General features: G+C 72.1%; 212 protein-coding genes, 5 tRNA genes, 2 pseudogenes and 3 riboswitches (2 of these 222 running past the window's edge). Of the genes and pseudogenes, 115 read left to right on the top strand and 104 right to left on the bottom strand.

The window, feature by feature from the left end; genetic code table 11:
* The 4 genes from CFI00_RS22040 to CFI00_RS22025 form a co-directional block, all read right to left on the bottom strand.
* Positions 1-157: the start of a hypothetical protein gene (locus CFI00_RS22040; RefSeq protein WP_207083079.1), read on the bottom strand. It extends 956 nt beyond the left edge of the window; the window shows 157 of its 1113 coding nt (coding positions 1-157); it begins with the start codon at positions 155-157; its stop codon lies beyond the left edge, outside the window.
* Position 158: 1 nt separating this feature from the next.
* A complete protein-coding gene (locus tag CFI00_RS22035; RefSeq protein WP_207083078.1) occupies positions 159-1400 on the bottom strand; it encodes a C39 family peptidase in 1242 nt (413 codons plus the stop codon).
* A gap of 230 nt (positions 1401-1630) precedes the next feature.
* Positions 1631-1706, bottom strand: a tRNA-Gly gene (locus CFI00_RS22030).
* 42 nt (positions 1707-1748) lie between these two features.
* Entirely contained in the window at positions 1749-2510 is a 762-nt protein-coding gene (locus CFI00_RS22025; protein ID WP_207083077.1) for an SGNH/GDSL hydrolase family protein, read from the bottom strand.
* A gap of 56 nt (positions 2511-2566) precedes the next feature.
* On the opposite strand from CFI00_RS22025, the gene dcd reads away from it, so the two are divergent.
* The 6 genes from dcd (at position 2567) to CFI00_RS21995 (ending at position 8289) form a co-directional block, all read left to right on the top strand.
* The gene (gene dcd / locus CFI00_RS22020; protein WP_207083076.1) at positions 2567-3142 is read left to right on the top strand and encodes a dCTP deaminase; all 576 of its coding nucleotides are present in this window, start codon (positions 2567-2569) and stop codon (positions 3140-3142) included.
* 227 nt (positions 3143-3369) lie between these two features.
* The gene (locus tag CFI00_RS22015; RefSeq protein ID WP_207083075.1) at positions 3370-4407 is read left to right on the top strand and encodes an iron-siderophore ABC transporter substrate-binding protein; all 1038 of its coding nucleotides are present in this window, start codon (positions 3370-3372) and stop codon (positions 4405-4407) included.
* Positions 4408-5442: an iron ABC transporter permease gene (locus CFI00_RS22010; RefSeq protein WP_242532570.1), complete on the top strand. Its 1035-nt coding sequence runs from the start codon at positions 4408-4410 to the stop codon at positions 5440-5442.
* Positions 5439-6509 (top strand): iron ABC transporter permease, encoded by a 1071-nt coding sequence (locus tag CFI00_RS22005; RefSeq protein ID WP_207083074.1) that lies wholly within the window; start codon positions 5439-5441, stop codon positions 6507-6509. The genes CFI00_RS22010 and CFI00_RS22005 overlap by 4 nt, the downstream gene beginning before the upstream one ends.
* Positions 6506-7354, top strand: coding sequence for an ABC transporter ATP-binding protein (locus CFI00_RS22000; protein WP_207083073.1), 849 nt, complete (start codon positions 6506-6508; stop codon positions 7352-7354). The genes CFI00_RS22005 and CFI00_RS22000 overlap by 4 nt, the downstream gene beginning before the upstream one ends.
* On the top strand, positions 7351-8289 hold the full coding sequence (locus CFI00_RS21995; RefSeq protein WP_242532569.1) for a siderophore-interacting protein: 939 nt from the start codon (positions 7351-7353) through the stop codon (positions 8287-8289). The genes CFI00_RS22000 and CFI00_RS21995 overlap by 4 nt, the downstream gene beginning before the upstream one ends.
* A 149-nt stretch (positions 8290-8438) precedes the next feature.
* On the opposite strand, the gene CFI00_RS21990 is transcribed toward CFI00_RS21995, so the two are convergent.
* The 5 genes from CFI00_RS21990 to CFI00_RS21970 all read right to left on the bottom strand — a co-directional run bounded on the left by CFI00_RS21990 (position 8439) and on the right by CFI00_RS21970 (position 14391).
* Positions 8439-9287, bottom strand: coding sequence for a DUF4097 family beta strand repeat-containing protein (locus CFI00_RS21990; protein WP_207083072.1), 849 nt, complete (start codon positions 9285-9287; stop codon positions 8439-8441).
* A gap of 100 nt (positions 9288-9387) precedes the next feature.
* Positions 9388-9933, bottom strand: coding sequence for a toxin-antitoxin system HicB family antitoxin (locus tag CFI00_RS21985; protein ID WP_242532568.1), 546 nt, complete (start codon positions 9931-9933; stop codon positions 9388-9390).
* A gap of 150 nt (positions 9934-10083) precedes the next feature.
* On the bottom strand, positions 10084-13647 hold the full coding sequence (locus CFI00_RS21980; RefSeq protein ID WP_207083070.1) for a (Fe-S)-binding protein: 3564 nt from the start codon (positions 13645-13647) through the stop codon (positions 10084-10086).
* A gap of 130 nt (positions 13648-13777) precedes the next feature.
* Positions 13778-14074, bottom strand: coding sequence for a hypothetical protein (locus CFI00_RS21975; protein ID WP_207083069.1), 297 nt, complete (start codon positions 14072-14074; stop codon positions 13778-13780).
* Positions 14071-14391 carry a WXG100 family type VII secretion target gene (locus tag CFI00_RS21970; RefSeq protein ID WP_129453012.1) on the bottom strand — a complete coding sequence of 107 codons (321 nt, stop codon included), beginning with the start codon at positions 14389-14391 and terminating at the stop codon, positions 14071-14073. The genes CFI00_RS21975 and CFI00_RS21970 overlap by 4 nt, the downstream gene beginning before the upstream one ends.
* Positions 14392-14510: 119 nt before the next feature.
* Between CFI00_RS21970 and CFI00_RS21965 the strand changes: the two genes are divergently transcribed.
* From CFI00_RS21965 to CFI00_RS21945, 5 genes are read left to right on the top strand one after another with little or no spacing between them, the layout of a single operon-like run.
* Positions 14511-14834: a hypothetical protein gene (locus CFI00_RS21965; RefSeq protein ID WP_207083068.1), complete on the top strand. Its 324-nt coding sequence runs from the start codon at positions 14511-14513 to the stop codon at positions 14832-14834.
* Between the two features lies 1 nt (position 14835).
* The gene (locus tag CFI00_RS21960; protein WP_207083067.1) at positions 14836-16548 is read left to right on the top strand and encodes a putative T7SS-secreted protein; all 1713 of its coding nucleotides are present in this window, start codon (positions 14836-14838) and stop codon (positions 16546-16548) included.
* Positions 16548-16946 (top strand): hypothetical protein, encoded by a 399-nt coding sequence (locus CFI00_RS21955; RefSeq protein WP_207083066.1) that lies wholly within the window; start codon positions 16548-16550, stop codon positions 16944-16946. The genes CFI00_RS21960 and CFI00_RS21955 overlap by 1 nt, the downstream gene beginning before the upstream one ends.
* Positions 16939-17781, top strand: coding sequence for a hypothetical protein (locus tag CFI00_RS21950; protein WP_207083065.1), 843 nt, complete (start codon positions 16939-16941; stop codon positions 17779-17781). The genes CFI00_RS21955 and CFI00_RS21950 overlap by 8 nt, the downstream gene beginning before the upstream one ends.
* Entirely contained in the window at positions 17778-18113 is a 336-nt protein-coding gene (locus CFI00_RS21945; RefSeq protein WP_207083064.1) for a hypothetical protein, read from the top strand. The genes CFI00_RS21950 and CFI00_RS21945 overlap by 4 nt, the downstream gene beginning before the upstream one ends.
* A 27-nt stretch (positions 18114-18140) precedes the next feature.
* On the opposite strand, the gene CFI00_RS21940 is transcribed toward CFI00_RS21945, so the two are convergent.
* From CFI00_RS21940 to CFI00_RS21925, 4 genes are all read right to left on the bottom strand, one after another.
* A complete protein-coding gene (locus tag CFI00_RS21940) occupies positions 18141-20708 on the bottom strand; it encodes a hypothetical protein (RefSeq protein WP_207083063.1) in 2568 nt (855 codons plus the stop codon).
* Positions 20709-20760: 52 nt separating this feature from the next.
* Positions 20761-21528, bottom strand: coding sequence for an IclR family transcriptional regulator (locus tag CFI00_RS21935; protein ID WP_207083062.1), 768 nt, complete (start codon positions 21526-21528; stop codon positions 20761-20763).
* Positions 21529-21556: 28 nt separating this feature from the next.
* Complete coding sequence (locus tag CFI00_RS21930; RefSeq protein WP_207083061.1) at positions 21557-22156, bottom strand: hypothetical protein; 600 nt, start codon at positions 22154-22156, stop codon at positions 21557-21559.
* 137 nt (positions 22157-22293) lie between these two features.
* A complete protein-coding gene (locus CFI00_RS21925; RefSeq protein WP_207083060.1) occupies positions 22294-22728 on the bottom strand; it encodes a hypothetical protein in 435 nt (144 codons plus the stop codon).
* 184 nt (positions 22729-22912) lie between these two features.
* Here CFI00_RS21925 and hutH point away from each other — a divergent pair, with 184 nt between their 5' ends.
* Both hutH and hutU read left to right on the top strand, forming a co-directional pair.
* A complete protein-coding gene (hutH, locus tag CFI00_RS21920) occupies positions 22913-24487 on the top strand; it encodes a histidine ammonia-lyase (protein ID WP_207083059.1) in 1575 nt (524 codons plus the stop codon).
* Complete coding sequence (gene hutU, locus CFI00_RS21915) at positions 24484-26181, top strand: urocanate hydratase (protein ID WP_207083058.1); 1698 nt, start codon at positions 24484-24486, stop codon at positions 26179-26181. Before hutH ends, hutU begins: the two co-directional genes overlap by 4 nt.
* Before the next feature lie 6 nt (positions 26182-26187).
* Here the strand turns inward: hutU and CFI00_RS21910 are convergent, their stop codons facing one another.
* A complete protein-coding gene (locus tag CFI00_RS21910; RefSeq protein ID WP_207083057.1) occupies positions 26188-28854 on the bottom strand; it encodes a fibronectin type III domain-containing protein in 2667 nt (888 codons plus the stop codon).
* A 103-nt stretch (positions 28855-28957) separates the two neighbouring features.
* Between CFI00_RS21910 and CFI00_RS21905 the strand changes: the two genes are divergently transcribed.
* On the top strand, positions 28958-29536 hold the full coding sequence (locus tag CFI00_RS21905) for a DinB family protein (protein WP_207083056.1): 579 nt from the start codon (positions 28958-28960) through the stop codon (positions 29534-29536).
* Between the two features lie 10 nt (positions 29537-29546).
* Here the strand turns inward: CFI00_RS21905 and CFI00_RS21900 are convergent, their stop codons facing one another.
* Positions 29547-30848 (bottom strand): aminoglycoside phosphotransferase family protein, encoded by a 1302-nt coding sequence (locus CFI00_RS21900; RefSeq protein ID WP_207083055.1) that lies wholly within the window; start codon positions 30846-30848, stop codon positions 29547-29549.
* 100 nt (positions 30849-30948) lie between these two features.
* Between CFI00_RS21900 and CFI00_RS21895 the strand changes: the two genes are divergently transcribed.
* A complete protein-coding gene (locus CFI00_RS21895) occupies positions 30949-31974 on the top strand; it encodes a M48 family metallopeptidase (RefSeq protein WP_207083054.1) in 1026 nt (341 codons plus the stop codon).
* Positions 31975-32011: 37 nt separating this feature from the next.
* Here the strand turns inward: CFI00_RS21895 and CFI00_RS21890 are convergent.
* The 5 genes and pseudogenes from CFI00_RS21890 to CFI00_RS21870 form a co-directional block, all read right to left on the bottom strand.
* Positions 32012-32647 (bottom strand): annotated as a pseudogene (locus CFI00_RS21890) (SGNH/GDSL hydrolase family protein); the annotation flags it as partial.
* Positions 32648-32670: 23 nt separating this feature from the next.
* Positions 32671-32808, bottom strand: a complete 138-nt coding sequence (locus CFI00_RS21885; protein WP_207083052.1) for a hypothetical protein — start codon at positions 32806-32808, stop codon at positions 32671-32673.
* 106 nt (positions 32809-32914) lie between these two features.
* Positions 32915-33058 (bottom strand): hypothetical protein, encoded by a 144-nt coding sequence (locus CFI00_RS21880; protein ID WP_175507317.1) that lies wholly within the window; start codon positions 33056-33058, stop codon positions 32915-32917.
* 122 nt (positions 33059-33180) lie between these two features.
* Complete coding sequence (locus CFI00_RS21875) at positions 33181-34050, bottom strand: CoA ester lyase (protein WP_207083051.1); 870 nt, start codon at positions 34048-34050, stop codon at positions 33181-33183.
* Between the two features lies 1 nt (position 34051).
* Complete coding sequence (locus CFI00_RS21870) at positions 34052-35134, bottom strand: CoA ester lyase (protein ID WP_207083050.1); 1083 nt, start codon at positions 35132-35134, stop codon at positions 34052-34054.
* A gap of 113 nt (positions 35135-35247) precedes the next feature.
* Here CFI00_RS21870 and CFI00_RS21865 point away from each other — a divergent pair, with 113 nt between their 5' ends.
* Positions 35248-35610, top strand: coding sequence for an NADH-quinone oxidoreductase subunit A (locus CFI00_RS21865; RefSeq protein ID WP_207083049.1), 363 nt, complete (start codon positions 35248-35250; stop codon positions 35608-35610).
* A gap of 27 nt (positions 35611-35637) precedes the next feature.
* Here the strand turns inward: CFI00_RS21865 and CFI00_RS21860 are convergent, their stop codons facing one another.
* From CFI00_RS21860 to CFI00_RS21835, 6 genes are all read right to left on the bottom strand, one after another.
* Positions 35638-40854: an Ig-like domain repeat protein gene (locus CFI00_RS21860; protein WP_207083048.1), complete on the bottom strand. Its 5217-nt coding sequence runs from the start codon at positions 40852-40854 to the stop codon at positions 35638-35640.
* 116 nt (positions 40855-40970) lie between these two features.
* Entirely contained in the window at positions 40971-41537 is a 567-nt protein-coding gene (locus tag CFI00_RS21855; RefSeq protein ID WP_207083047.1) for a DUF1992 domain-containing protein, read from the bottom strand.
* Between the two features lie 66 nt (positions 41538-41603).
* Positions 41604-42545 carry a hypothetical protein gene (locus CFI00_RS21850; protein WP_207083046.1) on the bottom strand — a complete coding sequence of 314 codons (942 nt, stop codon included), beginning with the start codon at positions 42543-42545 and terminating at the stop codon, positions 41604-41606.
* Between the two features lie 129 nt (positions 42546-42674).
* On the bottom strand, positions 42675-44126 hold the full coding sequence (locus CFI00_RS21845; RefSeq protein ID WP_207083045.1) for an MFS transporter: 1452 nt from the start codon (positions 44124-44126) through the stop codon (positions 42675-42677).
* Positions 44123-45472, bottom strand: coding sequence for a M20/M25/M40 family metallo-hydrolase (locus tag CFI00_RS21840; protein WP_242532567.1), 1350 nt, complete (start codon positions 45470-45472; stop codon positions 44123-44125). Before CFI00_RS21840 ends, CFI00_RS21845 begins: the two co-directional genes overlap by 4 nt.
* Positions 45469-46083, bottom strand: coding sequence for a nitroreductase family protein (locus CFI00_RS21835; protein ID WP_207083044.1), 615 nt, complete (start codon positions 46081-46083; stop codon positions 45469-45471). Before CFI00_RS21835 ends, CFI00_RS21840 begins: the two co-directional genes overlap by 4 nt.
* A gap of 209 nt (positions 46084-46292) precedes the next feature.
* Here CFI00_RS21835 and CFI00_RS21830 point away from each other — a divergent pair, with 209 nt between their 5' ends.
* Genes CFI00_RS21830 through hutI form a run of 3 tightly spaced genes read left to right on the top strand, consistent with a single transcriptional unit; the run spans position 46293 to position 49959 of the window.
* Positions 46293-47486 carry an allantoate amidohydrolase gene (locus tag CFI00_RS21830; RefSeq protein ID WP_207083043.1) on the top strand — a complete coding sequence of 398 codons (1194 nt, stop codon included), beginning with the start codon at positions 46293-46295 and terminating at the stop codon, positions 47484-47486.
* The gene (locus CFI00_RS21825) at positions 47483-48787 is read left to right on the top strand and encodes a formimidoylglutamate deiminase (protein WP_207083042.1); all 1305 of its coding nucleotides are present in this window, start codon (positions 47483-47485) and stop codon (positions 48785-48787) included. Before CFI00_RS21830 ends, CFI00_RS21825 begins: the two co-directional genes overlap by 4 nt.
* A complete protein-coding gene (gene hutI / locus CFI00_RS21820) occupies positions 48787-49959 on the top strand; it encodes an imidazolonepropionase (protein WP_207085676.1) in 1173 nt (390 codons plus the stop codon). The genes CFI00_RS21825 and hutI overlap by 1 nt, the downstream gene beginning before the upstream one ends.
* Positions 49960-49994: 35 nt before the next feature.
* Here hutI and CFI00_RS21815 read toward each other — a convergent pair.
* Positions 49995-50995 (bottom strand): annotated as a pseudogene (locus CFI00_RS21815) (IS30 family transposase); the annotation flags it as partial.
* A gap of 636 nt (positions 50996-51631) precedes the next feature.
* On the opposite strand from CFI00_RS21815, the gene CFI00_RS21810 reads away from it, so the two are divergent.
* The 7 genes from CFI00_RS21810 (at position 51632) to CFI00_RS21780 (ending at position 60230) form a co-directional block, all read left to right on the top strand.
* Positions 51632-54550, top strand: coding sequence for a helix-turn-helix transcriptional regulator (locus CFI00_RS21810; RefSeq protein ID WP_207083040.1), 2919 nt, complete (start codon positions 51632-51634; stop codon positions 54548-54550).
* Between the two features lie 91 nt (positions 54551-54641).
* Positions 54642-55718 (top strand): hypothetical protein, encoded by a 1077-nt coding sequence (locus tag CFI00_RS21805; RefSeq protein ID WP_207083039.1) that lies wholly within the window; start codon positions 54642-54644, stop codon positions 55716-55718.
* Between the two features lie 39 nt (positions 55719-55757).
* Positions 55758-56513 carry a sucrase ferredoxin gene (locus CFI00_RS21800; protein ID WP_207083038.1) on the top strand — a complete coding sequence of 252 codons (756 nt, stop codon included), beginning with the start codon at positions 55758-55760 and terminating at the stop codon, positions 56511-56513.
* Between the two features lie 104 nt (positions 56514-56617).
* Positions 56618-56878, top strand: coding sequence for a hypothetical protein (locus tag CFI00_RS21795; RefSeq protein ID WP_207083037.1), 261 nt, complete (start codon positions 56618-56620; stop codon positions 56876-56878).
* A gap of 68 nt (positions 56879-56946) precedes the next feature.
* The gene (locus tag CFI00_RS21790) at positions 56947-57996 is read left to right on the top strand and encodes a cupin domain-containing protein (protein ID WP_242532566.1); all 1050 of its coding nucleotides are present in this window, start codon (positions 56947-56949) and stop codon (positions 57994-57996) included.
* Positions 57993-58883, top strand: coding sequence for a sucrase ferredoxin (locus CFI00_RS21785; protein ID WP_207083036.1), 891 nt, complete (start codon positions 57993-57995; stop codon positions 58881-58883). The genes CFI00_RS21790 and CFI00_RS21785 overlap by 4 nt, the downstream gene beginning before the upstream one ends.
* A gap of 45 nt (positions 58884-58928) precedes the next feature.
* Positions 58929-60230, top strand: a complete 1302-nt coding sequence (locus tag CFI00_RS21780) for an MFS transporter (protein WP_242532565.1) — start codon at positions 58929-58931, stop codon at positions 60228-60230.
* Positions 60231-60233: 3 nt separating this feature from the next.
* Here the strand turns inward: CFI00_RS21780 and CFI00_RS21775 are convergent, their stop codons facing one another.
* From CFI00_RS21775 to CFI00_RS21765, 3 genes are all read right to left on the bottom strand, one after another.
* Complete coding sequence (locus CFI00_RS21775; protein WP_207083035.1) at positions 60234-61217, bottom strand: hypothetical protein; 984 nt, start codon at positions 61215-61217, stop codon at positions 60234-60236.
* Positions 61214-61510, bottom strand: coding sequence for a hypothetical protein (locus CFI00_RS21770; RefSeq protein WP_207083034.1), 297 nt, complete (start codon positions 61508-61510; stop codon positions 61214-61216). Before CFI00_RS21770 ends, CFI00_RS21775 begins: the two co-directional genes overlap by 4 nt.
* Before the next feature lie 76 nt (positions 61511-61586).
* Complete coding sequence (locus CFI00_RS21765; RefSeq protein WP_207083033.1) at positions 61587-62369, bottom strand: hypothetical protein; 783 nt, start codon at positions 62367-62369, stop codon at positions 61587-61589.
* A 116-nt stretch (positions 62370-62485) separates the two neighbouring features.
* On the opposite strand from CFI00_RS21765, the gene CFI00_RS21760 reads away from it, so the two are divergent.
* On the top strand, positions 62486-63016 hold the full coding sequence (locus tag CFI00_RS21760; protein ID WP_207083032.1) for a hypothetical protein: 531 nt from the start codon (positions 62486-62488) through the stop codon (positions 63014-63016).
* Here the strand turns inward: CFI00_RS21760 and CFI00_RS21755 are convergent.
* Together CFI00_RS21755 and CFI00_RS21750 are read right to left on the bottom strand one after the other, a co-directional pair.
* Entirely contained in the window at positions 63003-64220 is a 1218-nt protein-coding gene (locus CFI00_RS21755; protein ID WP_207083031.1) for an MFS transporter, read from the bottom strand. The two genes, CFI00_RS21760 and CFI00_RS21755, sit on opposite strands and share 14 nt — an antisense overlap.
* Positions 64221-64313: 93 nt before the next feature.
* Positions 64314-65156: an aldo/keto reductase gene (locus CFI00_RS21750; protein ID WP_207083030.1), complete on the bottom strand. Its 843-nt coding sequence runs from the start codon at positions 65154-65156 to the stop codon at positions 64314-64316.
* Between the two features lie 73 nt (positions 65157-65229).
* Between CFI00_RS21750 and CFI00_RS21745 the strand changes: the two genes are divergently transcribed.
* The gene (locus CFI00_RS21745) at positions 65230-67170 is read left to right on the top strand and encodes a M3 family metallopeptidase (protein ID WP_242532564.1); all 1941 of its coding nucleotides are present in this window, start codon (positions 65230-65232) and stop codon (positions 67168-67170) included.
* Between the two features lie 18 nt (positions 67171-67188).
* On the opposite strand, the gene CFI00_RS21740 is transcribed toward CFI00_RS21745, so the two are convergent.
* Entirely contained in the window at positions 67189-67899 is a 711-nt protein-coding gene (locus CFI00_RS21740; protein WP_207083029.1) for an SGNH/GDSL hydrolase family protein, read from the bottom strand.
* A 126-nt stretch (positions 67900-68025) separates the two neighbouring features.
* On the opposite strand from CFI00_RS21740, the gene CFI00_RS21735 reads away from it, so the two are divergent.
* The 7 genes from CFI00_RS21735 (at position 68026) to CFI00_RS21705 (ending at position 75075) form a co-directional block, all read left to right on the top strand.
* The gene (locus CFI00_RS21735; protein WP_207083028.1) at positions 68026-68826 is read left to right on the top strand and encodes a GNAT family N-acetyltransferase; all 801 of its coding nucleotides are present in this window, start codon (positions 68026-68028) and stop codon (positions 68824-68826) included.
* Positions 68827-69012: 186 nt separating this feature from the next.
* Positions 69013-70881 (top strand): molecular chaperone DnaK, encoded by a 1869-nt coding sequence (gene dnaK / locus CFI00_RS21730; protein ID WP_207083027.1) that lies wholly within the window; start codon positions 69013-69015, stop codon positions 70879-70881.
* The gene (grpE, locus tag CFI00_RS21725; RefSeq protein ID WP_242532563.1) at positions 70878-71555 is read left to right on the top strand and encodes a nucleotide exchange factor GrpE; all 678 of its coding nucleotides are present in this window, start codon (positions 70878-70880) and stop codon (positions 71553-71555) included. Before dnaK ends, grpE begins: the two co-directional genes overlap by 4 nt.
* 43 nt (positions 71556-71598) lie before the next feature.
* Entirely contained in the window at positions 71599-72771 is a 1173-nt protein-coding gene (gene dnaJ, locus CFI00_RS21720; protein ID WP_207083026.1) for a molecular chaperone DnaJ, read from the top strand.
* Between the two features lie 70 nt (positions 72772-72841).
* The gene (locus CFI00_RS21715) at positions 72842-73258 is read left to right on the top strand and encodes a MerR family transcriptional regulator (protein ID WP_207083025.1); all 417 of its coding nucleotides are present in this window, start codon (positions 72842-72844) and stop codon (positions 73256-73258) included.
* 220 nt (positions 73259-73478) lie between these two features.
* Positions 73479-74789, top strand: coding sequence for a reverse transcriptase family protein (locus CFI00_RS21710; protein WP_207083024.1), 1311 nt, complete (start codon positions 73479-73481; stop codon positions 74787-74789).
* A gap of 46 nt (positions 74790-74835) precedes the next feature.
* Positions 74836-75075: a hypothetical protein gene (locus CFI00_RS21705; protein WP_207083023.1), complete on the top strand. Its 240-nt coding sequence runs from the start codon at positions 74836-74838 to the stop codon at positions 75073-75075.
* A gap of 18 nt (positions 75076-75093) precedes the next feature.
* On the opposite strand, the gene CFI00_RS21700 is transcribed toward CFI00_RS21705, so the two are convergent.
* Positions 75094-75873, bottom strand: coding sequence for a lysophospholipid acyltransferase family protein (locus CFI00_RS21700; RefSeq protein ID WP_207083022.1), 780 nt, complete (start codon positions 75871-75873; stop codon positions 75094-75096).
* 73 nt (positions 75874-75946) lie between these two features.
* A complete protein-coding gene (locus CFI00_RS21695) occupies positions 75947-76732 on the bottom strand; it encodes a pentapeptide repeat-containing protein (RefSeq protein ID WP_207083021.1) in 786 nt (261 codons plus the stop codon).
* 215 nt (positions 76733-76947) lie between these two features.
* On the opposite strand from CFI00_RS21695, the gene CFI00_RS21690 reads away from it, so the two are divergent.
* Genes CFI00_RS21690 through CFI00_RS21680 form a run of 3 tightly spaced genes read left to right on the top strand, consistent with a single transcriptional unit; the run spans position 76948 to position 79695 of the window.
* Positions 76948-78444 (top strand): cobyric acid synthase, encoded by a 1497-nt coding sequence (locus tag CFI00_RS21690; RefSeq protein WP_207083020.1) that lies wholly within the window; start codon positions 76948-76950, stop codon positions 78442-78444.
* The gene (locus CFI00_RS21685) at positions 78441-79190 is read left to right on the top strand and encodes a cobalt-precorrin-6A reductase (RefSeq protein ID WP_207083019.1); all 750 of its coding nucleotides are present in this window, start codon (positions 78441-78443) and stop codon (positions 79188-79190) included. Before CFI00_RS21690 ends, CFI00_RS21685 begins: the two co-directional genes overlap by 4 nt.
* Positions 79191-79194: 4 nt before the next feature.
* Positions 79195-79695 (top strand): general stress protein, encoded by a 501-nt coding sequence (locus tag CFI00_RS21680; protein WP_207083018.1) that lies wholly within the window; start codon positions 79195-79197, stop codon positions 79693-79695.
* A 99-nt stretch (positions 79696-79794) separates the two neighbouring features.
* On the opposite strand, the gene CFI00_RS21675 is transcribed toward CFI00_RS21680, so the two are convergent.
* The 7 genes from CFI00_RS21675 to CFI00_RS21645 all read right to left on the bottom strand — a co-directional run bounded on the left by CFI00_RS21675 (position 79795) and on the right by CFI00_RS21645 (position 87585).
* Positions 79795-80727 (bottom strand): cobalamin biosynthesis protein, encoded by a 933-nt coding sequence (locus CFI00_RS21675; protein WP_242532562.1) that lies wholly within the window; start codon positions 80725-80727, stop codon positions 79795-79797.
* A gap of 13 nt (positions 80728-80740) precedes the next feature.
* Entirely contained in the window at positions 80741-81529 is a 789-nt protein-coding gene (locus CFI00_RS21670) for a CbtA family protein (protein ID WP_207083016.1), read from the bottom strand.
* A gap of 7 nt (positions 81530-81536) precedes the next feature.
* Positions 81537-81761, bottom strand: a complete 225-nt coding sequence (locus CFI00_RS21665; protein ID WP_207083015.1) for a CbtB-domain containing protein — start codon at positions 81759-81761, stop codon at positions 81537-81539.
* Positions 81762-81829: 68 nt separating this feature from the next.
* Positions 81830-84334 carry a cobyrinate a,c-diamide synthase gene (locus CFI00_RS21660; RefSeq protein ID WP_242532561.1) on the bottom strand — a complete coding sequence of 835 codons (2505 nt, stop codon included), beginning with the start codon at positions 84332-84334 and terminating at the stop codon, positions 81830-81832.
* 7 nt (positions 84335-84341) lie between these two features.
* Entirely contained in the window at positions 84342-84956 is a 615-nt protein-coding gene (gene cobO, locus CFI00_RS21655; RefSeq protein ID WP_207083014.1) for a cob(I)yrinic acid a,c-diamide adenosyltransferase, read from the bottom strand.
* The gene (gene bluB / locus CFI00_RS21650) at positions 84956-85597 is read right to left on the bottom strand and encodes a 5,6-dimethylbenzimidazole synthase (RefSeq protein WP_207083013.1); all 642 of its coding nucleotides are present in this window, start codon (positions 85595-85597) and stop codon (positions 84956-84958) included. The genes cobO and bluB overlap by 1 nt, the downstream gene beginning before the upstream one ends.
* Positions 85594-87585: a magnesium chelatase subunit D family protein gene (locus CFI00_RS21645; protein ID WP_242532560.1), complete on the bottom strand. Its 1992-nt coding sequence runs from the start codon at positions 87583-87585 to the stop codon at positions 85594-85596. Before CFI00_RS21645 ends, bluB begins: the two co-directional genes overlap by 4 nt.
* 25 nt (positions 87586-87610) lie before the next feature.
* A riboswitch (cobalamin riboswitch) is annotated at positions 87611-87757 on the bottom strand.
* An 18-nt stretch (positions 87758-87775) separates the two neighbouring features.
* Here CFI00_RS21645 and cbiE point away from each other — a divergent pair.
* Positions 87776-88990 (top strand): precorrin-6y C5,15-methyltransferase (decarboxylating) subunit CbiE, encoded by a 1215-nt coding sequence (gene cbiE, locus CFI00_RS21640; protein WP_207083012.1) that lies wholly within the window; start codon positions 87776-87778, stop codon positions 88988-88990.
* Between the two features lie 240 nt (positions 88991-89230).
* Here cbiE and CFI00_RS21635 read toward each other — a convergent pair whose 3' ends face one another.
* The 4 genes from CFI00_RS21635 to CFI00_RS21620 all read right to left on the bottom strand — a co-directional run bounded on the left by CFI00_RS21635 (position 89231) and on the right by CFI00_RS21620 (position 93497).
* Entirely contained in the window at positions 89231-89908 is a 678-nt protein-coding gene (locus CFI00_RS21635) for an RES family NAD+ phosphorylase (protein WP_207083011.1), read from the bottom strand.
* Entirely contained in the window at positions 89905-90420 is a 516-nt protein-coding gene (locus tag CFI00_RS21630) for a hypothetical protein (RefSeq protein ID WP_207083010.1), read from the bottom strand. The genes CFI00_RS21635 and CFI00_RS21630 overlap by 4 nt, the downstream gene beginning before the upstream one ends.
* Before the next feature lie 242 nt (positions 90421-90662).
* Positions 90663-91382 carry a hypothetical protein gene (locus CFI00_RS21625; RefSeq protein ID WP_207083009.1) on the bottom strand — a complete coding sequence of 240 codons (720 nt, stop codon included), beginning with the start codon at positions 91380-91382 and terminating at the stop codon, positions 90663-90665.
* A gap of 300 nt (positions 91383-91682) precedes the next feature.
* Positions 91683-93497 carry a glycerophosphodiester phosphodiesterase family protein gene (locus tag CFI00_RS21620; protein WP_207083008.1) on the bottom strand — a complete coding sequence of 605 codons (1815 nt, stop codon included), beginning with the start codon at positions 93495-93497 and terminating at the stop codon, positions 91683-91685.
* Positions 93498-93688: 191 nt separating this feature from the next.
* On the opposite strand from CFI00_RS21620, the gene CFI00_RS21615 reads away from it, so the two are divergent.
* The 3 genes from CFI00_RS21615 to CFI00_RS21605 all read left to right on the top strand — a co-directional run bounded on the left by CFI00_RS21615 (position 93689) and on the right by CFI00_RS21605 (position 96900).
* On the top strand, positions 93689-94738 hold the full coding sequence (locus CFI00_RS21615) for a metallophosphoesterase (protein WP_207083007.1): 1050 nt from the start codon (positions 93689-93691) through the stop codon (positions 94736-94738).
* A gap of 368 nt (positions 94739-95106) precedes the next feature.
* Positions 95107-95790 (top strand): GAF and ANTAR domain-containing protein, encoded by a 684-nt coding sequence (locus CFI00_RS21610; protein WP_207083006.1) that lies wholly within the window; start codon positions 95107-95109, stop codon positions 95788-95790.
* Between the two features lie 57 nt (positions 95791-95847).
* Entirely contained in the window at positions 95848-96900 is a 1053-nt protein-coding gene (locus CFI00_RS21605; RefSeq protein ID WP_207083005.1) for a hypothetical protein, read from the top strand.
* 4 nt (positions 96901-96904) lie between these two features.
* Here the strand turns inward: CFI00_RS21605 and CFI00_RS21600 are convergent, their stop codons facing one another.
* The 4 genes from CFI00_RS21600 to CFI00_RS21585 form a co-directional block, all read right to left on the bottom strand.
* The gene (locus tag CFI00_RS21600) at positions 96905-97645 is read right to left on the bottom strand and encodes an SAM-dependent methyltransferase (RefSeq protein WP_207083004.1); all 741 of its coding nucleotides are present in this window, start codon (positions 97643-97645) and stop codon (positions 96905-96907) included.
* Positions 97642-99216, bottom strand: coding sequence for a precorrin-2 C(20)-methyltransferase (locus CFI00_RS21595; protein WP_207083003.1), 1575 nt, complete (start codon positions 99214-99216; stop codon positions 97642-97644). Before CFI00_RS21595 ends, CFI00_RS21600 begins: the two co-directional genes overlap by 4 nt.
* Positions 99213-99875, bottom strand: a complete 663-nt coding sequence (locus CFI00_RS21590) for a precorrin-8X methylmutase (protein WP_207083002.1) — start codon at positions 99873-99875, stop codon at positions 99213-99215. Before CFI00_RS21590 ends, CFI00_RS21595 begins: the two co-directional genes overlap by 4 nt.
* A 51-nt stretch (positions 99876-99926) precedes the next feature.
* Positions 99927-100002, bottom strand: a riboswitch (cobalamin riboswitch).
* A gap of 69 nt (positions 100003-100071) precedes the next feature.
* Positions 100072-100908: a nitrite reductase gene (locus tag CFI00_RS21585; RefSeq protein ID WP_207083001.1), complete on the bottom strand. Its 837-nt coding sequence runs from the start codon at positions 100906-100908 to the stop codon at positions 100072-100074.
* A 62-nt stretch (positions 100909-100970) separates the two neighbouring features.
* Positions 100971-101110, top strand: a riboswitch (cobalamin riboswitch).
* Positions 101111-101135: 25 nt separating this feature from the next.
* On the opposite strand from CFI00_RS21585, the gene cobN reads away from it, so the two are divergent.
* The 4 genes from cobN to CFI00_RS21565 all read left to right on the top strand — a co-directional run bounded on the left by cobN (position 101136) and on the right by CFI00_RS21565 (position 109178).
* On the top strand, positions 101136-104783 hold the full coding sequence (cobN, locus tag CFI00_RS21580; RefSeq protein ID WP_207083000.1) for a cobaltochelatase subunit CobN: 3648 nt from the start codon (positions 101136-101138) through the stop codon (positions 104781-104783).
* The gene (gene cobF, locus CFI00_RS21575) at positions 104780-105550 is read left to right on the top strand and encodes a precorrin-6A synthase (deacetylating) (protein ID WP_207082999.1); all 771 of its coding nucleotides are present in this window, start codon (positions 104780-104782) and stop codon (positions 105548-105550) included. Before cobN ends, cobF begins: the two co-directional genes overlap by 4 nt.
* A 79-nt stretch (positions 105551-105629) precedes the next feature.
* On the top strand, positions 105630-108212 hold the full coding sequence (gene clpB, locus CFI00_RS21570; protein WP_207082998.1) for an ATP-dependent chaperone ClpB: 2583 nt from the start codon (positions 105630-105632) through the stop codon (positions 108210-108212).
* A 132-nt stretch (positions 108213-108344) separates the two neighbouring features.
* Positions 108345-109178, top strand: coding sequence for a CPBP family intramembrane glutamic endopeptidase (locus CFI00_RS21565; protein WP_242532559.1), 834 nt, complete (start codon positions 108345-108347; stop codon positions 109176-109178).
* Between the two features lie 19 nt (positions 109179-109197).
* Here CFI00_RS21565 and CFI00_RS21560 read toward each other — a convergent pair whose 3' ends face one another.
* From CFI00_RS21560 to CFI00_RS21545, 4 genes are all read right to left on the bottom strand, one after another.
* Positions 109198-111027 carry a reprolysin-like metallopeptidase gene (locus CFI00_RS21560; protein WP_207082997.1) on the bottom strand — a complete coding sequence of 610 codons (1830 nt, stop codon included), beginning with the start codon at positions 111025-111027 and terminating at the stop codon, positions 109198-109200.
* A 75-nt stretch (positions 111028-111102) separates the two neighbouring features.
* Entirely contained in the window at positions 111103-111525 is a 423-nt protein-coding gene (locus CFI00_RS21555; RefSeq protein ID WP_207082996.1) for a hypothetical protein, read from the bottom strand.
* A gap of 10 nt (positions 111526-111535) precedes the next feature.
* Positions 111536-112948 carry an FAD-binding oxidoreductase gene (locus tag CFI00_RS21550; protein WP_207082995.1) on the bottom strand — a complete coding sequence of 471 codons (1413 nt, stop codon included), beginning with the start codon at positions 112946-112948 and terminating at the stop codon, positions 111536-111538.
* A 20-nt stretch (positions 112949-112968) separates the two neighbouring features.
* Positions 112969-113880 carry an AEC family transporter gene (locus CFI00_RS21545; protein WP_207082994.1) on the bottom strand — a complete coding sequence of 304 codons (912 nt, stop codon included), beginning with the start codon at positions 113878-113880 and terminating at the stop codon, positions 112969-112971.
* 89 nt (positions 113881-113969) lie between these two features.
* Here CFI00_RS21545 and CFI00_RS21540 point away from each other — a divergent pair, with 89 nt between their 5' ends.
* From CFI00_RS21540 to CFI00_RS21530, 3 genes are all read left to right on the top strand, one after another.
* A complete protein-coding gene (locus CFI00_RS21540; protein WP_207082993.1) occupies positions 113970-114902 on the top strand; it encodes a 2-hydroxyacid dehydrogenase in 933 nt (310 codons plus the stop codon).
* A gap of 85 nt (positions 114903-114987) precedes the next feature.
* Positions 114988-116145: a mandelate racemase/muconate lactonizing enzyme family protein gene (locus CFI00_RS21535; RefSeq protein ID WP_207082992.1), complete on the top strand. Its 1158-nt coding sequence runs from the start codon at positions 114988-114990 to the stop codon at positions 116143-116145.
* Entirely contained in the window at positions 116142-116816 is a 675-nt protein-coding gene (locus tag CFI00_RS21530) for a FadR/GntR family transcriptional regulator (protein WP_207082991.1), read from the top strand. The genes CFI00_RS21535 and CFI00_RS21530 overlap by 4 nt, the downstream gene beginning before the upstream one ends.
* A 111-nt stretch (positions 116817-116927) precedes the next feature.
* On the opposite strand, the gene CFI00_RS21525 is transcribed toward CFI00_RS21530, so the two are convergent.
* The 5 genes from CFI00_RS21525 to CFI00_RS21505 are packed head-to-tail and all read right to left on the bottom strand — an operon-like array spanning position 116928 to position 121721.
* Positions 116928-118193, bottom strand: a complete 1266-nt coding sequence (locus CFI00_RS21525) for a glucarate dehydratase family protein (protein WP_207082990.1) — start codon at positions 118191-118193, stop codon at positions 116928-116930.
* Entirely contained in the window at positions 118190-118585 is a 396-nt protein-coding gene (locus tag CFI00_RS21520; RefSeq protein ID WP_207082989.1) for a universal stress protein, read from the bottom strand. The genes CFI00_RS21525 and CFI00_RS21520 overlap by 4 nt, the downstream gene beginning before the upstream one ends.
* A complete protein-coding gene (locus CFI00_RS21515; RefSeq protein WP_207082988.1) occupies positions 118582-120114 on the bottom strand; it encodes a tripartite tricarboxylate transporter permease in 1533 nt (510 codons plus the stop codon). Before CFI00_RS21515 ends, CFI00_RS21520 begins: the two co-directional genes overlap by 4 nt.
* A gap of 18 nt (positions 120115-120132) precedes the next feature.
* Complete coding sequence (locus CFI00_RS21510; protein WP_207082987.1) at positions 120133-120672, bottom strand: tripartite tricarboxylate transporter TctB family protein; 540 nt, start codon at positions 120670-120672, stop codon at positions 120133-120135.
* A gap of 47 nt (positions 120673-120719) precedes the next feature.
* A complete protein-coding gene (locus CFI00_RS21505) occupies positions 120720-121721 on the bottom strand; it encodes a tripartite tricarboxylate transporter substrate binding protein (RefSeq protein ID WP_207082986.1) in 1002 nt (333 codons plus the stop codon).
* A gap of 112 nt (positions 121722-121833) precedes the next feature.
* On the opposite strand from CFI00_RS21505, the gene CFI00_RS21500 reads away from it, so the two are divergent.
* Both CFI00_RS21500 and CFI00_RS21495 read left to right on the top strand, forming a co-directional pair.
* The gene (locus tag CFI00_RS21500; RefSeq protein WP_207082985.1) at positions 121834-122736 is read left to right on the top strand and encodes a LysR family transcriptional regulator; all 903 of its coding nucleotides are present in this window, start codon (positions 121834-121836) and stop codon (positions 122734-122736) included.
* An 85-nt stretch (positions 122737-122821) separates the two neighbouring features.
* A complete protein-coding gene (locus CFI00_RS21495) occupies positions 122822-124630 on the top strand; it encodes a GAF domain-containing sensor histidine kinase (protein WP_207082984.1) in 1809 nt (602 codons plus the stop codon).
* On the opposite strand, the gene CFI00_RS23995 is transcribed toward CFI00_RS21495, so the two are convergent.
* The gene (locus tag CFI00_RS23995) at positions 124614-125081 is read right to left on the bottom strand and encodes a GNAT family N-acetyltransferase (protein WP_207082983.1); all 468 of its coding nucleotides are present in this window, start codon (positions 125079-125081) and stop codon (positions 124614-124616) included. The genes CFI00_RS21495 and CFI00_RS23995 overlap by 17 nt on opposite strands.
* A gap of 91 nt (positions 125082-125172) precedes the next feature.
* Between CFI00_RS23995 and CFI00_RS21485 the strand changes: the two genes are divergently transcribed.
* Both CFI00_RS21485 and CFI00_RS21480 read left to right on the top strand, forming a co-directional pair.
* A complete protein-coding gene (locus CFI00_RS21485) occupies positions 125173-126084 on the top strand; it encodes an SDR family oxidoreductase (protein WP_242532558.1) in 912 nt (303 codons plus the stop codon).
* An 88-nt stretch (positions 126085-126172) separates the two neighbouring features.
* The gene (locus CFI00_RS21480; protein ID WP_207082982.1) at positions 126173-126673 is read left to right on the top strand and encodes a hemerythrin domain-containing protein; all 501 of its coding nucleotides are present in this window, start codon (positions 126173-126175) and stop codon (positions 126671-126673) included.
* Positions 126674-126680: 7 nt separating this feature from the next.
* On the opposite strand, the gene CFI00_RS21475 is transcribed toward CFI00_RS21480, so the two are convergent.
* Positions 126681-127499, bottom strand: a complete 819-nt coding sequence (locus CFI00_RS21475; protein ID WP_207082981.1) for an NAD-dependent epimerase/dehydratase family protein — start codon at positions 127497-127499, stop codon at positions 126681-126683.
* A 124-nt stretch (positions 127500-127623) separates the two neighbouring features.
* Here CFI00_RS21475 and kdgD point away from each other — a divergent pair, with 124 nt between their 5' ends.
* The 3 genes from kdgD to CFI00_RS21460 are packed head-to-tail and all read left to right on the top strand — an operon-like array spanning position 127624 to position 131404.
* Positions 127624-128550: a 5-dehydro-4-deoxyglucarate dehydratase gene (gene kdgD / locus CFI00_RS21470; protein WP_207082980.1), complete on the top strand. Its 927-nt coding sequence runs from the start codon at positions 127624-127626 to the stop codon at positions 128548-128550.
* Positions 128551-128600: 50 nt separating this feature from the next.
* Complete coding sequence (locus tag CFI00_RS21465) at positions 128601-130088, top strand: aldehyde dehydrogenase (NADP(+)) (protein WP_207082979.1); 1488 nt, start codon at positions 128601-128603, stop codon at positions 130086-130088.
* Positions 130085-131404, top strand: coding sequence for an enolase C-terminal domain-like protein (locus CFI00_RS21460; protein ID WP_242532557.1), 1320 nt, complete (start codon positions 130085-130087; stop codon positions 131402-131404). Before CFI00_RS21465 ends, CFI00_RS21460 begins: the two co-directional genes overlap by 4 nt.
* 106 nt (positions 131405-131510) lie before the next feature.
* Here CFI00_RS21460 and CFI00_RS21455 read toward each other — a convergent pair whose 3' ends face one another.
* Genes CFI00_RS21455 through CFI00_RS21440 form a run of 4 tightly spaced genes read right to left on the bottom strand, consistent with a single transcriptional unit; the run spans position 131511 to position 134720 of the window.
* Positions 131511-132449: a PfkB family carbohydrate kinase gene (locus CFI00_RS21455; protein WP_207082978.1), complete on the bottom strand. Its 939-nt coding sequence runs from the start codon at positions 132447-132449 to the stop codon at positions 131511-131513.
* Positions 132446-132988: an isochorismatase family protein gene (locus CFI00_RS21450; protein WP_207082977.1), complete on the bottom strand. Its 543-nt coding sequence runs from the start codon at positions 132986-132988 to the stop codon at positions 132446-132448. The genes CFI00_RS21455 and CFI00_RS21450 overlap by 4 nt, the downstream gene beginning before the upstream one ends.
* Before the next feature lie 23 nt (positions 132989-133011).
* Complete coding sequence (locus CFI00_RS21445) at positions 133012-133827, bottom strand: ABC transporter permease subunit (protein ID WP_207082976.1); 816 nt, start codon at positions 133825-133827, stop codon at positions 133012-133014.
* On the bottom strand, positions 133824-134720 hold the full coding sequence (locus CFI00_RS21440; RefSeq protein WP_207082975.1) for an ATP-binding cassette domain-containing protein: 897 nt from the start codon (positions 134718-134720) through the stop codon (positions 133824-133826). The genes CFI00_RS21445 and CFI00_RS21440 overlap by 4 nt, the downstream gene beginning before the upstream one ends.
* Positions 134721-134930: 210 nt before the next feature.
* Here CFI00_RS21440 and CFI00_RS21435 point away from each other — a divergent pair, with 210 nt between their 5' ends.
* Positions 134931-136070, top strand: coding sequence for a hypothetical protein (locus CFI00_RS21435; RefSeq protein WP_207082974.1), 1140 nt, complete (start codon positions 134931-134933; stop codon positions 136068-136070).
* Positions 136071-136116: 46 nt separating this feature from the next.
* Positions 136117-136917, top strand: a complete 801-nt coding sequence (locus CFI00_RS21430) for a hypothetical protein (RefSeq protein WP_207082973.1) — start codon at positions 136117-136119, stop codon at positions 136915-136917.
* 16 nt (positions 136918-136933) lie between these two features.
* On the opposite strand, the gene CFI00_RS21425 is transcribed toward CFI00_RS21430, so the two are convergent.
* Positions 136934-138118, bottom strand: a complete 1185-nt coding sequence (locus CFI00_RS21425; RefSeq protein ID WP_277988328.1) for a pyridoxal phosphate-dependent aminotransferase — start codon at positions 138116-138118, stop codon at positions 136934-136936.
* 39 nt (positions 138119-138157) lie between these two features.
* Between CFI00_RS21425 and pyrE the strand changes: the two genes are divergently transcribed.
* Genes pyrE through CFI00_RS21410 form a run of 3 tightly spaced genes read left to right on the top strand, consistent with a single transcriptional unit; the run spans position 138158 to position 140079 of the window.
* Complete coding sequence (pyrE, locus tag CFI00_RS21420) at positions 138158-138694, top strand: orotate phosphoribosyltransferase (protein WP_207082972.1); 537 nt, start codon at positions 138158-138160, stop codon at positions 138692-138694.
* A gap of 30 nt (positions 138695-138724) precedes the next feature.
* A complete protein-coding gene (locus CFI00_RS21415) occupies positions 138725-139390 on the top strand; it encodes a DedA family protein (protein WP_242532556.1) in 666 nt (221 codons plus the stop codon).
* A 44-nt stretch (positions 139391-139434) separates the two neighbouring features.
* Positions 139435-140079: a TrmH family RNA methyltransferase gene (locus tag CFI00_RS21410; protein ID WP_207085665.1), complete on the top strand. Its 645-nt coding sequence runs from the start codon at positions 139435-139437 to the stop codon at positions 140077-140079.
* 78 nt (positions 140080-140157) lie between these two features.
* On the opposite strand, the gene CFI00_RS21405 is transcribed toward CFI00_RS21410, so the two are convergent.
* The 3 genes from CFI00_RS21405 to CFI00_RS21395 all read right to left on the bottom strand — a co-directional run bounded on the left by CFI00_RS21405 (position 140158) and on the right by CFI00_RS21395 (position 142599).
* Positions 140158-140892 carry a septum formation family protein gene (locus CFI00_RS21405; RefSeq protein WP_207082971.1) on the bottom strand — a complete coding sequence of 245 codons (735 nt, stop codon included), beginning with the start codon at positions 140890-140892 and terminating at the stop codon, positions 140158-140160.
* Positions 140893-140968: 76 nt separating this feature from the next.
* Positions 140969-141457, bottom strand: coding sequence for a SigE family RNA polymerase sigma factor (locus CFI00_RS21400; protein ID WP_207082970.1), 489 nt, complete (start codon positions 141455-141457; stop codon positions 140969-140971).
* Positions 141454-142599 (bottom strand): hypothetical protein, encoded by a 1146-nt coding sequence (locus CFI00_RS21395; RefSeq protein ID WP_207082969.1) that lies wholly within the window; start codon positions 142597-142599, stop codon positions 141454-141456. The genes CFI00_RS21400 and CFI00_RS21395 overlap by 4 nt, the downstream gene beginning before the upstream one ends.
* Before the next feature lie 160 nt (positions 142600-142759).
* Here CFI00_RS21395 and fbaA point away from each other — a divergent pair, with 160 nt between their 5' ends.
* On the top strand, positions 142760-143794 hold the full coding sequence (gene fbaA, locus CFI00_RS21390) for a class II fructose-bisphosphate aldolase (protein WP_207082968.1): 1035 nt from the start codon (positions 142760-142762) through the stop codon (positions 143792-143794).
* A gap of 69 nt (positions 143795-143863) precedes the next feature.
* Here fbaA and CFI00_RS21385 read toward each other — a convergent pair whose 3' ends face one another.
* The 5 genes from CFI00_RS21385 to CFI00_RS21365 form a co-directional block, all read right to left on the bottom strand.
* Positions 143864-145990: a M14 family zinc carboxypeptidase gene (locus CFI00_RS21385; RefSeq protein WP_207082967.1), complete on the bottom strand. Its 2127-nt coding sequence runs from the start codon at positions 145988-145990 to the stop codon at positions 143864-143866.
* 99 nt (positions 145991-146089) lie between these two features.
* Positions 146090-147808 carry a sodium:solute symporter gene (locus CFI00_RS21380; protein WP_242532555.1) on the bottom strand — a complete coding sequence of 573 codons (1719 nt, stop codon included), beginning with the start codon at positions 147806-147808 and terminating at the stop codon, positions 146090-146092.
* A complete protein-coding gene (locus CFI00_RS21375) occupies positions 147805-148092 on the bottom strand; it encodes a DUF3311 domain-containing protein (RefSeq protein WP_242532554.1) in 288 nt (95 codons plus the stop codon). The genes CFI00_RS21380 and CFI00_RS21375 overlap by 4 nt, the downstream gene beginning before the upstream one ends.
* Before the next feature lie 84 nt (positions 148093-148176).
* Positions 148177-148938, bottom strand: a complete 762-nt coding sequence (locus CFI00_RS21370) for a YoaK family protein (RefSeq protein WP_207082966.1) — start codon at positions 148936-148938, stop codon at positions 148177-148179.
* Positions 148939-148963: 25 nt separating this feature from the next.
* Positions 148964-149386: a DUF3151 domain-containing protein gene (locus CFI00_RS21365; RefSeq protein ID WP_207082965.1), complete on the bottom strand. Its 423-nt coding sequence runs from the start codon at positions 149384-149386 to the stop codon at positions 148964-148966.
* A gap of 37 nt (positions 149387-149423) precedes the next feature.
* On the opposite strand from CFI00_RS21365, the gene CFI00_RS21360 reads away from it, so the two are divergent.
* Positions 149424-149888 (top strand): thioesterase family protein, encoded by a 465-nt coding sequence (locus CFI00_RS21360; RefSeq protein WP_207082964.1) that lies wholly within the window; start codon positions 149424-149426, stop codon positions 149886-149888.
* 125 nt (positions 149889-150013) lie between these two features.
* Here the strand turns inward: CFI00_RS21360 and CFI00_RS21355 are convergent, their stop codons facing one another.
* The gene (locus CFI00_RS21355) at positions 150014-150940 is read right to left on the bottom strand and encodes a hypothetical protein (RefSeq protein WP_207082963.1); all 927 of its coding nucleotides are present in this window, start codon (positions 150938-150940) and stop codon (positions 150014-150016) included.
* Between the two features lie 357 nt (positions 150941-151297).
* Complete coding sequence (gene lysS, locus CFI00_RS21350) at positions 151298-153025, bottom strand: lysine--tRNA ligase (protein WP_207082962.1); 1728 nt, start codon at positions 153023-153025, stop codon at positions 151298-151300.
* A gap of 180 nt (positions 153026-153205) precedes the next feature.
* Between lysS and CFI00_RS21345 the strand changes: the two genes are divergently transcribed.
* Positions 153206-154195 (top strand): helix-turn-helix domain-containing protein, encoded by a 990-nt coding sequence (locus tag CFI00_RS21345; RefSeq protein WP_207082961.1) that lies wholly within the window; start codon positions 153206-153208, stop codon positions 154193-154195.
* 15 nt (positions 154196-154210) lie between these two features.
* On the opposite strand, the gene CFI00_RS21340 is transcribed toward CFI00_RS21345, so the two are convergent.
* Entirely contained in the window at positions 154211-155125 is a 915-nt protein-coding gene (locus tag CFI00_RS21340) for a YegS/Rv2252/BmrU family lipid kinase (protein WP_207082960.1), read from the bottom strand.
* Between the two features lie 103 nt (positions 155126-155228).
* Here CFI00_RS21340 and CFI00_RS21335 point away from each other — a divergent pair, with 103 nt between their 5' ends.
* From CFI00_RS21335 to purB, 4 genes are read left to right on the top strand one after another with little or no spacing between them, the layout of a single operon-like run.
* On the top strand, positions 155229-156512 hold the full coding sequence (locus CFI00_RS21335; RefSeq protein ID WP_207082959.1) for an adenylosuccinate synthase: 1284 nt from the start codon (positions 155229-155231) through the stop codon (positions 156510-156512).
* Entirely contained in the window at positions 156509-157777 is a 1269-nt protein-coding gene (gene purD, locus CFI00_RS21330; RefSeq protein WP_207082958.1) for a phosphoribosylamine--glycine ligase, read from the top strand. Before CFI00_RS21335 ends, purD begins: the two co-directional genes overlap by 4 nt.
* Complete coding sequence (locus tag CFI00_RS21325) at positions 157770-158315, top strand: DUF402 domain-containing protein (protein ID WP_207082957.1); 546 nt, start codon at positions 157770-157772, stop codon at positions 158313-158315. The genes purD and CFI00_RS21325 overlap by 8 nt, the downstream gene beginning before the upstream one ends.
* A 3-nt stretch (positions 158316-158318) precedes the next feature.
* On the top strand, positions 158319-159737 hold the full coding sequence (gene purB / locus CFI00_RS21320; RefSeq protein ID WP_207082956.1) for an adenylosuccinate lyase: 1419 nt from the start codon (positions 158319-158321) through the stop codon (positions 159735-159737).
* Positions 159738-159860: 123 nt separating this feature from the next.
* On the opposite strand, the gene CFI00_RS21315 is transcribed toward purB, so the two are convergent.
* Complete coding sequence (locus tag CFI00_RS21315; protein ID WP_242532553.1) at positions 159861-161312, bottom strand: MFS transporter; 1452 nt, start codon at positions 161310-161312, stop codon at positions 159861-159863.
* A gap of 40 nt (positions 161313-161352) precedes the next feature.
* On the opposite strand from CFI00_RS21315, the gene CFI00_RS21310 reads away from it, so the two are divergent.
* The 6 genes from CFI00_RS21310 to CFI00_RS21285 all read left to right on the top strand — a co-directional run bounded on the left by CFI00_RS21310 (position 161353) and on the right by CFI00_RS21285 (position 165394).
* The gene (locus CFI00_RS21310; RefSeq protein WP_207082955.1) at positions 161353-161631 is read left to right on the top strand and encodes an acylphosphatase; all 279 of its coding nucleotides are present in this window, start codon (positions 161353-161355) and stop codon (positions 161629-161631) included.
* A gap of 77 nt (positions 161632-161708) precedes the next feature.
* Positions 161709-162257: an antibiotic biosynthesis monooxygenase gene (locus CFI00_RS21305; protein ID WP_207082954.1), complete on the top strand. Its 549-nt coding sequence runs from the start codon at positions 161709-161711 to the stop codon at positions 162255-162257.
* 20 nt (positions 162258-162277) lie between these two features.
* The gene (locus CFI00_RS21300) at positions 162278-163171 is read left to right on the top strand and encodes a phosphoribosylaminoimidazolesuccinocarboxamide synthase (RefSeq protein ID WP_207082953.1); all 894 of its coding nucleotides are present in this window, start codon (positions 162278-162280) and stop codon (positions 163169-163171) included.
* Positions 163060-163611: an SRPBCC family protein gene (locus CFI00_RS21295; protein WP_277988386.1), complete on the top strand. Its 552-nt coding sequence runs from the start codon at positions 163060-163062 to the stop codon at positions 163609-163611. The genes CFI00_RS21300 and CFI00_RS21295 overlap by 112 nt, the downstream gene beginning before the upstream one ends.
* A 32-nt stretch (positions 163612-163643) precedes the next feature.
* A complete protein-coding gene (locus tag CFI00_RS21290; RefSeq protein ID WP_207082951.1) occupies positions 163644-165209 on the top strand; it encodes a long-chain fatty acid--CoA ligase in 1566 nt (521 codons plus the stop codon).
* On the top strand, positions 165209-165394 hold the full coding sequence (locus CFI00_RS21285) for a hypothetical protein (RefSeq protein ID WP_242532552.1): 186 nt from the start codon (positions 165209-165211) through the stop codon (positions 165392-165394). Before CFI00_RS21290 ends, CFI00_RS21285 begins: the two co-directional genes overlap by 1 nt.
* A 395-nt stretch (positions 165395-165789) precedes the next feature.
* On the opposite strand, the gene CFI00_RS21280 is transcribed toward CFI00_RS21285, so the two are convergent.
* Positions 165790-166623: a DUF72 domain-containing protein gene (locus CFI00_RS21280; protein ID WP_242532551.1), complete on the bottom strand. Its 834-nt coding sequence runs from the start codon at positions 166621-166623 to the stop codon at positions 165790-165792.
* Between the two features lie 149 nt (positions 166624-166772).
* Here CFI00_RS21280 and purS point away from each other — a divergent pair, with 149 nt between their 5' ends.
* Genes purS through CFI00_RS21265 form a run of 3 tightly spaced genes read left to right on the top strand, consistent with a single transcriptional unit; the run spans position 166773 to position 168165 of the window.
* Positions 166773-167057, top strand: a complete 285-nt coding sequence (gene purS / locus CFI00_RS21275; RefSeq protein WP_207082949.1) for a phosphoribosylformylglycinamidine synthase subunit PurS — start codon at positions 166773-166775, stop codon at positions 167055-167057.
* Positions 167054-167722, top strand: a complete 669-nt coding sequence (gene purQ, locus CFI00_RS21270) for a phosphoribosylformylglycinamidine synthase subunit PurQ (RefSeq protein ID WP_207082948.1) — start codon at positions 167054-167056, stop codon at positions 167720-167722. Before purS ends, purQ begins: the two co-directional genes overlap by 4 nt.
* On the top strand, positions 167719-168165 hold the full coding sequence (locus CFI00_RS21265) for a DUF3817 domain-containing protein (protein WP_207082947.1): 447 nt from the start codon (positions 167719-167721) through the stop codon (positions 168163-168165). Before purQ ends, CFI00_RS21265 begins: the two co-directional genes overlap by 4 nt.
* A gap of 6 nt (positions 168166-168171) precedes the next feature.
* Here CFI00_RS21265 and CFI00_RS21260 read toward each other — a convergent pair whose 3' ends face one another.
* From CFI00_RS21260 to CFI00_RS21250, 3 genes are all read right to left on the bottom strand, one after another.
* Positions 168172-169524 (bottom strand): glycoside hydrolase domain-containing protein, encoded by a 1353-nt coding sequence (locus CFI00_RS21260; RefSeq protein ID WP_207082946.1) that lies wholly within the window; start codon positions 169522-169524, stop codon positions 168172-168174.
* Between the two features lie 100 nt (positions 169525-169624).
* Positions 169625-170026: a hypothetical protein gene (locus CFI00_RS21255; protein ID WP_207082945.1), complete on the bottom strand. Its 402-nt coding sequence runs from the start codon at positions 170024-170026 to the stop codon at positions 169625-169627.
* Positions 170023-171093, bottom strand: a complete 1071-nt coding sequence (locus tag CFI00_RS21250) for a type VII secretion target (RefSeq protein WP_207082944.1) — start codon at positions 171091-171093, stop codon at positions 170023-170025. Before CFI00_RS21250 ends, CFI00_RS21255 begins: the two co-directional genes overlap by 4 nt.
* 160 nt (positions 171094-171253) lie before the next feature.
* Between CFI00_RS21250 and CFI00_RS21245 the strand changes: the two genes are divergently transcribed.
* Genes CFI00_RS21245 through purL form a run of 3 tightly spaced genes read left to right on the top strand, consistent with a single transcriptional unit; the run spans position 171254 to position 175158 of the window.
* Positions 171254-171637, top strand: a complete 384-nt coding sequence (locus CFI00_RS21245) for a hypothetical protein (RefSeq protein ID WP_207082943.1) — start codon at positions 171254-171256, stop codon at positions 171635-171637.
* Position 171638: 1 nt separating this feature from the next.
* Positions 171639-172835 carry a hypothetical protein gene (locus CFI00_RS21240; RefSeq protein ID WP_207082942.1) on the top strand — a complete coding sequence of 399 codons (1197 nt, stop codon included), beginning with the start codon at positions 171639-171641 and terminating at the stop codon, positions 172833-172835.
* A 10-nt stretch (positions 172836-172845) separates the two neighbouring features.
* Entirely contained in the window at positions 172846-175158 is a 2313-nt protein-coding gene (gene purL, locus CFI00_RS21235) for a phosphoribosylformylglycinamidine synthase subunit PurL (protein WP_242532550.1), read from the top strand.
* A 212-nt stretch (positions 175159-175370) separates the two neighbouring features.
* On the opposite strand, the gene CFI00_RS21230 is transcribed toward purL, so the two are convergent.
* Entirely contained in the window at positions 175371-176954 is a 1584-nt protein-coding gene (locus CFI00_RS21230) for a M28 family peptidase (protein WP_207082940.1), read from the bottom strand.
* 115 nt (positions 176955-177069) lie between these two features.
* On the opposite strand from CFI00_RS21230, the gene CFI00_RS21225 reads away from it, so the two are divergent.
* The 12 genes from CFI00_RS21225 to CFI00_RS21170 all read left to right on the top strand — a co-directional run bounded on the left by CFI00_RS21225 (position 177070) and on the right by CFI00_RS21170 (position 189026).
* Positions 177070-177897, top strand: coding sequence for an alpha/beta hydrolase (locus CFI00_RS21225; RefSeq protein WP_242532549.1), 828 nt, complete (start codon positions 177070-177072; stop codon positions 177895-177897).
* Positions 177898-177931: 34 nt separating this feature from the next.
* The gene (locus CFI00_RS21220; RefSeq protein WP_207082939.1) at positions 177932-178273 is read left to right on the top strand and encodes a sterol carrier family protein; all 342 of its coding nucleotides are present in this window, start codon (positions 177932-177934) and stop codon (positions 178271-178273) included.
* Positions 178270-179172, top strand: a complete 903-nt coding sequence (locus CFI00_RS21215) for a 2-hydroxyacid dehydrogenase (protein WP_207082938.1) — start codon at positions 178270-178272, stop codon at positions 179170-179172. The genes CFI00_RS21220 and CFI00_RS21215 overlap by 4 nt, the downstream gene beginning before the upstream one ends.
* 10 nt (positions 179173-179182) lie before the next feature.
* A complete protein-coding gene (locus tag CFI00_RS21210) occupies positions 179183-180001 on the top strand; it encodes a GNAT family N-acetyltransferase (RefSeq protein WP_207082937.1) in 819 nt (272 codons plus the stop codon).
* Between the two features lie 23 nt (positions 180002-180024).
* Positions 180025-181368, top strand: coding sequence for a dipeptidase (locus tag CFI00_RS21205; protein WP_207082936.1), 1344 nt, complete (start codon positions 180025-180027; stop codon positions 181366-181368).
* A gap of 101 nt (positions 181369-181469) precedes the next feature.
* A complete protein-coding gene (locus CFI00_RS21200) occupies positions 181470-181937 on the top strand; it encodes an SRPBCC domain-containing protein (RefSeq protein WP_207082935.1) in 468 nt (155 codons plus the stop codon).
* A complete protein-coding gene (locus tag CFI00_RS21195) occupies positions 181934-182974 on the top strand; it encodes an NAD-dependent epimerase/dehydratase family protein (protein WP_207082934.1) in 1041 nt (346 codons plus the stop codon). The genes CFI00_RS21200 and CFI00_RS21195 overlap by 4 nt, the downstream gene beginning before the upstream one ends.
* A 120-nt stretch (positions 182975-183094) precedes the next feature.
* On the top strand, positions 183095-185443 hold the full coding sequence (locus CFI00_RS21190; protein ID WP_207082933.1) for a molybdopterin cofactor-binding domain-containing protein: 2349 nt from the start codon (positions 183095-183097) through the stop codon (positions 185441-185443).
* 10 nt (positions 185444-185453) lie between these two features.
* Positions 185454-185948, top strand: a complete 495-nt coding sequence (locus CFI00_RS21185; RefSeq protein WP_207082932.1) for a (2Fe-2S)-binding protein — start codon at positions 185454-185456, stop codon at positions 185946-185948.
* A 33-nt stretch (positions 185949-185981) separates the two neighbouring features.
* Positions 185982-187526 (top strand): amidophosphoribosyltransferase, encoded by a 1545-nt coding sequence (gene purF / locus CFI00_RS21180; RefSeq protein WP_207082931.1) that lies wholly within the window; start codon positions 185982-185984, stop codon positions 187524-187526.
* Between the two features lie 28 nt (positions 187527-187554).
* Positions 187555-188679: a phosphoribosylformylglycinamidine cyclo-ligase gene (gene purM / locus CFI00_RS21175; RefSeq protein WP_207082930.1), complete on the top strand. Its 1125-nt coding sequence runs from the start codon at positions 187555-187557 to the stop codon at positions 188677-188679.
* 158 nt (positions 188680-188837) lie between these two features.
* A complete protein-coding gene (locus tag CFI00_RS21170; RefSeq protein WP_207082929.1) occupies positions 188838-189026 on the top strand; it encodes a DUF3073 domain-containing protein in 189 nt (62 codons plus the stop codon).
* Positions 189027-189195: 169 nt separating this feature from the next.
* Here CFI00_RS21170 and CFI00_RS21165 read toward each other — a convergent pair whose 3' ends face one another.
* The 6 genes from CFI00_RS21165 to CFI00_RS21140 all read right to left on the bottom strand — a co-directional run bounded on the left by CFI00_RS21165 (position 189196) and on the right by CFI00_RS21140 (position 194949).
* Positions 189196-190293: a Glu/Leu/Phe/Val dehydrogenase dimerization domain-containing protein gene (locus CFI00_RS21165; RefSeq protein WP_242532548.1), complete on the bottom strand. Its 1098-nt coding sequence runs from the start codon at positions 190291-190293 to the stop codon at positions 189196-189198.
* 98 nt (positions 190294-190391) lie between these two features.
* Complete coding sequence (locus tag CFI00_RS21160; RefSeq protein ID WP_242532547.1) at positions 190392-191720, bottom strand: hypothetical protein; 1329 nt, start codon at positions 191718-191720, stop codon at positions 190392-190394.
* 69 nt (positions 191721-191789) lie between these two features.
* Positions 191790-191863, bottom strand: a tRNA-Phe gene (locus CFI00_RS21155).
* 51 nt (positions 191864-191914) lie between these two features.
* Positions 191915-193240 (bottom strand): HAMP domain-containing sensor histidine kinase, encoded by a 1326-nt coding sequence (locus tag CFI00_RS21150; protein WP_207082928.1) that lies wholly within the window; start codon positions 193238-193240, stop codon positions 191915-191917.
* Positions 193237-194331, bottom strand: coding sequence for a cytochrome P450 (locus CFI00_RS21145; protein ID WP_207082927.1), 1095 nt, complete (start codon positions 194329-194331; stop codon positions 193237-193239). Before CFI00_RS21145 ends, CFI00_RS21150 begins: the two co-directional genes overlap by 4 nt.
* Before the next feature lie 213 nt (positions 194332-194544).
* Complete coding sequence (locus CFI00_RS21140) at positions 194545-194949, bottom strand: response regulator (protein WP_207082926.1); 405 nt, start codon at positions 194947-194949, stop codon at positions 194545-194547.
* Between the two features lie 174 nt (positions 194950-195123).
* Here CFI00_RS21140 and CFI00_RS21135 point away from each other — a divergent pair.
* The 3 genes from CFI00_RS21135 (at position 195124) to CFI00_RS21125 (ending at position 195800) form a co-directional block, all read left to right on the top strand.
* A tRNA-Glu gene (locus CFI00_RS21135) sits at positions 195124-195196 on the top strand.
* A gap of 83 nt (positions 195197-195279) precedes the next feature.
* Positions 195280-195356, top strand: a tRNA-Asp gene (locus CFI00_RS21130).
* 90 nt (positions 195357-195446) lie between these two features.
* Positions 195447-195800, top strand: a complete 354-nt coding sequence (locus tag CFI00_RS21125; RefSeq protein WP_207082925.1) for a metallopeptidase family protein — start codon at positions 195447-195449, stop codon at positions 195798-195800.
* A 14-nt stretch (positions 195801-195814) separates the two neighbouring features.
* Here CFI00_RS21125 and CFI00_RS21120 read toward each other — a convergent pair whose 3' ends face one another.
* From CFI00_RS21120 to CFI00_RS21110, 3 genes are read right to left on the bottom strand one after another with little or no spacing between them, the layout of a single operon-like run.
* Positions 195815-196147, bottom strand: a complete 333-nt coding sequence (locus CFI00_RS21120; protein ID WP_207082924.1) for a CrcB family protein — start codon at positions 196145-196147, stop codon at positions 195815-195817.
* Entirely contained in the window at positions 196144-196545 is a 402-nt protein-coding gene (locus tag CFI00_RS21115; RefSeq protein ID WP_207082923.1) for a CrcB family protein, read from the bottom strand. Before CFI00_RS21115 ends, CFI00_RS21120 begins: the two co-directional genes overlap by 4 nt.
* Positions 196542-197474 carry an ATP-binding protein gene (locus CFI00_RS21110; protein WP_207082922.1) on the bottom strand — a complete coding sequence of 311 codons (933 nt, stop codon included), beginning with the start codon at positions 197472-197474 and terminating at the stop codon, positions 196542-196544. Before CFI00_RS21110 ends, CFI00_RS21115 begins: the two co-directional genes overlap by 4 nt.
* 206 nt (positions 197475-197680) lie before the next feature.
* On the opposite strand from CFI00_RS21110, the gene CFI00_RS21105 reads away from it, so the two are divergent.
* Positions 197681-199150, top strand: coding sequence for an NAD(P)/FAD-dependent oxidoreductase (locus CFI00_RS21105; protein ID WP_207082921.1), 1470 nt, complete (start codon positions 197681-197683; stop codon positions 199148-199150).
* Positions 199151-199269: 119 nt separating this feature from the next.
* Complete coding sequence (locus tag CFI00_RS21100; protein WP_207082920.1) at positions 199270-200607, top strand: DUF4832 domain-containing protein; 1338 nt, start codon at positions 199270-199272, stop codon at positions 200605-200607.
* Positions 200608-200610: 3 nt separating this feature from the next.
* Here CFI00_RS21100 and CFI00_RS21095 read toward each other — a convergent pair whose 3' ends face one another.
* The 3 genes from CFI00_RS21095 to CFI00_RS21085 form a co-directional block, all read right to left on the bottom strand.
* Positions 200611-202314, bottom strand: a complete 1704-nt coding sequence (locus CFI00_RS21095) for a SulP family inorganic anion transporter (RefSeq protein ID WP_207082919.1) — start codon at positions 202312-202314, stop codon at positions 200611-200613.
* Between the two features lie 27 nt (positions 202315-202341).
* Positions 202342-202944: a TetR/AcrR family transcriptional regulator gene (locus CFI00_RS21090; protein WP_277988327.1), complete on the bottom strand. Its 603-nt coding sequence runs from the start codon at positions 202942-202944 to the stop codon at positions 202342-202344.
* A gap of 233 nt (positions 202945-203177) precedes the next feature.
* Entirely contained in the window at positions 203178-203339 is a 162-nt protein-coding gene (locus CFI00_RS21085) for a hypothetical protein (RefSeq protein ID WP_207082918.1), read from the bottom strand.
* A 279-nt stretch (positions 203340-203618) separates the two neighbouring features.
* Between CFI00_RS21085 and CFI00_RS21080 the strand changes: the two genes are divergently transcribed.
* The gene (locus CFI00_RS21080; protein ID WP_242532921.1) at positions 203619-204308 is read left to right on the top strand and encodes a DUF981 family protein; all 690 of its coding nucleotides are present in this window, start codon (positions 203619-203621) and stop codon (positions 204306-204308) included.
* Positions 204309-204423: 115 nt separating this feature from the next.
* Here the strand turns inward: CFI00_RS21080 and CFI00_RS21075 are convergent.
* Positions 204424-204496: transfer RNA gene (locus tag CFI00_RS21075), tRNA-Lys, on the bottom strand.
* 350 nt (positions 204497-204846) lie between these two features.
* Here CFI00_RS21075 and CFI00_RS21070 point away from each other — a divergent pair.
* Both CFI00_RS21070 and CFI00_RS21065 read left to right on the top strand, forming a co-directional pair.
* A complete protein-coding gene (locus tag CFI00_RS21070; RefSeq protein WP_056598399.1) occupies positions 204847-205050 on the top strand; it encodes a cold-shock protein in 204 nt (67 codons plus the stop codon).
* Positions 205051-205220: 170 nt separating this feature from the next.
* Positions 205221-205382, top strand: coding sequence for a hypothetical protein (locus CFI00_RS21065; protein ID WP_207082916.1), 162 nt, complete (start codon positions 205221-205223; stop codon positions 205380-205382).
* 15 nt (positions 205383-205397) lie between these two features.
* Here the strand turns inward: CFI00_RS21065 and CFI00_RS21060 are convergent, their stop codons facing one another.
* The gene (locus CFI00_RS21060) at positions 205398-206447 is read right to left on the bottom strand and encodes a hypothetical protein (protein ID WP_207082915.1); all 1050 of its coding nucleotides are present in this window, start codon (positions 206445-206447) and stop codon (positions 205398-205400) included.
* A gap of 41 nt (positions 206448-206488) precedes the next feature.
* Here CFI00_RS21060 and CFI00_RS21055 point away from each other — a divergent pair, with 41 nt between their 5' ends.
* From CFI00_RS21055 to CFI00_RS21030, 6 genes are all read left to right on the top strand, one after another.
* Complete coding sequence (locus CFI00_RS21055) at positions 206489-207358, top strand: NUDIX hydrolase (RefSeq protein ID WP_207082914.1); 870 nt, start codon at positions 206489-206491, stop codon at positions 207356-207358.
* Positions 207359-207558: 200 nt separating this feature from the next.
* On the top strand, positions 207559-208515 hold the full coding sequence (locus CFI00_RS21050) for a PstS family phosphate ABC transporter substrate-binding protein (RefSeq protein ID WP_207082913.1): 957 nt from the start codon (positions 207559-207561) through the stop codon (positions 208513-208515).
* A gap of 22 nt (positions 208516-208537) precedes the next feature.
* The gene (gene pstC, locus CFI00_RS21045; protein ID WP_207082912.1) at positions 208538-209476 is read left to right on the top strand and encodes a phosphate ABC transporter permease subunit PstC; all 939 of its coding nucleotides are present in this window, start codon (positions 208538-208540) and stop codon (positions 209474-209476) included.
* The gene (pstA, locus tag CFI00_RS21040) at positions 209476-210381 is read left to right on the top strand and encodes a phosphate ABC transporter permease PstA (RefSeq protein ID WP_207082911.1); all 906 of its coding nucleotides are present in this window, start codon (positions 209476-209478) and stop codon (positions 210379-210381) included. The genes pstC and pstA overlap by 1 nt, the downstream gene beginning before the upstream one ends.
* A gap of 74 nt (positions 210382-210455) precedes the next feature.
* Positions 210456-211271: a phosphate ABC transporter ATP-binding protein PstB gene (gene pstB / locus CFI00_RS21035; protein ID WP_347401905.1), complete on the top strand. Its 816-nt coding sequence runs from the start codon at positions 210456-210458 to the stop codon at positions 211269-211271.
* Positions 211272-211495: 224 nt separating this feature from the next.
* On the top strand, positions 211496-212587 hold the full coding sequence (locus tag CFI00_RS21030) for a hypothetical protein (RefSeq protein ID WP_207082910.1): 1092 nt from the start codon (positions 211496-211498) through the stop codon (positions 212585-212587).
* A gap of 194 nt (positions 212588-212781) precedes the next feature.
* Here CFI00_RS21030 and CFI00_RS21025 read toward each other — a convergent pair whose 3' ends face one another.
* From CFI00_RS21025 to CFI00_RS21010, 4 genes are all read right to left on the bottom strand, one after another.
* Positions 212782-213777, bottom strand: a complete 996-nt coding sequence (locus tag CFI00_RS21025; RefSeq protein WP_207082909.1) for an inorganic phosphate transporter — start codon at positions 213775-213777, stop codon at positions 212782-212784.
* 5 nt (positions 213778-213782) lie between these two features.
* Positions 213783-214400 (bottom strand): DUF47 family protein, encoded by a 618-nt coding sequence (locus CFI00_RS21020; RefSeq protein ID WP_207082908.1) that lies wholly within the window; start codon positions 214398-214400, stop codon positions 213783-213785.
* Between the two features lie 106 nt (positions 214401-214506).
* On the bottom strand, positions 214507-216684 hold the full coding sequence (locus CFI00_RS21015; protein ID WP_207082907.1) for an RNA degradosome polyphosphate kinase: 2178 nt from the start codon (positions 216682-216684) through the stop codon (positions 214507-214509).
* A gap of 45 nt (positions 216685-216729) precedes the next feature.
* Positions 216730-217092, bottom strand: a complete 363-nt coding sequence (locus CFI00_RS21010; protein WP_207082906.1) for a DsrE family protein — start codon at positions 217090-217092, stop codon at positions 216730-216732.
* A gap of 23 nt (positions 217093-217115) precedes the next feature.
* Here CFI00_RS21010 and CFI00_RS21005 point away from each other — a divergent pair, with 23 nt between their 5' ends.
* From CFI00_RS21005 to CFI00_RS20995, 3 genes are all read left to right on the top strand, one after another.
* On the top strand, positions 217116-217610 hold the full coding sequence (locus CFI00_RS21005) for an FABP family protein (RefSeq protein WP_207082905.1): 495 nt from the start codon (positions 217116-217118) through the stop codon (positions 217608-217610).
* Positions 217611-217618: 8 nt separating this feature from the next.
* Complete coding sequence (locus CFI00_RS21000; protein WP_207082904.1) at positions 217619-218083, top strand: Fur family transcriptional regulator; 465 nt, start codon at positions 217619-217621, stop codon at positions 218081-218083.
* Positions 218084-218148: 65 nt separating this feature from the next.
* Positions 218149-219084 (top strand): folate-binding protein YgfZ, encoded by a 936-nt coding sequence (locus CFI00_RS20995; RefSeq protein ID WP_207082903.1) that lies wholly within the window; start codon positions 218149-218151, stop codon positions 219082-219084.
* Here CFI00_RS20995 and mshD read toward each other — a convergent pair whose 3' ends face one another.
* Together mshD and CFI00_RS20985 are read right to left on the bottom strand one after the other, a co-directional pair.
* A complete protein-coding gene (gene mshD / locus CFI00_RS20990; protein ID WP_207082902.1) occupies positions 219085-219897 on the bottom strand; it encodes a mycothiol synthase in 813 nt (270 codons plus the stop codon).
* A 34-nt stretch (positions 219898-219931) separates the two neighbouring features.
* Positions 219932-220663: a response regulator transcription factor gene (locus tag CFI00_RS20985; protein WP_207082901.1), complete on the bottom strand. Its 732-nt coding sequence runs from the start codon at positions 220661-220663 to the stop codon at positions 219932-219934.
* A gap of 43 nt (positions 220664-220706) precedes the next feature.
* On the opposite strand from CFI00_RS20985, the gene CFI00_RS20980 reads away from it, so the two are divergent.
* Together CFI00_RS20980 and CFI00_RS20975 are read left to right on the top strand one after the other, a co-directional pair.
* Complete coding sequence (locus tag CFI00_RS20980) at positions 220707-221003, top strand: MoaD/ThiS family protein (RefSeq protein ID WP_207082900.1); 297 nt, start codon at positions 220707-220709, stop codon at positions 221001-221003.
* Between the two features lie 110 nt (positions 221004-221113).
* A complete protein-coding gene (locus CFI00_RS20975; protein WP_207082899.1) occupies positions 221114-223309 on the top strand; it encodes a carboxypeptidase-like regulatory domain-containing protein in 2196 nt (731 codons plus the stop codon).
* A 75-nt stretch (positions 223310-223384) separates the two neighbouring features.
* On the opposite strand, the gene CFI00_RS20970 is transcribed toward CFI00_RS20975, so the two are convergent.
* Positions 223385-223813: an Hsp20 family protein gene (locus CFI00_RS20970; protein WP_207082898.1), complete on the bottom strand. Its 429-nt coding sequence runs from the start codon at positions 223811-223813 to the stop codon at positions 223385-223387.
* Positions 223814-223951: 138 nt separating this feature from the next.
* Here CFI00_RS20970 and CFI00_RS20965 point away from each other — a divergent pair, with 138 nt between their 5' ends.
* The 4 genes from CFI00_RS20965 to CFI00_RS20950 all read left to right on the top strand — a co-directional run.
* Entirely contained in the window at positions 223952-224236 is a 285-nt protein-coding gene (locus CFI00_RS20965) for a MerR family transcriptional regulator (protein WP_242532546.1), read from the top strand.
* A 42-nt stretch (positions 224237-224278) separates the two neighbouring features.
* Complete coding sequence (locus CFI00_RS20960; RefSeq protein ID WP_207082897.1) at positions 224279-224743, top strand: thioredoxin family protein; 465 nt, start codon at positions 224279-224281, stop codon at positions 224741-224743.
* Positions 224744-225020: 277 nt separating this feature from the next.
* Complete coding sequence (locus CFI00_RS20955) at positions 225021-225497, top strand: DUF4395 domain-containing protein (protein WP_207082896.1); 477 nt, start codon at positions 225021-225023, stop codon at positions 225495-225497.
* 35 nt (positions 225498-225532) lie between these two features.
* On the top strand, positions 225533-225719 hold the 5' portion of the coding sequence (locus tag CFI00_RS20950) for a sulfurtransferase (RefSeq protein ID WP_207082895.1). 662 nt of this gene lie beyond the right edge of the window; only the first 187 of its 849 coding nucleotides appear in the window; the start codon lies at positions 225533-225535; its stop codon lies off the right edge, out of view.

Here is a 225719-nt window from a genome sequence, read left to right as displayed (position 1 = left end):
TGCCGCCGGTGGGCGCTGCGGGCGCCTTGCTCGGGGCTGCGCTCGTGCTGCCGGTCGGGTCCGCGGGCGCGGGCGCGGGGCCGCCGGCCGGCGCGTCGGTGCCGCACCCGGAGAGGGCGACGAGCAGCGCCAGCGCGATCGTCGTACGGACTGTCACGTCAGACGCCGACGTTGTGCTGGAAGTGGTCCAGGTTGGCCCGGTAGGACTTGTAGGCGTTGCGCCACTGGACGCGGCCGATGGCCGGCTCGCTGGGGTCGAAGCGCGACTGGTCCCACGGCTCGAAGTAGCCGATCTTGCGGTTGCCCCCCGCGTTCTGGTCGAAGCCGCGGCCGACCTGGAAGTGCCCGGACGCGTCGTCGTCGAGGTAGGGGTAGTACTGCTTCCGCAGCACCGGGTGCAGCACGACGGGGGCCTGGTAGTCGTGGACGTGGCGCATCATCAGGCGGTACCACTGCTTGAAGGTGAAGTCGCTGATGTCGAGCGTGACGTAGGGGCCGGCGTGCGCCTCGTCGTCGTACGACGTCTTGTTGTTGACCACGCGCACCATGTCGGTGATGGCCGTGCCGGCGGTGGTGGTGCCGAGGCGGCGCGCCCAGTAGGTCTGGTTCTTGCGCTTCTGGTCGTTGCCCCAGCCGATGGCCTGCATCGCGGCCGGGCCGCACCAGTAGGTCGTGTTCTGCGACTGCACCTGCGACTCGTCCATGATCGCGTACTTCTCGGGGTACTTCCCGCCGAAGCCGCCCCGGGCGCTGGCGGTGGCCGCGAGCTCGGGATACTTCGCCGCGAAGTCGGCCGGGAGCTCGACGCCCTGGATCTCGTGACGCAGCAGCCAGACCTTGCCGACGGAGCGGGCCGCCATCGTCAGCTCGGTGCGCTCGACCTCGGTGCGCGCGCTCGACGTACGCGTGCTGGCGCGGCTCAGCAGGCCGTCGGCGTCCAGGCCGCCGGTGCGCTCGGCACGGCGGGCCCGTGGCTGCGTCTCGAGGCGGGCGGCGAGGGCCGCGCGGCTCTGGTTGGTCCAGCCGAAGCCGAGGCAGTAGCGCTGGCCCTCGAAGGTGGCGCACCGCACGGACGCGCGCGCCAGCGCCGTACGCCCCCGCGCGCGGTCGAGCGCGGTGCCCTCGGCCAGGACGCGGTCGATCTCACGGCGCATCTCCGGCGTCAGCTCGCCGCGGCCGACGGCTCGGGGTGCCTGGGTGGTCTCGGCGCTCGGGGCGATCCCGTCGCGGCCCGAGTCGTCGTCGGGCAGGAGGGGGACGGCGCCGAGGGTGAGCGCGAGCGCGGCCGTCGCGATCGCGACGGGGTGGCGCCAGAGCGGACGGCGTACGTCGTCGGTGGCGATGCGGTGGGCCAGGACGCGGGCGAGGAAACGAGGGAGGGGGCGGGGGAGATCAGGCATGAGATCAGGCATGGGGGAAGGACCTTCGATCCGAGAACGCGGACGACCCACTGTCCTCTCTGGCCCCAGAAGGCGCAAGTTCCCCATCTGTCCCATGTCGCGATCCCCGGGTACCCGGGGAAAGTTGAGGTTCCGGTGCGAAGTTTCGGGGGTGAGGCTCCAGATTCCCCGGGTACCCGGGGAACGCAACGAGCGAGGGCATGACGCCCGACGAGGGAAAGAGGAAGGACTGGAGCGGATGACGAGATTCGAACTCGCGACATCGACCTTGGGAAGGTCGCGCTCTACCAGCTGAGCTACATCCGCATGCCGTCCGAGGACAGCGGGCCAGATGCTACCCGAGCCGGGCTACGTCAGCCTCGACAGGTGGGGATGCTTCGCGGAGACGGTGTCGCCCGAGGACCGGCCGGTCACCCGGCGGTGCACCCACGGCACGAGGAACTCGCGGGTCCACTGCGCGTTGGCGCGCCACTGCTGGCGCCGCCCGAGGACGGGAAGCGGTCCGACGGTGACGGGCTCGAGCCCGTGCTCGACGCCGATGGCCTCGAGGACGGCGTGGGCCATGTGGGTGTGCCCGTGGTGGTTGAGGTGCATCCGGTCGGTGTCCATCACGCCGGCGATCTCGATGTCGCGCATGCGCCACATGTCGACGACGGTGGCGCCGTGCCGGTCGGCGATCTCGCGCACCCACTCGTTGAAGATCGCCATCCGTCCGCGCACGGGGCCGTAGATCCCGCGCCCGCCCGGGTCGAAGATGGTGAACATGACCACGCGTGCCCCGGTGGCGGACAAGCGCGCGATGGCGTCGTCGTACGTCCGGGCGAGGGCGTCGATGTCGACGCGGGGGCGCAGCACGTCGTTGCCGCCGCCGTGGATGGTCACCAGGTCCGGCTCGAGGGCGATCGCGGCGTCGAGCTGCTCGGCGACGATCGGGCCGAGCTTGCGCCCGCGCACGGCGAGGTTGGCGTAGCCGAAGTCGTCGGTCTGCCCGGCGAGGACCTCGGCGACGCGGTCGGCCCAGCCGCGCAGGCCGTTGGGGCGCGTGGGGTCGGGGTCGCCGACGCCCTCGGTGAAGGAGTCGCCCAGGGCGACGTAGCGGTGGAAGCTCACCGCACCATTGTGATCAGCCCTCCCCGCGCGGCCGAACGAGGGCTAGGGTCGGCCGCGTGCTGCTCTCCGACCGCGACATCACCGCAGAGATCGACGCCGGCCGGATCGCGCTGGATCCCTGGGACCTCGCGATGCTGCAGCCCTCCAGCGTCGATGTACGCCTCGACCGGTTCTTCCGCGTCTTCGAGAACCACCGCTACCCCCACATCGACCCCGCCGCCGACCAGTCCGAGCTGACCCGCGAGGTCGAGCCGGAGGGCGACGAGCCGTTCATCCTGCACCCGGGCGAGTTCGTCCTCGGGTCGACGTACGAGGTCGTGTCGCTGCCCGCCGACATCGCCGCGCGGGTCGAGGGGAAGTCCTCGCTGGGCCGGCTCGGGCTGCTCACCCACGCGACCGCGGGGTTCGTGGACCCGGGGTTCTCCGGCCACGTGACGCTCGAGCTCGCCAACGTCGCGACGCTGCCCATCAAGCTCTACCCCGGGATGAAGATCGGGCAGTTCTGCTTCTTCCGGCTCTCCTCGCCGAGCGAGCACCCCTACGGTTCGGAGAAGTACGGCTCGCGCTACCAGGGCCAGCGCGGCCCGACCCCGAGCCGCTCCTTCCAGAACTTCCACCGCACGTCCGTCTGAGGCGTACGCCGTCTCCCTCCTCCCAACCTCGGGGTAGTCCACCGGGAAACGGTCGTCTGGGCGCGCCCCCAGCCGTTCCCCGGTGGACTACCAGGGCTCGACAGCCATGTCCGGTGGACTACCGCGGCGCGTCCACCGGCGATTACGGCACACCCGCGTTGCCTAATTGCCACGAGATGTGGTTAGGCTGTCCTTACTTAGGTCACCCTCACTGCACGGAGCAACTGATGAAGCGAACCCTCGCCGCGCCGCTGGCCGCCGCGACCCTCCTGGTCGCGGCCCTCACCGGCTGCAGCACCGGACCCACCGACGCCGCCGCCGACGCGGCCGACCCGACCACGACGACGAGCGTCGACCCCGACGCCTTCCCGGTGACCATCGAGCACGCGCTCGGCGAGACGACGATCGAGGCCGAGCCCACCCGCGTGGCCACCCTCGGCTGGACCGACCAGGACAGCGCGGTCGCCCTCGGCGTCGTGCCGGTCGGTGCCACCAAGATCACCTGGGGCGGCAACGAGGCCGGCTCGACGTCGTGGTTCGACGCCGCGCTCGAGGAGGCCGGCGCCGAGGCGCCGGTGAGGTACGACGACGCCGACGGCGCCCCGATCGACGAGATCGCCGAGCTCGCGCCCGACCTGATCCTGGCGACCAACTCCGGCATCACCGAGGCGGAGTACGCCAAGCTCTCCAAGATCGCGCCGGTCGTGGCCTACCCCGAGGCGCCGTGGACGACCAACTGGCAGACCTCGCTCGAGATGATCGGCCAGGCGCTGGGCCGCACCGCGCTCGCCGAGGAGGTGACTGCCGAGACCGAGGCCACCATCGAGGAGGCGAGCGCCGCCAACCCCGAGCTCGACGGCGCCGAGCTGATCTACGGCTACCTGACTCCCGCCGACCTCTCCACGGTCGGCATCTACGCCCCGGCCGACCCGCGCGTGTCCTTCATGCGTGACCTCGGCATGGTCGACGCCCCCGCGGTCGCAGACGCGATCAAGCCGGGCGAGTTCTACGGCACGGTCTCCGCCGAGCAGGCCAGCGAGCTGGGCTCGGACGTCTTCATCACGTGGGTCGAGTCGCAGGACGACGTGGCGGAGATCGAGAAGGACCGCCTCGTGGGTGCGATCCCGGCGATCGCCGAGGGCCGCTTCTACGCCGAGGCCGACAAGGCGACGGCGATGGCGTCGACCAACCCGACGCCCCTGTCGATCCCGGTCATCATCAGCGACTTCGTGCCCCACGTCGTCGAGGCCATCGAGGGCGCCTGAGTGAGCACCCTTCCCCTGGCGCGGGATGTCGCCGCCGGTCCTCTGGGGGGAGACCGGCGGCGGCGCCCCGCACTGCCCGCCAGCGTCGCGATCGCGGTCGCGGCGCTGGTGGGCGCCGCGGTGCTGTCGCTCCTCGTGGGGGCGCGGGCGGTGCCGCTGGACGCGGTCTGGGACGGCAGCCACCCGCTCCACCCGGTCGTGCAGGCACGCCTGGACCGCACCCTCCTGGGTCTGGCCGTCGGCGCCGCCCTCGGGCTGGCGGGCGCGCTCATGCAGGGCCTGACCCGCAACCCGCTGGCCGACCCCGGCATCCTCGGCGTCAACGCCGGCGCCACCTTCGCGATGGTCGTGGCCCTCACGCTCACCGGCACGAGCGGCCTGGCCGAGCTGCTGCCGGTGGCCTTCGTGGGTGCCGCCGTCGCCGCCTTCGTGGTGCACGCGATCGCCTCCATCGGGCGTGACGGCGCGACCCCGATGAAGCTCGCGATCACCGGCGCCGCGCTCACCGCGGGGCTGAGCAGCTGGACCACCGGCCTGCTCCTCGCGGACCGCAAGACGATGGAGTCCTTCCGCTTCTGGCAGGTCGGCACCATCGGGGGCCGCGGCCTCGACGTGTTGCTGACCGGCCTCCCGTTCCTCCTCCTCGGCGCGGTGCTCGCGCTCGCCGGCGCCCGCCTGCTCAACACCCTCGCGCTCGGCGAGGACCTCGCCCGCGGGCTGGGCCGCCGCACGACCCGTGACCGCATCGTCGTCGGCCTCGCCGTCGTCCTGCTCGCCGGCACCGCAACCGCGCTCGCGGGCCCCATCGCCTTCGTCGGCCTCGTCGTCCCGCACGTCGTGCGCAGCCTCGTCGGTCCCGACCACGTGCGCGTGCTGCCCTTCTCCATGCTGGCCGGCGCGGCCCTCGTGGTCGTCGCCGACACCGTCGGTCGCGTCGTGCTGCCTCCGTCGGAGGTGCAGGTCGGGATCATGGCCGCGGCCGTCGGCGTACCCGTCTTCATCGCCCTCGTCCGCCGCACCGGGAGGGCCCTGTGAGCCTCACCCTCGAGCGCCGCCGGACGCCGACCGCTCCCGACGCCGTCGAGGTCGTACGTCGTGCGCGTCGCGCACCGCGGGTCCACCACCGCCGCCTGCTGGCGGGCCTCGTGCTCGCCCTGGTCGGCGCCTTCGCCGTGCGCGTCCTGCTCGGCGACTACACCGTGACGATCCCCGACCTCGTGCGGATCCTCGGCGGCGAGCAGATCCCCGGCGCGACCTACATCGTGATGGAGTCCAAGCTGCCCCGCGCGGTGCTGGCGGTGCTCGTCGGCGTCGCCTTCGGCGTGGGCGGCGCGATCTTCCAGACCACCCTGCGCAACCCGCTCGCCAGCCCCGACATCGTCGGGGTCAGCCTCGGCGCGAGCGCCGCCGCGGTCTCCGCGATCGCCCTCGCCGGCTGGTCGGGCTGGCCGGTCTCGGCCGCCGCGGTACTCGGCGCGCTCGGGGTCGCACTCGTGGTCCGCGCCGTCGCCGGCGACCACGGCGGCTTCCGCCTCGTGCTCGCGGGCATCGGCCTCGCCGCCGCCATGCAGTCGGTCATCCAGTACGTCTTCACCCGCGTCGACGAGTACGACGTCCAGCTGGTCCTGCGCTGGCTCACCGGCAGCGTCAACGGTGTCGCCTGGACGGGCATCGGCCTGCTCGCCGGCGCCCTCGCGGTCCTGCTCCCCGCCACGGCGTGCGCCGCGCGCTCGCTCCCGGTCAGCGAGCTCGGCGACGACGCCGCAGCAGGGCTCGGCGTGGGTCGTGCGCGCACCGAGCTCTTGATGCTGCTCGGCGTGCTCCTCGTCGCCGTCGGTGTCGCGGCGGCCGGCCCGGTCGCCTTCGTGGCCTTCCTGTCCGGGCCGATCGCCCGCGCGCTCAACCGCGGACGTACGACGCTGCCCGCCGCCGGGCTCGTCGGCGCCGTGATCGTGCTGGTCGGCGACCACGTCGGCGCCTACGCCGTCCCGGACCTCAACCTGCCCGTCGGCGTGGTCACCGGCGCCTTCGGCGCACCGTTCCTGCTCTGGCTGCTCGCCCGCGGCCCCCGTCACGGACTCCGTGGAAGGAGGGCGGCATGAACACCGCCGACCCCACCAGCAGCGCGCGCCTCGCGGCGAGCGGACTGACGCTCGGCTACGCCGACACCGACGTCGTACGCGACCTGGACCTGCGGGTGCCGCACGGCAAGGTCACCGTCGTCGTCGGGGCCAACGCGTGCGGCAAGTCCACGCTGCTGCGCGGGCTCGCCCGCCTGCTGCGACCGCGGTCGGGGGCCGTGCTGCTCGACGGCGAGGCGATCCACCGGCTGCCCACCAAGCAGGTCGCTCGCACCCTCGGGCTGCTCCCGCAGAACCCCATCACGCCGGAGGGCGTCACGGTCGCCGACCTCGTCGGCCGCGGACGCCACCCGCACCACGGCCCCTTCGGTCGCTGGACCGCCGAGGACGAGCAGGCGGTGGCCGAGGCGCTCGTGCTCACCGACACCCTCGAGCTCGCCGACCGCATGGTCGACGAGCTCAGCGGCGGCCAGCGCCAGCGCGTCTGGATCGCGATGGCGCTCGCCCAGGGCACCGACCTGCTGCTGCTCGACGAGCCGACCACCTACCTCGACGTGGCCCACCAGGTCGAGATGCTCGACCTGCTCGCCGAGCTCAACGCCCGTCGCGGAACCACGATCGTGATGGTGCTTCACGACCTCAACCTGTCCGCGCGCTACGCCGACCACCTCGTGGCCCTGCTCCACGGCCGCATCGTGGCCGAGGGCACGCCGCGCGAGGTGGTCACCGAAGAGGTCGTGCGCACCGTGTTCGGCCTCGACAACCGCGTGATCGACGACCCGGTGTCGCACACCCCGCTCGTCGTACCCGTGGGACGGCACACCCCCGTGCCCGTCCCCGCCAGCCCCGTCAAGGAGACCCGATGACCGTGACCACCTCCGTGCTCCCCATGCTGCTCGCCGACGTCGAGGTGGTCTCGGTCGAACGGATCAGCCCGACCTTCGCCCGCGTCGAGCTCGGCGGTCCCGAGCTGGCGCACTTCGGCGTCGACGGCCCGCGCTACGACCAGCGCATCAAGCTGGTCTTCCCTGACCCGGAGACGGGTGGGATGACCTCGACCGAGGGCGCGGACGAGACGTGGCTGGCCACCTGGCTTGACCGCCCCGCCGCCGAGCGCGGCCACATGCGGACCTACACGATCCGCGACGTGCGCGGCTCGGGCGAGCAGACCACCTTCGTCGTGGACATGGTGCTGCACCTCGAGGGCGACCTCGTCGGACCCGGGTCGCTCTGGGCCTCCACGGCCGCTCCGGGCGACCGGATCGTGGTGCTCGCGCCGCGCCGCGGGTTCCCCTACGGCGGCATCGAGTTCGACCCGACCCCGGGCTCGGACCTGCTGCTGGTGGGCGACGAGACGGCGGTGCCGGCCGTCTGCTCGGTGCTCGAGCAGCTGCCCGACGACGCCCGCGGCACGGCGTTCCTCGAGGTGCCCGTGGCCGCCGACGTCCAAGACGTACGCCGTCCGGCGGGCGTCGAGGTCGTGTGGCTGGCGCGCGATGGCGCGGAGCTCGGCCTCGGCCTGCACGACGCGGTCGTGGCTCACCTCGGCATCCCCGGCGCGACGGTCGACGTCGCCCCGGACGAGGTCGACCCCGACCTGTGGGAGACGCCGTCCTACTCGTCCTCGGGCGAGGAGGTCGCGGACGACGCCAGCGGTGTCGGCGGGACCTACGCCTGGATCGCGGGGGAGTCCAAGGTCGTGACCGGCCTGCGGCGGCACCTGGTCAACGAGCTCGGCTTCGACCGCAGCCGCGTGGCCTTCATGGGCTACTGGCGCCGCGGCGTCGCGATGCGGTCCTGAACCGCGACGCCTGCGCGAGGATCAGCGGCGCTTCGGGGCGCGCGGCGAGAAGCGCACGCGCTCGGCGATGCGGTGCCGGGCGATCAGCTCGATGTCGGTGAAGGACTCGTACATGGTCGTGCTCCTTTCTGCTCGGTGGTGGGAGTGCGTCAGCACTGGTGGAGGGTGACGTCGCCCGAGGCGGTGGTGGCCCGCACCTCGAGGTAGGGCTGGTCGGCGGCGGGCTCGCCCGTGGGCGGCAGGCTGGACGAGAGCCGTCCGCTCGCGGTGCGGACGTCGGTCCACACCGGCGTCCCGGCGCGTACGCCGATGCGGACGTCGCCGCTGGCGGTCCGGGCGGTCACCCGACCCGACGCCGTCTCGCCCACGACGAGGTCGCCCGACCCGGTGGTGAAGACGGCCTCGCCGCCCAGCGTGCCCACCTGGGCGTCGCCGGAGCCGGTCTTGATGGCCACCTCGTCGCCGACCACGCCGACGCGCACGTCCCCGCTCCCGGTCGTGACGACCAGGCTGGAGTCGGCGCGCCGCACGAGGACGTCGCCGGAGCCGGTCTTGACCCGCGCCTCGCCGGCGAGGTGCTCGGCGACGAGGTCGCCGGAGCCCGACTGGACGACGGTGTCGCCGTCGACGACGTCGAGCGAGATGTCGCCCGACCCGGCGTCGACGCGGGTGTCGTCGAAGCGCCCGTGCAGGCGTACGTCGCTGCTGCCGACCTTGGCGTCGACGCGGCTGGCGACCGGCAGCTCGACGACGACCTCGGCGCGGGGGTCCTTGCCGAAGAAGCCGCCGCTGCGCTGCGGCGCGATGATCGCGATGCGGCGCGGTCCGTGGCCCTCGGACAGGTCACGGACGTCGTACTCCTCCGCGCGCTCGCCGGTGATCCGGACGGTCGTCTCGGTGGTGGAGGTGGCAGTGACGTCGACGAGGCCGCGGCCGTTCTCGACGTAGAGGTCGATCGGCTCGGGGGTGTCGAAGCTGAGGTCGAGGTGCTGGCTCATCGGTGTCTCCGGTCGGTGTGAGGGTGTGCTCGTCCGACGGGCCGGCCGGTGCCGGTCCGCTGTGGTGCGGTGTGGTGGTGGGCTGCGGTGCGGCTGGCCGTCAGAGCCAGCCGGTCATCCGCCTGGCGTTGCCCTGCTTCCGGGTGGCCGCGAACGGGTCGTAGCCGACGAACGGGATGCTGCTGAGGTCGACGTCGATGTTGATCGCGTGGTCGTTGGAGGCGGCGCGCACGACGCCGACCAGCCAAGTGTTGAGGCTCTGCCCGGCGGCCGCGGCCCGCTCCTCGGCGCGGGCCTTGACGGCCTCGGGGATGCGGAGGGTGATCCGGGCCAGGTCGCCGTCCTCGTCCTCCGGCGGTGCCGGGGCCGCGGGCGGGGGAGGCGGTGCCGGGACGGCGCTCGGCGGCGCGACCTCGACGACGAAGTCGAGCTGGCGACCCACCAGGCGTACGTCGACGCTGCCGTCGGGCAGCTCGGCGGTGATCTCGGCCGCGGCGTGGGAGATGGCCTCCATCAGGGCGAGGCGTGCGCTCGGGTCGAGGGCGTAGGCCAGGCGCTCCGCGGCCTGCTTGAGCTCCTCGCCACCGGCCTCGGCCGCGGCGAGGAGGTCGCGGCGGAGGGAGTCGACGTACGGCGTGATGTCCATGCGCACCATGATGACACCATCATGACGTCACGTCAACGGAAAGATGATGTCATCTGACATCGGCGTGACGTCACCTGCGCGTGCTGGCCGGCCCGGACGTCATACGGACCCGCACCGATGGGTGCGGGTCCGCATGACGCTGGGCCGGGATCAGAGGTCGAAGAGCGAGCCCGAACCGCTGATGTCGACGTCCGTACGCGGCGTGTGGGCCGGGCCGTCGGTGGACGGGGCCGGCTTGGTCGCCGGCTTGGTCGCCGGCTCCTCGGGCTCCTCGGCCGCCGGCTCGTCCGCTGGGACGTCGTCCGCGTCGAGCACCGTCTCCGGGTCGTCCACGGTGGGCGCCTCGGCGATGGGCTCCGCGGCAGGCTCGGCCTCGGGAGCGGGGTCCTCGGGGTCGGCGAAGGTCGCTGCCCGGCTGAGGTCCGCGCCGCTCGGCGGTGAGCTGGGAGTCGATGCCGCTGGCTCGGCCTCGACCTGGGCCTCCGGCTCCGCAGCAGGTGCGGGTGCGCTGGCGGCGGGCGCCGCCGTCGTGGCCGGTGCCTCTAGGTCGAACAGCGAGCCGAGGCCGGAGATGTCGACGTCGGTGGTCGGGGTCGAGGTCGCACCGCTGGACGCCGGCGCGCTCGGCGCGGCAGCTGCCGGCTCCTCGGAGGCGACCGACTCGGGCTCGGCCTCGACCGGCTCGGGCTCGGGCTGCGCCTCCGCCTCCGCCTCCGCCTCTGCCTCGGGCGTCGCCTCCACCTCGGGCTCCGCGGCCGGCGCGGGTGCACTCGCAGCAGGGGCGGCTGTCGTGGCCGGCGCCTCGAGGTCGAACAGCGAGCCGAGGCTCGACAGGTCGGCATCGGTGGTCGGCGTGGACGTCGTACCGCTCGGCGCCGGGGCAGCCTCCGCGACCGGCTCGGGCGCAGCCGCGACCGACTGCTCCGGCCCGGCCTCGGGCTCCGGCGCGGCCTTCGCCTCGGGCTCGGGCGTGGCCTCGGGCGTCGGCTCCGCGGCCCTGGGTGCAGGCGCCTCGGGCGCGGCGATGTCGAAGAGCGATCCGCCGCCGCCGAGGTCAGCCGGGGCGGGGGTCTCGGCGGGCGCACTGGGGGTTGAGTCGCTGGGAGACTCAACGGCGACGGCGGGCTCTGCGGCCGCGGTCTCCGGCTCGCTGGGGGTGCCGAGGTCGAAGAGCGATCCGCCCGCGCCGAGGTCGGTGGCCGGCGTCTCGGCGGGCACACTCCCGGTTGAGTCGCTGGGAGACTCAGCCTCGACGGTGGGCTCAGGGGTGGGCTCGGGCGCGGGGGTGTCGAAGAGCGAGCCGGACTCGGCGGGCTTCGCGGCCGACGCCGGCTCCGCGGGAGCGGGCTCCTCGGGGGCGGGCGTGTCGAAGAGCGACGAGCCGCCCGACGCCTTGGCGGCGGGGCCGACGTCGGCGGTCTCGGTGACGGTGTCCTCGGTGACGGTGACGTCACCGGCCTCCGGCTCGTCCTTGGTGGCGACGTCGGTGTCGGCGACGGCGGCGGCGGGAGCCGCAGCAGCAGAGGACCCGGGCGCGGCCTTGGTCGCCTGCTCGCCCTTCACCGATGCCAGCAGCATCTGCGCGACGTCGAGGACCTCGACCTCCTCGCGCGCCTCGCCCTTGCTCTGCTGCATGGTGAGGCCGTCGGAGAGCATCACGCGGCAGAAGGGGCAGCCGACGGCGATCTGGTCGGCGCCGGTGCCGACGGCCTCCTTCGTGCGGTTCATGTTGATCCGCTCGCCGATGTTCTCCTCCATCCACATGCGCGCGCCGCCGGCGCCGCAGCAGAAGGACTTCTCGGAGTTGCGCTCCATCTCGATGACCTCGGCTCCGGGCAGCACCTGGAGCAGCTCGCGCGGCGGCGAGTAGACCTCGTTGTGGCGACCGAGGTAGCACGGGTCGTGGTAGGTGATCGAGCGCTTCGCCGCACCCGCGCCGTCGGTGACGGGCGTCAGCCTGCCCTCGCGCACGAGGCGGTTGAGCAGCTGGGTGTGGTGGACGACCTCGAGCTCGATGCCGAAGTCCTTGTACTCGTTCTTGAGCGTGTTGAAGCAGTGGGCGCAGGTCGAGACGACCTTCTTGACCTTGTACTCCTTGAACGTCTCGACGTTCTGCTGGGCCAGGCCCTGGAAGACGAACTCGTTGCCGGCGCGACGGGCCGGGTCACCGGTGCAGGTCTCGCCGTTGCCGAGCACGCCGAAGGAGATGCCGGCCATGTCGAGCAGCTCGGCCACCGCACGCGTGGTCTTCTTCGCGCGGTCCTCGTACGCCCCGGCGCAGCCGACCCAGAACAGCCAGTCCACCGACTCGAGGGACTCCAGGTCCTCGCCGACGACCGGCACCTCGAAGTCGAGGCCCTTGGCCCAGTCCATGCGAGCCGTGCTCGACATGTTCCACGGGTTGCCCTTGTTCTCCAGGCCCTTGAAGAGCTGGTTGAGCTCGGCGGGGAAGTTCGACTCCACCAGCAGCTGGTAGCGCCGCATGTCCATGATGTGGTCGACGTGCTCGATGTCGACGGGACACTGCTGGACGCAGGCGCCGCACGAGGTGCAGCTCCACAGCACGTCCTCGTCGATGACGAACGGCGCGTCCTCGGGGTTGTAGAAGTAGTCGAGGACGTCCGCGCCGGCGGTGCCGCCGCTCTCGCCCTTGGCGCCGACACCGACGAGCTCGCGCTCGGCGTGGGCAGGGTCACCGTCGTGCTTGGCGTACGCGTGGTCGCGCAGCGCGGTGATGAGCAGCTTGGGCGACAGCGGCTTCTCGGTGTTCCACGCGGGGCACTGCGACTGGCAGCGACCGCACTCGGTGCAGGTGGTGAAGTCGAGGATCCCCTTCCAGGCGAAGTCCTCGACCTTGCCGACGCCGAGCACCGAGTCCTCGTCGAGGTCGTCGATATCGTCGAGCGTGACCGCCTTGCCGTCCGACATCAGCGGCTTCATCGCACCGAGAGCGGTGCTGCCGTCGGACTCGCGCTTGAACCAGATGTTGAACCACGCGGTGAAGCGGTGCCACGCGACGCCCATGGTGATGTTGCGGGCGATCACCATCAGCCAGATCATCGCCAGCGAGATCTTGAAGGCGGCGATGCCGTAGATGAGGTTCTCGAGCGTCTGGGTGTCGTTGGGGTAGAGCGCGTCACCGATCCACGAGGCGATCGGGTAGTGGCTGCGGCCGGCGTCCTCGTCGAGCTTCCACTCCGCGGCGCGGACGAAGAGGATCGCCGCGCCCTCGAGCAGCGCGAGCGCCTCGACGAAGTAGGCCTGCCAGAAGTTCGAGCCGAAGAAGCGGCTGCGGCGGCCCTCGGAGCGCGGGTGGTGCCGCTGGCGGACCAGGATGAGGTAGATGATGCCGACGGTGCTGAGCAGGCCGATGAGCTCGCTGAACCACTCGTAGGGGTACCAGTGGCCGATGAGCGGCCAGGCGAAGGACGGCTCGAAGAGCTGGAAGTACGCCGCCAGCACGGCCGTGCTGAGGAAGAGGAACGCGGCGTAGACGAACCAGTGCATGATGCCGACCCAGTGCCACTGGAGCATCCGCGTGTGGAGGAACGTCTCCTTGAGCATCGTCGTCGTGCGCCCGGCCGGGTTGTCCGTGCGCCCCGGGGCCGGCTGGCCCGCGCGGATCACGCCCAGCATGCGGCGTACGGCCGGGACCAGCATGGCCACGGCGACGGCGGTCAGTGCGAACGAGACGACGATCGCGATCATCTGCATGAAGGGGTGCTCCTCGGTCGGGGCGTACAGAGCCGGAGCATAGATCCGTCCCGGGTGAGGACGGCAGGGCTCGAGCGAGTGAGAAGAATCCTACCCGCAGGTAACTTGAAACCCGGAGGAGCCGTCGTGATCAGTTCACGATCGCGACGTTCTCGACCTCGATCTCGCGGGCGTCCTCGCGGTGGGTCGCGAGCTTCGTCCTGACCTGGTCCAGCGCGTCGGTGAGTCGGGTGACGCCGTCGCGCAGCTTCTGCTGGTGCTCGAGGTGGGCGAGGTGCGACTCGCTGGTCTCGTCCCAGCCAGGCGTGAGCGACTCCACCTGCTCGAGGAGGTCGTCGATCTGCGTGGTGATCTGCTCGGTGGCGTCGGCGAGGGCGGTCTCCAGCGTCGACAGCGAGCCCTGGTGCACGACCAGGCCGCGGGTCACCGGGGACCACCGCCGAGCCGGTCGGCGAGCTGGCCCGAGCGCTCGGCCTGGGCCACGTCGTTGGTGGCGTGCTCCTGGGCGACGTACATCAGGCTCTGCGAGTAGCCGTCGAGGATCGGGCCGAGCGTGATCGCGACGTCGAACCACGCGTTGATGGCCTCGCCGAAGCCGGCGGCCGCCTGCCCGCTGAAGCCCTTGCCGGCCTCGGTCTCGATGGTGGCGCCCAGCGCCTGCAGCGTCTGCTGCAACGGCTCCACCGCGTCGGCGACGGCCTGCGCCGCCGCCTGCATCTCGGAGTAGACAAGTCCGACGGCCACGGCCGCCCCCTCTCGCTCGGGTCGATCGCGACCTTCCTACCCCCTGCGCGGCGATCTCACACACCGGTCCGCCGGCTCGGGACGGTTTGAGCAGCGGTCCCCGGGGGAATCGGGAGCCCATGCCGTCGTACGACTTCGAGGTCGACCTCGAGAGCATGGGCCAGGCCGCCCAGGGGCTCAGCGAGACCGTCCAGCTGTTCAAGGACAAGGACGTCGAGGACCTCGTCCCCGGCAAGGGCGACATCGGCAGCGACGTGGTCTGGGGTGCCCTCGACGAGTTCAAGGGTCGCTGGGAGGAGGGCGTGAACAACCTCTGCCAGGACGTCGAGGAGATGGCCGGTCGCCTCGGCAAGATCGCGATGAACTACTTCGAGACCGACAAGGCCGGCTACGACGCCCTCTCGGCGCTCAAGGGCACCGTCGCCGGCATCAAGGTGATGTGACGTGCCGGACTTCGAGGTCGAGGGCCACCCCGGCAACATCCGCTCCAGGGCCGTGCTGATGGAGCAGAAGGGCCAGCTCTTCTACGACACCGGCGACGCGTTGTCGAGGATCGACGTGTCCGGGTGGACCGGCCGGGCCGCCGACGAGTTCCGCGAGGCGCACGACCTCGAGCCGGACCGCTGGATCAAGGCCGGCAACGGCTTCAAGAAGGCCGCCGGAGGCCTCACGACGTACGCCGGCGTGCTGGAGGACGCCCAGCGGCGCGCGGCGGAGGCGAAGGCCGAGCACGAACGCGGGCAGCAGGAGTCGGAGAACGCCCGCACGCAGTACGGGTCCTACATGGACCGGATGCGTGCCTACTGGAGCAGCGGTGGCACCGACCAGGCCCAGCCGTTCGTCGACTGGGGCGACCCGATCCAGCAGGAGGCACTGCGGGCCATGCAGGCGGTCCGCGCCGACCTCGACAACGCCGCCCACGTGTGCGCGGGTGAGGTCCGGGCCGGCTGCGCCGACGCGCCCGAGGAGCCCAACTGGCTCGAGTCGGGCCTGAAGTTCGTCGGCGGCATCTTCGAGGGCGCCGGCGAGGCGGTGTGGGACCTGCTGACGATGGTTCCGTTCAGCCCGGTCAACCTGGTGATCGACGCCTACAAGCTCGCCACCGGCGACCTCACGCCGGAGGAGCTGGCCAAGACCTACGAGCTCGACGTGGAGAACGCCGTCGACATGGCGCAGGGCATCTACACCGGCCTCACCACCGACCCGATCGGGTTCGGCAAGGAGCTCGGCAAGAGCCTGCTCGACTGGGACACCTGGGCCGACGACCCGGCCCGAGCGATCGGTCACCTCGTGCCCGACGCCATCGCGGCCGTCGCGACCGGCGGCGCCGGCGCGCTCGCGACGCGGGGCGGCAAGCTCGCGACGGACGGTCTCGACGCCCTCTCCGACATGGGCAAGCTGCGCCACCTCGACGACCTGAGCAACGGCCGTCTCTACTCGATGATGGACGACGTCCCGCACCGCACGACCTTCTCCCCCGACCAGCTCGGCAGCTCCCGGGTCGACGACGTCCTTTCCCGGCACGACACCTCCCGCGGCGAGCTCAACGACCTGATCAACAAGCCGTCCTCGCAGCTCACCAGCTCCGAGCGGGACCTCATCAACGCGGTGCGCAACGACCTCCCCGCGCCCACCCCCGACACGGTGATGCAGAAGGTCATCGACCAGCCCTACTTCGACGAGAAGACCGGCGAGCTCAGGTGGGGCGACTCGGACAACTACGTCCTGGACCGGTACACGCCCGACGAGGTGCGTGGCGCCGTGACGGTGGCCGACGACACCGCACACCTCGGCAATCCGCGAGACATCAACGAGAGATTGCGCCTCGACTACGACGGCACCCACCACACGCCCGACGACGCCTCGACCCACGTGATCCGGTTCCAGTCCGACCAACCCGACTTCGAGGTGCCGCGCAACCAGGACATGACGGGATCCCCCTCCAGCTACGACGACTGGAACCAGCCCTTCACCGGCAATGGCTTCACGAGTGCAGCGGATGATGTGATTCCCGAGTACGCCGTACCGCGGGGCGAGACCGTGACGATCAGGGAGGGTGCCGAGATGTGGGAGATCACCGACTCGGGGACGCAGCGCCTCGTCGCCGTCCTGCGCACGGTCGACGGTGTGCCCTCGTGGATCCCGCAGGGCAACTGATGGCGCTGCCGGATCGAGGGACCTTCGCGGTCCGGGGCGGGGTGACCTACGAGGTGGCCTCGGCGGCCGCGGACGCGGTGACGTTGCGCGTGCCCGGCGACCCGGGCCCTCTGCCCGACCAGCTCGAGGGCGGTGTCCGGCGAGATGGTGACCGCTGGGCCAGGGTCCGCAAGTCGAGCCTGGAGCGCTACTTCACCCGCCACGTGACCGTGCTGTGGCAGGGAGAGGAGTTCGGCCTCGGCCGAACCACCGGGGACCGCGCGGAGATCCACGGCAGCTCGCCGACCGTGGCTGACAGGCTGGGGCTCGAGGGCGACCAGTACAACGGGTTCCGCGCGACCGTCCCGGTCGAAGAGCTGACCGTGGTCGACGTACGCGAGAAGGAGATCGATGTCTGAGGCCGACCAGCAGCGTCCGGTGCTGCAGAAGCTGCTGACGCACGGCCTGGGCACCGCGATCGTCGACGAGGGCTACGACCACGTCGGCGGGGTGGTCGTGCTCGCGAGCGACGCCGCGGCGCTGCGCACTCCCGACCAGCTGCTCCGGGCGTACGGCTTCGAGGACGGTCAGGAGTTCGTCGACGTCGTGCGCTTCGAGCTTCCGCCGCTGGCGTCGCTGACCAACCCCGTGGCGCCCGACACCGGTCGGCAACCGCTCTACCCAACCGGTTTCCTCCGCAGCGACGAGGTCGTGCCTGTGTGGGAGCTGACCCGGACGCGCTACTCCTACGGTGCGGAGTACTGGCGGATCCGCGCCGATGGCGAGCAGCGGTGCCTCTCGGCCTACCAGGGCGCCGCCCGCGGCTGGCGCGGCGCGAAGGGCTGGCGTCCGTGGAGCCTCCTCGTCGGTCCGCGTGCGCGGTGGCGTGGGTCGGAGCTCGCCGCCGACGTCGTCGGCGAAAGCGTGCTCCTCAGCATGCGCGGCGAGACCGGTCCCGAGGGCTGGGAGCAGGTCCGTCCGCAGACCTGGGTCGCGGCCGTCCCGGCGTCCGAGTGCGAGCTCTTCGAGGTGGTGCTCACAGCGACCTGGCAGGGCGTACCGGTCCGGGTCCTCTCCTCGGGGCCCGCCGGTGCTCGGGTGCTCCTCCTCATCGACGACGCCGATCACGCCGCGGTCCTCGGTGCCGACACCGTCGAGCCGGGCGTCTTCGAGGTGACCGTCTCGCCGGCCGACCTCGCGGACAGGCATGGCGTCACCAACGAGCTCGTCCCTGGCCCTGATCCGCGACCGTGACGGACACGATCGACGACCTGCGCGCCGAGCTCGCCGCGGCAGGGATCGACCCCTCCCAGGTGCAACGCGGCCCGGACGTGACGTCGTGGGACGAGGGCACCTACGTCTGGGCGGCCTCGGTCGACGGTGTCGTCCTGCGCCAGCTGGGGCGGACCCGAGACGACGACCGCCTAGAGGAGTTCGCCTCCGAGGCAGACGTCGTGATCGAGCTCCGCAGGCGCCTCCTGCAGCCGACGCGCACGATCGACGCCGACGAGCGGGCCGCCGTCCGGGAGCGCATGCAGGCGCGCGCGGCGGAGACGCTCGCCCGCCTCGAGGCCGGACGTGACTGAGCCGCTGGTGGCAGCGACGCTGAGGCCTCAGGCCCGGCGTACGCCGACCACGCGGCCGCCCCGCGAGAGCTCGACGGTCATCAGGACCCGCTGCTTGCCGGGTGCCTTCGCGCAGTAGGTGAACTCGCGGCCCAGCCGTTGCCACGGCTGGCCGACGCGCCGCATCAGCGCGCGGGCCCGCAGGCCGGCGTCCGCCGTCTTGGTGAAGGCGCGCACCGGGAGCCGCAGCCCCGGGTTGCGGCAGGAGTCCGGCGCCAGGCCCCACGCGCGCTCCCAGGTCTGGAGGTAGGCCTCCGCGCCGCGCGCGAGGTCGGTGCCGAGGGCGGCGCCGTCGGCGCCCGCCACGTGCTCGGCGTCCTCGACCCAGTCGGCGTACAGGCCGTAGTGGGAGACGCCGTCGGTGTTGATGTCGTAGACCCGCTCCCCGCTGCGCTGCCGGTCGACGCGGACGCCGCCGAGGCCGGTGAAGGGGTACGTCACCGGGGCGGGCGCGTCGGCCCCGCGGGGGTCGCCCTGGGCGCCGAAGCCGTTCATGTCGGAGCCGAACCCGAAGCCGAAGTAGAACCGGTCGTCGGTCCAGCCGAGGTGCTGGCGCCACTTCTCGACGAAGCCGGTCGAGTCGCCGGCGTAGGGAGCCACGAAGCCGCCGAGGCGGTAGATCCGCGGGTAGGCGTCCGGTGTCGACCAGGAGTGCGAGGAGACCACGCCGACCGGGCGGCCGGCGGCCTGCTGCTGCTCGAGGTAGTCGAGCGCGGCGTTGCGACCGGCGACGCTCATGTGGTCGGGGTCGAAGAGGATCTTCTGGTCGATCATCGCCGACAGCAGCCGCTCCCCGAGCGGGCTCAGCCCGAGCCGGTTGCAGTGCGGGCCGGCGGGGTAGAGCGGGGCCGCCTGGACGCCGGTGTCGCCGAAGAGCTTCCAGATCGCCCCGAAGATCGCGTCCTGCTCCGGCGTCGACGGCTCCCGTCCGGTCAGGTCGCCGAGGTTCGGCGACTGGAGCCGGTCCTCCGTGCCCGTGGGGTACGACCGCGGGCACTGCTCCATCCGCAGGAACGAGCCGGTGCTGAGGAAGTTGGCGCTGTTGGTGAGCGTGCCCGTGGTCCCGGCGTCGCCGGCCACCCCGGTGAAGGCGTTGTCGAACTTGTTGGTCAACTCCATCTGGCTGACCCCGAGCCGGCGCATCTCGGTGAGCTCGGCGAGCATCTGCTCCTCGGTGCACGTCGGCCGGCCGAGCTGGACGTTGCACCCCAGCGGCACCGAGGTCTCCATGCCCATCACCACGGCGAGCTTGCCCTGGTTGATGACACGCCGCGCCTCGAACGGGTCCGTGACGATGCGGTACCAACCCCGGCCGGGTCCCCCGTGCTGGGCGTCGACGTAGTCCTGCATCTCCCGCATCCGCTGCGCCTGGAGGCGTACGGCGTCGCGGTCGTCGCAGGAGTTCTTCTTCAGCGGGTAGACCGTGCACAGGACGTGGTTCTCGGTCAGCAGGCTGGTGTGGAGGCGCAGTCCCGCGCGCCACGAGCGCTCGAGCCACGTGTAGTAGACCTGCTGGTGGGTCAGCGAGTGCGGGTTGGGCCAGTAGGAGAAGGTCGGCCACCCCACCGGGTCGTGGCCCGTGCCGGGGGTCTGCTCGGCCAGCACGTCCTCGAGCAGCGCACCGCGGCCGTCGGCGAGCTGGTGGTCGGGGCAGTCGACGAGCGCAGCCGGTGCGCCGTAGCGGTGGAAGGGCGGGCTGCAGATGACGCGCCCGCCGAGGAACTCGTGGGTCTGGCCGTGCACGTGCGGGTCGGCCCAGCCGCGCACCTCCTGGAACGGTGTCACGCCGCCGAACGGGCGTCCGCTGACGTTGGTCCCGACCTCGGGGAAGGCCGTGCAGCCGCTCGTGCGGCGCAGGCGCAGCGGTTCCGCCGTGCCAGTGGTGAATCCCCCGGCGCTCCGCGCCAGGCCGCGGCCGTCGGCGAGGGTGAAGGTGAAGCGGCCGGTGCGGGTGCGGCGTACGGTCCAGTCGGCCGCGGGCGAGGGAGCGCTCGCCCAGGTGGTGCCCGAGCCGGTCGCGGCGAGGAAGGTGCGGTCGGTGGCGTGGAGGAGGTAGGTCCCGAGGCCGGTGGCCTGGAAGGTCAGCGGCCGGCCGCCGAGGCGGTAGCAGCCGCCGGCCATGGCGTATCGGCTCTCCGGCACCAGCCGCCGTGGGCTGCGCAGCGGCACGCCCACGAGGCGCGGGCCGCGCTGGGTGCGCTGTCGTGCGACCTGCTCGCGGCTCGCGGCGCGCTGCCGGGACGTGGTGGGGTCGGGAGCGCTCGCCGCCTCGCCGGAGCGGCTGATCGCGTTCTTCGTCGCGGGGTCGTGCACGTGACCGTGGCCGTCGTCGACCGAGCCGTCGCCGATCGTCTCGACTCCCTCCGTCGCGTGCGTGTGGGGACGCTGCTCCGCCGTGACCTCGGCGCGCTGGCGGGCCTGGGCGTCGTACGTCGACGGCAGGCTCGGTGCCCCGGTGCCGCTCGGGCCGGCGGCGAGGACGCCGCCCACCACCAGGCCGCCCGCTGCCAGGACGGAGATCACGATGCGCTGCACGGGGCGGGGGGTCGGGGTCACGGCGGCTCCTTGTCGTCGCGGGCTCAACGAGCCGCCCCCGTGGCGGGCTACGTCACGAGGAGCGCGGGGCCGGGCCGCTGACGCGTCGGCTCAGCCGGGAAGCGGTCGCCGCGACGGCTGCCGCGATGTCGGCCACGTCGGCACCCTCGTCGCTCGGGAACGTCACGGCCACACCTGCGACCGGGTGTGCGTTGTGGTCGAGCACGGCCACCGCGACGCTCTGCAGGCCCGGAGTCACCTCGCCGTCCTCGGTGGCGTGCCCGCGCTGGCGGGTCTCGGTGAGGAGCGTGCGCAGGGCGCTGAGGGACGTCGGTCCCAAGCCATGCCGGTCGACGAAGGCGCTGCGGTCGGGGTAGAGCGCCCGCACCTGGCTGGCCGGGAGCGCGGCGAGGATGGTGCGACCCGAGGCGGTGAGGTGCGCGGGCAGGCGTACGCCGACGTCGGTGACCAGGGGCGGACGCCCGGGCGCACGTTCCTCGACGACGTAGAGCACGTCGCGTCCGTGGAGCACGGCGAGGTGCGCCCCGTGCCCGGTCCGGTCGACCAGCTCGGCCAGCGGACGTCGCGCGAGCCGGGCCAGCGGCTCCTGACGGGTGAAGCCGCTGCCGACCTCGAAGGCGGCCACGCCGAGGCCGTAGCGGTGCTCGTCGGGCAGGTGCACGACGAAGCCCTCGTCGATCATCGTGTTGATCAGGTGGTAGGCCGTGCTGCGCGGCAGGTCGCAGGCGCGCACGATCCGGTCGAGCGGCACCGGGTCCGCCTGGGTCGCCAGGAACCGCAGCACCCGCAGGGTGCGGGTGGCGGCGGGGACCTGGCTCACCGGCGGGCCTGCTCGGCGCGCAGCAGCGTCAGGACTGCTCGCTGTCCTTGCGGGTGAACCAGCCGCCGGAGCCGTCGGTCTCGATCGGCCTGCCCGGCATCTCCTGGGCACCCGGGGTGCGGCGCGGGAGTCCGGGGCTGGTGGCGGGCTGCTCCGTGTCGGCGGGCTGCTCCGCGGCGGTGGTCTGGGCAGTGGTCTGGGCGGTGGTCTCGGAGGCGGGCTCCACGTTCACCTCCGACGGCGACGTCGGCTGCTGGTCGACGGTGCCCGCGACCTGGGGTGCGTAGTCGTCGGCCTTGTGGTCGACGCGCGGGTCGAGCCGGTCGGCGGCACGGACCTGGGCCTCGTGGGCGGCCTCGACCTGCTGGGCCTCCAGGCGGGCGGCCTCCGCCTCGGCCTCGGCCTTCTCCGCGACGGCGCGTGCCTCGGCGGCCTCGGCCTCCGCGGTCGCCGCCCGGTCCTGGGCGGGCGCGATGGTGCCCTGTGCCTCGGTGGCGGCCTTCGTGCGCAGCTCGTCGGCGCGCTCGATGTTGGCCTCGCGGTTCTTGCGCTGGATCACGACGAACGCCACGGCCAGCACGACGAGGACGATGACGGCGATGACGGCGATGACGATGAACGTGGTCACAGGTTTCCTTCTTCACGACGACGACGGAGCCCCAGTCTGGCACCCGTGACGGTCGTGTCCAGCGTGATGTCCCGGTGTGGCCGTGTCGACCACGCCGGGCCCGGCGCGCGGGGCGTCGGGCCCGGCGGGCTCCGGCGTCAGGTGCGGGGCGTCTCCCCGGCGTCGCCGCGGTGCCGCGCCGATCCGTCCACCGGGTCGGCGGTGGTGCTCGTGCCCGTGCCGTGGCCCGGGGTGTAGTCCGTCGACGACGTGTCGACCCGCGGGTCGACGGCGTCGGCGGTCCGCATCTTGTCCTCGGTCACGGCCTGCTGCTGCGTGGCCGCGACCTCGGCCTCGCGCGCCTGCTGCTGGGCGCGCTCGGCCTCGAGTCGGGCCCGCTCGGCCTGCGCGGCAGTCTCCTGGGCACGCACCTGCGCCTCGGGGACCTCCGACGCGTGCGCGTGCGCCTCTTCCCGGAGGTGCTCGGCGTGCTGGTGCTGCTTCTTGCGGCGCTGCTGCGTCACCAGCCAGGCGGCGAGCGCCACCGCGACCAGGACGACGACCGCGACGATGATCCAACCGGTCGTTCCCATGGCGTTCCTCCCATTCCGGCGACCCCGGACGGGTCGTCCATCCTTCACCGTGCCACAGGTCGCGGTGGCGCGCCCGCGCCCGTCATCCGTACGGGTGAGGCCCCCCGATCGTCGCGAGGTCTGGGATCCGAGACACCAGAGCCTCGTCATGGGGTGGTGACGACCCTGCGCCGGGAGTTTGATGATGAGCATGCAGAACATCCAGGTCGGGGTCGGTCCCGTCTCCTTCGAGGACCTCGTGCGGGTCGCCCGCGACGGGGCCGCCGTCGAGCTCACCAGCGACGCCCTCGAGGCCGTCGACCGCGCCCGGGCCGTCGTCGAGGCGCTGGCCGCCGGCGAGACGCCGACCTACGGCGTCAGCACCGGCTTCGGCGCCCTCGCCACCCGCCACATCCCGACCGAGATGCGCGCCCAGCTCCAGCGCTCGCTCGTCCGCTCGCACGCGGCCGGCTCCGGTCCGGAGGTCGAGCGGGAGGTCGTCCGGGCGCTGATGCTGCTGCGCCTCTCGACCTTGGCGACCGGACGCACCGGCGTACGCCGTGGGACCGCGCAGCTGCTGGCGGACCTGCTCACGCACGGCATCACGCCGGTGGTGCGGGAGTACGGCTCGCTCGGGTGCTCGGGCGACCTCGCGCCGCTGTCGCACTGCGCGCTGGCGCTGATGGGGGAGGGCGAGGTGCGTGACGCCTCGGGCACCCTTGTGCCGGCCGCCGACGCGCTCGCCGCCGCTGGTCTCGCCCCGGTCGAGCTCGCGGCCAAGGAGGGCCTGGCCCTCATCAACGGCACCGACGGCATGCTCGGCATGCTGGTCATGGCGATCGCCGACCTCCGGATGCTGCTGCGCACCGCCGACGTCGCCGCCGCGATGAGCGTCGAGGGCCAGCTCGGCACCGACCGGGTCTTCGCGCCGGAGCTGCAGGCCATCCGCCCGCACCCCGGCCAGGCGCTGTCGGCGGCGAACCTCACCGCGCTCATGGCGGGCTCCGCGATCGTGGCCTCGCACCGCACCGGGCCGGACAGCTCGGTGGAGTGCAACCGGGTGCAGGACGCCTACTCCCTGCGCTGCTCGCCACAGGTGCACGGCGCCGCCCGCGACACCGTCGAGCACGCCGCCACGGTCGCGGGCCGCGAGCTCGCCAGTGCGGTCGACAACCCGGTCGTCATGGTCGGACCTGACGGGCAGGGTCGCGTGGAGTCCAACGGCAACTTCCACGGCGCCCCGGTCGGCTACGTGCTCGACTTCCTCGCGATCGTCGCCGCCGACGTGGCCTCGATCAGCGAGCGGCGTACGGACCGGTTCCTCGACCGGGCGCGCAGCCACGGGCTCCCGCCCTTCCTGGCCGACGACCCCGGGGTGGACAGCGGGCACATGATCGCGCAGTACACCCAGGCCTCGATCGTCTCCGAGCTCAAGCGGCTCGCAGTCCCGGCCTCGGTCGACTCCATCCCCTCGAGCGCGATGCAGGAGGACCACGTCTCGATGGGCTGGAACGCCGCGCGCAAGCTGCGCCGCTCAGTCGACGGCCTGTCGCGGGTGGTCGCCGTCGAGGTGCTCACCGCCGCTCGCGCGCTCGACCTGCGGGCGCCGCTGACCCCGTCACCCGCCACCGGTGCGGTCGTCGAGCTCCTGCGGTCCTCCGGCATCCAGGGCCCGGGGCCCGACCGCCACCTCTCGCCCGAGATCGAGGCCGCCGTCGGTCTCGTCCAGTCCGGCGCGGTCCTCGCCGCCGCCGAGTCCGTGATCGGAGAACTCCAGTGAACGACAGATTGCCGATCCACGCCGCCACCGGCACCGAGCTGACCGCGAAGTCGTGGCAGACCGAGGCGCCGCTGCGGATGCTGATGAACAACCTCGACCCCGACAACGCCGAACGCCCCGAGGACCTCGTCGTCTACGGCGGCACCGGCAAGGCGGCGCGCAGCTGGGAGGCGTACGACGCCATCGTCCGCACCCTGCGCGACCTCGAGGACGACGAGACGCTGCTCGTGCAGTCCGGCAAGCCGGTCGGCGTGATGCGCACCCACGCCTGGGCGCCGCGGGTGCTGATCGCCAACTCCAACCTCGTCGGCGACTGGGCCGACTGGGAGGAGTTCCGCCGGCTCGAGGACCTCGGGCTGACGATGTACGGCCAGATGACGGCCGGGTCGTGGATCTACATCGGCACCCAGGGGATCCTGCAGGGCACCTTCGAGACCTTCGCCGCGATCGCGGACCTCCGCTTCAGCGGGACCCTCGCCGGCACCATCACCGTGACCGCCGGGCTCGGCGGGATGGGTGGCGCGCAGCCGCTCGCGGTGACGATGAACGACGGCGTCGCGATCTGCGTCGAGTGCGACCAGCACCGCATCGACCGCCGCCTCGAGACCCGCTACCTCGACGTCCAGGCGCGCGACCTCGACCACGCGATCGAGCTCGCGCTCGAGGCACGCGACGAGCGCCGCGGTCTGTCGATCGGCCTGCTCGGCAACGCCGCCGAGGTGCTGCCCGAGCTGCTCGAGCGGCACCTCGCCCGCAACGAGGCGGGGGACGGCCCGCTGGTCGACATCGTCACCGACCAGACCTCTGCGCACGACCCGCTCTTCTACCTCCCCGCCGGGACGGCGTACGACGACTGGGAGCGCGAGCGCACGCGAGATCCCCGCGGCTTCACCAAGCGCGCGCAGCAGTCCATGGCCACGCACGTGCGGGCGATGGTGGAGTTCCAGGACGCCGGTGCCGAGGTCTTCGACTACGGCAACTCGATCCGCGACGAGGCCCGCAAGGGCGGCTACGACCGGGCGTTCGAGTTCCCCGGCTTCGTGCCGGCGTACATCCGGCCGCTGTTCTGCGAGGGGAAGGGCCCGTTCCGGTGGGCCGCGCTGTCCGGCGACCCCGCGGACATCGCCGCCACCGACCGCGCCATCAAGGAGCTCTTCCCGGCCGACGAGAAGCCGGAGTACGCCCGCCTGCACACGTGGCTCGACATGGCCGCCGAGCGGGTGCAGTTCCAGGGCCTGCCGGCGCGGATCTGCTGGCTCGGCTACGGAGACCGCCACCGCGCGGGGCTGAAGTTCAACGAGATGGTGGCCAGCGGCGAGCTGAAGGCGCCGATCGTCATCGGCCGCGACCACCTCGACTGCGGCTCGGTCGCCTCGCCCTACCGCGAGACCGAGGCGATGCTCGACGGCTCCGACGCCATCGCCGACTGGGCGATCCTCAACGCGCTGGTCAACACCGCCTCCGGTGCGACGTGGGTGTCGTTCCACCACGGCGGCGGCGTCGGCATCGGTCGCTCGCTCCACGCCGGCCAGGTCACGGTCGCCGACGGCACTGCGCTCGCGGCGGAGAAGATCGAGCGGGTGCTCACCAACGACCCGGGCATGGGCGTGATCCGCCACGTCGACGCGGGCTACGACCGCGCCGCCGAGGTCGCGCAGGAGCGCGGCGTACGGATCCCGATGTCCGAGGGCTGAGCGCCCTCAGCGGACGCGGACCCTGACCCAGCGGCTGGACCGCGACCAGCCCGTGGCGTTGAGCGCGGCGACCCTGATCCTGTAGGTGCCGGGCCGCAGCTTCAGCACCAGCTTGCGGGTCGATCCCCTGGCGGACCTGTCGGTCCCCCTGGAGAGGTCGACCCGGTAGGTCCTGACCGAGCTCGTGGGGCTGCTCGCAGCCGACCACCTCACGACGACCTTGCGCCCGGTGACCTTCACCCTCGGAGGCGCCATGCGGAGCGGCACGGCCGCGGTCGGCGTGGTGGGCGTCGACACCGGGACCGGCGGGGGTGTCGGGGTGGGGGTAGGGGTGGGGGTGGGGGCGGGCGGGTTTCCGGTGTCGACGACCCCCACAGGCGTGACGGCCAGGGGCTGGGACTCCGCAGACGTGCCCACACCGTTCGTGGCGGTCACGCTGATCGTCCAGGTCACGCCGTTCGTCAGGCCGGTGAGGGTGGTGCCGAGCGCCGGGGCCGCGACGGCGTACCGGCGGTCGACCTCCCCCGCGGACCGTGCGATCACCGTGTAGCCGGTGATCACCGAGCCGTTGTCCGCGGGCGCCGTCCAGGAGACCGATGCCGTGCCGTCGCCCGACATGACCATGATGAGGAGTGGCGCTGCGGGGACGGCATCCGGGCGGTCGACGACGACCGTCGCGGTTGCCCGGACCGACTCGCCGACGGCGTTCACAGCGGCCACGCCCACGGTGTGGGTGCCCTCGGTGAAGCCCGACTCGTCGGTCATCGTGATGTTCCGGCCGTCCGGGTCCACCTCTCCCAGTCGCACGCCGTCCAGGTAGATCGCGTAGCCCGAGATCGGCTGGGTGCCGGAGCTGCTCGGCTCGGCCCACCAGACGGAGATCGTGTCGGTGCCCGCGTCGTACGAGGAGGTCACGCTGCGGGGAGCGCTGGGCGCGGCGGGCGGCGGGGCGAGCGTGGTGCCCGAAGTCGTGGCCACCGGTCCGGCAGCCGTCGCGTTGACCGCACGGACCGACAGGGCGTACGACGTCCCAGCGGCCAGCGCGGTGAAGACGTGGCTGCGGGCCGTTGCGGGCAGTGTCCAGGTCTGGGTCGTCCCCGAACGGCTGACGACGTAGCTCGTGACCGGGCTGCTGCCCGGGTCCGCCGGGGCCTGCCAGGACAGGGTCAGGCTGCCCAGTGCCGCGGACCCGGCGGCGGCGCTCTGCGGGGCGCTCGGTGCGCCGGACGGAACGTCCTCGCATCCCGTGGCCGTGACGGTGTAGGCGCCGAGGCTGCCGTAGTCGTCGTACCCGCCGGCGGACCAGCTGCCCTCGCCGACCGCCTCGACGGAGACGGTCCAGCCGGGACCGGTGGACGGGACGGTGAGCGTGGCGTCGACGCCCGTCGCGGTGGTGCCGTCGCCGTACCCGGAGACGGGTGCGGAGGTGGCAACCACGCTGCCGTCGCCGGCGCGGAGGACCGCCCGCACGTCGAGGTTCGGGGCGAGGGGGGCGGGGGCGACCGCGACGACGGCGCCGGACGTGCAGTGGCCGAGGAGGAACGTGTCGACGTCGCTCGCGTCGGTGATGTACGTCGTCCCAGTGAGCAGCGCGGCGGGCGCGTCGACCGCGTCGGGTGCCTCGTCCGTCCGACGGCCGAGATATCCGGTCAGCACCGCGACGTCGTCCTGGGCGGAGTTGTCGGCCCCCGGGTAGGACCCGTGGCTCCACTGGACGATCGGCTTGTAGTAGCCCACCCCCATGATGGGTGCCCAGCTCCCGTGCCCCATGTAGTAGCCCTGGGTCGTGGTGCCGTGGTGCCGCAGCCCGAGGTTGTGCCCCGCCTCGTGCGACGCCGCCTCAGCCACGCCCTTGGCGTCGCCGACTGCCTGCGGGAACACCCAGGCCGGCTGGTAGCGGGACGCGATCTCGTCGAAGACGTCCAGGTAGGCGACACCGCCGCAGGCCCCGTCGCAGATCGTGGTGTGCGCGTCGTTGCTCGGCGAGACCAGCACCCGCGTGCCGTACGTCGTGTCGAGGGGGTCGGTCCGCACCAGGCCGTCATGGCCGGGGTCCTCGGTGGTCACGTCGACACCGAACGGCGCGTAGTCCTCCGCGACGATCGCCCAGACCTCCTGGACCTGACGCTTCTCGCTGTCGCTGAAGCCGGCGCCGTCGCCGGCGGGGTCCCAGGCGGGATGAAGGCCGGGCGTCACGCCCATGGAGTTCCACGCCGTGCCCGACACGTCGGCGCCGTCCACGTCGAGGAAGATCGTCAGGTCCGCCCCGGGGTTGCTGTGCAGCGTGAACGTCTCGGACAGGGGCGCCACCGCGGGCGCCGTCGGCGCACCCGCCCCGGTCGCCTCGGGGGTGGGCTCGACGAAGTAGGCCCGGCCGTCCACGTCCACCCATGCGGTCGCGTCGTTGCGCAGCAGGGAGCGCAGCTCGCCGGCACGCAGGTCGTTGCGGGCCGCGGCCACCGGCAGCATGTCGCCGAGCCGGCGGATCGCGCGCTCGCCGCGGGCCGGCCCGTCGAGCAGGCGGGGCGCAGCGGTGAGCTGGACGTCCTGCCCGCGCCCCGCAGCCGGGTCGGACTGGGCCACGGCGCCGACGGGCGACGTCGATGCGAGGAGGGCGAGGGCAACGGCCCCGGTGAGGCGGCGAGGGAGGCGTCGGAGCTGGGGCACGGGCACCGAGCGACGGTAGCCAGCACGCAGCCCGGCCGCAGGCGATTGCCGAAGATCGCGCAACGTCGCGGTCCGATGGCTGAGCCGCGGCCGGTGGCAGGGTGTCGGCATGGACGCCGACGCCGCCAAGGCCAACCTCCACGCCTACCTCCAGCACGAGCGCGAGGCGGTGCTCGCCAAGCTCGACGGGCTCTCGGAGTACGACGTACGCCGTCCGCTGACCGTCACCGGGACCAACCTGCTCGGCCTCGTCAAGCACCTCGCGACGTGGGAGGCGCGCTACCTCGGTGAGGTGTTCGGCCGCCCCTTCCCGGAGCCGCTGCCGCGGTGGGACGACGAGGCGGAGCAGTACGCCGACAGCTGGGCGACCGAGGACGAGTCGCGGGCCGACGTCATCGACCGCTACCGCCGGGTCTGGGCCCACGGCGACGCGACCGTCGAGGCGCTCGACCTCGACAGCACCGGCCGCGTGGAGTGGTGGGGGGACGCCGAGGTGCCGCTCTTCAACGTCCTCACCCACCTGCTCGCCGAGACCAGCCGGCACGCCGGCCACGCCGACATCCTGCGCGAGGGGCTCGACGGAGCGGTCGGGACCGACGCGGAGGCGATGGCCGCCGACGGGCCCGACGCCGCCTTCTGGGCTCGGCGGCGTGAGGAGATCGAGGCCGCAGCACGGCGGGTGGACTGACCCGGGGGACTCAGCCGTCCTCGACGGCCACCCACTCGACGACCTTGCGGGTCAGCATGGCCACGACGCCGTCGAAGTCGCCGGAGCCGTCCTCGGCCGCCGCTGCGATCTGGGCGAAGGTGACGGTCTGGAAGACGAGGTCCGCCAGCGGAGCGAGCTCGAGGCCGCGGTCGACGTCGGCGTCGGGGAAGGCGTCGCGCCACGGCCGTGCGTGCGCCTGCATCACCCGCTCCGCCTCGCCCTCGCCGGTCCCGTACCAGTCGAGCACGCGGGCGAGGTGGCTGCCGTCGAGCAACGGGTGCGTCACGCAGCCGTCGGTCCAGTCGAAGATCCGCACCTCACGTCCGTCGTAGGCGACGTTGCCGGGGTGCAGGTCGCCGTGGGAGAGGGTGTCGGGGAGTCCGCACGCCCAGAACTCGCGCACCAGCGCCTCGGCGGCCGCGCCGGCGGTCGTCAGCTCCCACCGCTCGGACTCGGTGAGCTGGGCCAGCTCCGGGCTGGTGGCCAGGACCACGCGCCACGCCGCGAGCGTGGCCTCCAGACCCCGTTCGGGGCAACCTGCGGAGCGGAGCTCGTCGAGCCAGTCGAGTGCCGCGACCTGCGCCCGCGCCCACCGGGGCGCCGCCGCGTCGGCGGCGCCGTCGGCGCGGTCGCGGTCGGAGGCGCCCTGCAAGGGCTCCATCAGCAGCCAGCCGGCTCGGTCGTCCCCCGCCACCAGCAGCGGCACCAGGTGGCCGATCCGCTGGGTGAGGCGGCGCACGATGGCCGCCTCGGCGATGAAGTGGTCGCAGCACGCCTTGAACCACAGCGTGCCGCGGTCGGTCGGGACCTCGAACACGGCTGAGATGCTCCAGACCCGGTGGGTGCGGAGCGGGCCCGTGCGTCGACTCCCGATCGCGGACAGCCGGTCGTCCACCCACGCCTCGACCCGGTCGTGCCACCCGGGACGGAACCAGTCCGGTCGTCGCGGAGGGGCGGAGCCGGTGTACTGCTCGAGGGCCGCGCGCACCGGTGCCCGCCACTGCTCGTCGAGGTCGTCGACCCGTCGCCAGTCGGTGCCGGAGGGCGCTCCGCCGCGCAGCGCAAGGACGTGCAGCCGGTCGGGCGGTCTGTCGGCGTCCTCCTGGGGCAACGTCACGACCGGGGCCAGGTGCACCCCGTGGCCGACGACGGTGGTGGCGTACGCCGTGGGATCGGGCGCGTCATCGTCCTCGCGGTCCTGCACGAAGCTCGGCAGCGCGCCGTTGCCGGTGACGCGGACGCTGTCGTCGCGGACGAGGGCGACGTGGTGCGTGCGCTGCGAGGTGGGCATGCGGAGATGATGACCGGGCGGCCGCCCGTCCGACACCCGATTTCGACGTGGTTGGCGCGAACCCGCGACATTCGGTGCCGCCGTACGTCAGGATCGCTCCATGGCATCGGGGGAGAAGAAGCCGGCGCGCTCGCGCGTCGTGCTGACGGACATCAGCTCGCGGGCGTGGGAGCACCCCGCCGACAGGGGCGCACTGGTCGCGCTGCGCAAGCTCAAGGGCTTCGACGTGCTGCTCAAGACCATGTCGGGGGTCTTCCGCGAGCGGGCGTGGCGCCTGACGCTGCTCGGCTCAGCGGTGCGCGTCGACGAGCGGCAGTTCGCGCGGCTGCACCGGCTGCTGGCCGAGGTCGGCCGCAGCCTCGACGCCACCGACCTGCCCGAGATGTACGTCCAGGCGGACCCGACGCTGACCGCGATCACCGTCGGCATGGACCGCCCGATCATCGTGCTGTCCTCGGGCCTGGTGCACCACCTCGACGACGACGAGCTGCGCTTCGTCATCGGCCACGAGCTCGGCCACGCGGTCAGCGGCCACGCGGTCTACCGCACGCTGCTGGTCCGCCTGCTCGGCCTCGGCGGACTGCTCAACGCGATCCCCGGTGGCGCCATCGGCATCCGCATGGTCACCGTCGGGCTGCTCGAGTGGTCGCGCAAGGCCGAGCTGTCGGCCGATCGCGCCGGACTGCTCGCCGCACAGGACCCGACCGCGGCGCTGCGCACCCACATGAAGCTCGCCAGCGGCGGCACCCTCGACGAGCTCGACGTGACGTCGTTCCTCTCCCAGGGAGCGGAGTACGACGAGGGCGGCGACGTGCGCGAGTCCCTCATCAAGCTCTCCCTGCTGCAGCAGCAGTCGCACCCCTTCGCCGTCGTCCGGGCGACCGAGCTCCGTCGCTGGATTGACTCGGGCGCCTACACCGCGATCCTCGGGGGCACCTACCCGCGTCGCGGCGACGACGACGAGGCCTCGGTCAGCGAGGCCGCGCAGGAGGCGGCCGCGAGCTACGCCGTCGCCTTCGAGCGCACCCAGGACACCCTCGGCCGCCTGGTCCACGACCTCGCCGGCTGGGTCGGCTCGGCGAGCACGTGGATCGGCGACCGGTTCCGTCGCGGCGAGAGCGCCTGAGCAGTCGCCGGCGTGCCTCGCCGGCGACTGCCTCGCCTCAGCGCAGGTCGGAGGGCCGGATCGCGGCGGTCACCGCAGCGGCGTACGCCTGGTAGCCGCGCGCGTTCGGGTGGAACGAGCCGGGGCTCGTCGGGCCGAGGAGCCAGGGCTCCGGGGCGTTGACGCCGTGGTCGAGGAACCGCTTCGTCACGTCGACGAAGGTGTAGCCGTGCGCCTCGGCCGCCGTGCGGATCGTCGCGTTGAGCAGGTCGGCGCCGTCGTTGAGGGCCTCCTGCTCGTCCGGCGAGGCGGCCAGCACCGCGCCGTAGGCCGGGGAGAACAGGCGCGGGTAGCCCGTGACGTAGACGTGTGCGTCGGGGGCGGCCCCGTCGATCCGGTCGTAGACCGCGTCGAGCAGGGCGGGAAGCTGGCCGGTGACGCGACCCCGGGTGAGGGCGAGCGAGCCGGCGCACTGGGCGTCGGTGCCGCCGAGGCAGGCCACGACCGACTGCGACCAGCCGATGTCGTTGCCGCCGATCGACAGCGTCACCACGTCGGTGTCCGCGTCGAGCGCGGCGATCTGCCCCTGCCGGACGAGGTCGGTCGTCGTCGCGCCCCCGCACGCAACGAAGTCGTCGAGGACCAGGCGCATCCGCCCGTCGATCGCTGGTGCCATGGCGGCGTCGGAGCGCCCGCACGGCGCGGTGAAGGACGGGGCTACGCCGTAGCCGAGGCGTACGAGTCGCCGAGGCCGTCGAGGACGTGGGTCGGTGCGGCGGGAGCGGGTCCGGCGAGGCCGGTCGTGACGAGGGCGACGGCTGCGACGAGCGAGCCGAGGAGCGGGCGGTTGGTCATCGTGCGACGGTAGGCCGACGGACGGCGTTTGGCCACAGCCCCAGGGGGCGGACGCAGCGGACCCCGGTCGCCGAGGGGCGACCGGGGTCCGTGACTGGCAGTGGAACTACCAGACGCGCCGGCTCGAGCCACCGATCGGGACGAAGTTGAGCACCAGGCCGACCACGATCAGGATCAGGCCGATGGTGGTCAGGATGCTCTGGGGCAGCAGCAGCCCGAGGATGAGCAGGATCAGTCCGAGGACAATCATGTTTTCGCCTCCTAGTAAGCAGCCCACTGTGGGCGGCCGGTCCACTGTGGCGTCGGGGCCCGGAAAAGGAAAGTCGGTCCGCCCGTAGGGGTGGGCGGTCCAGTCCGCTCGCGGGACGTGGCTCAGTCCGCGGCCAGCGCCCTGACGGCCTCGTCGATGGCGAGCGTGCGACGGGCCGACTCGACGTGGAGGTTCTCCACCATCTTGCCGTTCCAGGTGACCACGCCGGCGCCCTTGCCGTCCTCCCAGGCCGCGATGAGGCCGTGGGCGTCCTCGACCGCCTGCGCGCTGGGGGCGAAGGCGGCGTTGGCGCCCTCGACCTGTCCGGGGTGAATGAGGGTCTTGCCGTCGAAGCCCATCTGCCGGCCCTGCTCGCACTCGGCGAGGAAGCCCTCGGTGTCCTTCACGTCGTTGTAGACGCCGTCGATCACGGCGATGCCGGCGGCCCGCCCGGCCAGGAGCGCGGTGTGCAGGCTGGGCAGGATCGGCGCACGACCCGGCACGTGCTCGGCGTACAGCTCCTTGACGAGGTCGTTGGTGCCGAGCACGAAGGCGCCGAGGCGCTCGGACGCGCGGGCGATCGCGAGGCCGTCGAGGATCGCTCCGGGGGTCTCGACCATCGCCCACAGCTTCGTGTGGTCCGGGGCGCCGGCCGCCTCCATCGCGGCGACGAGCTGCTGGACCTCGGCGGCGCTGCCGACCTTGGGCACCACGATCGCGGCCGGTCCGGCCTGGCTGGCGGCGACGATGTCGTCGTCGTGCCACTGGGTCCCGATGCCGTTGACGCGGATGGTGACCGTACGCCGCCCGTAGTCGCCGCTCGCGGCCGCCGCAGCTGCGGCCTCACGAGCAGCGGGCTTGGCGTCGGGGGCGACGGCGTCCTCGAGGTCGAGGATCAGGCCGTCGCACGCGATCGTCTTCGCCTTCTCCAGCGCCCGCTCGTTGGAGCCGGGCATGTAGAGCACGGAGCGGAGAGGGGTGAAGTCAGTCATCTCAGGCCTCCAGCTCGATGGCGTCGTACTGCTTCTTCAGCTCGGGGTCGATCGCGGCGAGCTCGTCGGCGAGGGCGACCATCACCTGGCACTGCTTGACCGAGGCGTCGTCCTCCATCTTGCCGTCGATCATCACCGCGCCCGTGCCGTCACCCATCGCGGCGATGACGCGGCGGGCGTGGGTGACGTCCTCGACGCTGGGGGAGAACACCTTGTTCGCGATAGCGATCTGCACCGGGTGGAGCGACCACGCGCCGACGCACCCGAGCAGGAAGGCGTTGCGGAACTGGTCCTCGCACGCCTGCACGTCCTTGATGTCCCCGAACGGCCCGTAGTAGGGGTAGATCCCGTGCATCGCGCAGGCGTCGACCATGCGGGCGATCGTGTAGTGCCACAGGTCCTGCTGGTACGTCGTCCGCTCGGCGTCGTACTGCGGCACGCCGAGGTCGTCGCGCGTCGGGTCCTGGCGCACGAGGTAGCCCGGGTGGCCGCCGCCGACGCGGGTGGTCTTCATCCGGCGGTCCGCGGCCAGGTCGGCGGGGCCGAGCGACAGGCCCTGCATACGCGGGCTGGCGCCGCAGATCTCCTCGACGTTGGCCACGCCGCGCGCGGTCTCGAGGATCGCGTGCACGAGGATCGGCCGGTCGAGGCCCGCCTTCGCCTCGAGCTGGGCGAGCAGGCGGTCGACGTAGTGGATGTCCTCGGCGCCCTGGACCTTCGGCACCATGATCACGTCGAGCTTGTCGCCGATCTCCGTCACCAGGGTGACCAGGTCGTCGAGGCCCCACGGGCTGTCGAGTGAGTTGACCCGGGTCCAGAGCTGGGTCGGACCGAAGTCGGTCGCCTTCGCGATGTCGACGAGGCCCTGGCGCGACGTCTCCTTGTTCTCGGCCTTGACCGCGTCCTCGAGGTTGCCGAGCAGCACGTCGACGGTGCCGACCATGTCGGGCACCTTGGCGGCCATCTTCTCGTTGCCGGGGTCGAAGAAGTGGATGGCGCGGCTCGGCCGGGCGGGGATCTCGCGCAGCGGGGTGGGAGCACCGACGGCGAGGGGGGCGAAGAAGTCCTTGGCGGGGCGGGTCATGGGGCGAAAACTACCGCCGCCTGCACCGGCGTGGATATGACGCATGTCTCGGCCGGCGGCTTGGTGCGCGCTGCTACGACTGGGGCACGCGTCCCCGACTCGAGGAGCGACCGGTGGAGCTCTACCTTCCCGTCGTCGTGCTGTCCGCGATCGCCGGCCTGTTCGCGGTCGGCTCGGTGCTGATGAGCTCGGTGGTCGGCCCGAAGCGCTACAACAGGGCGCGTCTCGACTCCTACGAGTGCGGGATCCAGCCGGTCTCCGACCCCGGGCGCACCAACCGCACCATCCCGGTGCGCTACTACACGGTGGCGATGACCTTCATCATCTTCGACGTCGAGATCATGTTCCTCGTGCCCTGGGCGGTCCACTTCGACCAGCTCGGCACGTTCGGCTACCTGGCCACCGTCCTCTTCATCCTCAACCTGTCCATCGCCTACGCCTACGAGTGGCGTCGCGGCGGGCTCGACTGGGACTGACCGGAAGGCGGTCGCTCAGCTGCCACCTCAGCGGACGACCTTGATCCTGACGACCTTCGAGCTCGATGCCTTCGCACCGCTCATCCCGCCGTAGTCGGCGCGCAGCTTGTAGCGCCCCGCCGCGAGCTTGGCGAGCCGCACCTTCGCAGCGCCCGCGGCGCCGGCCTTCAGCCGCACCTTCGCGACGAGCTTGCGGCCGGCGTAGATCTTGACCACGCCTGTCGGCGAGGCGATGCCGGTGGCCGACACCTTGATCTTCACGACCGCCCGCTTCGCGACGCGCACCGAGGACGGAGCCTTCAGCACGGTGCGCGAGGCCACCGTCGCCGGAGCGGGCGTCGGGGTCGGCGTGGGCGTCGGGGTGGTGGTCGTCGTGGGCTCCGCCGTGGCGAGGACCGCGGCCGACGTCACCGTTCCCGGAGCGTGGCCCGGCATCGTCGCCGTCACCCGCACCGAGATACGCCGGCCGGCGTCCGCCGCGCGGACGACGTACGTCGGGCCGGTCTCGCCGGCGACCGGCTGGCCCTCGACCAGCCACTGGCGGGTCTGCGTGACCGTCGACGGCGTCCAGGTGGCTTCGACGGCCTGGAGGGCCGTGCCGACGCGGCCGGTGCCGGACGGGGCGGCGAGCGACGGGGACGTCGGAGCGTCGCCGATGACGCCGGTCACCGGCGGGCTCGTCGCCGTGCCGGTGGTCCGGCCGGGGAGGGTGCCGGTGAAGCGCACGGTCAGGGAGGCGTTCACGTCGTCGACGCGGACGGCGTACGTCGTGCCCGTCCCTCCCGCGACCGGCTGGCCGTTGCGCATCCACTGGATGGTCTGCTCGACGCCGGGCAGGTTCCAGGTCGGCGGCACGGCGACGAGCACCGTGTCGACCTTGCGCGGCCCGGACACGCTCGGCAGCACCGAGGCCGTGGGAGCGTCACCGATCTGCGCGACCACGGCGGTGCTCGTCGCGGTGCCGCTCGCGCGACCCGCCAGGGTGCCGGTGTAGCGCACGGCCAGCGAGGAGTCGAGGTCCTCGGGGCGCACGGTGTACGACGACGTCGTCTGGCCGGTGACCGGCTGTCCGTCACGCAGCCACTGGATGCTCTGCTGGACGCCGGTGAGGTTCCAGGTCGGCGGCGAGCCGGTCAGGGTGGTGCCGACCTTGCGGGTGCCGGAGACCGTCGGCGACGACGTGGCCCGCGGTGCGTCGCCGAGCAGGCCGGTGACCGGTGCACTGGCGAGGACGGCCGCTGTGCGACCGGGCAGCACTCCGGTGTAGCGGACCGTCAGCGACGCGCCGAGGTCCTCGGGCCGCACGGTGTAGGACGAGTTCGTCTGGCCGCTGATCGGCTGTCCGTTGCGCAGCCACTGGATGCTCTGCTGGACGCCCTGCTGCTCCCAGGCCGGCGGGGTGCCGGTGACGACGGCGCCGACCTTGGGGATGCCCTGGATCCTCGGTGGGGTCGTGGCCGTGGGTGCCGCCCCCTCACGCGCCGTGATGGCGTTGCTCGACGCAGTGGTCGGTTCGCGGCCCGGCAGTGCGCCGGTGGCGCGCAGCGTGATCGAGGCGTTGAGGTCGCCGGGCGCGACGGTGTACGTCGCCGACGTGGCGCTGGAGATCGCGGTGCCGTTGCGCATCCACTGCAGCGTCGTCTCGGTCTCGGCGGGGTCCCAGGCGACGGACGTCGAGGTCAACGTGGTGCCGACCCTGCCGGTGCCGGAGATCGTGGGCGCGGTCGTGACGGTGGCGCCGGCGCCGGGCTTGCCGGTGACGGCGGCGCTGGTCGAGGTGCCGGTGCCGAACTCCGCCGAGGTGCCGGTGGCCACGACGGTGATCGAGGCACCGACGTCCTGCGCGCGGACGACGTACGTCGGTCCGCTCGCGCCCTCGACGGGTGCGCCGTTGCGGCGCCACTGGTAGGTGTTGGTGGTGTCGGGCGTGCTCCATGTCGGCGCGACCGCGACCAGGGTCGTGTCGAAGACGCCGGTCCCGTCGATGGAGGGCGGGGTCGTGGCGGTGGGCACGCCGCCGATGGTGAAGGTGCGCCACGCGCCGGGGTCGGCGTAGCGGCCGTCCACATCGACCGACGCGACGCGCCATTCGTAGGTCGTGCCGACCTTCATCGCCGTCGGCGGCGCCCAGGAGGTGGCAGGGGTGGTCGTGGTGGTGGGGTAGGAGCCCTGGGCGCGGAGCTCGACGCGATACTTGCTCGCCTCGGCGACCGCACCCCAGCGCAGCACCAGGCCGCGTGGCCCGACGGACGTGCCGGCAGCGGGGGCCGTCAGTGTGGGCTGCTTGAGCTGGACCTTGAACTCGCCGACCGCGGACCAGTCGCCCCTGTTGCCGTCCGGGTCGACGCGACGCACGCGCCACACGTAGGAGCTGTCGGCGGCCTGCAGGGTCTGGACCGTCGGGGACACGGTGGACCCGGTCGTGAAGGCGGATCGCTTCGCGCCGAGGACGTTGACCTTGAGGTTGGCGCCGGAGAAGTTGCGGTCGGCGTTGGCCGCGACCTGCACGTCGTAGCCACCGGCGAAGGGCAGTGCCTCCCAGCGGAACGGCACCGCGCCGGTGACGACGGGGACCTTCCCGTCTGTCACGACCGGCGAGGTCAGCGTCGGGACCGGGCTCTTCGTCGCGAAGGCGCGAGTTTCTGACCATGCGAGAGCGTTGTTGTTCGCGTCGATCGCGCGAACGCGCCACCACAATGGACCTTCGCGGTAGAGCCGGTCGGCTGCCGTGTAGGTGGTCTGGTCGACGAGAACATCGTCGATCGGTGAACCAAAGGCTGGGTCGTCGTCTACCTGAAGGCGGTAGCGCATCGCGGACTGGTAGCTCAGCTCGTCCGTAGCGTCGTAGACCGCGGCGCGGTTGGTGTCGAAGTAGTCGGTCCACTCGAAGGTGACCTCGGTGGTCACCGTCGTTGCGTCCTTGGCGGGTGACAGCAGCTGCACCTGAGGAGAGCTCTTCCTGAACGCGTGACGGGACGGGTTGATGGTCGACTCCGGGTCGGGGCCGCACTGGATGGCCGACTTGCAGGGCTGGATGAACCAGTAGTAGGCGTTGTTGGCCTGGCTCTCCTCGAGCGCGAGGAAGGGGTAGCCGGCGCGCGGAGCCCAACGGGTGTTCACGGTCCTTGGCGGGTTACCGGCGAGCTCACCGCTGGTGAAGTCGGGGTCTCGGGAGACGCGCACGCGGTACTCGGATGCGTAGGGCACCGGGTCCCAGTCAAGGACCGGAGTGGCGGGTACGCCGTCACAGAGTGCGCCGCTGTTGCTCAGGGTCTCGGTGCAGGCGGCGCCCGCATCCAGGCTGGAACCGCTGAGGGCCAGCCGCTGGCCCGTGACGGGCCCGAGCGGCTGGACGACGAAGCTCTCGTTCGAGCTCGTGCCCAGGACCTGGTTGTCCTTGCTGTAGGCGGTCACCCACCACAGGTAGGTCCCCTCGTCGAGGAACTTCACCGAGGTGTCGGTAGCGGAGGGGTAGTAGAGCTTGGCAGCGAGGATCGGCGCCACGCCGTCGGCGTACGGCGAGCCGGTCGCTGCGTCTGCGATGTCGATCCGGTAGTACTCCGCACCGGTCATGGCACCCCAACGCAAGTGGGGCGCGTCGTAGGTTGCGGGCCCCGGAAAGAGCTCGAGCGGAGTAGACGTGTCAGGAGGAGTCGAAAGCGTGAAGGTCCGCGAGGCGATCTGGGTGGTGCGCAGTGCCTTGTCCAGCGCGCGAAGCTCCCACGTGAAGGCGCCCTTGGCGGGGTCGAGCTTCAGGTCGAAGGGCGTGTACGAAGTCGAGTGGGTCGACGCCGCCTTGATGACCGCACCGGCCTGGAGCAGCTTGACCTCGTAGGTCTCCGTCCCGTTGATGGGTGCCCAGGCCAGGGTCGGGACCTCGACGGTTGCGCCGTTCTGAGGAGTGGAGATCGAGAACGCGTCCTGGTCGGTGTAGACGAAGCTCTGCCGGTCGGAGAAGATTCCCTCCACCCCGGTCGTCCGGAAGGGACGGTCCATCGGCCGGACCTTCCAGTAGTAGACGCGGTCCTCGGCCGACGGCATGCAGGCGTCGACCGACGGGCCGATCTCGCCCGGCGTGTAGGTCGTCCCGGCGACGACGCACTTCCATGTGACCTTTGGGTTGACGAGCGGGTCGTCGGTGAAGTTCGGGTCGGTGCTGAGCCAGACCTCGTAGTTGGAGGCGTGGGGCACGGGCTCCCACTCGTAGTAGAGGTCGTTGCTGACGTGCTGGAGGGTGCCCGCGGGGTCATAGGGGTAGACCAGCTGAGGCTTGTCACGCCACTGGCGATCGAAGAAGTAGTGCTCGTCGGGCGAGACGCGCACCCACTCCGTCGGGTTGTTGTCGAGGTCGCGCGCCCGCACGCGCCAGTAGTACTGGCCGTTGCCGAGGGTCGTCTTGGGAGAGAAGCGGGTCCCGTAGATCTGCGCCGGCACCTGCTGCGAATCGACCGGGCTGCCGAAGTTGACGTCGTCGTCCACCTCGAGCTCGTAGTACTTCGCACCCGGCACCGGGCTCCAGTCGAGCACGACATCGATGACGTCCTCGTCGGTCGAGGGACCAATGATGGTGGGCTGCACGATCGGCGCGACGGTATACGAGCGGTCGTCGGAGTAGTCGGTGGAGAAGCCGTCGGCGAGGTCGGCGCGCACCCGCCAGTAGTAGGTGACGTCGGGCGCCTGGTTGTTCGGCACCACCAGCGCGGTCGCCTCGGTGGGGTAGGTGCTGGGGCTGACGAAGCCGGGCTCGTCGTCGACCTCGACGGTGTAGGACGCCGCCCCCGAGACCGGGGCCCAGGTCAGCAGCGGCGGGTCCGCGGGCTGCGCGAGGGTGATGCCGTCGTCCGGGCCGAGGAGCACCGGCCCGGCGGCGGCGGTGACGGTGAAGGCGGATGTGGCCCAGTCGCTCCACGCGCCGGTCGAGTCCTTGGCCCGAACGCCCATGTACTGCTGGCCCTTGCCGAGGAGCTTGGTCGGCACCGAGACGGTGTTGACGGTGGCAGACGTCCACTCCGCCGAGCCGAAGGCCGGGTCGTTGTCGACGCGCACCTCGTAGCCGACGGCCTTCTCGACCGGCTCCCAGCTGAGCTCGACCGAGGGACCGGTGTCACCCGAGGGCCCGGTGATCCGAGGTTCGGAGACGGCGGCGCTCGCGGGCACCGCCTGGAGCGCGACCGCGGCGACCGCAGCGGCGACAGTGGTGTGGACCAAGCGGCGCGTGCCGGTGGTGGACCAGGACGTGGACATGCTTCCCCCGGGGATCGCGTCAACTCGAACTTGACGGACGCTATGCGCCCCGGAGGGATGTCACCCGGCGATCGGGCTGAAGTAGTCCGTTCGGGCCATGGGGAGTGCCCGATCGGTCAGCGGCGCCGCCACCACCGCCGCTTCGTCGGCTCGGGCGGGGCGGCCGCCCGCGCCGCGCGCTGGGCCTCGATGCGTGCCGTACGCCGCTCGCGCCACGACTCGACCTCGGCGTCGACGTCGCGCTGGCGGGTGATGACCGGGGGACCGGACGGACCGACGGGCGGGGTGTAGAGCGCGCGGCGCACGTGGGCGTTGAACTCCTCGACCTCGCGACGCACCTCCGACTCGACGTTGATGCGGTCGAGCCGTCCGTCGAGCTCGGCGTCCTCCTTGCGGATCGCCAGCGCCGGCGGGAGGAGGGCGATCTGCTCACGCTCGACGAGCTTCTTGACCCACCAGTCGGGGTCGTGCTCGACGCCGAGGTCCTCGATCGGCTTGCCGGCTCCGGGCAGGTCGTCGAAGTCCCCGCGCTCCATCGCCAGGCGGATCTGCTGGTCGACCCAGGTGGCCTGGTGGGCGATGCGTGCTGCGGCCGCCGAGCGACCGGTGCGCTCGTCGCGCTCGGGTCCGCGACGTGGGGGCTCGACCCCGGACTGCTCCGGGGACTCGTCGTGCTCGGGCATCACGGTCACCTCCGTGCACACCAGCCTAGAGGGGGCGGACCAGCGTCCAGCGTCGGTCGACGGGCCTCACTGGTAGGACACGAACCGGACGTCGGGCAGCGCGCGGCGCACCTGCTGCGGGCGCATGCGCGGGACGTCCTCGTCGTAGAAGACCTTGAAGCCCATCGTGAACTTCCGCGGCACCGCGACGTTGCGGTAGGTCGCGAGCTTGTCGGCCGGGCTGCCGAACCCGTCGACGTGCTGCACCATCGCCAGCCCCTCACGCCGGCGCACCCTGCGGATGTCGGGAACCATGCCGTCGGTGAACTGGTGGATGACGAAGAGCTTCTCCGGAAGCCCGTTGTCGCGGGTCAGCCGCGCGAGCCAGCCGGCGGTGCGGTTGATCTCCCGCGCGGAGACCGACCCGATCGTCTGCCCTGGGAGCTCGCCCGGCCCGACCCGCCACTCAGGGTCGAGCGCGAGGCCGACCCACGGGTCCTCGAGCGCCCACTCCCACCGCTTGGCGGTGGTGAGGAAGTCGGTGCGACCGGGCTGGAGGTCGAGCAGCAGGAGCACGCCGTGACGGCGGGCGGCGTCGATGTAGGACTGCACCCGGCTGTGCAGGACGTCGTGGGCGTGGTCGCCGTCGGTGCCGGGGACGTCCGCGCCGTCCGCGACGGTGACGATGAGCTCGTAGACCGGTTGGAGCCGCTCGCCGCGCTGGAGGAACGGCTTGCCGGCGCGCACGATCCGCTCGAACGCGCGGTCCGGGTCGGTCTCCCCGAGGACGCCCAGCACGCCGGTGCCGGCGGTGCCGTAGTGGGCGGTGAGGAAGCGCTTCTTGCCGAAGACGGTTCTCCCGCCGCCCGGCAGCCGGGTGGGCGTGCGCTCCGCGACCCGGCCGTCCGTGGCCGCGACCGGGGAGGGGGGCGTACGGTCCGCGCCCAGGGCCGGCGCTGCGGCGAGCAGCGGAAGGGTGAGCAGTGCCGTCGTGAGCGCGGCCAGGCGCGCCCGATTCCCCCGAGTCATGGCGGCGAATCTAGTGCACGCACTGCGGCCGATGTCTCCAGCGGTCGGGAGGTTGTCAGGCTCTCCCGGAGGTTGTCAGGCCGTGCAGAGGCCGACAACCTGAGGGATCCCCGGTCGGCCGGGGATCCCTCACGGGGCAACGGGCGCGTCGCTGAAGGCGTGCTTCGGCGCGGCCAGCAGCGCGAGCGCGGCGAGGAAGGACGCGCCGGCGCAGACCGCCCAGACGGTGAGGTAGCCGCTGAACGGCGCCACCTCCTCCGCGGTCGCGTCGAGCGAGCCGGTCGCGGTCAGGGCGATCGCGAAGACCGCCGAGGCGATCGCGCCGCCGACGGTCTTGGTGCCGTTGGTCATGCCGGTCGCGATGCCGGTGCGCTCCGGGGGAGCAGCAGCGGCCGCCGCGGCGGGCAGGGCCGCGACCAGCGCGCCCGACCCGAGGCCGGCGATGCCCATGTTGACGAGCGCCTGCCACGTCTCGGTGTTGAAGGGCAGCCACAGCAGGTAGCCCAGCCCGACGAGGCAGCACGCGACGACCAGCGCACGGCGTACGCCGCCCAGGAGCCGCGTCGTCAGCGGCAGGGTGAACGCGCCGATCGCCAGCGTCACGACGTAGAGCCCGATGAGGGTGGAGATGAAGGCGGGCTCCGCGCCGAGGCCGTAGCCGCGCTCGACGGGGTCGGCCTGGGCGTAGGTCGACAGGGGGATCTGGCCGCCGAGGACGGGGATGCCGAAGAGGAAGGCCGTCACCTGCACCGGCCACTGCGCGGGGCTCGAGAGCAGGCGTACGTCGACGATCGGCTCGGGATGGCGCTGCTCGAAGCGCCAGAAGGCGGCGAACACCGCGACCGAGGCCAGGATCGTCGCCCAGCCGCGCAGGGAGCCGGCCCCGTCGAGGCGCAGCCAGACCAGGCCGCCCATCAGCACGCCGAGGGCGACGGTGACGAGGGCCAGGCCGGTCCAGTCGATGCCGCCGGTGTCGTCGCCGGGTGCCTGCTCGACCCCAACGAGGATCACGAAGAAGACGGCGGTCACGACCACGGCGGGCATCGCGAGGAGGAGGTTCATGTCGAGCGACTCGACGAGCACGCCGCTGGTCACCGCGCCGATGATGACGGCGAGCTCGAGCGCCCCGACCAGGATCGCCGCCCCGCGGCGGGTCAGCAGCTGCTGGCGGCCCGAGTCGCGCGTGCGGCGGTGGATGATGGCGATCTCCAGCGGCAGCCACACGACGTAGGCGCCCTGGATCGCCCAGCCGATGAGGAAGGTGGTGAAGTCCGGGGCGAAGGCCAGCCACCACGAGCCGAGGGCGGTCACGGCGGTCGAGACGAGCAGCACGGTCTTGTGCCCGACGAGGTCGCCGAGCCGCGCCAGGAGCGGGATGCACAGCGCGCTGACGATCAGCTGTGCCGCCTCGAACCAGTTGATGTCGCCCTCGCTGATCGACAGGTGCTCGGCGATCTGCGGGTAGATGGGCGTGTAGTAGCCCTGGAGGATCCCGCTGGCCACCTCGACGAGGACGAGGAAGCCGACGATGGCCGCCAGGCTCCTCGCGGCGGTCTGGGCCGGGGGCCGGGTGGTGGTCATGAGGGGAGCCTCTCGATCAGCAGGGCGTACCAGCGGACGCCGTCGAGCAGGTCGGCCACGCCGAGGTGCTCGTCGTAGGAGTGGATGGCCTCGCGCTGCGCCTTCGTCATCCTGAAGGGGGCGAAGCGGTAGACGTGCTCGCTGATGGCGGTGAAGTGGCGCGAGTCGGTGGCCGCCATCATCACGTAGGGCGTCGCGACCGCGTCCGGGAAGACCGCGCCGATGCAGTCCTCCAGCAGCTCGAACCGCTCGTCCATCGGGGAGAGCGGCGAGGGCTCGCCCGACTCGACGACCTCGATGCGGATCGAGTCGTCGGCGACGGCCTTCCGGACGTGCTCGACCACCCCGGCCACGGTGTCGCCCACCATCACGCGGATGTTGAGCCCGGCGCGGGCCGTCGAGGCGATCACGTTGAGGGCGGGTGACCCGCTGAGTGTGGTGGTCGCCACGGTCGTACGCGTCATGGCGGCGGCCTCGGGGCCGGCGGCGAGGAGGGCGCGGGTCACCACTGGCGCCATGCGGTCGGCACGGGACAGGAGCGGACGCAGCGGGAGCGGGACGTGGGGGGCCAGGCGGCGCATGAGCTCGAGGGTGGGCGCCGGTGCGGAGGCGGGGAAGGGTGACTTCTCCACCCGCAGGATCGCCCTCGCGATGCGGGCCGTCGGACCGTTGGGCGCGGGCGTCGAGGCGTGCCCGCCGCGTCCCTCCGCGACCAGCTCGAGCGAGGTGGTGCCCTTCTCGGTCACGCCGATGACGCCGAGCGGCGCCTTCACGCCCGGGAACGCGCCACCGGCGATCGCACCACCCTCGTCGAGCACCAGCCACGGCGTCACGCCCCGCTCGCGCAGGACGCCGACCGCCTCGATCGCCGCGGTGCCGCTGACCTCCTCGTCGCAGCCGAAGGACAGCCAGACGTCCTGGGCCGGGACGTGGCCGGCCTCGAGCAGCTGCTCCACCGCCGCGCAGATGCCGACGACGCAGCCCTTGTCGTCGAGGGTGCCGCGACCCCAGATCGCAGGCCCCGTGGGGCTTTCGTGGATCTCGCCACCGAACGGGTCGTGCTGCCAGGGCGCGTCCGGGTCGACGGGTACGACGTCGAGGTGGGCCATGAGGACGACCGGTCGCTCGGCGCTCACGCCGGCCCAGTGCGCGAGCAGCCCGTGGGTGCCGACGCGGATCACCTCGAGCCGCTCGTGGAGCAGCGGGAACTGGTGGGCGAGCTCGGCCAGGAGCTGCTCGAAGGCGTCGGCGTCGACCCTTGACGGGTCGCGGTCGCTGACGGTCGGGATGCGGACGAGGGCCTGCAGGGCGCCCACCGCACGTCTCTCGATGGGCAGAGCGGTCATGGGCTGACCGTAGTGCTCCAGCGGCCGCGATGGACCAGATTCGTACGCCGCTCCCGTCGCACCGGTGACCCCGCCGCACCGGTGTCGGCGAGCCGGTGCCCGACGGTGATCGCGCCGACGGGGGCGTGGTCGTCGGGGATGCCGAACGCCGAGCGGAAGGAGGCGACGTGCTCACTCGGGATGCCGAAGAAGCACGCGCCCAGGCCCTCGTCGACGGCCGTCTGGAGGACCAGCAGCGCCGCCATGCCGGTGTCGACCCACCAGTACGGCACCGCCCACCGGTCCTCGCTCCGGTCGGTCCAGCCCTTGTCGGGCTCGGCGTAGCGGTCGAGGTAGGCGTCCTTGCTGGCCAGCGGGACGATCACGACCGGTGCGGTCCGCATGCCGTCGAGCCACGCGTTGTGCGTCTCCGGGTCGGCGCCCGTGGACTCCCAGAACCGGCCGACGTCGGCGGGGGTGTCGAGCACCAGGAAGGCCCAGCCCTGGCTGAAGCCGGCGTTCGGCGCGCGCTGGGCGTGGGCGAGCATCCGGTCGACCACCTCCGGGTCGACCGGGGCGTCGGAGTAGCGGCGCACCATGCGGCGACGGCGTACGACCTCGCGGAACTCCATGGCCGCCAGCCTCCCACTCTCCTCCGCGGCGCGGGTACTCCCGCTGTAACGCCGGGTTACTGCTTGTACCCCCCTGGATATATCCGGGTGGGTACAGGTACTAACCCGGCGTTACAGCAGCGGGCCGGGCGCGAGGCCCGTCTCGGATCCGAGACGCACCCCCGCCGCGCCGCGTTGACCCCGGTGGGCGTTGACGATGGACTGGCGGCATGGGCTTCGAGCAGATGTGGCGTGACCTGGCGCCGGTCGGGCGATCGGCCGCGTCCGGTGGCTACTTCCGCCAGCCCTGGGCCTCGGCCGAGTCCGAGCTCCGCAGCTGGTTCGCGGAGGAGTGCGCCGCGCGCGGGCTGACGGTCGAGACCGACGGCATCGGCAACCAGGTCGCCTGGTGGGCGCCCGCCTCGGCGACCGGGAAGGGCGTGCTGACCGGCTCGCACCTCGACTCCGTCCTCGACGGCGGGGCGTACGACGGTCCGCTGGGCGTCGTCTCCGCGCTTGCCGCGGTCGACACGATGCGGGGGCGTGGCTTCGAGCCGGGCCGGCCAATCGGGATCGGGGTCTTCGTCGAGGAGGAGGGCTCGCGCTTCGGCCGCGCCTGCCTCGGCTCGCGCCTCGTCACCGGCGCGACGTCCTGGGACGACGCTCGCGAGCTGCGCGACCGCGACGGCGTCTTCCTCGCCGACGCCGTCGAGGCCACCGGGCTCGACCCGTCGACCGGGCTGCTCTCCCTGGAGAGGGTCGGCACCTTCGTCGAGCTCCACGTCGAGCAGGGCCGCGACCTCGTCGACCGCGACGTCGCGGTCGGGCTGGCCAGCGAGATCTGGCCGCACGGGCGCTGGCGCTTCGACTTCGCCGGCCAGGCCAACCACGCGGGCACGACCCGCATGGAGGACCGCCACGACCCGATGCTGACCTATGCGATGACCGTCCTCGCCGCCAACAAGCAGGCCCGGCTCGCCGGCCAGCGCGCGACCTTCGGCCGGATCTCGGTCGAGCCCAACGGCACCAACGCCGTCCCCTCGCTCGTCACCGCCTGGCTCGACGCCCGCGCCTCCTCCGACGACGCGCTGGCCGAGATGGTCGACGCCGTCGGACGTCAGGCGCAGGACCGCGCCGGTCGCGACGGCACCTCGCTCACCGTCACCGCGGAGTCGGTCTCCGGCTCGGTCGCCTTCGACCCGGACCTTGCCGCGCGGCTGGCAGGGCTCGGCGACTGGCCCGTGATCCCGACGCAGGCCGGCCACGACGCCGGCATCCTGTCCGACGCCGGGATCCCCACCGCGATGGTCTTCGTGCGCAACCCCACGGGCGTCTCGCACTCGCCCGACGAGCACGCCGAGACCTCCGACTGCCTGGCCGGCGTCGACGCGCTCGCCGACGTGCTCGAGGAGCTCGCCCGGTGACGGCGTACCTCCTCGAACGCGCCTGGCTCGGCGACCGCTTCGCCGACGACGTGCTCGTCGAGGTCGAGGCAGGCCGCTTCACCTCCGTCACGCCCGACAGCGACCCGCCGCGCGCGATCCCGGTCCGCGGCCTGGTCGTCCCCGGCCTCGCCAACACCCACAGCCACGCCTTCCACCGGGCGCTGCGCGGGCGCACCCAGCGTGAGCGCGGCTCCTTCTGGACCTGGCGCGACCAGATGTACGCCGTCGCCGCGCGGCTCGACCCCGACACCTACCTCGCCCTCGCGCTCGCGACCTACCGCGAGATGGCCGCCGCCGGGATCACATGCGTCGGGGAGTTCCACTACCTCCACCACCAGCCCGACGGCACGCCCCACGCCGACCCGAACGAGATGGGGCTCGCGCTCGTGCACGCGGCCCGCGAGGCCGGCATCCGGCTCACCCTGCTCGACACCCTCTATCTCTCGTCCGGCTTCGGCGCGCCGCCCGAGGGCGCGCAGGCGCGCTACAGCGACGGGTCGGTCGAGGCATGGCTGGAGCGGGTCGACGGGCTGGTCGTCGAGCCCCACGCCCGCGTCGGCGCGGCCGTCCACTCCGTGCGCGCCGTCCCGCGCGAGGCGCTCGACTCAGTGTCGGGCTGGGTCGGTGACCGCCCCCTGCACGCCCATGTCTCCGAGCAGGTCGCGGAGAACGACGCCTGCCTCAAGGCGTACGGCGTCACCCCGACGCGGCTGCTCGCCGACCACGGCCTCCTGCGACCCACGACGTCGCTGGTCCACGCCACCCACCTGAGCGACGACGACATCGCGCTGATCGGCGGGGCGGGGGCGTACGCCGCCTTCTGCCCGACCACCGAGCGCGACCTCGGCGACGGCATCGGGCCCTCGCGCCAGCTCCACGACGCCGGTGCCCGGATGACCCTCGGCAGCGACAGCCACGCCGTCATCGACCCCTTCGAGGAGATGCGCGCCGTCGAGCTCGACGAGCGGCTGGCCACGCAGCAGCGCGGCCACTGGGCCGCGGCCGAGCTGCTCACGGCTGCGACGACCGACGGCCACGCCTCGCTGGGATGGGGTGACGCTGGCGCGATCGCCGTCGGCCGGCGCGCCGACCTCGTCGTGATCGACCCCGCGACGCCTCGCACCGCGGGCACCGGGCGCGACGAGAACACCGTCGTCTTCGCCGCGGCCGCCGAGGACGTACGCCGCGTCATGGCTGACGGTCGCTGGATCGTCGAGGACGGCGACCGCGCCGCGATCGGGCGCGAGCTCGACGAGGCCATCGGGAGGATCTGGACATGATCACCACGGTGATCACCGGCATCGGTGAGCTCGTCACCAACGACCCGGCGCGCGCGGAGCAGGGCGGCCTGCTCGGGCTGGTCCACGACGCCGCCGTCGTGGTCGAGGGCAGCCGCGTCGCCTGGGTCGGTCCGGCCGCGGAGGCGCCCGCCGCAGACGTGCACGTCGACGCCGGCGGCCGGGCCGTCATCCCGGGCTTCGTCGACTCCCACAGCCACCTCGTCTTCGCCGGCGACCGGTCGGGCGAGTTCGAGGCCCGGATGACCGGCGAGCCCTACAGCGCCGGTGGCATCCGCACCACCGTCGCCGCCACCCGCGCCGCCAGCGACGAGCAGCTGACCTCCCACGTCGCGCGCCTGGTCGCCGAGATGCGCGGGCAGGGCACGACCACCGTGGAGATCAAGAGCGGCTACGGGCTCTCGGTCCACGACGAGGCACGCGGTCTCGCGGTGGCCCGCCAGTTCACCGACGAGACCACGTTCCTCGGCGCCCACGTCGTCCCCGCCGACACCGCCCCGGAGGACTACGTCGCTCTCGTCACCGGCCCCATGCTCACGGCGGCTGCACCGCACGCCCGGTGGATCGACGTGTTCTGCGAGGACGGCGCCTTCGACGTCGACCAGGCACGAGCCATCCTGCAGGCCGGCACCGACAGCGGCCTGCGCGGACGCCTCCACGCCAACCAGCTGACGTACGGCGGCGGCGTGCGCCTGGCCTGCGAGCTCGGCCTCGTCGCGGTCGACCACTGCACGTTCCTCTCCGACGCCGACGTGGACGCGCTCGCGTCGAGCGGCACCATCGCGACGCTCCTGCCGGGGGTGGAGTTCTCCACCCGCCAGCCCTATCCCGACGCCCGCCGCCTCCTCGATGCCGGCGTACGCGTCGCGCTGGCCAGCGACTGCAACCCCGGCTCCTGCTTCACCTCGTCGATGGCGCTCTGCATCGCGCTGGCCGTGCGCGACATGCGGATGAGCCCGGCCGAGGCGCTGCACGCGGCCACCGCGACGGGCGCGGCCGCCCTCGGCCGCGACGACGTCGGGGTGCTCGCCCCCGGGAAGGCCGCCGACCTCGTCCTGCTCGACGCGCCGTCCCACGTCCACCTCGCCTACCGTCCCGGCGTGCCCCTCGTCGCCGGGGTCTGGCAGGCCGGGCGCCCGGTCGTCGCGCGGTAGTCCACCGGGAAGTGGCTCGACAGCCGGGGGCGAAATCAACCTGCTAGCGCAACACCGTCTGGATCTGTTGGTTTCGACAGTAGGGCGGTGAGGGCTTCGGTGGGGGTGTCCCAGTCCAGACGTTTGCGTGGTCGGTCGTTGAGCTCGTTCGCGACGTAGGCCAAGTAGTCGGGGTGGTATCCGGACAGATCGGTGCCCTTGGGGAAGTACTGGCGCAGGAGCCCGTTGGTGTTCTCGTTCAGGCCGCGCTGCCAGGGTGAAGCGGGGTCGCAGAAGTAGATCTTCACGTCGGTGGCCAAGGTGATCTGGGCGTGGTTGGCCATCTCGATGCCCTGGTCCCAGGTGACGCTGCCCCGAAGCCGATCGGGGAGCTGGGCGAGGGTCTGGATCATCGCTTCTTGGACCTCGATTGCACCGTGGCGTTCGGGCAGGTGCAACAGCATCAGGAAGCCCGTGGTCCGCTCGACCAGGGTGCCGATCGCGGACTTGTTCTCCTTGCCGGTGATCAGGTCGCCCTCCCAGTGTCCGGGCACGGCCCGGTCCTCGACCTCGGCGGGACGCTCGCTGATGTTGACCATGTCCTTGATCCGGCCGCGGCGTGCCTCGCCACTGCGGCGGGGTCTGCGGATGGCGCGCCCGGTGCGTAGACACACCGCCAACTCACGCTTGAGAGCGCCGCGGCCCTGGACGTAGATCGACTGGTAGATCGTCTCGTGTGACACCCACATCTCCGGCTGGTCGGGGAACTTCTTACGCAGCCGCCGGGCGATCTGCTCGGGACTGTGCTTGCGGGCCAGTCTGGACTGCACCTCCCGACGCAGTCGCTCGTTGAGCGTCAGCTTCGCCGGGCGGCCCTTGCCGCGAGCCCGACGCTCCGCACCGACCTGTGCCAGGTGCGGGGAGTAGTTCCACGGCGTGGAGCGTCGTCTGCCATCGCGGGCCGGGCGGCCGTAGTTTGGTTGCACAGGTTCTTCGCGATCTCGCGGCTGATCGTCGAGGGCGACCGGCTCAAGGATCGCGCGATCTCGCGGATCGACTCCTCACGCTCCATCGCGGCATGGATCCACTCACGCTCGAGCATCGACAAGCGTCGGTACGTGGCCGGCCTGCGGCTGGGTAACTGCTTCACACCGCCAGCCTCACGAAACCACCGGCGTGCCGTCGTGACCGGCACACCGACACGTGAGGCAGCCTCCTCCACCGAGCAGCCCGCCGCGATGCACTCCCACAACCCTCGACGTGCCGCCATCAAGTAAGCCATCACAACCTCCTCATGAGAGGTGTTGCGTTAGCCCCTTGAACTCGAGGGGACCCGGACAGCCATTTCCCGGTGGACTACCCGCTCCGCGGGCTACCTCAGACCCACCCCCACGCCGCTGCGCGCCCCATCTGAGGTAGCCACCCACTCCCGGATAGGGCACGCGCCCGATGTCCGGGCCTACCTCACGGACGCACTCTCTCCTCATGGCCCGGAAGAGGCCTACTGAGAAGAGGAGAAGGACATGTTCACCACCGACAGCTTCCTGGGTGCCGAGATCGCCTACCGCCAGGACAAGGTCCGCCAGGACTACGGCGTACGCCGTTGGACGCGGGTCCGCGCCACCGACACCCGGAAGTGACCCGCACCGCGATCGACCCGCGGCTGTCGGCGGGAGGCGACACAATGTCGTCCGTGCCGGCCCTGCGCACCACCGATCTCATCGGACGCGATGCCGAGCTGGAGCAGCTGAGTGCCCAGCTCGGCATCCGTGCGTCCGGAGCCGGGGCGACGGTGCGCGCGATGCTCGTCGCCGGCGACGCAGGTGTGGGCAAGACTCGGCTGATCATGGCGCTGCGCGACACCGCGCTCGAGGCCGGCTGGCAGGTCGTCGCCGGCCACTGTCTCGACCTCGCCGACAGCTCGTTGCCCTACCTCCCCTTCTCCGAGGTCCTCGGCCGGGTCATGGCCGACCAGCCCGACGTGGCCGGGCGGGTGCTCGATCGCCACCCCACGCTCGCGCGGCTCCAGCCGGGGCGCCGCATCCGCAGCAGCGAGACCGCGTCGGGCGACCAGGCCCTCGACCGCGGCAACGTCTACGACGCGTTCGGCGACCTCCTCTCCGCCGTCGCCGAGCAGGCGCCGGTGCTCGTGGTCGTCGAGGACGCCCACTGGGCCGACGAGTCGACGCGCGACATGCTCAGCTTCCTCTTCTCCCGCCCGGTCCCCGGCGTCTCCCTCGTCGTGTCCTACCGCTCCGACGACCTGCATCGCCGTCACCCGCTGCGCCGCCAGGTCGCGGAGTGGATGCGGCTGCGCGGCGTGGACCGCCTCCAGGTCGAGCCGCTCACCGATGACGACGTACGACTCCTCGTGCGTGCCCTGAACCCCTCGACGATGTCGGAGGCCGAGTACTCCTCCATCGTCGACCGCGCGGAGGGCAACCCGTTCTTCATCGAGGAGCTCGTCGGCGCCGCCTGGTCCGGCCAGGTGCCCGGCGAGCTCGCCGACGTGCTGCTCGTCCACCTCGACCGGCTCGACGACACCACGCGCCAGGTCGTCCGCCTCGTCTCCGTCGCAGGTCGTCAGGTCAGCCACCAGCTCCTCGCCGCGGTGTCCGACCTCTCCGCGACCGAGCTCGAGGGCGCGCTGCGCAACGCCGTCGAGTCGCACGTCCTCGTCGCCTCGCGCGGCGGCACCTACGCCTTCCGCCATGCGCTGCTAGGCGAAGCGGTCTACGACGACCTGCTGCCGGGTGAACGGATGCGTCTCCACGCCGACTTCGTCTCCGCGCTGGGGGAGGGCCGGGCCGTCGGCACGGCTGCCGAGCTCGCCCAGCACGCCCGTCGCGCCGACGACCGCCCCGTCGCGGTGCGGGCGTCCATCGAGGCGGGCGAGGAGGCGCTCGCCGTCGGCGGTCCGTCCGAGGCGGCCACCCACTTCCTCGACGCCCTCGAGCTCGTCGACACCGCGCGCACCCCGGTGCCCGACGTCGACGCCTTCGCGCTCGCGCGGCGCTGCGCGGAGGCGCTCATCGCCTCGGGCCGGGTGCCGAAGGCGGTGAAGGTCCTGCGCTCGCGCCTCGCGGCGCTGGGGACCGAGGGTTCCGACGTCGACCGAGGCCAGCTCCTGACGTCCCTGGCCGCGGCCCTGATGCTCACCGACACGACCGAGTCCCCCAGCGAGATCGCGGCGGAGGCCGTCGCGCTGCTGCGCGGCGCCCCGCCCAGGCTGCTGGCGCGCGCGCTCCTCGTCCACGCACAGAGCCTGGGCGGGTGGCACGCCGACGAGGCACGAGCAGTCGCCCTCCGGGCCCTCGAGATCGCCGAGCGGAACGACCTCACCAGCCTGGCCGTCGAGCTGCACACCACGGTCGCCGGCCTCGATCCGGCCGGCAGCGCCAGCCCGAGCGCGGGCTGGAGGGCGGCCGCCGACCGCGCGCGGCGAGCCGGCCTGGTCGAGCCGGAGCTGCGCGCGCTCTACCTCCTCGGTCGACTGCACCACGACGACGGCGACCTCGATGCCGCCATCGAGGTCTACCGCGAGGTCATCGCACGCAGTGAGGTCGCCGGACTGACCTGGTCGCCCTATCCCGCCGAGGCGCGCCTGCTGCTGGCCGTCGCGCTCACCCACCAGGGTCGCCTCGACGAGGCGTGGGGCCTGCTCGACGTGAGCGGGCAGAACCCGCCGATGGTCTTCGAGTGGCTCTACTTCGCGCACCAGATGCTGATCACGATCGGCATCCGCGGCGAGTCGAAGCCCCAGGCGCTCGAGCGGTTGCGTGACTACTGGGGCACCGACGGCCTCACCGCCATCTCGTCGGCGAGCGCCGGACTGCTGCGGGCGGCGGCAGTGGGCGACGCCGAGGGTGCCGTCGCGGTCTACGACGAGGTGGTCGCGACGGTGGTCCCCCTGTGGCACGACTGGTTCCAGGCCAGGCTCCGCCTCGCGACGCTGGTCGTGGCGGCGGTGGCCAGCGCCGCACCCCACCTGTCCGCCGACGAGCGGCAATCAGCCGGCGCCGAGGTCGACCGCATGATCGCCGACGGCGGGAGGGTGATGGACTTCTACGCCCCCTACGACGGCAGCCACGGTCCGGAGTACCGCATGTGGGTGGCCCGGCGGGCCGCCGAGCACCTGCGCTGGCGCTGGCTCGCGCAGCTCGACCCGCCGTCGGCCGACGAGCTCGTGTCGGCCTGGCGCCACGCGGAGGAGACGGCCGTGGAGTTCGGCAGCGTGCCCGAGCTCGCCCAGACCCGGGTGCGGCTGGCGGGCGTGCTGCGCGCCACCGGCGATGCAGCGGGCGCCCGCGCCGCCGCCGATCTCGCGCGCGAGGCGGCGCACGCGATGAGGGCCGAGCCGCTGCTCGCCGAGCTGCGCGCCCAGGGGTCCGCCCCGGCCCCGGCGACAGGGGCCCCGGCTGCGGTGCTCACGCCCCGCGAGGCCGAGATCCTGGCCCTCGTCGCAGAGGGACGCAGCAACGGCGAGATCGGCAAGCAGCTCTTCATCAGCACCAAGACCGTCTCGGTCCACGTCTCCAACATCCTGGCCAAGCTCGACGCGGCGTCTCGCACGGAGGCGGCAGCCGTCGCCCGGCGCCGCGGTCTGCTCTGAGGCCTGCTCGGGGTGCCGGCGTTTGCCGACCACCCCCGCCGGGTAGGCAGGGGCCAGCCCACCCCACAGCCACAGATCACGGAGCCACCCCATGAGCGCAGGTCGCCGTCTCGCCACCGCACTGGCAGCAGCGGCGGTGATCGTGTCGCCGACGCTCGTCGCGGCAGCCCCGGCCGGGGCCGTTCCCTCGGCCGAGGGCAGGACCCCCGACTCCGCGGTGTCGACGCGTGACGTGCAGCCGCTCGCCCCGCCGGCCCCGCTCGTGCGCTCGGCCCCGGACTCCGCCAAGGCGGCTGCGCGGTCCTACCGGCGCCCGCTCTTCGCCTTCTGGGGCAAGAAGTACAACCGCCTCGACGGCTTCGGCTTCACCACCGCGGTCCGCGGCTCGGGCACCGGGATCCAGGTGCAGGCCGCGTGGAAGACCTACCGCGGCGTGAAGCCGATCCTGCCGAAGAAGGTGTTCGTCCAGGCCCGGGTCGACGGCGGGAAGTGGACCCGGGTCGCCGGCGCCCGCGGCAAGGTCGGCCGCACGCTGGTCACCGCCCGCATCCCCGACCACGTCGTCCCCGCCGGCATCGTCGCGCAGACCGTCGACTACCGGCTCAGGACGAAGAAGATCACGAAGGGCCCGAAGCGTGCGCGGCGCAGCGTCGCCTCCGACCCGGTGACCGTCCGCTTCGAGAACCAGGCGATGTACACCGGTGACCAGGCCCGCTTCTACGCCCCCATCGCCAACCTGTGCCCGAACGCCAGCGTCACCATCGACACGGCCGGCATCACCGAGGACCACACCGGCGTCTTCGACTGGCAGTACGGCATCACGATCGACGCCGCGACCCTGGCGACGCTGACGCAGGAGCCGGAGGTCAGCAAGCTCGGCATCTCGATCCACGAGTGCGCGCACGCCAAGCAGTTCTACAACTGGGGTGGCACCAACCAGGACTGGAGCGCGCTCGTGGCCCGCTCCGCCGAGGTCTTCGTGGCCGACGACAACCCCGACCCCAACGTCGCGACCGTCCCGATGGCGCCCGCGTGGTCCCCCCTCGAGCACGCGGCCGACTGCGCCAAGGAGCTCATCTCTCCCGAGCGCTACCGGACCTACGGCGGCTACTGCAACCCCGCCGAGTACGCCGCCGCCGGCCTCCTCTGGCAGAACCAGAGGTACTGACCGCCGGGCGAGGACCACCGGTCAGCCAGACTGCACGTCATGTCTGACTTCCGGTGCTCCTTCGCCAGCGTCGACGACCAGGAGCCGATCGCCGGCACCGCACCGACCGATCCCGAGGTCCTGCTGGTCGAGAGCCCCGGTCCCTGGGGGCGCGACGCGGTCGCCGACAACCGCCTGCCGGAGGTCGTCCGCACCCACCTGGCCGGGCTCGACCTGAAGGTCTTCCTGCTGCGCCGCTACGACGGCAGCGCCGGTCCCGGCACCCACGTCTTCCACGCCCGCGCGACCGACGAGGGCTACGACGTCGGCGCCGCGGTCCTCGACCGGCCCGAGGACCTGCTGGACCTCGACCTGCGCACCCTGCCGGCGTACGCCGACCCGCTGTGGCTGGTGTGCACCAACGGCAAGCGCGACCGCTGCTGCGCCGAGCTCGGCCGCCCGATCGCGGACCTGCTCGCGCAGGAGTGGCCCGACGGCACCTGGGAGACCACCCACCTCGGTGGGCACCGGTTCTCCGGGACGCTGCTCGCCCTGCCCAGCGGCCTCACGCTCGGGCGCCTCGACACCTCCAACGCCCTGGCCGCGTGCGAGGCCGTGACGCGGGGTGAGGTGCCGGTCGAGGTGACCCGCGGCCGCGCCGGCCGGCCGGGCGTCGAGCAGGCGCGCGAGCTCCACGTGCTCACCGGCGGCGACCCGCGCGACGAGCTGGTGGCCGTCCCGGGACCCGTACGCCGCCAGTCCTGCGGGGACGACAAGGTCAAGGCCACCACGCGCTACGAGGTGCGGACGCCCTGATAAGAGCCTTCCTCCGCCCGGAGGGGTGTGGGACCGTGGTCGCGCCGCCGCCCACACTGGCGGAGCGCCGACGGACCGCCCGCCGGACCTGACGAGGAGGAACCATGACGTCGACTCCTGACAACCCGCTCAACGACGACGAGATGACCACCGAGGGCGTCGACCCGACGGGGGTCGCGGCCGGGCCGAGCACCGACGCCGACGGCACCGACGCCGACGCCACGGACGGCGACAGCACCGACGCGACCGACGGGGACTCCACGGACGCCGACGGCACCGACGCCGACGCCACGGACGGCGACAGCACCGACGCCACCGACGGGGACTCGACCGACGCCGACGGCACTGACGGGTCGGCCTCCTGAGCGCTCTCGACCACCTGACCGGCGACGCCCGGACCTTCACCGACAAGGTCTGGGCGTCGTCGGTCCACGTGCACCGCACCGACCCGGCGTACGGCGCGAGTGTCCTGTCGCTCGCCGACGTCGACCACCTCCTCACCGAGACCGCCATCCGCGCCCCCGCCGTCCGGGTGGCCCGCAACGGCTCGGTCCTGCCGGAGTCGGCCTTCACCCGCGGCGGAAGCCTCGCCGGCAAGCCGCTGACCGGGCTGGTCGACCCGGTGAGGCTGATGCGCCTGCTCGACGAGGGCGCCACGATCGTGCTCCAGGGCCTCCAGCGCTACTGGACCCCCGTCGCGGACCTGGTGGCCGAGCTCGAGCTCGAGCTGGGCCACCCCTGCCAGGCCAACGCGTATCTCACCCCGCCCGGCGCGCAGGGCTTCGCCGTGCACTCCGACTCCCACGACGTCTTCGTGCTCCAGACGCACGGCACCAAGCTCTGGGAGATCCACGGCGAGGGCGGCCCGGGGGACCTCCTCCTCGAGCCGGGCGTCGTCGCCTACCTCCCCACCGGCACTCCCCATGCCGCCCGCGCGCAGGAGGCGGTGTCGCTCCACCTCACCATCGGCATCAACCAGCTCACCTGGCGCAGCCTGCTGACCCGCGAGGTCGGCCGGCTCCTCGCCGAGGTGCCCGACGCCCACCTGCCGGCGGGCTACCTCAACGACCCCGTCCGGCTATCGGAGGGGCTCGCCGGGCACGTCGCTGCGCTCGCCGACGCCGTACGCCGCCTCGACGCCCCCGCCGTCGCCGACGACCAGGTCGAGCGCTTCCTCGTCCAGCGCCCGTCTCGCCTGGCCGGGGCCCTGCTCGACCGCGAGGCGCTCGCCCGGGACCTGGCGTCCGACACGGTGCTGCGCCGTCGCGCGGGCCACCCGTGCCGGGTCGTCGACGACGGCGACACGCTCCGCCTGCTCCTCGGCGACCGGGTGCTGCGCGTCCCGTCGCGGATCCGCGAGGCGCTCGAGGTCGTGGCGGGGCGCACCGAGCTCACGCCGGCCGACCTCCCGCTCGACCCCGCGAGCGCCCTCGTGCTGAGCCGGCGGCTCGTGCGGGAGGGCCTGCTCGAGGTCGCGCGGTGACCGGCTTCCGCTGTGCCGCCGCGAGCCTGGAGCGGGCCGACGACCTCGCGGGCACCGCCTCGACCGTGCGCAGCTTCCTCCTGGTCGAGCACGCCGGTCCTTGGGGTGCGGACGCGCTGCGCGACGCCCGCCTGCCCGACGGCCTCGGCGCCCGTCTGGCCGACGCGGGCCGCCGCGCCGGCGTACGGGTCCTGCTCGTGCGGCGACCCGGCAGGCGGTCCGCCGACACCGAGGGCACCCGCGTCTTCGCCGCGTGGGTCGCAGGTCCGGACTCCTGGCTGGCGACGGCGGTGCTCCACCGGGTCGACGAGGTCGCCGACCTCGACCTCGCCGCCTTCCGCGAGGGTCCTCCGACCGGTCTCGAGCACCACCCGGGGCCGGTCCTCGCGGTCTGCACCCATGGCCGCCACGACGCCTGCTGCGCGGAGCGGGGCCGGCCCGTCGCCCTGGCGCTCGCCGCGAGCCGTCACGCCGAGGCGACGTGGGAGTGCTCGCACATCGGCGGCGACCGCTTCGCCGGCAACCTGCTGGTCCTGCCGCGCGGCCACTACTACGGCCGCCTCGACCCGGACTCGGCGATCGAGGTCGCCGACGCCGTCGCGGACGGGCGGATCGCGCTGGACCACCTGCGCGGACGCTCCGACGTCGCGATGCCGGTGCAGGCCGCCGAGATCGACGTACGCCGTCGGCTCGGCCTCACCGGGCTCGACGACGTCCGGCCGACCGCGGCGCGCACCGAGGCGGACCTCACGACCGTGTCGCTCGAGGCGGCCGGCCGTCCGGCCCGCGTGCGGGTGCGGCGCCTGCTGGGCGACCCGGGTCGGCTGACCTGCGGCGCGGTGCGCGACAACCCGGTGCCGCGCTTCGAGGTCATGCCCGAGGGCTGAAAACCCGGTGCCGCGCACCCCCCGGCGCTGGGAGACTGACCCCTCGTGACCTGGACCGAACGCTTCCGCGCGATGCGGATGGACGTCTCGCCGCTGCGCGAGTCGCGCGACTTCCGCCTGCTGTTCACCGCCGGCAGCGTGTTCTACCTCGGCAGCATGGTCGCCTACGTCGCGGTCCCGTTCGCGATCTACGACCTCACCGGGTCCAACTTCATGGTCGGTCTGGTGGGCCTCGTCGAGCTGGTCCCGCTGGTCGTCTTCGGCCTGTACGGCGGCGCGCTGGCCGACCACGTCGACCGTCGACGGCTGCTGGTGGCGACCGGTGTCGTGCAGGTCGTGCTGATGGTGCTCTTCGCCGCGAACGCCTTCGCCGAGCGTCCGCGCGTGTGGGTGATCTTCGTCCTCGCCGGCGTCTACGCCGCAGCCAGCTCGCTGCAGCGCCCCTCGCGCGAGGCGCTCGAGCCGCGCACGGTCCGGCACGACCAGATCGCCGCCGCCAACGCGCTCAGCAGCTTCGCCATGCAGCTCGGCGTGCTGGTCGGCCCGCTGGTCGGCGGGCTACTGGTGGCCTACGCCGGCGTGGGCTGGTGCTTCGTGGTCGCGGTGGTCGGCTACGTCGTGGCGACCCTCCTCTTCGCGGCGATGCGGCCCTACCCGCACGACGGCGAGACCACCCCGCCCAGCCTGCGCGGGATCCAGGAGGGCCTGACCTACGCCCTGCGTCGCCGCGACCTGCTCGGCACCTACGTCGTCGACATCGCCGCGATGATGCTGGCGATCCCGGTGGTGCTCTTCCCGGCGCTGGCCCACGAGGTCTTCGAGCGCCCTGAGCTGCTCGGCCTGCTCTACTCCGCCGAGACCGTCGGCGCGCTCGTCGCCACCGCGCTGAGCGGCTGGGTCGGCCGGGTGCACCACCACGGCCGCGCGATCGTCATCGCGGCGAGCCTCTACGGCGCCTTCATCGCGATGGCCGGGCTGATGCCGTCGTTCTGGCTGGCCTGCGGTTTCCTGGCGCTGGCCGGTGCCGCCGACATGGTGTCGGCGGTCTTCCGGGCCACCGTGTGGGGGCAGACCATCCCCGACACCATGCGCGGGCGGCTGGCCGGGATCGAGATGCTGTCCTACTCGATCGGCCCGACGGTCGGTGAGACCCGAGCCGGCTTCGTCGCGGACGCCTGGTCGGTGCGCGGCGCGATCGTCAGCGGCGGCGCGGCGTGCGTCGGCGGCGTCCTGCTCACGGCGGTGGCCCTGCGGGACTTCTGGTCCTACGACTCCCGCACCGACCCCCACGCCGTCGCGGAGCGCGAGCGGCGTACCTCGAAGGCGGGCGGCACGCCCCAGTCGTGACGCTCAGCCGAGCCGGTCCTTGAGGTCGGCGGGCCGGGCGACGACCCGGGGGCGACCCTCCTCGGCCGCTCGGAGGTCGCGGGCGGCGCGGTTGGCCTGGGCCTCCTCGCGCTCGGCCACGGCCTCGGCCTCGCGGGCCTCGGCGCGCGCCTCGGTGAGCTCGCGGTGCAGCGCCGCGACCTTCTCGGCCTGGGCCTGGATCTCCGCGGGCGGGCGCTCGGCCAGCACCAGCTCCTCGAGGTCGCCCAGCGCCGCCTGCTCGCGGCGCTTGAGCACCTCGACCGTGTGGCGCGCGGTCTCGGCGGCGTCACTGGCCTGGACCGCCTCCATCGCCTCCTCGGCCGCCTCGCGCCGCAGCTCGCCGAACTCCACCCGGCGGTGGTGGGCGGCGACCGCCCTGGCACCGTCCTTGTCGGGGTGGACCCCGGCGTGGTCGGCGAGCGCCTTGACCAGCTCCCGGGTGGCGGCCCGGCGGGCGTCGCGCAGCTCGATCTTGGCGTCGAAGCACTGCTGGTAGGTCTTCCAGTCCCGCTCCCAGGCGTCGGCCTCCTTCTGCGGGGCGTCGCCGGGGAGGGTCTCGACGGGCGGCCAGATGCGGTGGTCGCGGACCTCGAGACCGGCCGACACGGCGTAGGCGCGCAGCTGCTCGAGACCGTCGCGGTGACGACGCAGGACGTCGGAGTAGGCGTTGATCGCCCGTCCGAGGCCGCGCAGGTCGTCACGGACGACCACCGACTCCTCGTGGCGGTGGCCGGCGCGGGTGCGGAGCATGTCGGCCGCCTCGCCGGAGAACACGTCCTCGGACAGCGAGGCGGTGCGCTCGAAGGCCTCCGCCGCGGCCTCGACCTTGCTCCCGACCCGCCGGACGGTGTCGCCGTAGGCGTCGACCGCGTCGGGCTCGATCCAGTGGTAGTGGCAGCCGATCGGGTCGCCGAAGCGCAGCCCGTCCTGCTGGGCCTCGATGCGGTCGACGACGGCCTTCGTCACGGCTTCACCTGCTCGAGCCGGGCGGCGACCTGGGCGGCCTCGCCGACCATCAGGTCGAGCTCGTCGAAGTCGAGCACCGAGTCGTCGATCGCGCCGGCGATGGTGCGGCACCGCCGGGCGACCTGCTCGGCGTCCTCGACCAGGCTGCGTACGCCCTCGACGAGGAGGTCACGCCACGGGAAGTCGTCCGCGGGGTGGTCGACGTCGCGGAGCGCGGCTCGCAGGTCCTCACGGGCGGAGTCGAGCTCCTCCCGGGCGCCACGCAGCGCCCGCTGGCTGATCGCGATCCTCATGCCGGTCTTCTGCCCCGGTGGACGGGGTCGAAACCAGAAGTGGTGAAACTGTGAACGACGCCGGGCGGGTGGTTGCTCAGACGTGCCCGGAGAGCTGGGCCAGCCGCAGCTCGAGGCGCCCGAGCAGGTCGGCGCACGCCTTGTCCGGCATGGCCGACTTCCGGCCCCCGCCCTGCGCGCAGACCGGCAGCACGTCGATGGACAGCTTCGCCCCGCCGGCGAGCGCCCGCAGCTCGTCGAGCTTGTCACCGAAGGGCGAGCCGCTGCCGGGTGAGTAGTAGTGCACGGCAGCGTCGACGTCGTCGGCGAACAGGTCGGCCTTCGTCACCGCGATCACCAGCCACGTCGGCCGCTCGCGGCGCACCGCCATGCTCGCGATGCGGTGGGCGGTGATCGACCAGTCCTCGAGCTCGGCGGCCAGCTGCTCCTCGCGCGTGGCGACCCCGGCGCCGCTGGTGCCGCCGGTGCGTCGCGGGGTGGCGTGGCCGTTGGCGACCACGTGCAGCACCCCGTCGACGGGCTCGTCGTGGAAGACCTCGTCGAGCGCGCCGAGGCGGGTGGCGGCGTTCTCGCCCGGCACCACCCGGAAGCGGTAGCCGCGCAGCCGCGGGTCGCGACGCGTACGCCGCTCCATGACCGCCGAGCCGACGTCCTGCCCGCCCTCGGCGCTCGCGCGGCGGGAGAGCCGGTCGGCGAGCCGGGTCTTGCCGACACCCGTCATGCCGGTCACCGCCACGGTCGGGTAGCGGTGGCGCAGCAGGCGCGAGGCGCGCTCGGGTGCCTGGGACAGCGCGGCCAGGGCACCCCCGGCGAGGGTGGTGCCGATGGCTGCCTTGCCGTGTCGCAACGGTGACTGCATGGGTCCATCCTGCCTGTTGCCTGCCTGCTGGGGTCCGCCCCGGGCGCGCTGGTTGGCCTTGCCACCCGCTGTCCCGGACAATGGCGGGGCTCCCACCCCGCGGTCGAAAGGTCTCCATGGACACCGAGAAGCGTCCCGTCCTGACCGGGCTCGTCGCCCTGGTCGGCGTCGCCGTGGTCATCGGTCTGCTGGGCGGGCTCGCCGTGATGGTCGGCGTCAAGGCCACCGGCATCGGCGGCGCGTCGAGCTCGAGCTCCTCCGAGGAGGCGCCCGCCACCTTCAACCTGCCCCGGCCCAGCGACACCGGCAGCACGGACGCCGCGCCGGAGGAGACGGTCGAGCCCACCTCGGGGGAGCCGACGTCGGAGGCACCCGCCGAGGCCATCTCGCTGACCACCAGCCGACAGTCGGTGAGCCCGATGCAGCAGATCGACCTGACCGGGACCTACCAGGCCGGCGAGGGCTCGATCCTGCAGGTGCAGCGCTTCGAGGACGGTGCGTGGGCCGACTTCCCCGTGACCGTGTCGGTCAGCGGCGGCACCTTTGCGACGTACGTCCTGACCGGTCGCACCGGGCCCAACCAGTTCCGCGTCGTCGACACCGATTCCGAGGCCGTCTCGAACGAGGTCACCGTCACCGTCGGCTGACCACGGCCACCCGGTCACGGTCGACGCGGCGCGTCCAGTGGCCCACCCACCCGGTGCCGGCCACGCCCAGCGCGCCCACCACGAGGCAGGCGGTGGCCAGCGGCGCGACCGCGGCGACGGCGCCCACCAGCAGCGGGCCGCCGGTGTTGCCGATGTCGCCGCACAGCCGCCATGCACCCAGGAACTGCGAGCGCCCCTCGTCGGGCGACGCGTCCGCGCCGAGCGTCATCACGATGCCCGAGCTGAGGCCGTTGCCGGCGGCGATCAGCGCCATCACCAGCGCGACGCCCAGCGCCGAGGTGGCCAGCGGCAGCAGCAGGCACGCCACGGCCATGGACAGCACGACCGGGACGGCGACGACCATCCGGCCGCGGGTGTCCATCAGCCAGCCGCCCGGCCACATGAAGGCGACGTCGAGCGCCGCGGCTCCAGCGAAGATCAGCGAGGTCGTCGACGCCGACAGCCCGATGTGGTCGGCCCACAGGGGCAGCAGGCTCAGCCGGAGCGAGCGGCTCATCCCGAGGATGACCACCGCCGACCCGAGGGTGGCGAGGACCCGGCGGTGCGCGGCGATGACGGTCCAGACGCCGAGGTGGCCGGCCGAGCGGGCGTGGGCCCGTTGCTCCTCCCCGAGGTCGGGCATCGTGGCCGCGAGCAGGGAGGCGAGCACCGACATCACCGCGCCGAGCCAGAAGACGCTCGTGAGGTCGGTGAGCCGGATCAGGCCCGCGCCCATCAGCGGCCCGATGAGCACCCCGATCCGGTAGGAGCCGCCCAGCAGCGACATCGCCCGTGCGCGGTGGGTCACCGGGACGACGTCGATCATGAAGCCCTGCCGCGCGATGAGGAAGAGGGACCAGCACACCCCGCTCAGCAGCACCCCGACCGAGAGGCCGAGGACCGAGTCGGTGAGCGCGGCCAGCGCCATCGCGCCCGCGTCGACGAAGCCGGCCGCCACCAGCGCGCGGCGCTCACCGATCCGCGCGACCAATGCCCCAGCGGGCAGGCTCGCCAGCAGCATTCCGACGCCGGTGAGCGCCACGATGAACGCGGCCGTGCTGACGTCGGCGCCGAGGTCGCGGGCCCGCAGCGCGAGCACCGGCATGATCGCGCCGTGCCCGATCGCGGAGACGATCGAGGGCCCGTACGCCACGAGCCAGATGTCGCGGAAGCGGAACTCCTGCTCGGTCGCCCCGGTGCTCACGCCGACACGCTACGGGCCGGGGTGGGCGGTGGGTGAAACAGGTTCTCGGCGGTCGGAACCTGCCTCACTCACCGCTCCGCCGCGTCCGACGGCTCAGGGGATCCAGTCGAAGGTGTCCGGGTTCGGGCCGGTGCGCCCCTCCTCGCCGCGGTCGAGCTCGTCGATCGCCGACATGTGGGTCGGCTCGAGCTCGAAGTCGAAGATCTCGAAGTTCTGGCGCATCCGGTCGGGGTTCATCGACTTCGGGAAGACGATGTCGCCGCGCTGGACGTGCCAGCGCAAGGTCACCTGGGCAGGCGTGCGCCCGACGAGCGAGGCGATCTCGCCGATCGTGTCGTCGTCCATCACCTTGCCCTTGGCGATCGGCGACCACGCCTCGGTGAGCACGCCGTGGCGCTGGTTGGCCGCGCGCACGTCCTCGTTGGTGAAGAACGGGTGCACCTCGACCTGGTTGACCACCGGCACCACGCCGGTCTCCTCGACGATCCGGTCGAGGTGGGCGGGCTGGAAGTTCGAGACGCCGATCGAGCGGGTCTTCCCGGCCTCCTGCGCCTCGATGAGCGCGCGCCAGGTCTGCACGAAGTCGCCGTCGTACTGCGTCGGCAGCGGCCAGTGGATGAGGAACAGGTCGACCTGGTCGAGGCCGAGCTTCTCGAGCGAGGCGTCGATCTCGCGCCGCGCGTCGTCGGGGCGGTGGAAGGAGTTGTTGAGCTTGGTCGTGACGTAGAGGTCGTCGCGGGCCAGGCCGGAGGTCCTGATCGCCTCGCCGACCCCCGCCTCGTTGCCGTACATCTGGGCGGTGTCGATGTGGCGGTAGCCGGCCTCGAAGGCCTGGGCCACCGTGGCCGCGGTGTCCTCCGGCGGGACCTGGAAGACGCCGAAGCCGAGCTGCGGGATGGACGTGCCGTCGGGGAGCGCGATGTTCGGAACAGTCATGTGGATTCCTACAGCGACGCGGCGCGAGGTATTCCGCGCGACCACCCGGAGGGGGCCGTCATAGGCTCGCCCGGTGACCCACGACACCCACGCCCAACCCGCGCCGATCGACCTCCCCGGGGCGGGTGACTGGCTCGGCTGGGTCGCCGATCGCTGCGAGGGCCAGCTCGACGAGGCGCGGCGCCGGGTCGAGCAGGTCAAGGCTGCCTCGGGCGCGGCTGACGTGCTGGGCGCCTGGAACGCCGCCGAGACCGCGATCGGCAACGCCGGGTCGGTCGCGCTGTGGGCCGAGGTCCACCCCGACGCCGCGGTCCGCGACCGCGCCGACGAGCTGGGCCAGGAGGTGCAGAAGTACGTCACCGAGCTGGGCCTGGACCGCGACCTGTACGCCGTCTTCGCCGACCTCGCCGCCACGCCCGAGGCCGAGGCCCTCGACGCCGACGCCCGCCGGGTGCTGGACCACACGCTGCGCGACTTCCGCCGCGCGGGCGTCGACCGCGACGAGGCCACGCGGGAGCGGCTGCGCGCGCTGAGCGAGCGCAGCGTGCTGCTCTCGCAGGACTTCGGCCGCCACATCCGCGACGACGTGCGCTCGGTGCGGCTGAATCCCGAGCGGCTCGCCGGGCTGCCCGACGACTACCTCGCCGCCCACCCGGCCGACGACGACGGCCTGGTCACGATCACCACCGACTACCCCGACCTCGTGCCGTTCATGACCTTCGGGGCGGACGGCGCGGCCCGTCGCGAGCTCTCCCTGGCGGCCAACAACGTCGCCTGGCCGGTGAACGACCAGGTCCTCCAGGACCTGTTCGCGGTGCGGCGCGAGACCGCCGCCCTGCTGGGCCACGACTCGTGGCCCGACTACGACACCGAGGTCAAGATGATCGGCTCGGGCCGCGCCGTCGCCGACTTCATCGACCGCATCAGCGACGCCGCGCATCAGCGCGCGGGCCGCGAGCTCGCCGTGCTGCTGGGGCGCAAGCGCCAGGACGAGCCCGACGCGGAGACGGTGGAGACCTACGACTCGCGCTACTACTCAGAGCTCGTGCGCCGCGAGCAGTACGACGTCGACGGCCAGGTCGTGCGCACCTACTTCGCCTTCGAGCAGGTGCGCCAGGGCCTCCTCGACGTCACCGGACGGCTCTTCGGCCTCGACTGGACCCCGGTCCCGCAGGCCGAGGCCGGCACGTGGCACGACGACGTCGCGAGCTACGACGTCGGCCTCGACGGCGTACGGATCGGGCGCATCCACCTCGACCTCCACCCGCGTGAGGGCAAGTTCAAGCACGCCGCTCAGTTCGACATGGTCACCGGCATCGCGGGGCAGCAGCTGCCCGAGGGCGTGCTGGTCTGCAACTTCAGCCGAGGCCTGATGGAGCACGACGAGGTGGTGACGCTCTTCCACGAGTTCGGCCACCTCGTGCACCACGTGCTCGGCGGGCAGGGCGCGTGGGCGCGCTTCTCGGGCGTCGCGACGGAGTGGGACTTCGTCGAGGCGCCGAGCCAGATGCTGGAGGAGTGGGCCTGGGACGCGGGCGTCCTGGCCACCTTCGCCCGCAACGAGGCCGGCGAGACGATCCCGGCCGAGCTGGTCGCGGCGATGCGCCGTGCCGACCACTTCGGCAAGGGCACCCACGCCGCGCAGCAGATGGCGTACGCCGCCCGGTCCTACTTCTTCCACGCCGGCCCGCACGACGACCTCACGGCCTACGGCGACGAGCTCCAGCGCCGCTACTCGGTCTTCCCGCCGCTGGAGGGCGCGCACATGCACTGCGCCTTCGGCCACCTCGACGGCTACTCGTCGGGCTACTACACCTACATGTGGTCGCTGGTGATCGCGAAGGACCTGTTCAGCGCCTTCGACGAGGCCGACCTCTTCGCCACCGACGTCGCGCACGCCTATCGCGACAAGGTGCTCGCGACGGGTGGTCGCCGCGATGCCGCGGAGCTGGTCGAGGACTTCCTGGGCCGGCCCTACTCCTTCGACGCCTGGGAGGCGTGGCTGGCGGAGTGAGGGCGGGCCGGCGCGGCCTCAGCCCCGCAGGACCGCCGGCCGGGTGGGCTCGACGTCGGCGATCCGCTCGGCGACCACGGCCCCGAACTCCTCGTGGCCGCCCTCGGTGAGGTGGAGCCGGTCGGCGAGGTAGTCGAGCTCGAGGTCGCTCGTGGCGACGTAGGGGACGCCGAAGGCCTCGGCGAGGTCGGCGAGCAGCGCGTCGACGCGCGGCACCGCGTGGGCGCGCGCGGGAGCCGAAGCCGGTCCCACGACCACCACCGGGTGCCCGGCGAGGTCGGCCATCAGGTCCCGGAAGCCGCGCTCGATCGCCGCCGCCGGCTGGTTGAAGTCGTTGAGCCCACCCTCGACGACCACGAGCTGCGGACGGGTGTCGAGGGCGGTGGAGGCGCGGTCGGCGAAGGACACGCGACCGCACCCGCTCGCGCCGGCGCTGAAGCCGGACCCGGAGAAGCCCGCCACATGCACCTCGCCGGGCAGCTCCGCCGCCCACGACCGGGCGAGGTCCTCCTGCCCGAGGCCGACCGACCAGGAGTCGCCGATGACCAGGACCGCTTCGCCGTCCCCGGTGACGATGGCGGCGCGCTCACGGGCGTCGGCGCGGTGCTGCTGACAGCGACCCATGCCGGCTCCGGCGCGGTCGGCGACGTAGAACGCCAGAAGGGCAGCGAACAGCACTGCGATGGCTGAGGCGCCGACGACGCGGCGCAGGTTCCCCCGATGAAGCACAGGAGAAGTGTGCGGCCTCGAGGTGTGATCGCGAAGCGGAAACGACCCTGGACTTCCCCTGATCCGGGCAGGGCCCTGCCACAAACCGGGGGCGTGGGCGGTCGGGGGCCGCCTATGCTGCGCGCCATGACGAGCGACGGCCTCCTCGCGGCGTACGACGACCAGCTGCGCACCGACGCCGAGATGGCCCGCGCCCACGAGGTCGTGGAGGACGGCCCGCTGCTGTGGGCGGTCTTCGACCACGGCGGTTTCGTGTCCTACCGCGACCTCGGCGGGCTGGAGGGAGCCGCGCTCGACGACGCGATCGCGCGCACCGTCGCGCACTTCCGCGACGACACCGACGTCTCGTCCTTCGAGTGGAAGTCGCGCGGCCACGACCTGCCCGCTGACCTCGGCGATCGCCTCGTCGCCCACGGCCTGGTCGCGGAGCCGGTCGAGACCGTGATGATCGGCGAGGCCGCGCTGCTCGCGATCGACGTGCCCCTCGACGACACCCCTGACGGCCCCGTCGTCGTACGCCGTGTCGAGCCCGGCGCCGACGCGGTCGACGACCTGACCCGCATGCTCGCCGCGCAGGAGTCGGTCTTCGGCGGCGGGCGGGGACCGTCGGTCGCCTCGGCGCTGGCCGAGCTGGAAGGTGGAGCCTCGGAGTTCTGGATCGCCGAGGTCGGCGACCGGGTGGTGTGCGGAGGCCGGCTGACGCCCGTCGAGGGCACGGAGTTCGCCGGGATCTGGGGCGGGTCGACTCTCCCGGAGTTCCGCGGGCGGGGGATCTATCGCGCGCTCGTCGCCGCGCGGGCCCGCTCCGCGATCGACCGCGGGGTGCGCCTGGTCCACTCCGACTGCACCGACATGTCGCGCCCGATCCTCGAGCGCGCGGGCCTGCACGCCGTGACCACCACGACGCCGTACGTCTGGACCCGCTGAGGCACCCGCGACTGCGAGATCCATGCCACAGCGAAATGGCCGGCGGATCGGGGAACATCCGGCGCCGCCCTGCGTTGAGATGTATGAACAGAGTTGAGTGAGACCGACTCAAGTGTTTTGCCACTCCGGCCGCAGTTGGGCAGGATGGCTCTCATCCGCAGGATCCAACGCAGGAGGTAAACCCCCATGGCTCGAGCCGTCGGCATCGACCTCGGCACGACGAACTCCGTCGTGGCCGTCCTCGAAGGTGGAGAACCCACCGTCATCGCCAACGCCGAAGGTGCCCGGACCACCCCGTCCGTCGTGGCCTTCACCAAGTCCGGCGAGGTGCTCGTCGGAGAGGTCGCCAAGCGTCAGGCGGTCACCAACGTCGACCGCACCATCCGGTCCGTCAAGCGCCACATGGGCGAGGACTGGAAGGTCGACATCGACGACAAGACCTTCACCCCCCAGCAGATCAGCGCCTTCGTGCTGCAGAAGCTCAAGCGCGACGCCGAGGCCTACCTCGGCGAGACCGTGACCGACGCGGTCATCACCGTGCCGGCGTACTTCTCCGATGCGCAGCGCCAGGCCACCAAGGAGGCGGGCGAGATCGCCGGACTCAACGTGAGCCGCATCGTCAACGAGCCCACCGCCGCGGCGCTGGCCTACGGCCTCGACAAGGGCGAGGACCAGACCATCCTCGTCTTCGACCTCGGTGGCGGCACCTTCGACGTGTCCCTCCTCGAGATCGGCGAGGGCGTGGTCGAGGTCAAGGCCACCTCCGGCGACAACCACCTCGGTGGCGACGACTGGGACAACCGCGTCGTGGAGTGGATGGTCAAGAAGTTCAAGGACTCCAACGGCGTCGACCTCGCGGCCGACAAGATCGCCAAGCAGCGCCTCCAGGAGGCCGCGGAGAAGGCGAAGATCGAGCTGTCCTCCTCGAGCGAGACCACGGTCCACCTGCCCTACATCACCCACGGCGAGTCCGGCCCGCTCCACTTCGAGGAGAAGCTGACCCGCAGCGAGTTCCAGAAGCTCACCGCCGACCTGCTCGAGCGCACCAAGGCGCCGTTCAAGAACGTGCTGAAGGACGGCGGCGTCGCGGTCGACAAGATCGACCACGTCGTGCTCGTCGGTGGCTCCACCCGGATGCCCGCCGTCAGCGAGGTCGTCACCGAGCTCCTCGGCGGCAAGCAGCCCAACAAGGGCGTCAACCCCGACGAGGTCGTCGCCGTCGGCGCCGCGCTCCAGGCCGGCGTCCTCAAGGGCGAGGTCAAGGACGTGCTCCTCCTCGACGTGACCCCGCTGTCGCTGGGCATCGAGACCAAGGGCGGCGTGATGACCACCCTCATCGAGCGCAACACCACCATCCCGACCAAGCGCTCGGAGATCTTCACCACCGCCGACGACAACCAGCCGTCGGTGGAGATCAAGGTCGCGCAGGGTGAGCGCCAGATGTGGTCGCAGAACCAGCCCCTCGGCAACTTCGAGCTGACCGGCCTCCCGCCGGCCCCGCGCGGCGTGCCGAAGATCGAGGTCACCTTCGACATCGACGCCAACGGCATCGTGCACGTCTCGGCCAAGGACCAGGCGTCCGGCCGCGAGCAGTCGATGACCATCTCCGGTGGCTCGGCGCTCGGCAAGGACGAGATCGACCGCATGGTCAAGGAGGCCGAGCAGTACGCCGAGGAGGACGCCAAGCGTCGCGAGGCCGTCGAGGCCCGCAACCAGGGCGACCAGCTCGTCTACTCGACGGAGAAGTTCCTCACCGACAACGGTGAGAAGCTGCCCGACGACGTGAAGACCGAGGTCCAGGCCGACGTCGACGCGCTGAAGGCCGAGCTGGCCCGCGAGGACGCCTCGTCCGAGGAGATCACCGCGGCCGTCACGAAGCTCAACGAGTCCAGCCAGAAGATGGGCGCGGCGATGTACGCCGCCGCGGAGGCCGACCAGGCCGCCGCGGGTGGTGCCACCGGCGCGACGGGCGAGTCCGACGACGACGTCGTGGACGCCGAGATCGTCGACGAGCCCGCCGAGGGCACCGACGGCACCGAGGGTGAGTCCAAGTGACCGATCGCCCCGAGCCCACCACGGGTCCCGAGGCGTACGACCTGCCGGAGGGGGAGCCCACCGCGGCTCCCTCTCCGGAGGGCTTCGGCGACGCGGCGGGCGAGGCCCCGTCGCAGACCGAGGTCGAGGAGCAGGTCGCCGGTGACACCGTCGCGGGCGACGCCCCCGGCACCGCCGAGGAGCGCCCGGACGACACCGACACCGACACCGGCACCGACGTCGACACCGAGGAGGACGAGCTGGCCGCCATGAAGGGGTCGCTCGCCGACCTCACCAACGACCTCCAGCGCCTCCAGGCCGAGTACGCCAACTACCGCAAGCGCGTGGACCGCGACCGCCAGCTGGTGGCCGAGGCCGCTGCGTTCAAGGCCCTCACGCCGGTCGTCGAGGTGCTCGACACCATCGACCGGGCCCGCGAGCACGGCGAGCTGGACGGCGGCTTCAAGGCCGTCGCCGACCAGCTCGAGCGCGTGGTGGCGAGCGCAGGGCTGGTCCGCTTCGGTGAGCCCGGCGACGCGTTCGACCCGACGCTGCACGAGGCGCTCAGCCACCTCGGTGCCGACGCGGAGGTCGAGGTGACCACCGTCAAGCATGTCGCCAAGGGCGGCTACCGGATGGGCGACCGCGTCGTCCGCGCCGCACAGGTGCTGGTCGTCGACCCGGCCGACGGCTGACACGTCGCACGCATGATCGAGCTGATGGAGAGGGGGTTCACCCGTGGCTGACAACGAAGGCTTCCGCAACGACTGGGCGACCAAGGACTTCTACCAGGTCCTCGGCGTCCAGAAGGACGCGTCGTCCGCCGACGTCAAGAAGGCCTACCGCAAGCTGGCCCGGGAGAACCACCCCGACTCCAACCCCGGTGACGACGCCAAGCACGAGAAGTTCAAGGCCGTCGCCGAGGCGTACGACGTCGTGGGTGACGAGGCCAAGCGCGCCAAGTACGACGAGTTCCGCTCGCTGCAGGCGCGTGGCGGCTTCGGCCCCGGCATGGGCGGCGGTGGCTTCGGCGGTGGCGGGGGCGGCTTCAGCATGGACGACCTGCTGCGCGACCGCGCGTCGGGCGGGCTGGGAGACATGTTCGGCGACCTCTTCGGAGGCGGCCAGCGCACCCGTACGCACCAGCAGCCGCGGGCACGGCGCGGCGCGGACGTCGAGAGCACCGCGACGATCGGCTTCACCGACGCGCTCGACGGCGTCACGGTCTCGCTGCGCCTCACCTCCGACACCGCCTGCGCCACCTGCCAGGGCACCGGCGGCAAGCCGGGCACCCGGCCGCACATCTGTCCCGAGTGCGAGGGCGCCGGCTTCGTGGTGGCCGGCACGGGAGGGGCGTTCTCGATCAACGAGACCTGCCCGGCCTGTGGCGGGCGCCAGCTCGTCTACGACGAGGCGTGCCCGACGTGCCACGGCAGCGGCCGCGGCACCTCGGCCCGTTCGATCCAGGCCCGCATCCCCGCCGGCGTCAAGGACGGCGCCCGCATCCGCCTCAAGGGCAAGGGGGCGCCGGGGGAGAACGGCGGACCGGCCGGTGACCTCTTCGTGACGGTGAAGGTGACCCCGCACCGCGTCTTCGGGCGCAAGGGCGACAACCTCACCCTCGAGGTCCCCGTGTCCTTCGACGAGGCGGCGCTGGGCGGCGAGGTGAAGATCCCGACGCTGGGCGGCGCACCCGTCACGCTGCGACTCCCCGCCGGCACCCCCAACGGGCGCACCTTCCGCGTCCGCGGCAAGGGAGCCACCCGCCGCGACGGCACCAAGGGCGACCTGCTGGCCACCGTGGAGGTGTGCGTGCCGTCGACGCTCGACGACACCGCGCGGGAGGCCGTCGAGGCCTACCGCGCGGCCATGGCCGGCAAGCCGCTGCGCGCAGGACTCTTCGAGACATGAACTCACCCCACGACGTTCTTCGTCTCCTCCGCTGCGCTCCTCCGTCGAACAACGCCGCGGGGACCCCGAGATGAGCGTCCCGTTCGGCTCGCCCCCGCCCGACGCCGCCGTCTACGTCATCAGCGTGGCGGCGGAGCTGACGGGGCTGCACCCGCAGACGCTGCGGGCCTACGAGCGGATGGGGCTGATCGCGCCGGGACGCACCGGGGGCGGCGGTCGGCGCTACTCCCACCGCGACCTCGAGCGCCTGCGCGAGATCGCCGACCTCACCAGCGCGGGCATCGGCATCGAGGGCGTACGCCGGATCATGGAGCTGGAGAACCAGCTCGACGCGCTGCGCGCCCGCAACGAGGAGCTGCTCGCCGAGCTCGACGCCGTACGCCGCGGGATGGCCGCGCGTGCCGCGATGCAGGCTCCGACCAACAAGCTCCCCGTGCTGCACCAGTCCGTCGGCCAGTCGGTCGTCGTCTGGCGGCGCCGGAGCTGACGCCGGGCCGCTATCGTGCCCGGGTGCGGCAGCGCGATCTCGAGACGGCGGACCGGTGCGCGTCACCGGTTTGCTTCTCCGGGGCTACCCCGGGGACCACCGGTACGTCCGGGCTCAGCACCGCGCGCGACTCGCTGCGCTCCGCTGCAGGTCATCGCGCGCACGACGGGACAGGTCGGGCCGCGCTGCCGCACCCCTCCGCGACGGGCACCCCCCACTCGTGAGGGTCGACCTCGCACGCGCCCTGGCCGCCGGCTTCCTCGACGGGGAGTGGACGCAGCAGGGTCTCCTCGCGAGCGGGACCGCGGTCCTCGGCCGTCGGCCACAGTGGCTGGCGCCCCTCGCACGCCAGACCCTCGCGCTCTACCCCCGTGCCCCGGTCGACCGGCCGAGGGAGCTGGCCACCAACATCTCCTCACGTCCGGCCGCGGCCCGGGCGCGCAGCGCCGCGCCGCAGGTGCAGCCCGTGGTGGCGACGCGGATGCTCGGCAACCGGTGGCGGCTTCCGGTCCTCGACGGCCTCGGCGACGTGGCGGACTTCCTCGGGGTCAGCGCCTCCGAGCTCGACTGGTTCGCCGACCCCCGCCACCTGGCGCGTGGCACGGCGGGGGTCCCGCTCCAGCACTACCGCGTGAGCCACCGCGTGGCGGCCAGCGGCGCCATCCGTGTTCTCGAGGCACCCAAGGCGCGGCTCAAGGTCATCCAGCGCCGGCTCCTGCGCGAGATCGCCTCGATGATCCCTCCGCACGACGCCGCCTGTGGCTTCCGTCCTGGCGGGTCGGTGCGGGCGTACGCCGCTCCGCACGCCGACCGGAGCGTCGTGCTGCGGCTCGACCTCGAGGCCTTCTTCGCCAGCGTCACCGTGTCGCGGGTCTACGGCATCTGGCGCACCGCGGGCTACCCCGAGCCGGTCGCCCACTGCCTGGCCGGGCTGGTGACCAGCGTGCTGCCCCGCTCGACCTGGCGGGCCGTCCCCCAGCCCCGGGACGACCGCCTGCTCGACGCCCACTGGCGTCTCGGCCGTCGCCTCGCCGCGCCCCACCTGCCGCAGGGTGCGCCGACGTCACCGGCGATGGCGAACCTCGCGGCGTTCCGGCTCGACGTGCGGCTGACCGCGCTGGCCCGGTCGTGGGGCGGGCGCTACACGAGGTACGCCGACGACCTGGCGTTCTCCGGAGCCGCTGGCTGGGGGAGCGGCACGTCGCGGTTGATCGACGCGGTGGAGACCGTCGTGCGCGACGAGGGCTTCCGGCTCAACCCGCGCAAGACCGGGGTGATGCCCCGGGCCGGCCGGCAGAGCCTCGGCGGACTCGTCGTCAACGACTCGCCCCGGGTCGCCCGGCACCAGGTCGACCTCCTGCGTGCGATCCTGCACAACTGCCACCGCTTCGGCCCCAGCACCCAGAACCGGGACGACGTCCCCGCGTTCGAGGACCACCTGCGCGGTCGTATCGCGTGGGTGGCACAGCACGACCCCGTGCGCGGAGCCCGGTTGCAGGCCGTCCACGACGCCATCGACTGGAGCCGGTGAGCGGCAGTGTCGGTGCGGGAGCGTAGGTTCCTCACGTGAGCGAACGATGAGCAAGATGGACAACCTGCGGGCCATGCGCGAGGCCAAGTACGCCGAGTCCCAGAAGCGGGCAGCGGCTGCCCCGGCGCGACCCAAGGCGGCTGTGGCGCCCCCGGCGGCGGCGAGGAAGGCCGCCCCCGCGACCGAGCCTGCGGCGGCCGAGGAGCTGTGCGGCCACCGCAACATGAGCGGTCGCACCTGCACGCGCGAGCAGGGCCACGCGGCCAAGAGCCACCGCTACTCCTGAGCCTCCTCAGGCGTCTCCTCAGGCTGTGAGCGCCTCCTCCGGCACGCCGGTCGGGTGGGGTGCGGGCTCGCCGCGGAGCTCGGCCACCTGAGCGACGAGCAGCGCCATCACCTCGTCGGCCGCCCGCCGCACGGTCGCCTCGTCAGGCACCTCACCGTCGGCCAGGCCCGCGAGACGACGTACGTCGACGGGCTCGCCCGCCGCGACGAGCACGCGCGGGCGCAGGACGGTGTTGCGCAGCAGCCGGGCGAGGATCCCGCGACGACCCACGACCTGCTGGGCGCCCACGAGGGCGACCGGCACCACCGGTGCACCCGTGCGGATCGCAAGGCGCACGGCGCCGGTCCGCGACCGCTCGGGCCAGTGCTGCGCGTCGCGGGTGATCCGTCCCTCGGGGAAGAGCCCGACGGCCTCGCCCGCGGCGAGCGCGGTCGCCGCTGCGTCCAGCGAGCTCGCGGCGGCGTCGGTCCCGCGCAGGACCGGGATGAAGCCCAGCCGCCTGGCCAGCGGGCCGACCAGTCCGGAGCGGAACACTCCGCCGGTGGCCATCAGGCGCAGGGAGCGACCCAGCCGCCGTCCGACGAGGGCGAGCAGGATGCCGTCGGCGAAGCTGGTGTGGTTGGCGACGACGATGACGGGCCCGTCGGGCAGCCGGCCGGAGGGGATGGAGCGGCGGGTGAGCTCGAGGCGGCTGACGCTCGACACGATCGTGCCGAGGAGACCCGCGGCGAAGGCGTAGAGGAGGGCGGCGCGGAGGCCGGGGCGCTGCCAGGTGTCGGGGGACGGGCTGGAGGTCATGGCGTGAGTGTGGAGGACGGCCTCGGCTCGCCGCATGAGTACGCGCGCCCGTCCTCCGGTGCCGGGCGAGCGCTCAGGTCGGCCAGTGCCCCGGACGCGTCAGCCCGGGAGGCAGCTTCGTCGCGCCGTCACCGGCGGCGGAGTTGACCTGCGGCTGGGTGAGGAAGAGGACGCCGGAGAGGTCGCACCCGCGTACGTCGGCGTCGCGGAGGTCGCAGCCGAGCAGGTCGGCCTCGTCGAGGTCGGCGTCGCGCAGGTCCGCGCGGATCAGCACGGAGGCGCGGAGGGTCCAGCCGCGGTGGTCGCCCCCGAGGCGCCGGCCGGCCAGGTCCTGGCGGGAGAGGTCGCCGGCATCGGGCCACCGGCGGCGTACGCGCGTGCTGGCGTCGGCGAGCAGTCGGCCGACCCGGTCGTGGAGGGCGTCGATGTCGAGGTGCAGGAGGGTGTCGGGATCGGCCGCGGTGAGCTGTTCGACCTCCGCGCTCGCGGCACGGGCGTCCTCGTCCGGCGAGCGCCGCTCCACCTCGAGGAGGTGCACGATCATCTCGTGCAGCTGCCGCATCACCGACAGGACGGCCGCCATCTCGGGCAGGTTGTCCTGCTCGCGCCAGGAGACCCCGGCGTAGGTGACCTGCGAGACCTGCTGCCCGGCGCCGAAGCACTCGAAGACCGTGCAGCCGGGCCACCCCTTCTCACGCAGGGAGTCGTGGATGCCGCAGCGGTCGTCGTCGAGCAGGTTCAGGCAGGCGCGGCCGCTGGGCTTGTCGACACCGAAGCCGGAGGCCGCCGAGAAGGGCAGCAGCACGCAGCACAGCCCGAAGCAGGAGGCGCAGTCAGATCTCAAGCCGGGTGTCGCCACCCGGGGATCGTGTCACGCAGGTGGTGAGGCCCTGCGTCAGGCTCCGTACCAGCCGCGTTGGATCGCGAAGGCGTTGACGAAGAGCAGCGCGACGAACAGGACCGCGATGAACCGGTTGTCGAAGATCAGCTTGCTCATAACATCCAGCATGCCCGCTTGCTCGCGGAATCAAACAGCCGGAAGGTAAAAGATTGCTCGACCCCTAGGCTGACCGCGTGAGCGCGCTGCTGGTGGCTGGGACGACGTCGGACGCCGGCAAGACGATCGTGACGACCGCCCTGTGCCGGGCGTACGCGCGTCGGGGTGTGAAGGTCGCTCCCTTCAAGGCGCAGAACATGTCCAACAACTCGATGGTCTGCGCCACCCCGGACGGCCGCGGCGTCGAGATCGGCCGGGCGCAGTGGATCCAGGCGGTCGCAGCGAGCGTCGAGCCCGAGGCGGCGATGAACCCGGTGCTCCTCAAGCCCGGCGGCGACCGGCGCAGCCACGTCGTCGTGATGGGGCAACCCGGCGGCTCGATCGACTCGAAGGACTTCGTGGGCGGCCGCACCCACCTGCGCGACGCGGCGTACGCCGCCTTCGACGACCTCTCGTCCCGCCACGACCTGGTCGTGGCGGAGGGTGCGGGGAGCCCGGCGGAGATCAACCTGCGGGCGGGCGACTACGTCAACATGGGGCTGGCTCAGCACGGCGCGATCGCGACGGTGGTGGTCGGCGACATCGACCGCGGCGGGGTCTTCGCGGCGATGTTCGGCACGCTGGCGCTGCTGGACGCCGCGGACCAGGCGCTCGTGGCGGGCTTCGTGGTCAACAAGTTCCGCGGCGACGTCGACCTGCTGCGACCGGGACTGACCGAGCTCCGGGAGCTGACCGGCCGGGAGGTGTACGGCGTGCTGCCGTGGCACCCGGACCTCTGGCTCGACTCCGAGGACGCGCTCGACCTGAGCGGTCGGCGGGCGAGCGAGGAGGAGACGCGGCTGCGGGTGGCCGTCGTACGGTTCCCGCGGATCTCGAACTTCACCGACGTCGACGCGCTGGGCATCGAGCCGGGCGTCGACGTGGTCTTCGCCTCGGACCCCCGGGCGCTCGCCGGTGCGGACCTCGTCGTGCTGCCCGGCACCCGCGCGACCCTGGCGGACCTGGCCTGGCTGCGCTCGCGCGGGCTCGACCGGGCCGTGCTCGACCACGCAGCGGCCGGGAAGCCGGTGCTCGGGATCTGCGGCGGCTTCCAGATGCTGGGCCGGAGGATCCTCGACCCGGCCGGCGTCGAGGGGGTGGCCGGTGCCGACGTGGCTGGGCTCGGGCTGCTCGACGTGACGACGTCCTTCCGGGCAGACAAGGTGCTGCGGCTCCCGGTCGGGTCGGCGCTGGGAGCCGATGCCCATGGCTACGAGATCCACCACGGCCGGACCACCCGGCACGGCGGCGAGGAGTTCCTCGGCGGTGCGCGCGCGGGTGCCGTCCTCGGCACGATGTGGCACGGCAGCCTGGAGGGCGACGCCCTGCGCCGCGCGCTGCTCGCCGAGGTCGCCGCAGCGGCCGGCGTGGCCTACGAACCCTCCGACGTGAGCTTCGCCGAGCAGCGCGAGCGACGGCTGGACCTGCTCGGCGACCTCGCCGAGGAGCACCTCGACCTGGACGCGCTGCTGTCGCTGGCGCGTGACGGTGCGCCCGCCGACATGCCGACGCTGGAGCCGGGGGCCTCGCGATGACGGTGCTCCTGCTGGGCGGGACGGGCGAGGCGCGCGAGCTGGCGGTGCTGCTCGACGAGGCCGGGGTGGACTTCGTGTCGTCGCTGGCCGGTCGGGTCGAGCGACCGCGCCTGCCGGTCGGCGAGGTGCGGATGGGCGGCTTCGGTGGTGTCGAGGGGCTGCGCGTGTGGCTCGCCGAGCACGGCGCGACCGCGGTCGTCGATGCGACGCACCCCTTCGCGGAGGGGATGTCGGCCAACGCCGTCGCCGCCTGCACCGCGTCGGGCGTGCCGCTGCTCCGGCTGGCCCGGCCGGGCTGGGGCGACGCTCCGGGTGCGGACGGGTGGCACTGGGTCGACGACCACGCCGCCGCCGCCGCGCTGGCCGCGTCGCTGGGGCGGCGCCCCCTGCTGACGGTCGGACGCCAGCCGCTCGGCCACTTCGTCGGCCCCCTGGCCGGCCACCGGGCCGTGGTGCGCGTGGTCGACCCGCCCGAGATCGAGGTGCCCGCGCCGTGGCTGGTGATGCTGGACCGGGGGCCCTACGACCTCGCCGGCGAGCTCGAGCTCCTCGCCGAGCACGCGACCGACGTGCTCGTCACCAAGGACTCCGGCGGCTCCTACACCTGGCCGAAGATGGCGGCCGCCGACCAGCTCGGCGTGCCGGTCGTCGTCGTGCGCCGGCGTGCGGAGGTGGACGGGGTGGAGACCGTCCCGGACGCGGCGGCGGCGCTGGCGTGGGTCGTGTCGTCCTCGGCCGTATCGTGAGGGCATGTCGACCCCGGGCCTGACCCCCACCTCGCCGCTCAAGCTGAAGTTCCCGCAGTCGCTCGCGGTCTACGACGACTACGCCAAGGCGCAGAAGAGCGTGGACTTCCTCGCCGATGCTGACTTCCCCGTCAGCCAGCTGATGATCGTGGGCACCGACCTCAAGCGCATCGAGCGCGTCACCGGGCGACTGACCTGGTCGAAGATCGCGGCCGGCGGCATCCTGTCCGGCCTGTGGTTCGGCATCTTCATCGGGCTGGTCTTCGCGCTCTTCACCGAGGAGAACCTCTGGCAGGTGCTGCTCAGCACCGCCTTCATCGGGGCGACCTTCGGCCTCGTCTGGGCGCTCATCGGCTACGCCTTCACCCGCGGGCAGCGGGACTTCTCCTCCATCACCCAGGTCGTGGCGACGAAGTACGAGGTGCTCGTGGAGCACAAGGAAGCCGCCCGGGCGCGCGAGCTGCTGGCCGGGCTGCCGGGGGCGCTGCCCGACCCGTTCGCCTGAGCCGCCGTCTGTCGGGACGCAGACACGCAGACATTGGTCGTTGCCTCGTGGCCGGCTGAGCGTGCCGGTGCCGTCGTCCCCGCACCAATGTCTGCGCGTCTACGAGCGGGCCGACCGCCACGCGACGAGCGCGGCCACGACGACGGCGCCGGTGCCGACCGCGTCGGCGAGGCGTACGGCTCTCTCGATGTCGGCGCGGTCCGGCGGCGGGCCGTCGCCCAGGACCACCCGGTCCTCCGTGCCGTGGGCGTAGTGGTTGCGACCTCCCAGGCGTACGCCGAGCGCGCCGGCGAAGGCGGCCTCGACGACGCCCGCGTTGGGGCTGGGGTGGCGACGGGCATCGCGACGCCAAGCCTGCAGTGCGGCTGACGGACGGCCGCCGACCGTGGGAGCCAGGGCCGCGGCGAGCAGGCCGCTGAGCCGGGCGCCGGGCAGGTTGAGCAGGTCGTCGAGGCGGGCGGACGCCCAGCCGAACCGGCCGTAGCGCTCGCCCCGGTGGCCGACCATCGCGTCGAGGGTGTTGGTCGCGCGGTAGCCCAGCAGGCCCGGGACGCCGAGGAGCGCGCCCCACACGAGCGGTGCGACCACGGCATCGGAGGTGTTCTCCGCGACGGACTCGACGACGGCGCGGCTGACCTCCGCCTCGTCGAGGGTCGAGGTGTCGCGACCGACGAGGTGGGTGAGCCGCTGTCGCGCGCCGGGCAGGTCGTCGGCGGCGAGGAGGTCGTGGACGGCGCGTGCCTCGCGGGCGAGCGAGGTGCCGCCGAGCACCGTCCACGTCGTAGCCGCGGTGACGAGCGTGTGGGTGACGGGGTGGTTCCTCGTCCGTAGCTCCGGGCCGAGACCGCCCCCCGCGGCGGTCCCGGCCAGGAGGGCCAGGTGGAGCAGGCCGCGCGCCCGCGAGTCGGCGTACGTGCGCCTCTCGAGGGCGGCAGCGACGCCGCCGAAGATCGCCACGGGGTGCCCGCGGCGCGGGTCACCGAAACGCCTGTCGGCGAGGTGGCCGACCACGAGACCGAGTGCTCGGCTCACCCCGACCGACATGTCAGAGCGCAGCGGCGAAGGCGCGCTGCGCCGCGACCGCTTCATGCTGGCGCCAGGTGCGGTCGACCAGCGCCGTGAGGACGGCACCGATCACCGCCCACATCGCCAGCAGGGTCAGCAGCGAGGAGATCCGGAAGTCCCACAGGACGCTCGCCGGGAAGCCTCCGAGCTCGTCGACCTTGGGGAAGGCGAGCGCGGCGACGGCGACCACGACGACGTACGCCGTGGCTCCGGCGATCGTGCCCGGCACCCCGCTCCACCGGCGGGCCGCCCAGCGGGCGACCGCGACGGCGGCCAGCACGCCGAGCACCGATACCGCGACGAAGCCGAACCACAGCGCGGTGCGGCTGTCGATGGTCTCACCGGAGCCGACGGCGGGTGGCGTGGCGGGGTACTTCAGGAACGGCACCACGCTGAACGAAACCGCCCCGAGCAGCGCCACGAGAGCAGTGCTCGCGGCGGGCCGGAGGCCGCCTAGCCGACCGAGGCCGACCGCGGACAGCAGACCGGTCAGGCCGCCGAGCACGACGCCGATGGCGAGGGTGCCGGTGGCGAGGCCGAGCGTCGACTGGGTGGTGCGGGAGACCGCGGCGTCGTCGCCGTGATCGTGGGAGTGGGAGTGCGAGGCGGTGGCCCCGTCCTCGTGGTGGTCCGCAGTGGCGCCTGCGGACTCGAGCGCGATGGCACGGTCGACTTGCGGCTCCCCGACGGTGTACGCCACGACGAACGCGGCGACACCGGCGAGGAGACCGGCGAGGAGACCGTGCACCAGGAAGGTGCGGGTGGTCATCGGTGGATCAGTGGCAGGGGAAGCCGAGCAGGTGACGGCCGTCGTGGACCCACTCGTGGATCGCGGTGCCCTCGGGGATGGTGATCGCGCCCTGGACCGAGCTGATCAGCACGAGGACCGACATCGCGAAGAGCGTGCCGAGGACCAGCCACGGAGCGAGCTCCCGCAGCGGGATGGCGAGGTCGGCCGGAGTGACGGTGGACGAGGTGGGGCTGGAGATGGCATGCGCCATGGTTCCTCCTACGGGATGAAAGCGTCCCGGGTTGATGGGGAGTGACTTCCAGTCCGTCGGGTCTGACTTCACCGCTCGGTGTGGCTGAGCGATGTCACAGTAGCGCCACTGCGCCGGATTCCCACCGGCTTCCTCAGGACTGGGTGCGTGGAGCGTAGCGCACCCAGGAGGTCGTCGGTGACGGCCTCGCGGCGGGCGCTGATCCGGACCCATTCGTCGTCGAGACCGGGGAACGTGTCGGCCCTGCGGACCGCGAAACCCCTGTCCCGTAGGGCTTCCCGGCTCCCGGCGCCGGTCCGGGCGAGGACGTACGGCGCGGTGCTGGGGACGGTCTCGATGCCGAGCTCGCGCAGTCCGTCCTCGAGGTGCCGGCGGCGTCGCTCGAGCTCGTGCGCTCTCGCCTTCGCCTCCTCGCGGGCCTGCTCGCTGCTGGTCGCGACGAGTGCAGCGATGGCCGGCGCGGAGACCGACCAGGGCGTCTGGAGGTCCCGCAGGGCGCGTACGACGTCGGGCTCGGCGAGGACGTAGCCGGCGCGGATGCCGGGGATCGACCAGATCTTGGTGAGGCTGCGGAGGACCACGACCCCGGGGTGCCGCTCGTCGGCCAGCGTCTCGACGTCGTCGTCGAGGAACGCCTCGTCGACGACGACCAACCGGCCCGGCTCGGCGAGGCCGGGGATGACGGCCGCGGGGTGGCGTACGCCGGTGGGGTTGGTCGGGTTGCCGATGACCACCAGGTCGGCGTCGTCGGGCACGTCGTCGGGGTCGAGGCGGAAGCCGTCCTCGTGCCGCAGGACGACCTGGCCGACGGTGTGGCCCGCCGTGCGCAGGGCGACCTCGGGCTCGGTGAACTGCGGGTGCACGACGACCGGGTGCCGCCACGGCCGCAGGCGCGCGAGCAGGGTGAAGGCCTCGGCGGCGCCGGCGGTGGCGAGGACGTCGGCTGCGTCGCGCCCGTGGCGCCGGGCGACCGCGGCCTCGGCGTCGGTCGCGTCGGGGTAGGCGTCGGCGTCGGCGAGGCTGTCGGCGAGCGCGCGGTCGAGCCAGGTGGGGCGCGGGCCGTCGAAGACGTTGACGGCGAGGTCGACGAGCCCGGGACCGGTGTCCTTGTCACCGTGGTGGCGCAGGTCGGGCCCCCGGTGCTCGCGCGCGGCCTCGACGAACCGCGCGGCGAGCTGCGGGTGGCCGGCCCAGTGGGTGTGGAGGTAGGACGCGTGGAGGGTGGCGGTCGCGACGCCGGCGGGGTCGGGCATCAGCCAGGCTGGGTCGCCGGTCGTCGCCCGCGTCAGGTGCGTGCGGTGGAACTCGTGCCCGGTGACGACCTCGCCGGCGCGGCCCAGCAGGTTGTCGGTGGGGGAGGTGGCGGTGCGGTAGGAGAGCGTGAGCCGCGGCGCCATCTCGGCGGTCGCGTCGATCGCGCCGACCATCGGGAGCGCCGGCCCGTCCGGGCCGCGCACCGATTCGCAGAGGTAGAGCAGCCCGGCGCACTCCGCCACCGTCGGCAGCCCGCGCGCGATCGCCGTACGCAGCTCGCGCCGCAGGCGCTCGTTGGCCCCCAGCTCGGCGGCGTGCATCTCCGGAAAGCCGCCGCCGAGGTAGAGCCCGGTCGTGCCCTCGGGCAGCCGGGTGTCGGTGAGGGGGTCGAGCTCGACGACCTCGGCGCCTGCGGCCTCCAGCAGCTCCACCGTCTCCGCGTAGCGGAAGGTGAAGGCCCGCCCGCCCGCGACCGCGATCCTCGCCCGGCCGTTGGTCGCTGGTTTCGTGACGGGCGCCAGGGCGGCCTCCTCAACCAGCGGAAGGCTTCCGCTGGTCGAGGAAGGACGAAGTCCTGTCACGAGACCCAGGGCCTCCGCCGGATCCCAAGGAGCCCCCTCCAACCCCGGCGCCGCGCGCGCCAGGCGTACGACCGCCTCCAGGTCCACCCGCTCCGCGATCTGCGCCGCCAGCCGGTCGAGCGCCGCCGAGGCATCTGCCCGCTCGGCCGCCGGCACCAGCCCGAGGTGCCGCGACGGAGCCTCGATCCCGTCGTCGCGCTGGAGGATCCCGAGCACCGGCAGCTGGTCGCCGATCGACCGGACGACCTCGTCGGCGTGCCGCGCGGACCCCGCCTTGTTGAGGATCACCCCGACCACGTCGACCGGAGGCTGGGCCCAGGTGCGGAGGCCGTGGATGGTGGCGGCGATGGTGCGCGAGGCGGACGAGATGTCGACGACCAGCACCACGGGCGTACGCGTCACGGCGGCGACGTGCGCGGTCGAGGCGAACCCGTCACCACCGATCTGCCCGTCGTACAGGCCCATCACGCCCTCGATGACGGCCAGGTCCGCGCCGGCGGCGCCGTGCAGCAGCAGCGGCACGAGGCGGTCCTCCCCGACGAGGTGCGGGTCGAGGTTGCGGCCGGGGCGGCCGGTGGCCAGCGCGTGGTAGCCGGGGTCGATGTAGTCGGGGCCGACCTTGTGGCCGCTGACGGTGTGGCCGGCGCGGGCGAGCGCGGCCATCAGCCCGGTGGCGACGGTGGTCTTGCCGTGGCCGGAGGCCGGTGCGGCGACGATGAGCCGGGGGAGGGCTACCACGCTCGCCTCACCATTCGATGCCTCGCTGGCCCTTCTGCCCGACCTCCATCGGGTGCTTGACCTGGCCCATCTCGGTGACGAGGTTGGCGGCTTCGACCAGGCGCGGGTCGGCGTGGCGGCCGGTGATGACGACGTGCTGCCGCCCGGGCCTGCTCGTCAGCGCGGAGACGACGTCGTCGACGTCGACCCAGCCCCACTTCATCGGGTAGGTGAACTCGTCGAGGACGTAGAGGTCGTGGCGCTCCTCGGCGAGCGCGCGCTTGATCTCGGCCCAGCCCTCGGCGGCGTCGGCTGCGTGGTCCTCCTCGGTGCCGGCCTTGCGCGACCACGACCAGCCGGAGCCCATCTTGTGCCAGGTGACGGGTCCGCCCTCGCCGGTCTCCTCGTGCAGCTCACCGAGCCGCTCGAGCACGGTCTGCTCGCCGATGCGCCACTTGGCGGACTTCACGAACTGGAAGACCCCGATGCTGAAGCCCTGGTTCCACCCGCGCATCGCCAGGCCGAAGGCGGCCGTCGACTTCCCCTTGCCGGGGCCGGTGTGGACCATGATCAGCGGCCGGTTGCGGCGCTCGCGCGTGGTCAGCCCGTCGTCGGGGATCGTGGTCGGCACTCCTTGCGGCATCAGGCCCTCCAGCCCTCGACGTGGATGGCCTCGTCGAGGGTGCGGCCCCCGCGCCAGCCGTGCCGGACGAGGTCCGGCAGCTCCTGCAATTCGGTGACCGGCCCCGGGCACAGCCAGGCGACCGGGCGTACGCCGTCGGGCAGCCCGACGAGGTCGGCGAGGAACTCCTCGCGGTAGAACGACACCCACCCGACGCCGAGCCCCTCCGCGGTGGCGGCGAGCCAGAGGTTCTGGATGGCCAGGCAGGTGGAGTAGAGCCCGGTGTCAGCGATCGCGTGGCGACCGAGGACGTGCTGCCCGCCGCGGTCGGGGTCGTACGTCACGACGACGCCGAGGCCGGACTCGCGGATGCCCTCGACCTTGATCCGCTCGAACCTCTCGCGGCGCTCGCCCTCGAGCTGGGCGGCAAAGGTCTGCCGCTCGGTCTCGACGTGCTCGGCGAACGTCTCGCGCGTCGCGTCATCAAAGACGAGGACGAAGTCCCACGGCTGCGAGTTCCCGACGCTCGGAGCGTGGTGCGCGGCCGCGAGCACGCGCCGCAGCGCCCCGAGATCGACGGCCTCGCCGCTGAACTCCGCGCGTACGTCGCGGCGGCGGGCGATGACGTCGTAGAGGTCCTGGCTGAGAGTCTGCGCGCTCATGCTGCGTGGGCCAGGCTGGTCAGCGCGCTCGCGCTGACGTCGGCGATCGGCAGGTGGGTGGCCTGCATGGCCCGGGCGAGCGAGCCGGCGAGGCCCATCCGCATCGGGCCCTGCTCGCAGTCGACGACGACCGCGGTCGTCCGGTGCTCGGCGATCCACTGCGCGGCCTGGCGGCTGCGCGCGACGGCGTCCGCACCGTGGGTGGCGCGACCGTCGGTGATCACGATGAGCAACGGACGCCGCCTCGGGTCCCTGACCTTCTCGACGCGCACCACCTCGGCCGCGGTGAGCAGGCCCTCGGCGAGCGGCGTACGTCCTCCCGCGGGCAGCTCGGCCAGGCGCCGGGCGGCGATGTCGACCGAGTGCGTCGGCGGCAGCGCGACCTCGGCGCCGTCGCCGCGGAAGGTGACCAGCCCGACCTTGTCGCGGCGCTGGTAGGCGTCGAGCAGCAGGCTGAGGATCGCGGTCTTGACCTGCTCCATCCGCTTGCGCGCGGCCATCGAGCCGGAGGCGTCGACACAGAAGAGGACGAGGTTGGCCTCGCGCCCCTCGCGCCGGGCGGTGCGGAGGTCGGCGTGCTCGAACCTGAGCCGTCCCCCGGTCCGGCCGCGGGCCAGCTGGTGCGGCGCGGCGGCACGGATCGTCTCGACGAGGTGCAGCCCGCCCTGGCCCGTCGGGTCGACGCCGGCGCGGCGCCCGTTCGACGTCAGCGCGCGCGATCGCTTGCCGGACTCGCCCGCCCCGGTGCCGGTGACCTCGAAGCGACGGACCTTGTAGGGGTCTGCGGCGGCCATGACACTTTCCATCGCTGGTTGAGGAGGGCGCTCAGCGCTGCCATCCGGTGGTTGAGGAGGGCGCTCAGCGCTGCCATCCGGTGGTTGAGGAGGGCGCTCTGCGCCCGTCTGGAAACCAGGATCCTCGGAGTCCCCCTCACCCTCCGGCTCCGGCGGAAGCGGAGGCTCGGGCTCCGGCTCCTCGTCCCCGAGGATCGAGTCGAGCAGGTCCTCGTCCAACCCCGGAGCGTCGAAGGGGTTGCGCCGCCGCCGGTGTGGCAGCGCCAGGATCGCGGCCTGGCGGATGTCGGCCCGCGTGACGGTGGTCCGTCCGTTCCACGCGGCGTGCGCCACGGCCGTACGCGTGGCGACGATGTCGGCGCGCATCCCGTCGACCTCGAAGGCGGCGCAGACCTCGGCGACCTTGGTCAGCACCGCGTCGGTGAGCTCGACCTCGGGCAGCAGCTTGCGGGCGGCGGCGATCCGGTCCGTCAGCGCGCGCTCCGAGTCGGCGTACGCCTCGACGAAGGTGCCCGGGTCGGCGTCGAACGCGAGCCGGCGGCGTACGACCTCGGCGCGCAGCCGCGGGTCGCGCGGGGCGGCGATCTCGACGGTGAGGCCGAAGCGGTCGAGGAGCTGGGGGCGGAGCTCACCCTCCTCAGGGTTCATGGTGCCGACGAGCACGAAGCGGGCGGCGTGGGCGACCGAGACGCCGTCGCGCTCGACGGTGGAGCGGCCCATCGCGGCGGCGTCGAGCAGCAGGTCGACGAGGTGGTCGTGGAGGAGGTTGACCTCGTCGACGTAGAGCAGTCCGCGGTGGGCGCGGGCGAGGAGGCCGGGCTCGTACTCGGCGACGCCGTCGGCCAGCACCTTGGACAGGTGCAGCGAGCCGAGCACGCGGTCCTCGGTGGCGCCGACGGGGAGCTCGACGAGGCGCACAGGCCGGGTCTCGGTCTCGGCGTCGAGCGGCCAGTCTCCATCTGGAGACGTGTCGCCCGGTCGGCTCGAGAACCGGTCGCCGGCGACCACCTCGATCGGCGGCAGCACGGAGGCGAGAGCGCGCACGGTGGTGGACTTCGCCGTGCCCTTCTCGCCGCGCACGAGGACGCCGCCGACCTCGGGGGAGATCGTGGTGAGGACCAGCGCGAGGGTCATGTCGTCGCGGTCGTCGGCCTGAGAGGGGACGATCGCGGACAGGGGGTACTGCAGTGGCATGGGGGCTCCCGCTCTCGTTGCCAACTTCTGGTGGATGGCGGGAGGCCGGTCTTCGGACTTCTCGGAACGCCATGTCGACGTCTCGAGTCACCGCAGCGGGCCCTGTGCCGGATTTTCACCGGCTTCCCAGATTCTCCCCAGACTTCGGGGCACCTCTCGCCAAGTCCCGGTCACGATAGCGTCTGCGGCCATGTCGTCCACCGGGGTGCCCAGCGAGGTCGTCGTCGTCGGGATCGGGGCCGACGGGTGGCCTGGCCTGTCGCCTTCTGCCCGCTCGCTCGTGCTGGAGGCGGGGGTGTTGTGGGGTGGGGCGCGGCACCTGTCGCTGGTGCCAGACGTGCCTGATCAGGTTCGGGTGCCGTGGCCGTCGCCGCTGTCTGCTGGCCTTCCGCCGCTGCTTTCTGAGTACGCCGGACGTCCCGTCGTCGCGCTGGCGTCGGGGGACCCGCTGGTGTCGGGGATCGCGTCGACGCTGCTCGACCTGGGGGCGCCCGTACGCGTGGTGCCGGCCGTGTCGTCGGTGGCGCTGGCGCGGGCCCGGATGGGGTGGTCGGCCGAGTCGTGCGTGGCTGTGACGGTCGTCGGGCGCTCGGTGGATCGGGTGCTGCGCGAGTGCGCGCCGGGGCGGCGGGTGCTGGTGCTGTCGTCGGATGCGTCGACGCCTGGTGCACTTGCTGAGATCCTGACGTCGGCAGGATGGGGAGCGTCGCGTCTGACGGTGCTTGGGGACCTGGGGTCATCGTCCGAGTCCTCTGTCGCCGGCGTTGCGGCGTCCTGGTCGGAGTCGTCGCCGGCACTGAACGTCATCGCGCTGGAGGTTTCTGGAAACGGGTTGGCTTCCTGGGCTCCTGGCCTTCCTGACGATGCATTCGAGAATGACGGCCAGCTCACCAAGCGCGACCTCCGCGCCTCCGCCCTCGCGCGCCTGGTGCCTGCTCCAGGTCAACTCCTGTGGGACGTCGGCGCCGGTGCGGGGTCGGTCGGCATCGAGTGGATGCGCGCGCATCCGTTCTGTCGCACCATCGCCATCGAGTCAGAGCCGGATCGAGCTGCGCGGATCGGCCGCAATGCCTCTGCCCTCGGGGTGCCCGAACTTCAGGTCATCGAAGGCCGCGCGCCTGCAGCGTTGTCGGGCCTCGAGTCTCCGGACGCGATCTTCATCGGTGGTGGCGCCACCCGCGAGGGCGTTCTGGAAACTTGCTTGAGCGCAATCAAGCCCGGCGGCCGCCTCGTCGTGCACGGCGTCACCCTGGAGACCGAGACCCACCTAGGCAAGGCGTACGCCGACCACGGGGGTGAGCTCACCCGCGTTGGCGTCGAGACGGCTGCCGCGATCGGCACCTTCACGGGCTGGACGCCAGCGCGCACGGTCACCCAATGGGCCTGGGACAAGCACGAGAACTGAGGCGCGGATCCAACGTCCGATTCGCCGCTTTTACGACACAGGGATCTGCCGAGATTTTCGTCAGGAGGTGTTGGCGGCGAGCCGCAGTGCAGTAGCAGAAGGCGATGGCGCAACTGACCGATCCACCGCTCGACCTAGCGCGCCCCGCGGGATGCGGGTCACCCGACGCGACCCGCTTGCGGCAACGGCCGCCATGGCGACGCTGCAGGCGTCAGAAGGGACCCCGAATGGGCAGTCGAGCTAGATGACCTCGACGCGCACCGACGCGGCGACACCCATCGCCCAGTCGAGGCCGTCGCCATAGCCGATAGGGAGCGGCGCGGCGCCGCCGGTGGCTGGGGACTCCGGCACGAGAGCGTCCGCAGGAAGTCGGTCGCCCCACAGGACGTACGCGCGCTCGTCGTCGTCCTGGTGGGACGTCCACGTAAGCCCGGCGGCCGTGGTGTGCTCGTGCATCCACGTGGCCCACCGGGTCGCGAGCGTGTATCCCGACGGGTAGGTGTGGGTGATGTCAGCGGCGTAAAGCCCCAAGGACCGTAGTCCATGACCGTGCAGAGAGACGACCTCGATGTCGACTTCGAGCTGCAGCGCAGTGAGCAGGTGCTCGCTCCACTTCGCCGAGTCGACGACCGATCCGGGCATCTGGTCGTGCAGGAACGTCTCAAACAGTGCTCCGCGGCGAGACCCCCCGAGGTACATGGTCGGGACCATCGAGCCATAGGCGTCGCGTAGCGGCGCGAACCGAGTGGGGTCGCCGAGACCTGGGTTGAATAACGTCCCGTCGTCCTCGGTGCGCCCGCTCGGCGGGTAGTGCGCGGCGGGGTGGATCCGCCACAGGCGGGTGCCGGCGGTGAGCGATTCGGGAACCGGGCGTGCGAGAGGGGTCGGTGAACCGCTGGGCGGCTCGCTCCTTCTCACGCGGGCTGCATGTCCGGCTGAGGCGACGGGATAGCCCGGGCCACGGCGTAGCGCAGCGCGTCACTAACGCTCTCAGGCTGCTCGTGCACCTCTTGGGCCGGGGACCGGCCCTCTAGATAGGCGTTCGGCGCGGAGGCCCAGGCGAGTACGTCGGCGTCACTCCACCCGGCGGGCTCCAGCAGTTCGCGTAGCATCGTCCATGCGGACGCGACGGCGACGAGATCGTCATCCACCCTGACGAACTGGAAGCCGGGATAGAGCAGGCCACCGCGGCGCTTGACCCCGGCCAAGCCCTTGCGGCGACGAAGGTTCGCGGTGTGGGAACGTGCCGACTCGGGACGCGCACCGGTCAGGAGCGCGACCTGGTCGGCTGCGAGCATCCCCCACTCGCGCTCGACGTCGCGCCAGCGCTCCTCGCGCAGCGCGGCCTGAGCTAGGTGACCGGGACCGACGTAAACTGACGAGTCAGCCAGGACCTTCTCGACAAGACCGATGGTGGCGACCTCGTTCATCGCACGAAGTGCGGCGCGGCGAGCTGTGTCCTTATCGACGCCAGCCGGGACCGGGACGTTGACAGTTGTCATGGCGCTCACCCCTCTCTGACAATCATGATAGCGAAACCCGCTAGCGTTGTCATTGTGGTCAGTCGACGAGAGTGGGTTCAGGTACGTGAGGCGCCCCAAGTGCAGAATCCCGGTCAGTCCGTGTCTCTCTCCGTCTCGCGCGGTCCTGACAATGTGCGTCTTTCCGCCGCCTATCGGCGAGCCTGTCCGGGCTTAGTCCCTGGACCGCGTCGTCCCGGACATCCAGCTGGTGCGTCCGCATGACCTCGTGTCGGCGGGACCGGGACCGGGACCGGGACAGGCGGCTGCTCAGGTCCGTTCGTAGGGACTGGCCCACGCACCGAGTCCTCGTGTGCCCAGACGCCGCAGAAGCACCATGCGACGACGCCGGTCAGCTTCGCGAAATCCTCCACCGCTGCCCGATTGACGACGACGTCCACCAAGACGGACACGGCCATCATGACCACGCCCGCCGCGAAGGCGATCTCGACCGGAGTCCAGCGGCGGGCCCGTAACCACATTGATGCCAGCCCGAGACCGGCCACGGCGTACAGAACGAGGAACGGGATCTCCGGCAGGCCCATGGATGGCAGCACCTCCTCGTGCAGCAACAGGCTGTCGTCGAGAGCGCTGACGCCACACAATCCGCCGAGGAAGAGCAGCCGCGACCGCTGGTCGGTCCGTGCGTGCCGACCTGCGCCAACGGCGGCGACGGCAGCGATCGCCCACCCCAGCGCCGTCAGCCTGCTGATGACGCCTGTCCACCACGGCACCCCGATCACGGCGGTCGCATCACGTGTGAGGTCCGAGACGCGTGCGACATCGGCCGACACGAAGTCCGCGTAGAGGGCGGCGCCGATGACGAGAACGACGATGAACGCCGCCACGAGAACCTGCATGCCTCTGCTCACCAAGCTCGAGCCTCCAGGGTCAAACCCAACTTGTCTTGCGATGGCTTCGGGACGGGGTAGGTGCGATCACCCCAACCACCGCGGCGAGGCACGGTGACGGCGCGGACGAGGGTGAGGTGCCAACTCTTCGACGGTACCCGGTCGGACTGATCGGAGGGCCACGGACGGTGTCGCGTGAGCGGATCGACGAGGGTCCAGTCCCCGGACACGTCGTCCTGAGCTGGCCGGTCCCGCGCAGGGGGTCATGCTGGTCTCGCACCCGTCGTTGCGGGGATAGCGACTCGTGAGGGTCGAGGCGCCCTACGCACGCCCGGGCTCGGCGCGGAGGAACGCCTCCAGCCCCGCGAGGTCGTCGGTGTTGAGGTGGTCGACGCCGGCCGCGAGCAGCTCGTCCCACACCGCGTCGCGCGCCGGGCCCGCCGCGTCCGGCGTGGCCCAGAAGCGGATCCGGTAACCGGCGTCGTGCGCCCGGTCCACGATCTCGCGGAGCTTGGTCCGCTCTGCCTCCGGCATCGGGCCGACGCCCTGCCAGGTGAAGTGCCTGGTCCAGTTGTCGCTCAGGAGCGGGAGGTCGGAGGCCGGCAGGCCGGACCCGAGGTCGCCCATGCGGCCGTCGTAGCCGGCGTACCGCTCGCGCTGGGCCTGCATCGCCGGCAGGTCGCGGTTGCCGCTGATCACCGCGGTGACGGCGTCCTGCTTCACGGAGTCGCGTCGGAAGGTCGTCATGATCCGCTTGTTCTCGGCGAGCTCCTCGTGCACGGCGGCGTACGTCGGGCCGGCCGCGCTCTTGACGTCGATGAGCAGCTGGAAGACGCCGTCGTGGCCGCGGTAGATCCGGCCGCCCTCACGCCGCGCCCGGTCGACCAGCGGGTCGAGGTAGAGCGACTCCAGGGTGCGGGACGGGTCGACGTCGGCGAGGTCGTGCGCGACGAGGAGCTCGCCGTCGACGAGCCAGACGTCGGCCTCGACGCTCGTGAAGCCGTGTGAGAGCGCGTCGTGCAGCGGGCGAGGGTGCTCGTAGTCGTTGTGGGCGTGGGCCTGGGGCAGCGGCTCGACGTGCGTGCGCCGCGGCTCGTCGTACGCACGGGGGAGCTTCAGTCCGCGCTCGGCCATCAGCTCGCGGAGGCGGTCGGGGTAGTCGGTGATCAGGCCGTCGACGCCCCTGTCCATCAGGGCGGCCATCGTCGGCTTGTCGTCCACGGTCCAGGGCACGACCTCCAGACCGGCCGCGTGCGCCTCGTCGACCATCGCGCTCGTGACGTAGGGCTGGTAGCCGGGATCGGTGACCTTGCCGTCCTGCGGGAAGCCGTGGACCGGTGAGATCGCGTCGGCGCCGAACGACGCCGCGGCCGCGACCAGCGAGTCGTCGTAGTCATCGATGTCGATGCCGCCGAGCCACGGCGAGGCGCCCGGCCGGTCGACCTGCAGGAAGTCGCGGTTGGTCAGCGCGACCAGCGGGAAGCGGGGCTCGACCTGAGCCATCCGCATCAGCGCGCCCCAGTCGAACGACTGGATGGTGACCTGGTCGACGAGGCCGGCGGCGCGTACGTCGGCGACGACCTCCTGCACGAACTGCTCGCGGGGAGCGGTCTCGGCGGGGGCGCCTGCCTCGACCTTGGTCTCGATGTTGAGGTCGACGTGACGGGCGTCGTAGGCGTCGACCAGCTCGAGGACCTGGGTCAGGGTCGGCATCCGCTCACCGGGGTGGAGCTCCTGGCCGGGGTGGGAGGCGAGCCGCTGGCTCCCACAGTCGAGGGTCTTCACCTGCGCGAGCGTGAGCGTGTTGACGTACCTGCCGACGTAGGGGAACTCCGGGTCGCCCGGCACCGCAGCCGAGGTGTCGCGGCACTTCTGCCTGCTGACTCGGCGGTCGTGGGTCACCACGGCAACCTGGTCCTCGGTGACCTGGACGTCGAGCTCGAGGGTGCTGACACCGAGCTCCAGCGCCTTCGCGAAGGCCGGCAGGGTGCTCTCGACCGTCAGGCCCAGACCACCGCGGTGGGCCTGCAGGTCGAACTCGCGATCGGGGGCGGCGGCGGAGCCCGACGTGGGGAGGAGGACGAGCAGCGGGGGTGCGAGGAGGAGCGCGAGGAGCGCGCGAGGGGTCCGAGGCATGACTCCACCCGAACTGCGGAACACGAACGGCGCGTGTCGGCGCGAGCAGCCTTCGGGCGCCTGCGGGTGAACTCTGCACGTACGAACACGTGGCTGGGGCGAGGCGTCGCTGCCCCGGGCGTGCGAATGGTCATGGTCCGTTCACCTCTACCCTCCTGTGCACGCCGTGGCGGCTGCGGGAGGAAGGAGCCATGACCTCCCTCCGTGCCTCGACCATCGCCGCCGCATCGCTCCTCACGACGTTCACGCTCCTCGCGCCCTCGTCCTCCGCCTCGTCGTCCGTGGTGGCGGCTCCAGGTCAGGACAAGCCCTCGGCCACCAGCTTCGCCGTGATCGGCGACGTCCCGTACGGCGCTGCGCAGATCGCCGCCTTCCCCGGCTGGATCGACCGGATCAACGCCCAGCCCGGGCTCGACCTGACCTTCCACGTCGGTGACATCAAGAACGGCTCGTCGCCGTGCACCGACGACTACTTCGCGATGATCCGCGAGCAGTTCGACCGGTTCACGATGCCGATGCTCTACACGCCGGGTGACAACGAGTGGACCGACTGCCACCGTCCCGCCGCCGGCGGCTACGACCCGCTGGAGCGCCTGGACGCAGTCCGCAGCGCCTTCTTCGAGGTGCCCGGGCGGACGCTGGGCGCCCGACCGATCAAGGTCGACAGCCAGGCCGACCTCGGTCTCCCCGAGAACCAGTCGTTGCGGACCGCCGGCATCGAGATGGCCACCCTGCACGTGGTCGGCAGCAACAACGACCGCGCCCCCTGGACCGGCATCGGCAACACGACGCCCACGGCGACCCAGCTGGCAGAGGAGTCCGCCCGCATGGGTGCCGTGATCGAGCTCGTCGAGGACACCTTCGCCCGCGCCCGCCGGACCAATGCCCGGGCCGTCGCGCTGTTCCAGCAGGCCGACATGTTCGACCCGTCGTACCAGCCGACCTGGGACATCGGCGCCTTCCGGCCCCTCGTGCAGGCGCTCGTGGACGAGGCCTCGACCTTCGACGGCGAGGTCTACCTCTTCGACGGCGACAGCCACGTCTACAACGTCGACCAGCCGCTCAGCGCCGGCTCACGCTGGCTGACGATCCACGGCGTGGACGGCCACGCCGACAACCTGACCAGGATCACCGTGGACGGCGAGGCCAACAACACCAACTTCCTGCAGGTGACGGTCAACCGACCCGGAGCCGAGCGCGTGCTGTCGTGGACTCGCGTGCCCTACCTGTCGCAGCCCTGACTCCCGGCTGTCCGTCTGGTCTCACCGTGTGCCCGCCGGCCCTCGACTGCGTGAGCGAGCACCTTCGGGCACACGGTGAGCAGATCTAGGTCTACCCCGGGTTCCGGGTCCGCACAACCATGGTTGAACGCGCTACTTCTTCCACCCCGTCCGATCCCTGCGGGTCAGCGAGGGAGCTGAGGCGCAGGCAACCCCCCGTCAGGACATGAGCCCGATGCGAGGGGGTACTGGTGGTCACTGCACGTCGCGGTCACGATGCTCAAGATGGGCACGCGCGTTTCGAGAGCCACCAGGGAGACACCCATGTCGACCATCACCACCTCGCTGACTCAGATGGACGGTCAGCCGCACCGATCCGGGCTGCCGTCATGAGTGAGGACCACATCGTCGATGCCTCCCGCCGTCTGGCCGCCGCTCTCCGGCCCGGCGACCTCGACGAGACGCTCACCAACATCACGGCGGCCGCGGTCGAGGTCCTGCCGGACGTGCAGTGGAGCAGCTTGTCCATCAAGCACGCCGACGGCCGGCTGGAGACCGTGGCACCGACCCACGACGTCCTCCGCGAGGTCGACGCGGCGCAGTACGAGCTGCAGGAGGGACCCTGCTACGAGGCCGCGGTCGACACCGTCCACATCGTCTCGCCGCACCTGGCGACCGATGAGCGGTTTCCGCGCTACGCGCCCGTGGCCCAGGAAGCCGGCATCCGGGCGCAGGCCGGCATCCGGCTCTTCGACGCCCAGCACTCCCAAGGCGCGTTGAACCTCTACTCCAAGAGGGTCGGTGCGTTCGAGGACCTCGGCGTGCTGGCCGAGCTCTTCGCGCACCAGTCGGCCGTCGCGCTCGACTACGCCCGCAGGATCGACCAGCTCCAGGAGGCGGTCACCGCGCGACAGCTGATCGGCCAGGCCGTAGGGGTTGTGATGGAGCGCTTCGGGGTCGACGACGCACGTGCGTTCGGATTCCTGACCCGCCTCTCGAACCAGGAGAACCTCAAGCTCCGACTCGTCGCCGAACGGCTCCTGGCCGCGCCACGCGACACCCCCGGAGCCTGACCGCGCTGCCGACTCGCGCAGCGACGGGCTCTTCGGCTTCCTGCAACGATTCGTCCCGTGATGTCTCGGACCCACGTCGCCCTCCTCGTCGCCACGCTCGCGCTGACGACCGCGTGCGGGTCCGACGACCCCGCCGGGTCGTCGTCCGCCTGGCCGACCACCTCGACCCCCGTCGCGACCGACGGGCTGATCTGGGCGAGCGGCAGCACGGTCCACCTGCCCGACGGCTCGACGATCGACACGGGGGATCCGGCCGGGGCGTACGTCGTGGCGGGCGCCGGCGTGTGGTTCGCCTCCGCGGAGCCGGGCGAGCGGGAGGGCAACGACCTGCCGGAGCTGCGCGTCGCGACCGCCGACGGGGTGCGGGACCTCGGCGCGCACCCCGCCATCGGCAGCCTCACCACGTCCGCGGACGGACGGTGGCTGGCCTTCATCGACCGTCTGGAGAACGGTGCCGGCGCGGCCGAGGCGGTCGTGGTCGACCTGACCACCGGCGAGGAGCTCGTGCGCAGCAGCGAGGGACTCCTGCCGTCGGAGACGGAGGGCGCGGACTGGACCGACCTCTACGAGGACGCACCGGTCGGGATGCTCGGCGTCGTCGACGGCACGGCGTACATCCAGGGTCTGGACGCTCTCGTGAGCCACGACCTCTCGACCGGCGAGTCGACGTCCGAGGACCTCGACTGGGAGGCGATCCGCGCGTCGGACTGGTGGCAGTCGCTGCACCTCACTGCCCCGCTCCCGAATGCCGACCGCACCTGGCAGATCCCGACGCAGGAGTTCGGCGCGACACCCGTGCTGGAGTCCGCCGACGGTCAGCGCGTCACAACGACGCTGCTGGACGCCACCGGTCCGCTCGGCTCGCCCGACGTCACCGGTCCACCGCTGGAGGACTGGAGGCTGCGCGGCTGGATCGACGAGACGACGGCGCTCGGCATCACGCCGTCGCGGGACGGGTCGGGGGTGGACTGGCTAACCCCGGTGCTGGTCACCTGCGCGGTCCCGAGCGGCGAGTGCGCGGTGGTGGAGGGCACGGAGGAGGGCGTCAACCTTCCCTCCGACCGGCCCTTCGGGTTGCCGCGGGAGAGCAGCATCGACCCGGACAGCTAGGGCTTCACCGGGATCGTGTCCGGTCGGGCGTGTAGAGCCACGACTCGCCGCCGTCCCGCGCCAGCGCCCACCCCACGAGGATCACCGCCGCCTGCCGGAGGCCGGCGTCCTCGACCCGGTCGGCGATGTCCGCGAGCGTGCCGCGGAGGACGAGCTCGTCCGGCTGGGATGCCCGGTGGACGACGACCACGGGGCAGTCGGCGCCGTACTCCTGGACCAGTGACGCAGCGAGCTCGCGGGTCCTGGTGATCGCGAGGTGCAGCACCAAGGTTGCGCGGGTCGCGGCGAACGCGGCGAGCGATTCGGTGGCCGGCATCGCGGTGGAGCGGGCCTGGGTTCGGGTCAGCACGACGCTCTGCGCGACCAGCGGGACGGTCAGCTCACGGCCGACGACGGCGGCCGCGGCGGCGTACGCCGGGACCCCCGGGCACACGTCCCACTCGACCCCGGCCGCGTCGAGGCGGGAGGTCTGCTCGGCGAGGGCGGAGTAGAGCGATGGGTCGCCGGAGGTGAGGCGCACGACCTCGCGTCCCTCCGCTGCTGCGCTCACCATGACCGACGTGATCTGGTCGAGGTCGAGGGCCTGGGTGTCGACCTGGCGGGCATCGGGGCAGTGGGCGAGGACCTCGGCGTCGAGGTACGTCCCGGGGTAGAGCACGACGTCGGCCGCCGCGAGCAGAGAGGCCGCGCGCAGGGTGATCAGGTCGGCCGCGCCGGGGCCGGCGCCGACGAAGTGGACGGTCATTCCACGAACCTCGGCGTCCAGACCTGGCCGGTCGCGGTCACCGTGGTCGAGGAGGCGCCCACGATCAGCAGGCACTTCATGTCGACCGTGTCGGCCTCGAGCTCGGCGAGAGTCGTCACCGTCACCGACTCCTCGGCGCGCCCCACGTCGCGGCCGACGATGACGACCGTGTCGGGGCTGCGGTGCTCGAGGAAGAGCTTCTGGAGGTCGGCGACCTGCGTGGTGCGGCTGCGCGAGGCGGGGTTGTAGACCGCGAGGACCAGGTCGGCCTCAGCGATCGCGTGCAGGCGGCGCTCGATCACCGGCCACGGCTTGAGTCGGTCGCTCAGCGACACGACCGCGAAGTCCGCGCCGATCGGGGCTCCCGCCCTGGCGGCGACGGCCTGGACGGCGCTGACGCCGGGAAGGACCTCGACGGGTATGTCGGGAAGCCCTTCGTCCTTTCTGGCGGCGGCCGCCTCGAACACCGCGCTCGCCATCCCGAAGACGCCCGCGTCGCCGCCGGAGACGACCGCCACCCGGTGTCCCTGCTGCGCGAGGTCCAGCGCGAGCCGGGCGCGGTCGACCTCGACGGTGTTGCCGGAGGCGTGGCGGGTGAGGCCCTCGCGCTGGGGGACGCGGTTGACGTAGGGGGCGTAGCCGACGACGTGGTCGACGTGGGACAGGGCTTCCCGGGCTTCCTCGGTGAGCCAGGCGTCGGGGCCGGGGCCGAGGCCGATGACCTGGAGGGGGTGGGGTGGTTTCGAGGCTCGCTCCGCTCGCACCTCAAGCACCGATCGGGAGTCCGCTCGCACCTCAACCACCGAAGGGGAGGAGGGGGCGACAGCGGGGCGGCGGCCGCCGGGGTCCTCGGACAGCGAGTCGCCGGGCACCACGATCAGGGAGAAGTACGGCACCGACGCGGGGTCGACGTCGTCCACGGGCATCCAGCGCTCGGCGGGCATCGACGCGCGCTCGACGTACATCGCGTGCTCGAGGCGGCCGGCCTGGCGCAGCGCCTCGACCACGCCGGGGAAGCGGCGGCCGAGCTTCATGATGATCGCGCCGTCGGTGTCGGCGAGGCGGCGGGCGAGCTCGGGGACGTCGAGGGTGCCGGGCAGGACCGTGAGCACGTCCGTCTGGCGCACGAGCGGCGAGGCGAGGACGGCGGTGGCGGCGGCGAAGGCCGGCACGCCCGGCACGACCTCGGTCTCGAAGCGCGGTGCGAGCCGGTCGTGGAGGTACATGTACGAGCCGTAGAACAGCGGGTCGCCCTCGGCCAGCACCACGACCGTACGGCCCTGCTGGAGGTGGACGGTGAGGCGCGAGGCGCACTCCTCGTAGAACTCCGCCATCGCGCCGGCGTACCCGCCGGGGTGCGCGGTCGGACCGGTCGTGACGGGGTAGCGGAGCTCCTCCTCGATCGCGCTGCCCGGGATGAGGTCGGCCGCGATCCGGCGGGCGTTGGACTGCTTGCCGACACCGGCGTGGAAGGCGATCACGTCGGCGTCGCGGATCAGCCGCGCGGCCTTCAGGGTGACCAGCTCGGGGTCGCCGGGACCGAGGCCGACCCCGTAGAGCCGGCCGGTCACTCCCGCTCCTGGGCCAGCGCGTTGAGGGCGGAGGCGGCCATCGCCGACCCGCCGCGACGGCCACGGACGGTGAGGAAGGGGATGTCGAGGCCTTGCAGGGCGGCCTCCTCCAGCGCCTGCTTGGACTCGGCGGCGCCGATGAAGCCGACCGGTACGCCGACGATCGCCGCCGGTCGCGGAGCCCCGTCGAGCAGCATCTCAAGCAGGTGGAACAGCGCGGTGGGAGCGTTGCCGATCGCGACGACGGCCCCTTCGAGGCGGCCCTCCAGCAGCGAGAGCGCGGCGGCCGAGCGGGTGGTGGCCATCAGCATCGCGAGGTCGGGCGTACGCCGGTCGTGCAGCGCGCAGAGCACCTCGTTGTCGCGGGGGAGGCGGGCGCGGGTGACGCCGGACGCGACCATGTGGGCGTCGGTGATGATCGGAGCGCCGCCTTCGAGCGCCTCGCGGGCGGCGCCCACCAGCCGGTGGTGGATCACCAGGTCGTCGGTCAGGTCGGTCTGGCCGGTCCCGTGGACCATGCGGACGGCGACGCGCTCGGCGTCGGCCGGCAGGTGGTCGAAGCTGGCCTCGCGGCGGATCGTCGCGAAGGACTCGTCGTAGATCTCGGCCCCGCGGGCGATGTAGTCGTAGCGACGGGTCGGTCGGGCAAGCAGTGTCATCACGGCTCCTCGGGGTTCGCGCCCCTGGGTAGGCAGGTAACGCCGCGCGGGCAGTGTCTGGCTCGCCCCCGATGTGGCTGGGGGACTGACAGTGGCGGAACCGCCCCGGACTTGCACCGGGTTCCTGCGTCGCGTGACGGGGGCAGCCTAGGGCCTTGTGGGCCGGCGTGGTTTCGAGGCTCGCTCCGCTCGCACCTCAACCACCGAGGGGGCGACGGGTGAGGAGGGACTTCCATGGCGTGACGACCAGGTGCTCCGGGAGCTCCTGGACCGACGACCGGTCGACCACCCCGCCCGCCACCTCGACGTGCGCGACGCCGGGGGCGACCTCGCCGTACGCCGGATGCTCGGTCGCTGCGGGCAGGCGAGGGTCGGGGTCGTGGGCGTCGGGCGCGGCAGGCAGCTCGTCCACGTGCCACGCGGCATGGTCCCCGCTGCCGCGGACCTGCTGGAAGGCGCGGGCCAGGCCGGTGAGCCGGGCCGCCGCCTCGCGCAGCGGGACGACCGGACCCCACTGCGTCGACCCGACCCGCAGCTGGACCTCGTCGGCCGAGAGGGCGACGAGCCCCAGGTCGCAGGTCCGTGGGACGAGGTCGCCGCGACCGTCGTCGAGGACGAGGAGGAAGCGACCCGGGAGCATCGCGAGGGACGGCGTGGCGCAGATGCGCTCGTCGAGCTCCTTCGTGACGGGGCGGAGGTCGGCGCGTCCGCCGTGCAGCCCGGTCAGGGGCGAGACGAGGACGTTGCGCACCAGCTCGTGGTCCGGGTGCGGCAGGAGTCCGGTGGCGCGGATGGCCTCGACGACCTCGGGCGGGACATTGCCGTCGACCAGCGGGAGCGCGCGGAGCTGGAGGTTGGCCCGCTTGGTCAGGTGCACCTGCCCGTCGCCGTACGCCTCGGCGACGTCGAGCAACGCCAGCAGCGTGGTGCGGGAGAGGTGGCCGCCGGGGATGCGGAGGCGTACGAGCGCTCCGTCGTCGGCGGGCCAGGGACGGAAAACGCCGGGGCAGAGGTCGCCTCGGGTCCGGTCCATGGCGTCGGATGATTGCACGGTGTGGTTTCGAGGCTCGCTTCGCTCGCACCTCAACCACCGAGGGGGTGGAGTGCCGCTAGGGTCGTGCGCACCACTCCGCGTGGGACCCAGGAACCCGGTGTCATTCCGGGGCGGTTCCGCCACTGTGAGGGCCTGCGTGCAGGCCCGTAGCCAGACACTGGCCCACGCGGATCCCATCAGAGGGGCGAGAACCCCGAGGAGGATCCGTGCGCATCGCACTGCTGTCCACGTCCGACACCGACCTGCTGAGCGCGCGGGAGTCCGGCGCCGACTACGTCCTGGCCAACCCGGCGCGGCCCGGGCACCAGTCGATGGCCGAGGTGATCGAGGGCTGCGACCTGGTCGTCGGCCGGCTGCTCGGCTCGCCCCAGGATCTGTGCTCCGGCTTCACCCGCGTCGCCGCGACCGGGATGCCGGTCGTCGTGCTCGGCGGCGAGCAGTCGCCGAGCGCCGAGCTGATGGAGCTGTCGTCGGTGCCGATCGGCGTCGCGGCCGAGGCGCACCGCTACCTCGCCGAGGGCGGGCCGGCGAACCTCCGCCAGCTCCACGCCTTCCTCTCCGACACGGTGCTGCTGACAGGGGAGGGGTTCGAGCCGCCGGAGGTGCTGCCGCAGTGGGGGTTCGCGGAGCGGGAGGTGGTTTCGAGGCTCGTCGCTGGCGCTCCTCGCACCTCAACCACCGAGAAGGTGAGGGTGGGGGTGCTCTACTACCGCGCCCACGAGGCCAGCGGGAACACCGCCTTCGCCCACGCCCTCGCCGACGCGATCGACGCGACGGGCCACGCGGTCGGCGTACCCATCTTCGCCGGGTCGCTGCGGTCCGCGCCCGACGAGCTGTACGACGCGCTCGGCACGCTGGACGCGCTCATCGTCACCGTGCTGGCCGCCGGCGGCAGCGTGCCCGCGGGCGCGAGCGCCGGCGGGGACGACGAGTCGTGGGACGTCGCGCGGATGTCGGCACTCGACATCCCGATCATCCAGGGCCTCTGCCTCACCTCCAGCCGCGCGGAGTGGGAGGCGTCCGACGACGGCGTCAGCCCGATGGACTCCGCGACCCAGATCGCGATCCCCGAGTTCGACGGGCGGATCATCACCGCGCCCTTCTCCTTCAAGGAGGTCGACGCCGACGGCCTCCCGCGCTACGTCGCCGACCCCGAGCGCTGCGCCCGGGTCGCGGGCATCGCGGTCAGGCACGCCCGCCTGCGGCACATCCCGAACGCCGAGAAGCGGCTCGCGCTCGTGCTGTCGGCGTACCCCACCAAGCACGCCCGCATCGGCAACGCCGTCGGGCTCGACACCCCGGTCTCCGCGATCCGGATGCTGCAGCGGCTCAGGGTGGAGGGGTACGACCTGGGTGACGGCGAGGTCGTCGAGATCCTCGACCGCGAGGCGAGCGACACCGAGAAGGGCGATGCGCTGATCCACGCGCTCATCGCGGCCGGCGGCCAGGACGAGGAGTGGCTGACCCACGCGCAGCTGACGGACGCGCACGTGCGGATCACGCCGGAGCAGTACGCCGCGTGGACCGCCGACCTGCCCGCGGACCTGCGCGCCGACATGGTCGAGGCCTGGGGCGAGGCGCCCGGATCGCTCTTCGTCAACGATGCCGGCGAGCTCGTGCTGGCGACCGTGCGCGCCGGCAACGTCGTGCTGCTCATCCAGCCGCCGCGCGGGTTCGGGGAGAACCCGATCGCGATCTACCACGACCCCGACCTCGCGCCGACGCACCACTACCTCGGTGCCTACCGCTGGCTGGAGCACGGGTTCAAGGCCGACGCCGTCGTCCACCTCGGCAAGCACGGCTCGCTGGAGTGGCTGCCCGGAAAGAACGCCGCCCTCTCCGCCAGCTGCGGCACCGACGCGGCGCTGGGCGACCTGCCGATGGTCTACCCGTTCCTCGTCAACGACCCCGGTGAGGGTGCGCAGGCCAAGCGCCGCGCCCACGCGACGATCGTCGACCACCTCATCCCGCCGATGGCGCGCGCGGAGTCGTACGGCGACATCGCCCGCCTCGAGCAGCTCCTCGACGAGCACGCCAACATCGCCGCGATGGACCCGGCCAAGCTGCCGGCGATCCGCGGCGAGATCTGGCAGCTCATGCACGCCGCCGAGATGCACCGCGACCTCGGGCTGGACGAGCAGCCGGACGACGAGGAGTTCGACGACTTCATCATGCACGTCGACGGGTGGCTCTGCGAGATCAAGGACGCGCAGATCCGCGACGGGCTGCACGTGCTCGGCGAGGCGCCGTCCGGGCAGGCGCGGGTCAACCTGGTGCTGGCGATCCTGCGGGCGGCGCAGGTGTTCGGGGGGCAGGCGCAGGCGGTGCCGGGGTTGCGGGCGGCGCTCGCAGGTTTCGAGGCTCGCTTCGCTCGCACCTCAACCAGCGACGTGAGCGAGCTTCCGACGTCCGAGGTCGATCGACTGGAGGCGATCGCGCGCGACCTCGTCGAGCAGATGGACAAGGCCGACTGGGACTCCGCCCGCGCCGCCGAGCTGCACGACGACCCCGAGGTGCGGCGGGTGCTGGAGTTCGCCGCGACCCAGGTCGTGCCGCGCCTGGCGCGCACCACCGATGAGCTCGACGCCGTCGTCCACGCCCTTGACGGCGGCTTCATCGCCGCCGGGCCGTCGGGCTCGCCGCTGCGCGGGCTGGTCAACGTGCTGCCGACCGGCCGCAACTTCTACACCGTGGACCCGCGCGCCGTCCCGTCCCGCCTCGCGTGGCAGACCGGGCAGGCGATGGCGGAGTCGCTCGTCGCGAAGTACGTCGACGAGACCGGCACTTTCCCGGAGTCCGTCGGCCTGTCGGTCTGGGGCACGAGCGCGATGCGCACCAGTGGTGACGACGTCGCCGAGGTGCTTGCGCTGCTCGGCGTACGCCCTGTCTGGGACGAGGCGTCGCGGCGCGTCAGCGACCTCCAGGTGATCCCGCTCGACGATCTCGGCCGCCCGCGCATCGACGTGACGGTGCGGATCTCGGGGTTCTTCCGCGACGCCTTTCCGCACGTGGTCGCGATGCTCGACGACGCCGTACGCCTCGTGGCAGGCCTCGACGAGTCCGACGAGCACAACCACGTGCGGGCGCACGCGCGCGCCGACCTGGCCGAGCACGGCGACGAGCGGCGCTCGACCACGCGGATCTTCGGCTCCAAGCCCGGCTCGTACGGCGCCGGCATCCTCCAGGTCGTCGAGTCCGGCAACTGGCGCAGCGACGACGACCTCGCCGAGGTCTACACGGCGTGGGGCGGCTTCGCCTACGGCCGCGACCTCGACGGGGCGCCGGCCGCGGACGACATGCGCACCAACTACCGCCGGATCAAGGTGGCGGCCAAGAACGTCGACACCCGCGAGCACGACATCGCCGACAGCGACGACTACTTCCAGTACCACGGCGGCATGGTCGCCACGGTGCGCGCGCTGACCGGCAGCGACCCCAAGGCGTACGTCGGTGACTCGACGACCCCCGACGCGGTCCGCACCCGCACGCTGCAGGAGGAGACGAACCGCGTCTTCCGCTCGCGAGTGGTCAACCGGCGGTGGATCGCGGCGATGCAGCGCCACGGCTACAAGGGCGCCTTCGAGCTCGCCGCGACGGTCGACTACCTCTTCGGCTTCGACGCGACCGCGGGCGTCGTGCACGACTGGATGTACGAGTCGCTGGCTAGGTCGTACGTCCTCGACGAGACAACGAGTGCGTTCCTGCGGACCTCCAACCCGTGGGCGCTGCGGGGCATCGTCGAACGGCTGCACGAGGCCGCCGAGCGCGGGCTGTGGGAGGAGCCGGACGCCGAGGTGGTGGCCGCGCTGCAGCAGGTCTACCTCGACGTCGAGGGCGAGCTGGAGGACCGGTGAGGACTCGAGTCCGCGTCGTCGGGATCGGCTGCCACCCGGGCCAGCTGACCGTCGAGGCGCGCGAGGCCATCGCCGGCTGCGACTACGTCATCGCCGCCGACAAGGGACCGGCGGACCCGCTCCTCGCGCTGCGCCGGGCGATCTGCGCCGACCTCGGCGTCGAGCTGGTCGCCGTCCCCGACCCGCCGCGGGACCGGGACGACCCGGCCGACTACGACGGTGCGGTCCTCGACTGGCACGACGCCCGCGCGACGGCGTACGGCTCCGTGCTCGCGCAGCGTCCGGGCACCGTCGGGTTCCTGGTGTGGGGCGACCCGGCGTTCTACGACTCGACGATCCGCGTGGTCGAGCGGCTCGGAGTCGCGTACGACGTGCTGCCGGGCGTCTCCGCGCTCTCGTTGCTGGCGGCCCGGCACCGCGTCGTGCTCCACGAGGTCGGTCGGCCCGTGCTGGTGACGACGGGCCGCCGGCTGGCGGCGGAGGTCTCGGCCGGGCACGACAACCTCGTCGTGATGCTGGACGGTCGGCTCCAGGCCGCGTCCCTCGATGGTGACTGGGACATCTGGTGGGGCGCCAACCTCGGCAGCCCGCGCGAGGAGCTGGTCGCAGGGCCGCTCGCGGACGTCGTCGAAGAGGTCGGCGCCGCGCGGGCGCGGGCGAAGAAGGCCGACGGCTGGGTGATGGACACCTACCTCCTGCGCCGCGCGACGTCCGGCGCCGCTCGCACTTCAACCACCGAGATGGGGAACGAAAAATCTCAAAGTTGAGGGGAATCGACTCAACTTCTGGCGCGTTGTGACGGGTGAGGGCCAGAGTGGTCCGCGACACCCCCACGAAGGAGCAGAGTTGAGCGCGTTCGGTGCCGAGAAGTTCACCACCCGCAGCCGCGAGGTCGTCGAGGCTGCCCAGCTGGCCGCCACCACCGGCGGCAACACCCACACCGAGCCCATCCACCTGCTCGTCGCCCTGCTCAAGCAGGAGGACGGCGCCACGCGCAGCCTCGTGCAGAAGGTCGGCGTCGACCCGGCCACGCTTCTGGCGCAGGCCGAGCGCGTGCAGCAGCAGCTGCCCCGCGCCACCGGGTCCACCGTCCAGCAGCCCAGCGCCTCGTCGGCGCTGACCCGTGTGCTGGCCTCCTCGATCGACCTGGCCGGCTCGATGAAGGACGACTACGTCGCCACCGACCACCTGCTCGTGGCCACCGCGACGGTGGAGTCGCCCGCCCAGAAGGTGCTCACCGACGCCGGCCTGACGGCCGCCGGGCTGCGGGAGGCGATCACGGCCGTCCGGGGCAACCGCCGCGTGACCAGCGAGAGCGCCGAGGCGTCGTACGAGTCGCTGGAGAAGTACTCCGTCGACCTCACCCAGGCGGCCGAGGACGGGCGTCTCGACCCCGTGATCGGCCGCGACGCCGAGATCCGCCGCGTCATCCAGGTGCTGTCGCGGCGCACCAAGAACAACCCCGTGCTCATCGGCGAGCCCGGCGTCGGCAAGACCGCCGTCGTCGAGGGGCTGGCCCAGCGCGTGGTCGCCGGCGACGTGCCCGACTCGCTCAAGGGCCGTCGCGTGCTCTCGCTCGACCTCGCCGCGATGGTGGCAGGAGCGAAGTACCGCGGCGAGTTCGAGGAGCGGCTCAAGGCCGTCCTCGAGGAGATCAAGGACGCCGGCGGCCAGGTCATCACCTTCATCGACGAGCTGCACACCGTCGTCGGCGCGGGCGCCGGCGGCGACTCCGCGATGGACGCGGGCAACATGCTCAAGCCCATGCTGGCGCGCGGCGAGCTGCACATGATCGGCGCGACGACCCTGGATGAATACCGGGAGCGCATCGAGAAGGACCCTGCGCTGGAGCGTCGCTTCCAGCAGGTCTTCGTCGGCGAGCCGAGCGTCGAGGACACGATCCAGATCCTGCGCGGCATCCAGGAGAAGTACGAGGCCCACCACGGCGTACGCATCACCGACGCCGCGCTCGTCGCCGCGGCCACCCTGTCCGACCGCTACATCACCGGGCGCCAGCTGCCCGACAAGGCGATCGACCTCATCGACGAGGCGTCGTCGCGGCTGCGGATGGAGCACGAGTCCTCCCCGGAGGAGATCGACCAGCTCCGCCGTCAGGTCGAGCGGCTGAAGATGGAGGAGTTCGCGCTCGCCAAGGAGACCGACGACGCCTCGCGCGAGCGGCTCGAGGTGCTGCGCAAGGACCTTGCCGACCGCGAGGAGGAGCTGCGCGGCCTGGAGGCCCGCTGGGAGCGGGAGAAGGACCAGCTGCAGGGCGAGGGCGAGCTGCGCCGTGCGCTCGACCAGCTGCGCGTCGAGGCCGACCGGCACCTGCGCGAGGGCAACCTCGAGGCGGCCAGCAAGATCAACTACGAGTCGATCCCGCGCCTCGAGCAGCAGATCGAGGAGATCGAGAAGGCCGAGGCCGCCGACCTCGAGCCGCTCGTCGGCGAGGAGGTCGGCGCCGAGCAGATCGCCGACGTCGTCGAGGCGTGGACCGGGATCCCCACCGGCAAGATGCTCCAGGGCGAGACCGCCAAGCTGCTGGAGATGGAGTCGGTCATCGGCCAGCGGCTGATCGGCCAGCGCGAGGCCGTCACGGCCGTGAGCGACGCCGTACGCCGCTCCCGCGCCGGCATCGCCGACCCCAACCGGCCGACCGGGTCGTTCCTCTTCCTCGGCCCGACCGGCACCGGCAAGACCGAGCTGGCCAAGGCCCTGGCCGACTTCCTCTTCGACGACGAGCGCGCGATCGTGCGCATGGACATGAGCGAGTACAGCGAGAAGCACTCCGTCTCGCGGCTCGTCGGTGCCCCTCCCGGCTACGTCGGCTACGACGAGGGCGGCCAGCTCACCGAGGCGGTGCGGCGCCGGCCCTACAGCGTGGTGCTGCTCGACGAGGTCGAGAAGGCGCACCCCGAGGTCTTCGACATCCTGCTCCAGGTGCTCGACGACGGACGGCTGACCGACGGCCAGGGCCGCACGGTCGACTTCCGCAACACGCTGCTGATCCTCACCTCCAACCTCGGCTCGAACTTCCTGGTCGACCCGATCCTGGAGCCGCTGGCCAAGAAGGAGTCGGTGATGGGCGTGGTGCGCGCGCACTTCAAGCCCGAGTTCCTCAACCGGCTCGACGAGGTGGTCATGTTCGACGCCCTGTCGAAGGAGGACCTCACCCACATCGTCGACCTCCAGCTCGCGCTGCTCGAGAAGCGGCTCGCGGTGCGCCGGATCACCATCTCGGTGACCGACGCCGCGCGAGCCTGGCTGGCCGAGACCGGCTACGACCCGGCGTACGGCGCCCGTCCGCTGCGGCGGCTGATCCAGAGCGCGATCGGCGACCCGCTCGCGCGGCGTCTGATCGCCGGCGAGGTCACCGACGGCGGCGCCGTGAAGGTCGACGTGGGCGAGGACGGGCTCGTGCTCGCCTGACGGGTCCCGCTGTAACGCCGGGTTAGTGCTTGTACCGCCCTGGATATATCCGGGTGGGTACAGCAGCTAACCCGGCGTTACAGCGCGCGCGGCCGGCCGATGCCGATTGCGACGTGGGGGATGCTGGGGCGCGTGAGTGCCACCACCGACGACGTACGCCCGTGGTGGCGGTTGCGCGACACCCCGGTCCCCGGCGGCGTGCCCGACCTGGCCCGGGCGCTGCTGTGGACCGAGCTGGCGATCGTGCTGCTGCTCTCGCTCGGCCGGTCGGCGGTCTACAGCATCGTCAGCATCGTCTCGGCGCTCACCGCCCCGGGACCGCTGTCCTCGCAGGCGGCGAACCTCAACAACTCGCTCGCCCCGGACCGGCCGTGGCTCGACCTGACCTACCAGCTGCTGCGGATCGGCTTCGCGCTCGTCCCGGTCGCGCTGGCGGCGTACCTCCTCGTCCGGTCGGGGAGCCGCCTCAAGGAGGTCTGGGCGCGCGACGGCGGCTGGAGCACGTGGCGTGACTGGGGTCGCGGCGCGTGGCTCGCGGCGGGCGTCGGCTCGGTCGGGGTCGTGTTCTACCTCGCGACCTTTGCCCTCGGCACGAACCTCACCGTCGTCGCCCAGTCGCTGCCGGGGGAGTGGTGGCAGGTGCCGGTGCTCGTCCTCGCCGCGGCGGAGAACGCCGTGCTCGAGGAGCTCGTCGTGCTCGGCTTCGTGCAGGTGCGGCTGCGCCAGCTCGGCTTCGGTGACACCGCGGCCATCGGCCTGGCGGCGCTGCTGCGGGGCAGCTACCACCTCTACCAGGGGCTCGGCGGCTTCGTCGGCAACCTCGCGATGGGCCTGCTCTTCGGCTGGCTCTTCCGCCGCTGGGGACGGGTGATGCCGTTCGTCGTGGCCCACACCCTGCTCGACGTGGGTGCCTTCGTGGGCTACGCCGCCCTCGCCGGGCGGGTCAGCTGGCTGCCGACCCTCTGACCCGCCCGGCGTGGGGCGGTCAGCGCCGGATCTTCACCTTCTTCGACGACCGCACGGCCTTGTCGTAGCCCTTCTTCTTCGCGGTGACGCCGACCGAGATCTTCTTGCCGCGGTCCTTGGCGCGCACCCGGTAGGTCGCCTTCTTCGCGCCCTTGATCTTCTTGCCGTTCTTCAGCCACTGGTAGCGCACCTTGACGCTCTTCTGCTTCGGCTTGGGCTTCCAGCCCTTGACCGACACCGACAGCACCCGCCCGGCGCGCGGCACGCCACGGAGCTTGGGTCGCTTGGTGCGGAAGAGCGCCTTGCCCACCACGACCGGCGCGCTCATCGCAGCGACCGAGGCGTAGTAGGGCGCGGCACCGACGACCTGCACGGTGACGGTGTGGCCGATGTCGCTGCGTGAGAACCGGACGGCACTGGTGGTGGCGCCGGGGACGGGCACGCCGTCGAGGAACCACTGGTAGCCCAGGGCCACCGCCGGGGCCCACGGGGTGGAGCTCGCGACGGCCGTGCCGCGGTAGCGCGCCCGTCCGGTGATGGAGACCGCGCCCGGGTAGATCTGCGACTGGCGGTAGCCGGCGACGGCGGCCGCCTGCTCGGCGACGGCCTGCGCGTTGTTGTCGGCCGGGGTGCCGGTGGCGCGGCCGTTCAGGCTGACGTTGGGGTTGGAGAAGTGCGTGATCCGGGTGCACGTGAAGCCGGCCCGGGCGCACTGGTCGTTGTAGGCCATGATCGTCGCGGTGCGAGCGGTGAGGTCGACGTAGCCGCGCGCGTAGGGCTTGTAGCCGTACGGCGGCGACGAGGCGCCGGCGTCGTGGTCGGCGCTGAGGTTGTGGCCGATCTCGTGGGCGAAGGTGAGGTTGCCCGTGGCGCACCGGTCGCCGTACATCACCGTCCACGCGCCGCGCTCCGGGTCGGTCTCCGGCTGGGTGCCGCCGAGCGAGCCCAGGCCGCACGAGGAGCCGGCGGGGTACTGGCCGCCGAGCCACAGGCTGACGAGGTCGGCGTGCGTCTCCTCCCGCAACGCCTGCGCCTCGTCGAAGACGCCGTCTCCGGGGGCCTGGAGCGCGTTGTAGTTGGCCAGCAGCGTCGAGGCCTGGGTGGCGGCGACCTGACGGGTGCCCACCAGGCGCACCTGGGTGCCGACGCCCGAGGCGGCCAGGCCCTGGTTGGTCTGGGCGATGCCCAGCGCGAACTGCGCCTGCATCTCCGCGGGCCCGAACCAGGCGGGCAGCGAGGCGGGGTAGACGATCGCGACGTCGATCACCGACGGGGCGTCCGCCCCCGAGACCGGGGCAGCGTCGGCGCCCGGGACGCGGGCCGATCCCTCGTCGGAGTGGTCGGAGCGGTCGACCTCGGCGTCCGGCACCACCGCGTCGTCGCCGGTGGGCAGTGGGGCGACCTCGGTCGCCTCGTAGCTGCCGCCGCGCACGCGGCGGACCTCGAAGGTGCCGTGCTCGGCGGAGGCGATGCTGAGGTGGACCACGCCGTCGACCTCCGCGGCGGTGAAGGTGCCGACGTCACCGACCAGGCCGCCGGTCCACGTCGTGGCGCCGTTGCCGGTGTCGCGGCCGTCGATGGCCGCGGTGACGGTGGTGTCGTCGAAGAGCGTCAGCGTGAGCTGGTCGCCGGGGCGTACGTCGTCGAGCGCGGTGGTGTCGATGCGGACCGGGCGCGAGCGCTCCCCGTCGGCCTCCGTGGTGGCGCGGGCCGACGGCGCGGTGAGCAGCTCGACCCTGCGGGTGTCCTGGTCGTCCGACGCGGCGGCGGTCGTGGCGGGTGCGGTCGTCGCGGCGAGCGCGAGCGCGCACAGGCCGGCGACGCCGGCCCAGCTCCTGGTGGTGGGCATGGCGGGTCCCCCTCTTTCTGATTGCACCCTTCGTGCCCCCGTGAGCGCGCGCCAAACCAGCGGCGTGGGTCGGTCTCAGGAGGAGTGTGCAGGCAGGTCCCGGTCCGTGCGTGACCGGCGCCCGAGCAGGCCTCCGGCCCACAGCGCCCACAGCACCAGCACCGGCTGGAAGAACAGCCGGGTGAGCCGCGCCCGGTCGGTGTCGAGCCCGAAGGCGTCGGTGCCCTCGACGTACTGCGCGATGTTGCCGGGGAAGATCGCGACGAAGAAGGCGGCGAGCAGAACCCCGACCGTCCGCCGGTGCCGCGGCAGCGCGACGAACGCTGCGCCGAGCCCGATCTCCACGACCCCGGAGCCGAGCACCGTGAGGTCCTCGTCGACGGGGAACCAGTCGGGCACCTGCGCGCGGAACTCCTCGCGCTGGGTGGTGAGGTGCAGGACGCCGGCGGTGACCATGAAGCCGCCGAGCAGGACGCGACCGAGTGTCTGGGCCTTCATGGAGGCCAGCCTACGGAGCGGTCAGCAGCACGCCCGGGTTCATCAGGTCGTGGGGGTCGAGGGCTCGCTTCACCGCGCGCATCAGGTCGACCTCCACGTCCGACTTGTACGCCGCCGCTGCCGCCGCCTTGCTGCGCCCCAGGCCGTGCTCGGCGCTGATGGAGCCGTGCGCCGCGGCGACCGCGTCGTGGATCGCCGTCGTGAGGTCGCCGGCCGCCGCACGGAGGTCGTCGTCGCGACCGACCGGCGCGTTGAGGTTGTAGTGGAGGTTGCCGTCGCCGACGTGGCCGTAGGTCACCGGCCGGACCCCGGGCAGGACCTCCTGCAGCACCGGGCCCATCGCATCGGTCCACCTCGCGAGGTCGGCGATCGGCAGGGTGACGTCGTGCTTGAGGGTGGCGCCCTCGACCTTCTGCACCTCCGAGATCCCCTCGCGCAGCGACCACAGTGCGCTCCGCTGGGCGGGACTGCCGGCGACGGCCGCGTCGCTCGCTGTCCCAGCCTCGACCGCTTCGCCGAGCAGGGCCTCGAGCGTCGCGTCGAGACCGTCGTCGGAGGCCGACCCGGCGAGCTCGAGCAGGACGTACCAGTCGCTCGGCGCTGCGAGCGGGTCGACGGCTCCGGGCAGGTGCGCGAGGACGAGATCGACCGCCTGCCGGTTGGCGATCTCGAAGGTCGACAGGTGCACCCCGGCGTGCGCCTGCGCGGTGCCGAGCAGTGACACCGCAGCCGCGACGGACGGCACCGCGACCCACGCGGTCGCGTGCCGGGGCGTCGCCGGGAAGAGCCGCAGGACGGCGCCGGTGATCACCCCGAGCGTCCCCTCGGAACCGACGAAGAGCTGGGTGAGGTCGTAGCCGGTGTTGTCCTTGCGCAGGCCTCGCAGTCCGTCCCAGACGCGGCCGTCGGGCAGCACCACCTCGAGACCGAGCACCAGCTCGCGCGTCATGCCGTAGCGGAGCACTGCGGTGCCGCCGGCGTTGGTGGCCAGGTTGCCGCCGATCGTGCAGCTGCCCTCCGAGCCGAGCGACATCGGGAAGAGGCGGTCGACGGCTGCGGCCGCGGCCTGCACGTCGGCGAGCAACACCCCGGCGTCGACGGTGACGGTCCCTGCGACCGGGTCGACGTCGCGCACGGTCCGCATCCGCCCGAGCGAGAGCACGACCGCGGTCCCGGAGCCGTCGGGCACCCCGCCGCCGACCAGCCCGGTGTTGCCGCCCTGCGGGACGAGAGGCGTACGCGTCTCCGCGCACGCGCGCACGACCTCGGCCACCTCGGCCGTCGACCCGGGTCGGACCACCGCGAGCGCACGCCCGCGGTGGGTGCCGGTCCAGTCGACGACGTGCGCCGATACGGCGGCCGGCTCCGTCAGCACGTGGTCGTCGCCGACGGTGGACCGCAGGCGGGCGAGCAGGTCGTTCATGCACTCTCCTTGGAAGGTGCTCAGCCGAGCAGGACGGCGACGAGGAGGGCCACCGGGAGCGAGGCCAGGGTGGTGATGAGGATCGTCTCCCGTGCCACATCCTCCCCGACCCGGTAGCGGGTGGCGTGCAGGAAGATGTTCTGCGCGGTCGGCAGCGCGGCGGTGATCACGACACCGAGCAGGACCCGGTCGTCCAGGCCGAGCCCCACCCCGACGCCCCACGCGACCACCGGCATGACGGCCAGCTTGAGCATGCTGGCGAGCAGCACCTCGCCGTTGTGGCCCGCTCGACCCAGCGGCGGGCTCAACCTCAGCGCGGCGCCGTACGACATCAGCATCAGCGGGATCGCGGCGCCGGCCATCATCTCGAGCGGGGACTCCACGGCCTGAGGCAGCTGCCACCCGGTGAGCGCGAGCACGACCCCGACGACGGCCGAGATGGTCAGCGGGTTGGTCACGAGGCGACGGAGCGCGGCACCGGCGCCCTCGCCCCGCCCGGTGATCCGGTCGAGCACGATCAGGGCGATCGGCTGGACGACCATCATCTGCACGAGCAGCGTGGGCACGACGACGGTGATGTCGCCGACGACGTAGGCCGCCATCGCGATGCCGAGGTTGCCGGCATTGACGTAGGACGACGTCAGCGCGCCGATCAGCAGCGGACCGGTCGACAGGCCCCAGCGCAGCCGGGCCAGCAGGACGTACGCCGCGAAGCACGCGGCCAGCGACACCGAGGAGGCGATGAGGTTGTCGGCGGCGGCCTCGAGGTGGACCTGGCTGATCGTGATGACCATGAGCGCGGGCGAGGCGACGAAGAACGCGATCTCGCCCAGGGTCCGCTGGGAGCTGCGGTCGAGCACGCCGACGTGCGCGAGCGCAGCGCCCGCGGCGATGACCACGAGGATGGTCGCGAAGCCGATCAGCAGGTCCATGCCCCGTCCCTCCCGTGCGCAGTCGTGGGTATCGCGCGATAGCGAGGACGTCTTGGACGGTCCCGCCCCGGCCCCGCAAGGATGGCGTGATGACTCCCGACGCCCAGCGCCCGGTCCGTGTCGTCCAGCTCGGCGGGCTGATGCCCTTCGTGCGCCAGTGGCTCACCGAGCGGTACGCCGCGCCAGCGCGGGCCGACCTCGCTGACCCGACGGGGGTCGACGTCGCGGTCGTCGGTGGGGGCGCGAAGGTGGGTCCCGCCGAGATGGACGCGCTCCCGGACCTGCGCGCGATCGTCAACTTCGGTGTCGGCCACGACAACATCGACGTGCCGGAGGCCACCCGTCGCGGCGTCGTGGTGTCGAACACCCCCCACGTCCTGACCGACGCGGTGGCCGACCTGGCGGCGGTGCTGGTCGTCGACGTGCTGCGCGGCGTCACCGCTGCGGACCGGTTCGTCCGCAGCGGTGCATGGGCCCGCGGCGAGAAGATGCCGCTGGCCCGCGACGTGCGCGGCGCGGTCGTCGGGGTGCTCGGCCTCGGCCGCATCGGCACGGCCGCGGCGGCGCGGCTGGAGGCCTTCGGGGCCGAGGTCCACTACCACTCGCGCAGCGCCAAGGACGTCGCCTGGACCTACCACCCGAGTCCGGTCGAGCTCGCCCGCGCCAGCGACGTGCTGGTGGTGCTGACGCCGGGTGGAGCGGGCACCGAGCGGCTCGTGGACGCGGACGTCCTCGACGCGCTGGGCGCGGACGGATACCTGGTCAACGTCGCGCGCGGCTCGGTGGTCGACGAGGACGCGCTGCTGGCTGCGCTGGAGCAGGGCCGGATCGCCGGCGCCGGGCTCGACGTCTTCGCCGACGAGCCCCACGTCCCGGTGGCGCTGCTGCAGCGTGACGACGTCGTGCTGCTGCCGCACGTCGGGAGTGCGACCACCCAGACCCGCGAGGCGATGGGGCGGCTCGTGCTGGACAACGTCGACGCCTTCCTCGAGCGCGGCGAGCTGGTGACCCCGGTCGGGTGACACGGCTGTTCTCCTCGGGGGTTGACGCACTTGTGTAATGAGTTGCACACTCATCATACAAGTACGAGACGACGTGAGGAACCCCATGACGCAGACCCTGACCCCGCCCGCCGCGACCGCCGCCACGGGGGACCGCATCCGCAGCGTGACGCTGTCGCACGTGGTCCTGCCGCTGCCCAACCCGGTCAGCGACGCGAAGGTGCTCACCGGGCGGCAGAAGCCGCTGACCGAGACGGTCATGCTCTTCGTCGAGCTCACCACCGAGCACGGCTTCGAGGGGATGGGCTTCAGCTACTCCAAGCGGGCCGGCGGCAAGGCGCAGTACGCCCACCTCAAGGAGGTCATGGACGTCGCGATCGGCCAGGACCCCAGCGACATCGCCAAGATCTACGAGTCGCTGATGTGGGCCGGTGCCTCGGTCGGCCGCTCCGGTGTCGCCACGCAGGCCGTCGCAGCGCTGGACGTCGCCCTCTACGACCTCAAGGCCCGCCGCGCCGGACTCCCGCTCGCCAAGCTGCTCGGCGCGCACCGCGACTCGTGCCGCGTCTACAACACGTCCGGCGGCTTCCTCCAGGCCTCCGTCGAGGAGATCAAGGAGAAGGCCACCGCCTCGATCGAGTCGGGCATCGGCGGCATCAAGATCAAGGTCGGCCAGCCCGACTGGCGCGAGGACCTGCGCCGCGTGGCAGCCCTGCGCGAGCACCTCGGCGACGGCCCCTTCATGGTCGACGCCAACCAGCAGTGGGACCGCGCCCGCGCGCGCCGGATGTGCCGCGAGCTCGAGCAGTTCGACCTGGTCTGGGTCGAGGAGCCGCTCGACGCGTGGGACCACGTCGGCCACGCCGACCTCTCGCGGACCTTCGACACCCCGATCGCCACCGGCGAAATGCTCACCTCGGTCGACGAGCACATGGGCCTGGTCGACGCCGGCTACCGCGGCATCGTGCAGCCCGACGCCCCGCGCATCGGCGGCATCACGCCGTTCCTCCGCTTCGCGACGCTCGCCGCCCACCACCGCCTCGACCTCGCCCCGCACTACGCCATGGAGATCCACCTCCACCTCGCGGCGACGTACCCCACCGAGCCGTGGGTCGAGCACTTCGAGTGGCTCAACCCGCTCTTCGAGGAGCGCATCGACATCCACGACGGCCAGATCTTCGTGCCGGACCGCCCGGGCCTCGGCTTCACGCTCACCGAGCGCATGCGCGAGCTCACGGTGGAGACCGCTACCTTCACGGCGTGACGACCACTCTCGCCCAGCGCGTGGTCGCCGGCCTCAAGGACAAGATCCTGGCCGGCGACCTCGCCCCCGGCGCCAAGCTGCCGTCGGAGTCGGAGCTCATCGAGGAGTACGCCGTCTCGCGCACGGTCGTGCGTGAGGCCGTGACCCGGCTCCGGGCCGAGGGCCTCGTCGAGACCCAGCAGGGGCGCGGGTCCTTCGTGCTCGCGGTGCCCGAGACGTCGTCGTTCAGCGTCGAGTCGTCCGCCATCCGCACCCACGCCGACGTCCTGGCGATGCTCGACTTCCGCATCGGCGTGGAGAGCGAGGCGGCCGCGCTGGCCGCGCGGCACCACACGGCCGCCGACGTCACCGCGATCGAGGAGGCGATGTCCGGCTTCACCCGGGCGGGCCACGAGGGGGCCGTCGAGGCGGACTTCGCGTTCCACCTCGCCGTCGCCCGCGCGACCGGCAACCGGTTCTACGTCGACCTGCTCGGCTCGCTCGGGCCGATGATGATCATGCTGCCGCGCACCCGCCTCAACGCGGCGTACTCCATGACGGACGCCAGCCACGTCGAGCGGGTCCAGCGCGAGCACGACAACGTCGCCGCGGCGGTCCTGGCCGGTGACGTGGAGAGCGCGCGCGCCGCGATGCGCCTCCACCTGGGCAACACCCGCCGCCGCGTCACCTGATCGCCTTCGGCGGTTGAGGTGCGAGCGCAGCGAGCCTCGAGACCCCGCTCGGGGTTCGCAGGTCTCGAGGCTCGTCGCTGGCGCTCCTCGCACCTCGACCGGCGAAAGGTGTCACCAGCGCGAGGTGTTGACCTCGAAGTCCGGCTGGATCGAGCGCATGTAGACGGTGTCCTCGCGCCGGCGCACGCCGCACGACAGGTAGAGCTCGTGCAGCTCGCCGAGCCGGTCGCGGTCGAGGTCGACGCCCAGTCCCGGGCCGGTCGGCACGGCGACCGACCCGTCCGAGAACGACAGCACGCCGTCCGCGACCACATCCTGGGTCTTCCAGGGGTAGTGGGTGTCGCAGGCGTACGTCAGGTTCGGTGTCGCGGCTGCGAGGTGGACCATCGCTGCGAGCGAGACGCCGAGGTGGGAGTTGCTGTGCATCGACAGCCCCATGCCCCACACGTCGGTGATGCCTCCGAGCAGCGCGGACTTCCGGAGCCCGCCCCACAGGTGGTGGTCGGACAGCACGACCTGCACCGCGTCCTGCGCGATCGCCGGGGGCAGGTGCTCCATCGCGATGACGCACATGTTGGTCGCCAGCGGGACGTCCGTGCCGGCGGCGACCTCGGCCATGCCGGCGATGCCGGGGGTCGGGTCCTCGAGGTACTCCACGACGCCGGCGAGCCGGGAGGCGACCTCCAGGGAGGTCGCCGGAGTCCAGGCGCCGTTGGGGTCGAGCCGCAGCGGAAGGTCGGGGAAGGCGTCGCGCAGCGCCTCGATCGCGTCGCACTCCTCGTCGGGGTGGAGCACGCCACCCTTGAGCTTGAGCGAGCCGAATCCCCAGCCGTCGACCATCCGGTGGGCCTGGGCGACGATCCCCTCGGGGGTGAGCGCCTCGCCCCACGCGTCGTCGGCGGAGCCCGGGTGCCCGGCCCACTTGTAGAAGAGGTATCCGCTGAACGGCACCCGCTCGCGCACGGCGCCGCCGAGCAGGTCGCTGACCGGCACGCCCGCCTCGCGCCCCTGCACGTCGAGGCAGGCGACCTCGAAGGGGGAGTAGACGGTGTCGACCGCCGAGTCGACGTCGAGCATCCCGCCGAACGACGCACCGCCCCCGCCGGCCTCTCGGCCGAGGACCTCGGTGACGACGCGGCGCAGGCCGTGCAGGTCGTACGGGTCGTGCCCGCCGAGCGCGGACGCGACGGCTTCGAGCCGCGCGAGGTGGGTCTCGTCGGCGTACGTCTCCCCGAGTCCCAGCAGCCCGGAGTCGGTGTGCAGCTCGACGATCGCGCGCAGGGCGTAGGGCTGGTGCACGCCGACGACGTTGAGGAGCGGCGGGTCCTCGAACGCGACCGGCGTGACGACGACCCGCGAGATGCGGCTGCGGCTCACTTCGGGGGCTTCACCGCGAGCACGGGCGCATCGAGCTCGAGCAGCAGCCGCTGGGCGTCGCTGCCCGTCACCAGCTTGCCGACCGGGGAACGACGGCGCAGCCCGATCACCACCAGGCGGGCGCCGGTGCGCTCGACCGCGGCCGCGAAGGTGTCGACGATGTCGGCGCCGTGGTCGGCCTGGTCGACCCGCGCCGTGACCCCCTGGGCGGAGGCGGCGTCGACGAGGCGCGCGACCTCGTCGTCGCCGACCAGCGTGATGTCGACGGTGCTGCCACGACGTGGGCTGTTGAGGATCACCACGTCGTCGCCGCGGGCGGCGGCCTCCTCGATGCCGGCCGCCAGGGCCGCTTCGCCGACGGGTGTGGGCACGTAGCCGATGAGGACGGTCATCTGACGCCTACTTCCTGGTCGTGGGTGTCGGTGGGGGTCTCGGCGTCGGCGCGACGGATGAACGCCCTCTTCACCAGCGGCAACGCGATGACGAGCAGGGTGAAGGCGAGGATGGTCCCGGAGATCGGACGGGTGACGAATCCGCTCGGGTCGCCCTCGAAGATCAGCATCGACCGCCGGAAGCTCGACTCGATGAGCGATCCGAGCACGAAGGCCAGCACCATCGGGCCGGGCTCGAAGCCGGTCTTCTTCATCAGGTAGCCGATGATGCCGAAGATGATCATGACGAAGATGTCGAAGACCGAGTTGTTGATCGTGTAGACGCCGAGGATCGTGATCAGGGCCGTGATCGGCGCCAGGATCGCCGGCCGCACGCGCAGGATCCTCACGAAGATCCCTACCAGCGGGATGCTCAGCAGGAGGAGGATCAGGTTCCCGATGTACATCGAGTTGATGACCCCCCAGAAGAGGTCGGGCCGCTCGTCGATCAGCTGCGGCCCCGGCGTCACGCCCACGACGAGCAGTGCTGCGTAGAGCATCGCCATCGACGCGTTGGCGGGGATGCCGATCGTGAGGAGGGGGATGAAGGACGAGGTGGCCGCTGCGTTGTTGGCCGACTCGGGTCCGGCGACCCCCTCGATGGCGCCCCGGCCGAACCGGGACGGGTCCTTGGCGACCCGCTTCTCCGCTGCGTACGCCGCGAGCGAAGCCATCACGGCACCGCCTCCGGGCAGGACGCCGAGGAAGAAGCCGATGAACGAGCCGCGGCCGATGGCCGGCGTGGCCTCCCTGAGGTCCTTGCGCGAGGGCCAGATGTTCGCGATGGCGGCGGGGACGTGGGGCTTGCCGTGGCGCTCCTCCAGGTTGTAGAGGATCTCCCCGACACCGAAGAGACCCATCGCGACGACGACGAAGTCGATGCCGCCCTCGAGGTTCAGGCTGCCGAAGGTGAAGCGGTTGGCGCTGGTGAAGCTGTCGCTCCCGACGGTCGCCAGGAGGAGGCCCACCGCAGCGGCGGCAAGGGCCTTGACGGTGTGGCCGCTGCCGATCGTGGCGACCAGCAGTACGCCGAGCAGGGCGAGGGCGGCGTACTCCGGGGGGCCGAAGTCGAGCGCGAAGCCCGCCACGACCGGGCCGAGCAGGGTGAGCCCGATGATCGACACCGTGGCGCCGACGAAGGAGCCGATGGCAGCGATCCCGAGGGCCGTCCCGGCCCGGCCCTGCTTGGCCAGCGCGAAGCCGTCGAAGACGGTGACGACCGAGCTGGCCTCGCCAGGGATCCGCAGCAGCACCGAGGTGATGGTGCCGCCGTACTGCGCGCCGTAGTAGATGCCGGCCAGCATGATGATGGCGGCGACCGGGTCGTTGGCGTTGTAGGCGATCGGCAACAAGATGGCCATCGTGGCGGCGGGGCCGAGGCCGGGCAGCACGCCGATGAGCATGCCGATGACGACGCCGATGAGGCAGTAGAGCAGGTTGCCCGGTTGTGTCACGACGCCGAAGCCGTCAAGGAACGCGTTCCAGTCCATGGGGGTCTCCTCTCCTGCTCAGAAGGCGATCAGATGGGGTAGCGAGATCTTCAGGGCGTAGAGGAAGAGCAGGTAGAACGCCGCCGTCGTGGCCACGGCGATCACGATCGTGCTGCGCCAGGTCTCGCCGCCGAGGAAGCGGAGCCACACGATGCACAGCAGCACGGCAGGGATCTCGAAGCCGATGGTCGGCATCAGGAAGCCGAGGCCGACGAAGGTCGCCCCGCCGACCAGGACCAGCAGGCTGGACCGGGTGAACTTCTCGGCGTCGTCGAGGCGCGGGCCGATGACCAGCAGGACCACGCCGAGCACGGCGATCGCTGCTGACACGGCCATCGGCCACAGGCCCGGGCCGGGTCGCCGGAGCGACCCGAGCCCGTAGCCGTACGCCAGCACCGCAGCGGTGATGCCGAGGAGGACGACCACGGCGGCGGCCACGAGCTGGTAGGCAGGGCCACCCTCCGGCGGTCGCTCCTCGGCCAGCTCCCGGGCGACCTCGGCCTGGAGCTCGGCGAGGATATCGGGCTCGTCGGCCGGGCGCGTGTCCCGATCGCTCATGGTCGTCTCGTCTCTGGCTGCAGTGGGTGGTCGAGCGCTGCGTCGACTCAGCTTGCGGAGCCCAGGTCGATGCCGTACTCCGCGACGAGGTCGGCGTACCGCTGGGTGTCCTCCTCGAGCTGGGCCACGACCTCGTCCCCGGGGATCTCCATCGGCGTGAGGTTGTTCTGCTCGTTGAACGCCTGGTACTCCTCGGTCTCGAAGGTCGCCTGCATCGCCTCGGCGATCGCGTCCTGGACGTCCTGGGGCGTGCCCTTCGGGACGGTCATGAAGCGGTACTGGGCGACCTCGACGTCGAGGCCCTGCTCCTGTGCGGTGGGCACGTCGGGGAGGAACTCGACGCGCTCGGGGCCGAAGACGGTGATCGGGACGATCTTGCCGGCCTCGATGTTCTCGATGGCCTCACCGACCTGCAGGCAGGCAGTGTCGACCTGGTTGCCGAGGAGGGCGGTCAGCGCGGGGGCGCCACCGTCGAAGGGGATCGCCTCGGCGGAGGTGTCGTTGACGTTGAAGGTCAGCGCGCAGGCGAGCTGGGCGCCCGTGCCGACGCCGGTGGTGCCGTAGGTGACCTTGCCTTCCGCGTCGGCGAAGTCGTCGACCGACTCGAAGCCGCTGCCCGTGCTGGCGACGAGCACGTAGTCGTCGCGCGAGACGCCCATCACGACGTCGAAGTCGTCGATGCTGGTCACCTCGTCCTCGCCGACGGCGAGCGGGGTGATCGCGAAGAGCGAGGCGTTCTGCACCGAGATCACCGACCCGTCGGGCTCGGCGTCGGCGACCTCGGCCGCGGCCAGTGCGCCGTTGGCGCCCTCGCGGTTGATGACCGGGAAGGAGCCGCCGAGCTCCTCGGCGAGGCCGGCGGACACCTGGCGGCTGATCAGGTCCGAGGAGCCGCCGGCCGAGGCGCCGACGGGCATCTCCACCGCGCCGGTGGGGTACTCGCCGCTGTCACTCCCACCGCCGGCGGTGTTCTGGACACCGCCGCAGGCGGACAGGGCGAGGGCTGCGCCGGTCGCGATGGCCGCGAGGCTGAGGGTGTTCTTGCGCATCTGGTGACTCCTTGTTCGGGGTGTGATCACCGACACTAGGTTTGTACGACGATGCCGGTCCAAGCCCGATTGCGCATGGACTGATCCATCTGGAGCATCGTAGTCTCGGCGCGTGATCACCCTCGACCAGGTCCGCTCGTTCGTCGCGGTGGCCGAGGAGCTCCACTTCGGCCGCGCCGCCGAACGGCTGCGGATGACCCAGCCGCCGCTGTCGCGACAGATCCAGAAGCTCGAGAAGGCCGTGGGAGCCCGGCTGCTCGAGCGCGACAACCGCCGGGTCGAGCTGACCGGAGCAGGAGCGGCCTTTCTCGACGAGGCCTACCGTCTCCTCAACCTGGTCGAGGGGGCCGGCGACCTGGCACGCCGCGTGGACGCCGGCGCCGCTGGCGTCGTACGGCTCGGGTTCACGGCCGTGTCGGCGATCTCGATCCTCGGGCCCCTCTTGCGTCGCCTCACCTCCGAGCTGCCGGACGTGGAGGTGGTGCTCTCCGAGCGCGTGACCAACGCCCAGGTCGACGGCATCCGGCGCGGTGAGCTCGACATCGGCCTGGCGCGACCGCCCTTCGACACCTCGCTGCTGCGCTCGCGCGTCGTCCTGCGCGAGCCCCTGATGGCCGTCGTGCCGGCACAGCACCCCCTCGCTGTGCTCGACCGGCCGCTCACGCCTGACGACTTCGACGGCCAGACGGTGATCGGCTACAACCCCGACCAGTCGCGCTACTTCCACGAGCTCTCGGTGCGGTTCTTCGCCAATGCCCATCCGCGCATCGACCAGCGGGTCCACCAGGTGCTGACCGCGATGCTCCTCGTCTCCGCCGAGCGGGGAGTGACCCTGGCGCCCGCCTCGGCTGCGTCGCTGCACGTCGACGGCGTGGTCTTCAAGGAGCTTGCCCACCACGGAGGTGACACGCGGGTCGACGCCGACCCCGACCAGCCGGTCGAGCTGCACGCCATCTGGTCGCGCGAGGCGCTCGCCCCGGTCGTACGCCGAGTGCTCGACGTCGTCACCGCCTGACGGGTGGGCTAGTCAGGGTTTCCCTGCGCTTCGTGGCTCCTGAGGCTTATGGTCGTCCTGTTCCGCGCCGATGGCAGGGGGTGCGATGTCGGACGACACACGAGGCGAGCGCCGCGTGGCGGCTGCGACGTGGGTCGACGACCAGACGCGTGAGCACCTCCAGGTGCTCGTGGAGGGCGTCGCCGTCCTCGCCGGCTTCGAGCAGTCCTCCCTCACCCTCAGCCGCGGCTGCGACTTCGAGGTCGTGGCTGCCGCCGGCGTGGAGGACGGCCACGTCGGACGCCGGGTGCCTGCCGCGTCGATCGAGGCCGAGCTCGCCGTCGCCGACGAGTGGGGCGTCTGGCGCTTCGTCCCGCACGACCGCGCCAGTGCGGAGGCGCTGGAGTACAGCCACATCCCCGACGTCCCACCGCTCGACGGCGAGGACGCGTGGCACCCGCTCGACCTGCTCGCCGCGCCCATCTTCGACGACCAGGGCCGGCTGCGCGGCCTGCTCTCGGTCGACAGTCCGCGCGACGGCCGGCTGCCGAGTCCGGAGAAGCTCGAGGTGCTCACCCAGTACGCCGGTGTCGCCCGCACCCTGGTGCTGCTCGCGTTGGATCGAGAGGAGCTGTCCGAACGCGTCCGGCTCGCCGGCGAGGCGCGCGAGATCGTGCGCAAGGCGCTGGGGGAGCCCACGCTGGACCTGGTCCTGGAGGCGTGCCGCTCGACGGTGGTCGCGTGCTTCGACGCCGTCGGCATGTGGCTCACCGCGTTCGACGCCGACGGCGGCCCGGCGCGCACCACGTCCTTCGTGATGGGCGAGGACTACGTCGTGCCGCCGTTCTCCGAGATCGACGACGTCGTCATCCGCCTCTCGCACCGCTACTGGAAGGACCAGTACGCCGCACCCTTCTCCCGCAGCAATGCCGACCAGCCGGGTCTCCCGCCGGCGGACGCCGAGCGGCTGCTCGGTTTCCTCGAGCAGATCGGCATCGGCTCGGTGCTGTTCGTCCCGCTGGGGGTGGGCCCGGAGTGCCTCGGCTTCCTGGTGCTGACCCGGGTCTCGGACTCTCGCCGCTGGACCGACGTGGAGATCGGCGCTGCCCTCGACATCGGTCGGGACCTCGGCCGTGCCGTCGCCAACGCGCGCCAGCTCGAGCTGGAGAGGGCGGTCGTCGACCGACTGCGCCGCCTCGACAGCTATCGCGTCGAGGTGGTCAACACGCTCGGGCACGAGCTGCGCAACCCGCTCTTCTCGATGAGCGCCAACCTCGAGCTGCTCGCGGTCGGCCCCCTCGACCCCGAGGCGCGGCGTTCGGTGGAGGCGGCCTCGCGTGGCGCGTCCCGGATGCGCGCGGTCATCGAGGACATGCTCACCATGGCGCAGGTGGCCGACCCGCGACGCGGGTTCGACCCGATCGACGTGGACCTGCGCCGGGTGCTGCGCGACGTCCTCCAGGAGTGCCACGCCGCCGCGAACGCCGCTGAGGTGGTCTGCGAGCCGGATCTGCCCGACGAGGCCGTCGTGGTGCGGGGTGAGCCGGAGGAGCTCTTCCAGCTCTTCTCCAACCTGGTCGGCAACGCCATCAAGTACTCCGATCCCGGGGGCCGGGTGGGCGTGGGGGTGGCGCTGCGCGACGGTGAGGTCGTCACGACCGTCGAGGACACCGGCATCGGCATCTCGCCGCACGACCAGGACCAGCTCTTCCGCGAGTTCTTCCGCTCCACCAACCCCGAGGCCCTCGCGCGTCCGGGGACCGGCCTGGGCCTGGCGATCGTGGCGCGCATCCTCAAGCGCCACTCCGGCACCATCGAGCTCGACTCCGAGCGGGGCCGCGGCACCACGGTGACCGTCACGCTCCCGACCTGGACCGGCCCCGTGGCTGACGACCACGTCAGCGCCGAGCGCTGAGCCCGAGCGTCACGAAGGTGCTCAGCGGGTCCTCGGCGTAGTCGCCGAACGGCGCGCACGTGACGAACCCGGCACGGGCGTAGAAGGCCCGGGCGGGCGTGAAGAACTCCATGCTCCCGGTCTCGAGCGAGACCCGCTCGACACCTCGCGACCGCGCGTCGTCGAGGAGGTGGGCGAGCAGGAGTGACGCGACGCCGCGGCCGCGGAGCCGCGGCTCGGTGCGCATGCTCTTGAGCTCCTCGTGGTGCGCCTCCAGCCCGGCCAGCGCCGCGGTGCCGACCAGGTCCTCGCCCTCGGTCGCCACCCACAGCCGCACGTGCGGCCGCTGGAGTGCCGACAGGTCGAGCGCGTGCCGGCTCTCCGGCGGTGCGGTGGGCTCCATGTCGTCGAGGTGTGCCTGCAGGAAGGCGGACAGCCGCGGGTCGGTGAAGTCGGCACGGGAGATCTGCACGCGTCCATCATCGTCGAGCCGTCGGTGCGCGCATCGCTGGCACGCGTGCGGGTACGGACGGGGTCCGAACGCCCCCGAGGAAGGACGCGACGTGAGCAACGACGACCAGAGCCGGCAGGACCCCACCCGCGCGCACGCGCAGCCCGACACCGAGGGCGAGGACCTGCCCCGCCCCGGCGACGAGGACTCCGTGACCCGGGAGATGGACGAGAAACCCGACCACGGCGAGGAGTCGTACGTCGGCCATGACCGGCTGCTCGACCAGGTGGCCGTCATCACCGGCGGCGACTCCGGCATCGGCCGAGCGGTCGCGCTGGCCTTCGCGCGCGAGGGTGCCGACGTGGTGATCGCCTACCTCGAGGGGGAGGACGACGACGCCCGGGAGACGGGCCGCCTCGTCGAGGATGCCGGGCGCCGGGCGGTGCTGGTGCCGACCGACCTCGTCCGCGAGGAGGCGTGCCAGGCGCTCGTCGACACGGCCGTGGCGGAGTTCGGCCGCATCGACGTCCTGGTCAACAACGCGGCCTACCAGATGGCCCAGCCGGGCGGGATCGCCGACATCACCACCGAGCAGCTCGACCGGGTGATGCGCACCAACGTCTACGCCATGTTCTGGCTGTGCCGGATGGCGCTGCCGCACATGAAGGCAGGGTCGTCGATCATCAACACCTCCTCGATCCAGTCCTCGCAGCCCTCGCCCGCGCTGCTCGACTACGCCTCCACCAAGGCCGCGATCGTGAACTTCACCCGGGGCCTGGCGCGGTCGGTCGCGGAGGACGGCATCCGCGTGAACTCGGTCGCGCCCGGCCCCATCTGGACGCCGCTCATCCCGGCGACCATGCCGGACGACAAGGTCGCCTCCTTCGGCGAGGACACCCCGCTCGGTCGAGCCGGCCAGCCGGCCGAGGTGGCGACGGCGTACGTCTTCCTCGCCTCGGCCGAGTCGAGCTACATCACCGGTGAGGTCATCGCGGTGACCGGCGGCAACCCCGTCACGATGTGACGCACGGCGCGGGCTGCGGGGCGTTGTCCCGCGCCCCCACGGGGTACTGATCCGCACACGCACGACCGAGGCCGGGAGGCACACCCACATGTCGAATGACGCCATCGTCCTGCTCAAGGACGACCACCAGCAGATCCGCAAGGTCTTCAAGGACTTCGAGGCAGCCGGCGACAACGCCGAGAAGCGCAAGGGCCAGCTCGTGGACAAGATGATCGAGCTGCTCACGCAGCACACCTACATCGAGAACGAGGTCATGTACCCCCGGGTGCGGGAGCTGCTTCCCGACCTCGAGGACGACGTGCTCGAGTCCTACGAGGAGCACCACGTCGCCGACCTCCTGGTGGTGGAGCTGGCATCGATGAAGCCGAGCGACGAGCGCTTCGACGCCAAGACCACCGTCCTCATCGAGAACGTCACGCACCACATGGACGAGGAGGAGCAGGACTGGTTCCCGAAGGTCCGCGAGGGCCTCGGACGCAAGGCCCTCCAGGAGATCGGCGAGGAGATGCTCGAAGCGAAGAAGAAGGCGCCGAAGCGGCCCTCACAGCCGAGCGCGCTGAAGAAGACCATCGACGCGGTCATCTCCTGACGCTCCCTCACACCTCCGTCGCGCCGGCGTAGCCCTCGCGATAGGTCGGCAGCGTCGGCGTCCAGCCGGTCGAGCGGAGACGGGCGTTGGACAGCCGCTTGCCGTGGCCCTGTCCGGGGTCGGCGGGCGGGGGCGGCGGGGCGTCCAGACGCTCCGCGAGGAAGGCCGCCACGTCACCGAGCTGGGCGGGCTCGTCGTCGGTGCCGAGGTAGAGCCGCTGCGGCTCCTGCGCCATCGTCAGCAGGTGGACCACCGCGGCGGCCGCGTCGCCCCGGTGGATGCGGTTGGTCCAGCGGTGGGGGTCGTCGATCCGGCCCTCGCGGACCTGGTCGAGCAGCCGCGTGCTGCTGCCGCCGTACAGCCCCGAGAGGCGCAGCACCGTGCCGTGCGGGACCCGCTCGTGGAAGGCGTCCTCGGCGGCGACGAGCATCCGGCCCGGACCGTCGGTCGGCGCGGTGGGTGCCGTCTCGTCCTCGAGGTCGGGCCGGTCACGGCTGCCGTGGACCGCGGTGGACGACACCAGCACCGCGCGCTCCGGCGGCTCCGCGAGCGCGTCGAGGGCGCGCGCCATGCCGTCGACGTACGTCGCCCGGTAGGACTCCTCCGTGCGCGGTCGGGCGGTGAGCGCGACGACCACGAAGCAGGGACGTACGTCGGACAGGTCGGGCGCCTCGCGGGTCAGGTCGACCGCCCGGCCGACGAGCGGCGACGGCACCTTCGCGGCATTGCGGCGCAGGGCCAGCACGTCGTGGCCGAGACCGGCGAGGCGCAGGCCGACCTCGGCGCCGAGGTCGCCGGCGCCGACGAGGAGGACGTCAGGTGTCACTCGGTCACGGTAGCGAGTCGCACCATGCCCCACGAGCATCACTGCATTCAGAATCGGGCTTGGACAGGCATCGTCCGTCCTTCCTAGGTTGGTGAGCACCGCCACATCGACCGAAGGACGCAGCGTGACGAAGTACAGCCCCACCGAGCTCGTCGAGACCCTGGGCAGCGGCCTGCTGTCCTTCCCGGTGACCCACTTCGACGCCGACCTGCAGCTCGACGAGACGGCCTACCGCGCCCACCTCGAATGGCTCAGCGGCTATCCCGTCGCCGGCCTGTTCGCCGCAGGCGGCACGGGCGAGGGCTTCTCGCTGACCGCCGAGGAGACCGACCGCGTCGTGCGCGCGGCGATCGCCGGCGCGGGCGGCAAGGTGCCGGTGCTGGCGCCCGCGACCGGATCGACGGTCAACGCCGTGGCGCAGGTCCGGGCGGCCGAGGAGGCCGGCGCCGACGGCATCCTGCTGATGCCGCCGTACCTCACCGAGGCGGGCCAGCGCGGACTCGTGGAGCACATCAGCGCGATCTGCGCTGCGACCAGCCTCGGGGTCATCTACTACTCCCGCGCCAATGCCGTCCTCGGCACCGACGCGCTCGAGCAGGCCTGCGCCCGCAACGCGAACCTGGTCGGCTTCAAGGACGGCGTCGGGTCGATCGAGCAGATGACCCGGACCTACGCCCAGCTCGGCGACCGCCTCGTCTACGTCGGCGGCCTGCCGACGGCCGAGGTCTTCGCGCTGCCGCTGCTCCAGCTCGGCGTGACGACCTACAGCTCGGCGATCTTCAACTTCGTGCCGCAGTTCGCGCTGGACTTCTACGACGCGGTGCGTCGTCAGGACCGGGCGGCGGTCTACGCAATGCTGAACGACTTCGTCATCCCCTACACCAAGATCCGCGACCGCGAGTCCGGCTACGCCGTCTCGATCGTCAAGGCCGGTCTCGCCGCCGTCGGTCGTCCCGCCGGGCCGGTCCGCCCGCCGCTGTCCGACCTGCTCGACGCCGAGCGCGACGAGCTCCAGACCCTCGTGGACAAGGTGGCAGGCTCGAAGGCCTGACCCCTCACGCCAGGACAGCACCGCCAGCAGGACAACTGGGAGGAACCCCCGTGACCGATCAGGCCACCAGCATCATCGCCGGCACCGAATCCGAGCAGCCCGACGTCGTTGCCGCCACCAGCGCGGCCGCCGAGGCGTTCGCTGCCTACCGGGCGACCAGCCCGGCGGAGCGCAGCGCGTTCCTCGAGGCCGTCGCCGCGGAGATCGAGGCCGACAAGGACGCGATCATCGTCGAGGCCGTCCGCGAGAGCGGACTGCCCGAGGCCCGGATCACCGGGGAGGTGGGTCGGACGACCGGCCAGCTGCGGATGTTCGCCGGTGTGGTGGCGCAGGGCGACCACCTCGGGGTGCGGATCGACCCCGCGCTCCCGGACCGTGCGCCCCTGCCGCGCGCCGACATCCGGCAGCGGATGGTGCCGCTCGGCCCGGTCGCGGTCTTCGGCGCCAGCAACTTCCCGCTCGCCTTCTCGACCGCCGGCGGCGACACCGCGTCCGCCCTCGCGGCGGGCTGCCCGGTCGTCGTGAAGGGCCACCCTGCCCACCCGGTCACCGGAACGCTCGTCGCCCGCGCGATCAACCGCGCGGTCGAGAAGTCCGGCCTCCTGGCCGGTACCTTCTCCTTCGTCCTCGGCGGTATCGAGACCGGTCAGGAGCTCGTCGCCGACCCGCGCATCACGGCCGCCGGCTTCACCGGCTCCCGCGGCGGGGGGCTCGCCCTGGTGCGTGCCGCTGCGCAGCGTGACGTGCCGATCCCGGTCTACGCCGAGATGTCCTCGATCAACCCCGTCGTGGTCCTTCCCGGCGCGCTCGCCGCCAACGACACCGCGGCCTTCGCGCAGGCGTACATCGGCAGCCTCACGCTCGGATCGGGCCAGTTCTGCACCAACCCCGGCCTGCTGTTCCTCCCCTCCGGCGAGGAGGGCGACGCCTTCCTGCGCGCCGCCGGGGAGGCTGTCGCCGGCGCGTCCGGCCAGACGATGCTCACCCCGGGCATCGCGGAGGCCTACCGCACCGGGACCGCCAGCCTGCGCGACGTCGCGGGCGTCCGTGTCGTCGCCGAGGGCAACGACGCCGGCGACCTGGCCCCCGCACCTCTGGTCGTCGAGGCGCACGCGCTCGAGCACCCGGTCACCGACGAGGTCTTCGGCGCCTCCGGCGTCGTCGTGAGGTACGACGACGTGGCCGACCTGGTGACCCGGCTCGACGATCTCGAGGGCCAGCTCACGGCGACGGTCCATGCCGCGGAGGCCGACAGCACGGCCGCGGCCGCGCTCGTGCCGGTGCTCGAGCTGAAGGTGGGCCGGATCCTCTTCAACGGCTGGCCCACCGGCGTCGAGGTCGGGCACGCGATGGTGCACGGCGGTCCGTTCCCCGCCACCTCCGACTCGCGCAGCACCAGCGTCGGAAGCCTGGCGATCGAGCGCTTCCAGCGTCCTGTTGCCTACCAGGACGTGCCTGCGGGCCTGCTGCCCGAGGCCGTCCGCGACGACAACCCGTGGGGCCTGCGTCGCCGCATCGACGGAGCGCTGGAGAAGTGAGCACGATCGCCAAGGTCGACGTCGTCCCGGTCGCCGGGCACGACTCGATGCTGCTCAATCTGAGCGGGGCGCACGGCCCCTTCTTCACCCGCAACATCGCGATCGTCACCGACTCCGAGGGCCGCGAGGGCATCGGCGAGGTGCCCGGCGGCGAGGCCATCCGGCAGACGATCGTCGACGCCGCCGAGATCCTGGTCGGACAGCCGGTGGCGACGTTCCGCAGCCTGCTGCGGCGGGTCGCCTCGGCGTACGCCGACCGTGACGCCGGCGGTCGCGGCCTGCAGACCTTCGACCTCCGCACCACCATCCATGCCGTGACGGCCCTCGAGTCGGCACTCCTCGACCTGTCCGGCCAGGCGCTCGGGGTGCCGGTCGCCGAGCTGCTCGGCGACGGTCAGCAGCGCACGAGCGTGCCCATGCTCGGCTACCTCTTCTACGTCGGTGACCCCGACCGGACCGACCTGCCGTACCTCCGCGAGCACGACGGGACGGACGACTGGGAGAAGGTTCGCCGCGAGGAGGCGATGACGCCCGAGGCCGTCGTACGCCTCGCCGAGGCCGCGCAGGCGCGCTACGGCTTCAGCGACTTCAAGCTCAAGGGCGGCGTGCTGCCCGGTGAGGAGGAGGTCGCCGCAGTCACCGCGCTCCACGAGCGCTTCCCGGACGCCCGGATCACCCTCGACCCCAACGGCGGGTGGCTGCTCGAGGACGCCATGCGGTTGCTGGGCGGCCTCGACGACGTGCTGGCGTACGCCGAGGATCCGTGTGGCGCCGAGGGCGCCTTCTCCGGGCGCGAGGTGATGGCGGAGTTCAAGCGCCGCACCGGTATGCGCACGGCCACCAACATGGTGGCGACCGACTGGCGGCAGATGGCCGACGCGGTGCGGACCAACGCCGTGGACATCCCGCTCGCGGACCCGCACTTCTGGACGATGGCGGGCTCCGTGCGGGTCGCCCAGCTGTGCCACGACTTCGGTCTCACCTGGGGCTCGCACTCCAACAACCACTTCGACATCTCGCTCGCCATGTTCACCCAGGTCGGGGCAGCGGCGCCGGGTGAGATCACCGCGCTCGACACCCACTGGATCTGGCAGGACGGCCAGGGCCTGACCACCGCGCCGTTGCAGATCCGCGACGGGGGGATCGAGGTGCCGACCGCTCCCGGGCTCGGCGTCACCCTGGACCGCGAGCGGGTCGCCGAGGCGCACGAACTCTACCTCGAGCACGGCCTAGGCGCGCGCGACGACGCGATCGCGATGCAGTACCTCGTCGACGACTGGACCTTCGACCCCAAGCGTCCCTGCTTGGTGCGCTGATGCCTCCCCGGATGGATTTCCACTCCAGCGAGTGGAAATCCATCGCGGCCTGAGCGTGAAGCCGGTGTCCTGCCGATGAAGATCCACTCGAGCGAGTGGAAATCCATCAGGCCCGCGCCAGGAACTCGTCGACCTCGGCAGCCGTCGGGGCCGACTCCGGCCCGCGCCGGGTCACCTTGATCGCCGCGGCCGCGTTGGCCCGGCGGCACCCCTCCACCCAGGGCGTGCCGGCGGCGACCTCGGCCAGCAGGGCGCCGGTGTGGGTGTCGCCCGCGCCGTTGGTGTCGAGCGGCTTCTGCGGGAAACCCGGCACGTCGGTGGTCTCGCCGCCGACGTGCACCGCGCAGCCGCCGGGACCGTCGCGGACGATGGCGACGGCGTCGCCGCGCAGCAGCGGGGCGACAGCGGTGGTGAGCCCGGCGAGGTCGTCGGGGACCGGCAGGTCGGCGGCGCGGAGCAGGCCCTCGGCCTCCTCGGCGTTGCTCGACCACACGTCGGTGACCCCGAGCATCGCCTCCCGCACCTCGGTCGGCAGGTCGGCGAAGGCCGCGCCCGGGTCGAGCACGACGACGACGTCGGGGTCGAGCGTCGGCAGCCAGGCGAGCAGCGGGTCGCGGGTGCGGTCGAGGGCCAGCGAGAAGCCGGTGACGCACACGAGGTCGCCCGCACGTGGGGCGGAGGTGGCGAGCGACTGCACGCTGATCTCGCGCTCGGCGCCGAGCGTGGTGACGAAGGTGCGCTCCGCGCTCGGCTCGACCATGACCACGCAGATGCCGGTGTCGAGGTCGGGGACCGGCGGAGCGGAGGCCGCGATGCGGTCCCGGTCGAGCGCCTCGCGGACCATGTCGCCGTGCGGGCCGGTGCCGTGGGCGCCGGCGTGCACGCAGTCGGCGCCGAAGCGGGCAGCCGCGACGAGCACGGTGACCGCGCCGCCGGCGTAGTCGGTCGCCGAGGAGGCCATCACGTTCTGGCCGCGCGGCGGCAGGCCGGGCACCTCGACGACCACGTCGACCAGCGCCTGGCCGGTGTGGATGACCCGGCTCATGCCAGCACCTCGTCGGTCGTGGCGAGGGTGATCTGCGGCGGGTAGAGCGCCATCACGTCCAGCGCCGCGCGGTGGTTCTCCGGCGTCGAGCCCGCGCAGGCATCGGTCACGACCGTGATCGTGGCGCCGGCGTCGGCGGCGGCCAGGGCCGTCGAGACGACGCAGCAGTCGGTGGACACCCCCGCCAGCACCAGGTGCGGCGTCGGGCCGGTGATCGCCTCGAGGGCCGGGCCCCACTTGCCGAAGGTCGGCAGCGAGACGACCTCGCTCCCCAGCCCCCGCGCCGACGGCACCAGCTCGAGCAGCGGGTCGTCCTCGGCCACGTCCGCGAACGGCCAGGCTTCGAGGTACGCCGCCCAGCTGCCCTGCGGGTCGGTGGCCGGGACCCAGCGGGTGACGACCGTACGCCGACCCGCCGCGGTGGCGAGTCGGCGTACGGGATCGACGACGGCGGGGAACATCGGGGAGCCCCACGGGCTCGAGGCGTCGGCGAAGATCCGCTGCGGGTCGATGACGACCAGCCAGGCGTCGGGATGCATGGCGCCAGCCTGTCAGAGCCGCGCTACTTCACCTCGGCCCGCAGGACCGCGCGCAGGCCGAAGGCCAGCGGGATCCAGAGCCAGACCGTCGTGGTGATGGCCAGCTGGAGCCAGTTCTCACCGGTGACGTTCCCGTCGAAGAGCGGGATCGTCGCGTAGTTGACGTCGACCCACGGCTGCAGGTCCTCGAACCACTGCTGGAAGGCGGCCAGGGCTCCGAGGGCTCCGGGCAGGACCAGGGCGTAGACGAAGTAGGCCACGATCGCCGCCGGCGAGCTGCGGAGGACGGTGCCGAGCATGAAGCCCATCAGCATGCCGATCAGGTTCGCCAGGACGATGAGGCCGAACTGCTCGACGGTGATGTTCCAGACCGGGTCCAGGCCGGTGACGGCCGAGCCGACCAGGGTGCCGACGGCGCCGACGCCGAGGGCCACGAACATCGACGCCACGCCGATGCCGAGGACGGCGAGGAGCTTGGAGAGCACCACGCGTCCGCGCCACGGCACGAGCGTGTAGGTCGTCAGGCCGGTGCGCTGGCTGTACTCGCTGGTGATCGAGAGGATCCCGATCATCGGGAGGATCACCGACATCGGCATGCCCATCGCAGTCGCGAAGGTCTCGAACGTGATGGCGTCGTCGGGTGCCCAGAGGATGACCGCGGCGCTCGCCAGCACGGTCACGATGCCGACGCTGGCCATCAGCCAGAAGCCCGCTCGGGTGTCGAACATCTTGCGCAGCTCGACGCCCATCAGGCGGGTGAGCGGGATGGGAGCGATGGTGCGGGCGGCACGATCGGTGGGTGGAGTCGTCGGGACGGGGGTGGCGGTTGCGGTGGTCATGCTGCTGCTCCTTCACGGGCGGTCTCGGCGGTGAGCTCGAGGAACATCTCCTCCAGGCCTGCGCCGTCGGCGCCACGCAGCTCACGGAGGGGTACGGCGGCGCGCAGCGCGACCTCGCCCACGGTCTCGGGTTCGGCGTCGACGCGCAGTCCGCCGTCGACGGGGTGGGCGACGAGCCCGGCCTGGGTCAGCGCCCGGGTGAGCACGTCGGTGTGACTGGTGCGCACGATCGTGCCCGCTCCGGCGAGCAGCTCGGCCTTGGTGCCCTGGGCCACGATGCGGCCCTGGCCGATGACGACGAGGTCGTCGGCGATGACCTCGATCTCGTGCAGCAGGTGCGAGGACAGCAGCACCGTGCCGCCGTCGTCGGCGAAGCCGCGCAGCAGGTCGCGCATCCAGCGGATGCCGGCCGGGTCGAGGCCGTTGGCGGGCTCGTCGAGGATGAGCACGTCGGGGTCGCCGATGAGCGCGGTGGCGATGCCGAGGCGCTGGCGCATGCCGAGGGAGTAGTTGCGCACCCGGCGCTCGGCCTCGTCCTCGGTGAGGCCCACCCGGGCGAGGGTCTCCGCGACCCGGGTGCGGGGCAGGCCCATCGTCTGCTGGGCGATGGCGAGGATCTCGCGACCGGACCGGCCGGCATGCTGGGCGGAGGCGTCGAGGAGGACGCCGACCTCCAGGCCTGGGTTGGCCAGCTCGCGGTAGTCGCGGCCGGCGATGGTCACGCGTCCGGTGGTCGGGCGGGTGAGGCCGACCATGACGCGCATGGTCGTGGACTTGCCGGCACCGTTGGGGCCGAGGAATCCGGTGACACGGCCGGGAGCGGCCGTGAAGGACACGTGGTCGACGGCCGTGAAGCGGCCGTAGTGCTTGGTGAGGGACTCGACGCTGATCATGGGTCGAGCCTCGCCGCGCGGGGCCGTCGCGCGCATCGGGGACGAGGCCCCGTCCGTCCCTGAGGACGACCCTGAGAAACCCCCCAGCCGACCTCCCCGTCCCGGTATCTGAGGACGTTGTGGTGGGTGAAGCGGCCTCTGGACCCACCAGAACGTCCCCAGATACCCCGCGCCGGTCGCGTCTTGGGGGCCACTGGGGACAATGGAGGGGTGAGTCAGCCCACCGAGCAGCGTCCGCCCCAGGTCACCCTGGCGTCGGGCATCGTCATGTTCGCCTCGTTCATGGTGCTGGTCACCGCCTGGGAGCAGGTCTCCACGATCGGCTCGCTGGAGACGCAGGAGTCGATCCGCGACGTCCTCTCCGAGTCGCCGTTCTCCTCCCTCGGCCTCGATGTCAGCAGTGCTTCGGACCTGCTCCGCTACGCCTGCATGGTCGCCGCGGCGGCCGCCTGCGCCACCGGCATCCTGGGCTGGTACGTCCGCAAGCCGGACCGTTCCGCGCGGCTCGGGCTCACGATCTTCGCGATCCCGGTCTTCGTCACCGGCCTCGCCGCCGGCGGCCTCGCCGGGTCCTTCGTCGCGGCCGGCGCCGCGATGCTCTGGATGGCCCCCGCGCGCGAGTGGTTCGCCACCGGCCGCTGGACGCCCCCCGCTCCCGCGCCCGAGAAGAGCAAGGACAAGGACAAGGACAAGGGCGCCAACCGCTCGGCCGATCCGTGGCGTATGCCGTCCAGCGTCGGTGCGCCCGACGCCCGGTCCACCCAGCCGGGCGGCCCGTTGACGCCTCCGCCGGCCACGCGGCCCTTCGGCGAGCCCGACACCGCGACCCACTCGCCGTACGGCCAGCCGCTCGCCCCGCGCGGTGGCGACGAGCGCTCCGCCCCGCCCTCGGCCCGGCAGCAGCAGCTGCTCCACGAGCGGCCCGGCGCGATGGTGGCGGCCTTCGTGATCACCGTGGTGACGGCCGGCGGCCTGCTCAGCCTGTCGCTGCTGTGGATCGCGATCGCCGGGCTGTCCCCGGACTTCCTGATGAGCGTGGTCGAGGAGCAGCAGCCCCAGGTCATCGAGGACGGACTGACCCTCGAGCAGCTGCGCGGCACCGTCCTGGCGCTGGCCGGCGGGTTCGTCGCGTGGTGCGCGGTGGCACTGGTCCTGGCCGGCTTCGCGATGGCGCGCCGCGACTGGGCGCGTCGCGGGCTGATCGTCAGCGCGGCCTTCAGCGCCGGCGCGTGCTTCGCCCTGGTGCTCAGCACGCCCCTGACCCTGATCCCGGCCGCCGCGGCGGTGGCGACCGTCCTGTGCCTGCGCCGGGTCGAGGTGCGGCGCTGGTTCGCGGTCGACGCGCGCTGAGCCTCGCGCCCTGCGCCGACCACCGACCTCGTGGTGAGATAGCCCCATGAGCGACCAGGAGCCCGGGCCGACCCACACGCCGTATGGCCAGCCAGACCCCTACGGCCAGCAGGGACAGCCGTCCCCCTACGGCCAGCAGCCGTCCTACGGCGCGCCGCCGGTGCAGACGGACCGACGTCCCGGCACCGTGACCGCCGCCGCCTGGATCACGATCGTCTTCTCGGGCCTCACCGCGGTGCTCTTCGGCTTCACCGGCCTCGCGCTGCTGGTCGCCCGCGACCAGGTGATCACCGAGATGGAGCGCGTCCCGGAGTTCCAGGACGCGGGGATCGACGCCGACGCGGCCGTCGGGGTCCTCGTGGCCTTCATCCTGGGCCTCGTCGTGTGGGCGGTGATCGCGCTCGTCCTCGCGGTCTTCGTGCTGCGCCGCTCCAACGTGGCGCGCATCCTGCTGGTGATCTCCAGCGCGGTGGTGGCGCTGCTGTCGCTGCTCGGCATCACCAGCGGCGTCTCGGCGATCACGCTGATCGCCTCGGTGGCCGTGATCGTCCTGCTCTTCGTCGGCGGCGCCGGCGACTGGTTCGCCCGCAAGGGCTCCCAGGGCGGCCACCCCGGTGGTGGCTACCCGTCCGCCGGCCACCCCGGCACCGGCTACGGCACGGACCCCTACGGCACCGGCAGCCAGGGCGGCGACACCTACGGCTCCAACCCGTACGGCACCCAGCCGGCGCCGGAGGCGCCGCGGGCCGACAACCCCTACGGGCAGCCGCCGTCGTCCGACAACCCCTACGGCCAGCCGCCGTCGGGCGGGTCGGACTATCCGCCCAAGGACTACCCGGGCCGCTGAGGCCCGCTGCGCGGCGTCAGCACGCGAGGTCGGCGGCTGCGAGGCGGCGTACGCCCTCGGCGATGACGTCGGGCTGCTTGCAGAAGGCCCAGCGCACCAGCTGCCGCCCGGCGTCGGCGTCGTCGTGGAACCCCTGCGTGGGGATCGCGACCACGCCGGCGCGCTCGGGCAGCGCCAGGCAGAACTCGCGACCGTCGGCCCAGCCGAGGTGCGAGATGTCGGTGGTGGTGAAGTAGGTGCCCTCCGGCACGCGGGGCGCGAGCCCGGCCGCGGTGAGGCCCTCGCACAGGAGGTCGCGGCGGGCCTGCAGGTCCCGGGCGAGCTCGGTCGGCCAGTCGGGCTCGTGGTCGAGCGCGTGCGCGACGGCGGGCTGCAGGGGCGAGCCCGAGGTGAAGGTGAGCCACTGCTTGGCGGCCAGCACCGCGCCCACCAGCGGGGCGGGCCCGGTGGCCCAGCCGACCTTCCAGCCGGTGAACGACCACGACTTGCCGGCGCTCGAGAGCGTCAGCGTGCGCTCCCACATCCCCGGCAGCGTGGCGATCGGCACGTGGGAGAGGCCGTCGAAGACGAGGTGCTCGTAGACCTCGTCGGTGATCACCAGCACGTCGTGCGCGATCGCCAGGTCGGCCACCACCTGCAGCTCGTCGCGGGTCAGCACGGTCCCCGTCGGGTTGTGCGGGGTGTTGAGCAGGATGACCTTGGTCCGGTCGGTGACCGCGGCCCGCAGCTCGTCGGGGTCGGGGCGGAAGGACGGTGCCCGCAGCGTCACCGGACGCCGGACCGCGCCGCACATGTCGAGCATCGCGACGTAGGAGTCGTAGTAGGGCTCGAGCACGACCACCTCGTCGCCGGGGTCGACGAGGCCGAGCAGGGCGGCGGCGACCGCCTCGGTGCAGCCGGTCGTCACGACCACCTCGCGGTCGGGGTCGACCTCGACGCCGTAGTGGCGCTGCTGGTGGCGCGCGATCGCGGCCCGCAGCGACGGCACGCCGATGCCGGGGGCGTACTGGTTGGCGCCGCCCTCGAGGGCACGCTCGGCCGCCTCCACCACCGACCGCGGACCGTCGACGTCGGGGAAGCCCTGGCCGAGGTTGAGCGCACCGGTCCGTTGCGCGAGCGCGGACATCTCGCTGAAGACGGTCGGCGGGATGTGGGCCAGGCGGGCGGCGAGGGGCGGGGAGAAGGGCTTCGCGGTGGGCACGGCCCCACGCTACCCAGCAGCGCTGGCTAGGGTCGGGGCGTGAGCACCGACCCCACCCTCGCCGCCGACATCGACGCCACCTGCCGCCTCACCGGGGAGTTCACCCTCCGCTCGGGTCAGGTCGCGGACACCTACTTCGACAAGTACCTCTTCGAGGCGCAGCCCGCCCTGCTCGACCGCGTGGCCGCGCAGGTGGTCGACCTGCTGCCCGAGGACACCGAGCTCCTCGGCGGGCTCGAGCTCGGCGGCGTGCCGATCGCGACCATGGTCAGCGCCCGCACTCGCCTGCCCGCGCTGTTCGTCCGCAAGCAGGCCAAGGAGTACGGCACCGCGAAGCTCGCCGAGGGCCCTGACGTGTCCGGGCGACGGGTCACCCTCGTCGAGGACGTCATCACCACCGGCGGCGCGGTGCGCGACGCGACCCGAGCGCTGCGCGAGCTCGGCGCGGTCGTCGAGGTCGTGGTGTGCGCCATCGACCGCTCGCCCGAGGGCGAGGACCCGCTGGCCGGCGTCGGGCTCGAGATCCGGTCGGTGCTGACCCGCGCCGACCTCGACGCCGTACGCGCCGCTGGCTGACTCCGCGGACCCGTGATCTAGGGTCACGGGGTGCTGTCCCGCCTCCTCGCTGCCCAACCCGGTGCTGAGCTCGACGGCGTCGCCGGCTGGGCCGTCGACCTCATGGAGCGCCTCGGCCCCGTCGGTGCGGCGGTGGTCATCGCGGCGGAGAACCTCTTCCCGCCGCTGCCCAGCGAGGTGATCCTGCCGCTGGCCGGCTTCACCGCCAGCCAGGGCTCCTTCACCCTCGCCGAGGCGCTGATCTGGACGACGGTCGGCTCGGTGGTCGGCGCCTCGCTGCTCTACGCCCTGGGCGTGCTGTTCGGCCGCGACCGGATGTACTGGGTCTGGGAGCGGCTGCCGTTGACCAAGACCTCGGACCTCGAGCGCACCGAGGAGTGGTTCGCCCGCCACGGCCGCAAGGCGGTCTTCTTCGGCCGGATGGTGCCGATCTTCCGCAGCCTGATCTCGGTGCCCGCCGGGATCGAGCGGATGCCGATCTGGCAGTTCCTCGGCCTGACACTGGCCGGCAGCGCCATCTGGAACACCATCTTCGTCCTCGCCGGCTACTACCTCGGCGAGCAGTGGCACGTGGTCGAGACCTACGCCGGCACGTTCCAGAAGCTCGTCATCTTCACCGTCGCGTCGGCCGTGGCGTGGTGGGTGCTGCTGCGGGTCCGCTCGCTGCGCCGCCGCCCCGCCCCGCCGACGGACTGACCGCCGTGGGTGAGGAGCCGCAGGAGCGGGCGCCCTACGACCCGATGCCCCACGGCGCACCCGAGGTGGGCGTCGGTCCGTGGCAGGGGCCGTGGCCCGAGGGCGGGCAGTGGGACCCCGACCTCCTGCGCGACGGCGACCGGCGCAACGTCGTCGACCGCTACAGGTACTGGACGATGGAAGCCATCGTCGCCGACCTCGACACGCGCCGGCACGGCTTCCACGTCGCGATCGAGAACTGGCAGCACGACTTCAACATCGGCACGATCGTGCGCACCGCCAACGCCTTCCTCGCCGCGGAGGTCCACATCGTCGGCAACCGTCGCTGGAACCGGCGCGGCGCGATGGTGACCGATCGCTACCAGCACGTGCGCCACCACCCCGACGCCGCGGCGCTGGCGGCGTACCTCCACGGGCTCGAGCAGCCCGTGCGCCTGCTCGGCATCGACAACCTGCCCGGCAGCGAGCACCTCGAGACGATGGAGCTGCCGCGCCGGGTCTGCTTCCTGTTCGGCCAGGAGGGACCGGGCCTGTCGGAGTCGGCGCGCGAGGTCTGCGACGGCACCTTCTCGATCGCGCAGTTCGGCTCCACCCGCTCGATCAACGCCAGCTCCGCCGCGGCGATCGCGATGCACAGCTGGGTCAGGGCGTACGCCGACCTCGGCAGCGCCGACGCCTGGCGCGGCTAGCCCTGCCGGGCCGAACGCGGCCGGGGCCGGGATGTCCCCACGGCACCCCGGACCCGACCGCGGGTCCTCGTGGTGCGCCTAGCGGCGCGTCTTGGAGTAGCAGAGGAGCGTGTGGTCGCCGGCCTTCCACGCGACCTTCGACGGCCAGCCGAAGCGGTAGGTCCGCGAGGTGACCGCGGTGCGACACCGCTGCGTGCCGATGCGCTTCCAGGCCTTCTCGCTGGGGAACCGGTCGGCCTTCACCGTGATCGCGGCGGTCGCGCGGTAGGTGTGCTTCGCCGAGCAGACGGTGACGTCGAAGTCGCGGCCGGCCAGGCAGCGCGAGACCGACTTCTTGAACGGGTAGGAGCCCACGTCGAGCTTCGCCGGGAGCGGCTGCAGGTCGTCGGCGCTGCCGAGCACGAGGTCGCAGCGCAGCCAGCGTGCGCCGGCCGCCTGCTGCTCGGGCGTGGGACCGAAGTAGCCGAGCGTGTACGCCGTCAGGCGCAGGCCGCGGATGCTGGTGCCGAGCACCTTGCGCTGCACCGGCACGCAGGTCTCGAGGGCGAACCGTGCCAGCGCGCGGCTCTCGTAGGCCAGTCCCTCGGGCAGCACGGCCACGGCGATCGTGGTCGAGGTGTGGGTGCCCGCGCAGTCGACCGGCGCCTCGGTGTAGGCCGCCGAGGCGAGCTCGGCGGAGTCCATGTCGAAGCACTGGCCCACGACCGGGGCCTGGAACAGCGGGTCCGCCGCCGTGGCGGACTGGCCACCCGCGAGGGCGATCGTCGCGGTGAGTCCGGCGAGGGCGGCACCCCACCCGAGTCGTCGAGTCATGGGCGTCAACCTAGGCCTGACATCGTGCGGCCGCCATACCCGTGCGGGTGCACTTCGTCGCCCCCCGGGGTCCCGCTCAGGCGTGCCGCTGCGGGGCCAGCACCGCCTCGAGGGCCGCCAGCCCGCGGCTGCTGTGGCTCTTGACCGTGCCCTCGACGATGCCGAGCTCGGCGGCCGTCTCGCGCACCGACAGGCCGAGCCAGTGGCGCAGCACGACCACCTTGCGCTGCTGCTCGGGCAGCGCCTGCAGCGCGTCGAACAGCGCCGAGCGCTCCTCGGTCGAGGTCGGACCCTGCGCGGCCACCTCGGGCAGGTGCTCGCTGGGACGTTCGCGCCGCCACGGCCGGCGGGAATCGTCGATGTTGGCCCGCACCATGATCTGGCGGACGTAGGCCTCCTCGTTGCCCTCGTGGCGGATCCGCGGCCAGGCGACGTACAGCTTGGTCAGGGCGATCTGCAGCAGGTCGTCGGCGCGGTGCCAGTCGCCGCACAGGGCGTACGCGATGCGGCGCAGGTGGGTCTGGCGGGCGGCGACGAACTCCGAGAACGCGGCATCGTGCCTCACCGCAGGCCACCCTCGTCCGCCTGGTCGGCGGTGAACGCGATGAAGTCGTCGATCGTCTCGACACCCGCCTTGTCGGCCGCATAGGTGGTCAGTGCGTCCTCGTCAGGCATGCGCACCGCCAGCACGAACCACCGCTCCTCCTCCCACTCGACGAGAGCCACCGCCGAGGCGCTGGCTGCGTCGGTGCCGTAGTCCGGCAGGTCGGGTCCGGACTGCTGGTCGAGCACCTGCACATCGGGCAGCGCGGCCGACACGGTGCCGTCCTGCTCGAGGTCGACCAGGCGGAGCCGTGGCTCGCGGTCGCGAATCGCCACATGCTCGTCGAGCCACTGCTCGAAGGTGAGCCAGCCGGACTCGCTCTCCTTCTCGTGGACCGCGCTGCCACCGGTGGGGCTGGTGTCGAGCAGCATCCACGTGACCTCGCCACGGTGGCGCAGGACCAGGCCGATCGACTCGCGCTCGCCCGACGGATCCAGCACCTGCTGGTCCACGGTGACGCCGGGAGCGAGGCTGACCTCGCCGCCGGTCCAGCCGACGAGCCCGGCGTAGGGGTAGCGCTCGTCGTCCAGCGCTGGGCCGTCGGTCAGGCCGCCGCGGAGGACCTCCGCCCGGACGAAGGCATCGAAGCTGTCGAAGGGCTTGTCATCTGCGGGCACCGCCGTCATCCCACCGCCGTCGCCGTCCCACTCCAGGCTGGTCCACCAGCGTTCGTCGCCGAAGCTGATGTCGAGCGCCACCGAATCGGTGCCCTTGCCGGGGTAGAGATCGTCACGCCGCTCGTGCACCACCGCACCGTCGCGGATCTCGATCCCCTCGCGTGTGTGGCGCACGGGCGGGCCGCCCGCGCCCCAGGGACGGCCACTGCCGCCGGGCTCGGGGGTCGAGGTCTCGGCCGTCGGGGTCGACGTGGCAATCGGGTCGGTCGCAACCGGTGCCTCCGTGCCGCTCGGGGTGCCGCCGGGGGCTGCGCCCCAGGCGATCCCGGCGACCACGGCGGCTGCGCCCAGCCCCGTCGCGACCGCGGTCGCCCGACGCCGGCGTACGGCCCTCCTGCCGGCCGCGACGTAGTGTCCTGCGGGGACATGGCGCCCGTCGCCGAACGAGCTGTCGAGCTCGCGCTGCCAGTCGATCTCGGTGTCCATGCCAGGTCCTTCCCCCGGGGAGCACTCTTCCACCGGTCAACACGGTGCGGGGGCCGCATCGGTTGTCACGTGGTGAGACGGCAGCACGCGAAGCTCCCGACCCACCGGTAGCCACTAGGGTTGGGAGCGCCTGTAGGACCCCTTCTGAGGAGAACCGCCGATGCCCATCGCCACCCCCGAGGTCTACGCGCAGATGCTGGACGCCGCGAAGGCCAAGTCCTTCGCCTACCCGGCCATCAACGTGTCGTCCTCCCAGACGCTCAACGCCGCGCTGAAGGGCTTCGCCGACGCCGGCTCTGACGGCATCATCCAGGTGTCCACCGGCGGTGCGGAGTACCTCTCCGGCCCGTCCGTGAAGGACATGGTGTCCGGCTCGGTGGCCTTCGCCGCCTACGCTGCCGAGGTCGCGAAGAACTACCCCGTCAACATCGCGCTGCACACCGACCACTGCCCCCAGGGCAAGCTCGACGGCTTCGTCCGCCCGCTGCTCGACATCTCCGCCGAGCGCGTCGCGCGCGGCGAGGCCCCGCTGTTCCAGTCGCACATGTGGGACGGCTCCGCGGTGCCGCTGGAGGAGAACCTCCAGATCGCCGAGGAGCTGCTCGCCAAGTGCGCCGCGGCCCAGATCATCCTCGAGATCGAGGTCGGCGTCGTCGGCGGCGAGGAGGACGGCGTGGCCAACGAGATCAACGACCAGCTCTACACCACGCCCGAGGACGCGATCGCCACGATCAAGGCGCTCGGTGCCGGCGAGCGCGGTCGCTACATGACCGCGCTCACCTTCGGCAACGTGCACGGCGTCTACAAGCCCGGCAACGTCAAGCTGCGCCCGGAGATCCTCAAGACCGCGCAGGAGGCCGCCGCCTCCGAGCTCGGCCTGGGCTCCGACGCCCGCCCGTTCGACCTGGTCTTCCACGGCGGCTCCGGCTCGACCGCGCAGGAGATCAGCGACGCGGTCGACTTCGGCGTGGTCAAGATGAACGTCGACACCGACACGCAGTACGCCTTCACCCGCCCCGTCGCGGCGCACATGTTCGCCCACTACGACGGCGTGCTGAAGGTCGACGGCGAGGTCGGCAACAAGAAGCAGTACGACCCCCGCGCCTGGGGCAAGGCCGCCGAGGCCGGCATGGCCGAGCGCATCGTGGAGGCCTGCCAGAACCTGCGCTCCGCGGGGACGTCGCTCGCCGGCTGACCCACGCACGACGCGACGACGCCCGCCCCGCTCGTACGAGCAGGGCGGGCGTCGTGCTGTCCGGGCCGGTCAGCGGCCCCAGCGCCGCGAGCACTCCTTGAGGTCGACGCTCACCTGCTGGCCCCGCTCGACCACGACCGGCACGGTCTGCAGGACCTGCCCGTCCTTCTCGCACGTGAGGGTCCAGGCCTCGACCAGCGGGGCGGTGAGCTGCTCCGTCGCGTCGTACAGGCCCGCGGTGAGCGTGTAGGTCGGCGTCACCGACGCGAAGTTCACCACCCGCAGGACGTAGGTCCCCGGCGTCGGGGCGTTGATCGTGGCCCGCTCCTTGTCACCCACGAAGTTGCCGGAGCCGCCGACCTCGGTCAGCGAGCCGTCGGCCTCCTTGCGGTAGACCTCGAGGTCGAGGTCGTCCGGGGTGGGCCAGTCGAGGTCGACCTGGAGGATGTCCTGGTCGGCCTCGGTCACGACGAGCTCGTGGTCGACCGAGCTCCCGGGTGCGACGGTGCCGGTGAAGGTCTCGGTGCGGGTCGGCTCCTCGGCGAGCAGCTTGACCAGTCGCGACTGCACGACGGGTCGCGTCGACTGGTTGACGTCCCAGGAGAAGGTGCGCCCGCTGGTCACCATCGAGGTCTCGAGGGAGTCGGTGAAGTCGTTCTCGGGGCTCCACGTCGGCGTGGAGAACTCCTTGCGCAGCCGCATCGTCGCGCCCGCGGGCGCCTTGCCCGAGATGACGGCGTGGCTGCCGCGGTCGATGGCCTCCTCGAAGGCGATGAGGTAGGCCTCGCGGTTGCCCTTCCCGGCGTACGCCCCTGCTCCGAGGTACTCGTCGACGACCTGGGCGAAGGGCGGGTGGAACTCGTCGGGACCGATCTCGAAGGTGTAGCCGTAGCCGCCGGTCGCGTTGTAGGACCAGTCCTCGGTGGTGCCGGTCGTGTCGTAGAGCTCCCAGCCGTGGATGTTGGCGTAGCCGTTCTGCGCCGTCATCCGCGCACCGACCTCCTTCATCGCCTCCTCGTCGGGGGCGTCGCCGACCGGCAGCCCGTCCGGTCCGATCGTGGTCGGGTTCACGCCGTTGGGCCGCAGCACCAGGTTGGAGAAGGTGTGGTTGGAGATCATCATCGTGACCTGCCGCGAGGAGATGAGGTCGCGCACGTTGCGGGTCTCCGGCTCGGAGAAGGGCTCGGCGCCGCGGTAGGTCGGGTCGGCGAAGAGATCCGAGGCGCCGGGCCCGCCCCACAGCCCGCCGTAGTTGCGGTTGAGGTCGGTGCCGACGAGGAAGCCGCCGGGGCTGGTCAGGCTGAAGGCGGCGCACGTGCCGTCGGGGGTGTCCTGGCCGTCGACGACCCGGCAGTTCTTGCGCTTGTAGGCGTTGCCGGGGGTGCCGAGGATCGAGGCGGTGCCGCCGCCGTCGAGCTCGCGCAGGTCGACGAGCTGGCCGTCGGTGAAGGAGAGGTGGAAGCCGTCGGGGTTCACCACCGGCACCACGACCATGCGGCCGCGGTCGAGCAGGCTGCGGATGCGCGGGTCGCCGGCGCGGGCTCCCTCGACGAGGTCGACGGCGAACTCCATCGCGTGCTCGCCCGAGGGCCACTCGCGCGCGTGGTGCACGCCGAACATCGCGAAGGTGGGTCGACCGTCACGGGCGGCGACGTTCGTCGCGATCTCGACGCCGTGGACGGTCCGCCCGTCCAGCGTCTTCTCGGGCAGCGTCAGGAGCCTGACCAGGCCGGGGTTCGCCTCGGCCATGGCCTTCATCTCCGAGTTGTAGTCGGCCAGGCTGCGGTAGGCGTCGCGGCCCGACGGCAGCGCGGTGCGCTGCCGGGTGGCCGCGAAGAGGTCGTCGAGCCGGTTGATCTCGGCCTCGCGACGCAGCAGGTCGGGGATCCGCACGTCCCACGTGAAGCCGGCCGCCCGCAGCGCGTCACGGTCGGCGAGCGTGTGGAGCACGACCTCGACGTAGTCGTGCCCGGCATGCTCGGTGAGGTCGAGGCCGAGTGCCTGGAGCCGCGACTTGTCGGCACGGGTGGGGGTGTCCACCGTGACCAGTCGCGGGGCGAACAGCTCGGTCGCCGAGGTGAGCGGGTCCTGGGCGGCGGACGGGACGGTGAGGGCTGCGGCTGAGAGGGCGAGCGTCGTGGCCGCGAGTGCGGTCAGCGTAGACGCCGTCCGGAACCGGGACGGGTGTGTGCGCATGAGTTCCTCCGGGGGCGTGTGCCGCGGCTGAGGGGGCGCCGCGTTGCCGTGAACAACGCGGCGCCGTGCCTCAGGTCACGCCCGCCGGAGGAGCTGCTGTCAGCGCGCCGGTGCGTTGCCCGGGATGTCGTCCGGGTCGCCGTACGGCGTCTCGTGCGAGCTGTGCTCCACGAGGTCCTTCTGCACCCGCGGGTCGTCGGCGTCGGCGAAGTAGTCGAACGGGATCGTCTCGTCGCGACCGTTGGACACCTTCGCCGCCCGCAGCGCCACCGTCAGCACGGTCGCGATGGCCACGTTGATGACGAAGGCCGTCATCGCGATGTAGCCCATCTCGCCGATGCCGGGGATGTTGTCGAGCGAGCCGCCGAAGGCCTTGCCGGTGACCGGGTTCTTCACGTTGTAGGCCCCGACGGTGCCGTAGACCATGCCGACCGCCCAGCCGACGAGCAGGCCGTAGCGGTGGAACCACCGCGTGAAGAGGCTGAAGACGATCACCGGGAACGTCTGGAGCATCCAGATGCCGCCGAGGAGCTGGAAGTTGATCGCGTTCTGCTTGTCGAGGGTGAGCACGAAGACCAGCGCGAACGCCTTCACCAGCAGCGACATCAGCTTGGAGACCTTGGCCTCCTGCGCGGGGGTGGCGTCCTTCTTGAGCCACTCCTTGTAGATGTTGCGGCTGAACGTGTTCGCCGCGGCGATCGACATGATCGCGGCCGGCACGAGCGCACCGATCGCGATCGCGGCGAAGGCCACACCGGCGAACCACGCCGGGAACATGTCCTCGAACAGCTGCGGGATCACGAGCTGTGCGTTGGGCTCGCCGTCGAGGCCGATCGGCTGCGTCCCGGCGGCGATCGCGACCCAGCCGAGCAGGGCCAGCAGGCCCAGCACGAAGGAGTACGCCGGCAGGATCGCTGCGTTGCGACGGATCGTGTTGCGCGAGTTCGACGACAGCGAGGCGGTGATCGAGTGCGGGTACATGAACAGCGCCAGCGCGGAGCCCAGCGCCAGGGTGGCGTACGCCCAGCCCTGTCCGGCACCGGGGATGAACGACCCGGTGGGGCCGCCGGTCGCCTCGTTCGTGGCAGCCATCTTGTCCTCGGCCGCGCCGAAGATCGCGTCCCAGCCGCCGACCTGGCCGGGCAGGTAGACGATCGCCACGATGATGACGAGGTAGATGAGGATGTCCTTGACGAACGCGATCACCGCGGGTGCGCGCAGGCCGCTGGAGTAGGTGTAGGCAGCGAGCAGCGCGAAGGCGATGAAGAGCGGCGCGTCCTTCTGGATGATGTTGTCGCCGCCCCCGAGCCCGGCGACCTCGAGCACCGCCTGGATGCCGACGAGCTGGAGCGCGATGTAGGGCATGGTGGCCACGAAGCCGGTGACCGCGACGGCGAGCGACAGCCCGCGGTCGTCGTACCTGCCGCGCACGAAGTCGGCCGTCGTGACGTAGCCGTGGCGGTGGCTCACCGACCACAGCCGCGCCATGAAGATGAAGATGATCGGGTAGAGCACGATCGTGTAGGGGACGGCGAAGAAGCCCGCCACCGCACCGGTGGCGAACATCGCGGCCGGGACGGCGACGAACGTGTACGCCGTGTAGAGGTCCCCGCCCAGCAGGAACCACGTGATCCAGGTGCCGAACTTGCGCCCGCCCAGGCCCCACTCCTCGAGCGACTCCATCGAGTCGGCGCGCATGAAGCGGGTGGCCATGAAGCCGGCGACGGTCACCAGGGCGAACAGGGCGATGAGCACGGACAGGGCGACCCCGTTGATGCCGTCGGTCTCGGCAGCCATCACGGTCAGCTGGGGCGTCATCGGTCCTCACCCACCTTGTGCGTGGTCCTGCCGCGGGCCGACAGGGTGAGCTTGTAGGCCGTCCAGGTCAGGGCCGAGCAGATGAAGACCCAGAGGAACTGGTACCAGAAGAAGAACGGGAAGCCGAGCAGCGTCGGCTCGACCTTGGCGTAGTGCGGCACCCAGAGGAGCACGACGATGGGGATGAGGAGCAGGACGGCGGCGAGCGCCATCTTGCCCTTGTCGGTCGGGGGGACGCCCGGGTCTTCAGGGCGCGACTGTGGAGGTGTGTTCCCGGAATTCACCCGCGAGACCTTACCGGCGTGGTGACGGGCGTCACCCCTCCGTGGGGGTGGCTCGACCAGCGGTCGATCTGACGCGACGAGTGGTCAACCCGCCTGGCGCGCGCCTGCGCGGAAGCGGTGTCGTACGTCGGCCGCCAGCGGCGCTGCGGCTACGGCCAGCAGGACCAGCGCCAGTGGGACGAGGGTCGCGAAGCCGAACTCCACGTAGCCGAGGGCGCCGATCACCCCACCGCCGAAGAACAGCGCGACCAGGAGGGTGAGCATCGCGAGCTTGTGCCGATCGGGCACGACGGGTGGCAGGCCCGGAGTGCGCGAGACGTAGACCAGCTTGCCGATCTCGATCCCGATGTCGGTGACCATGCCGGTGACGTGGGTGGTGCGGATCTGGGCGCTCGAGATCTTGGTGATGATGGCGTTCTGCATGCCCATGGTGAAGCAGAGGACCCCCACGAAGAGCAGGTCGCGGTGGCGCCAGGACAGGGCTTCTGCCAGCAGGCCGAACAGCAGGATCAGCAGCGCCTCGAGCACCAGGACGTTGGCGTACCTCCCGCGCAGCGACCGCCGTCGGCCCCAGTTGAACAGGACCGCACACGCTGCCGCACCCGCCAGGAACGTGGCGATGCCCAGCAGGCCGGTGAGGACGATCGCTGCGCCGCCCAGCACCAGGTGATCCGCGACGGACGCGGTCAGGCCGGTCATGTGCGAGGTGTAGACCGACACCGCTACGAAGCCGACCGAGTTGAGCACCCCGGCGTTCAGGGCGAGCAGTGCCGCGAGCTGCACGTTGTGGTGCGGGGACCGCACGGGTCCAGCGACGGTCAGGAGGTAGGCCCTCAGCCGCTGCACGGGCGTCACCTGGACCCGTGCTCGGTCAGAGCAGCTCGTCCGCCGCCGCCGGGCTGGAGTCGCGCAGGAAGGTCGAGCAGCGCTCCCACTCGGGCGTCTCGCCGATGCCGCGGGCGGCGATCGCGAGGAGGGCGAGCGAGCGCAGGAAGCCGCGGTTGGGCTCGTGCTCCCACGGCACGGGACCGTGGCCCTTCCAGCCGTTGCGTCGCAGCTGGTCGAGCGAGCGGTGGTAGCCGACGCGGGCGTAGGCGTAGACGGTCACGTCGTCGGCGCCGGCCTGCTGGGCCTCGGCGGCCATCGCGGCCCAGGCGGCGGGCGACTCGGGGTGACGGCGTACGACCGCTGCGGGGGCCCCGCCGCCGGCCAGCTCGGCGTCGGCAGGGTCGGCGGGAAGGTGGGTGGGCGGGGGACCGGCCATCAGGTCGCCGCCGAAGGGTCCGGAGGTCATGGGCCAACCCTAGGCGGGTGTCCGACACACTGCTGCCATGGGTGAGACCTTCACGACCGAGATCCAGGCGCGCTACCGCGACATCAACCTCGCCGGGCACGTCGACAACGTCGAGGCCGTGCGCGTGCTCGACGAGGCGCGCTACGAGTTCCTGCGCTTCGCGCACCTGCCGGGCCTGCCCGAGGGCGCGACCGGGCTGCTGCACGCGGTGGGTGACGGCGTCTCCGAGCTGGTCGCCTCGCAGGCCATCGAGTACCACGGCGAGATGCGCTTCGTGCCCTACCAGCCGTTCCTGGCCTCTCTCTGGGTGACGCGGGTCGGGCGGTCGTCCTTCACGGTCGCGGCCGAGCTGCGGGTCGAGGCCGGCGGTGCGCCGGCGGCGGTCTGGGAGTGCGTGAACGTCCTCTGGGACCACGCCGCGCAGTCGGCGTGGCCGATCAGCGACGCCGTCCGCGTCGACCTCGAGCGCTACCTCGGCGAGCCGGTCAGCTTCCGCAGCTGACCGGCCCGCCCGTCGTCAGCGGGTCCGGTCCGGATCCGACTCGAGCGGACCCAGGACCGCTCGACGTCCGCCATGCCGTACGTCTAGCGTCCACGAAGGTGTGCCAGTTCTCGGCGACGCCCCGGTCAAGCCCCTCTGCGGACGTCGGGCGTCCAGAGTCGCGACGTGCTTCTCCGCGGGTGCGCCTCCGCGAACTCGAGGAGGTGAGCCGCAGGCGTCCGCCCGAACCTGGCCTCGGTGACGGCGTACTCCTTGTGCAACCGGTCGCGAGCTCTGTCCCGACCTGAGCCGAAGCAGTCCGCCCAGACGATGCGGGACATCCCGAACCCCTCGGAGCAGATCTCGGTACGGCGGGCCTGTTGCTTCCAGACCACTGCCTCGGGCGTCTGTGACGCCACACCGCCCCGGTCGAAGGGGATCAGCTTGGCCATGCCCTCGCACTCGAAGAGGTGACACCCGACGCGTATGTCGCACCAGACCACGCGATCCCCAGTGAGACGTATCGCGAACTGGGTCTGCACCTCCCCGATCCCGAGCGAGGCCACGAGCTCGCGACCGAGGGTCTCCAGCACGGACTCGGCTCCGTTGTCGGAGTCAGCGAGTGCAGCATGCGCTCGGGCGATGTACGGGTGGTGCCTCATCCGGTCGAGCTCGGCCGCGAAGTCTGCCTTCGGTACGCCGAGCCACCGCGCAGAGTCGATCGCGACCAGGCCGTGTCGATAGCCGTGCCAGCGCGCGATGTCGATGGCTGTCCGTGCGTACGACGTGGAGATGAGGTCGTCGACGCGCTCGATGCATAGCGGTTGGAGGTCGCGGTGCCGGGTCACCCCGCTGTTGGTGCGCGTGCCGCGCGGTCCGTAGAGGGTGAGGTGGCTCGCCGCCGATGGCGGATCGAGTGTGTCGATCTGCAAGAGCCTGGCTGCGGAGTCGTGGCTCAACGTGGCCGGTCGCCGGCTGGAGAGCACGGCGGCGCGGTCCTTGAGCAGCCACCGGGCTCGCGCGTCCAAGGGCTCCAGTCGGTCGCGCTGGCAGTAGGCGCCCATGCGCACCACGGCCCACTCTCCGTCGGGACGCGTGAGCGCCTTGATCTCCCGCTCGGTGTATCCGGCACGCAGGGCCTGGCTGCGCGAGAAGATGCCGTGTTGTTTTGTCAGCCGCGGCGACGAGTGCAGGTCTCATGGCGTCGAGGTTGGTCACGCGCGGTGCGATCCACCAGGACGCAAGGCACGTCCTGTGGACAACCCGTCTTCGGCCTGGGGTGTGGACGCTCACTGGTCCGCGTCAGTCCTCCGAGCCGGCTGGGAGGCCGAGATGGACGCCTGACGTACGGCATGCCGGGGGTTGAGCGGACCGTGGGCCGCTCGAGTCACCCTGTGTCCGGAGGTCGCCTCGAGCGCCCTCGAGCGGGCTCAGGCGCCGAGCAGCCGGCGTACCTTCGCCGGCCCGAGCGCCAGCACCAGCGTCGGCAGGCGCGGACCCCGGTCGGCGTCGACGAGCAGGTTGTAGAGCAGCCGGAAGAAGTCCTTCTGGTCCGCCTTCACCTCATCCGTCGGCGCGTCGTCGAAGCCGAGGCCGCGGGCGACCTTCGGCACGCCGTAGACGACGGAGGTGACCGCGTCGAGGTCGCCGTCCTCGGGGAGGCGGTCGAGGAAGATCCGTAGCCACAGCTCCTCGTCCTCGGACAACGTGGCCAGGCGCTCGGCGGCGGGGGTCTCGCGCACTGTGGTGCGCTCGTCGGCGGGCACGTGCTCGGCCGTCCACTGCATGGCCTTGGACAGTCGCGGCTCGAGGTCGGCGACCGACTCGTGCGGGAAGCCGGACGACTCGATGATCCGCGAGATGAGCTCGGCCGAGCCCGCGGTCACGTCGGCGACCGAGGACAGCGTGCGGAACGGCACCGGGACGGCCGGGGAGGGCAGTCGGCCGGCGGACGCCGTCTCGGAGGCGCGGTGCCAGGCGAGGGTGGCCACGTCGGCCTTCGCGGGGTCGGCGGCCTTGCGGCCGAGCGCGTCCCACTCGTCGTAGAGGCGCACGACGGCCGGGCCGAAGTCGATGTCGAAGGCCTGGGTCGGGGCGCGGCGGACGTAGAGCCAGCGCAGCATCGGCGCCTCGAGGATGCGCAGTGCGTCCGTCGCGGTCGGGACGCCGCCGGCCGACGACGACATCTTCTGCACGCCGGCGAACCCGACGAAGGCGTAGATCACGCGGGCGGGCGCGCGCCAGTCGAAGATCGAGGGCGCGATCTCGGTGCCGACGGTGTAGGACGACCCGGGCGTCATGTGGTCGCGACCGGCCGGCTCGAAGTTGACCTTCTCGTAGGCCCAGCGCATCGGCCAGTCGACCTTCCACACGAGCTTGCCGTCGTTGTCGCTCGACAGGTCGGTGGTGCCGTCGTGGCCGCAGGACGAGCAGGTGTAGGACAGGGTCGTGGTGGCCTCGTCGTACGCCGTCGTGGTGACGGTGTCGCGCCCGCACTCGCGGCAGTAGGGCCGATAGGGGAAGCGGGCGATCGCGTCGGCCGAGGAGGCCGCGGCCGGGTCGCCCTCCTCGTCGTCCTCGTTGGCGACCGAGTCCGCGAGGTCGGCGGCCTCCTGCGCGGAGGCGTCCTCGCCGGCGCTCACCTTCTTGGTGCGGTGCTTGGCGAGCACCGCCTCGATCTCGTCGCGGCGCGCCACGGCCTCGAGGACCTGCTGGCGGTAGGCACCGGAGGTGTACATCTCGGTCTGGGAGATCTCCTCCATCTCCACGCCGAGCTCGCGCAACGCGTCCTGCAGGGGAGCCTTGAAGTGCTCGGCCCAGCTCGGGTGGCACTCCCACGGGTCGGGCACCGCGGTGAGGGGGCGCCCGATGTGGTCGGCCCACTCCGCCGGCACCCCGGCGGGGACCTTGCGGAAGCGGTCGAAGTCGTCCCACGAGTGGAGGTGGCGCACCGGCACGCCGCGTCGGCGCAGCTCCTCGGCCACGAAGTGGGGGGTGATGAACTCCCGCAGGTTGCCCAGGTGGATCGGACCGCTCGGCGAGGCGCCCGAGGCGACCGTCACCGGGTTGCCCTCGCCGGCGTGGCGTACGGCGTCGTCCGCCGCGCGCGTCACCCAGTCGACCGGCTCACCCTGTCCCTGTCGTCCACCTCGTGCCATGGCGCCAAGGCTATCGGTGGACATGGGAAGCGCCGGAGCCCTCCCCCGAGGCGACTCCGGCGCTGTGCTCCCGAGGAGCAGACCTGGTCGCACACCCCCGCACGCGACTGGTCGTCTCATTATGGAGTGGCCGGTCGCTGCCACGTGGGTCGCGAGTGCCGCTGGCACTAAACTGCCAGCATGGCCGGCGACCCCTCTTCCGTGCTCGCGGCGCTCGGGCTCTCCCGAGACGCCGAGCAGCTCTACTTCCGCCTCGTCCCGGCCTCGGGCCACACGCTCGTCGGCGTCGCCCGGCTGGTGCAGGAGCGGCCCGAGGGCCTGCTGCGTGCGCTCGCTCCGCTGCAGGAGCGCGGGCTCGTGGCCCTCGACGGCGAGCGGCTCGTCGTACCCCCTCTCGCCGAGGTCCTGTCCGACCTGGTGCGCAAGGAGTCGCAGCAGGCCGCGACCTCCGCTGCCCGGCTGGGCGAGCTGGCGCGCGCGGTGCCGCACCTGGTCGCCGCCGCCACCCGGCCCGACGAGGGCGACCTCACCGAGATCCGCCCCCTCGACGGGGAGCTGAGCTCGGGCGGCAACCCGCTCGACCTGTTGCACCTGATGCTCCGCACCAGCCGCGGCGACATGCTGTGGCTGCGGCCCGACGCCTGGGCGATGCCGCGCGAGTCGCGGGTGAGCAGCGTGCTCGCCGAGGCGATGGCGACGGGACGCCGCTCGCGGGCGATCTACCCCGTCCGGGCCCTCACCGAGGCGCCGGACGCGCTGCGCACGCGCGCCCAGCTCGGCGAGCAGGTGCGGGTGATGTCGGAGGTGCCGACCAGGATGTTCATCCTCGGTGATGCGCACGCGGTGCTCCCCGAGCCGTTGGGCTTCGCCGACGAGCCGCGTGTGCACGTGCGGCAGCGCTCGGTGGTCTCGGCGCTCACGCTCTGGTTCGAGCTGCTGTGGTCGCGCGCCGCACCCGTCCCCGAGCTGGAGTCGGGCCAGGGCAGCCCCGACGAGCGCCAGTTCCTCCTCGAGCAGCTGATGGCGGGCGTCACCGACGAGGTGATCGCCCGCAAGCTCGGGATCGGCCTGCGCACGGTGCGCCGTCGGATCTCGGCCCTGATGACCGAGCTCGGCGTCGACACGCGCTTCCAGGCAGGCGTGGAGGCCGTGCGCCGCGGCTGGCTCTGAGCCGCGCCGGCAGCCTCAGGCAGGCAGGATGAGGCGGTACGCCGCCGGCTCGAGGCGCCAGCTGCGGCTGCGCTCGGGCCCGGACATCTCCCCGTCCGCGGACAGCCAGAACTCGTCGCCGCTCACCTTCACCGACCTGCCGCGCAGCATGACGACGTCGTCGCGCTCGTCGTGGTCGCCCGTGCGCAGGCGCGCGACGTAGCCGAGCTTGGCCAGCGGCTCGACGGCCCGGCTGATCATCACGTCGAGACACCCGTCCTCGGTGTCGGCCTCGGGGTTGAGCTCGGTGCCGCCGCCGACGTTGCCGCCGTTGCCGATGGCCACCATCAGCACCGGCCGGTTGACGTCGTTGACGACCTCGCCGTCGATCTCGATGCGCAACCGCCAGCTCGGCGGGTGGAAGGCCGACAGCAGCGCCCCGATGGGGTAGCCGAGCTTGCCCAGGTTGACCTTGCCCACGCCGACCGCGCCGAGGCGCGTCTTCCACTTGTGGCCCTTGCGGCTTGCCTGGGCGCCCACACCGACGTGGACGTTGTTGACCACGATGCTGCCGGTCTCGTCGACCAGGAGGTCGACCGGACGCGCCTCGCCGGTCAGCACCAGGCGGGCGGCGTCCTCGAGGTCGAGCGGGATGTCGTTGCCGCGGGCGAAGTCGTTGCCGGTGCCCATCGGCAGCAGCGCCAGGGTCGCGCCCTCCAGCTCGTGGCGCTTGTACAGCGCCGTCACCACCGCGTGCATGCTGCCGTCGCCGCCGGCGACCACGATCGTGCGGCCGCCCGCGCGGTGCAGCACGCCGTCGAGCTCGCCCGGGTTGGAGGTCTTGGCGACCTCGACGGAGGCGTCCTCGCGCAGGATGGCGAGGGCCACGGCCAGGCGCTCCTCGTCAGAGGTCCCGGCATCGGTGTTGGTGATGACGAGGAGTGAGCGCACGAGGCGGACACTAGTCCACGGTGCGATAGCGTGGCTCCGCAAGAGCCCCGATGCCTTGTGCCGGGGCTGTTCTCATTTCTGCCGAAGACAGAGGAGGGCTGAGATGCCCGCAATCGTCGTGCTCGGCGCCCAGTGGGGCGACGAGGGCAAGGGCAAGGCCACCGACCTGCTCGCCACCACCGACCCGATCGACTTCGTGGTCCGCACCAGCGGCGGCCACAACGCCGGCCACACCATCGTGATCAACGGTGAGAAGTACGCCACCCACCTGCTGCCCAGCGGCATCCTGACGCCGGGAGCCACCTCGGTGATCGCCGGTGGCGTGGTCGTCTCGCCGGAGGCGCTGTTCCGCGAGCTCGACGGCCTCGTCGCACGCGGTGTGGAGGTCGCCGACCTCAAGGTGAGCGCCAACGCCCACGTCATCGCCAGCTACCACGCGACGATCGACAAGGTGACCGAGCGCTTCCTCGGCAAGAACCAGATCGGCACCACCGGGCGCGGCATCGGTCCCGCCTACGCCGACAAGATCAACCGGGTCGGCGTACGCATCGCGGACCTCTTCGACGAGAAGATCCTGACCCAGAAGGTGGAGGCCGCACTCGACGTGCGCAACCACCTGCTGACGAAGGTCTACAACCGTCGCGCCATCGAGGTCGACGTCGTCGTCGAGGAGCTGCTGTCCTACGCCGAGCGGCTGCAGCCGATGGTGTGCGACACCTCGCTCCTGCTCAACCAGGCGCTCGACGCCGGCCAGACGGTGCTCTTCGAGGGCGCCCAGGCCACCATGCTCGACGTCGACCACGGCACCTATCCGTTCGTCACGTCCTCCAACCCCGTCGCGGGTGGCGTCTGCGTCGGCGCGGGCGTCGGGCCGACCCGCATCGACCGCGTCATCGGGGTCATCAAGGCCTACACGACGCGGGTGGGGGCCGGTCCCTTCCCGACCGAGCTCTTCGACGAGGACGGCGTCCAGCTCCAGAAGCTCGGCGGCGAGATCGGCGTCTCGACCGGGCGCACCCGCCGGTGCGGCTGGTACGACGCGGTCGTCGCGCGCTACGCCAGCCGGGTCAACGGCCTCACCGAGTTCTTCCTGACCAAGCTCGACATCCTCGGCGCCTGGGACCGGATCCCGGTCTGCGTGGCCTACGAGATCGACGGCCGGCGGGTCGACGAGATGCCGATGACGCAGACCGAGTTCCACCACGCGAAGCCGGTCTACGAGTACTTCGACGGCTGGAAGAGCGACATCTCCGGGTGCCGCAGCTTCGAGGACCTCCCTGCCAACGCGCAGGCCTATGTCCGGGCGCTCGAGGAGATCTCCGGCGCGAAGATCTGGGGCGTCGGCGTCGGCCCCGGTCGGGAGCAGACCGTGGTGGTGCACGGGTGAGGGTCCTCGTCGTCGGCACCGGCGGACGCGAGCACGCCCTGGCCCTGGCCCTGTCGCACGACCCGGCGGTGACCGAGGTGCACGCGGCGCCCGGCAACCCGGGCATCGGCGAGGTCGCCACGCTCCACCCGGTCGACCTGATGGACGGCGCCGCCGTCGCCTCGCTCGCGACGTCGATCGGCGCTGACCTGGTGGTCGTCGGCCCGGAGGCCCCGCTGGTCGCGGGCGTCGCCGACGACGTACGCGGCGCCGGCATCGCCGTCTTCGGTCCGTCCCGCGCCGCGGCCCTGCTGGAGGGGTCGAAGACCTTCTCCAAGGAGGTCATGGCGACCGCGGGCGTGCCGACCGCGGGCTCGCGCACGTGCACCACGGCCGAGGAGGTCGCCGCGGCGCTGGACGCCTTCGGTGCGCCGTACGTCGTGAAGGACGACGCGCTCGCTGCGGGCAAGGGCGTGGCGGTCACCGCCGACCGCGCCGAGGCGCTCGCCCACGCGGCCGGCTGCGAGCGAGTCGTGGTCGAGGAGTTCCTCGACGGTCCCGAGTTCTCGCTCTTCGTCGTCTGCGACGGCACCGTCGGCCGCCCGCTGCTTCCGGCGCAGGACTTCAAGCGCATCTTCGACGGCGGCCGGGGCCCCAACACGGGCGGCATGGGGTCCTACGCCCCGCTGGCGTGGCTGCCCGAGGGCATCGTCGACACCGTGATGGCCGAGGTCGTCGCGCCGACGCTCGCCGAGATGCAGCAGCGCGGCGCCCCCTTCGTGGGTTGCCTCTACGTCGGGCTCGCGCTGACCGGCTCGGGTCCGAAGGTCATCGAGTTCAACTGCCGCTTCGGCGACCCCGACATCCAGCCCGTGCTCGCGCTGCTGACCTCGCCGTTCGGGACGCTGCTGCGCGCTGCGGCCGACGGCGACCTGTCGACGGCGCCCGCGCCGACCTTCGCCGACGGCGCCGCGGTGTCGGTCGTCATGGCCAGCGCGGGCTACCCCGAGGGCTCGAGCACCGGCGACGTGATCGTCGGCACCGAGACCCTGGCCGTCGAGACCGACGTCGACGTGATCCACGCCGGCACGGCACGCACCGACGCCGGGCTGGTGACCGCCGGCGGCCGGGTGCTCGCGGTGCGCGCGACCGGCTCGGACGTCGCCGACGCCCGCGCGAAGGCGTACGAAGGCATCTCCTCGATCAGCTTCCCGGGCGCCCAGTGGCGCCGCGACATCGCTGCGGAGCCGCTCGGTGTCGTCGAGGGTGCTGCGTCCCGTGGCTGAGCCGTACGCCGCCGGCTCCGCGCTCCGGGTCCGCGAGGTGCTGCACGGCGCGGAGTGGGCGTCGTGGGACGAGCGGGTGGTCAGCGACGACGGGATCCTGGTGACCGTCCAGGCCGACGGCACCCCGATGTCGTTCCCCGAGCACCCCGTCCCGCACCCGTGGAGGCACCTCGACGCGTGGCAGGGCACCACGGTGCTGAAGATGCGGCGCGAGGGCGACTGGTACTCGGTGTGGCGGTTCTTCGACCCCGACGGCGCCTTCGTCGGCTGGTACGTCAACTTCGAGACGCCCGTGGTGCGCACCGACGACGGCATCGAGGTCAACGACCTCCAGCTCGACATCGTCATCGCGCCCGACGGCAGCTGGCAGTGGAAGGACGTGCAGGACCTCGCCCCCTCCCTGGCGTCCGGGCGGATCACCCGGGACGAGCTGCTCGCGGTCCTCGCCGAGGCCGACGTCGTCGCCGGCCTGCTCGACCGGGACGAGCGCTGGTGGGCACCGTGGGACGGCTGGACGCCGCAGGGTGGGATGATCTGAGCCGTGAGCGTCCCCAACGTCCTGGCCACCCGCTACGCCGGAGCCGACCTCGCCGAGATCTGGTCGCCCGAGCACAAGATCGTCCTCGAGCGGCAGCTCTGGATCGCGGTGCTGAAGGCCCAGCGCGACCTCGGCATCGACGTGCCCGACGGTGTGGTCGAGGCCTACGAGTCGGTCGTCGACAAGGTCGACCTCGACTCCATCGCCGCGCGCGAGCGGATCACCCGTCACGACGTGAAGGCCCGCATCGAGGAGTTCTCCGCGCTGGCGGGGCACGAGCACATCCACAAGGGCATGACGTCGCGCGACCTCACCGAGAACGTCGAGCAGCTGCAGGTGCGCCGCTCGCTCGAGGTGGTGCGCGACCGCGCCGTGGCCGCGCTGGTCCGCCTCGGCCGGCTCGCCGCCGAGCACGAGGCCACCGTCATGGCGGGGCGCTCGCACAACGTCGCCGCGCAGGCCACCACGCTCGGCAAGCGCTTCGCGAGCGTCGCCGACGAGATGCTCATCGGCGTGCAGCGGATCGAGGAGCTGCTCGCGCGCTACCCCCTGCGCGGCATCAAGGGCCCGATGGGCACCTCGCAGGACATGCTCGACCTGCTCGACGGCGACGCCGACAAGCTCGACGACCTCGAGCAGCGGGTCGCCGCGCACCTGGGCTTCGAGCAGACGCTGACCAGTGTCGGCCAGGTCTACCCGCGATCGCTCGACTTCGACGTCGTCGCCGCGCTGGTGCAGCTCGTCAGCGGTCCGTCCAACCTCGCGACCACCGTGCGGCTGATGGCCGGCCACGAGCTGGTCACCGAGGGCTTCAAGGAGGGCCAGGTCGGCTCGTCGGCGATGCCCCACAAGATGAACACCCGCTCGTGCGAGCGGGTCAACGGCCTCGCGGTGATCCTGCGCGGCCACCTGTCGATGGTCAGCGAGCTCGCCGGTGACCAGTGGAACGAGGGCGACGTCTCCTGCTCGGTCGTGCGCCGCGTCGCGCTGCCCGACGCCTTCTTCGCCACCGACGGGCTCTTCCAGACCTTCCTCACCGTGCTCGACGAGTTCGGCGCCTTCCCGGCCGTGATCCAGCGCGAGCTGGACCGTTACCTGCCCTTCCTCACCACGACCAAGGTGCTGATGGCCGCGGTCCGCAACGGGGTCGGCCGCGAGGCCGCCCACGAGGCGATCAAGGAGGCGGCCGTCGGCACGGCGCTGGCGATGCGCGCGGGGCAGGCCGACAACGACGTGTTCGCCAAGCTCGCCGCCGACGAGCGGCTGGGGCTGACCCGCGAGCAGATCGAGGCGCTCGTCGCCGACCCGATCGAGTTCACCGGGGCTGCCGTGGCCCAGACCCGTGCGGTCGTCGCCCGGGTCGAGGCGCTCGCGGCACGCCACCCCGGCGCAGCGGCGTACGTGCCGGGCGCCATCCTCTGACTGCCGACCCGCCCAGCCGAGGTTGTCAGGCTCTCCTGCGGGTTGTCAGGTCGTGCATGCCCTGACAACCTCGGGGATCCCCGGTCAGCCGGGGATCCCGAACAGCGGCGGCGGCGACCACCCTCAGTCCCCGCGCCGCCAGGACCGTACGGCGGCGGCGAAGGCCGCGGACAGCACCACGAGCGCCGCGAGGAGCGCCGAGCGGGCGGCCACCGGTGCGGACGCGACGGCGTCGACCGCGAGGTAGACCGTCATCAGCAGCGCCGCGCCGAGCGCGGACCCGATCCGCTGGCCGGTCTGCAGCGCGCCGCCGGCGGCGCCGCCCATCCGCGGCGGGACCTCGGCGAGGGTGAGGGTGAAGTTGGGGGAGATCACGCCGCCGCCCCCGACACCGGCGAGGAACATCGCCGGCGCGAGCGTCCACCACAGCCGGTCGGTCGGCTGGGTGACGAGCAGGGCGGCGAGGGCGGTGCCCGTCACCATCACGCCGAGCGCGACCAGCGTGACGCGGCGCCCGATCCGACCCACGAGCCTGCCCGCCAGCGGTGAGGTGGTCGCCGCGCCCACCGCGAACGGCGTCATCAGCAGCGCCGCGCCGAGCGGGGAGAAGCCCTCGCCCTCCTGCAGGTGCACCGACAGCACGAGGAAGATCCCGGTGAAGCCGGTGAAGTAGAGGGTGCCGACCAGCAGCCCGTTGGCGTAGCCCGGCAGTCCGCGCAGCAGCGAGACGTCGAGCAGCGGCGGTCGCTCCCGGCGTACGGCCTCGCGCTCCCACCGCACGAACGCCCACGCCAGCACCGGGAAGGCGAGCAGCCCCAGCAGCGGCAGGCTGGCACCGCCCTCGAGGCTGATCAGCGGGTAGAGGACCGACAGCACCGCGAGCCCCAGCAGCAGTGCGCCCACGAGGTCCACGCGCGGGTCCTTCTCGGCCGCGGCGCCGGCGTCGTTGTCGGGCACGAGGCGGCGGATCAGCACCAGGGCCACCAGGCCGATCGGGACGTTGATGAGGAAGAGCGAGCGCCAGCCGTTCTCCTCCCCGAGCAGGGCGATCAGCGCCCCGCCGATCAGGGGGCCGGCGGCCGAGGCGACGGCCACCGTGAAGCCGAACATCCCGAAAGCGCGTCCGCGCTCCTCCCCGCGGAAGAGCTGCTGGATCAGGCCGGAGTTCTGGGGCGTCAGCAGCCCCGCGCTGGCGCCCTGGACGAGCCGGGCGACGACGATCGCCGCCGCGTTGGGGGCCAGCCCGACCGCGAGGCTGGAGAGGATGAAGCCGAGCAGCCCGATCGTCATCATCCGGCGCCGGCCGTGCGCGTCGCCGAGGCGACCGCCCGCGACCAGCGTCATGCCGAAGGCGAGCGCGTAGCCCGAGACCACCCACTGGATGGTGGCGGCGCTGGTGTCGAGGCCGGCGCGGATCGAGGGGACCGCGACGTTGACGATCGTGACGTCGAGCAGCGACATGAAGCCGACGACGAGCGACACCGCGAGCACCCGCCAGCGCCGCGGGTCCGGCTCGTACGCCGTCTCGCCGGCCGTCCCGTCGCGCGCGGTGCGCTGCTGCTCGTCCTGGCTCACGGCCGCCAGCCTTGCACCCGCCCCCACGCGTCGGGGCAGGATGTCTCTCGTGAAGGCAGTGCAGGCGCGGGTCACCGGCCGGGTGCAGGGCGTGTCGTTCCGGTGGTCCGCGCAGGAACAGGCGCAGCGGCTCGGCGTGGTCGGCTGGGTCCGCAACGAGCCGGACGGTTCGGTGCTGCTGCACGCCGAGGGCGACGCCGACGCCGTCGACGCGCTCGTCGCGTGGTGCCGCACCGGACCGTCGATGGCGAAGGTCGGCGACGTGGCGGTGCGCGAGGCGGCGCCGTCGGGCGCGACCTCCTTCGAGGTCGGCTACTGACCGTCAGGTCCGACGTGGCCGGGATCTCGTCGTCGCCAGCTTCTCCCCGCGCCGCGCCGCGCCCGACACTGGAGCCCATGAGCGCGCCCGTCACCGTGTCCGTCACCCGTCACGTCGACCCCTCGCACACCACCCAGATGCTCGCCTGGATGCAGGCGGGCACGTCGATGGCGGAGAAGTTCGACGGGTTCCTCGGCTCGGGCTGGGTCCGGCCGAGCACGGACTCGGCCGACTGGCACATGCTCTACCGCTTCGCCGACGCCGAGGCGCTGGCCGCCTGGGAGGCCTCCCCGCAGCGCGCGTGGTGGCTCGAGGCGGCTGCCGGCGACGTCGAGGAGTCGCGCCGTGAGCGGCGTACAGGCATCGAGGGGTGGTTCGACGAGCCGGCGTCGGCCGAGCTGCTGAGCGCCGCCCCGACGGCGCCGCCGCGGTGGAAGCAGATGATCGCCATCTACCTGGTCTTCCTCCCGCTGAGCCTGGCCGCCAACGCCGTGGCGTCGCAGACCATCGCCGACTGGGCCCTGGTGGCGCGCGTCGTCCTGGTCACCACGGTGATGACCCCGCTGATGACCTACGTCTTCCTGCCGTGGATCACGCGCCGGATGGCGGGGTGGCTGCACCGCTGACCAGCGCTAGTCTCGGTCGCGTGGCCGACCTGAAGATCCCCGAAGCCCCTGCGATCGTGGGCACGACCCACGTCCACTCCGGAAAGGTGCGCGACCTCTACCGCATCGACGCCGGCGAGCACGCAGGCAAGCTGCTCATGGTCGCCAGCGACCGCATCTCGGCCTACGACTTCGTCCTCGACTCCACGATCCCCGACAAGGGCGAGATCCTCACGCGGATGTCGCTGTGGTGGTTCGACCAGCTCGCCGGGCTCGTCGGCAACCACGTCGTGTCGACCGACGTCCCCGCCTCCGTCGCCGGGCGCGCGGTGGTCTGCGAGGAGCTCGACATGTTCCCGGTCGAGTGCGTGGCACGCGGCTACCTCACCGGCTCGGGCCTGCTCGACTACCACCGCACCGGCGCCGTCTGCGGCATCGCGCTGCCCGCCGGGCTCCAGGACGGCAGCCGGCTCCCGGAGCCGATCTTCACCCCGGCGACCAAGGCCGAGCTCGGCGACCACGACGAGAACGTCGACTACGAGTCCGTGGTCGAGACCGTCGGCGACGACGCGGCCGCGGAGCTGCGGATGCTGACCATGGAGGTCTACGGCAGGGCGCACGCCCAGGCGCTCGAGCGCGGCATCATCCTGGCCGACACCAAGCTGGAGTTCGGCCGGCGTCCGGACGGGACGACGATCCTCGCCGACGAGGTCCTCACCCCCGACAGCTCGCGCTTCTGGCCGGCGGCCGACTGGCAGCCGGGCCGCGCGCAAGAGTCGTACGACAAGCAGATCGTGCGCGACTGGCTCACCAACGAGTCCGGCTGGGACCGCTCGTCGGGCGAGGCGCCGCCGCCCCTGCCCGAGGCGGTCGTCGAGCGGACCCGGGCGAGGTACGTCGAGGCGTACGAGCTGCTGACCGGGGAGTCGTTCTGAGCACCCGGGCGATCTCCGCCACCGTCGAGCTCCCGGTGACGGCGGAGGCGGCCTTCCGCTACCTCTGCGACCCGCGCAACCGGCCGGAGTGGCAGTCTTCCCTGCGCTCGGTCGAGGTGCCCGCGGACGAGGAGCCTCATCTCGGCCAGGCGTGGCGCGAGACCACGTCGGTCGGCGTACGCCCCCACATGGAGACCACCGAGCTCGTGCCGTTCCGGGTCTGGACCGAGCGCGGGACCTGGCGCGGGGTGAGCGCCACGCTCTCGCTGCACTTCACCGACGTGACCGGCGGCTGCCGGGTGCAGGCGGACGGCACGGTCGAGGGGCGCGGGCCCTGGGCGGTCGCCGCAGTCGCTGCCGGGCTGCTGGGGTCGGCCGCGATCGCCGCCGACCTGCGCAAGGCAGGACGGATCATCGCCCGCAGGCGAGACGACGGGTGACGGCCGTCACGACCGCTGAGTAGGTTGGCCGCATGTCGAACCTCTCCTCGCTGCTCGAAGGCTCTGCCCAGGCCCACCCGGACCGTACGGCGGTCGTGCTGGGCGACACGCGACTCACCTACGCCCAGGTGGACGGCGCCGCCAACCAGGTGGCCAACCTGCTGGTCTCGCGCGGCATCGAGCCGGGCGACAAGGTGGCGCTGAGCTGCCCGAACCTGCCCTACTTCCCGATCGTCTACTACGGCATCCTCAAGGCCGGGGCGACCGTCGTGCCGCTCAACGTGCTGCTCAAGGGCCGTGAGGTGGCCTACCACCTCGACGACAGCGACGCGCAGGCCTACTTCTGCTTCCAGGGCACGCCTGACCTGGCGATCGGCGCCGAGGGCCACGCGGGCTTCGAGCAGGCCGAGGGCTGCGAGCACTTCTTCATGATCACCGCCGACCCGTCCGCCGAGTCCCCGGTCGAGGGCACCGAGACGCTGGGCCAGGCCCTCCAGGGCCAGGCTCCGACCTTTGACACCCGCGAGGTCGGCGAGGACGACACGGCCGTCATCCTCTACACCTCGGGCACCACCGGCCAGCCCAAGGGCGCCGAGCTGATGCACCGCAACATGATCTCCAACGCGCTCGCGGGCGCGTCGATCTTCGGTGCCGACGCCGCCCACCCCGACACGCTGCTGTGCGTGCTGCCGCTCTTCCACTCCTTCGGCCAGACGGTGATCATGAACGCCGGCTTCGCCTTCGGCGGCACCGTCGTGCTGCTGCCGCGCTTCGAGGCCGGCCCCGCGCTGGCGCTGATGGACAAGGAGGACGTCACCTTCTTCGCGGGCGTCCCGACGATGTACTGGGGACTGCTCGGCGCTCTCGACGACTCTGGTGTCGACGTCAAGAAGCTCGCCGACACCCTCCGCGTCGCCGCCGCCGGCGGGTCCGCGCTGCCGGTCGAGGTGCACAAGGAGTTCGAGCGCCGCTTCGGCGTGACCATCCTCGAGGGCTACGGCCTCTCCGAGACCTCTCCCGTGGCCAGCTTCTCCGTGTGGGGCGAGCCGGCCCGCGTCGGCTCGATCGGCAAGCCGATCACGGGTGTCGAGATGAAGCTCATCAACCCCGAGCCGGGCGTCCGCGAGGACCTCCAGGACGTCGAGGACGCGGTCGGCGAGATCGCGATCAAGGGCCCCAACATCATGAAGGGCTACTACGGCCGCCCGGACGCGACCGCCGAGGCGATCGTCGACGGCTGGTTCCGCTCCGGTGATCTGGGACGCAAGGACGCCGATGGCTGGTACTACATCGTCGACCGGTCCAAGGACATGATCATCCGCGGCGGCTTCAACGTCTACCCGCGCGAGATCGAGGAGGTCCTGCTGACGCACCCCGACGTGTCGCTGGCTGCCGTCATCGGCGTGCCCCACGACAGCCACGGCGAGGAGGTCAAGGCCGTCGTGATCCGCAAGGACGGCGCCACGGTCACCGAGGACGAGCTCGTCGCCTGGGGCAAGGAGCAGATGGCGGCCTACAAGTACCCGCGCATCGTGCAGTTCGTCGACCAGATGCCCATGACCGCGACGGGCAAGATCCTCAAGCGCGAGCTCACCTGATGCGCGCCCTCGGGATCGCACTGGGCGCGCTGATGGTGGTGATGGGCGCGATCTGGACCTTCCAGGGCCTCGGCTACATCGAGGGCAGCGCGATGACCGACCAGACGATCTGGGCCACCCTCGGCCCGGTGCTCGCCGGCTTCGGCGTGGCGCTAGTCATCGTGGCGGCGCGCCGGCGCGAGTGACGTACGCCGTCACCTGACGTCCTGGTCATCCACAGGTGGGCCGACCCGGTGTCAGAGCCGCACGCCCGGGCATCAGACCGGTGTGGACAACGACTGGCATCCCTGCTGCCTGCCCCCGACGGGGCTGGTCGCACCCGTACGCCGTCGCGCCGAAGGCGGTGCGGGCCCGACGCCCGGTGTCCTGCGCGGTCCCGCCTGGTTGCAGGTGGCCCGTGGCTGGCACGTGCCGGCGGGGAGCGTCGGTGGCAGGTCGGTGCCTTCGTGCCCGCGCACGCGCTGGTCGTCCCGGACGAGGAGGAGGCCGCGCGCGAGCAGATCATGCTGGAGCACTACGCAGCACTCGAGAGACGGGAGCTCGGGGAACCGTCGGGTCGTTCATGAGCCTGACGGGCGACTCAATCGTTCCCCAGCGGCCGGATCCCCAGCCGCTCCTGCAGCGCCATCGCGTCGAAGGGCGCGTGCACCTTGGCGTCGTTGTCGAAGTAGACGAACACGTCGAGCCCGTCGGCCTCCCAGGCCCGCACCTTCTCGGCCCAGCGGTCGAGGGCGGCGGGGGAGTAGCCGCTGGCGTAGAGCGCGGTGTCGCCGTGGAGCCTGACGTAGGCCACGTCGCTGGTCACCTCGTCGAACATCGGCCAGGTGCCTGCGGAGTCGGCCACGACCATCCCGATCCCGTGCGCGCGCAGGAGCTCGCAGAACTCTGGCGTGCGGAAGGACGGGTGCCGCACCTCGAGCACGTGCCGCAGCGGCCGGTCGACCGGCGCCGCGGTGTCGGCCGGCTCCTTGAGCTTCGAGGCGTCGTGGTGCGCAGCGGCGTACGCCGACGCGGCGGAGGTGGTGCGCGGCAGCAGGTCGAAGAACGCCGCGAGGCGGTCGGGGTGGAAGCCGAGGTTCGGCGGCAGCTGCCACAGGAGCGGGCCCAGCCGGTCGCCCAGCGACAGCACGCCGGAGGCGAGGAAGGTGCCGAGCGGCGCCTCGACGTCGACCAGCTTCTTCATGTGCGTCACGAACCGCGGGCCCTCCACCCCGAAGACGAAGTCCTCGGGCACCTCAGCCGCCCACGCCCGCCAGCTCGACGGCCGTTGGAGCGAGTAGAACGACCCGTTCACCTCGACGGTCGTGAGCAGCCCGGCCACGTGGGCCAGCTCGCGACGTTGCAGCAGCCCGGGTGGGTAGAACTGTCCGCGCCAGCCGGCGTACCGCCAGCCGGAGATGCCGATCCTCGCCATGGCGACCTCCTCGCGCATCGTCGGGCTCCGCCGTGGGCGTACCCCCGTCCGTCCACCGTCATGCCCGCCCGGCGCGTCCGCGCGGCGGCTCACTAGAATCGGCAGTGCCCGCCTCCATCTGTCACCCAGCTGTCATCCAGGAGCACCCCGTGGCCCGAGTCGTCGTCGACGTCATGCCCAAGCCCGAGATCCTCGACCCCCAGGGCAAGGCGGTGCTCGGTGCGCTGCCGCGCCTCGGCTTCGATCTCGTCACCGACGTCCGCCAGGGCAAGCGGTTCGAGCTCCAGGTCGACGGCGAGATCACCGACGCGGTGCTCGCCGAGATCGACAAGGTCGCCGAGACGCTGCTGTCCAACCCGGTGATCGAGGACTACGAGGTCCACGTCGAGGACCACTCCGTGTCCGAGGTGGCGCACGAGGCCGGTCGCGCATGAAGGTCGGCGTCGTCACCTTCCCCGGCTCGCTCGACGACGTCGACGCGCGCCGCGCGGTCTCCATCGGCGGCAACGAGGCGGTCACGCTGTGGCACGGCGACGAGGACCTCAAGGGCGTCGACGCCGTCGTCCTGCCGGGCGGCTTCTCCTACGGCGACTACCTCCGCTGCGGTGCGATCTCCCGCTTCGCCCCGGTGATGACCTCGGTCATCGAGGCCGCCGGCGCGGGCCTGCCCGTCCTCGGCATCTGCAACGGCTTCCAGATCCTCTGCGAGTCCCACCTGCTCCCCGGTGCGCTCATCCGCAACGACCACCGCAAGTTCGTGTGCCGTGACCAGCGCCTGCGCATCGAGCGCGTCGACACCCCGTGGACGTCGGCGTACGCCGCCGGGGCCGAGGTCACGATCGTGCTCAAGAACGGCGAGGGCGGCTTCGTCGCCGACGAGCCCACCCTCGACCGGCTGGAGGGGGAGGGCCTCGTCGTGGCGCGCTACCTCGACGACAACCCCAACGGCTCGCTGCGCGACATCGCCGGCATCTCCAACGAGCGCGGCAACGTCGTCGGCCTGATGCCGCACCCCGAGCACGCGGTCGAGGACCTCACCGGCCCCGGCACCGACGGGCTCGGGTTCTTCACCTCGCTCGTCGAGCGCACCTTCGCATGAGCACCCCGCACCGCCTCTTCCGCACCGCCGCCTTCGCCGAGGCCGTCACCTGGGCGCTGCTGCTGACGGGGATGTTCCTGAAGTACGTCACCGAGACCACCGAGCTCGGCGTCCAGGTCTTCGGCATGGTCCACGGCGTCGTCTTCGTCGCCTACTGCCTGGCCGCCGTGCTCGTCGCGGTCGACCAGAGGTGGTCGCTGGGTCGCCTGGCGCTGGGGCTGGTGGCCGCGGTGCCGCCGTTCGCCACGATCCCCTTCGAGAGGTACGCCGAGCGCACGGGGCTCCTCGGCCAGCACTGGCGGCTGCGGAGCGAGCACCCGGCCGGTCCGGTCGAGCGGGTCACGGCGTGGCTGCTGCGCCGCCCGGCGCAGGGCCTGCTCGTCGGTCTGGTGGCAGTCGCCGGTCTCACCGGCGTGGCGCTGGTCCTCGGCCCGCCCGCCTGAGCGGTTTCAGCGACCCTGCTGCAGCTTGTTCCAGGTCTGGCGGGTCGCGACGCCCGAGACGGGGATGCGCAGGCGCCGCTGGTAGGCCCGCAGGGCCGCCTCGGTCTTGGCGTCGACGACGCCGCTGGCCCGGAAGCGTCCGGCCCCGGCGGCGTTGAGCGCGCGCTGCAGGCGGTGGACCGACTCGCCGACCGAGCCGCGCTTGACCGTCGTACGCGCACCGGCGGCGAGCAGGGCGGTCCAGTGCCGCTTCTCGAAGGTGTCGGTGGGGGTGAACTTCCGCTTCGCCTGCCAGGCGCGCGCCGCCGCGACGGTCGCTGCGTCGTAGGAGCCGTTGACCGGCCCGGCGTAGGTGCCCTGCTCGGTGAGCAGGCACTGGAGCACCTTGACCCGCGTCGGCTGGGCCGCCGACGGGGTGAGGGTCGGGTACTTCCAGAACCCCAGACGGGTGCCGGGGCAGCGGCCCTCGGGCACGGGCTGGGAGCCGGCGCCGAGGTCGATGAAGTTGCTGTCGATGTTGATCGTGACGCCGCCCCACGTCTCGTTGTGGCCGCCGAGGTACTGCTTCATCCGGCCGCCGGGACGCCAGCCGTCCTCGGGGATGTAGGTCGTCGAGGTGTTGGCGACGCCGTCCCAGCGCGCGATCCAGATGCGGTCCGGCAGGGCGAACTGGCCCGGCCGCTCCGTGCGGGCGTCGTCGAGCATCTTGATGCCCGAGCTGGCGCTGGAGTAGAAGCCGGCGACGTAGCCGAGCGCCTTGATCCGGCTCACCCAGGCGCTGGTGAAGACGAGCGCCGACTCGCGGCAGTGGGTGTTGGTGAGGTCGAAGCCCTCGAGGTCGTACCAGATCGTGCTGCCCGCCCCGATGCCGTACGCCATCGCGTCGGCGGCGTTCTTGTCGGCCTCGGCCGCGCCCTGCTGGGCCGCCTTGGCGTAGCCGCCGGTAGGGGTGGCGCTGATCCGGAAGTCGTCGGCGTAGCGTGGGAACCGCGGCTGGCAGGAGGCCTGGGGGCCCAGGGCGATGGGCAGCAGCCGCCAGCCGCGCGCGACCTGGGTGGCGACCCAGGTGGGGCTGAGGTTGGGCTGGGTGCGGCAGGCGCGTGAGTCTCCGGAGATGTAGATGCCGACGGCGGAGAAGGGGGACTTCCTCCACCACGCGTTCATCGCCTTCTGCGTCGGCGCGACGCACTGGTCGAAGCCGTAGCCGGTGAAGTCACCGGGAGTGGCCAGCGCGACCTGGCGCTGCGAGGCCAGGCGGGGGGCCGGCTGGTCCGCGGCCCCGGCGGGCGCGAGGGTCGCCAGGGGTGCGGCGAGGACGAGCGTCGCGGCGGCGAGGAACGTACGGGGCAGGCGACGCATGGTGGCTCCGGCGGGTCGGGCGAGCGTGGTGGCGGAGGCCAGAGAACCACACCAGTCACACCTGTCACAGGGTTACGACCGAACTACAGAGGTGTAGTTCTCAGTGATCGCTGGTGGGCACCTCGTCGAAGAGGAAGTTGCCCTTGGCCTCCTCGGCCTCGATCAGCTCCTCGAAGGCCAGCGCGATGTCCTCCTTGTGCTCCTCGAACATCCGCGTGAGGTGGCCCTGCAGGAGCGAGCCGCGGGGGGACTCGCCGGAGAAGACCTGCTCCCAGGTGTCCTCGCCGTCCTTGATCTTGCCGACCAGCGTGCGCATGTCCTCACCGAGCTCGCCCGACTCGGCCTGCTCCTCGAGGGCCTGCTTCTCCTCCTCGGTGAGCAGGGGACGCGAGGTGAGCTCGTCCACGGTCGCGCGCAGGTCGGCGAGACCGGTGGTCAGGTCCTCGCGCGCCCCGGCGATGGCGGCCAGGATCTCGGCCTGGCTGCGCAGCTCCTCGCTCATGCCGTGACGGCGACGGGGCGCTGACCGATGGTGGGCGTGGCGACCGAGCGCGGGTCGCGCGTGACGCTGCTGGGGGCTCCGGCGAGGGTCGGCGCGGTGGCCGTGGAGACCGGCGCCCGGTCTCCGTCGAAGAAGTTCTTCACCGTCTCGATGAAGGCCTTGACCTGCTGGAGGACGTTGATGAGCTTCATGATCGCCTGGTAGGCCTTCATCACGACCTGGAAGGCCTGGAAGACCGCCTGCACGACGCGGGCCCAGCCGACGCCGGGGATGCTCATGGTCGCGAGCGCCGCCGAGACGGTCTGCACGGCCGACCTCACGCACTGCACGACCGCCAGCGCGGTCTGCCAGGCGTCGCGGCAGATCTGGACGACGGTCTGGCCCATCTGCACGAGCTGCGCGGCCTGGGTGTCGAGCGAGGCGACCCACGTGCCGATCTGCCCGATCGCGGCGTCCGCGGCGCCGCCCTGCCAGGTCTTCGAGATGGTCTGGCCGCCGCTCTGCAGGTTGGCCGCCACGCCCTTCATCGACGTGCCGAGGCCGCCGAAGCACGACCCCTGCATCGAGGCGCCGACCACGTCGCCGCCGATCTTCTCGGCGAGCTCGGCGCGGATGTCGAAGCCGGTCAGCATGCGCACCAGGTCGCACACGGTGTCGTAGGGGAAGCCGAAGCTGATCTGCGGCAGGCTCGTCTCGGTCGGTGCCGCGCGGCGGATCGTGGTCTCGGCGACGTCGAAGAAGCTGCTCGACCCGTCGCGGGCGTCGACGCCGTGCGCGTTGTGGCGGCGTACGACCCCGTCCTCGGTCAGCGTGAAGTCGCGGGCCGTGGCGCGCAGGGCCTCGGCGTGGTCGCGCATGCCCGTGCCGTTGTCCTCGAGCGACTGGTGCACCGACGGGAGCAGCGCGTTGTACGCGCCCATCATCGTCTCCAGGATCGGGCCGAAGTCGGTCTGCACGAGGCTGTGGCCGCCGTTGCGGGCGATCCCGGTGAGGTCGTCGCTCGCACGCTGGACCTGTGCGGACCAGGCGTCGAGCTCGGACAGGTCGACGGTCATCACGGCGTTCATCGCGGCTCCTGGAGGCGTTCCCTGAGGCGGTCCCGGGGGTGGGGTCCGTGCTGACCTGCTTCCCCGAACTCCCCGCGGCGAAACCGCGTCCACAGTGTTGTTTGCCCACAGACGTCGCGCGGACGTGTTTGGCCCACGGGGTCGCGGGTATCCCGCTGAGGTGAGCGGAAGCGGCAAGCGGTTCCTGATGCAGGTCGAGCCGACCAGGCTGGTCGAGCTCGCCACCACGTCCGAGAGCGTCCTGAGGTCGATGGCCCAGGACTGGAGCGCGGCGCTGCCGGACCTCGCGACCGCCTGCGACGGGCTGGGCGACGCAGCCGGCGCCCTCGCCGTGTCCACGGCGTACGCCGACTCGCTCGCCGACGCGGGCGAGGTCGTGGCCGCGCTGGTCCAGACGCTCGGCCTCGGCGTCGCGGGACTGGTCGACGCGGCACAGGACGCGGTCCGGGCCGACGACGCGGTCGCGGCCGAGCTCGAGCGGGCGGCCCACCACGTCGCGCTCGACGGCTTCGAGGGCGCGCCCCGCGGTCCGAGGGGGAGCTGACGTGCCCGCCCACCCCTGGCAGCTGCGCGCCGACGTGCGGCCGCTCGACGAGGCGGCCGAGACCTGGACCCGGATCGCGGAACTGATGTCGCGGCACGGCGACGAGATCGTCGAGGCGGCTCGTCGTGCGACGGAGGGCTGGGACGCGGCGGCTGCGGAGAGCTACGAGCAGCACCGCCGGCAGGTCCTGGTCAACCTCGACCGGTTCACCGCCCTGGCCGGGCAGGTCTCACTGTCGCTGCGCACGATCAGCTCGATCATCACCTCCTCGCAGAAGGAGCTCGACCAGGCCTGGACGACTGTCGCGGTGATCCCCCACGAGGTCGTGGGCGAGTCGCGCCACCTCGTCTTCCACCCCTCGGAGGACGACGACCGCGGCAAGGTCGACCGCGGGCACCTGCAGGCCGAGGAGATCCGCGGGCGGCTGACGCTGTCGCTCGACCAGGAGAGCGCCCGGCTGCGGGCCGCACGTGCCGAGCTCGTCGACGTACGCTCCCGGCTCACCGAGCTCGCCGGTGGCGAGTTCCCCGGCGGCTGGGGCGGTGACGGCCAGCAGCCCGGCGTCGGGCCGTTCGTGGCGCCCTCGACCTCGACCTCGACCTCGGTCGCCGGCTCCGCCCAGACCGGGGTGGGGGCGCTTCCCCCGATCGCGTCGGTCTCGGTGTCCGTCCCCGACCTCACCGGCCTCGCGTCCACCGGCCTCGCGCCGGTCGCCGGGGCCGCCGGTGCGCTCCTCGGTCGTCGCGGGGCGGGCAAGCGCGCCGCGAGCAGCGGCACGCCCATGATCGGCGGGATGGCGGCGGGGGCGATGGGAGCCCGGGCCGGCAGCGCATCACGCCAGGTCGCGGGCGGTCGGGCCGGCTCGCGCCGGCTGGCGACTCCGCGGCTCGAGGGGCCCGACGACGGCGCCACGCGCGGATCGGCCCCCGCCGGAGCGGGCGCCAACGGAGCCAGGGGCGCCAGGGCCGTGCCCCGGGTCGGTGACCCGGCGGACCGGGGCGGCCAGGGCGCGGCGCAGGACGCCGACAAGGACGCGGAGAAGGAGGCCAAGCGCGCGCTGCTGGAGGAGAAGCGCGCCGAGCGGGCCGCCCGGAAGGCGCAGCGGGAGGCCGAGCGGGAGGCCGAGCGCGACCCCGGCACCGCGATCACGGTCGTCCCCCATGCGCCCGGCGAGGAGCCCGGGGAGCAGCGGCGGTAGATTGGGGGCCGTGCCCGAGACGAGCGTCCACCGGTCCGCATCCACCACCTCTGGCGCCTCCGGCACCCTCGACACGGTCGCCATCGCCGCGGCCGATGCCGAGCGGGACCAGCCGTGGGTCGAGCTCGGCCTGAAGGCTGACGAGTACGCCCGGATCCGCGAGATCCTCGGGCGCCGGCCGACGAGCTCGGAGCTCGCGATGTACAGCGTGATGTGGAGCGAGCACTGCTCCTACAAGTCGACCAAGGTGCACCTCAAGCAGTTCGGCGAGATCCCGCAGACGACGCCGGTCGGCAAGATGCTCGCCGGCATCGGTGAGAACGCCGGCGTGCTCGACATCGGCCAGGGCTACGCCGTGACGTTCAAGGTCGAGAGCCACAACCACCCGTCCTTCGTGGAGCCCTACCAGGGTGCGGCCACCGGCGTCGGCGGCATCGTCCGCGACATCCTCGCGATGGGCGCGCGCCCGGTCGCGGTGATGGACCCGCTGCGCTTCGGCCCGCTCGACGCCCCCGACACCGCCCGCGTGCTGCCCGGGATCGTGGCCGGCGTCGGCGGCTACGGCAACTGCCTCGGCCTGCCCAACATCGGTGGCGAGGCGGTCTTCGACGAGACCTACGCGGGCAACCCGCTCGTCAACGCGCTCTGCGTGGGCGTGCTCCGCCACGAGGACCTCCACCTCGCCAACGCCACCGGCACCGGCAACCAGGTCGTGCTCTACGGCGCCCGCACCGGCGGTGACGGCATCGGCGGCGTCTCGGTGCTGGCCAGCGAGACCTTCGACGAGGGCGGCCCGGCCAAGCGTCCGAGCGTCCAGGTCGGCGACCCCTTCATGGAGAAGCTGCTCATCGAGTGCACCCTCGAGCTCTTCGCCGCCGGCGTCATCGCGGGCATCCAGGACCTCGGCGGCGCCGGGCTGTCCTGCGCCACGTCCGAGCTGGCCTCGGCCGGCGACGGCGGCATGCACGTCGAGCTCGACAGGGTGCCGCTGCGCGACTCCACCCTCGCTCCCGAGGAGATCCTCATGAGCGAGTCGCAGGAGCGGATGATGGCGGTCGTCGAGCCCGGCGACGTCGAGGCCTTCATGACGATCTGCGAGAAGTGGGACGTCGAGGCCGTCGTGGTCGGCGAGGTCACCGACACCGGCCGGCTCCACATCGACTGGCACGGCGAGCGCGTGGTCGACGTACCCCCGCGGTCGGTGGCGCACGACGGCCCGACCTATCACCGCCCCTTCGCCCGCCCCGCCTGGCAGGACGCGCTCCAGGCCGACGGCGCCGAGGCGCTGCCGCGGCCGGCCTCCGGCGAGGAGCTGCGGTCCACGCTGCTCCGGCTCGTGGCCTCGCCGAACCTGGCGGACAAGTCCTGGATCACCGACCAGTACGACCGCTACGTCCAGGGCAACACCGTGCTCGCGCAGCCGGCCGACTCCGGCATGGTCCGGGTCGACGCCGAGACCAACCTCGGTGTCTCGGTCTCCACCGACTGCAACGGCCGCTTCGCCAAGCTCGACCCCTACACCGGCGCCCAGCTCGCGCTGGCCGAGTCGTTCCGCAACGTCGCCACCGGCGGCGCGCGGCCCCTCGCGGTGTCGGACTGCCTCAACTTCGGCTCGCCCGAGGACCCCGACGTGATGTGGCAGTTCGCCGAGGCCTGCCGCGGCCTGAAGGACGCCTGCCTCGAGCTCGGGATCCCGGTCACCGGCGGCAACGTCAGCCTCTACAACCAGACCGGCGAGACCGCGATCCTGCCGACCCCGGTGGTGGCGGTGCTCGGTGTCATCGAGGACGTCACGCGTCGCACGCCGACCGGCTTCTCCGCCGCGGGCGAGCAGGTGCTCCTCCTCGGCGAGACGCGCGAGGAGCTCTCCGGGTCGGAGTGGGCCCACGTCGCGCACGGCCACCTCGGTGGCCTCCCGCCCCGGCTCGACCTCGCCGCCGAGCAGGCGCTGGCCTCGCTGCTGCAGGACGCGTCGCACGACGGCGTGCTCACCAGCGCCCACGACCTCTCCGACGGCGGCCTGGCGCAGGCGCTGGCGGAGTCGACCTTCGGCCGGGGGATCGGCGTCTCGGTGTCGCTGGCCGGCGTCTGCGACGACCCGTTCGTCGCGCTGTTCTCCGAGTCCACCGCCCGCGTGCTGGTGACCGTGACCGACGACCAGGCCGACGCGCTCACCGCCCTCGCCGAGCGCCACGGCGTACCCCTGGCGGCCCTCGGCCGCACCGGCGGCGACACGATCTCCGTCGAGGGCGTCTTCGACGTCGCGGTCGCCGAGGTCAAGGCGGCCTGGCAGGCGACCCTCCCGGCGGTGCTCGGCTCCTGAGCTTCGTGAGGGATCCCCGGCTGACCGGTGATCCCTCACGAAGCTCAGGCTCTGCAAGGCCTGACAACCTCCGGGATCACCGGCCGACCGGGGATCCCGAAGGAGCATCCCGAAGGAGCACGCCGCACCGCCCGTACGCCGACCGCGACCCGCGGACGCGACGAAGGGCCCCCGCCAGCGCAGGGGCCCTTCGCCGTTCGTGCCGGGGAGCGTCAGCTGCTGGGCAGCTCGTGGTCGTGGTCCTCGTGGAGACCGCCACCGCTCGGGGTGCCGTCACCGTGGACCGACCCCGAGACCGGGGCCGTCAGCGAGCTCAGGTCCTGGGCGTAGGTGAGCACGGCGTGCGCGACGGCGTCGGAGTTGTGGTCGATCGCCTCCGGGTTGTTGTTGGTCAGCCCGTCGCAGGCCTGGTGGTAGCAGCTGTCGTAGGCCACTCCCGCGACACCGCCGAAGAGCTCGGCCTGTGAGGCGGTCTTGACGCCCTCGGCGCCGGTGAAGAGGCCACCGGCAGGGATGCCCTTGGCGATGAACGGGCCGTAGTCGCTGCGACCGCTGAACGGGGTCTCGGCCGAGGGCAGGCCCTGCGAGGCGAAGTAGTCGTGGAACTGCTTCTCGATCTGGCCGGAGCCCGCCGGGCCCAGCGCAGCGCCGGGACCGACAGGGAAGGCCGAGTTGTCACCGTCGTAGACGAACAGCCCGTAGTTGGGGGAGCCGATCATGTCGAAGTTGAGGTAGAGCGCGATCTTGCGCAGCGTGGACGGGCTGTTGGCGGCGAGGTCGTTGATGTAGTGGTTCGACCCGAGCAGGCCGAGCTCCTCGGCGCCCCACCAGGAGAAGCGGATCCGGTTCGCGGTCTTGGTCGTGGCGATCTGCTCGGCCACCTCCAGCAGGGCCGCGGAGCCGGACCCGTTGTCGTTGCTGCCGGACCCGGCCACCACGCTGTCGAGGTGGGCGCCGGCCTGGACCGTCGTCTCGCGGTCGCCGGTCTTGGAGTCGGCGTGCACGTTCCAGGTCTGGCGGATCTCGGACTCGGTGCTGGCCGAGATCTGCACGGTCGCGCCCGAGGCGAGCGACTGGCCGATGGCGAAGCTGGTGCCGATCGAGGGGACCGTGCCGACCGGAGCGCCGAGCGTGCCGGCGAAGGCCGCGGTGGCTCCGGCCGTGCCGGTGTTCATCACGATGACCGCCGAGGCGCCCGCCTCCTGGGCGTTGACGACCTTGACCCCGAAGGCGCACGCGCCGCGACGGACCAGCGCCACGTTGCCCGGGACGAATCCGGCGAAGTCGGCGTCCTCGCAGCCGCTGGTCGAGCCCGCGAGGTCGTTGAGCTTGAGGTCGACGGCCTGGACCGGGGCGTCGGCGCTGCCCGAGCCCGAGTAGGTCATCAGCGCGTAGTCGGTGTTCTCGACGAAGGCGCGTTCGGTCGGCGCGGACTGGGTGAAGGTCGACGGGGCGAGCTGGCGGTAGAACGGGAAGTCGAACTCCTGGATGGTCGGCGTGTAGCCGGCCGCCCGCAGCTTGCCGACGACGTAGTCGCGCGACGCCCGGTATCCCGGCGTGCCGGACGCGCGGGTCTTCTCGTTGGCGTCCGAGATCTCCTGGAGCGCCTCGAGGTGCTCGAAGACGCCTTCCTTGGTGACTGCGTCGCGGAGGTTCTGCGAGGCAGCGACGGCGTCCTGGGTGTCGCCTGACGCGGCGGGCGCCGTGAGCGTCGCGGTCGCGACCGCGGCAGCCGAGGCGAGCGTGAGGAGCGCGGTGCGGGTCGTCCGCGTGCTCCTGGGGCTGAGTGAGGGCATGGGTGAGCCTTTCCGAGATCCGAGAGCCCGTTCGGGGGATGGACGGGCAAGGAGCAACCTAGGTGTGACCGCGGTCACTGACAACCCTTCCCCGGAGGCGGCCTAGGCTCGCTCCATGGCCGACCCGCTGCTCGACCGCAGGTCACTGCTGGTCGGGCTCGGCGCCGCATCGCTGTCGGCGTGCGGTGCGTCGAGCACACGGAGGTCCGACGAGCAGGAGGAGCAGCCAGTGACACCCGACCGGATCACCTACGGAGACGACCCGTCGCAGGTCGTCGAGCTCTACCGGCCGCAGGGCAGCTCGCGCGGTGTGGTCGTCGTGATCCACGGTGGGTTCTGGAAGTCGGCGTACGACCTCACGCTGGGCCAGCCGCTGGCCCGCTCGCTCGCGGCCGAGGGCTGGACCGCCTGGAACATCGAGTACCGCCGCGTCGGCAACGGCGGCGGCACCCCGCACACCTTCGACGACGTCTCGGCCGCGATCGATGCCCTCGCCGACGTGGAGGGACTGGACACCTCGACCGTCGTGACCCTCGGCCACTCCGCCGGCGGGCACCTCGCGGTGTGGGCAGCGGGCCGTGGGGCGCCGCGCGTCGCGGTCACCCATGCCATCTCCCAGGCGGGCGTCCTCGACCTCGTCATGTCCGAGCGGATGGGTCTCGGCGACGGTGCCGCGGCATCGCTGCTCGGGCACGTCCCCGGTCCCGAGGACGCCCCGTGGGACCCCCAGCAGCAGATCCCGCTCGACGTACCGGTGTGGTGCGTGCACGGCATCGACGACGCGATCGTCCCGCTGGGGCAGTCGGAGGGCTACGTCGTGGACGCGCAGGCCGCCGGTGCACAGGCCGAGATCGTCCGGGTGGAGGGTGACCACTTCGTCGTGATCGACCCCGAGAGCCAGGCGTGGACCGCGACGCTGGAGGTCCTCGACACCATCGCCTGAGCCGACCGTGCCCACCGGGGACTAGCCTCGTCCCGTGCCCGCCCGCCTCAGGAAGCTCGCCCCCTCCGACCTCGCGACCGCCCACGAGCAGGGCGACACCAAGGCGCTGGTCAAGCACTACCTCGCCGTCCTCGAGCAGCGTGCGCCCGGCCGCTCGGTCGAGGTCCGTGTGCCGCCCTTCGCCGCGGTCCAGGTCGTGGAGGGGGTCCGGCACACCCGCGGCACGCCGCCGGCGGTGATCGAGACCGAGGCCGACACCTGGCTGGCGCTCGCCACGGGGCGTACGACGTGGCACGAGGCCGTCGAAGCGGGCGCCGTCCGGGCGAGCGGGGAGCGCACCGACCTGTCGGCCTACCTCCCACTGGGGGCCCCGTGAGGGCCGCCGTCGCGACCGCGGAGCTGGCCGACGCGGTCGGTCCGGTCGACGGCGTCGAGGTCGTGGTCTGGAACGGCGACGGTCCGCCGCCCGAGGGTGAGGTCGCGTTCTGGGTGCCGCACTACGCCACCCGCGCCGACGTGATCGATCGCGGCCACGAGCTGCGCGGCCTCCGGGTGGTGCAGCTCCAGAGCGCGGGGTACGACGGCGTGGCGGAGCGGCTGCCCGACGGCATCACCCTCTGCAACGGCGCCGGGGTCCACGACGACGCCACCGCCGAGCACGCCGTCGGCCTCGTGCTGGCCAGCCTGCGCGGCATCCCCGAGGCGGTGCGGGGCCACGGACACTGGCAGCCGATGCCCGGACGCCGGTCGCTGGCCGACGCGCGCGTGCTCGTCCTCGGCTACGGCTCGATCGGCCGCGCGCTGGCAGAGCGGCTGCTGCCGATGCGGACCACGGTCACCGCCGTCGCCTCTCGCGGGCGCGACGACGACCTGGTCGGCCGGGTGCGCGGGATCGACGAGCTGCCCGAGCTCCTGCCGGAGCAGGACGTGGTGGTCGTGCTCGTCCCGCTGAGCGAGGCGACGCGGGGGCTCCTCGACGACGACGCGCTCGGCCTCCTCCCGGACGGTGCCCTGGTCGTCAACGTCGCGCGCGGACCGGTCCTCGACACCGACGCCGTGCTGCGCCACGCCGGGCGGTTGCGCTTCGCCCTCGACGTCACCGATCCCGAGCCGCTGCCCGACGGCCACCCGCTGTGGTCCGCACCGGAGGTGCTCATCACCCCGCACGTCGCGGGAGGCACGACGGCCATGCTGCCGCGCATCGCGGCGCTCGTCCGCTCCCAGCTCGAGCGGATGGTCGCCGGTGTTGCGCTGGTCAACGTCGTGAGCCACTAGCCTCCGCACCATGCACGTGAGCTCCCTCGGATTCCGCACCGACCTCGCCCTGCTGACCGCCTCCGGCAGCATCGTGGAGGACCGCGGCACGCACCTCGTCGTCCGCTCGCCCGACAACCCGTCGTACTTCTGGGGCAACTTCATCCTGCTCGCGCAGCCGCCCGTCCCCGGCGGCGAGCGCGAGGTCGTCGGCGCCTTCCACACCGAGTTCCCACTCGCCGACCACGTCAGCATCGGCATCGACACCGCCGACCTCAGCGACGACGCCCGGGCCGCATTCGAGGCCGCCGGCATGACCGTCGACGTCGCCACGGTGCTGACCGCGTCCGCGCTGGTGGCGCCCCGCGAGGTCGAGGCCGAGGTGCGCGCCCTCGACGGCGACGAGGACTGGGAGGCGCGCGCCCGGCTCAGCCAGCAGCTCTACCCGCAGACGTCCGAGGAGGCCTTCATGGCCTTCGCGCGTCAGAAGAACGTGCAGGAGCGCCGCCTCGTCGACGCCGGGCGGGGGCAGCGCTTCGGCGCCTTCGTCGACGGCTCGCTCGTCTCCACCGCCGGTGCCTTCGTCACCGAGGACGGCGTCGCCCGGTTCCAGAGCGTCGAGACCCACCCGGACCACCGTCGCCAGGGTCTTGCCGCGGCCGTCGTGCACGCCGTTGGGCAGCACGCGCTCGACCGGCTCCTCGACGGAGCCGGCGTGCGCACCCTCGTGATCGTCGCCGACACCGACGGCGAGGCCATCGGGATCTACCGCCGCCTCGGCTTCGCCGACGCCGAGCGCCAGCTGATGCTGGAGAGGCGCAGCGGCGAGTGGGCGAGTCTCGACGGCTGAGACACGCGTCCTAGGGTGTCGCCATGACTGACATCACCGCTCGCCTTGCCGAGGTCATGCCCGGCATCCGCCGCGACCTCGAGGACCTGGTCCGCATCGAGTCGGTCTCCGCCGACCCGGCCCGCGCCGGCGAGGTCGAGCGCAGCGCCGAGGCGACCCGCGACCTGTTCGCCGCCGAGGGCTTCGAGACCGAGATCGTCCGCGCGTACGACGGCGCCCCGCCGGCCGTGATCGCGAAGAAGGCCGGCCCCGAGGGTGCGCCGACCGTGCTGCTCTACGCCCACCACGACGTGCAGCCCGAGAACGACCACGCCGACTGGGACTCCCCGCCGTGGGAGCCCACCGAGCGCGGTGACCGCCTCTACGGGCGCGGAGCGGCCGACGACAAGGCCGGCATCGCCGCCCACCTCGGCGCGGTCCGGATCTTCGGCGACGAGCTCCCGGTCAACCTGGTGATGTTCATCGAGGGCGAGGAGGAGGTCGGCTCCGACACCCTCGTCGAGCTGCTCGAGACCTACAAGGACCGCCTCGAGGCCGACGTCATCGTCATCGCCGACTCGGGCAACTGGGACATCGGCGAGCCCGCCCTCACCACCAGCCTGCGCGGGCTGGTGCGCATGGACGTGGAGGTCCGCACGCTGACCCACGCCGTGCACAGCGGCATGTGGGGCGGCCTGGTCCCCGACTCGATCATGACCCTGAGCCGGGTCATCGCCAGCCTCAACGACGACGCCGGCAACGTCGCGGTCGAGGGCCTGCACTCCGGGCCCGCCGCCGACGTGGACTACCCCGAGGCCCGCCTGCGGGCGGAGTCCGGCGCGGCCGAGGGGATCGAGTGGATCGGTTCCGGGTCGGTCGTCGAGCGGCTGTGGACCAAGCCGTCCATCAGCATCACCGGCCTCGACGCACCCAAGGTCGAGGGCGCGTCCAACACCCTCGTCCCGGCCGCGCGCTGCCGCATCAGCATGCGCATCGCGCCCGGCGACACCACCGCCAACGCCGTGCAGTGCCTCCAGGCCCACCTCGAGAAGCACACCCCGTGGGGCGCCACCCTCACCACGACCGTCGTCGACACTGGCGAGGCGACGCAGATCGACGCCAGCGGTCCGGCGTACGACGCCGCGCGCGCCGCGTTCGCCGAGGCGTGGGACGGTACTGCGCCGGTCGACATGGGCGTCGGCGGCTCGATCCCCTTCATCGCCGAGTTCCTCGAGGCCTTCCCGCAGGCCAGCGTGCTGGTCACCGGCGTGGAGGACCCCGACACCCGCGCCCACGGCGCCAACGAGGGCCTGCACCTCGCCGAGTTCGAGAAGGTCGTCAAGGCCGAGGCCTTCCTGCTGCGCAACCTCGGCGAGCTCGCGCGCTGAGCGTCGGTGGGTGGGACAGGTTCCGCGGCCGAGGAACCTGCCCCACCCACCGCCCACCCGAAGGAGGCAGCGCGCTGGGTCGGCGTCGGTAGCGTGACGACATGGCGACCTTCCGTGCCCGTGACCGCTCGTCGGCGGTCCTCCAGTCCTCGCGCAGCGAGGTGTGGGCGGCACTCACCGACCCCGACCTCATCGCCCGCCTGACGCCGTACGTCACCTCCATCGAGGCCCACGGCGACCGGTGGACCTGGCGGATGGGCACCATCCCGGTGCTCGGGGTCTCCGTCGCCCCGAAGTTCACCGAGGTCATGGAGCTCCACCCCGAGGAGCGGATCGTCTTCACCCACGACCCCGAGCAGCCCGACGAGATGACCGCGGTCACCGGCACCTACGACCTCGCCGACCACGGTGACGGTGGCACCGAGGTGAGCATCGACCTCGAGATCGCCGCCACCCTGCCGCTGCCGGGTCTGACCCGGATCGCGGTCGAGCGGGTGATGGCCGGAGTGGTCAAGCACATGGGAACGGTCTTCTCCCGCAACCTCCTCAAGCACCTGGGGGAGGCGTGAGGGTCCTCGTCCTGGGCGCGACCGGCTACATCGGCTCCCGCCTCGTCCCGCACCTGCTCGAGCGTGGCTACGACGTCGTCGCCGCGTCGTCGTCGGTGCCCGACCCGGACCGGTTCGGCTGGGACGAGCGCGTCCGCGCGATCCGCTGCGACGTGACCGACGCCGAGGTCGTCGCCGAGGCGGTCCGCGACGTCGACGCCGTGGTCTACCTCGTGCACTCGCTCGACCGCTCCGACTTCGGCGACCGCGACCGGCTCGCCGCCGAGGTGGTGGCCGAGGCGGTGGGCGCGAGCGACGTACGCCGCCTGGTCTACCTGTCCGGCCTCGTCCCCGACGTGGCGGAGTCCGAGCTGTCGGCCCACATCGCCTCGCGCCTCGAGGTCGAGCGCATCCTCCTCGCGTCGGGCACGGATGCCGTCGCGCTGCGCGCCGGCGTCGTGGTCGGCGCCGGGTCGACCTCCTTCGAGATCATCCGCCAGATCGCCACGCTCTTCCCGGTGCAGCCGGTCCCGCTGTGGATGCACAGCTCCGTCCAGCCGGTGGCGGTCTCCGACGTGCTGCGGGCGATGGACGACGCGCTGGCCGAGGACGGCCCGGTCGGCGCCGTCGACGTCGGGGGTCCTGACGTCGTGTCCTACCCCGACCTGATGCGCGCCTGCTCGCGCGCCGTGGGGCTGACCCGGCTCCGGGTCCCGGCGCCCGTCGCGCCGATGGGCCTCGTCGGCCTGGGCGCCGCGCTGGCGACCACCGCGCCGTTCCACACGGTCACCGCGCTCATCGAGTCCCTGCGCCACGACATGGTGTGCCGCCCCGACGCGACGTGGGAGCCGGACGGCGGCGGTCCGCTGCTGGGTCTCGAGGAGGCGCTCGCCCTGGCCTCGACCGAGGCGTACGCCGGACCCGAGGGCGCGCTGCCCTCGGACCCGGCCTGGACGAGGGGCAACGTGCTGCTCGACCTGGCGCCCCTCCCGGCCTCGACGCGCGCCGCCGCCCGGCTCGCCCTCCACCGGGTCCGGGCCGTCCTGCCCCACGGCTGAGGACCGGTCCCTGGACCGTCCCTTGAACCGTGACACTCCTGCTGTCACAGTGGTGGCGCGGTTCCTGGGGAGGGGCCTCAGTCCGGGAGGTTGCCGGGCCGAACAGATCGGGTGACTCGGATGACCCCCTCCATCGACCCCTCGGGCGACCCTGCCGGCGCGGAGCCCGTCGTCTCGCCGTACGCCGTCGACCGCCGCCGCTTCGTCGGCTACGTCCTCGGCGGCGCGACCCTCGTCGCGGCGGCCGACCTCGTGCTCGTCGACCCGCCGCCCGCGGGCGCGGAGATCCCCACGCCGCCCCAGGTGCCGGAGCTCTACGACCTCAACGACATGCTCACCGACGCGGCGCGGCCGACCGCGAACCTGATCACCGTCACGATCAACGAGGACGGCACGGCCAGCTTCGAGCTGCCGCGCATGGAGGTCGGGCAGGGCATCACCACCTCGACCGCGATGCTCATCGCCGAGGAGCTCGACCTGCCGGTGGACCGGGTGCGGGTCACTCTCGCGCCGGCACGTCCCGAGCTGCTCTTCAACCAGCTCACCGGTGGCTCCAACACCACCATCTCGACCTACACCCCGATCCGGGTCGCCGCCGCGGTGGCGCGCAAGGCGCTGCTCGACGCCGCCGCGATCGTGCTCGGCGACACCGTCGGCGGCCTCGTCGCCAAGGGTGGCGTGATCACCGCGCCGAGCGGTGCCTCGGTGACCTACGGCGAGCTCGCGGTGAAGGCCGGTGCCGGCGGCACCCGGGCGGTGGAGGTCGAGCTGAAGAGCGAGCGCGACTTCGCCGTCATCGGGCAGCCCACCAACCGGGTCGACGCCCTCGCCGCCGTGACCGGCACCAAGGACTTCACCACCGACCTCGACGTGCCCGGCGCGCTGCCGACCATGGTGTGCCGCGCGCCCACGCTCAACGGCACCCCGGTGTCCGTGCGCAACCAGGCCGCGGTCGAGGCGATGCCCGGGGTCACCCACGTCGCGCAGGTCAGCACGGGCATCGCCGTCCGCGCCCGGACCTACGGTCAGTGCATCGACGCGGTCCGCGCCCTCGACGTGGTCTGGAAGGACGGTCCGGTCGCGGGGGAGAGCGACGCCACGATCCTGAAGAAGCTGCGCGCGGCCCAGCTGCCGATGCCGAAGCTGCCCGACACGCCACTCGCGCAGACGGTCTCGGGCGACTTCACCTTCTACTTCCGCAGCAACTCCGCGATGGACACCAACAGCGCCATCGCCGACGTCCGACCCGACGGCGCGACCATCTGGTCGGGGTTGAAGTCGCCGATCGTCGCCCAGCAGCAGATCGCGCTCAAGCTCGGGATGAGCCCCGACAAGGTGAAGGTCAACGTCGTCACCGCCGGCGGGTCCTTCGGCCGCCGGCTCTTCTTCGACGCGGCGCTGGAGGCGGCGGAGATCTCGCAGAAGATGGCGGCGCCGGTCCGGCTGATGTGGCACCGCGCCGACGACGCCCGGGTCGGTCGTGGCCACCCGATGGGCACCTGCCGGGTGCAGGCGACGGTGCTCGGCGACAACGTGCTGGCCTTCAACCAGTCCCTGACCTGTGTGGAGACGGACTTCCGCCATGGCCTCGGCGAGATCATCACCGCCGCCGCGGCGGACCTGCCCGCCGGCGTCGGCAACCTCGGGTTCGCCCAGACGATCTTCGCCCTCACCCAGGAGGTGCCCTACGACTTCGGCGCCGTCGTGCAGACCCTGGTGGAGACCGACGACCGCTTCAACACCGGCTCGATGCGCAACATCTACTCACCCGACGTGCGGGTGGCCAGCGAGCTCATCGTGGACCGGCTCGCGGCGAAGATGCGGATGGACCCCTACCAGTTCCGCCGGAAGTTCCAGCGCAACGAGCGGCTGCTGGCCGTCCTCGACACGGTGGCGCAGGCCGGCGAGTGGGGCAAGCCGATGCCGGCAGGCACCGCTCAGGGGATCGCGATCCACAAGGAGTACAAGGGCGTCTCGGCCTGCCTCGTGGAGATCGACACCCGACCCGCGACGACCGGCCGGCAGATCCGCAACGCCGTCACCGGTCCCCGCGTCACCCGCGTCACCTTCGCCATCGACGTCGGGCTGGCCATCAACCCCCGCGGCCTCGAGGCGCAGATGCAGGGCGGCATCAACGACGGCATCGCCCTCGCGCTGACGTCCAGCCTCCACCTGCGCGACGGGCACTTCCTCGAGGGGAGCTGGGACAACTACTTCTACACCCGCCAGTGGAACACCCCGCCCGACGTCCGGGTGATCGTGATGCCGTCGGAGGAGACAGTGCCCGGCGGCGCCGGCGAGGCGGGTGTGGCGGCCTCCTTCGCCGCCGTGGCCTGCGCCTACGCCCGGGCCACCGGGACCATGCCGACGAGCTTCCCGATCAACCACGCACAGCTGTCCTTCGAGCCCAAGCCCTTCGTCCCGCCGGTCCCGCAGTCGCCGACCGACGGCCTCGAGCTCACCTCCTGAGGAGCAAGACATGCCAGAGCAGACTTTCATCGTCAACGGCGAGCGGGTCACGGTCGACGTGGAGGACGACGTACGCGTCCTGTGGGTGCTCCGCGACCTGCTGGGGATCACCGGGCCGAAGTACGGCTGCGGGATCAACGTGTGCAAGGCGTGCACGTCCCACATCAACGGCAAGGCGTTCAACCCGTGCGCCGTGCCGGTCGGACGGCTCGGCGCCGACGACGAGGTGACGACCATCGAGGGGCTTCCCGACCAGGTCGACCCGGCGCAGCGCGGGGACAACGGACTCCACCCGATGCAGGAGGCGTGGCTGGATCGCGACGTCGCGCAGTGCGGCTACTGCCAGCCCGGGCAGATCATGGCCGCGGTCGCGCTCGTCAACAAGGTCGCCGCCAGTGGCGGCCGCATCACCGACGCCGACCTCGACACCATCCGCAACATCTGTCGCTGCGGCACCTACACGCGCATCCGCGAGGCCATCCGGGACGGCGCGTCGAGGATGTGAGACGCCACCTGAGCAGCCCGTAGACTCGGGGCCGTGCCCTACCAGACGAGCAGGCGGACGGGCGGCGACGGCCGCCTGACCACGGCCCTCGACCCCCAGGACCAGGGCCCGCAGGACGCCTGCGGCGTCTTCGGTGTCTGGGCACCAGGTGAGGACGTCGCCAAGCTGACCTACTTCGGTCTCTACGCCCTGCAGCACCGCGGGCAGGAGTCCGCGGGCATCGCGGTCAGCAACGGGCGCCAGATCCTGGTCTACAAGGACATGGGCCTGGTCTCGCAGGTCTTCGACGAGTCGACGCTCGACTCGCTCAAGGGCCACCTCGCGATCGGCCACTCGCGCTACTCCACCACCGGCGCGAGCACCTGGCAGAACGCGCAGCCCACGTTCCGTCCCACCGTCGACGGGTCCATCGCACTCGGCCACAACGGCAACCTCATCAACACCCACGAGCTGCGCGAGATGGTCGCCGACCTCCCCGACCCGGACGGCGAGCTGCCGCTCCAGGCGCGCGACGTCGAGACCTCGACCAACGACACCGGGCTGGTCACCGCGCTGCTGGCGCACCACCCCGACACCACGCTCGAGCAGCGGGCGCTCGAGGTGCTGCCGCTGCTGCGCGGGGCCTTCTGCTTCGTCTGGATGAACGAGGGCACCCTATACGCCGCCCGCGACCCGCAGGGCATCCGCCCACTGGTCCTCGGGCGCCTCGACCGCGGCTGGGTCGTGGCCAGCGAGGACGCCGCGCTCGCCACCATCGGCGCCAGCGTGGTGCGCGAGGTCGAGCCCGGCGAGATGGTCGTCATCGACGAGAACGGCCTCCGCTCGCACACCTTCGCCGAGCCGGCCCGCAAGGGCTGCGTCTTCGAGTACGTCTACCTCGCCCGCCCCGACGCCACGATCAGCGGCCGCAACGTCCACGAGGCGCGCGTCGAGATGGGGCGTCGCCTGGCCCGCGAGTTCCCGGTCGAGGCCGACCTGGTGATGCCGGTGCCTGAGTCCGGCACGCCCGCCGCGTCCGGCTACGCCGCCGAGTCCGGCATCCCGTTCGGCCAGGGCTTCGTCAAGAACGCCTACGTCGGGCGCACCTTCATCCAGCCCAGCCAGACGCTGCGCCAGCTCGGCATCCGGCTCAAGCTCAACGCGCTCGAGCACATGATCCGCGGCAAGCGCATCGTCGTGGTCGACGACTCGATCGTGCGCGGCAACACCCAGCGCGCGCAGGTCCGGATGTTGCGCGAGGCCGGGGCCCTCGAGGTGCACGTGCGGATCTCGAGCCCGCCGGTGAAGTGGCCGTGCTTCTACGGCATCGACTTCGCCACGCGCGCCGAGCTCATCGCCAACGGGCTCACCCCCGAGGAGATCGCCGCCAGCGTCGGCGCCGACTCCCTCGGCTACATCTCGCTGGAGGGCATGGTCGACGCGACCGCCCAGTCGGCCGAGCGGCTGTGCACGGCCTGCTTCACCGGCGAGTACCCCATCGAGCTGCCCGACGAGAGCCTGCTCGGCAAGCACCTGCTCGAGGCGACGCTCCAGTCGCCGACGATGGGCCGCGCGCTGCCGGTCCTCAACAACCCCTGACCAGCACCCGCCGCTCCTGAGGAGAGACGTGACCGAGTCCCCCACCGCCCCCTCCGACGCGCCCGCGGGCGCCTCCACCGGATCCGGGGCGTACGCCGCCGCCGGGGTCTCGATCGAGGCGGCCGACCGTGCCATCGACCTGATGAAGGGGTGGGTCGAGAAGTCCCGCCGGCCCGAGGTGATCGGCGGTCTGGGCGGCTTCGCCGGGCTCTTCGACGCCTCCGCCCTCACCCGCTACGAGCGGCCCCTGCTGGCCACCTCCACCGACGGCGTGGGCACCAAGGTGGCGATCGCCCAGCTCATGGACAAGCACGACACGATCGGCTTCGACCTGGTCGGCATGGTCGTCGACGACCTCGTCGTGTGCGGCGCCGAGCCGCTCTTCATGACCGACTACATCGCCTGCGGGCGGGTCGTCCCCGAGCGGATCGCGGCCATCGTCAAGGGCATCGCCGAGGCCTGCGTGGTCGCCGGCTGCGCCCTCATCGGCGGCGAGACCGCCGAGCACCCCGGGCTGCTCGACCCCGACGACTACGACGTCGCGGGCGCCACGACCGGCGTGGTCGAGGCGAGCAAGCTGCTCGGTCCCGGGCGGGTGCGCCCCGGGGACGTGGTCATCGCGATGGAGGCCAGCGGCCTGCACTCCAACGGCTACTCCCTCGTGCGCCACGTCCTGCTCGGCTCCCCGGACGCCGGCGGTGCCGGCTGGACGGTGGACCGGGAGGTCGAGGAGTTCGGCCGCACCCTGGGCGAGGAGCTGCTCGAGCCCACCCGCATCTACGCCAAGGCGTGCCTCGACCTCGCCGAGCGCACCGAGACCCACGCGATGTCCCACGTGACCGGCGGGGGCCTGGCCGCCAACCTCGAGCGCGTGCTGCCCGAGGAGCTGTCGGTGCGCATCGACCGCTCGACGTGGACGCCGCAACCGGTCTTCGACGTCGTACGCCGGGTGGGGCAGGTGCCCCAGGCCGATCTCGAGGCGACCCTCAACTGCGGCGTCGGCATGGTGTCCCTCACTGCGCCGGAGTCGGTCGACACGGCCATCGCCCTGCTGGCCGGCCACGGTATCCGCGCGTGGGTGGCCGGCGAGGCCCGCAGGGACGACCGCGACGGCGGCCGCGTGCTGCTGGAGGGCCAGCACCCCGGCTGGTGACGACTTTCCGTGGTTCCGGTCACGAAATGCGGGGCCTTGGTGTGCGGGAACAGCCACCGCTCAGGTAGCGTTGCCCCCACGATATGTAACCGATCAGACCGGGTGCGTCGGGAGAATCTCCCGAGGGCCCCGGCCAAGTGTGCGAGGGGGTCGACCCTATGGGGCGCGGCCGAGCGAAGGCGAAGCAGACGAAGGTCGCACGCGACCTGAAGTACCGGACTCACGAGACGGACTTCGGCGCGTTGGCGAAGGAGCTGCACGGCGAGGACACCCACCGTTCGACGGATGTCGAACCCGACGATGACGAGTGGTCGGACCATGCCGACCCGCGTCGTCGCACTGACTGACCGATCGACGCACGCACCGCCCGGGTGACCGGGTGATCCGTCGTACGAGCATGCCCTGACGCCGAACGGGCAGTTCGTCGCGCTGGGACGCAGCGACCTCCCCCGTCCCTCGCGATGTACCGCGAGGAACGGGGGAGGTCAGCGACGTCGGGCGCGAGGAACCGCCCGGTCAGCGCAGGTGGATGCCGCGCAACCGGCCGACCTCGCGCATGCGACGCTCGGCGAGCCGGTCGGCGGCCTCGGCGGTGGTGACGCCGTCGGAGCTGGCGAGCTCGAGGACACGGCGGGTGGTGTCGAAGATGCCCGTCGCGCGCTGCTGGGCGCGCTCGAAGGAGAAGCCCTCGAGCTCGTCGGCGACCTGGATCACGCCGCCGGCGTTCACGCAGTAGTCGGGCGCGTAGAGGATCCCGCGCTCCTCGATCTTCTTCTCGATGCCCGGGTGCGCGAGCTGGTTGTTGGCCGCGCCGCAGATGATCGTGGCGCGCAGCACCTCGAGCACCTCGTCGCTGATCGCGCCGCCCATCGCGCAGGGGGCGTAGACGTCGAGCTCGCTCGCCACCAGCTCCTCGGTCGAGGCGACGGCCCGGACCTGCGGGAACTGGGCGCGGATCGCCTCCACCGACGGGGCGTGCACGTCGGTCACGACGACGGTGGCGCCGTCCTCGACGAGGTGCCGGACGAGGTGGCGCCCGACCTTGCCGACACCGGCGATGCCGACGGTGCGACCGGCCAACGTCGGCTCGCCCCAGGCGTGCTCGGCCGCGGCGCGCATCCCCTGGAAGGTGCCGTACGCCGTCAGCACCGAGCTGTCGCCCGCGCCGCCGTGGGCGACGGTGCGGCCGGTGACGTAGTCGCACTCGCGCGCGATGTGGTCCATGTCCTCCGAGAAGGTCCCGACGTCGCACGCGGTGAAGTAGCGCCCGTCGAGCGACTGCACGAAGCGGCCGTAGGCACGCAGGAGCGCCTCGGTCTTCAGCTCGGCCGGGTCGCCGATGATGACGGCCTTGCCGCCGCCGAGGTCGAGGCCCGCGAGCGCGTTCTTGTACGACATCCCGCGCGAGAGGTTGAGCACGTCGGCGATCGCGTCGTCGGTGCTGGCGTAGGGGAAGAAGCGGGTGCCTCCGAGGCCCGGGCCGAGGGCGGTGGAGTGGAGCGCGATGATGGCCCTGAGGCCGCTCGCGCGGTCGTTGCAGAACACGACCTGCTCGTGCTCGCTGCCGAGCTCGAAGACGTCGACTCCCGAACTGGTGGCTCCAGACATGCTCATGCGTCCTTTTCTGGTGGGTGCGGCCGCGGGGTGTGCGGACCTGGTCGGAGCGGTCGAGGGGTGGTGACCGCCGTCACTCCCAGCGTAGTCCCGCCGCGTCACCGCGACCGCATCAGCACCAGGTCGCCGTGGGTGCCGTAGCCGAGCAGCTTCCCTCCCGCCGGGCGACCGTCGAAGGTCGCCATCACCCAGCCGTCGTCGACGGCGGCGAGCGCCGGCCACGGCAGGTTGGTCGGGTAGGGCGCGTCCAGGGTGCCGCGCTCGGTCATCGTCAGGTCGAAGACCGGGAACCGGGCCCGGAGCCCTCGCGCGGAGTCGCGGCCGTCGCTGGCCAGCGCGACCATCCGGCCGTCGACCTCCACCAGGGTGGTGCCCTCGGTCGCGGTCCGGTCCGTGGCCGCGCCCAACAGTCGCAGGTCGTCCAGGGCGGGTCCGCCCGCGAGCGCCGGGTGGAAGTCGAAGAACCGCCGGGCGCTGACGAAGCCGACCAGCCACCCGTCGTCGCGGCGCACCAGGTGCGGGTCCCAGGTGGCGATGGACGCGAGCCCGTCGGTGGGCAGGGGCAGCTCGCGGGTGTCGAGGACGTGGGCGCCGTGGAGCAGGTCGGCGCCCGACTCGGCGAGCGTGACGCGCAGGCCCGCCGGCGTACGCCGTCCCGTGCGGGTGGCCGGCCGCTCGAAGTCTCCCCACGTGCTCGTCGCCACGAGCCAGCCGCCGTCGTCGGTGCGGACCAGGTGGGTGGCGTGGTCGCCGAAGACGCCCGGTCGGTCTGGGCGTCGGAAGAACAGGTCGGCGGAGTGGGTGATGTCGAGCGTGCCGAGGTCGAGCGACCACACGCTGGTGTGCGCGGTGTCGAAGAACCCCGGGCCGGCGGACGTCGCGGTCAGCCACGCGGTGTCGCCGTCGCGCAGGAGAGTCCCGTCCTCCGTGGTGACGAACCTCGTGTCGCGCAGGCCGAGCTGGCCGAAGCGACCGGCAGCGCCCCCGCCCGCCGGGAGCTCGACGACGAGGTCGGCCAGGGCGGCCTCGTCGCGGGTGTCGAGCACTTCGCGCAGGTCGTGGCGCGCCCGTGCCACCCAGCCCGCCTGCTCGAGGGTCCACGCGGTGACGTGCGTCCCGGTCAGGGTGAGGGCGGTGCCGGTCGGCCCCTCGGCGTGGTGGAAGCGCCGGCTGCGCAGCTCGCGGCGGGCCCCGTCGCCGTCGACGGTGAGCGCCACCGAGCCGTCGGTGACGATCATCCCCAGGCGGTGTGGGCCGAGGTGCAGCGCAGGGCCGGGCCCGTCGATCGCCGGAGAGGTCACGGCGACGTACGGCGCCACGGCCGGCATCGCCACCGCTGCGGCGCCGTCGGTCCTGACATCGACCGCGCCGGGCGCGAGGAGGTCCACCGGCCGCGACCGGCGCACGACCTCGAGACGGGGGAGCACGGGGACCATCATGGCCGGGAGTCGCAGAAGGGCCCCGATCGGGACGTGATCGGGGCCCTTCTGTGCTTGTGGGCAGGGGCGGGGTCGAACCGCCGACCTATCACTTTTCAGGCGATCGCTCGTACCAACTGAGCTACCTGCCCAAGCGGGACGAGAATACATGAGTCGCGCGGCAGGGACGGAATCGGCTCGCCTCAGGAGCCGCCCACGGGCAGCTCGAGCCAGAAGGACGAGCCGACCCCGGGCGTGGACTCGCCGCGCACCGCGCCGCCGTCGCGCTCGGCGATGGTGCGCGACATCGACAGCCCGAGCCCGCTGCCCTTGGTGTCGCGGGGCGCGAACCGGACGAACGGCTCGAAGGCGTGCAGCAGCTGGTCGGCGTCGAGCCCGGGCCCGTCGTCGCGCACCACGACGCGCACCATCTCCAGCCCGCTCTCGCCGCGCAGGTCCTGGGTCGTCAGGTGCACCTCGCCCGCACCGTTGCGGTGGTGCTTGATGGCGTTGCCGAGCAGGTTGGCCAGCACCTGGCGTACGCCGGACGGGTGCGCCCACGCGGTGACGGCGGGGTCGATGTCGACGTGCATCTCGACCCCGGCCGCTCGGGCCGGGTTGCGGTGCCAGTGCACGACGTCGGCCACGGCCTCGGCGAGGACGACGTCCTGCTTCTGGTCGTCGCTCGACAGGGCGCGACCGGTGCCGAGCAGGTGGTCGACCACGGTCAGCACCTGCTCGCAGGCCCGCACCATCGCCGGACCGTCGCGCAGCAGGGCCGCCGACACCGGGTCCTGCGGCGACCGGCCGGCGTCGTCGAGGAGAACCTCGGTGTAGCCGAGGACCGAGCTGAGGGGCGTACGCAGCTCGTGCCCGACCGCGCCGAAGAACTGCTGGTAGGCCAGCTGTGCCTCGGCTCCCGCATCGATCGCCTCGGCCAGGGCCCGGCGCGAGTGCTCGAGCATCATGCGTGAGGTGATCGCGGAGTTCAGCAGGCGCAGGTCCTCGATGAAGATCTCCGGCCACGGTCCTGCGCCCAGGCTCACGGCCGACACGCTGCCGAACATCTCGCCGCGCGAGAGCAGCGTCGTGGAGACCAGGCTGCGCACGCCAGTGCGCTGCAGCTCGGCGCGGTCCTGGGCGGCGTCGTCGGGCAGGAGCTCGGTGTCGGTGAGGGCGGCGAGACCGTGCGCGCGGGCGTGCGTGGAGAGCCAGGGCATGGTCAGCGCCGCATCGGGGCCGGCGCCGGGTGGCGGCAGGAGTGAGAGGGGAGCCTCGGGTCGGAACCACTCGCGCACCCACGCGCGCCCCCCGAGCCGGACCCAGCCGGTCGGTTCCTCGGGCGCGAAGATCGTCAGCGACGAGATCACTGCGTCGACCCGGCCGTAGGACAGCAGGTGCGCCGCGGTGCGGACGATGGCCTCGTCGGCGCTGATCTCGCCCTCGAGGACGACTCCGGCGAGACGCGCGGCCTCGGGGGACACCGGCCCGCGGGAGGACACGTCCTGCAGCGCGGACGGCTGGGTCACGACGTCTCCCTTCGCGAGGCGGTGAAACGGCACGGTGAGGGCTGGATGCCCCGACTCTGGTCGATCGACACGCTCTCGCTCAAGGAGATTGTCCGGTCCACTCCCCACTGCGCGAGGTGGACCAGCTGGGCCGTACCCAGAGTACGGCCCGGGCATGCGTGCGGCCCCGCCCCGAACGGCAGCCACGCACCCGGTCGCCGGGAGTCGTCGTGCCACCTGCCCGGGTCGAAGGTGCTGCGGTCCGGGTCGTCGCCGGGCACCAGGTCGTCCGAGCGCCCGAGCAGCAGCGGGCTGACGAGCACGACGCGACCGGCGGGCACCCGAGCGCCGGTGAGCTCCACCTCCTCGGTCGTGAGGCGAGCGGTGACCCAGGTCGGGGGAGTGAGCCGCAGCGTCTCCCACACGGCGTACGTCGGGTCGACGTCCCCGGTCTCGTGCTGACCGAGCCACGCCAGCAGCCAGGCGCCGGCGGCGATCGGGACCTGGATGCCGGCGGCGAGGAGCGTCGCCACCTGTGCCGGGGTGTCCTCGGCGCCGGCCAGCGGCGCGAGCTCGTCCTCGAGGGCGTGGCGGGCCGCCGTCTCGACGCGGCGGGTGCGGCTCCAGCGTCGAGGCGGTCTGCGGGCGGCGATGACGGGCGCGAGGGCGTCGATCCATTCCAGCACGAGGTCGGCGACGCGGTCGCGGTGTGCGGGCTCGAGCGCCCCGAGCACCGCGGCGGTGGTGGAGCGGGCGATCGGACGGCGCAGCAGGACCATCGCGTCGTACGGCTCCGGGCTCGCGCGATCGTGCGTGTCGAGCGCCGCTGACCACTCGTGCTCGAGGACCAGGACGCCCCGGGCGACCTGGTCGGGGGTCAGCGGGGCGAAGACGGTGTGGCCGGAGCGGCTGTCGCCGGTGCTCCCGGCCAGGTCGCCGCTGCGGGTGACGTCGCCGGGGAAGTCGAAGAGGTGCGGCTCGGTGAGGACGCGCCGGGCGTCGGCGTGGGTGGTGACGACCCAGGGCCCGACCGGGGACAGGGGTACGACGCCCGTGCGTGGGGCAGAGAGGACAGCGCCGAGCCGGCCGCCGGCCGACTCGGCGCTGTCCACGTGCATCACTGCGCGCGGATCACTCGCAGGTCAGTGGCGGCCGGGGCCCGGGCGCCACATGTAGAGGGCCTGCACCTGGGTGGCGGCGCGCTTGGTCTCGATGGCGGTGCGGATGCGGTTCATCATGGTGTTCTCCAGGGTGGTGGGGTGGGGCCTCGCGCCGAGGTGGCGCGGGGGTGGCACTGCTGGGAGTCGAGGACCCGGTGGTGCGTTTCAGGGACGAGTTCCGGACTCCAGGGCGTGCAGTGTCTCGGCGATGAGGTCAGTCAGCTGCTGGATCCGCAGCGGTTTCTGCATGACTGTCTCGATGCCGAGTTCCTGGAGAACAGCTCGGTGCTCACCCGCCCATGCGCTGATCACGACGATCCGCACGTCCGGCGCGACCTCGGGGTGCTCCCGCAGCCAGCGCACGACATCGACACCGCTCATGCGCGGCATCGTCAGGTCAAGGAGCATCACGTCGAAGGTCTCGCGCTGCAGCGTCTCCACTGCGTCCATGCCGTCCACGGCGGTGGCGGCGTCGTGGCCGGCCCGCTCGACGAGACGGCAGAAGACGTCACGAATGTCCTCGTTGTCATCGACGACGAGGAAGCGCAACTGCCGAGCCTCCCTGCTCATGGAGGCAAGACTAGTCAAAGTCGGTGTCAATCCGCTGCCAGATGGGTAACTCGAGACGAAACTTCCCTTCAAGTGATCCTCAGGGGGACGGGCGGGGAGGGCTGCGGGTTGGAGGGCCGGGCCCCGCTGGCCCTATGCTGGGCGCGCTCGGTCGAGCGTGTCCCGACCGAGCTGGCCCCCATCGTCTAGCGGCCCAGGACCCCGCCCTTTCACGGCGGTAGCGCCGGTTCGAATCCGGTTGGGGGTGCGGCCCGGTTCGGGGGCGGGCGCCGATTGGTGGTCTCCGAAGAGCATGGGTTAGAGTTCCACCCGCTTCACCAGTTACAACCTGGCCCCGTAGCGCAGTTGGTTAGCGCGCCGCCCTGTCACGGCGGAGGCCGCGGGTTCGAGTCCCGTCGGGGTCGCCATTGCATGCCGATCAGGGTGAGCCACCAGGCTCACCCTGATCGGCATTTCTGGCCTCTGTGGCTGCTTTGGTGCCTCCCTAGGGTGGGGCCATGCCCCTCGACCTGGACCCGGCCGCCTTCGACGCGATGGTGGGACGTGCCCTCGACGGCCTGCCCGACGAGCTGGCCCGCCTGGTCGACAACGTCGTCGTGCTGGTCGAGGCCGAGGCCCCCGACGACGACCCCGACCTGCTCGGCCTCTACGACGGGCTGGCGCTGACCGAGCGCCCGGCGAACCACTCCGGCATGCTCCCGGACCGGATCCTGCTCTTCCGCGGTCCGCTGCTCGACATGGCCGAGACGGTGGAGGAGCTGGAGGAGGAGGTGCGCATCACCGTGGTCCACGAGGTCGCCCACCACTTCGGCCTCGACGACGCCCGGCTGCACCAGCTGGGTTGGGGCTGAGGGCAGGTGCCCGTCTAGCCCAGTCCGGCGCCGAGGAGCCAGCCGAGCGCGCAGGCCCCGACGGAGAGGACGGTCGTCGCCGCGACGTACGCCGCCGCCGTACGCGCGGGTCGGGTCACCGACTGCACCGCGAACGACGAGAACGACGTGAAGCCGCCGCAGAGGCCGGTGCCGAGCAGTGCCCACCACGTCCCGCCGAGCGACATCGCGGCGAACGCCCCGAACAGGCCCGAGCCGACGACGTTGACCGCCAGCATGCCGACGGGGAACACGCCGTCGCTGCGGCTCAGGACATACCTCAACGGCGCGCCGACCGCCGCGCCGAGGGCGACGAGGAGGGCTGTCATCGCGTCGCCTCCTCGCGCTCCGGCCGGTGCGCGAGCCGCTGTCCGAGGGCGGCCGCGAGGAGTCCCGCGCCGAGCGTGGCGGCGAGGTGGAGGCCGGCCAGCGCTGCATGGCCGGTGGCGGCGAGCTCGCGCACCTGTCCGGCCCACGCCGACACCGTGGTGAAGCCACCGAGGAGGCCGGGGCCCAGGAACAGCGACCACCGGTGTGCGCGCCCGAGCGCCGCGACCGCGGGGAGGACCCCGAGGGCGAAGGCGCCGACCACGTTGATGGCGAGCGTGGCCCACGGGAAGAGGGTGTCCCCGGCCGCGACGTCGATGCCGTGGCGCGCCGCGGCTCCCGCAGCGCCGCCCGCTGCGACGAGGAGCAGGTCGGCAGCGCGGAGGGGGCGGGGGCTCACCCGACCCGACTGGTGGATGCTGCGCTCGCCCGGGGGAACCCGGTCCACGGCCGGGCGCTCGCCCCGTCGAGCTGGTGGACGAGCTCGCCGAGCATCCAGTTGTGGAAGGCGCGCTGTGCAGCCGTGCGCGCCATGGAGAGCAGGCGCTCGGCGCGGCAGAAGGCGTCGGCGACGTCGAACATCTCGGTCATCGTCACGAAGATCGGCCCGGCCTCGCGCACCATCGGGAAGCCCACGTCGACGCGCGGCAGCCCGCGTGACTCGGCGTCACGGATCTGCCGGTGGAAGGACGCCGGGAACTGCCGCTCGAAGTTGGCGAACATCGAGGTGAGGTCGCCGGCGAGCGGGTAGTCGGACTGGTGCGACAACGACAGCAACCGCAGCTCGCGGCGCAGCTCGTGGTACTGCCGGTTGAGGGAGGAGTGGAGCGGTACGTCGACGCCGAGCAGGCGGATCTCGACGGCCGTCTCGCTGGTCGGTTCGGGCGCGTCGGCGTCGTGCTGGTCGATCACCCAGTCTGCCGAGCCCTCGTCGCTCATCTGCGCCGACGGCTCGAACCAGACGATCTTGCCGTCGGACTCGATGGTGGCGCCCCAGGCGAGGGCGCACTGGGAGACGATCGCGAGGCCGCGCCCGAAGGTGAGGAGCAGGTCGAGGTCGTCGAGGTCGAGCGGGGCGGGGGGCACCGGTGGCCTCGTCGAGCCGTCGACGACCTCGATGCGGGGGTGGCTGGCGGTTCCGCGGACCCGCACCTTGTAGGGGGCCTCGCCGTGGAGGATCGCGTTGGCCACGAGCTCGGAGACACCCAGCTCGGCGCACTCGACGAGGTCGGGCCGGTCGAGGCGACGGCAGATGTCGCTGACCCAGCGGCGCGCGTCAGCCGCGGCGCGCGGCGACGACGCCAGCGTCAACTCGGAGCTCAGCGGCACTGGGACTCATTTCGAGGGGGGTGGGCAGTCCAGTGGAGCCTGATTACCCGACCGTCGGGTGGTTCAAACCTCGACAACACCATAGTTTCTCGCGACTCTGGGTAGTGGGTGTGAGCAACCAGACGCGCCCGGCGTTTCGCACTGGCGCGCGTGGCGGTACGACAATGGCGACCGACGTGACTGCACCTACGACCCCAGGAGCTCCCATGACCGCGACGCAGGCACCCCGCCACAAGGTGGTCGTGATCGGCTCCGGGTTCGGTGGACTGTTCGGAACCAAGGCGCTGAGGCGTGCCGACGTGGACGTCACGGTGATCGCCAAGACCACCCACCACCTCTTCCAGCCGCTGCTCTACCAGGTCGCGACGGGGATCCTCTCCGAGGGCGAGATCGCACCGCCCACCCGCGAGATCCTCAGCAGCCAGGACAACGCCAGCGTCATCCTCGGCGAGGTCACCGGCATCGACCTCGAGGCCCGTACGGTCACCTCGCAGGTCCTCGGGCGCGACACCGTCACGTCGTACGACTCGCTGCTGGTCGCCGCCGGCGCCAGCCAGTCCTACTTCGGCAACGACCACTTCGCCGAGTTCGCACCCGGCATGAAGAGCATCGACGACGCCCTGGAGCTGCGCGGCAGGATCTTCGGTGCCTTCGAGATGGCCGAGCTCGGGGCGACCCGCGGCGACGACGTCGACCACCTCCTCACCTTCGTCGTCGTCGGCGCCGGCCCGACCGGCGTGGAGATGGCCGGCCAGATCGCCGAGCTCGCGCACCGCACGCTCAACAAGGACTTCCGCGCGATCAACACCCGCACCGCCCGCATCGTCCTCGTCGACGCCGCCCCGCAGGTGCTGCCGCCCTTCGGTGCCAAGCTCGGGGAGAAGGCCAAGGCCGAGCTCGAGAAGCTCGGCGTCGAGGTCATGCTCGGCGGCATGGTCACCGAGGTCGACGAGCGCGGCCTCGAGGTGAAGTTCAAGGACGGCCACGTCGAGCGCATCAACTCGGTCGCCAAGATCTGGGCCGCCGGCGTGCAGGCCAACCCCCTCGGCAAGACCCTGTCGGAGCAGACCGGCGCCCCGCTGGACCGCGCCGGCCGGATCGCGGTCAACCCCGACCTGACCCTGCCGGGCCACCCCGAGGTCTTCGTCGTCGGCGACATGATCGCCCTCGACAACCTCCCCGGCGTCGCGCAGGTCGCCATCCAGGGTGCCAAGTACGCCGCCAAGGAGATCAACAACCGCCTCGAGGGCAAGCAGCCGCAGGCGCCGTTCAAGTACTTCGACAAGGGCTCGATGGCGATCATCAGCCGCTTCCGCGCCGTCGCGATGGTCGGCAAGCTGCGGATCACCGGCGTCGTCGCCTGGCTGATGTGGCTCGGGGTGCACCTCGTCTACCTCACCGGCTTCAAGAACCAGGTCTCCGCGCTGATGCGGTGGGCGATCACCTTCATCAGCAACAACCGCTCCGAGCGCACCACGACCGAGCAGCAGATCTTCGCCCGTGCCGCGCTGGCCCGGCTGCGGCGCGGTGCCGCCGACCTGGTCTCCGACCCGGGCATCTACGACGCCACGCGGGCGATGATGGAGGAGACGCGCCGCCAGGAGCTCGAGGCCGCCGCCCAGCGCGAGGCCGAGCTCACCGACTCCGGCGTACGAGGCGTGTCCGAGGCCCGCTGAGCCCGATCGGGGCCGGACGCGGATGAGGGTCCACGAGTCTGCGGATTCGCCCCACCCGGGCGCGCCGGTTCGCCCACACTGGTCCGTGACCTGACCGGCCGACGGACGGACCCCTGACGATGAAGCTCTCCCGGCGCGTCCTCGCGTCGGCTGCGGCCGTCTGCGGCCTCGCTGCCACGCTGGCCGCCGTGCCGCAGCCGGCGGCGGACGCCGCCCGCGCGGGCGAGCGGACCTTCCGCATGGCGCCACTGGGCATGACGGCCGACCTGCCCAACCCGCTGCGCGGGCAGTACCGCTGGCTCGGCGCCGAGCCGACGCCCGCGACCGTCACGTCCAACGACCTCTACTACCGCGACCAGGTCTACTGGGGTCGGATCGAGAAGGCCGACAACGCCTGGGACTTCTCCTGGATCGACTCCGGCCTCGCGGACGCCGGAGCGCGCGGAGGCAAGTTCGGCTTCCGCGTCATGGCCTACTGCCCGGGCTGCTGGATGGAGAGCCGCGCGGACCTGCCGCCCGTCACCCCGGCGTTCGTGCCGCGGCAGGCGGGCAGCGACGTACCGGACTGGAACGCCCCGTCCTTCGTCGCGCAGTGGCGCGAGCTGATGGCCGAGCTCGGTCGCCGCTACGGCGACGACCCGCGGCTGGGCTACGTCGACGTCGGCGGCTACGGGGCCTACGGCGAGTGGCACGTGTGGGAGGGCGAGCGGGTCTCCGACGCCAACGGCCTCGCGCTGGTCGATGCCGTCGCCTCGGCCTTCCCCACCAAGCACGTCCTGCTCAACACGATGACGCCGGTACCCTTCACGCTGAAGGCGCTGCGCAACCACCGCAACCTCGGCCTGCGCACCGACAGCCTCGGCTGCCCGGACATGTACTCCATGGTGGCGACCGACAAGCGCCTGCAGTCGGTGTGGAGGACACGACCGTTCTTCTCCGAGTGGTGCACCCGCGCGGACCCGGTCCTGGGTGCCCAGCAGGTCCGTCGCTTCCACGTCTCGACCCTCTCCTCGGGCAACATGCCGTGGCGCGGCACCGAGCTGACCGGGCGCCAGCGCACGGCGTACGGCACGGCGCTCGCGACCGCCGGCTACCGGATCAAGGTCCGCTCGCTCACCCTGCCCGACGTCCTCGACGCCGGACGCAAGGTCGTGGTCCGGACCGCGTGGGCCAACCAGGGCGCCGCCCCGACGTACGACGCCTGGGACGTGCGGCTCACCTTCGTCCACGCCGCCACCGGACGGACGGTCACGCGGTCGCTCGGCCGGCCCCTCGAGGGACTGGTGGACACGGCCGTGCACAGCACGAAGATCAGCACCAGGGGCATGAAGGCCGGGAGGTATGACCTCCACCTCGCCGTCGTGGACCCGTCGGGCTACTCCGCGCCGATGCACCTGGCCAACGCCGGTCGCACCGCCACCGGCACCTACCGCGTCGGGGCGGTCAAGGTCCGGTGAGCCCTACTCGCGCTGACGCTGACGGAACGCCCGCACGGCGGCGTTGATCGTGGCGAAGTCGCGCAGCTGCCCCTGCGGCTCGAGCAGGTCGACCCGTCGCAGGCGTCGTACGACGTCGTCGTTGGCCCGGGCGACGGCGACCACCTCGATGCCGAGCCCGCCCAGCCGCTCGAGCAGGGTGGTGAGCATGTCCAGGGCGGTGGCGTCCAGCGCTCCGACGCCCTCGAAGTCCAGCACCAGCCACTCCTCGGCGCCGGGGTTGACCTCGAGCACGTCCAGGACCCGGGCCGCGAAGCGGTCGGCATTGAGGAAGAACAACGGAGCGTCGAACCGGTAGACCAGCAGGCCGGGCTCAGGGGTGGCCTCGGGGTGCGCGTCGACCTCCACCCAGCCGTCGAGGTCCGGAGCGTCACCGAGGATCGCGTCGTGCGGCCGGGCGATCCGGCCCAGGGCGACCACGATGGAGAGGCTGACCGCGACGACCACGCCGACCAGCACGTCGAAGGCGATGACGCCCAGCGTGGCGACCAGCGCCAGCAGGGCCTCCTGCCTGCTGGCGCGCCACAGGGCCCGGTAGCCCGGGACGTCCAGGATCGCGATCGCGGCGGAGACGATCACTGCCGCGAGCGCGGTGCGCGGGATCTCGCCCAGCACCGGGCTGAGCAGCGCCAGCGTCGCGATCACCAGCCCGGCGGCGACCAGCGAGACCACCTGGGTGCGGCTGCCCAGGGAGGCGGGCACGGCGGTGCGGCTGGCGGACGACGACACGGGGAAGCCCTGGGAGAGGCCGGAGCCCAGGTTGGTCAGGCCCAGGGCGAGCAGCTCCTGGTTGGGCTCGACGCGGTAGCCGAGGCGGTCGGCGACGGACCGGCCGGTCAGGACGTTGTCGGTGAAGCCGACCAGCACGATGCCGACCGCCACCGGGAGCAGGCCCACCAGGTCCGCCCAGCCGACATCGGGCAACCCGGGGGTGGGCAGTCCCTCGGGGATGGCGCCCACCACGGGGACCATCGGTCCTGCGCCCGGGACCAACCAGACGAGGGCGGTCGCGAGCGCGACCGCGATCAGGGCGCCGGGCCAGGTCGGTGCCCAGCGCCGCAGGCTCAGCAGGAGCGCGAGCACGGCGGTGCCCAGGACCAGCGTGGCGGGGTCGACGTCCCCGATCTCCCGGACCAGCTCGGTGACCCGAGGGAAGAACCGGTCCGCCTCGATGGCCACCCCGGTGAAGGCCGCGATCTGGCTGCTGAGCAGGGTGAGGCCCACCCCGGTGATGTAGCCGACCAGCACGGGCTTGGAGAGCACCGAGGCGACGAAGCCGAGCCGTGCGGCGGCGCCGAGGATCGCGATCGCGCCGACCACGAGCGCGAGCGCGGCCATCAGCGCGACGTAGCGCGCCGGGTCCCCGGCTGCCATCGCGCCCACGCCGGTGGCGGCCAGGATCGCGGTGCCCGGCTCGGGCCCGACGCCGAGGTGCCGGCTGGTGCCCACCAGGGCGTAGACGACCAACGGGGCCAGGACGGCGTAGAAGCCGTACTCCGGAGGCATGCCGGCCAGCTCGGCGTACGCCATCGACTGCGGGATCAGCATCGCCCCGACGGTGGCGCCGGCGACGAGGTCGGGGCGCAGCCAGCCCCGTTGGTAGCCGCGGAGCACGGCGAGCCCGGGTGCCAGGCCCCGCAGGCGGGAGCGCTGCCTGCTCGTGGACACGCTCCGCACGCTAGTGCCTCGCGACGCTCATTCGGCCTGAGGGGGCGGGGCCATGAGCAGCCACAGCAGCTCGAGGGTTCGGTCCATCCACTCGGGCGCCACCGTGCCGCGGCGGACCAGCTCGCCGAGATAGGCGCCGACCATGAGGCTCACGATCCCTTCGGCGTCGAGCCCTGGTCGCAGCGCCCCTGCATCGACGTCGTCGCGGATTCGACTCACGAGGGTGTCGACGTAGGGCTGCAACGCGGCTCGGAAGAGCTCCGTGAACTCGGGGTCGGTGTTTCCGACGAGCGCAGCCAGCCCTCCTGGTCCCAGGACAGTTCCCATCTGGTGCCATGCCTGCTCGAGAGCGAAGCGGATCTTGTCCCGCACAGTCCCCTCGCGTGGCACGTCAGGGGCTCCGATGGCTTGCGCGAGGACAGCAGTCAGGAGAGCGCCGCGGTTGGGGTAGCGGCGGTAGATCGACGTCTTGGCGACGCCCGAGGTCGAGGTGACCCGGTCCATCGTGACCGCCCCCGGCCCGCGGTCTCGCAGGAGCTTCAGGACGCTCGCCTGCAGGCGCTGATCGACCGAAGCCTCGCGGGGACGTCCGGGCCTGGCCGGCGAGGAAGGAGTCTCAGTGGGTGTCATGGGTCCGCTCACGGATGCGTTCGTCGGGGCTGCCCGACAGGGGGTGGACTCTGTCGCTGGACGCTGCCCATGGTGGCAGAGGCACGCTGCGAGGCACCGAGCCCTCACGGTCGTGTTGCCTTCCGTCCCTGCTCGAGACTGAAGAAGCCACGTGGAGCGCGAGAAGGACCGTCACGTAGGTGACGACAGCAGCCATCCCGAAGGCCACCAGCACGATCAGGGGGTGCACGTGCTCACGCGGCCTGGTCGAACGGACGTGCCTCCCGGGCATCACGGTGGACGACTGGTGTGTCGGGGTCGGCCCGCCACTTGTCCAGGAAGTAGACCAAGGTGACGCCCCCCATCGTCAGTCCTCCGGCCACAAGGGCCGCCACGATGAATGCCAGGACCTCCATGCTGTTCCCCTTCCTTCCGAGGTGTGAGCCCCTCCGCTTATTACGATACGGCAACCGTATCGAAATAACCCTCGAGGGCCAAGTCATGGGTGATTCGCTCTACATGCCGGCGGAGCTGCGTCTGCCGGGAAGTCGGTGCCCCGCGCGGGAATCGATACGGTCGTCGTAGCGTTATGCCCAGTGCCTCCCAGAGGGAGGTCTACTCGCCGAGATGGCTCGGGCCGTGGCGGGATCACACACGAGTCGGTGCCGCAACGGCACGGAAGGAGCGTGGACGGCATGGTCGTCTACAACGAGCTGGTCGCACTGACGGCCGGGGCCGGACTTCTCGGCTTCGCCGTCTTCCTGGCCTATGTCATCAAGGCCAAGCGCATCGACAGCGAGGGCTGGGCAGGCTTCTTCGGCGTGACTGGCCTGCTGCTGCTGGTGCTGGGTGTCCACACCACCGTGACGTGGCCCTTCGGGGGCAACGGCTTCGAGTACGCCAACATCGCCTTCGGCCAACCTGCTGCCGGCTTCGGCGCCCTGCTGCTCTTTGCGGCCGTGTATCTGTGGCGTCACCGAACCCTGTACGCCGGTGACATCGACGAGGCGAACGCGGTCACCCTGGGGGCGTTCAAGCCGGTGGGCATCTTCGTCGGCGCCCTCGGCCTGGGCATGGCTGTGCTGGCCATCGCGTTCGTACGTTTCCAGCTGGGTGCGGCACCGCCCGAGGAGCCCATCAGCGGCCGGTTCGGGCACCTGCCCATCCTCGAGGCGCTGTTCCTCGGCGGGCTGTGGGGAATCGTCGCCCTGGGCGCGCTGCTGTTCGCGATCGCGCTGTGGACCGATCGCCCGCAGCTGCTGCGCTGGGCAGTGCGGGCCTGGGTGGTCGGCGGAACAGTGTTCCTGCTCTTCGGTGCGATGAACTTCTACACCCACATCGGCATGTACTACAACATAGAGCACGGCACCATGCACAAGTGGTGACATGAGCCCAGACGCGCCCGCACGTGCCCGACGCTCGCGGACGACGGGGTCGCCGCGATCGCTGTCGGCGCTCGTCACCCGTCACCCGTCAGGCGAAGCACTACACCGAGGTCGGTAGGCCTCCAGGGGCTCGAACCCTGAACCAACGGATTAAAAGTCCGCTGCTCTACCCATTGAGCTAGAGGCCCGGGACACGCTGATCTGGCCGCGTCCACGACCGAGTATCCCGCACCCGACGGGCCGCGGGGCGGCCGCCCCGCGAGCGTGAAAGCTGGGCGGTGCCACGACCCCGGCGACCCCGTTGGCCGACTGTTCACCCACAGGTGTGACGCAGACCGTGACGTCCGGCGATTTGTTGGTAGGGTTGGTGGTGCAACAGGTGCAAGTTCCAGCAGGTTGACGCCAGCGGAGTTTGTGATCCAACGGCGTTTCCATCTTCGGGCCTTCCAGCTTGTGAGTCGGAGCGACGTGTCACCGCACTTGATGCGGAGTCGTCGAAGTGATGGCTTCTCGTTCCGATAACAGGAGTACCGAGCACATGGCTCAAGGCACCGTGAAGTGGTTCAACGCCGAGAAGGGTTTCGGCTTCATTGCGCAGGAGGACGGCGGCGACGACGTGTTCGTGCACTACTCGGCCATCCAGTCCAACGGCTACAAGTCGCTGGACGAGAACCAGAAGGTCGAGTTCGACGTCACCCAGGGCCCGAAGGGCCCGCAGGCGGAGAACGTCCGCCCGCTCTGATCCTGGACCTGTTCCAGATCTGATCGAGATCCGGCCCCATCCCCCCAGGGGGGTGGGGTCGGATCTTTTTTGTCTAGTAGCACGTTCGGGTCATTGGCTCGGAGGCAGTCGTGAGCGAGACTTGGACCAACGGCCTAGAGTCGGATGATCCACGATGATGGGAGGGTGACGTGCACGACCAGTTCGACGTGACCCTGGAGGACGGCGACCTCCTCAACGAGGTCGAGCTCACCACCACGCTGATCATCGCGGCCAGCGAGTCCGAGGAGCACCTCTCGCAGGAGGAGATCGACCAGCTGCTCGGGGTCACCCCGCGTCGACCGGTGGACTGACCCGCCGCTCCCTGCTCAGCAGGTCGCGAAGAGCACCGGCCCGCTCGTGAGGTCGGAGAGCACGTACGCCCCCTCGACCGGTCGCAGGTCGAGCACGACCTCGCGGCCCTCGGCTCCGGCGCGCTCGACGCTGAAGCGCTCGGTGAAGTCGCCGCCCTGTCCGGGCGCAGGCCCCGCCGCGAGCCGCGCCCGGGCGTCCGCGTCGGCGGGAGCGTCGTCGGCGTCCTCGACCTGGAGAATCGCGCGCAGGTCTCCGTCGGGACGCAGCGCCATCGCGAAGCCCGTCAGCGGGTGCACACCGCCCGCCGCCGCCACGAGCTGGTCGGCCTCGGCCTGGGCGTCGTCGTCGGCCTGCGACATCGCGAGCGTCTCGCAGGCGTACGCGCCGTCGTACACCGCCGCTGCCAGCGGCTGCTCCAGCGTCCCCGCGAGCTCGGCGAGGTCCTCGGCGCCGTCGCTGTCACCGTCGACCACCGCCAGCACCTGCTCGAGGTAGGGCGCCTGGTCGGAGGCGAGCACGACCTGCTGGTCCGCCAGCAGCGCGACGTGCTGCAGCTCGGGGGTCAGTCCCGGCCCGACTCCCGCCAGCACGTCGGGCCCACCGACCCACACGCCGTCCTCGTCCTCCGGCTCGGTCCAGCCGAGCGCGGTGAGGCGCTCCGCGATCGCGTCGAGGTCCACGTCGTCGGCCACGCCCATCATCTCCACCGCACCCCCCGGCGACTGCGCCAGCAGCTCCCACGTGAGCGTCGCGGGGGAGAAGCCGAGCTCCTCCTGCATCACGCCCGCGGACGTGCCGAGCGCCGACATGGGGGACAGGTCGCGGTCGAAGGCCTCGGCCAGGAACTCGTCCACCTCCACGGCGGAGGAGTCGGCGTCGACGTCGGCGCCCAGCTCGCGGCGTACGCCCTCCCAGTCGGTCCACGCGGCGCGACTGGTCTCCGCCGGCGCCATCCGCAACGCCCTGGCGAGCGGGTCGTCCGGGATGAGGAGGCGCCATCCGAGCCACGCGACCAGCGCGAGCACGACCACGGCCACCAGGCCCACGGCGGTGCGACGTGACACGGGGGCTCCTCAGCGGTCGGGGTGGGTGTGAGACTACTTCCATGCCTCAGGGTGGTGAGCTCCGCGACGTGCGTGCTGCCGGTGCCGTGGTGACGCGCAAGGGTGGTGACGTGCTGCTCGTGCACCGTCCCAAGTACGACGACTGGTCCTTCCCCAAGGGCAAGCTCGATCCCGGCGAGCACGTCGTCACCGCCGCGGTGCGCGAGGTGGCGGAGGAGACCGGGCTCGACGTGCGGCTCGGCCCGGCGCTGGGTCGGCAGCGCTACCGGATGTCCAACGGGCGGTGGAAGAGCGTCGACTACTGGACCGCGCGGGTGGTCGGCAGCGACGACGTGGGCCGCTACCGCCCCAACGAGGAGATCGACGCCGTCGAGTGGGTGCCGTGGAAGGAGGCCGAGCGCCGCCTCACCTACCTCTACGACCGCGACACCCTGGCCGAGGCACGTCCGCTGCGACGCAAGACGCGCACGCTCGTCGTGCTGCGCCACGCCAAGGCCCGCTCGCGCAGCGCGTGGCGCCAGGACGACCGGCTCCGCCCGCTCCTCCAGGCGGGGCAGGCCCAGGCCCAGCGCCTGGTGCCGCTGCTGTCGGCCTTCGACGTGACGTCGGCGCACAGCTCGTCGAGCACCCGCTGCGTGCAGACCGTGACGCCGTACGTCGACGTGACCGGTCGGCCCCTGAAGACCTACGACGAGCTGAGCGAGGAGGGCGCGACGACCGACGGCGTGGTCGACCTCGTCGACGTCCTGCTCGACGCGGGCGAGAGCACGGTGCTGTGCACGCACCGGCCGGTGCTGCCGACGGTGCTCGACGCGCTCGAGGTGTCCGAGGTCCGCCTCGAGCCGGGCGGCATGCTGGTGGTGCACCACCGCCGCGGCAAGGTCGTCGCCACCGAGCCTTTGGCCCTCTGACCTGCGAGTTCTAGACTTTTCGGGCCTGCTCGTCAAGGCCTCTGTGACGAGTTCATGTGATCGCCGTCTCACGCACGAGTCTGCGACGCCATTCGGCCCGGTTCAGTTCATCGTGCGTTCACCGACGGCGCCGTGGTCGTTCTCCTGACGTCCCTACCTTCACTGGTGTCAGCACACATCAGACTTTCAGGAGCAACGAAGTGAAGCGCACTTCTCACCGCTGGACCCTCGCGTCCGGCGTGGCCGTCCTGGCCCTCACCCTCGCCGCCTGTGGTGGCGGCGACGCCGGCGCCAGCGAGGGCGGTTCCAGCGCCAGCGGCACCGTGGCCGTCGACGGCTCCTCCACCGTCGAGCCCATGTCCAAGGCCGCCTCCGAGCTGCTCTCCGAGGAGAACCCCGACGTGCGCGTCACGGTCGGCGCCGCCGGCACCGGCGGTGGCTTCGAGGTGTTCTGCCAGGGCCAGACCGACATCTCCGACGCCTCCCGCCCGATCGAGGAGGACGAGGTCGCGGCGTGCGAGGAGGGCGGGGTCGAGTACACCGAGCTCCAGGTCGCCACCGATGCCCTCACCGTGGCCGTGCACCCCGACCTCGCGGTCGACTGCCTCACCACCGAGCAGCTCATCGAGCTCGTCGGTCCCGGCTCCGAGGTCACCAACTGGAGCGACCTGGACCCGAGCTTCCCCGACCAGGAGATCTCCTTCTTCTTCCCGGGCACCGACTCCGGCACCTACGACTACATGGCCGCTGACGTCGTCGCGGACGAGTCCGAGGAGCTGCGAAAGGACGTCGAGTCCTCCGAGGACGACAACGTCCTGGTCCAGGGCATCTCCGGCACCGAGGGTGCGGTCGGCTTCTTCGGCTACACCTACTACGAGGAGAACATGGACTCGCTCAAGGCGCTGTCCATCGACGACGGCGCAGGCTGCGTCGAACCGTCCGCCGAGACCGCTCAGGCCGGTGAGTACACGCCCCTGTCGCGCCCCCTCTTCATCTACGTCAGCAACTCGTCCTACGCTGACAACCCCGCCACCGCCGAGTACGTCGACTTCTACATCGAGAACCTCGAGACGATCGCCGAGGCGGCGAAGTACATCCCGCTGAGCGAGGAGCTCTACAGCGAGACCCAGAGCGCCCTCGAGGGCCTCTCCTCCTGACAGGAAGAGTCGTCACCCCTTCATGAGCAGCACTCACACCGGCGCAGGCCCGTCCTTCGGGGCGGGCCTGCCCGGCGCCCCCATCGACCTGGGCCGCAAGGCTCGTCCGGCCGAGACCGCGATCAAGGTGGTCCTGTTCGTGTCGGCGATGCTCTCCGTCGCCATCACGATCGGGATCCTCGTCGCACTGGTCGAGCCGGTCGTCCACTTCTTCGCCGAGGTGCCGTTCGGGGAGTTCTTCTCCTTCGACGAAGGCACCCGGTTCGCGGTCTTCCCCCTGATCACCGCGACGATGGTCACGACCGTCATCGCCCTGCTGGTCGCCGTACCCCTCGGACTCGGTGCCGCGATGTACCTCTCCGAGTACGCCTCGCGGCGTGCGCGCAAGGTCCTCAAGCCCACCGTGGAGCTCCTCGCGGGCGTCCCGTCGGTGGTCTACGGCTTCTTCGCGGTCATGTTCGTCACCCCGACCCTGCTGCAGGACATCCTTGGCCTCGGCGTCGGGTTCACCAACGCCCTGGCCGCGGGCCTCGTGCTCGGGGTCATGATCATCCCGACCATCGCCTCGCTGGCCGAGGACGCGTTCTCGGCCGTGCCCCAGGCGCTGCGGCAGGGGTCGTACGCCATGGGTGCCAACCGCATGCAGACGACCCTGCGCGTCGTGCTGCCGGCGGCCCTCTCGGGCGTCGCGGCCGCCATCGTGCTCGGCCTGTCCCGCGCCGTCGGCGAGACCATGATCGTGGCGCTGGCCGCCGGGTCGCAGAAGAACTTCAGCCTCAACCCCCTCGAGGGCATGCAGACCATGACGGGCTTCATGGCCACGACCGCGGGCGGTGAGAACCCCGTGGGTTCGACGTCGTACAACACGCTCTTCGCCGTCGGCCTGACGCTCTTCGTGATCACCTTCGTGATCAACATGATCAGCATCGCCCTCGTCCGTCGTTACAGGCAGGCCTACTGATGAGCGTCGCCACCACCACCGCCCGTGAGACCGTCCAGCTCGCGACCGGCAGGAGCCGCGAGCGCAGCGCCGGGTCGCTCGTGTTCCTCGGCCTGCTGTGGTTCTCCCTCTTCTTCGGCGTGATGGTCCTCGTCGTGCTGATCGCCGACACCGCCATCGCCGGCGCCGGTCGGTTCGACGCGGACCTGGTCACGAGCTACGACTCGACGCTCTTCCCCGAGCGCACCGGCTTCCGCGCCGGCATCCTCGGCAGCCTGTGGCTGATGCTCTTCACGGCGCTCATGGCAGTGCCGCTCGGCATCGCCGCCGCCGTCTACCTCGAGGAGTTCGCCGACTCACGTCGGTGGTACAACCGGATCATCGAGGTGAACCTGCAGAACCTGGCCGCGGTGCCGTCCATCGTCTACGGCCTGCTGGCCGTCGCGGTGATGGCCCTGATCGGCATCGAGCGCAAGGGCATCGTCCTGGGTGGTGCGATCGCGCTCGCCCTGCTCATCCTCCCGGTCATCATCATCACGACCCGCGAGGCCGTGCGAGCGGTGCCCGAGGAGATCCGTCAGGGCTCGCTCGCGCTAGGCGCCACCACGTGGCAGACGACGTGGCGGCAGGTGCTGCCGTCGGCGGTTCCCGGCATCGCCACGGGCACGATCCTCGGCCTTTCGCGCGCCATCGGGGAAGCGGCCCCGCTGCTGATGCTGGGCCTCGCGTCGTCGGTGCGCTTCGACCCCGAGGGCATGATGAGCCCCATCACGGCGCTGCCCATCCAGATCTACGGTCTCAGCTCGAGCTCGCAGGACGCGTTCCAGGAGGCCGCTTCGGCCGCCATCATCGTGCTCCTCGTGATGATCCTCGGGCTCAACGCACTGGCCATCTTCATCCGCAACAAGTTCCAGCGATCCTGGTGAGAGAGACTGACGACATGGCTTCTGCCACTTCCTCCGACACGTTCCCGCAGATGGGTTCGCTCGGCGACGTCCACATGAGCGCGGAGCGGCGTCTGCCCGACTCCCCGGTCAACCCGGTGATGGAGACGCGCGACCTCAACGTGTTCTACGGCGACTTCCACGCCGTGCACGACGTGAACCTCGCCTACGGCCGCCACGAGATCACCGCGATGATCGGCCCCTCGGGCTGTGGCAAGTCCACGGTGCTGCGCTGCCTGAACCGGATGAACGACCTGGTCGCCGGCGCCCACGTCGAGGGCGGCGTGCTCTACCACGGGCAGGACATCTACGAGAAGAACGTCGACCCGATCGCCGTACGCACCCAGATCGGCATGGTCTTCCAGAAGCCCAACCCGTTCCCGAAGTCGATCTACGACAACATCGCCTACGGCCCGCGGGTCACCGGCATGAAGGTCGACAACATGGACGACCTGGTCGAGGAGGCGCTGCGGGGCGCTGCGCTCTGGGAAGAGGTCAAGGACAAGCTCAAGCAGTCGGCGTACGGCCTCTCCGGTGGGCAACAGCAGCGCCTCTGCATCGCCCGGACGATCGCCACCAAGCCCGACGTGATCCTCATGGACGAGCCGTGCTCGGCGCTCGACCCGATCGCCACCGCGCGCGTCGAGGACCTCATGCTCGAGCTGCGCAACGAGTACACGATCATCGTCGTGACCCACAACATGCAGCAGGCCGCCCGCGTCTCGGACCGCACCGCGTTCTTCACCGCGCGTCCGGACGAGACCACCGGCAACCGCACCGGCCTGCTCGTGGAGTACGACCTCACGTCGACGATCTTCTCCAACCCGAACGACAAGCGCACCGAGGACTACATCTCCGGCCGCTTCGGCTGAGCCATGGGCCTTGGCCTCGCACGGGTCGGGGTGGTCGGGTACGTCCTGGTGGGTCGATCGGGGGTTTGATCCACCAGGGCGTTCCCGGCCACCCCGATATCTGAGGACGTGGTGGTCGGGGATCGGCCTCTCCGACGTTCACCCTGTCCTCAGATGTCCGCCGGCCGTCGGGGGACTGTGGATGATTCGAGCGGGGGGCGACAGGTTCGGCCCACGATGCAGTCGTGGACTCGGACGGCAGGACGGCGGGCGCCTGGCCGGCGCGTGGGATCGGTCCGCGTGAGGGCCTGCGGCCCGGCGTGCGGTGGCCGTCGCGTCGAGATCCGCTGGGCGTGGACGGACCGACCTCGTGGGGCACGCGTTCCGGCGAGTGGCGACGATGCGGGGACAACCTGTGGGTGCCGGCATCGGTCGACGTCAGCGACCCCGCACAGCGCATCGTCGAGGCAGCGGCGCTCCTCCCGGGATATGGCGGGGTGACCGGATGGGCCGGGTTGTCGTGGCTCGGCGGGGTCTGGTTCGGTGGGGCGGGACGCGGCGGCGAGCTGCTGGACGTCCCGGTCGCGGTCAGCAGCGGCCACCGGATGCGGCCGCGCCTCGGCCTGGAGGTGTCGCAGGAGGTCATCGCCCCGCGATACGTCCTCCGACACGGTGGCGTACGGGTCACCGAGCCGCTGTGGAGCGTCGCCTACGCGATGCGCTACGCCCTGGATGACCGGGCCGCGGTCGTGGCCTTCGACATAGCGGCCTTCAACGACCTCGTGTCGATCGACGAGCTCGCCGCCTACGTCGACACCGACCTCGTCGCGCGGCGCGGGGTCGAACGCGTACGGCGGGTCCTGCCGGAGCTCGACGAGAATTCGTGGTCGCCGATGGAGCCGGTGCTGAGGTGCGAGTGGAGGGAGGAGATGGGCCGACCCCGCCTCCTGATGAACGTGCCGGTCTTCGACCGGAGTGGCCGCTTCGTCGGCACTCCGGACGCGATCGACCCCGTCGCGGGGGTCTACGGCATGTACGACGGTGGACTGCACCTCGCCGGCAAGGTGCGCCACGCGGACGTGGCGAAGGAGGCTGCCTACCGCCGGCTCGGCCTGGAGGGCGTCACGATGATGTCCGGCGACATCGCTGACAGCGACCCCTTCCGCCTGCGACTGCGCGACGCGTACGCCCGGGCGGGCCGCCGCCCGGCGTCGGACCGCGAGTGGACGCTCGTGACCCCGACCTGGTGGAAGGACACCACCACCGTGGCCGCTCGCCGCGCGCTGTCGGCGTACGAGAGAAGGCGCCTGCTTGCCCATCGGCAGCGGGCGGCCTGATCCGCCCACCCGACATATCTGAGGACGTGAGGGACGTGAATCGGGGTCCGGGACGTTCAGGACGTCCTCAGATATCGGGGCGGGGGCGGGGCGGGGGCGGAAGACGGGGGGGAAGACGGGGGCGGAAGACGGGGGCGGAAGCCGGGGGCGGAAGACGGGGGCGGAAGCCGGACCCCGAGCCCCCGAAAGCCCCGTCAGGGCAGGAAGAGGTGCGCGATCCAGTAGCAGACCGCGGCGGCGAAGCCGGCGGCCGGGAAGGTCAGCACCCAGGCGGTGAGGATCGACTTCGCCACGCCCCAGCGCACGGCCGACAGGCGCTTGGTCGCGCCGACGCCCATGACCGCGGAGGTGATGGTGTGGGTGGTCGAGATCGGCGCCTCGAAGACGTACGCCGTCGAGTACAGCACCGATGCGGCCACCGACTCGGCCGCGAAGCCGCGGGGCGGGTCGAGGTGGATGATGCGACGGCCCAGCGTGCGCATGATGCGCCAGCCGCCGGAGTAGGTGCCGGCGGAGATGGCTGCGGCCGCGGCGATGATGACCCAGAGCGGGAGCGGGTCGTCGGCACCGACGTAGCCGCCGGCGAGGAGCGCCAGGAAGATCACGCCCATCGTCTTCTGGGCGTCCTGGAGGCCGTGACCGAGCGCCATCGCGGCTGCGGAGATCGTCTGCGCGATCTTGAAGCCACGGTTGGCGCGGCCGGGGTTGGCGTTGCGGAACATCCACATGATCGCCACCATCAGCACGAAGCCGAGGGAGAAGGCGACGATGGGGGAGAGGAACATCGGGATGACGACCTTCTCCAGCACGACGCCCCAGTTGGCGGTGGCGCCCGCGGCGACCGCGGAGCCCACGAGGCCGCCGATGAGGGCGTGCGAGGACGACGAGGGCAGGCCGTAGTACCAGGTGATCAGGTTCCAGGTGATGGCGCCGAGGAGGCCGCACATCACGATCACGAGGGCATGGCTGCCGGTGCCGGGGTCGATCGTCTCCGAGACGGTCTGGGCGACCTTCTGGCCGAGGAAGGCGCCGACGAAGTTCATGACGGCGGCCATGGCCAGCGCGACGCGCGGCTTGAGGGCGCCCGTCGAGACGGACGTCGCGATGGCGTTGGCGGCGTCGTGGAAGCCGTTGGTGTAGTCAAACACCAGGGCGACGACGACGACCGCGATGATGATCCCGATCTCCATCAGGCCTACGACTCCTTGACGGCGATCTGCTCCACGATGTTGGCGACCTTCTCGAAGGCGTCGATCGCCCCCTCGAGGGACTCCACGATGTCCTTGAGCTTCATCACCTCGAGCGCCTCGTGCTCACCGCTGAAGAGGTTGGCGAGGATGCGGCGGTAGGACTTGTCGCCGGTGTTCTCGAGCCGGTTGATCTCGATCCAGTACTCGTCGAGCTTGCCCATCGACTCGAGCTGCGGCATCGCCGCGGCGGTGAGCTCGGCGCAGCGCTGGAGGACCTCGACCTGCTGGGTGGTCTCCGGGGGCAGCGAGGTGACCTCGTAGAGGAGGACCAGGTCGACGGCCTCGTCCATCATGTCCATGACGTCGTCGAGCGCCGAGGCGAGGGAGTAGATGTCCTCGCGGTCGAAAGGCGTGACGAAGGTGCTGTTCACCCGTCGGATGATCGAGTGGGTGGTCTCGTCCGCGGCGTGCTCGGCCTCGCGCATGCGCTGGGCGACCTCTGCCTTGGAGCTGCCGGCGGACAGCATCTCGTTGAGGAGCTGGGAGCCGACGACGAGGTGGTTGGCGGCCTCGCTGAAGAGGTCGTAGAACGAGCTGTCGACAGGGCGGAACTTCAAACGCACGGTGAACTCCGAACGGGGGGCGGATGAACCGTGGTTCATGCTAGGGGGTCGGCCGCCTTCCGACGCAAGTTGCGGCGTACGTCGTCGCGCGGGTGTGACGCGGCGCTCAGCGGCGGCGGCCCCGCTGCCGGGCGATCAGCTCGTCGTGGAGGTGGCGTACGCCGACCTGGAGGTGCCACTCGCCGTCCGAGCCCAGCTCCCACCCGGTGGTGTCCGGGTCGAGCGACAGGTCGAGCAGCGCCCCCACCTGGGCGACGACGTGCGGGTCGCGCAGGCGTACGAGCACCTCGACGCGGCGGTCGAGGTTGCGGTGCATCATGTCGGCCGAGCCGATCCACGCCGCCGGGTCGCCGCCGTTGTCGAACCAGAACACCCGGCTGTGCTCGAGGAACCTGCCCAGGATCGAGCGCACCCGCACGGTCTCGGACAGGCCGGGTACGCCGGGGCGCAGCGCGCAGATGCCGCGGATCACCAGCTCCACGCGCACCCCCTCCTGCGAGGCGAGGTAGAGCGCGTCGATCACCGCCTCGTCGACCACCGAGTTGGCCTTGATCCGGATCCCCGCGGGGCGGCCGGCCTGGTGGTGGGCGATCTCCTGGTGGATCTGGGCGATGAGCCCCTCGCGCACGCTGTGCGGTGCGACGAGGAGGTGGTCGTAGGTGCGGTTGCGGCTGATGCCCGAGAGGTTATTGAAGAGCAGCGCGACGTCCTCGCCGATCTCCGGGTTGGCCGTGAGCAGGCCGAGGTCCTCGTAGACGCGGGCGGTCTTCGGGTTGTAGTTGCCGGTGCCGAGGTGGACGTAGCGACGGATGCCCTCGGGCTCGTCGCGCACCACCATCGACAGCTTGCAGTGGGTCTTGAGCCCGACGAGGCCGTAGACGACGTGGCAGCCGGCCTGCTCGAGCTTGCGGGCCCAGCGGATGTTGGCCTGCTCGTCGAAGCGCGCCTTGATCTCCACGATCACCAGCACCTGCTTGCCGGCCTCGGCGGCGTCGATGAGCGCCTCGATGATCGGGCTGTCGCCGGACGTGCGGTAGAGGGTCTGCTTGATCGCCAGGACGTGCGGGTCGGCGGCGGCCTGCTCGAGGAAGCGCTGCACCGACGTGGCGAACGAGTCGTAGGGGTGGTGCAGCAGCACGTCGTGGCGCGCCACGGAGTCGAAGACGTCGACGGGGGAGGACGACTCGACCTCGGCCAGGCTCGGGTGCGTGGTCGGCAGGAACGCGGCGTACTTGAGGTCGTCACGCGGCAGGTCGGCGATGGAGTGCAGGCCGGTGAGGTCGAGGGGGCCGGGCAGGGAGACGACCTCGTCGCGGCCCACGCCGAGCTCGGAGACCAGGAGGTCGAGGACCTTGGGGTCCATCGACTGCTCGACCTCGAGGCGCACGGGCGGGCCGAAGCGGCGCCGCTGGAGCTCCTTCTCGAGCGCCTTGAGGAGGTTCTCGGCGTCGTCCTCCTCGACCTCGAGGTCCTCGTTGCGGGTGACCCGGAAGGTGTGGGCGCCGAGCACGTCCATGCCCGGGAAGAGCTTCTTGAGGTGCTCGCCGATCACGTCCTCGATGGGGACGAAGCGCTGGTTGCCCAGCCCCACGAAGCGACCGAACGTCGGCGGCACCTTCACCCGGGCGAAGTGCTCGGTGCCGGTCTCGGGGTGACGCACGACGACCGCGAGGTTGAGCGAGAGCCCGGAGATGTAGGGGAAGGGATGGGCGGGGTCGACGGCCAGCGGGGTGAGGACGGGGAAGATCCGGTCCTTGAAGAGCTTCTTGCAGACCTTCTGCTCCTCGCGGTCGAGCTCGGACCACCGCAGGATCTCGATGCCGTGCCCGCCGAGCTCCGGCAGGAGGTCGACCAGCGCCCGGGCGTGGCGCTCCATCAGGTCGCGGCTGCTGACCCAGAGCTGCTCGAGCTGCTCGCGCGGCATCAGCCCGCTGGCTGCACGTACGGCGACTCCGGCGGCGATCCGGCGCTTGAGGCCCGCGACGCGGACCATGAAGAACTCGTCGAGGTTGCTGGCGAAGATCGCGAGGAAGCGAGCCCGCTCGAGCAGCGGCAGGCCCGGGTCCTCGGCGAGCTCGAGGACCCGCTGGTTGAAGTGCAACCAGGAGATCTCGCGGTCGATGAACCGGTCGTCGAACTTCTCCACGGCCTCGATCGCGGCGGCGTCGGGCGTGTAGGGCGGCTCGACGTCGAAGGTGTCGGTGGGGTGGCCGAAGGGCTGGGCCACCGGACCCTCGTCGACCGACGGGGAGATAGCGCTGGTGAGGGTGGCCGGGTCGTTCATGGGCCAAGTCTGGCACCGGTTGGTGAACGGGGGATGGCCAACGGGTCAGTACACCAGCGCCTGGACGCCCTCGCCGAGCACCTGCTCGGCGAACACCGCGGCACCGGCGATGGTCACGCCCTCGCGCAGGTCGCCCTCCACGATCCCGCGGCGGGCGGCGCACTGCGAGCAGACGGTGATCGTCCCGCTGGTCTGCACCACCGCCATGAGCTGGTCCAGCGGCGTGGCGAGGTCGAGGGTGAACTCCTCGGCCCGACCCGGTACGCCGAACCACGCGGCCTCGCCGGTCAGCCAGAGCGAGACGTCCGCCCCGGCGGCGGCTGCGGCGGCGGCGACGGTGAAGCCCTGGTTGAGGCGCTCGGCATCCTCGGCGCCGCAGGTGACCTTGACGACCAGTGATCGGGGCATGGCCTCACATTAGAGTGACGTCCATGCCCTTCGAGCTGCCGGACAACCTCCACCCCAACTGCGGCCCCGTGGCGTGGCTGCTCGGCACCTGGCGCGGCAACGGCCACGGCGACTACCCGACGATCGAGAAGTTCCACTTCGGCCAGGAGCTGATCTTCACCCACGACGGCCGGCCGTTCTTCCACTACATGTCGCGCGCGTGGATCGAGGACGAGGACGGCGAGTTCGTCCGCGACGCCGCGATGGAGACCGGCTTCCTGCGCTGCCCGGAGCCGGGCAAGGTCGAGCTGCTGCTCGCGCACAACATCGGCTTCTCCGAGGTCTGGTACGGCGCCGCCGAGGGCGGCAAGCTCGAGATGCACACCGCCGGGGTGTCCTTCACCGAGACCGCGAAGGAGGTCACCGGCGGGTCGCGGATGTACGGCAACGTCGAGGGCGACCTCCTCTACGCCTATGACATGGCCGCGGTCGGCCAGGACCTCCAGCCCCACACCTGGGCCCGCCTCCAGCGGGCGTGAGCCCTGCGATGAGCGACGACCTCGCTGCCCGGCTGCGCGAGCAGGGGCTGCGCCTCACCCCGCAGCGCCAGCTGATCCTGCGCGCCGTCGAGGAGCTCGGGCACGCCACGCCCGACGAGGTGCTGGCCCACGTGCGCAGCCAGGTCAGCTCGGTCAACGCCTCCACCGTCTACCGCACCCTCGAGGTCCTCGAGGAGCTCGGTCTGGTGCGCCACACCCACCTCAGCGACCGCGCGCCGACCTACCACTCCACCCGCGAGCACGAGCACGTCCACGCGGTCTGCCGCCGTTGCCACGCCGTACGCTCCTACGACCCCGCGGTCGTCGCACCGCTCGTCGCGGCGCTGGGCGAGGACGGCTTCACCGTCGACGTCGGGCACCTCGCGATCTTCGGGGTCTGCGCGGACTGCGCCTCGAGGGATCCCCGGGCACCCGGGGAAACTGAAGCCTCCACTGCGAAACTTCGGGGGTGAAGCTCCAGTTTCCCCGGGTAGCCGGGGAAACCGGCAAGCACGGTGCCGCGACCTAGACTCGAGGCATGGCCAGCCCCTTCCTCGCCCTTCCCGGAGCCGTCGCCGGCGACGGCATCGACGCCCCGGTCGCCGCGCACTACGGCTCCTTCAACACCGAGCAGCGCAGCCTGGCCCGCGGTGAGGGCTTCGTGGACCTGTCGCACCGCGACGTCCTCCGGATCTCCGGTCCCGACCGCCTCAGCTGGCTGCACAGCCTCACCACCCAGTACTTCGACGGCCTCGCCCCCGGCGTGTGGACCCAGGCCCTGGTGTTGAGCCCGCAGGGGCACGTCGAGCACGCCTTCGCCGGCGTCGACGACGGCGAGTCCTTCACCGCCCACACCGAGCCCGGCGCCGGTGCCGCGCTGGTGGAGTGGCTGGAGCGGATGAAGTTCATGACCCGCGTCGAGATCTCGCTGGTCGACGACCTGGCTGTGATGTGGCGCCCGGGCGAGGGCGCGGGGCGCTACGACCTCGTCCCGCGCGAGCGCATGGCGGCGTACGCCGAAGCTGCCGAGCCGGCCGCCGGCCTGTGGGCCTTCGAGGCGCTGCGGATCGAGCGCGGCGAGCCGCGCCTGGGCATCGACACCGACCACCGCACGATCCCCAACGAGGTCGGCTGGATCGGTCCGGCGGTGCACCTCGAGAAGGGGTGCTACCGCGGGCAGGAGACGGTCGCGCGCGTGCACACCCTCGGCCGTCCGCCGCGACGGCTGGCGCTGCTCCACCTCGACGGGTCGGAGAACCGCCTCCCCGCCGCCGGGTCGCCGGTGTCCTACGAGGGCCGCGACGTCGGGTTCGTCGGCTCGAGCGCCCGCCACCACGAGCTCGGCCCGATCGCGCTCGCGCTCGTGAAGCGCAACGTCCCGGTCGACGCGACCCTCACCGTCGACGAGATGCCGGCCGCCCAGGAGGTCGTCGTCGACCCCGAGGTCGGGCTGCACGTGCGCCCGCTGCGCTAGTCAGCGGTCCGTGCGGGCGTACTGCACGTGGGTGTCGACGTCCGCGTGGGTGAAGCCGAGGCGTGAGTAGACCGCGACGGCCGGCGCGTTGTCCGACTCGACGTAGAGCAGGACCTCCTCCACCCCCAGCCCCGCGAGGTGGTGCAGCCCGGCGAGGGTCAGCACGCGGCCGAGCCCGCGACCCTGGGCCGCCGGCGCGACGCCCACGACGTAGACCTCGCCCAGCCGGGCGTCGTGCTGCTTGGTCCAGTGGAAGCCCAGCACTCCCGACGCGTCCTCGGCGACGAGCAGCCCGGCCGGGTCGAACCACGGCTCGGCCATCCGCCGAGCGAGGTTGTCGGCGTCCATCGCGCCCTGCTCCGGGTGGCTCGCGAAGGCCGCCGCGTTGACCTCGACGACCGTGTCCGCGTCGGCGTCGCGGTAGCCGCGGATCGTGACCCCCGGCGGCGGCTCCAGCGGGGGCAGCTCCAGGCGCGCGTCGCGGCGCATGACCCACAGGTCGCGCACCCGCTCCCAGCCGTGCCCCGCGGCGAGCCGGGCCGCGGCCGGGTGGTTGCCGTGGGACCAGGCCGTGCGCGCGTCGGCGTACGCCGTCCCCTGCAGCAGCGCGGTCGCGACACCGCGCCTGCGCTGGTCGGGGTGCACCGCCAGGCTCAGGTCGCCGTCGTGCACGAGCGAGAAGCCTCCGTCGCGGACCGTGACGGCCGCGGTGCCGTCGGTGAGCGCCATCCGGGCGGCCTCGTCGAGCGGTGAGGCTCCGTCGGCAGCGCCCGCCGCCTCGGCGATCCGGATGACTTCGGCGACCTCGTCCACGCCTCGACCCTAGCCCCGCTGGTCGGGGACCGGCTCAGGCGTCGGAGGTCGAGCGCGAGGAGCGGGGCTGCTCCTCGGTGTCCTTGTCGCGGGTGGGGACGACGAAGCGGTAGCCGACGTTGCGGACCGTGCCGATGTGGTGCTCGTGCTCGGTTCCGAGCTTGGCGCGCAGGCGGCGCACGTGGACGTCGACGGTGCGGGTGCCGCCGAAGTAGTCGTAGCCCCAGACCTCCTGCAGCAGCTGCTCGCGGCTGAAGACGCGGCCGGGGTGCTGGGCGAGGTACTTGAGGAGCTCGAACTCCTTGTAGGTCAGGTCGAGCGGTCGGCCGCCGATGCGGGCGGTGTAGGTGGCGTCGTCCACGACGACCTCGCCGCGGTGGATCACGTGGGCGCTGGGGTCGTCCGGCGACGCGGCCCCGGCGCGGCCGATGGCGAGGCGGATCCGGGCGTCGAGCTCGGCCGGGCCGCACGTGTGGAGCACCACGTCGTCCATGCCCCAGTCGTGGGCGACGACGGCGAGGCCGCCCTCGGTGACGACGAGCAGGACCGGTGCGTCGACGCCGGTGGTGCGGATCAGGCGGCACAGGTCGCGCGCGGCGGCGAGGTCCTGGCGGCCGTCGACGAGCACCAGGTCGGCGTCCGGCGCGTCGAGCAGCGCACTGCCCTGGGCCGGGACGATCTTGACGCTGTGCGACAGCAGTGCGAGCCCCGGGAGCACCTCGGCCGACGGCTGGAGCGCGCTCGTGAGCAGCAGCAGTGTGCTCATGGCGGGGCCCTCCTCGTGCCGGCGATGAGCAAGGATATCCCTCATGAGCGACGCTGACGGGCGAGTCCGGGGACCTGAGACGGTGACCGTGCGCTACTGGGCGGGGGCACGGGCGGCCGCCGGGACCGCCGAGGACACCTTCGAGGTCGTCGGGGAGGTCACCCTCGCCGAGCTGGTGCGCCGGGTGCTCGAGCGGCACCCCGACGACCGGATGGCCCGCACGGTGGGTGTCTGCTCGGTGCTCGTGGGGGACCGGCCGGTGCGGTCGCAGGACCCCGCGACCGTGGTCGTGGAGCCCGGCTCGGTGGTCGAGCTGCTGCCCCCGTTCGCCGGAGGGTGAGCGGGCGGACGCGGCGATGCGATAGAACTACGTTTCGACAGGCCTCCTACGGGGGATGGCCTGCGTGCCGGGCACGCGTGTGCCGGCATGAGTCCGAGGGGGACAACAGAATGATGAGCACTCACGGGGGAGCCTTCGCGCGCCTCGTCGCCGGTGGCGCAGCCGTCGCGACGATGGTCGCCGGCTTCTCGATCGGGCTGGCGACGCCGGCCCACGCGGCCCCGGTCAGCGTCACGACGACGCTCACCGACCCGGCCGGCAACACGCTGGACGGCGAGGTCGAGGCGTACGCCCTCCAGCCCGACGGCTTCTACCGCTATGTCGACCAGGCCGTCGTGGCCGACGGCCAGGTCCGCATCGACGTCGAGCCGGGCACCTACAAGTTCTACTTCGGCGACGACGACCGCGTCTTCGTCGGTGAGTACTACAACGACAAGCAGACGATGGAGACCGCCGACGCGGTCGCGGTCGCGGGCCCGACGGCCCTCGCGCCGGTCGCCCTCGCGGCACGCCCCACGCTCTCCGGCCAGGTGGTCTCGCCGACCGGCAGGCCGATCGAGGACGCGCGGGTCACGATCTACGACGTCGCGACCAGCTCGCCGCGCACGACGGTGCTCACCCGGGCCGACGGCTCGTGGGTGGCGGGCGTGGACCCCGGCGACTACAAGGCGTACTTCTCGGCCGACGGCTACGCGTTCGAGTACTTCAGCAACAAGGCGACCCTCGCGTCCGCCGACGCGGTCGCTGCCGGCGCCAACCTGGGCCAGGTGGCGCTGTCGCGTGGCGGCGTGGTGCAGGGCACGGTCACCAACACCGGCGGCGCGCCGCTCGAGCGGGCGCAGGCCACGGTCTACACCGTGGACGGCGGCCAGGTGGGCAGTGACCTGACCGACGCCGCCGGCGTCTACCGCATCGAGGGCGTCGACCCGGGCAGCTACCGCGTGCAGTTCAGCGACCCGGTCGAGGAATACCTGCCCGAGTGGTTCAACGACAAGCCCTCGCGTGACACCGCGGACCCGGTCGACGTCGGTGTCGACGGAGTCACCACCGTCAACGCGGCCCTGGCGCCCGACCCGGACGCCTACGTCGACCCCGCCGCCGTGGACGTCTCTGGCACCGTCGTGGACTCGGCGGGCCAGCCCGTCATCGGCGCCGACGTCACCGCCTACGACACCCCGCTCGACGCCGACAAGCCGGCCGCGCTGGTCCGGGTCACGTCGGGTCGCGCCGGGCAGTTCAGCTTCACCGAGCTCTCGCGCACCTCGGAGTCGATCTTCAAGATCCAGGCACAGGACCGGCTCGGCCGCGAGGAGGGGCAGTACGAGCGCCTCGACCGCTGGTTCGGCGGCGCCCAGACGTACGACGTCGCCGCGACGGTCGGCAAGCCGACCGGCGGGGTCACCATCACGCTGCCCCTGACCGGTGGCGTGAGCGGCACCATCACCTCGGAGTCGGGCCTGGAGGTCATGGGCACCGCCGTGCGCTTCTTCGACGAGAAGGGCAACCCGGTCGAGGAGACCACCGCCTACGCCGAGGGTGACGGCACCTACTCCGCCACCAACCTCGTCCCGGGCACCTACAAGGCGCAGTTCATCGACTACGACCAGTCGAGCTTCTGGAGCTTCGGCTACGAGGTGCCCCGCGGCCACGCGCCCGAGTGGTACGACGACACGTCCTACGTGAAGGCCGAGAAGATCGTCGTCAAGAGCGGTCAGACCGTGACCGGCGTCGACGCTGCGCTGTCGGAGGACCTCCGTGCCTTCCGCAAGCCCGAGGTCAACGGCAAGCCCTACCTCGGCGGCAAGGTCCGGGCCTACCCCGGCGTGTGGTCCGTCGACAGCGGCACCACCTACTCCTACGCGTGGCTCGTCGGCGACACCGTCGTCGGCACCGGCGCCACCTGGAAGGTGACCAAGGCGGCGAAGAACAAGCGGCTCACGCTGCGCGTCACCGCCGAGAACGGCATCCTCAACGGCACGGCGGTGGTCGCCAGCCAGGTGATCAAGAAGAAGCCGAAGGTCAAGGTCGCCGTGAAGGGCACCAAGGCGACGATCACCGTCTCGGCCAAGAAGGTGAAGGCCAAGAAGTTCAAGGGCAGCGTCGTGGTGAAGAAGATCGTCCGCGAGGACGAGTACGGCGCGCCGGTCCTCAAGAAGATCGGCAAGGCCAAGCTGCGCAACGGCAAGGCGTCGCTGACGCTCAAGAAGCTGGCCAAGGGCAAGAACAAGCTGGTCTTCCAGGTCACGCTGAAGGGCGGCAAGTACGGCAACGCCGAGGTCACCAAGACGGTGAAGCTCAAGCGCTGAGGCGTTCCACCGCACGCACACGACGGGCCCCGGGAAGCGTGTTCCCGGGGCCCGTCGTCCTTCCCCCGCGAGGGCTCAGGCCTCGATCGCCTGGCGCGAGTCGCTGTCGGTGCGCAGCTCGATCTTGCGCGGCTTCGCCTTCTCTGCGACCGGTACGACGAGCCGGAGCACGCCGTCGCTGTAGGTCGCGTCGATGTGGTCGAGGTCGAGGTTGTCGCCGAGCACGAGCTGGCGGCTGAACGCACCGCGCGGCCGCTCGGAGGCGAGCATCTGCCAGTCGCCGTTGCTCTGCGCCACGCGCTCGGCGCGGATGGTCAGGACGTTGCGCTCCACGTCGAGGTCCACCGAGTCGGGGCTGACCCCCGGCAGGTCGAACTCGAGGACGAAGCGGTCTCCCTCGCGCCATGCGTCCATCGGCATGACGACGGGTCGGTTGGTGGTGCCCATGAGCTGCTGGGTGAGCCGGTCGAACTCACGGAACGGGTCGGCGTTGCGGATCAACATGGCGGTCTTCCTCCTGGTTCTGGGATCGGTCGAGGCCCTGCGTGAGTGCCTCTGATCTGTAACACGCGGTATAGGTTTCTTATATTCCAGAGATCAGGCAGAATCAAGACCTCCAGGCGAAGAAGTGGGGAGGCGGCGGTGGCGGGACGGGAGGTCGGGGTCTTCGCGATCTCGGTCGCGGCCGAGATGACGTCGATGCAGGTGCAGAACCTCCGGGTCTACGAGCGTCGTGGGCTGGTCGCCCCGGACCGCACGTCCGGCGGCACGCGGCTCTACAGCTCCGACGACATCGAGCGGCTGCACCGCATCCGCGACCTGCTCGCCGCGGGGCTCAACCTCGCAGGCATCGCGGCCGTCCTGGAGCTCGAGGAGGAGAACCAGTGCCTGCGAGCCCGTCTCGCGCGGGTGGGCGACCGGTCCTGACGCTCGGGAACACGCGAGGCACCACGCGACGTTGGGTCCGTCATGAGCACGGGAGCATGGATCGCGGTGGGCGCCGTCGCGCTCGCCCTGGTCGTCGGCCTCTGGCGGCTCGCGACCGACGGGCGCTTCCGCGGCACCCACGCCGTACGCCAGTCGGACCCACCGCCGGTCGAGGAAGGACGAGGTCCTGTCACGAGACCTCCCGGCGCCGAGCTCGTCACCGCGGTGGGCGAGCAGCTGGGGGAGCGCGCCACGCTCCTGCAGTTCTCGAGTGCCTTCTGCGCCCCATGCCGCGCCACGCGGCGGGTGCTGGGTGAGGTCACCGACCTGGTCGAGGGCGTACGCCACGTCGAGGTCGACGCCGAGCACCACCTGGACGCCACCCGTGCCTTCGGGATCCTCCGTACGCCGACCACGGTCGTGCTCGACGCCACCGGCGCCGAGGTCACCCGCGCCACGGGCGCACCGTCGCGCGACCAGGTGCTGAGCGCCGTGGCGCAGGTCTGATCTCACGATATGGATGCAAGGACCACATCATGAGACAGACGGTCGAGACCCGTCGGCGACGGCCTACTGTCGTGGCCATGTCGTCGACCATGCTCACCAAGCGCCGCGCAGTGGACCACTGCCGCGTGCGCTCGGCGCTGTGTCGAATGTCGTGACGTCCCGCCGTTGACCTGAGCGCAGCCGTCTCCCGTCCGGGAGGCCTGCTCCGGTGGGACTCGGCGCTGGGTTGCCCCCAGCGCGCCTGGCCTAGTGCCGCGCCGACCACCCCGGGAGAGACATGTCCACCACCGCCACGCCCCGCTCCTCCACGACCGTCACCGGTCGTCCGGAGGGAGCCATCGACCCGCGCAGCCCCCAGCTCGCGGCGGCCCTGACCGCCGTGGTGCTGGTGGCGGTGCTGCTGCTGCCGTCGCCGGCCAACGTCGTCCTGCTCGCGGTCCAGGCCGCGCTCTTCGCCGTCGGCGCGGTCCGCGGGGTGCAGGCCACGCCGCACGCGTGGCTGTTCCGCACCCTCGTACGCCCACGGCTGGCGCCGCCCACCGAATGGGAGGCGCCGGAGCCGCCGCGCTTCGCCCAGGCCGTCGGCCTGGCCTTCGCCCTCGTCGGCCTCGTCGCGTTCCTGGCGGGCGCGACGGTGCTCGGGCAGGTCGCGGTCGGGTTCGCCCTGGTCGCCGCCCTGCTCAACGCCCTCTTCGCCTTCTGCCTGGGATGCGAGGTCTACCTGCTCGTCCGCCGCTTCATCGCCACCGCCTGATCGCCCGAAGTTTCCATCACAAGGAGCACACCACCATGAGCCGTGAGAACTCGCTCGTCACCGCCCAGTGGGTCGAGGACAACCTCGACACCGACGGCATCGTCCTCGTCGAGGTCGACGAGGACACCACCGCCTACGACAAGGGCCACATCCGTGGCGCCATCAAGCTCGACTGGACCACCGACCTCCAGGACCAGGTCCGTCGCGACTTCGTCAGCAAGG

Source organism: Nocardioides sp. S5 (assembly GCF_017310035.1).
GTDB lineage: Bacteria > Actinomycetota > Actinomycetes > Propionibacteriales > Nocardioidaceae > Nocardioides.
Note: the sequence above shows the minus strand (reverse complement) of the source record. Positions and strands in the feature narration are given on the sequence as shown.

What these genes read in the sequence shown, in the direction of transcription:
- CFI00_RS22035 (WP_207083078.1), bottom strand. Translation starts at nt 1,400, where the DNA reads ATGCCTGATCTCCCCCGCCCCCTCCCTCGTTTCCTCGCCCGCGTCCTG.
- CFI00_RS22015 (WP_207083075.1), top strand. Translation starts at nt 3,370, where the DNA reads ATGAAGCGAACCCTCGCCGCGCCGCTGGCCGCCGCGACCCTCCTGGTC.
- CFI00_RS22000 (WP_207083073.1), top strand. Translation starts at nt 6,506, where the DNA reads ATGAACACCGCCGACCCCACCAGCAGCGCGCGCCTCGCGGCGAGCGGA.
- CFI00_RS21995 (WP_242532569.1), top strand. Translation starts at nt 7,351, where the DNA reads ATGACCGTGACCACCTCCGTGCTCCCCATGCTGCTCGCCGACGTCGAG.
- CFI00_RS21990 (WP_207083072.1), bottom strand. Translation starts at nt 9,287, where the DNA reads ATGAGCCAGCACCTCGACCTCAGCTTCGACACCCCCGAGCCGATCGAC.
- CFI00_RS21985 (WP_242532568.1), bottom strand. Translation starts at nt 9,933, where the DNA reads ATGGACATCACGCCGTACGTCGACTCCCTCCGCCGCGACCTCCTCGCC.
- CFI00_RS21980 (WP_207083070.1), bottom strand. Translation starts at nt 13,647, where the DNA reads ATGCAGATGATCGCGATCGTCGTCTCGTTCGCACTGACCGCCGTCGCC.
- CFI00_RS21965 (WP_207083068.1), top strand. Translation starts at nt 14,511, where the DNA reads ATGCCGTCGTACGACTTCGAGGTCGACCTCGAGAGCATGGGCCAGGCC.
- CFI00_RS21955 (WP_207083066.1), top strand. Translation starts at nt 16,548, where the DNA reads ATGGCGCTGCCGGATCGAGGGACCTTCGCGGTCCGGGGCGGGGTGACC.
- CFI00_RS21950 (WP_207083065.1), top strand. Translation starts at nt 16,939, where the DNA reads ATGTCTGAGGCCGACCAGCAGCGTCCGGTGCTGCAGAAGCTGCTGACG.
- CFI00_RS21925 (WP_207083060.1), bottom strand. Translation starts at nt 22,728, where the DNA reads ATGGGAACGACCGGTTGGATCATCGTCGCGGTCGTCGTCCTGGTCGCG.
- hutH (WP_207083059.1), top strand. Translation starts at nt 22,913, where the DNA reads ATGAGCATGCAGAACATCCAGGTCGGGGTCGGTCCCGTCTCCTTCGAG.
- CFI00_RS21905 (WP_207083056.1), top strand. Translation starts at nt 28,958, where the DNA reads ATGGACGCCGACGCCGCCAAGGCCAACCTCCACGCCTACCTCCAGCAC.
- CFI00_RS21900 (WP_207083055.1), bottom strand. Translation starts at nt 30,848, where the DNA reads ATGCCCACCTCGCAGCGCACGCACCACGTCGCCCTCGTCCGCGACGAC.
- CFI00_RS21895 (WP_207083054.1), top strand. Translation starts at nt 30,949, where the DNA reads ATGGCATCGGGGGAGAAGAAGCCGGCGCGCTCGCGCGTCGTGCTGACG.
- CFI00_RS21885 (WP_207083052.1), bottom strand. Translation starts at nt 32,808, where the DNA reads ATGACCAACCGCCCGCTCCTCGGCTCGCTCGTCGCAGCCGTCGCCCTC.
- CFI00_RS21880 (WP_175507317.1), bottom strand. Translation starts at nt 33,058, where the DNA reads ATGATTGTCCTCGGACTGATCCTGCTCATCCTCGGGCTGCTGCTGCCC.
- CFI00_RS21875 (WP_207083051.1), bottom strand. Translation starts at nt 34,050, where the DNA reads ATGACTGACTTCACCCCTCTCCGCTCCGTGCTCTACATGCCCGGCTCC.
- CFI00_RS21870 (WP_207083050.1), bottom strand. Translation starts at nt 35,134, where the DNA reads ATGACCCGCCCCGCCAAGGACTTCTTCGCCCCCCTCGCCGTCGGTGCT.
- CFI00_RS21860 (WP_207083048.1), bottom strand. Translation starts at nt 40,854, where the DNA reads ATGTCCACGTCCTGGTCCACCACCGGCACGCGCCGCTTGGTCCACACC.
- CFI00_RS21855 (WP_207083047.1), bottom strand. Translation starts at nt 41,537, where the DNA reads ATGCCCGAGCACGACGAGTCCCCGGAGCAGTCCGGGGTCGAGCCCCCA.
- CFI00_RS21850 (WP_207083046.1), bottom strand. Translation starts at nt 42,545, where the DNA reads ATGACTCGGGGGAATCGGGCGCGCCTGGCCGCGCTCACGACGGCACTG.
- CFI00_RS21845 (WP_207083045.1), bottom strand. Translation starts at nt 44,126, where the DNA reads ATGACCACCACCCGGCCCCCGGCCCAGACCGCCGCGAGGAGCCTGGCG.
- CFI00_RS21840 (WP_242532567.1), bottom strand. Translation starts at nt 45,472, where the DNA reads ATGACCGCTCTGCCCATCGAGAGACGTGCGGTGGGCGCCCTGCAGGCC.
- CFI00_RS21835 (WP_207083044.1), bottom strand. Translation starts at nt 46,083, where the DNA reads ATGGAGTTCCGCGAGGTCGTACGCCGTCGCCGCATGGTGCGCCGCTAC.
- CFI00_RS21830 (WP_207083043.1), top strand. Translation starts at nt 46,293, where the DNA reads ATGGGCTTCGAGCAGATGTGGCGTGACCTGGCGCCGGTCGGGCGATCG.
- CFI00_RS21805 (WP_207083039.1), top strand. Translation starts at nt 54,642, where the DNA reads ATGAGCGCAGGTCGCCGTCTCGCCACCGCACTGGCAGCAGCGGCGGTG.
- CFI00_RS21800 (WP_207083038.1), top strand. Translation starts at nt 55,758, where the DNA reads ATGTCTGACTTCCGGTGCTCCTTCGCCAGCGTCGACGACCAGGAGCCG.
- CFI00_RS21795 (WP_207083037.1), top strand. Translation starts at nt 56,618, where the DNA reads ATGACGTCGACTCCTGACAACCCGCTCAACGACGACGAGATGACCACC.
- CFI00_RS21770 (WP_207083034.1), bottom strand. Translation starts at nt 61,510, where the DNA reads ATGAGGATCGCGATCAGCCAGCGGGCGCTGCGTGGCGCCCGGGAGGAG.
- CFI00_RS21765 (WP_207083033.1), bottom strand. Translation starts at nt 62,369, where the DNA reads ATGCAGTCACCGTTGCGACACGGCAAGGCAGCCATCGGCACCACCCTC.
- CFI00_RS21760 (WP_207083032.1), top strand. Translation starts at nt 62,486, where the DNA reads ATGGACACCGAGAAGCGTCCCGTCCTGACCGGGCTCGTCGCCCTGGTC.
- CFI00_RS21750 (WP_207083030.1), bottom strand. Translation starts at nt 65,156, where the DNA reads ATGACTGTTCCGAACATCGCGCTCCCCGACGGCACGTCCATCCCGCAG.
- CFI00_RS21735 (WP_207083028.1), top strand. Translation starts at nt 68,026, where the DNA reads ATGACGAGCGACGGCCTCCTCGCGGCGTACGACGACCAGCTGCGCACC.
- dnaK (WP_207083027.1), top strand. Translation starts at nt 69,013, where the DNA reads ATGGCTCGAGCCGTCGGCATCGACCTCGGCACGACGAACTCCGTCGTG.
- CFI00_RS21715 (WP_207083025.1), top strand. Translation starts at nt 72,842, where the DNA reads ATGAGCGTCCCGTTCGGCTCGCCCCCGCCCGACGCCGCCGTCTACGTC.
- CFI00_RS21705 (WP_207083023.1), top strand. Translation starts at nt 74,836, where the DNA reads ATGAGCAAGATGGACAACCTGCGGGCCATGCGCGAGGCCAAGTACGCC.
- CFI00_RS21700 (WP_207083022.1), bottom strand. Translation starts at nt 75,873, where the DNA reads ATGACCTCCAGCCCGTCCCCCGACACCTGGCAGCGCCCCGGCCTCCGC.
- CFI00_RS21685 (WP_207083019.1), top strand. Translation starts at nt 78,441, where the DNA reads ATGACGGTGCTCCTGCTGGGCGGGACGGGCGAGGCGCGCGAGCTGGCG.
- CFI00_RS21680 (WP_207083018.1), top strand. Translation starts at nt 79,195, where the DNA reads ATGTCGACCCCGGGCCTGACCCCCACCTCGCCGCTCAAGCTGAAGTTC.
- CFI00_RS21670 (WP_207083016.1), bottom strand. Translation starts at nt 81,529, where the DNA reads ATGACCACCCGCACCTTCCTGGTGCACGGTCTCCTCGCCGGTCTCCTC.
- CFI00_RS21665 (WP_207083015.1), bottom strand. Translation starts at nt 81,761, where the DNA reads ATGGCGCATGCCATCTCCAGCCCCACCTCGTCCACCGTCACTCCGGCC.
- cobO (WP_207083014.1), bottom strand. Translation starts at nt 84,956, where the DNA reads ATGCCGCAAGGAGTGCCGACCACGATCCCCGACGACGGGCTGACCACG.
- bluB (WP_207083013.1), bottom strand. Translation starts at nt 85,597, where the DNA reads ATGAGCGCGCAGACTCTCAGCCAGGACCTCTACGACGTCATCGCCCGC.
- CFI00_RS21645 (WP_242532560.1), bottom strand. Translation starts at nt 87,585, where the DNA reads ATGCCACTGCAGTACCCCCTGTCCGCGATCGTCCCCTCTCAGGCCGAC.
- cbiE (WP_207083012.1), top strand. Translation starts at nt 87,776, where the DNA reads ATGTCGTCCACCGGGGTGCCCAGCGAGGTCGTCGTCGTCGGGATCGGG.
- CFI00_RS21630 (WP_207083010.1), bottom strand. Translation starts at nt 90,420, where the DNA reads ATGAACGAGGTCGCCACCATCGGTCTTGTCGAGAAGGTCCTGGCTGAC.
- CFI00_RS21620 (WP_207083008.1), bottom strand. Translation starts at nt 93,497, where the DNA reads ATGCCTCGGACCCCTCGCGCGCTCCTCGCGCTCCTCCTCGCACCCCCG.
- CFI00_RS21615 (WP_207083007.1), top strand. Translation starts at nt 93,689, where the DNA reads ATGACCTCCCTCCGTGCCTCGACCATCGCCGCCGCATCGCTCCTCACG.
- CFI00_RS21610 (WP_207083006.1), top strand. Translation starts at nt 95,107, where the DNA reads ATGAGTGAGGACCACATCGTCGATGCCTCCCGCCGTCTGGCCGCCGCT.
- CFI00_RS21600 (WP_207083004.1), bottom strand. Translation starts at nt 97,645, where the DNA reads ATGACCGTCCACTTCGTCGGCGCCGGCCCCGGCGCGGCCGACCTGATC.
- CFI00_RS21590 (WP_207083002.1), bottom strand. Translation starts at nt 99,875, where the DNA reads ATGACACTGCTTGCCCGACCGACCCGTCGCTACGACTACATCGCCCGC.
- CFI00_RS21585 (WP_207083001.1), bottom strand. Translation starts at nt 100,908, where the DNA reads ATGGACCGGACCCGAGGCGACCTCTGCCCCGGCGTTTTCCGTCCCTGG.
- CFI00_RS21560 (WP_207082997.1), bottom strand. Translation starts at nt 111,027, where the DNA reads ATGCCCACCACCAGGAGCTGGGCCGGCGTCGCCGGCCTGTGCGCGCTC.
- CFI00_RS21555 (WP_207082996.1), bottom strand. Translation starts at nt 111,525, where the DNA reads ATGAAGGCCCAGACACTCGGTCGCGTCCTGCTCGGCGGCTTCATGGTC.
- CFI00_RS21550 (WP_207082995.1), bottom strand. Translation starts at nt 112,948, where the DNA reads ATGAACGACCTGCTCGCCCGCCTGCGGTCCACCGTCGGCGACGACCAC.
- CFI00_RS21545 (WP_207082994.1), bottom strand. Translation starts at nt 113,880, where the DNA reads ATGGACCTGCTGATCGGCTTCGCGACCATCCTCGTGGTCATCGCCGCG.
- CFI00_RS21540 (WP_207082993.1), top strand. Translation starts at nt 113,970, where the DNA reads ATGACTCCCGACGCCCAGCGCCCGGTCCGTGTCGTCCAGCTCGGCGGG.
- CFI00_RS21535 (WP_207082992.1), top strand. Translation starts at nt 114,988, where the DNA reads ATGACGCAGACCCTGACCCCGCCCGCCGCGACCGCCGCCACGGGGGAC.
- CFI00_RS21520 (WP_207082989.1), bottom strand. Translation starts at nt 118,585, where the DNA reads ATGACCGTCCTCATCGGCTACGTGCCCACACCCGTCGGCGAAGCGGCC.
- CFI00_RS21515 (WP_207082988.1), bottom strand. Translation starts at nt 120,114, where the DNA reads ATGGACTGGAACGCGTTCCTTGACGGCTTCGGCGTCGTGACACAACCG.
- CFI00_RS21510 (WP_207082987.1), bottom strand. Translation starts at nt 120,672, where the DNA reads ATGAGCGATCGGGACACGCGCCCGGCCGACGAGCCCGATATCCTCGCC.
- CFI00_RS21505 (WP_207082986.1), bottom strand. Translation starts at nt 121,721, where the DNA reads ATGCGCAAGAACACCCTCAGCCTCGCGGCCATCGCGACCGGCGCAGCC.
- CFI00_RS21495 (WP_207082984.1), top strand. Translation starts at nt 122,822, where the DNA reads ATGTCGGACGACACACGAGGCGAGCGCCGCGTGGCGGCTGCGACGTGG.
- CFI00_RS21480 (WP_207082982.1), top strand. Translation starts at nt 126,173, where the DNA reads ATGTCGAATGACGCCATCGTCCTGCTCAAGGACGACCACCAGCAGATC.
- CFI00_RS21455 (WP_207082978.1), bottom strand. Translation starts at nt 132,449, where the DNA reads ATGAGCCGGGTCATCCACACCGGCCAGGCGCTGGTCGACGTGGTCGTC.
- CFI00_RS21450 (WP_207082977.1), bottom strand. Translation starts at nt 132,988, where the DNA reads ATGCATCCCGACGCCTGGCTGGTCGTCATCGACCCGCAGCGGATCTTC.
- CFI00_RS21445 (WP_207082976.1), bottom strand. Translation starts at nt 133,827, where the DNA reads ATGACCACCGCAACCGCCACCCCCGTCCCGACGACTCCACCCACCGAT.
- CFI00_RS21440 (WP_207082975.1), bottom strand. Translation starts at nt 134,720, where the DNA reads ATGATCAGCGTCGAGTCCCTCACCAAGCACTACGGCCGCTTCACGGCC.
- CFI00_RS21430 (WP_207082973.1), top strand. Translation starts at nt 136,117, where the DNA reads ATGAGCGACCAGGAGCCCGGGCCGACCCACACGCCGTATGGCCAGCCA.
- CFI00_RS21410 (WP_207085665.1), top strand. Translation starts at nt 139,435, where the DNA reads ATGCCCCACGGCGCACCCGAGGTGGGCGTCGGTCCGTGGCAGGGGCCG.
- CFI00_RS21405 (WP_207082971.1), bottom strand. Translation starts at nt 140,892, where the DNA reads ATGACTCGACGACTCGGGTGGGGTGCCGCCCTCGCCGGACTCACCGCG.
- CFI00_RS21395 (WP_207082969.1), bottom strand. Translation starts at nt 142,599, where the DNA reads ATGGACACCGAGATCGACTGGCAGCGCGAGCTCGACAGCTCGTTCGGC.
- fbaA (WP_207082968.1), top strand. Translation starts at nt 142,760, where the DNA reads ATGCCCATCGCCACCCCCGAGGTCTACGCGCAGATGCTGGACGCCGCG.
- CFI00_RS21385 (WP_207082967.1), bottom strand. Translation starts at nt 145,990, where the DNA reads ATGCGCACACACCCGTCCCGGTTCCGGACGGCGTCTACGCTGACCGCA.
- CFI00_RS21380 (WP_242532555.1), bottom strand. Translation starts at nt 147,808, where the DNA reads ATGACGCCCCAGCTGACCGTGATGGCTGCCGAGACCGACGGCATCAAC.
- CFI00_RS21365 (WP_207082965.1), bottom strand. Translation starts at nt 149,386, where the DNA reads ATGACCTCCGGACCCTTCGGCGGCGACCTGATGGCCGGTCCCCCGCCC.
- CFI00_RS21360 (WP_207082964.1), top strand. Translation starts at nt 149,424, where the DNA reads ATGGGTGAGACCTTCACGACCGAGATCCAGGCGCGCTACCGCGACATC.
- lysS (WP_207082962.1), bottom strand. Translation starts at nt 153,025, where the DNA reads ATGGCACGAGGTGGACGACAGGGACAGGGTGAGCCGGTCGACTGGGTG.
- CFI00_RS21345 (WP_207082961.1), top strand. Translation starts at nt 153,206, where the DNA reads ATGGCCGGCGACCCCTCTTCCGTGCTCGCGGCGCTCGGGCTCTCCCGA.
- CFI00_RS21335 (WP_207082959.1), top strand. Translation starts at nt 155,229, where the DNA reads ATGCCCGCAATCGTCGTGCTCGGCGCCCAGTGGGGCGACGAGGGCAAG.
- CFI00_RS21310 (WP_207082955.1), top strand. Translation starts at nt 161,353, where the DNA reads ATGTCTCTCGTGAAGGCAGTGCAGGCGCGGGTCACCGGCCGGGTGCAG.
- CFI00_RS21305 (WP_207082954.1), top strand. Translation starts at nt 161,709, where the DNA reads ATGAGCGCGCCCGTCACCGTGTCCGTCACCCGTCACGTCGACCCCTCG.
- CFI00_RS21290 (WP_207082951.1), top strand. Translation starts at nt 163,644, where the DNA reads ATGTCGAACCTCTCCTCGCTGCTCGAAGGCTCTGCCCAGGCCCACCCG.
- CFI00_RS21285 (WP_242532552.1), top strand. Translation starts at nt 165,209, where the DNA reads ATGCGCGCCCTCGGGATCGCACTGGGCGCGCTGATGGTGGTGATGGGC.
- CFI00_RS21280 (WP_242532551.1), bottom strand. Translation starts at nt 166,623, where the DNA reads ATGGCGAGGATCGGCATCTCCGGCTGGCGGTACGCCGGCTGGCGCGGA.
- purQ (WP_207082948.1), top strand. Translation starts at nt 167,054, where the DNA reads ATGAAGGTCGGCGTCGTCACCTTCCCCGGCTCGCTCGACGACGTCGAC.
- CFI00_RS21265 (WP_207082947.1), top strand. Translation starts at nt 167,719, where the DNA reads ATGAGCACCCCGCACCGCCTCTTCCGCACCGCCGCCTTCGCCGAGGCC.
- CFI00_RS21260 (WP_207082946.1), bottom strand. Translation starts at nt 169,524, where the DNA reads ATGCGTCGCCTGCCCCGTACGTTCCTCGCCGCCGCGACGCTCGTCCTC.
- CFI00_RS21255 (WP_207082945.1), bottom strand. Translation starts at nt 170,026, where the DNA reads ATGAGCGAGGAGCTGCGCAGCCAGGCCGAGATCCTGGCCGCCATCGCC.
- CFI00_RS21250 (WP_207082944.1), bottom strand. Translation starts at nt 171,093, where the DNA reads ATGAACGCCGTGATGACCGTCGACCTGTCCGAGCTCGACGCCTGGTCC.
- CFI00_RS21230 (WP_207082940.1), bottom strand. Translation starts at nt 176,954, where the DNA reads ATGCCCTCACTCAGCCCCAGGAGCACGCGGACGACCCGCACCGCGCTC.
- CFI00_RS21225 (WP_242532549.1), top strand. Translation starts at nt 177,070, where the DNA reads ATGGCCGACCCGCTGCTCGACCGCAGGTCACTGCTGGTCGGGCTCGGC.
- CFI00_RS21210 (WP_207082937.1), top strand. Translation starts at nt 179,183, where the DNA reads ATGCACGTGAGCTCCCTCGGATTCCGCACCGACCTCGCCCTGCTGACC.
- CFI00_RS21205 (WP_207082936.1), top strand. Translation starts at nt 180,025, where the DNA reads ATGACTGACATCACCGCTCGCCTTGCCGAGGTCATGCCCGGCATCCGC.
- CFI00_RS21200 (WP_207082935.1), top strand. Translation starts at nt 181,470, where the DNA reads ATGGCGACCTTCCGTGCCCGTGACCGCTCGTCGGCGGTCCTCCAGTCC.
- CFI00_RS21190 (WP_207082933.1), top strand. Translation starts at nt 183,095, where the DNA reads ATGACCCCCTCCATCGACCCCTCGGGCGACCCTGCCGGCGCGGAGCCC.
- CFI00_RS21185 (WP_207082932.1), top strand. Translation starts at nt 185,454, where the DNA reads ATGCCAGAGCAGACTTTCATCGTCAACGGCGAGCGGGTCACGGTCGAC.
- CFI00_RS21170 (WP_207082929.1), top strand. Translation starts at nt 188,838, where the DNA reads ATGGGGCGCGGCCGAGCGAAGGCGAAGCAGACGAAGGTCGCACGCGAC.
- CFI00_RS21165 (WP_242532548.1), bottom strand. Translation starts at nt 190,293, where the DNA reads ATGAGCATGTCTGGAGCCACCAGTTCGGGAGTCGACGTCTTCGAGCTC.
- CFI00_RS21140 (WP_207082926.1), bottom strand. Translation starts at nt 194,949, where the DNA reads ATGAGCAGGGAGGCTCGGCAGTTGCGCTTCCTCGTCGTCGATGACAAC.
- CFI00_RS21125 (WP_207082925.1), top strand. Translation starts at nt 195,447, where the DNA reads ATGCCCCTCGACCTGGACCCGGCCGCCTTCGACGCGATGGTGGGACGT.
- CFI00_RS21120 (WP_207082924.1), bottom strand. Translation starts at nt 196,147, where the DNA reads ATGACAGCCCTCCTCGTCGCCCTCGGCGCGGCGGTCGGCGCGCCGTTG.
- CFI00_RS21105 (WP_207082921.1), top strand. Translation starts at nt 197,681, where the DNA reads ATGACCGCGACGCAGGCACCCCGCCACAAGGTGGTCGTGATCGGCTCC.
- CFI00_RS21100 (WP_207082920.1), top strand. Translation starts at nt 199,270, where the DNA reads ATGAAGCTCTCCCGGCGCGTCCTCGCGTCGGCTGCGGCCGTCTGCGGC.
- CFI00_RS21090 (WP_277988327.1), bottom strand. Translation starts at nt 202,944, where the DNA reads ATGACACCCACTGAGACTCCTTCCTCGCCGGCCAGGCCCGGACGTCCC.
- CFI00_RS21085 (WP_207082918.1), bottom strand. Translation starts at nt 203,339, where the DNA reads ATGGAGGTCCTGGCATTCATCGTGGCGGCCCTTGTGGCCGGAGGACTG.
- CFI00_RS21080 (WP_242532921.1), top strand. Translation starts at nt 203,619, where the DNA reads ATGGTCGTCTACAACGAGCTGGTCGCACTGACGGCCGGGGCCGGACTT.
- CFI00_RS21070 (WP_056598399.1), top strand. Translation starts at nt 204,847, where the DNA reads ATGGCTCAAGGCACCGTGAAGTGGTTCAACGCCGAGAAGGGTTTCGGC.
- CFI00_RS21055 (WP_207082914.1), top strand. Translation starts at nt 206,489, where the DNA reads ATGCCTCAGGGTGGTGAGCTCCGCGACGTGCGTGCTGCCGGTGCCGTG.
- pstC (WP_207082912.1), top strand. Translation starts at nt 208,538, where the DNA reads ATGAGCAGCACTCACACCGGCGCAGGCCCGTCCTTCGGGGCGGGCCTG.
- pstA (WP_207082911.1), top strand. Translation starts at nt 209,476, where the DNA reads ATGAGCGTCGCCACCACCACCGCCCGTGAGACCGTCCAGCTCGCGACC.
- pstB (WP_347401905.1), top strand. Translation starts at nt 210,456, where the DNA reads ATGAGCGCGGAGCGGCGTCTGCCCGACTCCCCGGTCAACCCGGTGATG.
- CFI00_RS21025 (WP_207082909.1), bottom strand. Translation starts at nt 213,777, where the DNA reads ATGGAGATCGGGATCATCATCGCGGTCGTCGTCGTCGCCCTGGTGTTT.
- CFI00_RS21015 (WP_207082907.1), bottom strand. Translation starts at nt 216,684, where the DNA reads ATGAACGACCCGGCCACCCTCACCAGCGCTATCTCCCCGTCGGTCGAC.
- CFI00_RS21010 (WP_207082906.1), bottom strand. Translation starts at nt 217,092, where the DNA reads ATGCCCCGATCACTGGTCGTCAAGGTCACCTGCGGCGCCGAGGATGCC.
- CFI00_RS21005 (WP_207082905.1), top strand. Translation starts at nt 217,116, where the DNA reads ATGCCCTTCGAGCTGCCGGACAACCTCCACCCCAACTGCGGCCCCGTG.
- CFI00_RS21000 (WP_207082904.1), top strand. Translation starts at nt 217,619, where the DNA reads ATGAGCGACGACCTCGCTGCCCGGCTGCGCGAGCAGGGGCTGCGCCTC.
- CFI00_RS20995 (WP_207082903.1), top strand. Translation starts at nt 218,149, where the DNA reads ATGGCCAGCCCCTTCCTCGCCCTTCCCGGAGCCGTCGCCGGCGACGGC.
- CFI00_RS20985 (WP_207082901.1), bottom strand. Translation starts at nt 220,663, where the DNA reads ATGAGCACACTGCTGCTGCTCACGAGCGCGCTCCAGCCGTCGGCCGAG.
- CFI00_RS20980 (WP_207082900.1), top strand. Translation starts at nt 220,707, where the DNA reads ATGAGCGACGCTGACGGGCGAGTCCGGGGACCTGAGACGGTGACCGTG.
- CFI00_RS20975 (WP_207082899.1), top strand. Translation starts at nt 221,114, where the DNA reads ATGATGAGCACTCACGGGGGAGCCTTCGCGCGCCTCGTCGCCGGTGGC.
- CFI00_RS20970 (WP_207082898.1), bottom strand. Translation starts at nt 223,813, where the DNA reads ATGTTGATCCGCAACGCCGACCCGTTCCGTGAGTTCGACCGGCTCACC.
- CFI00_RS20960 (WP_207082897.1), top strand. Translation starts at nt 224,279, where the DNA reads ATGAGCACGGGAGCATGGATCGCGGTGGGCGCCGTCGCGCTCGCCCTG.
- CFI00_RS20955 (WP_207082896.1), top strand. Translation starts at nt 225,021, where the DNA reads ATGTCCACCACCGCCACGCCCCGCTCCTCCACGACCGTCACCGGTCGT.